Annotated in this window: 215 protein-coding genes, 2 tRNA genes and 1 pseudogene (2 of these 218 cut by a window edge); 116 read left to right on the top strand and 102 right to left on the bottom strand. The window is 61.6% G+C overall.

The window, feature by feature from the left end; all coding sequences use genetic code 11:
- On the bottom strand, window positions 1-897 hold the 5' portion of the coding sequence (gene dnaN, locus OO730_RS09310; protein WP_264981179.1) for a DNA polymerase III subunit beta. The gene continues 273 nt to the left of window position 1, outside the view; the window shows 897 of its 1,170 coding nt (coding positions 1-897); the start codon lies at window positions 895-897; its stop codon lies off the left edge, out of view.
- A 147-nt stretch (window positions 898-1,044) separates the two neighbouring features.
- Window positions 1,045-2,343 (bottom strand): DnaA ATPase domain-containing protein, encoded by a 1,299-nt coding sequence (locus OO730_RS09305; RefSeq protein ID WP_264981178.1) that lies wholly within the window; start codon window positions 2,341-2,343, stop codon window positions 1,045-1,047.
- Window positions 2,344-2,771: 428 nt separating this feature from the next.
- On the opposite strand from OO730_RS09305, the gene OO730_RS09300 reads away from it, so the two are divergent.
- A complete protein-coding gene (locus OO730_RS09300) occupies window positions 2,772-3,941 on the top strand; it encodes a homocysteine biosynthesis protein (protein WP_264981177.1) in 1,170 nt (389 codons plus the stop codon).
- 102 nt (window positions 3,942-4,043) lie between these two features.
- Here OO730_RS09300 and thiM read toward each other — a convergent pair whose 3' ends face one another.
- The 6 genes from thiM to queA all read right to left on the bottom strand — a co-directional run bounded on the left by thiM (window position 4,044) and on the right by queA (window position 8,873).
- Window positions 4,044-4,844, bottom strand: a complete 801-nt coding sequence (gene thiM, locus OO730_RS09295; protein WP_264981176.1) for a hydroxyethylthiazole kinase — start codon at window positions 4,842-4,844, stop codon at window positions 4,044-4,046.
- A 284-nt stretch (window positions 4,845-5,128) separates the two neighbouring features.
- Window positions 5,129-5,671 carry a 2-oxoacid:acceptor oxidoreductase family protein gene (locus OO730_RS09290; RefSeq protein ID WP_264981175.1) on the bottom strand — a complete coding sequence of 181 codons (543 nt, stop codon included), beginning with the start codon at window positions 5,669-5,671 and terminating at the stop codon, window positions 5,129-5,131.
- Window positions 5,671-6,441: a thiamine pyrophosphate-dependent enzyme gene (locus OO730_RS09285; RefSeq protein WP_264981173.1), complete on the bottom strand. Its 771-nt coding sequence runs from the start codon at window positions 6,439-6,441 to the stop codon at window positions 5,671-5,673. Before OO730_RS09285 ends, OO730_RS09290 begins: the two co-directional genes overlap by 1 nt.
- Window positions 6,442-7,512, bottom strand: a complete 1,071-nt coding sequence (locus OO730_RS09280; RefSeq protein WP_264981172.1) for a 3-methyl-2-oxobutanoate dehydrogenase subunit VorB — start codon at window positions 7,510-7,512, stop codon at window positions 6,442-6,444. It abuts the gene before it with no gap.
- A 1-nt stretch (window position 7,513) separates the two neighbouring features.
- Window positions 7,514-7,747: a 4Fe-4S binding protein gene (locus OO730_RS09275; RefSeq protein WP_264981171.1), complete on the bottom strand. Its 234-nt coding sequence runs from the start codon at window positions 7,745-7,747 to the stop codon at window positions 7,514-7,516.
- A gap of 43 nt (window positions 7,748-7,790) precedes the next feature.
- Window positions 7,791-8,873 carry a tRNA preQ1(34) S-adenosylmethionine ribosyltransferase-isomerase QueA gene (queA, locus tag OO730_RS09270; protein ID WP_264981170.1) on the bottom strand — a complete coding sequence of 361 codons (1,083 nt, stop codon included), beginning with the start codon at window positions 8,871-8,873 and terminating at the stop codon, window positions 7,791-7,793.
- Between the two features lie 159 nt (window positions 8,874-9,032).
- Here queA and OO730_RS09265 point away from each other — a divergent pair, with 159 nt between their 5' ends.
- The 6 genes from OO730_RS09265 (at window position 9,033) to OO730_RS09240 (ending at window position 14,502) form a co-directional block, all read left to right on the top strand.
- Window positions 9,033-9,725, top strand: coding sequence for a helix-turn-helix domain-containing protein (locus tag OO730_RS09265; protein ID WP_264981169.1), 693 nt, complete (start codon window positions 9,033-9,035; stop codon window positions 9,723-9,725).
- Window positions 9,726-9,745: 20 nt separating this feature from the next.
- On the top strand, window positions 9,746-10,210 hold the full coding sequence (locus tag OO730_RS09260; RefSeq protein WP_264981168.1) for a hypothetical protein: 465 nt from the start codon (window positions 9,746-9,748) through the stop codon (window positions 10,208-10,210).
- On the top strand, window positions 10,210-11,436 hold the full coding sequence (gene coaBC, locus OO730_RS09255) for a bifunctional phosphopantothenoylcysteine decarboxylase/phosphopantothenate--cysteine ligase CoaBC (protein ID WP_264981167.1): 1,227 nt from the start codon (window positions 10,210-10,212) through the stop codon (window positions 11,434-11,436). Before OO730_RS09260 ends, coaBC begins: the two co-directional genes overlap by 1 nt.
- The gene (locus OO730_RS09250) at window positions 11,412-12,104 is read left to right on the top strand and encodes a hypothetical protein (RefSeq protein WP_264981166.1); all 693 of its coding nucleotides are present in this window, start codon (window positions 11,412-11,414) and stop codon (window positions 12,102-12,104) included. Before coaBC ends, OO730_RS09250 begins: the two co-directional genes overlap by 25 nt.
- A gap of 393 nt (window positions 12,105-12,497) precedes the next feature.
- Window positions 12,498-13,505, top strand: coding sequence for an NAD-dependent epimerase (locus OO730_RS09245; RefSeq protein WP_264981165.1), 1,008 nt, complete (start codon window positions 12,498-12,500; stop codon window positions 13,503-13,505).
- Window positions 13,506-13,728: 223 nt separating this feature from the next.
- Window positions 13,729-14,502: a ParA family protein gene (locus tag OO730_RS09240; protein ID WP_264981164.1), complete on the top strand. Its 774-nt coding sequence runs from the start codon at window positions 13,729-13,731 to the stop codon at window positions 14,500-14,502.
- Window positions 14,503-14,567: 65 nt separating this feature from the next.
- Here the strand turns inward: OO730_RS09240 and OO730_RS09235 are convergent, their stop codons facing one another.
- Window positions 14,568-14,993 carry a hypothetical protein gene (locus OO730_RS09235; protein ID WP_264981163.1) on the bottom strand — a complete coding sequence of 142 codons (426 nt, stop codon included), beginning with the start codon at window positions 14,991-14,993 and terminating at the stop codon, window positions 14,568-14,570.
- Between the two features lie 92 nt (window positions 14,994-15,085).
- On the opposite strand from OO730_RS09235, the gene OO730_RS09230 reads away from it, so the two are divergent.
- The 3 genes from OO730_RS09230 to OO730_RS09220 all read left to right on the top strand — a co-directional run bounded on the left by OO730_RS09230 (window position 15,086) and on the right by OO730_RS09220 (window position 18,513).
- Window positions 15,086-16,003 (top strand): ParB/RepB/Spo0J family partition protein, encoded by a 918-nt coding sequence (locus OO730_RS09230; RefSeq protein WP_264981162.1) that lies wholly within the window; start codon window positions 15,086-15,088, stop codon window positions 16,001-16,003.
- Between the two features lie 164 nt (window positions 16,004-16,167).
- A complete protein-coding gene (rfaE1, locus tag OO730_RS09225) occupies window positions 16,168-17,175 on the top strand; it encodes a D-glycero-beta-D-manno-heptose-7-phosphate kinase (RefSeq protein WP_264981161.1) in 1,008 nt (335 codons plus the stop codon).
- Between the two features lie 36 nt (window positions 17,176-17,211).
- Window positions 17,212-18,513: an ATP-dependent 6-phosphofructokinase gene (locus OO730_RS09220; RefSeq protein ID WP_264981160.1), complete on the top strand. Its 1,302-nt coding sequence runs from the start codon at window positions 17,212-17,214 to the stop codon at window positions 18,511-18,513.
- Between the two features lie 63 nt (window positions 18,514-18,576).
- Here OO730_RS09220 and OO730_RS09215 read toward each other — a convergent pair whose 3' ends face one another.
- The 3 genes from OO730_RS09215 to OO730_RS09205 form a co-directional block, all read right to left on the bottom strand.
- Complete coding sequence (locus OO730_RS09215) at window positions 18,577-18,981, bottom strand: hypothetical protein (protein WP_264981159.1); 405 nt, start codon at window positions 18,979-18,981, stop codon at window positions 18,577-18,579.
- Window positions 18,982-18,991: 10 nt separating this feature from the next.
- On the bottom strand, window positions 18,992-19,249 hold the full coding sequence (locus OO730_RS09210; protein WP_264981158.1) for a helix-turn-helix domain-containing protein: 258 nt from the start codon (window positions 19,247-19,249) through the stop codon (window positions 18,992-18,994).
- 492 nt (window positions 19,250-19,741) lie between these two features.
- Window positions 19,742-20,215 carry a MarR family winged helix-turn-helix transcriptional regulator gene (locus OO730_RS09205; protein ID WP_264981157.1) on the bottom strand — a complete coding sequence of 158 codons (474 nt, stop codon included), beginning with the start codon at window positions 20,213-20,215 and terminating at the stop codon, window positions 19,742-19,744.
- 173 nt (window positions 20,216-20,388) lie between these two features.
- Between OO730_RS09205 and OO730_RS09200 the strand changes: the two genes are divergently transcribed.
- The 16 genes from OO730_RS09200 (at window position 20,389) to OO730_RS09125 (ending at window position 38,466) form a co-directional block, all read left to right on the top strand.
- Window positions 20,389-21,777, top strand: a complete 1,389-nt coding sequence (locus tag OO730_RS09200; protein ID WP_264981156.1) for an MATE family efflux transporter — start codon at window positions 20,389-20,391, stop codon at window positions 21,775-21,777.
- 40 nt (window positions 21,778-21,817) lie between these two features.
- On the top strand, window positions 21,818-22,579 hold the full coding sequence (locus OO730_RS09195) for an asparagine synthase-related protein (protein WP_264981155.1): 762 nt from the start codon (window positions 21,818-21,820) through the stop codon (window positions 22,577-22,579).
- Window positions 22,576-23,316: a nickel pincer cofactor biosynthesis protein LarB gene (larB, locus tag OO730_RS09190; protein ID WP_264981154.1), complete on the top strand. Its 741-nt coding sequence runs from the start codon at window positions 22,576-22,578 to the stop codon at window positions 23,314-23,316. Before OO730_RS09195 ends, larB begins: the two co-directional genes overlap by 4 nt.
- A 53-nt stretch (window positions 23,317-23,369) precedes the next feature.
- On the top strand, window positions 23,370-24,170 hold the full coding sequence (larC, locus tag OO730_RS09185; protein WP_264981152.1) for a nickel pincer cofactor biosynthesis protein LarC: 801 nt from the start codon (window positions 23,370-23,372) through the stop codon (window positions 24,168-24,170).
- A 3-nt stretch (window positions 24,171-24,173) separates the two neighbouring features.
- On the top strand, window positions 24,174-24,872 hold the full coding sequence (locus OO730_RS09180; protein WP_264981151.1) for a DUF3431 domain-containing protein: 699 nt from the start codon (window positions 24,174-24,176) through the stop codon (window positions 24,870-24,872).
- A gap of 5 nt (window positions 24,873-24,877) precedes the next feature.
- Window positions 24,878-26,098, top strand: a complete 1,221-nt coding sequence (locus tag OO730_RS09175; RefSeq protein WP_264981150.1) for an ABC transporter permease — start codon at window positions 24,878-24,880, stop codon at window positions 26,096-26,098.
- Between the two features lie 196 nt (window positions 26,099-26,294).
- A complete protein-coding gene (locus OO730_RS09170; protein ID WP_264981149.1) occupies window positions 26,295-26,924 on the top strand; it encodes a TetR/AcrR family transcriptional regulator in 630 nt (209 codons plus the stop codon).
- The gene (locus tag OO730_RS09165) at window positions 26,917-27,432 is read left to right on the top strand and encodes a DUF2867 domain-containing protein (RefSeq protein WP_264981148.1); all 516 of its coding nucleotides are present in this window, start codon (window positions 26,917-26,919) and stop codon (window positions 27,430-27,432) included. The genes OO730_RS09170 and OO730_RS09165 overlap by 8 nt, the downstream gene beginning before the upstream one ends.
- Window positions 27,433-27,536: 104 nt before the next feature.
- The gene (locus tag OO730_RS09160; protein ID WP_264981147.1) at window positions 27,537-28,160 is read left to right on the top strand and encodes a TetR/AcrR family transcriptional regulator; all 624 of its coding nucleotides are present in this window, start codon (window positions 27,537-27,539) and stop codon (window positions 28,158-28,160) included.
- A 26-nt stretch (window positions 28,161-28,186) separates the two neighbouring features.
- Window positions 28,187-29,278 carry an efflux RND transporter periplasmic adaptor subunit gene (locus tag OO730_RS09155; protein ID WP_264981146.1) on the top strand — a complete coding sequence of 364 codons (1,092 nt, stop codon included), beginning with the start codon at window positions 28,187-28,189 and terminating at the stop codon, window positions 29,276-29,278.
- Between the two features lie 15 nt (window positions 29,279-29,293).
- Entirely contained in the window at window positions 29,294-32,506 is a 3,213-nt protein-coding gene (locus OO730_RS09150) for an efflux RND transporter permease subunit (RefSeq protein ID WP_264981145.1), read from the top strand.
- A 282-nt stretch (window positions 32,507-32,788) separates the two neighbouring features.
- A complete protein-coding gene (locus tag OO730_RS09145; protein ID WP_264981144.1) occupies window positions 32,789-33,580 on the top strand; it encodes an HAD hydrolase family protein in 792 nt (263 codons plus the stop codon).
- A gap of 254 nt (window positions 33,581-33,834) precedes the next feature.
- Complete coding sequence (locus tag OO730_RS09140; protein WP_264981143.1) at window positions 33,835-35,259, top strand: DNA integrity scanning protein DisA nucleotide-binding domain protein; 1,425 nt, start codon at window positions 33,835-33,837, stop codon at window positions 35,257-35,259.
- A 3-nt stretch (window positions 35,260-35,262) separates the two neighbouring features.
- Window positions 35,263-35,490, top strand: coding sequence for a competence protein ComEC (locus tag OO730_RS09135; RefSeq protein WP_264981142.1), 228 nt, complete (start codon window positions 35,263-35,265; stop codon window positions 35,488-35,490).
- 142 nt (window positions 35,491-35,632) lie between these two features.
- A complete protein-coding gene (locus OO730_RS09130; protein WP_264981141.1) occupies window positions 35,633-38,215 on the top strand; it encodes a methyl-accepting chemotaxis protein in 2,583 nt (860 codons plus the stop codon).
- Window positions 38,216-38,301: 86 nt separating this feature from the next.
- Complete coding sequence (locus OO730_RS09125; RefSeq protein WP_264981140.1) at window positions 38,302-38,466, top strand: hypothetical protein; 165 nt, start codon at window positions 38,302-38,304, stop codon at window positions 38,464-38,466.
- Here the strand turns inward: OO730_RS09125 and OO730_RS09120 are convergent.
- The 5 genes from OO730_RS09120 to OO730_RS09100 all read right to left on the bottom strand — a co-directional run bounded on the left by OO730_RS09120 (window position 38,448) and on the right by OO730_RS09100 (window position 42,832).
- Window positions 38,448-39,557, bottom strand: coding sequence for a hypothetical protein (locus tag OO730_RS09120; RefSeq protein WP_264981139.1), 1,110 nt, complete (start codon window positions 39,555-39,557; stop codon window positions 38,448-38,450). The genes OO730_RS09125 and OO730_RS09120 overlap by 19 nt on opposite strands.
- Entirely contained in the window at window positions 39,554-40,600 is a 1,047-nt protein-coding gene (locus OO730_RS09115; RefSeq protein WP_264981138.1) for a GGDEF domain-containing protein, read from the bottom strand. Before OO730_RS09115 ends, OO730_RS09120 begins: the two co-directional genes overlap by 4 nt.
- A gap of 605 nt (window positions 40,601-41,205) precedes the next feature.
- Window positions 41,206-41,466, bottom strand: coding sequence for a hypothetical protein (locus tag OO730_RS09110; RefSeq protein WP_264981137.1), 261 nt, complete (start codon window positions 41,464-41,466; stop codon window positions 41,206-41,208).
- A gap of 74 nt (window positions 41,467-41,540) precedes the next feature.
- A complete protein-coding gene (locus OO730_RS09105; protein ID WP_264981136.1) occupies window positions 41,541-41,981 on the bottom strand; it encodes a DUF2784 domain-containing protein in 441 nt (146 codons plus the stop codon).
- Complete coding sequence (locus OO730_RS09100) at window positions 41,978-42,832, bottom strand: alpha/beta hydrolase (RefSeq protein WP_264981135.1); 855 nt, start codon at window positions 42,830-42,832, stop codon at window positions 41,978-41,980. The genes OO730_RS09105 and OO730_RS09100 overlap by 4 nt, the downstream gene beginning before the upstream one ends.
- Before the next feature lie 73 nt (window positions 42,833-42,905).
- Between OO730_RS09100 and mobA the strand changes: the two genes are divergently transcribed.
- The 5 genes from mobA (at window position 42,906) to OO730_RS09075 (ending at window position 46,655) form a co-directional block, all read left to right on the top strand.
- Window positions 42,906-43,511 (top strand): molybdenum cofactor guanylyltransferase, encoded by a 606-nt coding sequence (gene mobA / locus OO730_RS09095; protein ID WP_264981134.1) that lies wholly within the window; start codon window positions 42,906-42,908, stop codon window positions 43,509-43,511.
- A gap of 5 nt (window positions 43,512-43,516) precedes the next feature.
- On the top strand, window positions 43,517-44,554 hold the full coding sequence (locus OO730_RS09090) for a tRNA dihydrouridine synthase (protein ID WP_264981133.1): 1,038 nt from the start codon (window positions 43,517-43,519) through the stop codon (window positions 44,552-44,554).
- Between the two features lie 7 nt (window positions 44,555-44,561).
- Window positions 44,562-45,200 carry a cyclase family protein gene (locus tag OO730_RS09085; protein ID WP_264981132.1) on the top strand — a complete coding sequence of 213 codons (639 nt, stop codon included), beginning with the start codon at window positions 44,562-44,564 and terminating at the stop codon, window positions 45,198-45,200.
- A 294-nt stretch (window positions 45,201-45,494) separates the two neighbouring features.
- Entirely contained in the window at window positions 45,495-46,325 is an 831-nt protein-coding gene (locus OO730_RS09080; RefSeq protein ID WP_264981131.1) for a phage capsid protein, read from the top strand.
- 81 nt (window positions 46,326-46,406) lie between these two features.
- Entirely contained in the window at window positions 46,407-46,655 is a 249-nt protein-coding gene (locus OO730_RS09075) for a hypothetical protein (protein ID WP_264981130.1), read from the top strand.
- A gap of 132 nt (window positions 46,656-46,787) precedes the next feature.
- On the opposite strand, the gene OO730_RS09070 is transcribed toward OO730_RS09075, so the two are convergent.
- Window positions 46,788-47,624, bottom strand: a complete 837-nt coding sequence (locus OO730_RS09070; protein ID WP_264981129.1) for an MBL fold metallo-hydrolase — start codon at window positions 47,622-47,624, stop codon at window positions 46,788-46,790.
- Between the two features lie 53 nt (window positions 47,625-47,677).
- On the opposite strand from OO730_RS09070, the gene OO730_RS09065 reads away from it, so the two are divergent.
- Window positions 47,678-48,184 (top strand): thermonuclease family protein, encoded by a 507-nt coding sequence (locus OO730_RS09065; RefSeq protein ID WP_264981127.1) that lies wholly within the window; start codon window positions 47,678-47,680, stop codon window positions 48,182-48,184.
- Between the two features lie 40 nt (window positions 48,185-48,224).
- Here OO730_RS09065 and OO730_RS09060 read toward each other — a convergent pair whose 3' ends face one another.
- Together OO730_RS09060 and OO730_RS09055 are read right to left on the bottom strand one after the other, a co-directional pair.
- Window positions 48,225-49,157 carry a universal stress protein gene (locus tag OO730_RS09060; protein WP_264981126.1) on the bottom strand — a complete coding sequence of 311 codons (933 nt, stop codon included), beginning with the start codon at window positions 49,155-49,157 and terminating at the stop codon, window positions 48,225-48,227.
- Between the two features lie 10 nt (window positions 49,158-49,167).
- Entirely contained in the window at window positions 49,168-50,610 is a 1,443-nt protein-coding gene (locus OO730_RS09055; protein WP_264981125.1) for an SLC13 family permease, read from the bottom strand.
- Between the two features lie 134 nt (window positions 50,611-50,744).
- Between OO730_RS09055 and ilvN the strand changes: the two genes are divergently transcribed.
- The 5 genes from ilvN (at window position 50,745) to OO730_RS09030 (ending at window position 55,496) form a co-directional block, all read left to right on the top strand.
- Complete coding sequence (ilvN, locus tag OO730_RS09050; RefSeq protein ID WP_264981124.1) at window positions 50,745-51,224, top strand: acetolactate synthase small subunit; 480 nt, start codon at window positions 50,745-50,747, stop codon at window positions 51,222-51,224.
- A 3-nt stretch (window positions 51,225-51,227) separates the two neighbouring features.
- Window positions 51,228-52,166 carry a phosphate acyltransferase gene (locus OO730_RS09045; RefSeq protein WP_264981123.1) on the top strand — a complete coding sequence of 313 codons (939 nt, stop codon included), beginning with the start codon at window positions 51,228-51,230 and terminating at the stop codon, window positions 52,164-52,166.
- On the top strand, window positions 52,163-53,254 hold the full coding sequence (buk, locus tag OO730_RS09040; protein WP_264981122.1) for a butyrate kinase: 1,092 nt from the start codon (window positions 52,163-52,165) through the stop codon (window positions 53,252-53,254). Before OO730_RS09045 ends, buk begins: the two co-directional genes overlap by 4 nt.
- 113 nt (window positions 53,255-53,367) lie before the next feature.
- Window positions 53,368-54,246 (top strand): CheR family methyltransferase, encoded by an 879-nt coding sequence (locus OO730_RS09035; RefSeq protein WP_264981120.1) that lies wholly within the window; start codon window positions 53,368-53,370, stop codon window positions 54,244-54,246.
- A 65-nt stretch (window positions 54,247-54,311) separates the two neighbouring features.
- The gene (locus tag OO730_RS09030; protein ID WP_264981119.1) at window positions 54,312-55,496 is read left to right on the top strand and encodes an HDOD domain-containing protein; all 1,185 of its coding nucleotides are present in this window, start codon (window positions 54,312-54,314) and stop codon (window positions 55,494-55,496) included.
- Between the two features lie 486 nt (window positions 55,497-55,982).
- On the opposite strand, the gene hcp is transcribed toward OO730_RS09030, so the two are convergent.
- Window positions 55,983-57,590, bottom strand: a complete 1,608-nt coding sequence (hcp, locus tag OO730_RS09025) for a hydroxylamine reductase (RefSeq protein ID WP_264981118.1) — start codon at window positions 57,588-57,590, stop codon at window positions 55,983-55,985.
- A gap of 215 nt (window positions 57,591-57,805) precedes the next feature.
- Between hcp and OO730_RS09020 the strand changes: the two genes are divergently transcribed.
- The 4 genes from OO730_RS09020 (at window position 57,806) to OO730_RS09005 (ending at window position 64,969) form a co-directional block, all read left to right on the top strand.
- Window positions 57,806-61,351 carry a PAS domain S-box protein gene (locus tag OO730_RS09020; protein WP_264981117.1) on the top strand — a complete coding sequence of 1,182 codons (3,546 nt, stop codon included), beginning with the start codon at window positions 57,806-57,808 and terminating at the stop codon, window positions 61,349-61,351.
- 69 nt (window positions 61,352-61,420) lie between these two features.
- The gene (ercA, locus tag OO730_RS09015; RefSeq protein WP_264981115.1) at window positions 61,421-62,590 is read left to right on the top strand and encodes an alcohol dehydrogenase-like regulatory protein ErcA; all 1,170 of its coding nucleotides are present in this window, start codon (window positions 61,421-61,423) and stop codon (window positions 62,588-62,590) included.
- Window positions 62,580-63,854, top strand: coding sequence for a PAS domain-containing sensor histidine kinase (locus tag OO730_RS09010; protein ID WP_264981113.1), 1,275 nt, complete (start codon window positions 62,580-62,582; stop codon window positions 63,852-63,854). Before ercA ends, OO730_RS09010 begins: the two co-directional genes overlap by 11 nt.
- A 209-nt stretch (window positions 63,855-64,063) precedes the next feature.
- Window positions 64,064-64,969 carry an HD-GYP domain-containing protein gene (locus tag OO730_RS09005; protein ID WP_323373352.1) on the top strand — a complete coding sequence of 302 codons (906 nt, stop codon included), beginning with the start codon at window positions 64,064-64,066 and terminating at the stop codon, window positions 64,967-64,969.
- A gap of 322 nt (window positions 64,970-65,291) precedes the next feature.
- Here the strand turns inward: OO730_RS09005 and OO730_RS09000 are convergent, their stop codons facing one another.
- On the bottom strand, window positions 65,292-66,896 hold the full coding sequence (locus OO730_RS09000) for a lytic transglycosylase domain-containing protein (protein WP_264981111.1): 1,605 nt from the start codon (window positions 66,894-66,896) through the stop codon (window positions 65,292-65,294).
- 174 nt (window positions 66,897-67,070) lie between these two features.
- Here OO730_RS09000 and OO730_RS08995 point away from each other — a divergent pair, with 174 nt between their 5' ends.
- Window positions 67,071-67,895: a TrmH family RNA methyltransferase gene (locus OO730_RS08995; protein WP_407681890.1), complete on the top strand. Its 825-nt coding sequence runs from the start codon at window positions 67,071-67,073 to the stop codon at window positions 67,893-67,895.
- 380 nt (window positions 67,896-68,275) lie between these two features.
- On the opposite strand, the gene OO730_RS08990 is transcribed toward OO730_RS08995, so the two are convergent.
- Complete coding sequence (locus OO730_RS08990) at window positions 68,276-69,706, bottom strand: SagB/ThcOx family dehydrogenase (RefSeq protein ID WP_264981108.1); 1,431 nt, start codon at window positions 69,704-69,706, stop codon at window positions 68,276-68,278.
- A gap of 154 nt (window positions 69,707-69,860) precedes the next feature.
- Here OO730_RS08990 and OO730_RS08985 point away from each other — a divergent pair, with 154 nt between their 5' ends.
- The 4 genes from OO730_RS08985 (at window position 69,861) to murI (ending at window position 74,292) form a co-directional block, all read left to right on the top strand.
- On the top strand, window positions 69,861-71,099 hold the full coding sequence (locus tag OO730_RS08985) for an HD domain-containing phosphohydrolase (protein WP_264981107.1): 1,239 nt from the start codon (window positions 69,861-69,863) through the stop codon (window positions 71,097-71,099).
- Window positions 71,100-72,011: an HD domain-containing protein gene (locus OO730_RS08980; protein ID WP_264981106.1), complete on the top strand. Its 912-nt coding sequence runs from the start codon at window positions 71,100-71,102 to the stop codon at window positions 72,009-72,011.
- Between the two features lie 100 nt (window positions 72,012-72,111).
- Window positions 72,112-73,362 carry an EAL and HDOD domain-containing protein gene (locus OO730_RS08975; RefSeq protein WP_264981105.1) on the top strand — a complete coding sequence of 417 codons (1,251 nt, stop codon included), beginning with the start codon at window positions 72,112-72,114 and terminating at the stop codon, window positions 73,360-73,362.
- Between the two features lie 90 nt (window positions 73,363-73,452).
- A complete protein-coding gene (gene murI, locus OO730_RS08970; protein ID WP_264981104.1) occupies window positions 73,453-74,292 on the top strand; it encodes a glutamate racemase in 840 nt (279 codons plus the stop codon).
- A 214-nt stretch (window positions 74,293-74,506) separates the two neighbouring features.
- On the opposite strand, the gene OO730_RS08965 is transcribed toward murI, so the two are convergent.
- From OO730_RS08965 to OO730_RS08920, 10 genes are all read right to left on the bottom strand, one after another.
- Window positions 74,507-74,845, bottom strand: coding sequence for a P-II family nitrogen regulator (locus OO730_RS08965; protein ID WP_264981103.1), 339 nt, complete (start codon window positions 74,843-74,845; stop codon window positions 74,507-74,509).
- Between the two features lie 9 nt (window positions 74,846-74,854).
- Window positions 74,855-76,075 (bottom strand): ammonium transporter, encoded by a 1,221-nt coding sequence (locus OO730_RS08960; protein WP_323373351.1) that lies wholly within the window; start codon window positions 76,073-76,075, stop codon window positions 74,855-74,857.
- A 405-nt stretch (window positions 76,076-76,480) separates the two neighbouring features.
- A complete protein-coding gene (locus tag OO730_RS08955; RefSeq protein WP_264981102.1) occupies window positions 76,481-76,654 on the bottom strand; it encodes a hypothetical protein in 174 nt (57 codons plus the stop codon).
- Between the two features lie 81 nt (window positions 76,655-76,735).
- Entirely contained in the window at window positions 76,736-77,368 is a 633-nt protein-coding gene (locus tag OO730_RS08950; RefSeq protein ID WP_264981101.1) for a TPM domain-containing protein, read from the bottom strand.
- Between the two features lie 15 nt (window positions 77,369-77,383).
- Window positions 77,384-78,184 carry a TPM domain-containing protein gene (locus OO730_RS08945; RefSeq protein WP_264981100.1) on the bottom strand — a complete coding sequence of 267 codons (801 nt, stop codon included), beginning with the start codon at window positions 78,182-78,184 and terminating at the stop codon, window positions 77,384-77,386.
- Between the two features lie 12 nt (window positions 78,185-78,196).
- Window positions 78,197-78,796 (bottom strand): LemA family protein, encoded by a 600-nt coding sequence (locus OO730_RS08940; RefSeq protein WP_264981099.1) that lies wholly within the window; start codon window positions 78,794-78,796, stop codon window positions 78,197-78,199.
- A 92-nt stretch (window positions 78,797-78,888) separates the two neighbouring features.
- A complete protein-coding gene (locus OO730_RS08935) occupies window positions 78,889-79,761 on the bottom strand; it encodes a hypothetical protein (RefSeq protein WP_264981098.1) in 873 nt (290 codons plus the stop codon).
- 94 nt (window positions 79,762-79,855) lie between these two features.
- On the bottom strand, window positions 79,856-80,467 hold the full coding sequence (locus tag OO730_RS08930; RefSeq protein ID WP_456107266.1) for a YigZ family protein: 612 nt from the start codon (window positions 80,465-80,467) through the stop codon (window positions 79,856-79,858).
- A gap of 32 nt (window positions 80,468-80,499) precedes the next feature.
- The gene (locus OO730_RS08925; RefSeq protein WP_264981095.1) at window positions 80,500-81,288 is read right to left on the bottom strand and encodes an HD domain-containing protein; all 789 of its coding nucleotides are present in this window, start codon (window positions 81,286-81,288) and stop codon (window positions 80,500-80,502) included.
- An 8-nt stretch (window positions 81,289-81,296) separates the two neighbouring features.
- Window positions 81,297-81,737, bottom strand: a complete 441-nt coding sequence (locus OO730_RS08920; RefSeq protein ID WP_264981094.1) for a cereblon family protein — start codon at window positions 81,735-81,737, stop codon at window positions 81,297-81,299.
- An 82-nt stretch (window positions 81,738-81,819) separates the two neighbouring features.
- On the opposite strand from OO730_RS08920, the gene OO730_RS08915 reads away from it, so the two are divergent.
- Complete coding sequence (locus OO730_RS08915; RefSeq protein ID WP_264981092.1) at window positions 81,820-82,110, top strand: hypothetical protein; 291 nt, start codon at window positions 81,820-81,822, stop codon at window positions 82,108-82,110.
- 84 nt (window positions 82,111-82,194) lie between these two features.
- Here the strand turns inward: OO730_RS08915 and OO730_RS08910 are convergent, their stop codons facing one another.
- Complete coding sequence (locus tag OO730_RS08910) at window positions 82,195-82,806, bottom strand: LysE/ArgO family amino acid transporter (protein ID WP_264981091.1); 612 nt, start codon at window positions 82,804-82,806, stop codon at window positions 82,195-82,197.
- Between the two features lie 225 nt (window positions 82,807-83,031).
- On the opposite strand from OO730_RS08910, the gene OO730_RS08905 reads away from it, so the two are divergent.
- Together OO730_RS08905 and OO730_RS08900 are read left to right on the top strand one after the other, a co-directional pair.
- Entirely contained in the window at window positions 83,032-83,934 is a 903-nt protein-coding gene (locus OO730_RS08905) for a LysR family transcriptional regulator ArgP (RefSeq protein WP_323373350.1), read from the top strand.
- A 74-nt stretch (window positions 83,935-84,008) separates the two neighbouring features.
- Window positions 84,009-84,650, top strand: coding sequence for a DUF2959 domain-containing protein (locus tag OO730_RS08900; RefSeq protein WP_264981089.1), 642 nt, complete (start codon window positions 84,009-84,011; stop codon window positions 84,648-84,650).
- 53 nt (window positions 84,651-84,703) lie between these two features.
- On the opposite strand, the gene OO730_RS08895 is transcribed toward OO730_RS08900, so the two are convergent.
- Window positions 84,704-86,068, bottom strand: a complete 1,365-nt coding sequence (locus tag OO730_RS08895) for an aminotransferase-like domain-containing protein (RefSeq protein WP_264981088.1) — start codon at window positions 86,066-86,068, stop codon at window positions 84,704-84,706.
- Between the two features lie 82 nt (window positions 86,069-86,150).
- Between OO730_RS08895 and OO730_RS08890 the strand changes: the two genes are divergently transcribed.
- Window positions 86,151-86,744 carry a LysE family translocator gene (locus OO730_RS08890; protein ID WP_264981087.1) on the top strand — a complete coding sequence of 198 codons (594 nt, stop codon included), beginning with the start codon at window positions 86,151-86,153 and terminating at the stop codon, window positions 86,742-86,744.
- Here OO730_RS08890 and OO730_RS08885 read toward each other — a convergent pair.
- Together OO730_RS08885 and OO730_RS08880 are read right to left on the bottom strand one after the other, a co-directional pair.
- Window positions 86,741-88,135: a class II fumarate hydratase gene (locus OO730_RS08885; protein WP_264981086.1), complete on the bottom strand. Its 1,395-nt coding sequence runs from the start codon at window positions 88,133-88,135 to the stop codon at window positions 86,741-86,743. The genes OO730_RS08890 and OO730_RS08885 overlap by 4 nt on opposite strands.
- A gap of 89 nt (window positions 88,136-88,224) precedes the next feature.
- Complete coding sequence (locus OO730_RS08880) at window positions 88,225-88,881, bottom strand: Crp/Fnr family transcriptional regulator (protein ID WP_264981085.1); 657 nt, start codon at window positions 88,879-88,881, stop codon at window positions 88,225-88,227.
- A 96-nt stretch (window positions 88,882-88,977) separates the two neighbouring features.
- On the opposite strand from OO730_RS08880, the gene OO730_RS08875 reads away from it, so the two are divergent.
- From OO730_RS08875 to OO730_RS08860, 4 genes are all read left to right on the top strand, one after another.
- Window positions 88,978-89,196, top strand: coding sequence for a hypothetical protein (locus OO730_RS08875; RefSeq protein ID WP_264981084.1), 219 nt, complete (start codon window positions 88,978-88,980; stop codon window positions 89,194-89,196).
- A 17-nt stretch (window positions 89,197-89,213) separates the two neighbouring features.
- On the top strand, window positions 89,214-90,206 hold the full coding sequence (locus OO730_RS08870) for an arsenic resistance protein (RefSeq protein WP_264981083.1): 993 nt from the start codon (window positions 89,214-89,216) through the stop codon (window positions 90,204-90,206).
- 116 nt (window positions 90,207-90,322) lie between these two features.
- Entirely contained in the window at window positions 90,323-92,044 is a 1,722-nt protein-coding gene (locus OO730_RS08865) for a tetrathionate reductase family octaheme c-type cytochrome (protein ID WP_323373349.1), read from the top strand.
- Between the two features lie 2 nt (window positions 92,045-92,046).
- Window positions 92,047-92,700 (top strand): cytochrome b/b6 domain-containing protein, encoded by a 654-nt coding sequence (locus tag OO730_RS08860; RefSeq protein ID WP_264981082.1) that lies wholly within the window; start codon window positions 92,047-92,049, stop codon window positions 92,698-92,700.
- A 339-nt stretch (window positions 92,701-93,039) separates the two neighbouring features.
- On the opposite strand, the gene OO730_RS08855 is transcribed toward OO730_RS08860, so the two are convergent.
- From OO730_RS08855 to OO730_RS08845, 3 genes are all read right to left on the bottom strand, one after another.
- Window positions 93,040-95,376: a response regulator gene (locus tag OO730_RS08855; protein ID WP_264981081.1), complete on the bottom strand. Its 2,337-nt coding sequence runs from the start codon at window positions 95,374-95,376 to the stop codon at window positions 93,040-93,042.
- Window positions 95,377-95,400: 24 nt separating this feature from the next.
- Window positions 95,401-96,390, bottom strand: coding sequence for a BMP family lipoprotein (locus tag OO730_RS08850; protein ID WP_264981080.1), 990 nt, complete (start codon window positions 96,388-96,390; stop codon window positions 95,401-95,403).
- A 119-nt stretch (window positions 96,391-96,509) separates the two neighbouring features.
- Window positions 96,510-97,439 carry an FkbM family methyltransferase gene (locus OO730_RS08845; protein WP_264981079.1) on the bottom strand — a complete coding sequence of 310 codons (930 nt, stop codon included), beginning with the start codon at window positions 97,437-97,439 and terminating at the stop codon, window positions 96,510-96,512.
- Between the two features lie 492 nt (window positions 97,440-97,931).
- On the opposite strand from OO730_RS08845, the gene OO730_RS08840 reads away from it, so the two are divergent.
- The 4 genes from OO730_RS08840 to OO730_RS08825 all read left to right on the top strand — a co-directional run bounded on the left by OO730_RS08840 (window position 97,932) and on the right by OO730_RS08825 (window position 101,897).
- Window positions 97,932-98,915: a TRAP transporter substrate-binding protein gene (locus OO730_RS08840; protein WP_264981078.1), complete on the top strand. Its 984-nt coding sequence runs from the start codon at window positions 97,932-97,934 to the stop codon at window positions 98,913-98,915.
- 84 nt (window positions 98,916-98,999) lie between these two features.
- Complete coding sequence (locus OO730_RS08835) at window positions 99,000-100,286, top strand: TRAP transporter large permease (protein WP_264981077.1); 1,287 nt, start codon at window positions 99,000-99,002, stop codon at window positions 100,284-100,286.
- A gap of 2 nt (window positions 100,287-100,288) precedes the next feature.
- The gene (locus OO730_RS08830) at window positions 100,289-100,822 is read left to right on the top strand and encodes a TRAP transporter small permease (protein WP_264981076.1); all 534 of its coding nucleotides are present in this window, start codon (window positions 100,289-100,291) and stop codon (window positions 100,820-100,822) included.
- Between the two features lie 358 nt (window positions 100,823-101,180).
- Window positions 101,181-101,897, top strand: a complete 717-nt coding sequence (locus OO730_RS08825) for a hypothetical protein (RefSeq protein ID WP_264981075.1) — start codon at window positions 101,181-101,183, stop codon at window positions 101,895-101,897.
- A 105-nt stretch (window positions 101,898-102,002) separates the two neighbouring features.
- Here the strand turns inward: OO730_RS08825 and OO730_RS08820 are convergent, their stop codons facing one another.
- Together OO730_RS08820 and OO730_RS08815 are read right to left on the bottom strand one after the other, a co-directional pair.
- On the bottom strand, window positions 102,003-103,253 hold the full coding sequence (locus tag OO730_RS08820) for a type II toxin-antitoxin system HipA family toxin (RefSeq protein ID WP_264981073.1): 1,251 nt from the start codon (window positions 103,251-103,253) through the stop codon (window positions 102,003-102,005).
- Between the two features lie 8 nt (window positions 103,254-103,261).
- Complete coding sequence (locus tag OO730_RS08815) at window positions 103,262-103,603, bottom strand: helix-turn-helix domain-containing protein (RefSeq protein ID WP_264981071.1); 342 nt, start codon at window positions 103,601-103,603, stop codon at window positions 103,262-103,264.
- 347 nt (window positions 103,604-103,950) lie between these two features.
- On the opposite strand from OO730_RS08815, the gene OO730_RS08810 reads away from it, so the two are divergent.
- From OO730_RS08810 to OO730_RS08765, 10 genes are all read left to right on the top strand, one after another.
- Window positions 103,951-104,571, top strand: a complete 621-nt coding sequence (locus tag OO730_RS08810; protein WP_264981070.1) for a restriction endonuclease subunit S — start codon at window positions 103,951-103,953, stop codon at window positions 104,569-104,571.
- A gap of 10 nt (window positions 104,572-104,581) precedes the next feature.
- Window positions 104,582-106,087 (top strand): type I restriction-modification system subunit M, encoded by a 1,506-nt coding sequence (locus OO730_RS08805; RefSeq protein WP_264981069.1) that lies wholly within the window; start codon window positions 104,582-104,584, stop codon window positions 106,085-106,087.
- Entirely contained in the window at window positions 106,087-106,962 is an 876-nt protein-coding gene (gene dinD / locus OO730_RS08800; RefSeq protein WP_264981068.1) for a DNA damage-inducible protein D, read from the top strand. Before OO730_RS08805 ends, dinD begins: the two co-directional genes overlap by 1 nt.
- Window positions 106,959-108,224: a restriction endonuclease subunit S gene (locus OO730_RS08795; protein WP_264981067.1), complete on the top strand. Its 1,266-nt coding sequence runs from the start codon at window positions 106,959-106,961 to the stop codon at window positions 108,222-108,224. Before dinD ends, OO730_RS08795 begins: the two co-directional genes overlap by 4 nt.
- 32 nt (window positions 108,225-108,256) lie before the next feature.
- A complete protein-coding gene (locus OO730_RS08790; protein WP_264981066.1) occupies window positions 108,257-109,273 on the top strand; it encodes a DUF4917 family protein in 1,017 nt (338 codons plus the stop codon).
- Window positions 109,274-109,279: 6 nt separating this feature from the next.
- On the top strand, window positions 109,280-110,047 hold the full coding sequence (locus OO730_RS08785; protein ID WP_264981065.1) for a hypothetical protein: 768 nt from the start codon (window positions 109,280-109,282) through the stop codon (window positions 110,045-110,047).
- Between the two features lie 2 nt (window positions 110,048-110,049).
- Window positions 110,050-110,274, top strand: coding sequence for a hypothetical protein (locus tag OO730_RS08780; RefSeq protein ID WP_264981064.1), 225 nt, complete (start codon window positions 110,050-110,052; stop codon window positions 110,272-110,274).
- Between the two features lie 30 nt (window positions 110,275-110,304).
- Window positions 110,305-111,900 (top strand): DUF6119 family protein, encoded by a 1,596-nt coding sequence (locus OO730_RS08775; RefSeq protein WP_264981062.1) that lies wholly within the window; start codon window positions 110,305-110,307, stop codon window positions 111,898-111,900.
- 4 nt (window positions 111,901-111,904) lie between these two features.
- The gene (locus OO730_RS08770; RefSeq protein WP_264981061.1) at window positions 111,905-115,081 is read left to right on the top strand and encodes a type I restriction endonuclease subunit R; all 3,177 of its coding nucleotides are present in this window, start codon (window positions 111,905-111,907) and stop codon (window positions 115,079-115,081) included.
- Window positions 115,082-115,157: 76 nt separating this feature from the next.
- Window positions 115,158-115,811, top strand: coding sequence for a M48 family metallopeptidase (locus OO730_RS08765; RefSeq protein WP_264981059.1), 654 nt, complete (start codon window positions 115,158-115,160; stop codon window positions 115,809-115,811).
- A gap of 22 nt (window positions 115,812-115,833) precedes the next feature.
- On the opposite strand, the gene OO730_RS08760 is transcribed toward OO730_RS08765, so the two are convergent.
- Together OO730_RS08760 and OO730_RS08755 are read right to left on the bottom strand one after the other, a co-directional pair.
- Window positions 115,834-116,562, bottom strand: a complete 729-nt coding sequence (locus OO730_RS08760; RefSeq protein WP_264981058.1) for a DNA-methyltransferase — start codon at window positions 116,560-116,562, stop codon at window positions 115,834-115,836.
- Window positions 116,559-117,047 (bottom strand): helix-turn-helix domain-containing protein, encoded by a 489-nt coding sequence (locus OO730_RS08755; protein ID WP_264981057.1) that lies wholly within the window; start codon window positions 117,045-117,047, stop codon window positions 116,559-116,561. The genes OO730_RS08760 and OO730_RS08755 overlap by 4 nt, the downstream gene beginning before the upstream one ends.
- A 971-nt stretch (window positions 117,048-118,018) precedes the next feature.
- Here OO730_RS08755 and OO730_RS08750 point away from each other — a divergent pair.
- The 3 genes from OO730_RS08750 to OO730_RS08745 all read left to right on the top strand — a co-directional run bounded on the left by OO730_RS08750 (window position 118,019) and on the right by OO730_RS08745 (window position 120,506).
- Window positions 118,019-118,978: an integrase domain-containing protein gene (locus OO730_RS08750; RefSeq protein WP_264981056.1), complete on the top strand. Its 960-nt coding sequence runs from the start codon at window positions 118,019-118,021 to the stop codon at window positions 118,976-118,978.
- Window positions 118,979-119,118: 140 nt separating this feature from the next.
- Entirely contained in the window at window positions 119,119-119,391 is a 273-nt protein-coding gene (locus tag OO730_RS16300) for a helix-turn-helix domain-containing protein (RefSeq protein ID WP_407681889.1), read from the top strand.
- A 29-nt stretch (window positions 119,392-119,420) separates the two neighbouring features.
- Window positions 119,421-120,506 carry a site-specific integrase gene (locus OO730_RS08745; protein ID WP_264981055.1) on the top strand — a complete coding sequence of 362 codons (1,086 nt, stop codon included), beginning with the start codon at window positions 119,421-119,423 and terminating at the stop codon, window positions 120,504-120,506.
- An 85-nt stretch (window positions 120,507-120,591) separates the two neighbouring features.
- On the opposite strand, the gene OO730_RS08740 is transcribed toward OO730_RS08745, so the two are convergent.
- Both OO730_RS08740 and OO730_RS08735 read right to left on the bottom strand, forming a co-directional pair.
- Window positions 120,592-120,667: transfer RNA gene (locus OO730_RS08740), tRNA-Glu, on the bottom strand.
- A 5-nt stretch (window positions 120,668-120,672) separates the two neighbouring features.
- A tRNA-Lys gene (locus OO730_RS08735) sits at window positions 120,673-120,748 on the bottom strand.
- Window positions 120,749-120,947: 199 nt separating this feature from the next.
- Between OO730_RS08735 and OO730_RS08730 the strand changes: the two genes are divergently transcribed.
- The 13 genes from OO730_RS08730 to OO730_RS08670 all read left to right on the top strand — a co-directional run bounded on the left by OO730_RS08730 (window position 120,948) and on the right by OO730_RS08670 (window position 133,165).
- Window positions 120,948-122,213 (top strand): phenylacetate--CoA ligase family protein, encoded by a 1,266-nt coding sequence (locus OO730_RS08730; protein ID WP_264981054.1) that lies wholly within the window; start codon window positions 120,948-120,950, stop codon window positions 122,211-122,213.
- Between the two features lie 378 nt (window positions 122,214-122,591).
- Complete coding sequence (locus tag OO730_RS08725) at window positions 122,592-123,806, top strand: ChaN family lipoprotein (RefSeq protein ID WP_264981053.1); 1,215 nt, start codon at window positions 122,592-122,594, stop codon at window positions 123,804-123,806.
- Window positions 123,803-124,285 (top strand): hypothetical protein, encoded by a 483-nt coding sequence (locus OO730_RS08720; RefSeq protein ID WP_264981052.1) that lies wholly within the window; start codon window positions 123,803-123,805, stop codon window positions 124,283-124,285. Before OO730_RS08725 ends, OO730_RS08720 begins: the two co-directional genes overlap by 4 nt.
- Window positions 124,286-124,353: 68 nt before the next feature.
- On the top strand, window positions 124,354-124,893 hold the full coding sequence (locus OO730_RS08715; RefSeq protein WP_264981051.1) for an acyloxyacyl hydrolase: 540 nt from the start codon (window positions 124,354-124,356) through the stop codon (window positions 124,891-124,893).
- Between the two features lie 165 nt (window positions 124,894-125,058).
- Window positions 125,059-125,763: a DUF6125 family protein gene (locus OO730_RS08710; RefSeq protein WP_264984149.1), complete on the top strand. Its 705-nt coding sequence runs from the start codon at window positions 125,059-125,061 to the stop codon at window positions 125,761-125,763.
- Window positions 125,764-125,822: 59 nt separating this feature from the next.
- Complete coding sequence (gene mutM / locus OO730_RS08705; RefSeq protein ID WP_264981050.1) at window positions 125,823-126,641, top strand: bifunctional DNA-formamidopyrimidine glycosylase/DNA-(apurinic or apyrimidinic site) lyase; 819 nt, start codon at window positions 125,823-125,825, stop codon at window positions 126,639-126,641.
- A 54-nt stretch (window positions 126,642-126,695) separates the two neighbouring features.
- Entirely contained in the window at window positions 126,696-128,237 is a 1,542-nt protein-coding gene (murJ, locus tag OO730_RS08700; protein WP_264981049.1) for a murein biosynthesis integral membrane protein MurJ, read from the top strand.
- On the top strand, window positions 128,237-129,007 hold the full coding sequence (locus OO730_RS08695; RefSeq protein ID WP_264981048.1) for a tRNA1(Val) (adenine(37)-N6)-methyltransferase: 771 nt from the start codon (window positions 128,237-128,239) through the stop codon (window positions 129,005-129,007). The genes murJ and OO730_RS08695 overlap by 1 nt, the downstream gene beginning before the upstream one ends.
- Entirely contained in the window at window positions 128,994-129,899 is a 906-nt protein-coding gene (locus OO730_RS08690; RefSeq protein WP_264981046.1) for a C-GCAxxG-C-C family (seleno)protein, read from the top strand. Before OO730_RS08695 ends, OO730_RS08690 begins: the two co-directional genes overlap by 14 nt.
- 3 nt (window positions 129,900-129,902) lie before the next feature.
- Entirely contained in the window at window positions 129,903-131,249 is a 1,347-nt protein-coding gene (locus OO730_RS08685; RefSeq protein WP_264981045.1) for an AAA family ATPase, read from the top strand.
- Window positions 131,239-132,198, top strand: a complete 960-nt coding sequence (locus OO730_RS08680) for a metallophosphoesterase family protein (RefSeq protein ID WP_264981044.1) — start codon at window positions 131,239-131,241, stop codon at window positions 132,196-132,198. The genes OO730_RS08685 and OO730_RS08680 overlap by 11 nt, the downstream gene beginning before the upstream one ends.
- Window positions 132,191-132,511: a hypothetical protein gene (locus OO730_RS08675; RefSeq protein ID WP_264981042.1), complete on the top strand. Its 321-nt coding sequence runs from the start codon at window positions 132,191-132,193 to the stop codon at window positions 132,509-132,511. Before OO730_RS08680 ends, OO730_RS08675 begins: the two co-directional genes overlap by 8 nt.
- Window positions 132,512-133,165: a P-loop NTPase family protein gene (locus tag OO730_RS08670; protein ID WP_264981041.1), complete on the top strand. Its 654-nt coding sequence runs from the start codon at window positions 132,512-132,514 to the stop codon at window positions 133,163-133,165.
- A 517-nt stretch (window positions 133,166-133,682) separates the two neighbouring features.
- Here the strand turns inward: OO730_RS08670 and OO730_RS08665 are convergent.
- Window positions 133,683-134,633, bottom strand: a complete 951-nt coding sequence (locus OO730_RS08665) for an AEC family transporter (RefSeq protein ID WP_264981040.1) — start codon at window positions 134,631-134,633, stop codon at window positions 133,683-133,685.
- A gap of 149 nt (window positions 134,634-134,782) precedes the next feature.
- Between OO730_RS08665 and OO730_RS08660 the strand changes: the two genes are divergently transcribed.
- Window positions 134,783-135,916 (top strand): efflux RND transporter periplasmic adaptor subunit, encoded by a 1,134-nt coding sequence (locus tag OO730_RS08660; protein ID WP_264981039.1) that lies wholly within the window; start codon window positions 134,783-134,785, stop codon window positions 135,914-135,916.
- Entirely contained in the window at window positions 135,916-139,149 is a 3,234-nt protein-coding gene (locus OO730_RS08655) for an efflux RND transporter permease subunit (RefSeq protein ID WP_264981038.1), read from the top strand. The genes OO730_RS08660 and OO730_RS08655 overlap by 1 nt, the downstream gene beginning before the upstream one ends.
- A 125-nt stretch (window positions 139,150-139,274) precedes the next feature.
- Here OO730_RS08655 and OO730_RS08650 read toward each other — a convergent pair whose 3' ends face one another.
- The gene (locus tag OO730_RS08650) at window positions 139,275-140,675 is read right to left on the bottom strand and encodes a peptidase U32 family protein (protein WP_264981037.1); all 1,401 of its coding nucleotides are present in this window, start codon (window positions 140,673-140,675) and stop codon (window positions 139,275-139,277) included.
- A gap of 82 nt (window positions 140,676-140,757) precedes the next feature.
- A complete protein-coding gene (locus tag OO730_RS08645; RefSeq protein WP_264981036.1) occupies window positions 140,758-141,618 on the bottom strand; it encodes a PHP domain-containing protein in 861 nt (286 codons plus the stop codon).
- 136 nt (window positions 141,619-141,754) lie between these two features.
- Between OO730_RS08645 and OO730_RS08640 the strand changes: the two genes are divergently transcribed.
- From OO730_RS08640 to OO730_RS08630, 3 genes are all read left to right on the top strand, one after another.
- Entirely contained in the window at window positions 141,755-141,943 is a 189-nt protein-coding gene (locus OO730_RS08640) for a Trm112 family protein (protein WP_264981035.1), read from the top strand.
- Window positions 141,944-142,077: 134 nt separating this feature from the next.
- Window positions 142,078-142,491, top strand: coding sequence for an Hsp20/alpha crystallin family protein (locus OO730_RS08635; RefSeq protein ID WP_264981034.1), 414 nt, complete (start codon window positions 142,078-142,080; stop codon window positions 142,489-142,491).
- Window positions 142,492-142,506: 15 nt separating this feature from the next.
- Window positions 142,507-142,872 (top strand): Hsp20/alpha crystallin family protein, encoded by a 366-nt coding sequence (locus tag OO730_RS08630; protein WP_264981033.1) that lies wholly within the window; start codon window positions 142,507-142,509, stop codon window positions 142,870-142,872.
- 94 nt (window positions 142,873-142,966) lie between these two features.
- On the opposite strand, the gene OO730_RS08625 is transcribed toward OO730_RS08630, so the two are convergent.
- The 5 genes from OO730_RS08625 to OO730_RS08605 all read right to left on the bottom strand — a co-directional run bounded on the left by OO730_RS08625 (window position 142,967) and on the right by OO730_RS08605 (window position 149,146).
- Window positions 142,967-143,632, bottom strand: a complete 666-nt coding sequence (locus OO730_RS08625) for a response regulator (protein ID WP_264981032.1) — start codon at window positions 143,630-143,632, stop codon at window positions 142,967-142,969.
- Complete coding sequence (locus OO730_RS08620; protein ID WP_264981031.1) at window positions 143,632-146,484, bottom strand: PAS domain-containing sensor histidine kinase; 2,853 nt, start codon at window positions 146,482-146,484, stop codon at window positions 143,632-143,634. Before OO730_RS08620 ends, OO730_RS08625 begins: the two co-directional genes overlap by 1 nt.
- Window positions 146,485-146,578: 94 nt before the next feature.
- The gene (locus OO730_RS08615; protein ID WP_264981030.1) at window positions 146,579-148,024 is read right to left on the bottom strand and encodes an alpha/beta hydrolase family protein; all 1,446 of its coding nucleotides are present in this window, start codon (window positions 148,022-148,024) and stop codon (window positions 146,579-146,581) included.
- Between the two features lie 6 nt (window positions 148,025-148,030).
- Window positions 148,031-148,444, bottom strand: coding sequence for a protein TolR (gene tolR, locus OO730_RS08610; protein ID WP_264981029.1), 414 nt, complete (start codon window positions 148,442-148,444; stop codon window positions 148,031-148,033).
- Window positions 148,445-148,447: 3 nt separating this feature from the next.
- A complete protein-coding gene (locus tag OO730_RS08605; RefSeq protein ID WP_264981028.1) occupies window positions 148,448-149,146 on the bottom strand; it encodes a MotA/TolQ/ExbB proton channel family protein in 699 nt (232 codons plus the stop codon).
- 270 nt (window positions 149,147-149,416) lie between these two features.
- Here OO730_RS08605 and OO730_RS08600 point away from each other — a divergent pair, with 270 nt between their 5' ends.
- The gene (locus OO730_RS08600) at window positions 149,417-152,272 is read left to right on the top strand and encodes a response regulator (RefSeq protein ID WP_264981027.1); all 2,856 of its coding nucleotides are present in this window, start codon (window positions 149,417-149,419) and stop codon (window positions 152,270-152,272) included.
- Window positions 152,273-152,354: 82 nt separating this feature from the next.
- A complete protein-coding gene (locus OO730_RS08595) occupies window positions 152,355-153,032 on the top strand; it encodes a CBS domain-containing protein (protein WP_264981026.1) in 678 nt (225 codons plus the stop codon).
- A gap of 63 nt (window positions 153,033-153,095) precedes the next feature.
- Here the strand turns inward: OO730_RS08595 and OO730_RS08590 are convergent, their stop codons facing one another.
- Both OO730_RS08590 and OO730_RS08585 read right to left on the bottom strand, forming a co-directional pair.
- A complete protein-coding gene (locus tag OO730_RS08590; protein WP_264981025.1) occupies window positions 153,096-153,461 on the bottom strand; it encodes a response regulator in 366 nt (121 codons plus the stop codon).
- Window positions 153,462-153,480: 19 nt separating this feature from the next.
- Complete coding sequence (locus OO730_RS08585) at window positions 153,481-155,916, bottom strand: PAS domain-containing hybrid sensor histidine kinase/response regulator (protein ID WP_264981024.1); 2,436 nt, start codon at window positions 155,914-155,916, stop codon at window positions 153,481-153,483.
- Between the two features lie 161 nt (window positions 155,917-156,077).
- On the opposite strand from OO730_RS08585, the gene OO730_RS08580 reads away from it, so the two are divergent.
- Window positions 156,078-156,932: a radical SAM protein gene (locus tag OO730_RS08580; RefSeq protein ID WP_264981023.1), complete on the top strand. Its 855-nt coding sequence runs from the start codon at window positions 156,078-156,080 to the stop codon at window positions 156,930-156,932.
- A 3-nt stretch (window positions 156,933-156,935) separates the two neighbouring features.
- On the opposite strand, the gene OO730_RS08575 is transcribed toward OO730_RS08580, so the two are convergent.
- Entirely contained in the window at window positions 156,936-158,135 is a 1,200-nt protein-coding gene (locus OO730_RS08575; protein WP_264981022.1) for an amidohydrolase family protein, read from the bottom strand.
- A 21-nt stretch (window positions 158,136-158,156) separates the two neighbouring features.
- Entirely contained in the window at window positions 158,157-159,404 is a 1,248-nt protein-coding gene (locus OO730_RS08570) for an EAL and HDOD domain-containing protein (RefSeq protein ID WP_264981021.1), read from the bottom strand.
- A 193-nt stretch (window positions 159,405-159,597) separates the two neighbouring features.
- Here OO730_RS08570 and OO730_RS08565 point away from each other — a divergent pair, with 193 nt between their 5' ends.
- Complete coding sequence (locus tag OO730_RS08565) at window positions 159,598-160,401, top strand: 2-amino-3,7-dideoxy-D-threo-hept-6-ulosonate synthase (protein WP_264981020.1); 804 nt, start codon at window positions 159,598-159,600, stop codon at window positions 160,399-160,401.
- A gap of 62 nt (window positions 160,402-160,463) precedes the next feature.
- Here the strand turns inward: OO730_RS08565 and OO730_RS08560 are convergent, their stop codons facing one another.
- From OO730_RS08560 to OO730_RS08545, 4 genes are all read right to left on the bottom strand, one after another.
- Complete coding sequence (locus tag OO730_RS08560; protein ID WP_264981019.1) at window positions 160,464-160,652, bottom strand: hypothetical protein; 189 nt, start codon at window positions 160,650-160,652, stop codon at window positions 160,464-160,466.
- Window positions 160,653-160,993: 341 nt separating this feature from the next.
- The gene (locus tag OO730_RS08555; protein ID WP_264981018.1) at window positions 160,994-161,395 is read right to left on the bottom strand and encodes a hypothetical protein; all 402 of its coding nucleotides are present in this window, start codon (window positions 161,393-161,395) and stop codon (window positions 160,994-160,996) included.
- Window positions 161,396-161,408: 13 nt separating this feature from the next.
- A complete protein-coding gene (locus OO730_RS08550; protein WP_264981017.1) occupies window positions 161,409-162,380 on the bottom strand; it encodes a HEAT repeat domain-containing protein in 972 nt (323 codons plus the stop codon).
- A 25-nt stretch (window positions 162,381-162,405) separates the two neighbouring features.
- On the bottom strand, window positions 162,406-163,152 hold the full coding sequence (locus OO730_RS08545) for a S24 family peptidase (protein WP_264981016.1): 747 nt from the start codon (window positions 163,150-163,152) through the stop codon (window positions 162,406-162,408).
- A gap of 158 nt (window positions 163,153-163,310) precedes the next feature.
- On the opposite strand from OO730_RS08545, the gene OO730_RS08540 reads away from it, so the two are divergent.
- Both OO730_RS08540 and OO730_RS08535 read left to right on the top strand, forming a co-directional pair.
- Window positions 163,311-163,712, top strand: coding sequence for a DUF5675 family protein (locus OO730_RS08540; protein WP_264981015.1), 402 nt, complete (start codon window positions 163,311-163,313; stop codon window positions 163,710-163,712).
- An 8-nt stretch (window positions 163,713-163,720) separates the two neighbouring features.
- Window positions 163,721-163,960, top strand: a complete 240-nt coding sequence (locus tag OO730_RS08535; RefSeq protein WP_264981014.1) for a helix-turn-helix domain-containing protein — start codon at window positions 163,721-163,723, stop codon at window positions 163,958-163,960.
- On the opposite strand, the gene OO730_RS08530 is transcribed toward OO730_RS08535, so the two are convergent.
- From OO730_RS08530 to OO730_RS08490, 9 genes are all read right to left on the bottom strand, one after another.
- Entirely contained in the window at window positions 163,957-165,285 is a 1,329-nt protein-coding gene (locus OO730_RS08530; protein ID WP_264981013.1) for an SH3 domain-containing protein, read from the bottom strand. The two genes, OO730_RS08535 and OO730_RS08530, sit on opposite strands and share 4 nt — an antisense overlap.
- 6 nt (window positions 165,286-165,291) lie before the next feature.
- Complete coding sequence (locus OO730_RS08525; RefSeq protein WP_264984148.1) at window positions 165,292-165,867, bottom strand: flavin reductase family protein; 576 nt, start codon at window positions 165,865-165,867, stop codon at window positions 165,292-165,294.
- A gap of 62 nt (window positions 165,868-165,929) precedes the next feature.
- Complete coding sequence (locus OO730_RS08520) at window positions 165,930-166,988, bottom strand: hypothetical protein (RefSeq protein WP_264981012.1); 1,059 nt, start codon at window positions 166,986-166,988, stop codon at window positions 165,930-165,932.
- Window positions 166,989-167,033: 45 nt separating this feature from the next.
- Entirely contained in the window at window positions 167,034-167,468 is a 435-nt protein-coding gene (locus tag OO730_RS08515; RefSeq protein ID WP_264981011.1) for a thioredoxin family protein, read from the bottom strand.
- A gap of 86 nt (window positions 167,469-167,554) precedes the next feature.
- Window positions 167,555-168,595: a BON domain-containing protein gene (locus OO730_RS08510; protein ID WP_264981010.1), complete on the bottom strand. Its 1,041-nt coding sequence runs from the start codon at window positions 168,593-168,595 to the stop codon at window positions 167,555-167,557.
- Window positions 168,596-168,787: 192 nt separating this feature from the next.
- On the bottom strand, window positions 168,788-169,198 hold the full coding sequence (locus OO730_RS08505) for a PaaI family thioesterase (protein ID WP_264981008.1): 411 nt from the start codon (window positions 169,196-169,198) through the stop codon (window positions 168,788-168,790).
- On the bottom strand, window positions 169,150-170,016 hold the full coding sequence (locus OO730_RS08500) for a sugar phosphate isomerase/epimerase family protein (RefSeq protein WP_264981007.1): 867 nt from the start codon (window positions 170,014-170,016) through the stop codon (window positions 169,150-169,152). Before OO730_RS08500 ends, OO730_RS08505 begins: the two co-directional genes overlap by 49 nt.
- Before the next feature lie 190 nt (window positions 170,017-170,206).
- Complete coding sequence (locus tag OO730_RS08495; RefSeq protein WP_264981006.1) at window positions 170,207-170,593, bottom strand: hypothetical protein; 387 nt, start codon at window positions 170,591-170,593, stop codon at window positions 170,207-170,209.
- A gap of 306 nt (window positions 170,594-170,899) precedes the next feature.
- Window positions 170,900-171,574, bottom strand: a complete 675-nt coding sequence (locus OO730_RS08490) for a CBS and ACT domain-containing protein (protein ID WP_264981005.1) — start codon at window positions 171,572-171,574, stop codon at window positions 170,900-170,902.
- A 320-nt stretch (window positions 171,575-171,894) separates the two neighbouring features.
- Here OO730_RS08490 and OO730_RS08485 point away from each other — a divergent pair, with 320 nt between their 5' ends.
- A complete protein-coding gene (locus tag OO730_RS08485; RefSeq protein ID WP_264981004.1) occupies window positions 171,895-172,302 on the top strand; it encodes a hypothetical protein in 408 nt (135 codons plus the stop codon).
- A complete protein-coding gene (locus tag OO730_RS08480) occupies window positions 172,299-172,511 on the top strand; it encodes a hypothetical protein (RefSeq protein ID WP_264981003.1) in 213 nt (70 codons plus the stop codon). The genes OO730_RS08485 and OO730_RS08480 overlap by 4 nt, the downstream gene beginning before the upstream one ends.
- A gap of 5 nt (window positions 172,512-172,516) precedes the next feature.
- Here OO730_RS08480 and OO730_RS08475 read toward each other — a convergent pair whose 3' ends face one another.
- Complete coding sequence (locus tag OO730_RS08475; RefSeq protein ID WP_264981002.1) at window positions 172,517-173,434, bottom strand: tetratricopeptide repeat protein; 918 nt, start codon at window positions 173,432-173,434, stop codon at window positions 172,517-172,519.
- A gap of 50 nt (window positions 173,435-173,484) precedes the next feature.
- On the opposite strand from OO730_RS08475, the gene OO730_RS08470 reads away from it, so the two are divergent.
- Window positions 173,485-174,777 (top strand): terminase large subunit domain-containing protein, encoded by a 1,293-nt coding sequence (locus OO730_RS08470; protein ID WP_264981001.1) that lies wholly within the window; start codon window positions 173,485-173,487, stop codon window positions 174,775-174,777.
- Complete coding sequence (locus OO730_RS08465) at window positions 174,758-175,114, top strand: hypothetical protein (protein WP_264981000.1); 357 nt, start codon at window positions 174,758-174,760, stop codon at window positions 175,112-175,114. Before OO730_RS08470 ends, OO730_RS08465 begins: the two co-directional genes overlap by 20 nt.
- 78 nt (window positions 175,115-175,192) lie before the next feature.
- Here the strand turns inward: OO730_RS08465 and OO730_RS08460 are convergent, their stop codons facing one another.
- The 3 genes from OO730_RS08460 to OO730_RS08450 all read right to left on the bottom strand — a co-directional run bounded on the left by OO730_RS08460 (window position 175,193) and on the right by OO730_RS08450 (window position 179,808).
- A complete protein-coding gene (locus OO730_RS08460) occupies window positions 175,193-177,373 on the bottom strand; it encodes a ring-infected erythrocyte surface antigen domain-containing protein (protein ID WP_264980998.1) in 2,181 nt (726 codons plus the stop codon).
- 145 nt (window positions 177,374-177,518) lie between these two features.
- Window positions 177,519-179,177: a PocR ligand-binding domain-containing protein gene (locus OO730_RS08455; protein WP_264980997.1), complete on the bottom strand. Its 1,659-nt coding sequence runs from the start codon at window positions 179,175-179,177 to the stop codon at window positions 177,519-177,521.
- Between the two features lie 175 nt (window positions 179,178-179,352).
- Window positions 179,353-179,808 carry a hypothetical protein gene (locus OO730_RS08450; RefSeq protein ID WP_264980996.1) on the bottom strand — a complete coding sequence of 152 codons (456 nt, stop codon included), beginning with the start codon at window positions 179,806-179,808 and terminating at the stop codon, window positions 179,353-179,355.
- A gap of 204 nt (window positions 179,809-180,012) precedes the next feature.
- Here OO730_RS08450 and OO730_RS08445 point away from each other — a divergent pair, with 204 nt between their 5' ends.
- Entirely contained in the window at window positions 180,013-182,718 is a 2,706-nt protein-coding gene (locus OO730_RS08445) for a bifunctional acetate--CoA ligase family protein/GNAT family N-acetyltransferase (protein ID WP_264980995.1), read from the top strand.
- On the top strand, window positions 182,719-183,807 hold the full coding sequence (locus OO730_RS08440) for a glycosyltransferase (RefSeq protein WP_264980994.1): 1,089 nt from the start codon (window positions 182,719-182,721) through the stop codon (window positions 183,805-183,807).
- Window positions 183,808-183,877: 70 nt separating this feature from the next.
- Here the strand turns inward: OO730_RS08440 and pstA are convergent, their stop codons facing one another.
- From pstA to OO730_RS08420, 4 genes are all read right to left on the bottom strand, one after another.
- Entirely contained in the window at window positions 183,878-184,801 is a 924-nt protein-coding gene (gene pstA, locus OO730_RS08435; protein ID WP_407681888.1) for a phosphate ABC transporter permease PstA, read from the bottom strand.
- An 18-nt stretch (window positions 184,802-184,819) separates the two neighbouring features.
- Window positions 184,820-185,743 (bottom strand): phosphate ABC transporter permease subunit PstC, encoded by a 924-nt coding sequence (gene pstC / locus OO730_RS08430; protein ID WP_264980992.1) that lies wholly within the window; start codon window positions 185,741-185,743, stop codon window positions 184,820-184,822.
- A gap of 90 nt (window positions 185,744-185,833) precedes the next feature.
- Window positions 185,834-186,643, bottom strand: coding sequence for a PstS family phosphate ABC transporter substrate-binding protein (locus tag OO730_RS08425; protein WP_264980991.1), 810 nt, complete (start codon window positions 186,641-186,643; stop codon window positions 185,834-185,836).
- Between the two features lie 213 nt (window positions 186,644-186,856).
- Window positions 186,857-188,068 (bottom strand): molybdopterin molybdotransferase MoeA, encoded by a 1,212-nt coding sequence (locus OO730_RS08420; RefSeq protein ID WP_264980990.1) that lies wholly within the window; start codon window positions 188,066-188,068, stop codon window positions 186,857-186,859.
- Between the two features lie 164 nt (window positions 188,069-188,232).
- Between OO730_RS08420 and mobB the strand changes: the two genes are divergently transcribed.
- Window positions 188,233-188,772 carry a molybdopterin-guanine dinucleotide biosynthesis protein B gene (gene mobB, locus OO730_RS08415; RefSeq protein ID WP_264980989.1) on the top strand — a complete coding sequence of 180 codons (540 nt, stop codon included), beginning with the start codon at window positions 188,233-188,235 and terminating at the stop codon, window positions 188,770-188,772.
- Window positions 188,773-188,930: 158 nt separating this feature from the next.
- Here mobB and OO730_RS08410 read toward each other — a convergent pair whose 3' ends face one another.
- The 7 genes from OO730_RS08410 to OO730_RS08380 all read right to left on the bottom strand — a co-directional run bounded on the left by OO730_RS08410 (window position 188,931) and on the right by OO730_RS08380 (window position 196,952).
- Complete coding sequence (locus tag OO730_RS08410) at window positions 188,931-189,752, bottom strand: DUF116 domain-containing protein (RefSeq protein ID WP_264980988.1); 822 nt, start codon at window positions 189,750-189,752, stop codon at window positions 188,931-188,933.
- Window positions 189,753-189,792: 40 nt separating this feature from the next.
- Window positions 189,793-190,788 (bottom strand): methionyl-tRNA formyltransferase, encoded by a 996-nt coding sequence (fmt, locus tag OO730_RS08405; protein ID WP_264984146.1) that lies wholly within the window; start codon window positions 190,786-190,788, stop codon window positions 189,793-189,795.
- A complete protein-coding gene (gene def, locus OO730_RS08400) occupies window positions 190,785-191,282 on the bottom strand; it encodes a peptide deformylase (protein ID WP_264980987.1) in 498 nt (165 codons plus the stop codon). Before def ends, fmt begins: the two co-directional genes overlap by 4 nt.
- A 290-nt stretch (window positions 191,283-191,572) precedes the next feature.
- Window positions 191,573-193,399 carry an aspartate--tRNA ligase gene (gene aspS / locus OO730_RS08395; RefSeq protein WP_264980986.1) on the bottom strand — a complete coding sequence of 609 codons (1,827 nt, stop codon included), beginning with the start codon at window positions 193,397-193,399 and terminating at the stop codon, window positions 191,573-191,575.
- Window positions 193,400-193,659: 260 nt separating this feature from the next.
- Window positions 193,660-194,901: a histidine--tRNA ligase gene (gene hisS / locus OO730_RS08390; RefSeq protein WP_264980985.1), complete on the bottom strand. Its 1,242-nt coding sequence runs from the start codon at window positions 194,899-194,901 to the stop codon at window positions 193,660-193,662.
- A gap of 167 nt (window positions 194,902-195,068) precedes the next feature.
- On the bottom strand, window positions 195,069-196,268 hold the full coding sequence (locus OO730_RS08385) for an acyltransferase family protein (RefSeq protein ID WP_264980984.1): 1,200 nt from the start codon (window positions 196,266-196,268) through the stop codon (window positions 195,069-195,071).
- A 12-nt stretch (window positions 196,269-196,280) separates the two neighbouring features.
- Window positions 196,281-196,952: a TetR/AcrR family transcriptional regulator gene (locus OO730_RS08380; RefSeq protein WP_264980983.1), complete on the bottom strand. Its 672-nt coding sequence runs from the start codon at window positions 196,950-196,952 to the stop codon at window positions 196,281-196,283.
- Window positions 196,953-197,138: 186 nt separating this feature from the next.
- Here OO730_RS08380 and OO730_RS08375 point away from each other — a divergent pair, with 186 nt between their 5' ends.
- Both OO730_RS08375 and OO730_RS08370 read left to right on the top strand, forming a co-directional pair.
- Window positions 197,139-199,040: a molybdopterin-dependent oxidoreductase gene (locus tag OO730_RS08375; RefSeq protein ID WP_264980982.1), complete on the top strand. Its 1,902-nt coding sequence runs from the start codon at window positions 197,139-197,141 to the stop codon at window positions 199,038-199,040.
- Window positions 199,041-199,367: 327 nt separating this feature from the next.
- Window positions 199,368-200,642 carry a transcription antitermination factor NusB gene (locus OO730_RS08370; RefSeq protein WP_264980981.1) on the top strand — a complete coding sequence of 425 codons (1,275 nt, stop codon included), beginning with the start codon at window positions 199,368-199,370 and terminating at the stop codon, window positions 200,640-200,642.
- A gap of 319 nt (window positions 200,643-200,961) precedes the next feature.
- Here OO730_RS08370 and OO730_RS08365 read toward each other — a convergent pair whose 3' ends face one another.
- Window positions 200,962-201,543, bottom strand: coding sequence for a hypothetical protein (locus tag OO730_RS08365; protein WP_264980980.1), 582 nt, complete (start codon window positions 201,541-201,543; stop codon window positions 200,962-200,964).
- 258 nt (window positions 201,544-201,801) lie between these two features.
- On the opposite strand from OO730_RS08365, the gene OO730_RS08360 reads away from it, so the two are divergent.
- Window positions 201,802-202,002 carry a hypothetical protein gene (locus OO730_RS08360; protein ID WP_264980979.1) on the top strand — a complete coding sequence of 67 codons (201 nt, stop codon included), beginning with the start codon at window positions 201,802-201,804 and terminating at the stop codon, window positions 202,000-202,002.
- On the opposite strand, the gene OO730_RS08355 is transcribed toward OO730_RS08360, so the two are convergent.
- From OO730_RS08355 to OO730_RS08335, 5 genes and pseudogenes are all read right to left on the bottom strand, one after another.
- Window positions 201,989-202,984: an asparaginase gene (locus tag OO730_RS08355; RefSeq protein WP_264980978.1), complete on the bottom strand. Its 996-nt coding sequence runs from the start codon at window positions 202,982-202,984 to the stop codon at window positions 201,989-201,991. The genes OO730_RS08360 and OO730_RS08355 overlap by 14 nt on opposite strands.
- A gap of 29 nt (window positions 202,985-203,013) precedes the next feature.
- A pseudogene (locus tag OO730_RS08350) lies at window positions 203,014-203,589 on the bottom strand (DsbA family oxidoreductase); the annotation flags it as partial.
- 152 nt (window positions 203,590-203,741) lie between these two features.
- Window positions 203,742-206,351: a [protein-PII] uridylyltransferase gene (glnD, locus tag OO730_RS08345; protein WP_264980977.1), complete on the bottom strand. Its 2,610-nt coding sequence runs from the start codon at window positions 206,349-206,351 to the stop codon at window positions 203,742-203,744.
- Between the two features lie 195 nt (window positions 206,352-206,546).
- Window positions 206,547-206,885 (bottom strand): P-II family nitrogen regulator, encoded by a 339-nt coding sequence (locus OO730_RS08340; protein WP_264980976.1) that lies wholly within the window; start codon window positions 206,883-206,885, stop codon window positions 206,547-206,549.
- 86 nt (window positions 206,886-206,971) lie between these two features.
- Entirely contained in the window at window positions 206,972-208,174 is a 1,203-nt protein-coding gene (locus tag OO730_RS08335; protein WP_264980975.1) for an ammonium transporter, read from the bottom strand.
- Between the two features lie 267 nt (window positions 208,175-208,441).
- On the opposite strand from OO730_RS08335, the gene OO730_RS08330 reads away from it, so the two are divergent.
- The gene (locus OO730_RS08330; protein WP_264980974.1) at window positions 208,442-208,894 is read left to right on the top strand and encodes a SurA N-terminal domain-containing protein; all 453 of its coding nucleotides are present in this window, start codon (window positions 208,442-208,444) and stop codon (window positions 208,892-208,894) included.
- Window positions 208,895-208,901: 7 nt separating this feature from the next.
- Window positions 208,902-209,645, top strand: a complete 744-nt coding sequence (locus OO730_RS08325; RefSeq protein ID WP_264980973.1) for an SIR2 family NAD-dependent protein deacylase — start codon at window positions 208,902-208,904, stop codon at window positions 209,643-209,645.
- A 237-nt stretch (window positions 209,646-209,882) separates the two neighbouring features.
- Here the strand turns inward: OO730_RS08325 and galE are convergent, their stop codons facing one another.
- The 6 genes from galE to OO730_RS08295 all read right to left on the bottom strand — a co-directional run bounded on the left by galE (window position 209,883) and on the right by OO730_RS08295 (window position 215,967).
- The gene (gene galE / locus OO730_RS08320) at window positions 209,883-210,860 is read right to left on the bottom strand and encodes a UDP-glucose 4-epimerase GalE (RefSeq protein WP_264980972.1); all 978 of its coding nucleotides are present in this window, start codon (window positions 210,858-210,860) and stop codon (window positions 209,883-209,885) included.
- 58 nt (window positions 210,861-210,918) lie between these two features.
- Entirely contained in the window at window positions 210,919-212,553 is a 1,635-nt protein-coding gene (locus tag OO730_RS08315) for a methyl-accepting chemotaxis protein (RefSeq protein ID WP_264980971.1), read from the bottom strand.
- Window positions 212,554-212,680: 127 nt separating this feature from the next.
- On the bottom strand, window positions 212,681-213,829 hold the full coding sequence (chrA, locus tag OO730_RS08310) for a chromate efflux transporter (protein WP_264980970.1): 1,149 nt from the start codon (window positions 213,827-213,829) through the stop codon (window positions 212,681-212,683).
- On the bottom strand, window positions 213,830-215,062 hold the full coding sequence (hemW, locus tag OO730_RS08305; RefSeq protein WP_264980968.1) for a radical SAM family heme chaperone HemW: 1,233 nt from the start codon (window positions 215,060-215,062) through the stop codon (window positions 213,830-213,832).
- Window positions 215,063-215,064: 2 nt separating this feature from the next.
- Window positions 215,065-215,421: a hypothetical protein gene (locus OO730_RS08300; protein WP_264980967.1), complete on the bottom strand. Its 357-nt coding sequence runs from the start codon at window positions 215,419-215,421 to the stop codon at window positions 215,065-215,067.
- Between the two features lie 3 nt (window positions 215,422-215,424).
- The gene (locus tag OO730_RS08295; RefSeq protein ID WP_264980965.1) at window positions 215,425-215,967 is read right to left on the bottom strand and encodes an epoxyqueuosine reductase QueH; all 543 of its coding nucleotides are present in this window, start codon (window positions 215,965-215,967) and stop codon (window positions 215,425-215,427) included.
- A gap of 304 nt (window positions 215,968-216,271) precedes the next feature.
- On the opposite strand from OO730_RS08295, the gene OO730_RS08290 reads away from it, so the two are divergent.
- The 6 genes from OO730_RS08290 (at window position 216,272) to OO730_RS08265 (ending at window position 221,477) form a co-directional block, all read left to right on the top strand.
- Window positions 216,272-217,546: an RHS repeat domain-containing protein gene (locus tag OO730_RS08290; protein WP_264980964.1), complete on the top strand. Its 1,275-nt coding sequence runs from the start codon at window positions 216,272-216,274 to the stop codon at window positions 217,544-217,546.
- A 45-nt stretch (window positions 217,547-217,591) separates the two neighbouring features.
- Window positions 217,592-217,990, top strand: coding sequence for a hypothetical protein (locus OO730_RS08285; RefSeq protein WP_264980962.1), 399 nt, complete (start codon window positions 217,592-217,594; stop codon window positions 217,988-217,990).
- A 202-nt stretch (window positions 217,991-218,192) separates the two neighbouring features.
- Window positions 218,193-218,843 (top strand): IS1595 family transposase, encoded by a 651-nt coding sequence (locus tag OO730_RS08280; RefSeq protein ID WP_264984145.1) that lies wholly within the window; start codon window positions 218,193-218,195, stop codon window positions 218,841-218,843.
- 383 nt (window positions 218,844-219,226) lie between these two features.
- Window positions 219,227-219,820 carry a VOC family protein gene (locus OO730_RS08275; protein WP_264980961.1) on the top strand — a complete coding sequence of 198 codons (594 nt, stop codon included), beginning with the start codon at window positions 219,227-219,229 and terminating at the stop codon, window positions 219,818-219,820.
- Between the two features lie 68 nt (window positions 219,821-219,888).
- Window positions 219,889-220,617: a DNA/RNA nuclease SfsA gene (gene sfsA / locus OO730_RS08270; RefSeq protein WP_264980960.1), complete on the top strand. Its 729-nt coding sequence runs from the start codon at window positions 219,889-219,891 to the stop codon at window positions 220,615-220,617.
- Window positions 220,614-221,477, top strand: a complete 864-nt coding sequence (locus OO730_RS08265; RefSeq protein WP_264980958.1) for a DMT family transporter — start codon at window positions 220,614-220,616, stop codon at window positions 221,475-221,477. The genes sfsA and OO730_RS08265 overlap by 4 nt, the downstream gene beginning before the upstream one ends.
- A 67-nt stretch (window positions 221,478-221,544) precedes the next feature.
- Here the strand turns inward: OO730_RS08265 and OO730_RS08260 are convergent, their stop codons facing one another.
- Window positions 221,545-222,045 (bottom strand): acyl-CoA thioesterase, encoded by a 501-nt coding sequence (locus tag OO730_RS08260; RefSeq protein WP_264980957.1) that lies wholly within the window; start codon window positions 222,043-222,045, stop codon window positions 221,545-221,547.
- A 1-nt stretch (window position 222,046) separates the two neighbouring features.
- Window positions 222,047-222,289 (bottom strand): hypothetical protein, encoded by a 243-nt coding sequence (locus OO730_RS08255; RefSeq protein WP_264980956.1) that lies wholly within the window; start codon window positions 222,287-222,289, stop codon window positions 222,047-222,049.
- A 123-nt stretch (window positions 222,290-222,412) separates the two neighbouring features.
- On the opposite strand from OO730_RS08255, the gene OO730_RS08250 reads away from it, so the two are divergent.
- On the top strand, window positions 222,413-222,742 hold the full coding sequence (locus OO730_RS08250) for a hypothetical protein (protein ID WP_264980955.1): 330 nt from the start codon (window positions 222,413-222,415) through the stop codon (window positions 222,740-222,742).
- Window positions 222,743-222,816: 74 nt separating this feature from the next.
- On the opposite strand, the gene OO730_RS08245 is transcribed toward OO730_RS08250, so the two are convergent.
- Together OO730_RS08245 and OO730_RS08240 are read right to left on the bottom strand one after the other, a co-directional pair.
- Window positions 222,817-223,884 (bottom strand): M24 family metallopeptidase, encoded by a 1,068-nt coding sequence (locus tag OO730_RS08245; protein ID WP_264980954.1) that lies wholly within the window; start codon window positions 223,882-223,884, stop codon window positions 222,817-222,819.
- A gap of 8 nt (window positions 223,885-223,892) precedes the next feature.
- A complete protein-coding gene (locus tag OO730_RS08240; protein WP_264980953.1) occupies window positions 223,893-225,251 on the bottom strand; it encodes a protoporphyrinogen/coproporphyrinogen oxidase in 1,359 nt (452 codons plus the stop codon).
- Window positions 225,252-226,218: 967 nt separating this feature from the next.
- On the opposite strand from OO730_RS08240, the gene OO730_RS08235 reads away from it, so the two are divergent.
- Complete coding sequence (locus OO730_RS08235; protein ID WP_264980952.1) at window positions 226,219-226,476, top strand: hypothetical protein; 258 nt, start codon at window positions 226,219-226,221, stop codon at window positions 226,474-226,476.
- A gap of 412 nt (window positions 226,477-226,888) precedes the next feature.
- A protein-coding gene (locus tag OO730_RS08230) for a hypothetical protein (RefSeq protein WP_264980951.1) crosses the window boundary here: on the top strand, window positions 226,889-227,616 show its start. It continues 1,366 nt past the right edge of the window; only the first 728 of its 2,094 coding nucleotides appear in the window; the start codon lies at window positions 226,889-226,891; the stop codon falls past the right edge of the window.

Genomic DNA, 227,616 nt, shown 5'->3' with positions numbered 1-227,616 from the left:
GCCCGCAAAGGTGAAGTAGGCGCAACGGTTGGAGTCGGTGTTGAACAGGGCCACGCGGGACAGGGCGTCCACCAGGTCGAGGCGGCTCACTTCCAGGGTGGAAACGTCGGGATCGTTCAGCTTGGCCAGGAAGTTCTGATAGTTCGGGTACTGGTAGTAGGACAGGGGCAGCGTGAAGGTCTCCCGCTTGTCGCCGGTGCGGAAAAAGAGCCGCTTGTTGGAGATGGCCAGCTCGATCTCATCGGCGGTAAGCCACTTCTTGAGCTCGGTCAGGTACTTCTTCTGGATGAGCACGCCCTCTTCCGGGAGCATGGCATAGATGTCGTCGTTGACGAAGTTGAGCATGGCGAACTGGTGGCCGTTCAGGCCGCAGACCTCGACGGTCTTCACGCCCATCTTGTCGCGGGGGACGAGGTGGATGCAGGCGATGGCCTCCATGGAGTCCTCGTCCGAAATGCAGAACGAAATCTTGTCGATGATCTCGTGCAGGAAATCACCGGACCAGAACACGGTGCCGTTTTCCGGAAAGGTGGAGAATTTCTGGAACCATTCCGGGTCGTTTACCGGGAACTTGTACTTCCTGGCCTTCTGTTCGACCAGGACGTTCTGGTTCTCTTCATCCGTGCTGATGGTCAGCTCACCCTGGTCGGAACGGAGCTGCTTGACCAGGTCATAAAAAGCGCGGCCCTGGACGCCGGCCAATCCCTCGCCCTCGATACCGGCCGGATAGGAGCCCATGAACTCGAGATTCGAATCGGTGGACATCACGTTCAGGTTTCCGTTCTCGCACTGCAACCAGATGGTGCGGAGAAATGCCGCTCCGGTTTTGGCCGGGATGATGTTCGCCGACTTCTGGAGTCCTTCGATGATTTCATCTCTGTTCACTTTCAGAAACATAAAAAATATCTCCTTGATTGAGATTTATTGCCTCGGTTCCTTTGTTCCAAACTCATTCAAATTACTTTTTTATTTGAATATTTTCAGAACATGCACTGTGTCTGTTTCGGAACCATTTTTTCATAATTTCGTGTTTTCGCATTATGATCACGACATACGACACTTATTCTTCAACGTTTTTAACAGTTGTTTCAGTTCGAAGTCATCTTCCTGTAATTGTTCGATTTTTTTAACCGAATACAGAACCGTTGAGTGGTCTTTTCCGCCAAAGGCCCGACCCAGCGAAGGGTAGGAAGTGTTCAACATCTGGCGACAGAGGAACATGGCCACCTGGCGGGCATGGGCTATGTGCTGGTGCCGTTTGGTGCCGATCAGGTCCTTGACGTGGACGCTGAAATGGTCGCTGACCACGTTGAGGATTTTCTTGGGCGTCAGGTCGTCGGTGGTCTTTTCCTCGGTGTTGGCCAGGATGTGCTCGAAGTCCTTCTGGGAAAGGTCCTGCTTGACCAGTTCCTTGAAGGCGAAAAGTTTGAGCAGGATGCCCTGCAGATAGCGGAAATCCGTGAACCGCTGGGCCAGGGTGAGAATCTGTTCCTTGTTCAGGGAGAGCCGTTTGGCCTTGGCCTGGCGCTGGATGTACCCCACCCGGATTTCCAGGTCCGGTTCCTTGAGGGTGACGATCAGTCCCCAACCCAGGCGGGATTGCAGGGCCTCGTCCAGGAAGTCGTAGCTGGTCACCTTTTCCCGGCAGGCCAGGACCATCTGTTTCTTGTTGTCGTAGAAGTGGTTGAAAATATTGACGAGTTCCTGCTGGAAATGGGGATGTTCCCTGATCTTGTGGAAATCGTCGATGAACAGGAACTGGTATTCGAACAGATAGTTGCGCGCCTTGAACCGGTCGCCCTTGAACCGGATGTTGTACAGGGAGTTGAGCTCGTCCATGGAGCCCATGAACACGGTGGAGTAGTCGTGCTTCTTGGAAATCTCGTTGGCAACGGACCGGAGCAGGTGGGTCTTGCCCGAGCCGCCCGGGCCGCAGATGATGAACGGGTTGAAAAGCGACCCGGACTGCTTGGCCACCTCTTTGGCCGAGGCGATGGGGAAGTAGTTCTTCTTGTTGATCAGAAAGGTCTCGAAGGTGAACTCCTGGCCAAAAGGAAAATCGATGCGCTTGACCACGTTGGCCACCTGCACCCCTGTGGCCCTGTCGGGCTTCTCCACGTCCCTGTAGCTGACCAGGTAGCCGGAACCGAGGAACATGTTCAGCTGCGCTTCGAACTTGTCCTGGATTTCAGCCTCGAACCATTTGGCGAAAAAGGTATGGGGAAAACCAACGGTCAGACGCTTGTTTTCTTCCGAATAATCGAAATACAACGGGTCGAACCACCGCTTGAGTTCGTCATCCGAGCTGGTCTGGAGAAGGTGTTTCCGCAGGGAGTCTTTCACGCTGTGCCGATGTTGTTTATGTGTTGTTTACAATTACTCGAAAATATTAGGGAAAAAACGGACTTTTTAAAGTCTAAAAAATATCCCGAAATTCCTTAGGTTCTATACCTTATAATATACCTCAAGCCAAGCTTTTTAGCCCGGTTTTTACGGAAAAACGCCCGGTTTTGGTTGTTCTTTTCCGCGAAAATCACTCCTTGTTGATAACAGCGGTTTCAGGGTCTTTTTTCCTATGCGGCGGCGGTTTTGATGGGGGGGTCGGGAAGAGGAAAAACAACCTGGTTTTCCTTCGCGGGTTTTTCTATTACAAGGGGTGGACTCGACGCGCGGAAAGCGATTCGGCAGGGCGCCCTGCCGGGCCCGTTGAAGTCCGCACGCGAGAAAGTTCAGCAAGGGACCGGGCGCGCCAGTCCGGACCCGGAGGCACAATGGCAGAATACAAAGTGAACAAGACGGTCAAGGAGATCAACGAGCGCATCCGCAAAGGCAAGGCCGTTGTGGTCAATGCCGAGGAAATGGTCGCCATCGTCAGGAAGGAAGGCAAGGTCAAGGCGGCCCGGGAGATCGACGTGGTCACCACGGGCACGTTCTCGCCCATGTGTTCCTCCGGTCTCCTGTTCAACATCGGGCAGCAGCCTCCGGTGATGAAGGTTTCCAAGCTGTGGCTGAACAACGTCCCGTGCTATTCCGGAATAGCCGCCGTAGACGCCTACCTTGGGGCCACAGAGCCTTCTGAGGACGATCCCCTCAACAAGGTACACCCCGGACGCTTTGCGTACGGCGGAGGGCATGTCATGGAGGATTTGCTCCGCGGCAAGGCGGTGCACCTGCGGGCCGAGGCCTACGGAACGGACTGCTACCCGCGCAAGAACCTGGACAAGGACGTCACCCTGGCGGATTTGCCCAACGCGGTCATGCTCAACCCGCGCAACTGCTACCAGAACTACAACGCGGCCGTGAACCTGACCAGCCGCACCATCTATACGTACATGGGCCCGCTCAAGGCGAATTCCTCCAACGTGAATTTCGCCACGGCAGGCCAGCTGTCCCCGTTGTTCAATGATCCGTTCTACAGGACCATCGGCATGGGCACGCGCATCTTCCTGGGCGGCGGCATCGGCTACGTCATCGGCGAGGGCACCCAGCACGTGCAGAAGCCGAAACGCAACGAGCGCGGCCTGCCCGAGAATCCGTCCGGCACCCTGATGCTCAAGGGCGACTTCAAGAAGATGAACCCCCGCTATGTGCGCGGCCAGTCCCTGGTGGGCTACGGCGCGTCCCTGGCCGTGGGCGTGGGCATCCCCATTCCCATCCTGAACGAGGAGATGGCCTGGTTTACCGGGGTCAGCGACGCGGACATCACCATGCCGGTCAAGGACTACGGCTACGACTACCCCAACGGCATCCCCCGCGAGTTGACCCGCGCCTCCTTCGAGGAGCTGCGCAGCGGCGAGGTCACGGTCAACGGCAAGAAGACCTCCACCGTGCCGGTGACCAGCTACTCCATGTCCCTGGAAGTGGCCGACACCCTCAAGGAGTGGATCGAAAAGGGCGAATTCCTGCTCACCGAAAAAGTGGAGGATATTCCGAGCTTCTAGCCGTCTGATTCAGAAAAATGAAAAGGCCTGCCGAAATACGACGGCAGGCCTTTTTTCGTGATTTGTCCTAATCTGATGAACGAATTGTCCTGTTTTCACCTACTAGGATGAAATCCTGGCCCTCTCTGCGATCTCCTCTCCCGACAACGTGAACAAGGTGTCGATGATCCCGGTCTGCAGGGAGGCGGGTCCGGCAGCAGTCTCGGCGGCGAGTTCACCCGCAATGCCAAGGACGGCCATGCATGCCGTGACGGCCTCGACAGTGTCGTCCATGACTGCGGCAAAAGCCCCTGCCAGGGCCGATGCCGTGCAGCCCAGCCCGGTGATCCTCGGCATCATTTCGTGCCCGTTGACGATGAGTATTTCCCGGTTGCCGTCCGTGACCAGATCGGTCTCGCCGCTGACGCACACGGTGCACCCGTATTTCGTCGCCAGGGCAGTGGCCGCATCCCGCGCCTCCAGTGAGCCGTGGGTGCTGTCCACGCCCCTGGTGGCCCCGCTCTGCCCGGCCAGGGCGATGATCTCCGAGGCGTTGCCCCGGATGATGTCCGGCGATGCGCAGGAGAGCAGTTTTCGGCATACCCTGTTGCGGTATTCCGAGGCCCCGGCTCCCACGGGATCGAAGACGAGAATCTTGCCCAGCCTGTTGGCGCACTCCCCCGCCCTGTACAGGGCCTCGGGCAGCGTGCCCGCCGGGATGCCCATGTTGCAGACCACGGCCCCGGCGATGGACACAAGGTCTTCGATCTCCTCCGCCTGATGGGTCATGATGGGCGACGCGCCCACGGCCAACAGCCCGTTGGCGTTGAGGTTGGCGGCCACGTAATTGGTCACGGAAAGGACCAACGGACTGCCCGATCGCACCTTCTCCAATCCCTGCCGGACATACTCGATATTCTGCATTTATCATCCCTTCATGCTGAGAATCGGTTCCGAAATGAAATATCCCAATCAAATCCATACCCTAACACGCCATCCCCGAACAAGCCTATTCTCACAGAGGCGATAGCACTAATGTCTGGTCTATATGTACCTATTGCAGCACTTCGCGAAGCGACGTAAAAAGTTTCGGAGGAGGGTCCAGGGGGAACCCTTTCCCAAAGGGTTCCCCCTGGTCGCAGAAGGCAACAAAGAAAGGCCCTGCCGGTAACTTACCGGCAGGGCCTTTCGACAATCTGTATAACCGGTTAGGCCACGGCTTCCGCGCCGGCTTTGATGGCTTCCGTGTTGGCGGGGATGAGCTTGTGGTAGCGCGCGGAGATCACGTTTTCCAGGGAGCCGATGACGGCGTCCAGGGGGATGATTCCGGTGGCCTGCACAAAGGCGCCGATGGCGACCATGTTGGCCATGCGCGTGTTGCCCAGCTCGTCCGCGATTTCGTTGCACGGGACCGCGAAGCACTTGAGGCGATCCGTATCCGCCAGCTCCATGTCGATGAGCGACGAGTTGATGATGTGCACGCCGTTGTCCTGGACCCTCGGCTGGAATTTGTCCAGCGACGGCCGGTTCATGGCGATGAGGGACACGGGCCGGTGGATGATCGGGGACCCGATGTCGTCTTCGGACAGGACCACGGTGCAGTTGGCCGTGCCGCCGCGCATCTCGGGTCCGTAGACCGGGATGTAGGTGACGTTGAGGCCGTCCTTCATGCCCGCGTAGGCGAGCAGGTTGCCGATGAGCATGACGCCCTGGCCGCCGAAACCGGCGATGATGGTGTCGATGTAGCGCATTAGCAGATACCTCCTTCCTCGGACACGTCTTTGTACACGCCGAGCGGGAAGTAGGGGATCATCTCATTCTGGATGCGTTCGTTGGCCTTGACCGGCGTCATCTTCCAGTTGGTCGGGCAGGCGGAGAGCAGCTCGACAAAGCCGAAGCCGGTTCCGTTGGCCTGGAACTCGAAGGCCTTCTTGATGTATTTCTTAGCCTTGCGGATGTTCTTCACGCAGTCAAGGGAGCCGCGCGCGGCATAGGCCACGCCGCCCAGGGAGGCGATGATCTCGGTCATGCGGATGGGTGCGCCTTCATGGGTCTGGCAGCGCCCTGCGGGAGTGGTGGTCGTGGCCTGGCCGATGAGCGTGGTCGGGGCCATCTGGCCGCCGGTCATGCCGTAGACCGTGTTGTTGACGAAGATGACGGAGATCTTCTCGCCCCGGTTGGCGGCGTGCATGATCTCGGCCATGCCGATGGAGGCCAGGTCGCCGTCACCCTGGTAGGTGAAGACGAAGTGGTCGGGCCGGGCGCGCTTGACGCCGGTGGCCACTGCCGGAGCGCGGCCGTGCGGCGCTTCCACGGCGTCCACGTTCAGGTAGTTGTACAGGAACACGGAACACCCGATGGAGGTGGTCATGAGCACCTTTTCGGCCAGGCCCATTTCGTCAAGCAGTTCGCCGACGAGCCGGTGGGCCACGCCGTGGTGGCAGCCCGGGCAGTAATGGGTGGGCCGATCTATGACGGACTCGGGCCGATCGAATACGAGCTTTTCATTCATTTCAGACATTTATTTACCCTCCAGGCTGTTGAGGATGGGTTCCTCGAGTTCGTCCGGGGTGGGCAGGTTGCCGGGGTAGATGGCGTAGAAGTCCGAGTCGGCCACCGTGCGGATGGCGAGGCGGACGTCGTCGAGCATCTGGCCCAGGTTGTGTTCGATGGTCAGGAAACGCTTGCCCTGATCGGCCAGCGCCTTGAGTTCCTTGCTGGGGAAGGGATAGAGGGTGATGGGCCGGAACAGGCCTACCTTCTTGCCTTCACTGCGGAACTTGCGCACTGCGGACTTGGCGATGCGGCCGATGGAGCCGTAGGCGCAGATGACGAGATCGGCGTCCTCGGTCTCGAAGGCCTCGAACTCGGTCAAGTCTTCCCAGGCCTGGTACTTGGCCTGGAGGTGCTTGTTCTGTCCGGCCAGTTCGCCTTCCTGGAGGAAGAGGGACTTGATGAGGCGTTTTTCGCGGTCGGCGGTCTTGCCGTTGATGCACCAGTCGCGTCCTGCTTCCTCGTCGATGTTTTCCGGTTCCCAGGGAACGATGGGTTCCTTCATCTGGCCGAGGATGGCGTCGCCGAGGATGAGGACCGGGGTCCGGTGCTCAAAGGCGATGTCGAATGCACGGATGGTCAGGTCGTAGGCTTCCTGAACCGTGCCGGGTCCGAAGGTGAAGTGACGGTAGTCGCCGTGGCCGCCGCCCCGGGTGGACTGGTAATAGTCGCCCTGGGCCGGGCCGATGTCGCCGAGGCCCGGTCCGCCGCGGTTCATGTTGACGATGACCGCCGGGATTTCGGAACCGGCCATGTAGGAGATGGCTTCCTGCTTCAGGGACATGCCCGGGGAGGAGGAGGACGTCATGGCGCGGACACCGGCGGCACCGGCCCCGAGCAGCATGTTGGCCGCAGCCACCTCGGATTCGGCCTGCACGAAGTCGCCGCCCGCCTTGATGATGGCCGAGGACATGAACTCCGGGATGTCGTTCTGGGGGGTGATGGGGTAGCCGAAGAAGCACTTGCACTTTGCGGCCAGGGCGCCGCGGGCGATGGCTTCGTTGCCTTTGACGAAAATTCGTTCAGCTTTCTGGGTCATGCTACTTTCCCCCTTTTTCCTTGGGGGTCCTGTAAACCTTGATCGCCACGTCCGGGCAGATCTGCGCGCAGGATGCGCATCCGGTACATTTGTCCGCGTCCGCCTCAGGCACCTCGACGACCTTGTAGCCGCTTGTGTTGAAGCGGTCCGACTGGACGATGATGTCTACGGGACAGACGGTGGTACAGAGCAGACAGCCCTTGCACCGATCTTCCTGGACCTCGATTCGAGACATATATAACTCCAGTTCTGTTGTGGTTTTAAAAGGTTAACCGTATCTATATGACGAGCATCGCGTCTCCGTACGAGAAAAAGCGAAAGCCGTTTTCCAAGGCGAATTCATACGCGGAAAGCATGGTTTCCCTTCCCGCAAGAGCCGAAAGCATAATGATGAGCGACGATTCTGGCAAATGGAAGTTTGTCAAAATGCCGTCGATGATATTGAACGCATATCCGGGGTAAATGAAAATGTCTGTTTCACCCTTGAATTCCGACACCTCTCCGCATTGGCGGAACATGCCTTCCAGGGTGCGGGCGCTGGTGGTGCCGACGGCGATGACCGGCCTTCCTTCGGCCTTGGCCCGGCGCACGGCCTCGGCCGTGGCGGTCGGGACCTCGATGTATTCGGCGTGCATCCGGTGGTCGCGGATGTCTGGGCAGCGTACCGGGCTGAAGGTGCCGTACCCCACATACAGCGTGACCTCGGCCCATTCGAATCCCCTGTCCGCGATTTCCCTGCGGAGCTCGGGCGTGAAGTGGAGCCCGGCAGTGGGCGCGGCCACGGACCCGGTCTTGGATTGGTCGGCATAGGTCGTCTGGTAGCGGTCCTGGTCGGCCTCCCGGTCCGGGCGCTTGATGTACGGCGGCAGCGGCAGGTGGCCCAACTCGAAGAACAGGGACTGCAGGTCCCCCTTCCATTGCAGCTCGACCTGCCAGCGACCGAATTCACCCTGCTCCAGGGCGACCAGCCTGAAGGTGTCCGTGAAATACACGGCGGTGTCTTTTTTCGGGGTCTTGGAGGCGCGCAACAGCCCTTCCACCGTGGCCGTCTTCCAGCCCCCCTCCTCGCTCACGGTGATGAGCGGCAGCGGCGTGAGGAGCAGGAACTCCACCCGGCCGCCGGTTGGCTTCTCGCCGAAGATGCGGGCCGGGATGACCCGGGAGTTGTTGGCCACGAGCAGGGCTTTGTCCGGAAGATAGTCGATCAGGTCGGTGAAACGGGACGGAGTCAGGGTTTCCTGTTCACGGCCTAGCACCAGCAGCCTGGAGCCGTCCCGCCTATCGGCGGGTTCCTGGGCGATACGGTCTTCGGGAAGGTCGTAGTTGTAGCTCGAAAGCAGATAGTCTTTGGGTATTTCCATATATAGATACTCACTCACGTGGAGCCTGACAGTATACAACACCTCGAAATTCAACGGAATCTTTTTTTGTTTTTCAATGATATCAGTGAAATAGAAGAGCTGTAAGGATCTTTTTCCAAGGGGCTTGCTATTGGCCGTATTCATGGTATTTCATTATGCATGAATTGGCTTTCCGTGGCTGAGATAGCCAAACTCACCCGAATTCCCGCGCCGACAGCCCGTCGGTACGCTTCGCTGTTCAAGGATTTTCTCGGCGGGCGCAAGATGGGCCGCGTCACCAAATACCCCGAAGAGGCCGTGGTCGTTTTCGAGCGCATTTCCGCGCTCTACGGTGAAGGGGCCGTCACCGCCGAGATCGATGAGCGGCTGCGTACGGAGTTCCCGCGCACCATCGACGTCGAGCACCGGCCGGTTTCGCCTGTGGCCAACACTCCCCAGACCGAGGGGTATGCCGACCTCGCCTCCACGTTCAACGGGGTCATTGAGAAGGTTGCCTCCTGCATGTCGGTCATTGCCGACCAGAAGTCGATCATCGACAGCCAGCAGGACGACATCCGCAAGCTCAAGACGGCCTTCGTGCTTTTGGCCCGCAGCCAGAAACGCATCAAGCAGCTGCCCGCCGCCGTCGGAGGCGACGTCGTGCCCGAGGAGATTTTCGCCCAGACCAGGGCCCTCGAGCAGAAGGACGCTGAGATCGAGGAGATGGCGCTCAAACTGTCCTTCGACACCTCGGACATCAAGGCCAAACTCCAGATTCTGGAGTCCGAGCTGGTCCGTTTGCGCAAGGACAGGCGGGAGATGGAAAAATACCTGCAAGATAAAATAGACCGGCTCAAGGAGTCGGCGTCGTGACTTTCCCAACGGAGGGGACCATGCGCACAGTGATTAAATTTTTCGTCGTTTTGATGTTTGCCGGACTGCTCGCCGCCTGCACCACCACCGGTTCGAAATCGACCTCGGCCGACACCGGCCAGTCGGAATCTGCGCAGTACCAGGAGCCGAACTACTATCTTGATTTCGACGACATCATGCTGCCCAAGGAAATCGACTACGTGAACGACGGGTCCTATCGCCTGGACAACGCCAAGTTCAAGGCGTCCATCATGAAGTTCAAGGGCCGCGTGGAGATTCTCGAGTTGGTGCAGTTCTTCATCAACAACATGGCCAAGGACAACTGGACGCTCATTTCCAACAACAAGGCCAGCGACTCGCACATTCTGAACTTCGAGAAGTTCAACAAGAGTTGCGTCATTCAGGTCGACGACAACTTCGCCACCGCGACCACCACGATCTTTGCCGTGGAAGTCAAGGAAACCGAGACCAAGCCGAAGCAGTGATGCAGGCCCATTACGCCTTTGCCGGGTTCATGGGCAAGCGGGTCCACCTCGGTGTGACCGGCTCCATCGCCGCCTACAAGGCGCTCGACCTTCTCCGCTTGTTGCAGGAGGCCGACTGCATCGTTTCGGCGACCCTCACCAGTTCGTGCGCCGAATTCGTCACTCCCCTCTCCTTCGAGGCCCTTGGCGCGTCGCCGGTCTACACGTCCATGTTCGACGGCCCCCCCGGATCGGACACCGCATTCGGGCATCTCGAGCCCGGCCAGACCGCTGACGCCATGGTCATCGTACCGGCCTCGGCCAACACCATCGCCAAGCTCGCTTTCGGACTGGCCGACGACATGCTTTCCTGCCAGGCCCTGGCCTTTCCCGGTCCCAAGCTCGTGGCTCCGGCCATGAATCCGCGCATGTGGGAGGCCCCGGCCACACAGCGCAACTGGGCCATGCTCGAAGACCTCGGTTACATCCGCATCCCTCCCGCCTCCGGGTCGGTCGCCTGCGGCGATATCGGGTCAGGGCGGCTGGCCCCAATGGAAGAGATACTGACCGCCACCCTCAAGGCCCTCAGTCCTCAGGACCTTGCCGGTAAAAAGGTGCTCATCACGCTCGGCCCCACCAGGGAGCCGTGGGACGCGGTCCGGTTCTGGTCCAACCCCTCATCCGGGACCATGGGGGCGTGCATGGCCATGGCCGCCCACCTGCGTGGTGCTGAGGTGACCGTGGTGTCCGGACCGACCAACCTGACCTTCCCCGCCGGTATTTCCCAGGTTTCCGTCCAGACCGCGCGACAGATGTTCGACGCCTGCACCGACCTCTGGCCAACAATGGACATGGGCTGTCTGACCGCTGCCGTGGCCGATTACCGTCCGGTTCCTTTCGGAGACACCAAGTTCAAGAAGCAGACTTCCGCAGGTGCCGGGATCACCGTTGAATTCGAGACCAATCCCGACATTCTCAAGAAGCTGGGTGAGGACAAGAAAGACGGCCAGAAGCTCATCGGCTTCGCCGCCGAGACGGACAACCTCAAGGAAGAGGCGGTCCGCAAGCTCGAAGCCAAGAATCTCGATCTTATCGCGGCCAACGATATCGGCAAGCCGGGTTCGGGTTTCGGGGTCCCCACCAACCAGATGGTGGTGCTCGACAAATCCGGTCGGGTGGAAACCTGGCCGCAGCTGGCCAAGACCGAAGTGGCGTGGAGATTATGGGATCACCTTCTGCTCGGTTGAAAACGCGGGAAAGTCTCCGCTCATGGGTCGAGTCCGGCCTGGAGTTTCTGTACCGCCCCGGCTCTGTTTCGGTGGTTGACGCGCCGAGTGAACAGGTTGCCGCACCGATTGCCGCCACCACGCCTGCCGGAAACGGACAGCCGGTCCGGCCGACTCCCCCGGTCTCCCGCCAGGAGCCTGCCGCCGCTCGTCCCCGACCCACTGTGACGCCCATTGCCCCTCCTCCCGATTTTCACGGACCGTGGGCCGGATTTCTCAAATCTGCCAAAACCAGCCCCAAGGTCGTGCTGACCTATATGGAGCTCGGCCTTGACCTTGGCGGCCAGTCCGACCCACGCCGACGCGACGTGCTCAAGAATCTCCAGGCCCATTTGCGCTGGCCGGCTGGGACCATCACCTTCTGGCCGTGCAGCGCCCTCCAGGACAATACGCTCCAGCCGGACTCCGGCATGTTCTGGAAGGGGTGGGATCTTTGGCGCACGCCGACCATCGCGTGTTTCGGAGAAGAGGCGCTCCGCGTCATTCTGCCCGACGCCGATCCGGCCATGTCCACCCACATGCTCGAACATGTCATCGTGTACGTACTCCCTCCGCTGGCACGGCTCACGACCATGCTTCCGCACGAACAGCAGTTGGCTGTGGACGTTTTGACTAAAATTCGACTCTGATTTCGTCGAAAATCGATCAAACACGAGAATTTTGCGTTGTCGGCCTGTTGTCGACAGATACCCCTTTGCGCAGAGGCTGCCCCGTTTTCCCCCCAAAAATGCCTCTTGGGGCGAATATGGGCAATTGGCCTGAAAACCGTTGGTACACAACGGTTTCCACGGGCCCAAAGCAGATGTTTTGAGTTGTTTCGACCTTTTGGGCATCAAATCTCCCTCCAGGTGTGCCGACCGATTGTGAATCTCGTAACTCGGGTTGCGCTCCCTCACCGGTGTGGAGTATGAGCGTGGTGCATCGACAATGATTCGAATCGATATGGGCGTGCAGGACACCCCTTAAAAATTTTCGGCAATCAACCGCCCCGGCTGTTTCGGGGAGAAGGAACAGACCCGCATATGAAGATACTTGTTACCGGCGCAGCCGGGTTCATCGGATTTCATCTTTCCAGGCGACTGACCGCAGAAGGTCATGAGGTTGTTGGCTTGGACAACCTGAACGACTATTATGACGTGAATCTCAAAAAGGCTCGTCTGGCCATTCTGAAGGAAAGCGACCTCTTCAAGCACGTGAACATCAGCCTTCAGGACGATCAACCCATGAGCGAACTCTTTGCTCAGGGAAAGTTCACGCATGTGATCAACCTCGCCGCCCAGGCGGGTGTTCGCTATTCCATCGAGAATCCCCGGTCCTACATCGACTCCAACATCGTTGGTTTTCTCAACATTCTCGAAGGCTGCCGCCACAACAAGGTCGAGCACCTCGTGTATGCATCGAGCAGTTCCGTGTACGGGAAGAACACCAAGATGCCCCTCAATCCCCACGAGGGCGTTGATCATCCCATGAGCCTCTATGCGGCCACCAAGAAGTCCAACGAGATGATGGCCCACTCCTATTCCAGCCTTTACGACCTGCCCACCACAGGGCTTCGTTTCTTCACTGTGTACGGGCCGTGGGGCCGTCCCGACATGGCGCTCTTCCTGTTCACCAAGAACATCCTTGCCGAGAAGCCGATCAACGTCTTCAATTACGGAAAGATGATGCGGGACTTCACCTACATCGACGACATCGTAGAAGGCGTCGTGAGGGTGACCAAGAACACTGCCGCTCCGAATCCGGATTGGGACGGCGACAATCCCGATCCCTGCACCAGTTCGGTGCCCTACCGCGTGTACAACATCGGCAACAACAACGTGGTCGAGCTGTCCCGGTATATCGAGGTGATCGAAGAGGTGGTCGGCAAAAAGGCCATCTACAACTACATGCCCATGCAGCCCGGTGACGTGCCCGCAACGTTTGCCAACGTTGACGATCTGGTCAGCGACGTCGGGTTCAAGCCGGACACGACCATCGACGCGGGCATCAAGAACTTCATCGATTGGTACCGCGACTATTACAATATATAGATAGCTCCACGGAACAGATTATGACATCAGGGCGGCGCAAGCCGCCCTTTTTTTCGTCTGTTTAACACAACACCGCTTGCGTTCACTTCCGATTCAGCCTACGAAAAGGAATCACTGAGATAGATGTTTCACGTGAAACATGCGCAGATGAGCGCCAAAAAGTTTCACGTGAAACATCTGGTTGAACCGAAATTCCTCAATCGCATCGTGAAGCGAGGGTCTTGTGGCAAGAAGAATTGTTGTAGCGAACCAAAAAGGCGGGGTCGGCAAGACCACGACCTCGGTGAATCTGGCGGCATCCCTTGCCGTGATGGAAAAGAAGGTGCTTTTGGTGGATTGCGATCCCCAGGGGAACGCTTCCAGTGGCCTTGGATTCTATCCGGCAGACAAGCGGGAGAACATCTACACGGTCCTGTTCGAGCCCAAAAATGTGCGCAAGGCCATCTACGAAACCGGCATTCCGTTCCTGGACATCCTGCCGGGAACACAGGATCTGGTGGGCGCAGAGATCGAACTGGTGGACAAGTTCGGGCGGGAGTACTACCTGCGTGAACTGCTGGAATCCGTGAACGACGAGTATGACTTCATCCTCATCGACTGCCCCCCTTCCTTGGGACTGCTCACGGTCAACGCCCTGTGCGCGGCGACCGAAATGTTGGTCCCGCTGCAGTGCGAGTATTACGCATTGGAGGGCATTGCGCAGCTGTTGATGACATACGAGTTGGTGCGCAAGCGTCTCAACACCGATCTGGATATCCTCGGCGTGGTCCTGACCATGTATGATTCCAGGAACAGGTTGTCGTGGCAGGTCAAGAATGAGGTCCGAAAGGCCTTCCCCCAGCACCTGTTCGAGACGATCATCCCCAGGAATGTGCGGTTAAGCGAGGCGCCGAGCTTTGGTAAACCGGTGATCAACTATGATATTAAATCGCGGGGTGCGGAGGCGTACCTCGCCCTGGCCCAGGAAGTGGAAAAAAGCACTACTGCCAGGGGCTAGGCAGGTTCTTTGAAAGGTCGCCCGCCAATGCCGTGGACATGGCGGGCGACATGAGAATTCGGCGATCAGTAGCGCCCTTCCTTTCTGGTGATCTTTGAGTCGCGGTACGGGGCGCATTCGGTGGTGACCTTGTCCTTGAAGTGGCGCTTGGTGATCTTGGCCCTGCATTGGGTGCAGGTGAAGGCCACCAGTCCGGCGAGGTTGGCGCTGGTCAACCGGAAAAGCCGGGGATCGTCGGCGGTCCAGTCTTCAGTGGAATTGCCGCAGTTTTCACAGGCCACGTCGACGTCCACGGGATACTGGAAATCCCAGTATTCCTTGAGCGTCTCCCATTCCGAAATGGGCTCTGGCCGTTCCTGTTCCACCGGGGTTTCGACAACACCGAGGGCGGACATGACCTGATCCCGGACGACGGCCCAGGCCTCTGCAGTGAGTAGTGCGCCGACCAGGTTGCCGTCCTTGTCGTAAAGCTCATTGATATGATCTGACATTATTGCTCCGATGTTTTTGTCTTCGGGGCGTTATAGGCGCTCCTGCCTGATTGGGCAAGGGCGCAGTACCATAGAATCGAGGAGAGGTTTGTATGACATCTGCCAACAGAGGCTTGGGCCGGGGCTTGGACGCCCTGCTCGGCGGCGTACGTGAGGACGAGAAAGTGACTTCCGACTCTGCGGAGGTGCGCATGATTGCGATCGAGTCCATCGTGCCCAACCCACACCAGCCCCGCCGGGAGTTTTCCGAGGACGCCCTCAATGACCTGGCCGCTTCCATCAAGTCCCGCGGCGTGCTGCAGCCTGTCCTTATCCGTACCCTCGGCAGCGGGAGCTATGAACTGGTCGCGGGCGAGCGCCGTCTGCGCGCGTCCAAGCTCGCGGGGTTGAACGAGATTCCCACCCTGGTCCGCGAAATGACCGACCAGGAAAGCCTGGCCATTGCGCTCATCGAGAACCTGCAGCGCGAGGACCTGAACGCGGTTGAAGAGGCGCTCGGCTACCAGCAGCTCCAGAAGGAGTTCGGACTCAGCCAGGAGGAACTGGCCCGTCAGGTGGGCAAGAGCCGTTCCGCCGTAGCCAACTCCCTGCGCCTTTTGAATCTCCCGGAAGCCGTCCAGGCCGATATCCAGAAGAATGCCATCTCTGCGGGCCATGGGCGGGCGATTATGGCGGTGCCCGATGCCGAACCGCAGTCCCAGTTGCACCGGCGTATCGTGGACAACGGGCTGACCGTACGCCAGGCAGAAGCCCAGGCCACCTTCTACAAACAGAACGGGCGGCTGCCCGGGGCCGAAGAAATCGGGTCCGCTGCCTCGGCCCGGTCCGGCAAGTCGGAACCCAAACCCCTTGATCCGAGGCTTACGTCCCTCCAAACTTCGCTGTCCGATGTGCTGGGAGTTAAAGTCAAGATATTTGGCTCTCTGGAAAAGGGCAAGGTTACGGTAAGTTACGGCGAAGAAGACGATTTGCGGTCTTTTGCGGAAAAACTTGGGGTCGAGTTCGGCTAATCAGGTAAAAACGCTCCTGATCAATATGTGGCGACAGACGATCCGGAGCCGATGAAATTCATGATCATCCATGCGGCAGGCAATGATTTCGAGTTTCGCTTCAATGAATGATCATCGGTCTGATTGCAGTTTATAACAGTATAAAAAGATTGGTTGTTTACGATATGTCACGCGAAAAGATCCATTCGGCTATCACCGGCCTTGCAGGCCATAAGGTCATGATCATCGGCGACCTCATGCTTGACCATTATCTGATGGGCGTGGTTGAGCGCATCTCGCCCGAGGCTCCGGTCCCCGTGGTCCGTGTGGAATCCGAGTCCCACCTTTTGGGCGGGGCCGGCAACGTGGCCCGTAATATAGCTTCCCTGGGCGGGGCCTCCCTGCTTGTCGGCGTTGTGGGCGACGACCGCGACGGCGTGCTCCTGGACCGTATGTGTGCCGACGCGAAGCTCGTCACCCGGCTCATCGTGGACACCCACCGCCCCACCACCAAGAAGACCCGTATCATCGCCCACAATCAGCAGGTCGTGCGCGTGGATCACGAACAGGCGGACGCCATCTCCACCGACACACTGGACATGCTCATGCAGACCGTGGAGGCCGAAATAGCCGACTACCCGGTGGTCATCATCTCCGATTACGGCAAAGGAACCGTGTCCGAGGAATTCATGCGCCGGTTCATGGCCCTGGTGGACGGCCTCTCTTCGCGCCCGCTGGTCCTGGTGGACCCGAAGACCGCCAATTACGACCGCTATCAGGGCGTGGACCTGCTCACTCCCAACACCAAGGAAGCTGGCGAAGGCGCGGGGTTTCCGGTCTCCGGGCAGGAGTCCGTCATCCGGGCCGGTCATGCCCTCTTCGACCGCCTCAACTGCAACAACCTGCTCATCACCCTCGGCCCCGACGGCATGGCCCTTTTCGAGGGAAGACAGACCGTCAGGCACATCCCGACCTTTGCGCGCAAGGTATTCGACGTGACCGGCGCGGGCGATACCGTCATCGCCACCACCGCCCTCGCCCTTTCTGCCGGTCACGACCTGCTGACTTCCTGCACCCTGGCCAATTATGCGGCGGGCGTGGTCGTTGCCCAGGTAGGCGCGGCTATCGCCACCCCGGAAGACCTCAGGGAAACAGTTGACGAACTGCCGGAGCCAGTGGTTTCGGGCTGGTAAACAACGAAAGGCTCCGAGTTCAATGGAGTAGCTGTCATGGCAAAAAGCAAATTGGATTTCGAAACACGGATTCCCCGCCTGGGAACCCCGAAGATTCCATCCCCGCTTACCCACTTCCGCCACGTGGACGAGTCCGTCCCGGTCACCCTCATGCTCACCAGCGGGGAACTGAACGAACTGGATACCGACATCCTGAAAAAGAAATTCGAAAAGGGAGGGCCCAGAGAGAAACTCTATTTCGATCCCTCCAAGACCAAATGCGCCATAGTCACCTGCGGCGGCCTCTGCCCCGGCATCAACGACGTGATACGGTCCATCGTCAATGAGGCCAACTACCACTACGGCATCCGGACCGTGCTCGGCATCACCAACGGGCTTCGCGGCTTCATTCCCGATTATGGGTATGATATCAAGGAGTTGACGCCCGAGTCAGTGAGCAATATCCATCAGTTCGGCGGAACGATCCTCAGCTCCTCGCGCGGCCTTCAGGACCCCGAGGTGATCGCCGACTCCCTTGAACGGCTCAATGTGAATATCCTGTTCGTCATCGGCGGGGACGGCGCCATGCGGGCCGCCCGTTCCATCGTGGACGAGGTCTCCCGGCGCAAGCGCAAGGTGTCGATCATCGGCATTCCCAAAACCATCGACAACGATATCAATTTCATCACCCGGTCCTTTGGTTTCGACACCGCAGTTGAAAAGGCTGCCGAGGCCATCCGCTGTGCCCATGTGGAGGCCACGGGCGTGGACCATGGGGTCGGGCTGGTCAAGCTCATGGGGCGTGAGGCCGGGTTCATCGCCACCCAGGCCTCGCTGGCCATGCAGGAGGTCAATTTCCTGCTCGTGCCGGAACAGCGGTTCACCCTGGACGGCGAAGGCGGTCTTTTGAATGCGCTGGAGCGCCGACTCCGTGAACGGGGCCACGCAGTCATCGTCTGCGCCGAAGGCGCCGGACAGGACCTGCTCGGCGGCCCCCTGGAGAGAGACCCCTCGGGCAACCCGAAATTGGGCGACATCTGCGGCCATATCATTACCGGACTCAAGGACCACTGCCGAAAGCAGGACATTGAGATGAACATCAAGTTCATCGACCCCAGCTACCTGATCCGGTCGGTTCCGGCCAATGCCGGGGACAGAGTCTACTGCGGCTTCCTCGGGCAGAACGCGGTCCATGCGGCCATGGCCGGGAAAACCGGCATGGTCGTGACCCGCCTCAAGTCGAGCATGGTCCACCTGCCGTTGGAGCTGGTCACCACCAAGCGGCGGACCATCAACGTCAATTCGGAGTTCTGGTTTTCGGCCATGGAATCGACCGGACAGATGGAATATCTGAAATAAATGAGAGAGTTATAAAAAAAGGGGGCCGAAAGGCCCCCTTCAAATTCGCTCTGGCGGGAAGAATTATTCGTTGGCGGCCAAACGGCGGCGAACCTGCTCGTTGACCTGGCTGCCTGCGCTCTCCTTCTCCGACTCCATGGCCACGGCCAGGAGCTCGAAGAGCTCGTCATAGGAGAATTCGAGGCTCAGGCTGCCGTTGGTGACGATGCAGCTGTCCTCGCGTTCCTCAACGCGATAGGCGCGGCGTTCGCGGGCATGGCCGATGGCGGAAATGATGCCGTACGCGAGCTTGCCCTCTTCGTCGCGGTACAGCTTTTCCATGGTCAACATGCCGGTGTTGTCGTCAAAATACATCTCTTCGCCAATCAGCTGACCCGTGACCTCAAGATCCTGACCGAAATCGTTGGGCAGGTTCACGTTGAGGACAGAGTCTTTGCCGTCATGGCCGCCAATCGTTTTCTTCGACATGCCTTTCTCCTTACTCCAATGGGAGTTTGAACTGATCCGGGTTGCGGGAATCCTTCTTCCCCCTGGATTCTTCCGCCGCCTGGAATCCACTCTCCAAAAATTCCATCAACGCGGATTCCGGGACGCGCCACTGGCTCCCGATCTTGACCGCCTTGATGCTCCCGCCAGTAATCAGCCTGTACGCCGTCCGCTGGTGCACCCGTAAAAACTCCGCAACTTCCCGTACTGTGAGCAGGTTCGGTGGCTTGGGTGCATGTGGGTTGTCCATAATGTCACAATCTGACCTATGATGTTCAATCTTTGACATAAGGTGTCAAAGATTGTCAACAAAGTACAACGTTGTCCTACAAAGTCTAGAGAAAATTTAGAAATATAACGATGCAAAAATATTACAGGACGTTGCTGTCTGTTAGGGAAGGCTATAGCAGATTTCAGCACAAAAAATAATGGGGAAAGGGCATAAAAAAAGCATTTTTGAGAAGGTTTCTTGGCCCTTTTTCGTATTGTGCTGATATGACGGCAATATTGAAAATGTCTGTGAAAACTCTAAAGAAATTGCATGAAAAAAGGAATAGTTATCATGCAAGATGGCCGGGAGTGAAGGAAACGGCACATCCAGGGAAAAAAGGCTTGAGGAAGGCTTTGGAGAAGGTTGTAGATCAAAACAACGGAGGGTCGGCCCGCCATGAGGTTGATCGGCATGTGGGTCCGAAAAATCTTTGGGGATGGTTGTGGAAACGTTTGGGGCGGCGTTTAGCGGCTATTCCTGGACCTCATCGACAAGGATCAGTGCGGTTTCGTCAAGGTCCGCTTCCAGGTGTTCCGTCATCTGCCTGAGAATGCGGTAGAAATACCGGCGGTCATTGACGGTCAGCCCCGTGGTTGCCGTGGCCTGCACATCGTCCAGGGAGGCATTGACCACCTTGTGAAGCCCGCGACCGTGTTCGGTCAGCACGATGTAGGTCATTCTTCTGTCCTGCGGGTTGCGGACACGGGAAAGAATGTTGTCGCGCTCCATGCGTTTCAGGGTGTTGGACAGGGTCGCCTGCTCGATGTCGAGGGTGGAATGCAGGGCCTTCTGGGTGACGTTGTCCCGTTGCCAGAGTCGGTCGAGGATATCGATATACCCGGGTTTCACGCCATGGGATGCGAGCCTTTTGGCCAGGGATCGCGCGTAGAGACGCTGCATGCGCGACAGGTGGGCGTAAAACTTCTTGTCCTGATCGTTGAGCACTATTTATCCATAATTTCGATTAATTGGTGATAATTAGATAGCACGCTGTAATATGTTCTTCAAGTAGGAATTTTCACCTGGATACGCTTTACGCGGTTGAAATGTGTGTATAGGGTGCCTGATCGCTGGCACGGGCGGTTCGGGTGGCCCGGCCTGCGCACGAGGAATGAGGAATGACGATAAAAAGATGGTCGGCAAACGGAGGGTATGGGGAGGCCCTGAAGATCGGGTTGCCGTTGGTGGTGAGCATGCTCTCCTCGACGGTCATGACGTTCACTGATCGCATGTTTCTGGGCGGGTATTCCCTGCATGCGCTGTCCGCCTCGGTCCCGGCTTCCATCGCCGCCTTTTTGTTCATGTGTTTTTTCATGGGCGTGGTCGAATACGCCGGGGTGTTCGTGGCCCAGTACACGGGTGCCGGCCAGCCGCACAAGGTGGGCCGCGCCATATGGCAGGGTTTGTGGTTTTGCGTTCCCGCAGGCCTGATCCTGGCCGGAATGTGGTTCCTGGCCGAGCCTCTCTTCGTTCTGGGCGACCACCCGCCGGAGGTCATGCGTCTGGAAGTGATCTACTTCCGGATTCTCAGCCTGGGCGGGCTGCCCTTTCTCCTGGGACTCGGCCTGTCCTGTTTCTTTTCCGGGCGGGGACTGACCAAGCCGATCATGGTGGTGACCATGATCGGGACAATCATCAATGTTCCGCTCGATTACTGCCTGATCTACGGTATCGGTCCGTTTCCCGAGCTGGGTATCGCGGGGGCGGGCATCGCCACGGTCATCGGCTACACGCTGCCTGTGCTGATGTATGCCCGGCTGGTCTTCACCGCCGAGAACGAACGCACCTACCGGGTGCGTTCGGCCTGGCGGCTCGACAGGGACCTGTTCAGCCGGTTCATGCGCTTCGGATTGCCCGGAGGCGTGGAGTTCTTTCTCGACATCTTCGCCATCTCGTTTTTCGTGTTCATGATCGGCAGGTTCGGCGAGGTGGAGCTGGCCTCCACCAGCGCGGTCTTCTCCATTTACAACCTGGCGTTCATGCCGATCATCGGGTTGAACATCGCGGCGTCCATCATGGTCGGCCAGGCCATGGGCGACCGCAACGTTGCCCAGGCTTCCTATGCCACGCAATCCGTGTTCCACCTGGCCATGGCTTACATGGCCGTCATGGCCGTGCTGTTCGTGGTTTTCCCCGAGTTCCTGCTCAACCTCTTCAGGACAAGGGGTGAAGGGCCAAGCGATTTCAGCGCGGTGGTGGACATGGGGGTCGTGCTCATGCGCTACGCCGCTGCCTTCACCCTGCTGGACGCCGTGGCCATCATCTATGTGGGCGGCCTCAAGGGGGCCGGTGACACTCGATTCATCATGGTGGTCATCGGCGTGGCCTCGGCGGTCTGCATGATCGGCCCGATCCTGGCCCTGTACATGCTCGGCGCGCGCAACATCCACGGGCCGTGGATATGCCTGCTGGCCTACGTCGTGTTCCTGGCCACCGCCTTTATCGTCCGGTTCAAGAAGGGGCCCTGGCAGCGGATCGAGGTGATCGACCACAAGGCCGCCGGCTAAATGTGTTGAACCGGTGCGTCCGCTGGGCTAGGCTTTGCCCATGAATGTGGACGACCTGATACGCTGCATCGACCACAGGGCCGACAAGGACCGGCAGGTGGTGGTCGCCCTGTCCGGCGGCGTCGACAGTGGTCTGACGGCCTGGGCCGCCCATGCCGCATTGGCAGACAGGGCCCTGGCGGCCACAGTGGTCTCCGAGTTGACGCCCGCCCGGGAAACGTCCCGGGCCGAGGGGGTGGCCTCGCACATCGGCATTGCCTTTCAACCAATCAGCATATCGGTCCTCCGCGACACCCGCGTTCGCGCCAATGGGCCTGACCGGTGCTACCACTGCAAGTATCTGATTTTCAAGACGTTAACCGAAGCTTTCAAGCCGGATACGCTGTTCATGGATGGCACCAATGCGGACGACGATCCAAGCAGGCCGGGGCTGAGGGCCCTCAAGGAGTATGGGGTGTGGTCGCCGCTGCGCGAAACGGGTTTGGGCAAGGCTGCCGTCCGCGACATGGCCCGGGCGGCGGGGTTGCCCAATTGGGACGCGCCGTCCGAGAGTTGCCTGGCCGCACGCATTCCCCGGGGGGTGCCCCTCGATGCCGAGGCTCTGCGTGTGGTGGAGACACTGGAGGCGCATTGCCATGGACTTGGCGTCGAGACCCTCCGGGTGCACTATGATGATATGGTGGCGATTGTGGAGTATCTGCCACAATATGCCGGGATAATGAATAAATACCGTGATAGTGTTGTGGCTCTCGCACAGCGGATCGGGGTGCGATCATGTCAATTCAAGGAGTGGAACGGATGAGTCTGGACGACTTGCTGGATGATTTCGAAGCAGGAACCGTATCCCGCGCAGCGTTGAAAAAAGAACTGCTTCGCCAGTCGTTTATCGATGCCGGATGCGCCAAGCTGGATCATTTGCGCGCCTCCCGTACCGGCGGCCCGGAGGTGGTGTACTGCGAGGGCAAGACGCCTGAGCAGGTGGCGGCCATCTTCGGTCACGCCGCAAGCCATATGGGCTGCATCCTCGGCACCCGTGCCGATCGTTCGCATTTCGAGGCCATCGCCCCGAGCCTGGGAGCCGTGTATGACGAGGTGTCCGGGCTGATCACACTGGGCGAGCTGCCCAAGGTCCCTTGCGGCAAGGTGGTAGTGGTGTCCGCCGGGACGTCGGACCTGCCCGTGGCCGAAGAGGCGGCGGGCACGGCGGAGTATCTGGGGAGCCGGGTCGAGCGCCATTTCGACTGCGGCGTGGCGGGCATCCACAGGTTGTTTTCGGTGCTGGGCGACCTGAACGACGCCTCGGTGATCGTGGCCGTGGCGGGCATGGAAGGCGCCCTCCCATCGGTGGTTGGCGGGCTGTCTGAGCCACCGATCATTGCGGTGCCCACCTCGGTGGGCTACGGAGCGAATTTCCAGGGGCTGGCCGCCCTGCTGACCATGATGAACTCGTGCGCGCCGGGCATTGGCGTGGTCAACATAGACAACGGGTTCGGGGCCGGGTTCCTGGCCCACAAGATCAACCTGCTGGCTGCCGCATGACCAGGACACGGGTAAATATCGGCACACGGTTGCATCCGTTCTGGGGAGCGGATATGGACGGGCATGACAACCTCAACACCGGAGATCGCTTGCACACCCTGTATCTCGACTGCTCCACCGGCGTAAGTGGAGACATGCTGCTGGCCGCACTCGGCCATGCCCTGGAGGAATTTTCCGGAGAAGGCGAGGGTTTCTCGCGTCTTGACAAGGATTTGCGGACACTCGGCCTGCACGGCTTCGACCTTGAGTGGTCGGTGAAGCACATCGCCGGAATCACCACCCACCATGTGGACGTGGTCCAGACCGCGAACCAGCCTCTCAGGCACTATACGGACATCAAGGGGTTGATCGAGGGGAGCGGCCTGGGCGGTCGGGCCAGGGAACGGTCTATCAGGGCCCTGCGGTTGCTGGGCGAGGCCGAGGCCAAGGTCCACGGCGTGGATCTCGAAATGGTTCATTTTCATGAAATCGGGGCTGTGGATACTATTGTGGATATTTGTGGAACAATGCTTCTTCTGGATGCCCTCGACATTGATTCAGTGACCTGTTCGCCAGTGGATCTCGGCTCGGGATTCGTGCGCTGCGCGCACGGTAAATTGCCAGTACCAGCACCAGCTTGCGCGGAACTGGCCAAGGGCCTGACCACGTTTGGATCAGACTGCTCCATGGAGCGGGCCACACCAACCGGTCTGGCCATCTTGCGGACGGTTGTGGATGGTTTCGGTTCCCTGCCGCTCGGAACGGTCAAGGCCGTGGGCTACGGCTCGGGCACCAGGTCGTCCAAGGAGCAGCCCACCTTTGTCCGGGCCATGCTCCTGGCCGAGCACGGCACACGCGGGACGGATCGGGTGTAGATCATGGCTGCTGCGGTCCAGGTGATCATAGCCCGCTACCGTGAGGACATTGCATGGGCCGAGTCGCTCGGCTACAATTACATTGTGTATGACAAGGGCGGCAACAATGATCCAACCGCCCGTAATCTCAAGAACATAGGGCGCGAAGGCCACACCTATCTCACCCATATCGTGCGGGAATACGACCGACTCGCCGACATGAACATCTTTTTGCAGGGCGACCCTTTTGATCATATTCATGATCAGGGGCGGGCCACGGTGGACATCCTGCGCGGACAGCTTGAAGAGGCAATCCGACGCATGGCGCCGTTCAAGGGGCTGGCCTGGTTCAAGCTCAAGTGCGATGCACTGGGCCGTCCGCACGACCTGCGCAAACCCGGGAACAGGGGCCGCTGGGCCGGTTGGGGCAAGGACATCCCGCTGGGGGAGACCTTTGAACGGTTGTTCGGCGCGCCCATGCCCGGCCAGATCATCGCCCGCGCGGCCACGGGCAATTTCTGCGTCACCGGCGAGCGAATCCGGACGCGCCCGAAGGCGTTTTACGAGTATGCCCTGAGCCTGATCGAGGCGGACGCGCAGGATGAGAACAACACGGGCCACGCCTTCGAGCGGCTGTGGCAGCACGTGTTCAACGGCAACACGGCCTGGAACCGGGACCGGTATGATCCGGTTCACGGGGCGGGTCCGCCTGATCGGGGGTGAGGGGCATGCTTTCCATCAATTTCCGCATGGCCGTGTCCTCCCTGTCCGCGCACAAGCTGCGCGCCATCCTGGCCATGCTCGGCGTGTTCCTTGGCGCATTGGCCTTTACCGGGGTGCAGCACGTCTCCAAGATCATGGTCCGCCAGGCCGAGATGGAGACCGAAAAGCTCGGGCCCAACCTCTATGCCGTAGTGGCGGGCACGGTCCGGTTCAGCCCGCAGGGCGACGTGCGCGTGTTCGGCAGGGTCAGGAACTTCACCCTGGCCGATGCCCAGGCCGTCATCGACGGAGTCCCGTCCGTCATGGAGGGCGCACCGTTTGTCTCGGTGACCATGGCTGTGCGGGGCAATGGAAACGCCGTCAACGCCATGGTCATGGCCTCCCTGCCCAATTATCAGGAAATTCGCAGTTTTCACCCGGAATACGGGCGGTTCTTCACCGACCGGGAGGTCGAGGACCGGGCCATGGTCTGCGTTCTCGGCCGAGCCATCGCAGAACGGCTGTTCGGCGAGCCCGAGGCAGCCGTCGGGAAACGGATATACATGTACAGGGCCAGTTTCAGGGTGATCGGGGTGATGGAGGCCAAGGGCGCTGACATTTCCGGAACCGACCAGGACGAGGTCCTGTTCGTGCCCATCACCACCTACATGCGCAGGGCCAGCAACCAGAGCTGGGTCGGCGGCGTGTTCCTGCGGTTGGCCAAGAACGCCGGGCTCGACGAGGTGGAGGCCTCGGTCAAGGCGGTCATGCGCCGCAGGCACAACATCGACCCCGGCGAGGACGACGACTTCGGGGCGCTGTCCCCGCGCGATGCGGTCAAGGTCCAGCGGCAGGCTCTGGATCTCATGACCACCCTGGGCGGCATCACCTCTTCCATCTCGTTCGGCGTGGGCGGGCTGGGCATCCTGTCCATCATGATCCTGGTGGTCCGATCCCGCCGGGTGGAGATCGGCGTGCGCCGGGCCGTGGGCGGACGGCGGCGGGACATCGTGCGCCAGTTCCTGTTCGAGTCCGGCCTCATGGCCGGTGTGGGCGGCGGGCTGGGCGTTGCGGCCACCGTGCTCCTGGTTGTGGTCGGTTGCGGTCTGGCCGACCTCCCGGTCATCATCGATCCGCTCAGCCTCGGCGTCACCCTGTTCGGCTCCTGCCTGCTCGGCCTTGCAGCCGGAGCCTACCCTGCCTGGCAGGCCGCCAGGATCGAGATTCTCGACGTCTTGAAGATTTGAGTTTGTTTTTTTTGTAAAACAACTGGTTAACCAATGTGATTAGTCGGCTATATTTTGATATATAGCCGACTGTTGTTTTGCTTGGGCCGGGGCTTTGCCTGTACAGAGAACATACTCGTTTTTTGGGTATTGACACGGCGGCATTTCCATCTTAATGAACATGTACAGTTACTGAACATGTTCATTTGGAGGCGGTATGGCGCACGGACAAACCTTGCGGGAAAGGCGGAAGCAGGAGACCAGGGAGCAGATCAAGCAGGCTGCGCGGGCCCTCATGATCGAGGTCGGATATGACAAGGTGACCATGCGCGCCCTGGCCGAAGCGGCCGGGGTCGGGCTCGGCACCATCGGACTGCATTTCAAGGACAAGAAGACGTTGCTCCTGTCCGCTTTCCACGACGAGATCGGGCAGGAGTCGCTGCGTGCGTTGGAGGCCATGCCGCAGGAGGGGACTATCAAGGAGAAATTCATGGCCGTCCTCGGCAGGCTGTATGCCTATTACGGGAAGAACGCCCTGTTTCTTCGCCCGGTTATCCGGGAAGCGCTGTTCGCCACCGGGGAGTGGCGGGAACGGTTCGATGCCCAACTCGGTGAAATGATCCACCTGATCAGCGGACTGGTGGACCGCCACAAGGCCCTGGGCGAGGTGCGGCCGGAAGTGCCGGGACACCATGTGGCCATGGCCGGATGGTCCCTCTACCTGAACGGCCTCATCGACGGCCTCAATTGCGATGTTTTTGATGTCCAGGCGCAACTGGCCAAGGTGGAGCCGCTTCTTGATGTGCTCCTCGACGGCGTCCTCTTCAAGGGGGACACCCATGAATGATGCCCTGATACCCGAGCGATGGAGTCGGCTGGCGGAAGGCGCGGACCATGTGGACGCACGGACCGGGCAGGGAACGGTCTCTGTCCTGGAGCTGGCGGCCGGGATACTCTCCTACAGGCCGGCATGGATGGATGTCCTGTGGCGGATGCGCGGCTGGTTGGTCCGGGGTCTGGGACTGGGCAGACAGGAGGTGCACGTACTCCGGTTCACTGCCGAGACCCTGCCTGTGAAGCCGGGTGTAAGCCTGGGATTCTTCGAGGTCGTGGATTCGGACGGCAAGACATTCTGGATAGTGGAAGGCCGCGAATCCCACCTGGAGGCGATCTTGGCGGTGTTTGCCGAGCCCATGCCCGGAAAACCGGGCGTCTCACGCTTCCGTGTCGTGACCGTGGTCCGCTACCGAAGTCGCATCGGTCCCATCTATTTCAACATAATCAAGCCGTTTCACCATCTGGTGGTCAAATTCTCCATGCGCGACGCCCTCGGGACAGGCCGACCGCAGCTTTGATCGGTTTGGTCAAGCGGGCAGGCGTTCGAATAGATAGTGTGACAAGTCGTGACAAATTGCGAACAGTGTTTACAAAATGAACGTTGTTTGCTAGCGGGGGATTCATGAGTACCAAAAAACGGCGCGAGCGGGACAAGGAAAGGATGCGGCACCGCATCCTGGACGCGGCCAAGCAGCTATTCGTGAAAGAGGGATTCGACAATGTGTCCATGCGCATGATCGCGGCCAGGATCGAATACAGCCCGGCGGCCATCTACCGATATTTCGCCAACAAGCGCGAGATTCTGTCCGTACTGCGCGAGGAGGGGTTCGCCCGGTATGTCCGTCGCCAGGAGATGGGCAAGGAAGCCTATCCCGACCCGATGGAGCGATTGCGGGAAGGCGGCAGGGCGTACATCCGTTTTGCCCTGAGCGAACCGGAATACTACCACCTCATGTTCAGCACCAGCTGCGAGCAGGTGGACCTGGAGGGGGAGTGGGCGGCCAGCTCCATGGCCTCCTTCAACAATTTCAAGGACACGGTCGAGGAGTGCATCGCCACCGGCTACTTCGGCGACGTGCGCGTGGACACGGTGGTTTTCGGCATGTGGTCCGGCGTGCACGGCCTGGCCCACCTCATGAGCACAGGACAGGTGGACGTGCTCAAGGGTGACGGGGACGTGGACCCGTTGCTGGACGCCATCCTGGATTTCTGGATGCGTCCCGGCGTGAAGACGGCCGAACAATAATACGGCGCAACAAAGGCGGAAAAGCCATGAAACGAATATTTTCGATCATAATCCTGATGATCTGTCTGACCGGATGCGGCAACGACGGGCTGGGCGGCGACGAATCGTCCGATCAGTCCGTGCCGGGCAGCGGCCTGGTGGAAAAGGCCGAGGCCAGCATTCCCGACGTGGAGCCCCCGGCGGTCCAACCTCCCGGTTCCAAGGAGACTTTTGTGGCCCGGTCTGCGGCCCGGCGGTCCGTGTTGACCGGGTTCACCCGGGCGCGCAATTCCATGACCCTGGTCTCCGAGGAGTCGGGACGGGTGCAGTCCGTCAATGCGGACGTGGGAGACACCCTGGGGCAGGACGGCGTGTTCGCGCGGCTCGACACCACCTTCATCAAGCTGGACCTGGCCACCAACCGCACGGACCAGCAGCGGCTCAAGTCCGATCTGGACTACAGCCGCAAGGAAATGGAACGCTACCAGGCATTGGTCAAGACCAAGACCGCAGCCCAATCCACCCTGGATTCCAATGTCCGCGCCCACCAGTCCGCCCTGCAGCAGCTTCGGGCCAAGCAGGTGGAGGAACGGGTGCTCATGGAGCGCCTCAAGCGGTTTACCCTGACAGGCCCCACGGGCTGGAAGGTGGTCACCCGGTACATCGAGCCGGGCGAGTGGATCACCACCGGAGAAAAGGTGGCCGAGTTGGGCCGTTTCGACGTGCTCCTGGTGCCGTTCGCCCTGTCCAGCCAGGAATACGGCGCGCTCAAGGAAATGGGCGACGTCGTTCCCCTGCGCCTCGCGGATATGGGCAAGACCATCCAGGCCAAGGTGGCCCGCGTGTCGCCGGGCTTTGACGAGGAGACCCGCAAGATCAACGTGGACCTGGAAATAAGCCGGGGCGATTTCCAATTCCGTGGCGGCCTGCGCACCGAATTGACCATCGATCTGCCCGACCCCGGCGGGGCCGTGGTCGTGCCCGGGTCGGCGCTGATCAAGGCCTACGAAGAACACTTTCTCATGACCCCGGACGGCAAGCGCGTGCGCGTGGTGCTGCTCGGCATCGCGGACAACGACATGCGCCGGGTCACTGCGGAAGACGTCCATCCCGGCGACACCTTCCTGCTCAAGCCGTAGGCGCGGAGACGAATCATGCGCAAAAACACGCCCGTCGAGAGTCTCATCAGTTGGACACTGGGGCAGAAGGTCCTGGTAAACCTGGTCTTTGTCGTGCTCATGGTGGTGGGCGTTTTCTGCGTCCTCGACCTGCCGGTGGAGCGGTACCCTGACGTGCGCATGGGCAAGGTGATCATCTCCGGCTTCCTGCCCGGGGCCAGCCCGGACGAGGTGGAGACCCTGGTCACGCGCAAGATCGAGGACGCCCTGGAGGACCTGGAGAACGTGGAGTTCATCCGCTCCCGCTCCTTCCGCCAGCGTTCCTCGGTGCTGGTCAAGTTCATCGACGACACCGATTACGACACTTTGTATGACGAACTGCGCTTCAAGGTGTTGTCCATCCAGAACGATCTGCCGGACGATATGGACCCGCCCTCCTTCACCGTCATCCGGGTCAGCGAGTGGCTGCCGGCCATATCCGTCAACCTCGTCGGGGACCGGTCCAACCGGGCCCTGACCCTCATGGCGGAGGAGATGAAGATTCCCCTGCAGCGCATCCCCGGCGTCAAGGAGGTGCAGATCGACGGCGAGGACCCGCGCGAGTTCCACGTCGCCCTGGACCCGGGCAAGCTCAAGCGGCTGGGCGTGACCTTCGACGAGGTGGGCCAGGCGCTTGAAGGGGCCAACGTGTCTGTCCCGGCGGGCGATTTCATCAGTGATTCCGGTGAGTACGTCATCGTGGCCGACGAGAAGTTCCGGTCCAGGGACGAGATCGCCTCGGTCATCGTCCGGCGCGACCTGGACGGCTCCTTCGTCACCGTGGGCGACGTGCTCAGCCATGCGGGCATCGGCTACCGCGACCCGGTGATCATCTCCTCGGTCAACGGCAAGGACTCGGTTTCGGTCAAGATCATCAAGACCCCGGAGGGCAACGCCCTGGACATCGGGGCCGGGGTGGAAAAGGTGGTGGCCGGATTCGCCGAAATCCTCAGGGTGGAAGGCGTGGAAGCGGTCATGACCCAGGACCAGCGGGTCAACGTGCGCGAGAACATCAGCACGCTCGGTTCCAACCTGCTGGTGGGCATCGTCCTGGTCTGCGGCTGCATCTGGATGGTCATGGGCTTCCGCAACGCCATGCTGACCTGCGTGGGCGTGCCCTTCTCCTTTCTGGTGACCATGATCATCATGTGGCTTACCGACAACTCCATCAATGAAATCACGCTCTTTTCCTTTGTCCTGGTCAGCGGCATCATCGTGGACGACGCCATCGTGGTGGTGGAGAACGTCTATCGCCACGTCCAGGACGGCAAGGACCTCAGGCGGGCGGTCGTCACCGGCACCAGCGAGGTCTTCCTGCCCGTGCTGGCGGCCACCTCCACCACGGTGGCCGCGTTCCTGCCCATGCTGATCATGACCGGCTCCACCGGCGAGTTCTTCGCCCTGGTGCCCAAGGCGGTCAGCTTCGCCATCATGGCCTCGCTCATCGAGTGCCTGCTCATCCTGCCGCCCCACTTCCTGGACTGGCCGGGCGCGGAAAAACTCAAGGAAAAGGCGCGCGAACACGCGGTCCGGCCCGATCCCAGGTTCCTGGTTCACCTGAGGCGGTTCACGGACCGGGTCCTGCGGATTACCCTGCGCCACAAGTGGAAGACCATGCTGTGCGTGGGCGGCGCCTTCATCATGGCGCTGGTCATCCTCAGCGTGTCCGTGTCCGGCGTCATGCCGCTCCTGCGCATCAAGTTCTTCCCGGATGAATACACTTTGTATTACGTGTCCATGGAAGGCCCGGTGGGCACGGACGTCCGAACCTCCTCGGCCAAGGCCAAGGAGATATCCAGCTTTCTCATGAGCCTGGGGCCGGGCACCACCAAGTCGTGCTCCGGCCTGGGCGGCATGGATATCAACGAGGACTACGAGAACGTGTTCGGCTCCAACCGGGCCATCGTCATCGTGGAGTTGCCCGAGCAGGCGGACCGGGAGATGATCGACAACCCGGACAACGACCCCGAGGTGTTCCTGAACGTGGTGCGCAAGAAGCTCGCCCCGTTCGCCCAGTCGGGCTGGCGGTTGCACATCTGGGCGGAAAAGGGCGGCCCGCCCGCAGGCAAGGACGTCAACATCCGCGTTCTCGGCCCGGACCAGGAATCGGTTCTGGCCCTGCAGAAGGACATCCACGGCTGGATTCGGAACAATCCCGAACTGTCTCCCTACCTTGTCGATTTCACAGGGGATACCGGCACAGACAACCGGGTTTTCCGGTTCAGCGCCATTCAGGGCCGGACCGCCGAGTTCGGCCTGACCCCGGCCCGGGTGGTAGGGCTGGCGGGCTCCATCCTGGATGGCCGGTTCGTGGGCAAGTTCCGGGCCGCCGACGAGGACATCGACCTCAAGCTGATGATCGACAAGCGGTTCCTGGCCCAGCCCGAGGACGCCCTGGACATACCCATCCTGGAGAACGACCAGGGTGCGGTGCGGGTGGGCGATCTGGTGGAGGTGGAGACCTACCGCGAACCGGGCCAGCTCAACCGGTTCCAGGGTCAGCGGGCCATCACCCTGACCGCCAACATCACCCCGGGCGCGCCGGTCAGCCCGGCCAGCGTGGTCCACGCCGTGAACAGCTACTACCGAACCATCACCCACAAGTACCCGGGCGCAACCCTGAGCTTTGCCGGGGAATTCGAGTCCACCGGGCGGTCGTTCACCTCGCTCATGTATGCGTTTTGCATAGCGATTCTGATCATGTACACCATCCTGGCCTGCCAGTTCCAGTCCTACACCCAGCCCGCAGTCATCCTGTCCGCCGTGGCCTTCGCCCTCATAGGCGTGGTCCTAGGCACCTTTGTCACCCGCTCCCTGTTCACGGTGAACAGCTTTATCGCCACGGTTGGCGTGACCGGCGTGGTGGTCAACGACTCGCTGGTCCTCCTGGACTTCATAAACCGGCTCTATGCCCAGGGGTGTTCGCGCGCCGAGGCCATCCGGGAGGGCGTACGCATCCGGCTGCGGCCGATTCTCATGACCACCCTGACAACCACCCTGGGCCTGTTGCCCATGGCCATGGGCATCCCCTACTACTCCGTTGTCTGGGGCACCATGGCCACCACGTTCGTCACCGGCCTGTGCGTGGCCACGGCCCTGACCCTGGTGGTCATGCCGCTGGAATGGGACCTGCTCATGCGCCGCAAGGAACGCAAGGAGCGCAAGCGCGCTGAAAAAAAGGGCATTGTCGCGGCTGACGGCGGGATGTGACGTTCAGACCTCTTCTCAGTGATTTAAAGTTTTTCTAGAAAAAGTTTAGAGAAATTGGATGGTGTGGGAATAGTAGATGTTCTTAAAGAAAGAGCTAACCCGCTGAAATTTTGTTGATATTAGTGGAAATATTCACAAGTGACCCCTCTCCCGGCACAACAGATGCCGTCACCGGGCGGGGACAATGGGCTGGAGTGCGGGCGGTCTGCCCTGCAATTGGTTGCGCCAGGGCGTGAGGCAGGGTATTCTGCCCGGCAAACCACTGATTGCAAAGGAGTTGGTATGGCCGCCTATCCGCCCGTGACCCTGCTGGTCAGGAATGTAGACAAGTCCGCCCGGTTTTATGAACGGGCCCTCGGATTCACCCCGGCCTGGGGCGGATTGCTCCTGGGGCCGTTCGGCCAGTCCTTGCGGCTGGTCGAAGTGGCCGACACCGTGGCCGGCGGGTGCGTCATCGTCACCGTTGAGGTGCCGGACGTGGACAAGGCCGTGGACGCCATTCTCAGCCATGGCGGCGGTCGGGCGGAAAAGCTCATGGGCGATACCCCCCTCTACCTCGGCCCGGACGGCGAGATGCTCTCCCTGGCCCGGCGCGGGCTGGCCGACGTCCACAAGATCAGGCTCGTGGTCTACGACTTCGACGGCGTCATGACCGACAACCGGGTGTCCGTGGACCAGGACGGGCGCGAGTCCGTGCGCGCCAATCGTTCCGACGGCCTGGGCGTGGGCATGATCCGAGACCTCGGCCTGGAGCAGGTCATCCTTTCCACCGAAGCCAATCCCGTGGTCAAGGCCCGGGCCGACAAGATCCACCTCGAAGCCATCCACGGCATCCGCGACAAGGGTTCGGCCCTCATCGAGCTGGCCGAGAAACGGTCCATCTCCGTGGGCGGCATCCTGTTCGTGGGCAACGACGTTAACGACGCCGACGCCATGGGCCTGGCCGGGTTCAAGGTCGCGCCCGCAGACGCCCACCCCTCCATCCTGGCCCTGGCCGACTACATCACCCAGGCTCCGGGCGGCCAGGGTGTGGTCCGCGAGCTGGCCGACGTCCTGGCCGCAGGCCGGAAATAAAGGCCCGGCGAGAGTCCCGAAAGCGCGAGGGCCCGCTGCCCCAAAGGCCGTGTTCGATTCGGGCGGCAGGGTCGCCCGACAGCGGTCAGCCCGCAATCGTATTGAACGAAGGCCATTCTCCTCCGGCACTGCGGGACTTGGGAAAGTGGCGCAGATGGGCAGCTGTCGCAAGCCGGGGACCAAGAACTCTGGACATTGTCGAGACTTTTGACATACGTTCACGGAGATTGTGAGATTTGGAACGCGGGGGCCGTATGTCAGAAGCTTCATTCGAGAGTGTCTGTATCTTCCATATTCTTGATGGCCTGCGAGAGGGCTTGTCGAATTTTTCCAAGCAGAGCCGTGCGGCGTTGATCTATGCGCGCAAGCCGGATTCGCCGCCGCGCATATGGGACCCGCAGGACCTGCTGGAGGGCCACGAGCCAAAGCTCAGGGATTACTACCTGTACTCGTCCAAATGGCGGGGCCGACCGCCGTCGCATCAGGAGCTGGAGATCATCCGGCAGGAGGAGGCGGGCCTGGACCTGGCGGGCCTGATCAACCAGGGCGCGCGTTCCCGGCCCATGCACTACCAGATGTGGTTTACCGAGGAGCACCCGGACATGTGCTCGCTCGGGCCGACCCGCAACTGGCTGGAATACGCCGCAGAGCTGATCTCCCAGAATTTCGAGACCTGCAACGTCATGAACCTGGATACCGCCGGGTTCATGCTTCAGCACTGCGCCACCCACGCCATCAGGGATTTCATCGTTGACGAGCGGTCCCGGCTGGGGTGGCTGGACACCCAAATCCGCGTCTACCCGTTTCTGGACGCCATCATCGGCGTGTCCTCCACCAAGGAGGAGGGGGCGTGGCCGCGCGGCCGCATGGTGGTGGTGGAGCCCAGCCAGCTCGACCAGGTGCGCCTCGTGTGCCGGTTCCCTCTCCACGAGCAGCCGAGGCTGGCGGACACCAAGCACGTGCGCAAGCTCCTGCAGGCCGTGGAGGATTCCGGGCGCGTGCTCGTGTCGGACGGGTCCACGGTGCTCGGCATCGCCATCGGTCCCATGCCGGGCGCGTACCTGGCCGCCCAGTTCTCGGGCACCCACGGGTTCCTGTGGATCAAGGACGACCTGGTGTGCAGCTTCGCGGACGGGCGGTTTCATTCTTCCAACCTGCGCGCCAACCTGGTCCAGCTCGAGGAACAGCTCCTGGAAACGGACATGGATATGGAGAAGCAGCACTCGCTGATGCAGATCGTGTCCCTGATGGTCAACAGGGTTCGTGACCGCAAGCACGGCTGCACCCTGGTCATCGACACCGGCATGGACCGCCTCTCCATGTCGGGTCAGCACTTCGAGGAGCCCCTCGACCTGCAGGAGTCCAGCCAGCTCAAGCTCGCCTGCTCCCTGGCCAAGCTCGACGGCGCGCTGCACCTATGCCGCGACCTCAAGCTGCACGGCTTCGGCTGCCTCATGGACGGCCGCAGCGTGCCGGGCGAAAACAGGGCGCGCGGAGCGCGTTTCAACTCCGCCCTCCGGTTCACCGCCGAACACGAGGACATCGTGGTGGTGGTCGTGTCCGCCGACCGTCCCGTGTCCATCATCAAGAACGGCGTGGAACTGACCGCCCTGTGCCGGTTCGGGCAGATTCGCGGACTGTCCAGGCCGCCGCTTCTGGCCGAGTGGGTCATGAGCTGACCCATGCGTTCGGACTGGATTTCCGACCCCGTCCTGTGGGTCATTGCCCTGCCCGCCCTGGCCGCGTCCGGTCTGCTGGCGCAGATGGTTCTTTCCCTGTTCCGTTGCTGCGGCGCCTTCACCATCCAGGGCAGGCCCGTGCAGCTCAAATGGTGGATGATTCCCGTCACCGCCACCGCCTGCGCCCTTTTCTGGGCCCTGGCCGTTCTCTATGTCGTCCTGGGTGGTTGATTTTCAACTACTGATAATCATTGCCGTTTTTTTGTCACAGAAACGTCGGCCAATCTTTGCGCCGTTGTTGCCTGGCTGTAACAAATGGGGTCGTTTCGTTTGGGCGCAGGGCTAGGATTCCCTCTCATCCTAAGGGGGAGTCATGAAACTGAGCGTGAAGATACTCATATTTTGCCTGCTTATCGGCATCTTGCCGCTGGCGGGAATGGCCGGTTACAGTTTGAACACGGCGTCCGAGAGCCTCAAGGAGCAGGCATTCAGCCAGCTCGTTTCGCTCCGGGAGGCCAAGCTGCACGACCTCCACAGCCTGACCAGAGGGTGGGACAAGGACATCACCATGTTCTCCGAGGCGCGTTACGTATACAGCGCCCTCGTCCGGCTGCGGGACATCATTTTTTACGAGGCCAAGCCCGGCAAGCGCATGGACGTGACCAACGAGGATTTCGCCCATGCCGTGGACCGGGTGAGCCCGGAGTTCCTGCCGTGGCTCAAGGTCCGGGGCTATGCGGACGTCCTGCTGGTCGACGATACAGGGCGCATCGTCTTCACTGCGGCCCGGGGCCGGGAGCTGGGCGAGGACCTGGCCAAGGGGGTCCTGTCCGCCAGCCGGTTGGCCGGGGCCTGGAAACGGGCGCTCAAGGGCGAGACCGTGATCGTGGATTACCATCCCTACGAGCCCCTCGACGGGCTTCCGTGCGCCTTCATCGCCGCGCCCATCCGCCGTTACGGCAAGGAGATCGAGGGCGTGGCCATGCTGCGCATTCCCACCCAGTCCGTTAACGAGGTCATGAGCGCCCGGGCGGGAATGGGCGAGTCCGGCGAGGCCTACCTGGTGGGCCAGGACGGCTTGATGCGGTCCGACCTGTTTTCCGATCCCGAGGCCCACAGCGTGGAGGCCTCCTTCCGGTCGGCGCGCATCGGGCGGCTGGATACCGCGCCGCTGGCCAAGGCCCTTTCCGGCCAGGTCGGTTCCATGGAGTCACTGGACTATCGGGGCCGGGAAGTCCTGGCCGCCTATGCGCCCGTGATGGCGGGCGACACGTCCTGGGGGTTGGTGGCCAAGATCGACGCCTCCGAGGCCCTGGACCCGGTCAGGCAGCTGGAAAACGCCGCCTACGTGGTGGGGGCCTCGTCCGTGGCGGCCATCATCCTGGTGACGCTCGTCTTTCTGCGCTGCTCCCTGCTCAAGCCCCTTGAAAGGCTGCGCGGGTATGCGGGCCGGGTGGCGGGTGGCGATTTCAACGCCGAGCCGGGCCGGTTTCAGGGCGAGCTGAGGCAGGTGACCGTGGCCATCGAGCAGATGGTCCGCATCCTGGCGGACAAGATGCAGGAGGCCGAGGCCGCATCAAAGCTGGCCGAGGTCCGCGCCGCAGAGGCCGAAGAGGCCGTGATCCGCGCCGAGCACGAGAAAAAGGCGCGCAGCGACGCGGCCAGGTCCCAGCGCGAGGGCATGCTCCAGGCAGCCGGGATGCTGGAATCCGTGGTCGCGGGCATGAAGGAGGCCTCGGCCACGGTCAATACGGAATCCGACCGCATTCTGGAAGGGGCCAACAGCCTGAGTGTCCGGGTGGAGTCCACGGCCGCGTCCATGGACGAACTGGCCGAGTCCATCCGGGAGGTGGCGGCCAACGCCGAGGTGGCCTTCAAGGATTCCCAGGAGGCCCGTCACCGCGCCGAGGAGGGCTCCGAGGTGGTGCGCAGGACCGTGCAGTCCATCGGCGACGTGCATGCCATCACCGCGCAGCTCAAGGACAAGGTGGCCGCCCTCGGGTCCAAGGCGGACTCCATCGGCAAGGTCATGAACGTCATTTCCGACATCGCGGACCAGACCAACCTGCTGGCGCTCAACGCGGCCATCGAGGCGGCCAGGGCGGGCGAGGCCGGGCGCGGTTTCGCCGTGGTCGCCGACGAGGTGCGCAAGCTGGCCGAGAAGACCATGGACGCCACCCGCGAGGTGGGCTCGTCCATCTCCGGCATCCAGGCCGACGTGCGCGACAACATCTCCGAAATGGACAAGGCCGCCGAACGGGTGGAGATCGCCAATGACCTGGCCGGAGAATCGGGGCAGGCCCTGAACGAGATAATGGAGTTCTTCGACGCCACCATCCGCCAGGTCCAGGCCATCGCCTCGGCCAGTACGCAGCAGTCCGCCGCCGGCGAGGAGATCAACAAGGCCGTCAGCGAGGTGGACGCCGTATCCGGCAAGACCGCCGGGGCCGTCGGCCAGACCAGCGGGGCCATCGCCGAGTTGACCGGGCAGATCGAGACCCTGTCCAAGCTGTACGGGCTGTTCATGCTGCTCGGCGAGGGCACGGTCCAGAAAAAGGTGGCCGCCCTGGCCAAAACCCCGGACCTGGTTTCCCGGAACAAGCTCAAGCGGTTCGCCGTGCTGGAAAGGGTCGTGCTGGGCAACCCGAGCCTGGAAATGGCCTGGATCACGGATACCGAGGGTATCCAGGCCACGGCGTTCGCCGTGGCCCACAACGGGGCCGTCGGCAAGGCACAGGGCGGCGTGGGCACGGACTGGTCGCATCGGGAGTGGTTCCGGGAACCTATCCGGACCGGGGAAACCTACATCTCCAACATCTACTATTCGGAAGCCATCGAGGACTACTGCCTGACGGTCTCCTCGCCCATCAGGGACGCATCCGGCGAGATCGTGGGCATCCTGGCCGTGGACGTCCGTCATGGCGGGCAGGCTGAAACCCTGGAGGCCGCCGCATAGGGTTCCCGTGATCCAATCGCCATACATCGGTCATGGCCCCGCCATGTTGATTTGGTAATCGGAAGACTCCAAGGGAGGACCGTATCATGCTTTGGTATGCACACAAGAAATACACGCCCGAGTTCTATGCCGCCAGGCTGGACGCCATCCGCAACCACGCGCGTTGCTCCACCCGCTGCATGGCCCTTATTGCAGCCACTGCGGCCACGGTGCAGATACTGGTGGACGTGACCTACATCTTCTGCCTGTAGCGTCTGAGCAGAAAGAACAGCACGGCAAACGCCAGCAGGCCCGCCGCTGCCGTGGGTGCGAAGCCGGTGGCGATTTCGTCGGACCCGCCGGGCGTGCCGGGCGCGTTGACCACGGTGGCTCCCTCCATGGGAGTCATGCCGAATCGGGCCAGGGCCAGGCCGTCGAGCACGACTGTGGCGGGCACCGGCTCCGGCAGCATCTCCCGCGCCGGTTCCCCGGCCAGGATGCGTTTGGCCGTCCGCATCGCGTACCGCCCCGTATCCCTGCCGGTTGCCAGCATGCCCCCGACCACGCCGGACCCGAGGACCGCATCGGTGAGCACGAAGATCGGCGAGTTGATGTGCGCCCGGAAGAGGTCCGCCAGTTGCCGGTCCGAGACCGGGAGACCCTTGTTGTCCTCCCCGTACCAAAGAAGGACGGCCACGGAGCGGCCGGGCATGCCGCCGAGGACCTGCCCCAGCCTGTCGATATCCAGCCCCTCGTCGTCGCCCGGTTCATGGCCGGGAAAGATCAGAGCCGTTTTCTCTTCACGCCGTTTCATGGCCCGTTCCAGGGCCGCTCTGGCTGCCAGGCCCCGGGGCGAGCTGTCGCTGATGCCTATGACCAGCCGGGTTTCGGGCCGCAGGTCGAAGATCAGGTCCAGGGTCCCATCCAGGTCGGCCTCCAGGGGCAGGGCCACGCAGTTGCCGCACAGGGCCGGCCCGCCGGGATCGATCTGGCCCGGTCCGGTGAGGACCACGGCGGCGCCGGGAAAGAGTTCCTCCCGGTATTTGCCCGCAAAGGCCCCGGCGGTCTCGTCCGTGGCGATCACCACGCGGGCTGCCGGGTTGAGCGTTTCCTTGAGCCTTTGGGCGACGGCGTCGATCGTGTCCTCGTCCACGGACGGCCCGCCGAGATACGCATGGTTCAGGCTCGCCCCGCTGCCCGCTTCCCCCGCCGCTCCGGCGGCCACGGCGTCCGTCCACGGCGTGGGGGAGTCCAGGCCGTGCAGGAGCAGGATGCCGGCGGACAAAGCCGGGGAGGGCAAACCCAGGAGGGCGAGCAGGAGCAGGAGGCGCAAGGTCATGGTATTGTTGCGTGCGAAAGTCATTGGTCCTTGGCGGAACAGACCCTGTTCCGTCCGGAGTTCTTGGCCTGGTAAAGGGCCGTGTCCGCAGCGTCGATCAGCTTTGAGGCGGACCATCCCTCCTGCCATTGGGCCACGCCGATGGACACGGTGAACTGCAGGGTGTCGTCGGAGAACCGACCGTTTTCCCGGGCGCGGAAGCCGTAGTTCTGCACGTCGTAGCGGATGGCCTCGGCCTTGATGGCGGCGGTGTCGAGGTTCATATTCTTCATGACGAGGACCAGCTCCTCGCCGCCGTACCGGGCCGCGAAACCGGCGTAGAGGGAGGCGTGGGCCGAGATGATCCGGGCCAGGGCGCGCAGCACGTCGTCGCCCGTCTGGTGGCCGTAGGTGTCGTTGACCTTCTTGAAATGGTCCACGTCGATCATCATCATGGACAGGGGCGGGTCTCCCTGCTTTCTCCCTTTCACGGCCTCTTCGATGTAGTTGTCGAAGGCGCGTCGGTTGTACAATTCGGAGAGCAGGGGGTCGAAGTTGGCGGTCCGCTCGAAATAGGAGGCCTTGGCGTTCAGCTCGGACGCCTCGGTCTCGAATTCCTGGATCAGTTCCTGGAACATGCCCCGGACCCCGGACACGATCATGGATCGTTTCGAGCCCGATTGGATGATGTCCACGGTGTCTTCCTCGAAGGTGCCCAGCCGGTCGGCCTGCCGCTCGTTGACGCCCTGCATGGAGGAGATGATCACGGCCATCTCGTTGACGAGCTGGGACGCGGACCGCTTTTCGCTGGTCAGGGCCGCTTCCAGCTCCAGGGTGCCGATGTTCTGCATGATGTACATTTCGAGCATGGCCAGGATGGTCTCGAACCGCTTTTCCGAAAAGTCCCCGGCCAGGAGCTGTTCGCGGATTTCCTGCTGGATTTCTGCTTTCTTCTCGTCCGTGTAAATGGTCAGCCGGGGGAGCAGGTTGCGGATGAACAGAACCACGGCCATCCAGTCGGGGTCGTCGTCGATGCCGGATTCCTTCATGAGGCGGAACAGTTCCTTGGTGCGTGCGGAGCCTGTCATAGCGTGTCCGGTGTGGCGGGTGTCGGATGCGGGATAAACGAAACGCAGTCTGCCATGCTTAAGCTACTCCATATTTTCGGCGGAGTGTCAAGCGGGACCGTCCGGTCGATTGGGCAAAAAAAGTGCGCCCTGCCGGATTCTCCGGCTTGGTACCAGGGCCAGACATTTCAAAATATACACTTTATGACGGCCTGGTGCGTTTATTGATGGCGCACATTGCTCTTTCTGGGAGTAGGGCGACTCGATTCGCCAGATCTGTCAAGGAAGAACTCGGTATCTATTTCCTCCCACCCTCCGCTGAGGTTGTCTGTTTTCCTCCTTGGCGAAGGATTCCAGCCTTTGACTCCTTTATACGCTTCCCCAAAAAACAGGGCAAGGGGTCGGGGCGGAAAAACCGACTCGGCAGCCGCAACTATCGGCCACGGCTGGAGATAAAAACGAAGATTTTTACAGGAGGGGACGGAGTCACCGCGCAGGGACAGCGGAAAAAGAAAAGGTCCAATTATGATAATGTATTGCAGTATCGGAAAAAAAGCAAGCGCAAAGGCGAACACGCCGATTTCAGGCCTGTCCGATTGATGCGGGAAGAAGGACTGCGGGTGGTTCTAATCGTCTTCGAACGGGTCGGCGATGAGGTCCATGACCCGGGCCAGGTCCAGGCGGTGAGCCGGGGCTTCCTGAGCGGCCAGGGCGGTGTCCATCTCGGCAAGGGATTCCCTGGCCTCGACGGCCTCGGCGCGGCCCAGGTTCTCGGTGACCACGTTCATGGCATTGTCCAGGGCCTCGGCGGCGCGGGCCTTGAGTTCCCGTATCCGGTCCTCACCGGCGGGGGATTCCTGTATCCGTATGGATTCGATGGCTGGCATGTGGTTCCTCCTTGCAGCTGGCATGGAGAACAGCAAATCCCGTGCGACACTTTAAAAAATCAATTATTTCAGCATTATGGTTTTTCTTCTTTCGTCATATCCGGCAGGATTTTCCCCCTCCGGCGGACCGGCACCAGGAACAGGGTCAGGAGGATCAGGCCGAAGAACAGTCCGTAGGCCACGCCGAATTGGAGCTGGCTGAAGTCGTGAAAAAGGAGTTTGCCCGCCCAGTACCCGATAAAGGACTGGCCCTGCCTGGCCCAGCCCTGGCCGCCCGCCCTGCGCAGCACCCCCTCCCAGACGGTCAGGGGGCAGAGCCGCCCGGCCACGGTCTCGGCCAGCACAAAGCCCATCAGCCCCACGTGCGAGAAGCGGAACCACGGGTTGCGCACGAACCGCCAGCCGCGCCATGCGCCCAGCCAGATCACGGGCAGGCTGAACGCGTTGAAGGCCGCGATCAGGACGTGGACCGCCAGGACCGCGTCCGCCAGCAGCAGGAGTCGTGACTCGGTCATTGCCCGGCCTCCGGGCCCGGCGGCTGCTCCAGCAGGGACAGGAAGCGGTCCAGCCCGTCCACGTACGCCTGCCCTGTGGACAGGAACCCGGTGTTGTGGTCGCCGAGAAGCTCCAGGAAGGATTTGGGGCCGCCATAGGCGTCGTGGAGTTGCTTGCCCAGGGCGAACGGAACGATGTCGTCGTCCCGGCTGTGCAGGAACAGGGCCGGGAGTGTGACGTTTCGTAATGCGTTTTCGCTGTCGTAATGAAAACGGGCCAGTCGGCGCACGGGCAGCCACGGGTAGTGGTGTACGCCCATGTCGGGCACCGAGGTGAAGGTGGATTCGAGGATCAGCCCGGCGGGCGTCGCGTTGTGCGTGCAGAGGTGCCGGGCCAGATCTGCGGCCACGCCTCCTCCCAGGCTGCGCCCGAACAGGATGATCGAGCCGGGGGGCATGAGCCGTTCGGCGACCAGCCACTCCCAGGCCGCCCGTGCGTCCGCCCTGGTCGCCTCTTCGCCGGGGACTCCCTGGCTTCGCCCGTATCCCGAGTAGTCGTAGATCAGGACCGACAGCCCGAGATCATGGAAGATGCGCAGGGATTCCAGCCGGTGGGAGATGTTGCCGCCGTTGCCGTGGGAAAAAAGCAGGGTGAACCGGGGCTGCTCGTGGGGCAGCCACCAGGCGTGGATGGCGGTGCCGGACGCGGTGGTCAGGTACACGTCCTCGTAGGCCAGACCGGCGTCGGCAGGGGTGGAGACCAGCTCCCTCCGGGGGCAATAGAGCATTTTGGGCTGGGAGATGTACACCCAGGCGACCAGGGAGCCGTAGAGCAGGGCGAGTGCGCCCGCGATGGTTGCTGCCGTCCACATGGGGCGAGCATACACGGGTTGCGCCCGTTTGTGGACCCTTTCCATTTGCCGTGGCTTGTTCTAATCTGCGCCCATGGACATCGCAGGCATCATACTGGCCGGGGGACTCGGCACCCGCATGGGGCACGTGAAGAAGGCGTTCCTCGAGGTCGGGGGCAGGACCGTCCTGGACCGGCTGCTGGCCGTGTACCGCCCCCTGTTCACCGAGATCGTCATCTCGGCCCGCGAGGCGGCGGATTTCGCGGCCTACGGATTCCCGGTGGCCGAGGACCGGTTCGAGGCGCGCAGCTCCCTGACCGGCATCCACGCCGGACTGGACGCCATGAAGGCCTCCTATGGCTTTTTCGCGGCCTGCGACGATCCGTTCCTGCAGCCCGGGCTGGTGGAGCGGCTGCTGGCCGAGGTCGAGCCCGAGGTCGACGTGATCATCCCCCTCAAGGAGGACGGTTACCGCGAGCCGCTGTGCGCGGTCTATTCCAAGCGCTGCCTGCCCTTCATCGAGGCCCAGCTCAGGCAGGAGGATTTCAAGATCATCCGTTTCTTCGACCATGTCGCGGTAAAGGAGGTGCCCATCGCCCGCCTCCTGCCCGGCGATCCGGACCAGGTGTCCTTCTTCAACGTCAACACCCCGGACGACCTCCGACAGGCCGAGCGACTGGCTGCGGAACTGGGCCTGTAACCCCCATGTCCTTCGATTCCCTGAACACCCTTTCCGGGCTGCTCAACCGGCCGTTGTCCATCGGCAACAGGTCCGTTGCCAACCGGCTGTGGCTCGCGCCCATGGCCGGGCTGAGCCATGCGGCCTTTCGCCAGGTCCTGGACGAATACGGCGGGTGCGGTCTGATGTTCACCGAGATGTGCATGTCCAGGGCGGTGCCCACGGAGAACCCGCGCGTGTCCACGGTTTTTCGCTGGCGGGAGGAGGAGCTTCCGCGCCTGGTCTGCCAGATCGCGGGCGCGACCCCGGAGGACCTGGTTCCGGCGGCCCGGCGCGTGGAGAAGGAAGGCTTCTTCGGCGTGGACATCAACATGGGGTGCTCGGCGCCGGGCATCATCAAGCGCGAGTCGGGCGCGGCCCTGCTCAAGGAGTCCGGCGGTGCCCTGGCCGTGGCCGAGGCGGTGCGCAAGGCCGTGTCCATCCCGGTCTTCGTCAAGTTCCGCACCGGCTGGACCCCGGATATCGGGCCCGCCGTGGCCCTGGCCAAAAATTTCGAGTCCACTGGCGTGGACTGCCTGGTCTTTCACCCCAGGGTGGCCCCGGACAAACGCACCCGGCCTTCGGTGCGCGAACACATCACCGCCATTGCCGAAGCCGTGTCCATCCCGGTTTTCGGCAACGGGGATGTGGTTACGCCCAAGGATTGCCTGGACATGCTGCAGACCACCGGTTGCGACGGTGTTTCCGTTGGCCGCATGGGTGTGGCCCGCCCCTGGCTGTTCGCCGAGTGGACCGCCGGATACGTTCCCACGGACACCTGTTTTTGCGACTACGCCCTGCGGCTGGCCGATGTCCTGGACGAGCAGTTCGACCCCATTCACGCCCTCAAGCGGTACAAGCTCTTCACCATCTATTTCGCGGCCAATTTCACCTTCGGCCACAGCCTGCAATCGAAGTTCCTTGGGGCCAAGTCCATGGACGACGTCCGCGCCGTGGCCGAGGCCCACCTCAAGCCCGGCATGCGGCTGGTCAAACGCCCGAACATGAATCTCTACAGCATCTGAGGACGCCATGCAGACCATCGACCTCACCCACACGATCCATACCGGCATGCCGGTCTTTCCCGGCGACCAGTCGCCCAACCTGCGGCGGACCCACTTCGTCAACCGTGACGGGTTCGCCCAGACGGCCGTGGCCATGAGCTCCCACACCGGCACCCACGTGGACTGCGCGGCCCATCTCTTTGCGGACGCCCCCGGCCTGGACTGGCTCGGCCCGGACAATTTCACGGGCTGGGCGGCCGTGGTGGACCTGACCTCCCTTCCTGCCCCGCGCATCGACCAGCCCGACCTCGCCCGTCTCGCGGACATCGACGGCCTCGACTTCGTCCTGCTGCGGACGGGCTGGGACCGCCACTGGAAGACCGACCTCTATTATCAGGGCGAATTCCCGGTCCTGACCGAAACCGGTGCCCGGTTCCTCGGCGGCCTGGGTCTGAAGGGCATCGGCCTGGACACCCCGTCCCCGGACCCGGTCCGGTCCCATGAACTGCCCGCGCACCATATCCTCTTCGACCATGGCCTGGTCATCGTGGAAAACCTGACCAACCTCGGCGAGTTGCCGCTCCAGGACTTCGTGTTCTCCTGCCTGCCCCTGCGGCTGAAGGACGGGGACGGGTGCCCGGTGCGCGCCGTGGGCATGACGTTTTAGGCCGCCTCCGGTCCCCCATCCTCTCGTCATCCGGCTGTAGGGTCGCGGAGCCTGTTTCCGACCACCCATGTCAAGTGCTAATTTTATCCTATAGCCTGTTTTCACTATACATTCTTTGACAAAACCCGGTTTTGCGGAAAACCCGTGGTAGGGTCCTCTCACCCGGCCCGGAGGTCTCCAGACGGCCCGGCGGACGAAAGTGAAGCGGTTTCATTTTCGGTCGCGGACACCCGTTGACAGGACACAGCTCGGATACCCGGCCTGTACAATCCTCAACGGACAAAGGAGAACTCAATGTCCACGACCGTCAGCAACGGGTTTGTCACCCAATATGTGGAAATGGTGCACCAGGCCTATCAGGGCCGGGGCTCCAAACTGCGCCACACCGTCCGCCTCCAGGAAGGCGTGGAAGGCTCCAAGTGCGTCTTCCAGAAGGTCGGCAAGGGCGCGGCGGGCAAGAAGACCCGCCACGGCAACGTGCCGCTCATGAACCTCAACCACTCCAACGTGTCCTGCACCCTGTCCGACTGGTACGCCGCCGAGTACGTCGACAAGCTCGACGAGCTCAAGGACAAGAGCGACGAGAAGCAGGTGGCCGCCGATGCCGGTGCCTGGGCGCTTGGGCGCAAGATCGACGAACTGATCATCACCAAGCTCGACGGCGCCTCCAACGTGGTGGCCGAAGCCGAGGCCGGCCTGACCAAGGACAAGATCCTCCAGGCCTTCGGCACCCTCAACGCCAACGACGTGCCCGACGACGGCCACCGTTTCGCCCTGGTCGGTCCGCACCAGTGGAACGAGCTGCTCAACATCCAGGAGTTCAAGTCCAGCGACTACGCGGGTGAACAGTACCCCTGGCTCAAGGGCACCGAGTCCCGCACCTGGCTGGGCATCACCTGGATGTTCCACACCGGGCTGCCCGTGGACGCGGGCTCCCGCAAGTGCTTCATCTACCACCGCAACGCCGCGGGCCTGGCCGAGGGCCAGAAGGTCCAGGCGTTCGTGGACTGGGTGCCGGAAAAGGCCGCCCACCTGGTGGACCACATGCTGTCCGCCGGTGCCTGCCTCATCGACCCGGACGGCGTCATCGAGATCATGTGCGACGACGACGCGGTGATTCTCTAACCGATTCGGGAGAGCTGCGCTGAAAGCACGCTTCCTCCCAGGACAGGGATTTGATCAAAAAACAACAAGGAGTAATACGAAATGGCATACAACAGCGAAGACATGCGGCTCATGGGCGGGGTTCCCGGCCAGCAGCTGTTCCTCTACCGCACCGAGGACGCCGTGGCGTCCGTGACCGGTTCCGGCTACTTTGACGAGGCTGCGGTGGACTACACCCTGGACACCGGCGACATCATCATCGCCTGCACCGGCGCGGACATGGCTGCGGCCGTGGACATGCTGGTGGCCACCAACACTGACGGCGTGGTCACGGTGGTCAGCGGAACCTAGGGACAACGAAAACGAAAACAGGCACATTCCACACTCCAGTCGGGGCCTCCTCTTCGGGGAGGCCCCTTTTGGGTGGGCTTGAAATAAAGGGATTTTGCAATACAGATTCGATGGAAGGGGGAAGTTCGTTTCTTAGAATTCAAGCGTCAGCCCGGAACCCACTTCCTTGACCGGGCATTTCCTGGCCAGGGCTATTTTGCCCGCCAGGTCGGTGCAGTGGCAGCAGTAGAGCGCCTCAAGGTCGAGGGCGGCCAGGTAGTCAGTGGTCGGGTCCAGCCGTTCGGGCTTGGCCTTTTGCAGGTGGAAGCCGCCGAGGACCGTGCGCACGCTGTCCACGCCCGTCACCCGCTTTGCCTGTTCCACCGTGTTGCAGATGCCTGCGTGGGCGCAGCCCGCAATGACCACCAGACCCGTGTCCGAGACATAGGCCATGGCCGTGTCGTCCGGCAGGTCGTCCTCCACCCAGCCGTTTTCCTCGTTGCGTTCGCCAAGGGGGGCGGGCGGCTCGAAGTCCGTTACCCGTTTAATTTCACCCAGCGTTGCCAGCCGCTTGGAAAGCCATACCGGCTGGTCCGTCAGGGTCAGGTCAAACTGCGCAGACAGCTTTTCCTCGGCCAACAGCATGCCCAGTTCGGGAACCGCGTCCTTGCGTTTGGAAGTGAACGCCTTGGGGTGGGCCACCAGCACGGGGCGCGAATTGGCCTGCTTGTGCACTGCGGCCTCGAAGTAATGCCGGATCAGGATGTCCAACCCCCAGGTGTGGTCGAAATGGCCGTGGGACAGCGCGATCCAGTCCAGGTGCAGCAGGTCGATGTTCTTGCGCTGGGCGTTTTTCAGGAAAGCGTCGGAATAGCCCGCGTCAAAGAGCACCCGCGTCTTTCCGTCCCGGATGAACATGGATAACGCCGGTTCCGCCAGAAACTGGGTGCCCACCAGCGAATTGTTGTCTACGAGAAAGGTCAGTTCCATAGAATGCCTCCGCGAACTGGAATGGTTGAACGAAATACTTTATGCTCCTTCCCATGAGTTCACGCAATGCCCTTTTCGGCCTCATCATTCTTGCCGCGCTGCTCCTGCCCGGCGCGGCTTCGGCCCAGATGGTCACCTTCATCAAGATCATCGACGGCGACTCCCTGCTCGTCGAGGCCGGGGGCCGGTCCATGGAGGTGCGCCTCATCGGCGTGGATGCCCCTGAATTCAAGCAGGAGTATGGCCTCCAGGCCAAGGAGTTCTCTCTCAAGTTCTGCTTCGGCCACAAGCTGCGCCTGGAGTTCGACAAGGAGTTGGTCGACCGCTACGGCCGCGTGCTCGCCTACGTCCACCGGGGCGACAAGATGCTCAACCGGGAGATTCTCGAGGCCGGTCTTGCCATTGCCGTCAGGATCAAACCCAATATCCGCCGCTACGCCGCCTTCAAGGCGGCAGAGCAACTGGCCGTCGGCAAGAAACACGGCTTCTGGAAGCAGGGCGGTCTGAGGATGACCCCTGCCCAGTGGCGCAAGGCGCATCCGCAGAAACGACGCGACTAGGGCGTCCCCGGCGGGTCTGCCGGGGCGCAGGAATCAATCCCTACTTCACGATCATGACCGAGTTCCGGGCTTGCCGGGCCACCTCGTGGGATACGCTGAACCCTTTGGCGAACCAGGGTTTGAGCGATTCCGAGGCGAGGATGAGGGAGAAGTCGAAGCCGATGGTGATGATGGTCTGCACGGGGTCGCCGACTTCGACCAGGGTCTCGTGGGGGGTGATGCCTGCGGCCTTGAACGCGGCTGCGGCTTCGTCCACGGCCTTCTGTGCGCGCGGCAGGTCCTTGTCGGTGGGGGCCACGGACAGGATGGACGCCGGGCACTGGCAGGCGTGGGCGTAGCGGATGGCTTCGGGCAGCATGGCCCGCGACTGGTCGGTGTCCTGGACGCAGACCAAATGGCCGTGGCCGGGTTCGAGGTGCCGGGCCACTATGATGGACTGTTCGCAGACCGAGGCTATTTTGAGGGCCAGGGGCTTGGCGGACAGGAGCTTCTTGAGGCCGGACATGGGTTGGGGCGACGCGCCGACGATGACCAGGTCGGCCTTGAACCGTTTCGCCTCGTCGGCCACGGCGGAGGTCACGTCCTTGGCGGTGCGCAGGCAAAGGGAAATCGTCGCGCCGCAGGGGTTTTCATATTCGATGACGTATTCGCCGGCCGGATCGCCGGAGATGTCGCGGTGGCGCCATTCGCGGTTTTTTTCGTCCGTGATCTCGCCCAGGTCCACGAGGATGTCCCGGGCGGTCTTGAGCTGGGTCATGCCGGGCAGTTCCAGTCCCCAGTCCAGGATGTTTTCGCGGGCCACGCGCACTTCCATGCCGCCGGACTGCAGCCCGCTGTCCAGGGGGCGAACGAAGAGCAGGGATATGTCGGCGCAGCTTTTTTTGCTGAGCCGGGCCGCGTACTTGAGCCCGGCGTAGGCATCCGGGCCGCCGCCGATGCAGATGAGGATGCGCAGTCTGTCGTCCGAGGTCATGGGCAGCTCCTTAGAGGCCGGTCAGGGGCCAGTAGAGTTTCGACGCCGCTAAAAGGACGATAAACGACATGAGCGCCATACGCCAGCCCACTTTCATGAAGTCTCCCGGACGCAGGTAGCCGGAGGAATAGACGATGGTCGAGGCCGGCGTGCCGATGACCGTGAAATAGGCGAAGGCGCTGGAAATGGCGGTGACCATGCCCACGGCCAGCGGGTTGGTCTCGGTGCCCACGGCGATGGACAGGACGATGGGGCCGAGTACGGCCACGGCCGCGCCGTTGGACATGGTGTTGGTGATGAAGGTGGTCAGGGCCATGACCGCGGCCAGCAGGCCGATGCCGTGGTCCATGCCCAGCGGGGCCAGGGAGTCCATGAACAGCCCGGCCACCCAGGCCGCCGCGCCGGTGTCGCGCATCTGCACGCCCAGGGAGATGGCTGCGGCGTACAGCAGGACCACGCCCCAGTTGACGCCGGAGTTGATGTCCTGCCAGCGAACCAGCCCGGCGATGAGGAACAGGACCGCGCCGAGCAGGGCGATGGTGCCCATGCCCACTTCGGAGGAAAACCCCACCCAGCCGATCAGGGTCAGCAGGAACAGGCCGATGGCCACGTAGTTGCTGCCCGAGAGGGAGCCTTCGCTGCCCACCTGCTTCTTGAGCTGCTCGATGGCCGGGCCGAGGTCCGTGAGGTCGGTCTTGAAGGTGGAGCGCAGGATCAGGTGCATGAGCGGCAACTGGATCAGGAAGATGGGGTAGGCGTATATCATCCAGTCCAGGTAGCTGACGGAATAGGCGTAGGTGGCGGGATCGTCCGTGGCGAAGAAGCCGCGCAGGTAGTCTATCATGATGGCGTTGCGCGCGCCGCCGGACGGCGTGCCGATTCCGGCCATGGCGCAGGCGTACGAGATGGAAAAGAGGAAGAGCACGGCCAGGGCGCGCCGTTTCTGCGGGTCGTCCGTGGCCAGCTGGAGCAGGGACAGGGCCACGGGCAGCATCATGGCGGCCACGGTGTGCTCGCCGATGAAGGAGGCCAGGATGCCGGAAAAAACCGAGATGCCGAAGGCGATGCGATAGGCGTTCGGTCCGGTGACGCGGACGATGAGCAGGGCCAGCCGCTTGTCCAGCTTCTGCTTGACCAGGGCCACGGCCAGCATGAGCGAGCCCATGATGAAGAGCACGGAGTCCTTCATCAGCGATTTGGCCACCAGGGAGGAGTCGAGCTTGAGCAGGAATATCTGGCCGAGGATGATGAGCAGGGCCACGGCGGGCAGCGGGATGGGCTCGGTGATGAAGAGCATGGTCGCGCCCACGGTCATGATCAGGACCTTCCAGCCGTCGGGCGAGACCGATTCCGGGGCCGGGGACAGGAACATGGCCGCCTGGATCACCAGGGTGATGAAGAACCATTTTTTTTCGCGCAGGTAATTGATCACGATGGAGGCAGCATACACCACTCACGGCCCTGTCGCCAGCCGAAAACCGCTTCTTCCGACTCAGTGCAATCCTTTCTTTTCAAGGATGCGCGTATTGGGTAACCTTGGGGGGCGGCCGACCGCCGCCGAACGAACGCTCAACCAAGGAGTTTCCCTTGATACGCACATTATCCGCCTTGTGTAAGAACGAGCCCGGCGTTCTGGGGCAGATGGCCCTGGAATGCGGCAAATACAACGCCAATATATTGTCCCTGGCCGCCGGGGAGACCGAGAACCCCGAGATTTCCCGCATCGTGCTCTGCGTGGACGGCGACGACGCGGCCATCGACGAGGTCGAGAAGTATCTCGAATCCCTGGACGCAATCATCCAGATCGACGACCTGTCGCGCAAGGATTTCGTGGACCGGGAGCTGGTCATGGTCAAGGTGTCCATGGACCGGGCCAACACCGGCCAGCTGATGCAGATTTTCGAGGTCTTTCGCGCCAACGTGGTCGGCATGGGCCAGGAGACGGTCACCGTGGAGCTGTCCGGCGACCAGGAGCGCGTGGACGGGTTGATCAAGATTCTCGCGCCCTACGGCATCAAGTCCATGTGCCGGTCAGGCATGATCGCCCTCAAGCGCGGGGACGAATAGGCCGTGCCCTACCCACCCATAACCAATTTGCAGGAGCTCGTGGGGGCAGCCCTGGAGCACGGGGGAGGGGACCTGCCCAAGGTCGCCATCGCCCGGTCCGCCGAGGGCTTCGTGCTCCGGGCGGGCGTGGAGGCGTTCGAGCGCGGCGTGGCCGAGCCCGTGCTCATCGGCGATATGGACGAGACCCGGCGCATCGCGGACGAGCGGGGGCTGGACATCTCCCGGTTCCGCCAGCTGCACATCACCGACGACGACCGGGCCGTGTTCGAGGCGGTTCGGTTGTTCCGCGAGGGCGAGGCCCGGTTCATCATGAAGGGGCTGGTGTCCACGGCCATGCTGCTCAAGGCGGTGCTCAACAAGGAGACCGGCGTGCCGCACCCGTCGCGCATCCTGAGCCACGTGGCGGTTTTCGAGTCGCCCATCGACGGACGGGTGATGATCCTGACCGACGCGGGCGTGAATATCGCACCCACCCTGCAGCGCAAGATCGACATTTTGAAGAACGCGCTGGACGTTGCCCGGGCGCTCGGTATCGAAGCGCCCCGGTGCGCCATCCTGGCGGCAACGGAAAAGATCAACTATCCGGCCATGCCCGCCACCCTGGACGGCGACATCCTGACCAAGATGGCCCGGCAGGGGGAGTTCGGCGACGCCCGCGTGCTCGGACCGCTCTCCCTGGACCTGGCCGTTTCCAGAGAGGCGGCGGCCACCAAGCGGTTCGACGATCCGGTGGCCGGGAGCGCCGACATCCTGGTCACGCCCAACATCGAGGCGGGCAACGTTCTGTACAAGGCGCTGTCCACCCTGTCCGGCTGCATCATGGCCTCGGTGGTGGTGGGCAGCCGCGTGCCCGTGGTGGTCCCGTCCCGGGGCGACTCGGACGCGAGCAAATTTCACTCCATTGCCCTGGCCTCGGTGCTGGCCGGCCGGAGCGGGTCGTGAGCGTCCTGGTCATCAACCCCGGCTCCACCTCGACCAAGCTGGCCGTGTTCGAGGAAGGGAACTGCCTGGCGTCCTCGGAGCTCCAGCACGACCGGCAGGCCCTTTCCCGGTTTGTCCGGGTGGCCGACCAGTTCGACTACCGGCTGCATGAGGTTGGGAAGTTCCTGGCCGATTCCGGTACGGACGCGGCCCGGCTGCGCGCCGTTGCCGGGCGCGGCGGATTGTTGCGCCCGATGGATGGCGGCGTTTACGCCGTGTCGGACGATATGGTCGCCGACCTGAAATCGGCCCGGTACGGCGAGCATCCCTGCAACCTGGGCGCGCTGCTTGCCCTGGAAGTGGCGCGGGAGATGAATATCCCCGCCTACGTCGTGGACCCGGCGGTGACGGACGAACTGATGGATGCGGCCCGGCTGACCGGATTGCCCGGGATCAGGCGGCGCAGCCTTTTTCATGCGTTGAACCAGCGCGGCGTGGCCCGCATGGTGGCCGACCGGCTGGGCATCGATTACGCGAGCAGCGATTTCATCGTCTGTCACATGGGCGGCGGCGTCTCCATCGGGGCGCACCGCCACGGTCGGGTGGTGGACGTGTCCAACGGCCTGGACGGCGAGGGGCCGTTCACCCCGGAGCGGACCGGCGGGTTGCCCCTGCTGCCGGTCATCGACCTGCTCAAGCGGGGCGACATGGACCTGGACGGGCTCAGGCACGCGGTGGTCAAGGAAGGCGGGCTGTACGCCCACCTCGCCACCAATGATCCGCGCGAAGTGGTGGCCCGCATCGAAGAGGGCGACGAACAGGCCGCCCTTGTTTTCGACGGGCTGGCCTATGCCGTGGCCAAGCATGTTGGGGCCATGGCCCCGGCTCTGGCCGACGAGCGCGGCCATGTGCACGTGGCCGCCGTGATCCTGACCGGCGGCCTGGCCCGGAGCGGCCCGCTGGTGGCCGAGATATCCCGGATGATACGCTATCTCGGCCCCGTTGAGGTGGTGCCCGGCGAAGTGGAGATGGCCTCCCTGGCCGCAGGGGTGGAGCGGGTCCTGAGCGGCTCGGAGCCAGCGCGGGCATATTATAACGCCGTTGATTGATTCATCGGCATTTGTATATTGTTATTCCAGAGCATAAGGGGTACGGATTACGAGTCAAATTTTTCCGGGGTTGCGCCATGTGTCCCTTGGGTACGCATAGAAGGAATGATTGAATGGGGTCTTTGTTTTCCAAGTCCACCACCTTGCGGAAGGGCGTCAGGATCACGGATGAAGAGTTCGTGCAACTGCGTGATTTCATATATGAAAAAAGTGGAATATTCGTCGATGTCAAACGCAAGTATCTTTTCGAGAGCCGGTTTTCGAAGCGGCTTGACGAATTGCGGCTGACCAGCTTTTTCGACTACACCAAGTATCTCAAATACGACAAGAAAAAGGATGAGGAGCTCAAGCACCTCTTCGAGCTGGTGACCACCAACGAGACCAGCTTTTATCGGGACATGCGCCAACTGGAGGCCTTCCGGGACAACGTTCTGAAGGAAGCCCTGAATGAACAGCGCAAAAAGGGCCGGCTGGAATTGAACATCTGGTCTGCGGGCTGTTCGTCCGGTGAAGAGCCCTACACCCTGGCCATCCTGCTCATGGAAACCCTGGGGCTCGAGTTGCCCCGGTGGAAGATTTCCATCACTGCGGCAGACCTTTCGGCCCAGATGGTTGCCCGGGGCAAGGAAGGCATATACAAGGAATACGCGTTCAAGACCACGCCCGACGCCATCCGCAAGAAGTATTTCAAGGAAGTGGAGGGCGGGTGGCAGATCGCCCCGGCCGTCAGGAACATGGTCAATTTCGTGCAGATGAACCTGAACGACACTCTGTCCCTCAAGCGGGTGCCCCGCTCCCAGATCGTGTTCTGCCGGAACGTCATCATCTATTTCGACGACGCCATGAAGAAGAAGGTGGTCGGCTCGTTCTATGACAACCTCCATCCCGGAGGATGCCTCATGATCGGCCATTCCGAATCGCTTCACAAGATATCCCAAGTCTTCAAACCGGTTTCCTATCCAGGAACCATAGCGTACATGAAGGAAAAATAGGGAATCGTTCCCTGTCGGAGGTCACGAAGTTGAGTATCCTGAGCTTAGAAGAATTGAAGGCCGGAATGGTTCTGGCTTCCGATCTCATCGCCTCTGACGGTCGGATGCTTTTCAAGTCCGGCACCGAGCTTGAAGACCGCCACCTGGTCCTGCTCAAACGGATCGGCGTGACCCAGGCCGACGTGGAGCCCTCCCTGGACAGCCTCGACGAGGAAACCCTCATGGCCGTCGAGGACTATGTCCGTGATTTCTTCCTGTACGTGAACCCGGATTTCGAACCCTCCATCCATATGTTCAGGGTCGCCCTGGAACTGACCGCCAGGAGCGTGGCCGGGGGATGGGAGCTGCCCGATGCGGACACCCGCCGCGCCGCCAGCGTGGAGCACATGGAGGACATCTTCATCAAGGGCATGGGCGACCCCTCCACCATCGTCAGGCACGAGACCGAACTGGCCAGTTTCCCGGATATCTTTTTCCGCATCAAGGAAGTCCTCGAGGACGAGGCCGCGTCCGCCGACCGCATCGCCAAGGTGGTCAGCACGGACATGAGCCTGGCCGCCAAGCTCATCAAGCTGGTCAACTCGCCCCTGTACGGATTCCCCCAGAACATCGACTCCATCACGCGGGCCGTGGCCCTGGTGGGCGCCAAGGAGCTGTCCACCCTGGCGCTGGGCATTTCGGCCATCAACTATTTCAAGGATATCCCCCCGGAACTGATCGACATGAGGACGTTCTGGCGGCATTCCATCACCTGCGGCATCTTCGCCAAGATTCTGGCCGGGACCCAGACCGGGCTTTCGCCGGAAAGATTCTTCATCGGCGGGCTGCTGCACGACGTGGGCAGGCTGATCCTGTTCAAGAAGCTGCCCTATGCCTCGTCCGAGGCCATGCTTTTCTCCCGCGAGAATTCCATTCCCCTGGTGGAGGCCGAACTCACGGTCATGGACTTCTGCCATACCGACATCAGCGCTCCCCTGCTCCAGGCCTGGAAATTCCCCCAGGGACTGGCCGACATGATCAACTTCCACCACTCCCCCATGGAGTTCCCCAACCCGCTGGAACCCGCCATCATCCACGTGGCCGACAACCTGGCCAATGCCGTGGAAATCGCTCAGGGCGGCATGTACGTCATGCCCACCCTGGATGAACAGGCCTGGGAACTGCTGGGGATCGATGCCGAGGAATTCGTCGAGGATGCCGTGAAACAGTACGCGGAACAGATCGACGTCATCATGAGCGCCTTTTTCTAGGCATTTCTCACCGTATAAGATTTGGGGTGACCCGGCTTCCGATAGCGGGCCACCTGCACATTTTCCCGGCGAAAGGCGTCCTCACCCTACGGGGGGACGCCTCCGGGGCCTTGCGCTGCTCTTCGCTTCGCTGGAGCAGCCAGGTTGGTGGTCGTGGGAATGGGGGGCTTGTGGTTGGTTGTTGAAGGCTGTGGGCTGGGTGGAGTTGGTGAAATTGATTTTCTGTAAATATAGATAATTGGGGCGTCGTCGGTCGGGGAAAATTCGCGACTCCCATATTGTAGTCCTAACCGAAAACCATGCTCCTTCGGCTCTTCGTCAGCCTTGCCGACAACCCGCCGACAGGCGCGCCAAAAAGCTTTGGAGGGGGAGCCCCGAGGGGGAACCTTTCCCGAAAGGTTCCCCCTCGGGCCGCCGGAGGCATCAAAAAGACCCGGCCCGTCAGCATTGCTGACGGGCCGGGTTGTTTCTTGGGTCTAGTCGGGACTAGCCGAGGAGTTCGGCGAGGTCCTGGTCGGGGGTGGTGATGGGGGCGATGTTGTAGTTTTCGACCAGGTAGTTGAGCACGTTGGGGGTGATGAAGGCCGGCAGGGTGGGCCCGAGCTTGATGTTCTTGATGCCCAGGGCGAGCAGGGAGAGCAGGATGGCCACTGCCTTCTGTTCGTACCAGGACAGGACCAGGGACAGGGGCAGGTCGTTGACGCCGCAGTCGAAGGCGTCGGCCAGGGCCAGGGCGATCTGGACGGCGGAGTATGCGTCGTTGCACTGGCCGATGTCGAGCAGGCGGGGGATGCCGCCGATGTCGCCGAGCTGCTTGTCGAAGAAGCGGAACTTGCCGCAGGCCAGGGTCAGGACGATGGTGTCCTTGGGGGTCTTTTCCACGAACTCGGTGTAGTAGTTGCGGCCGGGCTTGGCGCCGTCGCAGCCGCCCACCAGGAAGAAGTGCTTGATGTCGCCGGCCTTGACCGCGTCGATGACGGTTCCGGCCACGGACATGACGGCGTTGCGGGCAAAGCCGACCATGACGGAGCCTTTGTCGGTGTCGGCTGCAAAGCCGTCCATGGCCAGGGCGCGCTCGATGACCGGGGTGAAGTCTTCGTTGCCCACGTGCACTGCGCCGGGCCAGCCCACCAGGCCGGTGGTGAAGATGTTCTCGATGTAGTTCTTGGGGTCCTGGATGCAGTTGGTGGTCATCAGGATGGCGCCCGGGAACTCGGCGAATTCCTTTTTCTGGTTCTGCCAGGCGGTGCCGTAGTGACCGGCCAGGTGCGGGTATTTCTTCAACTCGGGGTAGCCGTGGCAGGGCAGCATCTCGCCGTGGGTGTAGATGTTGATGCCCTTGCCCTCGGTCTGCCGGAGCAGGGTCTCAAGGTCCTTGAGGTCGTGGCCGGACACGAGGATGGCCTTGCCTGCGGTGGCTCCGAGTTTGACCTCGGTGGGCTCGGGATGGCCGTAGGTGGAGGTGTTGGCGTCGTCCAGCAGCTCCATGGCCCGGATGTTGATGCGGCCGCATTCGAGACCGGCTTCAACGCATTGTTCCAGGGTCAGGTCGGTGGACAGGGTGGCGGCCAGGAGTTCCTGGATTTTGGCGTACAGCTCGTTGTCTTCCTTGCCGAGGATGGCGGCATGGTCGGCGTAGGCGGCCACGCCCTTGAGGCCGTATGTCAGGGTCTGCTTGAGGGACTTGAGGTCCGGGTTGGGTTCGGGGTCGTTTTCCACGCCGAACTGCCTGCCCTGGGCGACCAGGCCGGGGATGTCCAGCGCCGGGACGAGCACGGCCGGGCCGTCGAACTCCACGCCGGGGACCTTGGCCTTGAGGGAGTCTCGCAGGGTCACGCACTCGTTGATGAGCTTGACGAACCGGGCGTCGTCGAAGTTGACGTTGGTCAGGGTGGAGAAGACGGCCTTGACGGTGAAGAGATTGGCTTCGGCGTCTTCGATGCCGTTTTTGCGGGCGGCCACGGCAACCTGGGAAAGGCCTTTGGTCAGGTGGAGGAGAAGGTCCTGGAGGGTGGCGGTGTTGTCGGTTTTGCCGCACACGCCGATCTTGGTGCAGCCGCCTTTTGCGGCCTGTTCACATTGGTAACAAAACATGGTTTCACTCCTTTTTTTGGGTGGTGTTCTCGTTCGGTGGGTCGAGAATTAGCCCAAAGCGGAGCAGCGCAGTATGACTTGAGTCAAAAAACGGAAAAAGAAAGTAAAAAAGTGCGGCCCGGTTCATGACCATGGAAGTTGTTTTGCTTCCGCCCGCTTTATTCTTTCTCTTCCATTTGTTAGGGAAATGAATCTGAACCAAACCCGGTGGTGCCATGATACGCAGAGCCTTTCCCTCAGTGACGTGCCTCGCCCTTGCCGCTTTCGTGTTGCTGGCATGCCTGGCAGAGCCTGCTTCGGCCGAGACCACCCGGAAGAAGCAGATTCTGCTGCTCAATTCCTACCATCAGAATTTCGCCTGGAACGAGGCCATTTTCCGGGGGTTGTCCGACGTGCTCCGGCCCAGGGAGACCGGCATCACCCTGCACCTGGAGTACATGGACACCAAGCGTGTGGAGTTCAACGAGCCGTATATTCGCCAACTGCGAAACGTGTTCGAGCACAAATACAAGGGCATGCAGTTCGACCTGATCATGGTCACGGACAACAACGCCTTCGAGTTCATGCGCCGCAATCACGACTCCCTTTTTCCCGATGTGCCGGTCGTGTTTTGCGGGGTGAACAATTTCTCGGATGACCTGATCAGGGACCACCCCCTGTTTACCGGGGTTGCCGAGTCCATGGACGTGGCCGCCACCCTTTGGCTGGCGCTGACGATCCATCCCGGCACGTCGTCCATCTACATCATCAACGACTACACTCCCACGGGCAGGGCCGTGACCAGGGCCATCAAGAAGAGTCTGACGTCCTTCTCGACGCCCATTCCGCTGCGGTACTCCGGCAACCTCGATCTGGACCGGCTTCTCGAACAGGTCGGGGAACTGCCCGGGGACGCCCTGATTCTTTTCGGGGTGTTCAACCGCGACGTGTCAGGGCGGTTCTACGATGTGGCCGAAGCGAGCAGCGCCGTGGCCGCGAGCGCCGAGGCTCCGGTTTACGGGCTCATGGATTTCGATCTCGGGCACGGCATCGTGGGCGGCATGCTCTCCGGCGGCTACACCCAGGGGCAGTCCATGGCCCAGATGGCCCTGCACGTCCTGTCCGGGCGCCACCCGCAGGATATCCCGGTCATCCGCGACGGCCTGGCCAACCCCATGTTCGACTATCGGCAGATGAAACGGTTCGGCATCGGCCTGGACAGGCTTCCCGAGGGCAGCAAGATCATCAACCGCCCCAGGTCGTTCTATTCCGAATACACCGGGTATACCTGGCTCGGCGCGGGGTTTGCGGCCATTCAGACGGTCATCATCATGGCCCTTGTCTTCAACATCACACGCAGGCGGCAGGCGGAAAAGGACCTGCGCCGGGCGCAAAGAAACCTGGAAGAGCGCGTCCGGGAGCGGACCGCCGAGTTGCGTGGGTCGGAGGAGGCGCTCAGGACCGTGTTCGATTCCTCCCACGACGCGATCTTCATTCACGACGCCCAGGGTGAGATTCTGGAAGTGAATCAGCGCATGCTCGACATGTACGGCCTGAATGAATCGGACATCCCGAGCCTGTCCATCGAGAAGGATATCTCCAGCCCGGAAAATGCGGTGTACCGGCTCCCGAGCGTCTGGAAGGAAGTCATCAACGGCGAGCCGCAGCATTTCGACTGGCGGGCCCGCAGACCCCACACCGGAGAGGAATTCGACGTGGAGGTCTATCTCACGCGCATGGTTTTCCGGGGCAGGGAGGCCATCCTGGCCAATGTCCGCGACATCTCCGTGCGGAAGGAGTCGGAGAACCGCATCCGCCGGTCCCTGACCAAGTTCGAGGCCATCCTTGAAAACTCGCTCATGGGCATCGCCATGTCCGTGGGGCGCAAGATCGTGACCATCAACCGGCGCGGGGCCGAGATCTTCGGCTATTCCCCGCAGGAGCTTTTGGACAACAGCCTGAGCCTGTTGCTCGGCCACTATCAGACCGAGGACGACTTTGTGCGGGCCTCCAAGAAGGCCCTGTTCGAGCGCGGGGAGTTCAACACCGAGCAGGCCTTCCGCAGCAAGAACGGCTCCACTGTCTGGTGCCGCATGTATGCCAAGGCCGTTGACAGCAGCTCCCTGGACAAGGGCGTCATCTGGGCCTGGGACGACGTGACCGAGAACCGCCGCGCCCGCGAAGACCTGCTGCGCGCCCGGGAGGATGCCGAAGCCGCCAACCGCACCAAGTCGGAGTTCCTGGCCGCCATGAGTCACGAAATCAGGACGCCCATGAACGCCATCGTGGGCATGACCGACATCACCCTGCAGACCGACCTGACCGACGACCAGCGGGATTACCTGCGCACGGTCCAGGACTCGGCCAAGCACCTGCTGTCCATCATCAACGACATCCTGGACCTGTCCAAGATCGAGGCCCAGAAGCTGGAACTGGACCATTCGGACTTCGACCTTCCCTTCCACGTGGAGACCACCATCAAGGGGCTTGACCTGCAGGCCCGCCAGAAGGATCTGGAACTCGTCCTGCACATCGACGAATCCATCCCCCGATGCGTCAGCGGCGACACCCTGTCGCTGAGGCAGGTGCTGGTCAACCTGGTGGGCAACGCCATCAAGTTCACCCACCGGGGCAGGATCGAGGTCCGGCTGACGCCGGCCCCTCCCGAAACGGCTCCCGAGCCCGCTTCCGACGAGGGCGCGGACCGCATCGGCGTCACCTTCGAGGTGGAGGATACCGGCATCGGCATCCCCCAGGAGTTCCTCGATTCGATCTTCCAGAGCTTTTCCCAGACCACGCGCGCCTTCGGCGGCACCGGGCTGGGGTTGGCCATCTGCAAGCAGCTCATCGGCCTCATGGGCGGCGACATCGAGGTGCAGTCCACCGTGGGCAAGGGGAGCGTCTTTTCCTTCACCGTCTGGTTCGATCCGGGCGTGAGTTGCCCGATTCCGGCGACCGACAGCCGGGGGTTGCCTGAGGCCCCGTCCCGCCCCGTCCGCGTGCTCGTGGCCGAGGACAACGACGTCAACGTCATGGTCACGACCCTCAAGCTGGAGGACCTCGGCTACACCTATGCCGTGGCCGGGACCGGCCTGGAGGTCCTGGACCTGCTCAAGCGGGAACCCTTCGACATCATTCTCATGGACATCGAGATGCCCGTGCTGGACGGCATCTCCACCACTAAGGCGATCCGCTCCGCAGTGCCCGGCGGGCCCATTGCCAATCCGGCCATTCCCATCGTCGGCGTCACGGCCCACGCCCTCAAGGAATTCCGTGAAAAGAGCCTGGATGCGGGAATGAACGATTACGTGTCCAAGCCCGTGGATTTCCATGAACTGTCCATCATCATCAATCGGCTCATCGGTGCCGTGCCCCGTCCGGTCAAACAGGAATCAGACACGGAGGACCCTGCCCCGACCAGGCCGGAACCGGCCCGGGACGGCGCGCTGACGCCGTGGACCCCTGATGCGGCCATGGAGCGCCTCGGCGTGGACCCGGTTACGTTTGCGGACTTCCTGGCCACGGCGCGGTCGGAAATGCATGCCATGACCGAGGAGCTGGGCCAGGCGATCGGCTCCGGCGACCTGGACATTGCCGTTTCCCTGGCGCACACGCTCGGGTCCGTCTGCACCTCCATCGGCGCCAATGCGGCGGCCCGGTCAGCCGAGGCCCTGGAACGGGCATGCCGGGAGCGGTCTGCCCCGGACGAGGCCCTTGAGGCCTTTCGCAAAGAGAAAAAGCGCCTTGTGATAATCATGGACGAAGACGTCCAGGAATCGTAGCCTGCTAGAAGAACACAGGAAGAGAAGCGCCTTCTGCGGGCGGGGTTCATCTTCAACAGCGGGAAGATCATGAGCAAGAGCGACGTGTTGGAATTGAGAAAGTTCGTGGCCCCGGAGTTCGTCTTCGGAGCCGGGGCGGGAAAGCTGGCGGGGCAGTTCGCTGCGAACCTGTCCATCAAGAAGGCCTTGGTCGTGTCCGGGCCTGTCCTCGAATCCCTCGGCCTTACCGGGCAGGTCGTCGACTCCCTTGCCGACGAGGGGGTGGACAGCGTCGTTTTCACGGGTGTGACTCCCAACCCGCGCGAATACGAAGTCATGGAAGGGGCGGAGATTTATCGGCGGGAGGGATGTGACGCCATCGTGGCCGTGGGCGGCGGGTCGCCCATGGACTGCGCCAAGGGCATAGGCATCGTCTGCACCAACGACCGGCACGTGATCGAGTTCGAGGGAGTGGACAACGTCGAGCGGCCCGGACCGCCCATGATCTGCATTCCGACCACGGCGGGGACTGCGGCGGACATCTCCCAGTTCTGCATCATCAACGACACCAGCCGCAGGGTGAAAATAGCCATCGTGTCCAAGACCATGGTCCCGGACGTGGCGCTCATCGATCCCCTGCTGACCCTGTCCATGGGCGCTGAACTGACCGCGCACACCGGTCTGGACGCACTGACTCACGCGGTCGAGGCCTACGTTTCCAACGCCTCGTCCGCCGTCACCGACCTGCACGCCCTGGAAGCGGTGCGGCTCATCGGCCGGCACCTGTTGACCGCCGTGCGGCAGCCGGACAACATAGAGGCCCGCACCGGCATGATGCTTGCCTCCACCTATGCCGGGCTTGCCTTTTCCAACGCCATCCTGGGCGCGGTGCACGCCATGGCCCACAGTCTGGGCGGGCTGCTCGACCTGCCCCACGGGTTGTGCAACGCCATCCTCCTCGATCATGTGGCGGAGTACAACTTCGATGCCGCGCCCGATAAATACGCACAGCTTGCCCGATCCCTGGGAACGGTCATTCCCGCTGATGCGCCCGCCGGAGAGGTCAAGGAGCTGGTGCTTGAATCGTTCAGGGGCTTGAAGCGTGCCGTGGGCGTGGAAGACAACCTCTGCGCGTTGGGCATGACGCTCGAAGCCCTGCCCCTGTTGGCGGAAAAAGCCCTGGCCGACGCCTGCATGCTGACCAACCCCAAGCAGCCGTCGCGCGACGAAGTAATGGAGATATTCAAGAGTGTCTGCTGATCGCGACAAGAACCATGCCGCTGATCGAGAAAAACTTATCGGTCTGGGCAAACGTTCCATCAGCAAGAGTTACTACCCGGAACTCAGAAAACGGCTTGATGAGCTGGAGCATTTTCGTGCGTTGCTCGACAGGGTTTCCGACACCATTTTCGTGGTGGATGCGGATACCGGGATCGTCCTCGACGTTTCCGGTTCGACCAGAGCCATGCTTGACTGTGGTGCTTCCAGCCTCGTGGGGACGCCGTTCAAACGCCTTCTGCCCGACCACATCAGCCGACACGCGGACAATCTTTTTCACAGTGAGACCAAGAAGATTCGTCTTGAGACCGAGTTGATTTGTCCCGACAAGAAACGAGACCCCGTTCCCGTGGATATAAGTCTGCAACTGGTCACCCATCGAGACAAACGCAGGGCCATCATCGTGGCCCGGGACATCAGCGAACGAAAACAGAGCGAAGAAGCCCTGAAAAAGAGCCATGACCTCCTGGAAATTCGCGTTCGGGAGCGCACCAGGGAGCTGGACAGGGCCAACAAGGCCAAGTCGGAGTTCCTGTCCGTGGTTTCGCACGAGCTCAGGACCCCGCTCACTTCGCTGCTGGGTTTCGCCAAGGTCATACGCAAAAGGTTGGACAAGACGATCTTTCCCTTGATCGACACCAACGACGAAAAGGTCATCAAGGCCATCACCCAGATCGGCGAGAACATGGATATCATGGCCGCTGAAGGGGACAGGCTGACGGCGTTGATCAACGACGTCCTCGACCTTGCCAAGCTGGAGGCCAACAAGGTCGAATTCAAGATGGCCCCGGTGGCCCCCGGCGAGTTCATCAAGCGGGCCGTCCTGGCCACTTCATCCATTATCGAGGGTTCCGGGCTCATTCCCCTGTTGGACATAGAACCCGACCTCCCCCCGATTCGTGGGGATCTGGACAGACTGATCCAGGTCATGGTCAACCTCATATCCAACGCCGTGAAATTCACCAGCCAGGGGACCATCACCTGCCGTGCCCGCCTGGTGGGGGACAACGTACACATCAGCGTCTCCGACACCGGCGTGGGCATTCCGCCTTCCAAGCTGGACGCGATCTTCGAGGAATTCACCCAGGCTGACGAATCACTGGAAAACCGGCCCCGCGGAACAGGGCTCGGCCTGGCCATCTGCCGCAACATCGTCTTTGGGCACGGGGGTCACATATGGGTGGAAAGCGAGGAGCAACAGGGAAGCACCTTCATTTTTACCCTTCCGGTCCTGCAAGGGAGGTAGCCTCCCGCCTCAGCTTTCATGGACAAACCAGGGCGATTCCGGCCGGGCCTGATCAAAAAAAGCGGCGCGTTCTCTAGATATTATCACGATTTTTGCTAGCAATCCTCTCCCATTTATTTTATCAAGCGGGGGAAATGGATGCTATTTGTCGCGGAACCAGGCCGGTTTCTTACTTTTCTGTCTCTCCGGTCATGCTTTTCCCGGAGGCTTTGGGAGACTTTTCAGTCTACCTCTGGCAAGGAGGGGACTTTGTCCTTTACACCGCTTCCGGGCAGAAGTTCACCACCCGGCACAGACAGGTTCTGCACAAGAATGGCGTCAACGAAGTCTACGTCCAGGGCTCGGAAAAACCGCTTTACGAAAAGTACATCGAGCGCAACCTGGGTTCCATCCTGCTTGATGAATCCATGCCCATCGAGGTCCGGACAAAGGTCTTTTACGAGGCGTCCACCCTGGTTGTCCAGGATGTGTTCGACCGCAAGCTCCCCAGCGGCCTGCGTGCCCGCCATTTCGATCGCATAACGAACATCGTCAAGAATTCCATAAAATTCCTGGCCGACGAGAAATCCCTCGCCGCAGTGGCCCCGTTCATTTCGCACGACTACAAGACGTACACCCATTGCATGCACGTCTTCATCTATTCCGTGGCCGTGTTCCATACCTATGAAATGACGGAGTCCGAGGTCTTCGAATTCGGCCTGGGCGCGCTCCTGCACGATGTGGGCAAGGCCAAGATTCCCAAACGCATCCTGAACAAGCGCGGCCCCCTGACCCAGGCGGAACGGGAGATCATCAAGGAGCACCCGGTGCACGGCGTGTCCATGTGCGCGCACCTGCCCATGACCCAGAACACCATCAACTGCATCCTCTTCCACCACGAGACCCTGGACGGCTCCGGCTATCCGGCCGGCCTCATGGGCGACAACCTGCCTCAGGCGGTCCGGGTGATCACCCTGGCCGACATCTACGACGCCCTGACCACCAACCGCCCCTACGCCGAGGCCATGGAGCCCTACGAGGCCCTGTCCCTCATCCGCAACGACATGCGCGAGAATATCGATATGGCCGTGTTCAAGCGGTTCGTGGCTGTGCTCAGCGGCGCCGATATCATTTAGTCCGGCTTGCGATAGCGGGCCATCTGCACATTTTCCGAGCACCGTCCGATCCTCACCGTAGCGCTGCTATCTCTGCTGTCGCCATCTCTAAGACCGAGCAAGCTCGACCTAAGAGCTGCCGCACGCCTCCGGTCGGACGGCATTCGAAAAATGCACAACTGACCCACTCTCCCAAGCCTAGGGCAACGGGGTGCGGGGGGAGGCTCCCGTGCGGGACGGTTGCGTCAGGAATAAGACGGTTAATCATTCTGCAACCGGGTACAACCACGCAAAAAGGCCCGGCCAGAATTTTCTGGCCGGGCCTTTTTGAATTCGTTCCGTACTACTGGACGTATACCTTGAGCTTCTGCCCCGCGTAGATGGTGCCCCGCGAGTTCAGGGAGTTCCATCTGCGGAGGTCGGACACCTTGACGCCGAACTTGCGGGAGATGGAGGTCAGGTTGTCGCCCCGGCGCACCTTGTAGTGCACGAGCTGGGTCTTGACCTTCTCGGCGTCCTTGACGGCCTGCTGGGTGGCCTGGTTCGAGCTGTTGGGGATGTAGAGCTTCTGACCCACCTTGAGGCGGCTGGAGCGGAGGCCGTTGGCCTGCTTGATGGTGTTGACCGTGGTGCCGAAGGCCTGGGAGATGGACCACAGGGTGTCGCCCGAGTGGACCACGTAATTACCGCGTTTGGCGGCGATGGCCCTGGTCTTGGACGTGGATGACGAAGTGGAGGCTGTGCCGGAGGAGGCCACGGCGTGGGTGGAGCCGTTGCCGGGCACCATGACGTATTGGCCGGGGCGCAGGGTGTTGGACCGGGTGTTGTTGACCTTTTTCAGCACCGAGATGGGCACGCCGTAACGGCGGGAGATGCGCCACCAGGAGTCGCCGGAGCGGATGCGGTGGCGGGTGTACCCGGCGTAGGGCCTGGAGCCGGGATCGGCCAGGTAGGCCATCATCTTGTCAGCCTTGGCCACGGGCAGGTAGGCGGTGGCGGTGGTGTTCGGCGGGCTGACCTGGCGGCGGAAGGCCGGGTTGTAGTCGTGGAATTGGGTCCAGGTCATGCTGCCGGCACGCGCCAGGGCGAGCAGGTCGGTGCCGCCGGGCACCTCGACCGTGACCACTTCCTCTTCCTTGTCCCAGGACACGGGCTCAAAGCCGAGGGTGTCGAGATTCTGGAATATCTTGGAAATGGCGATGAACTTGGGAACGTAGTGCCTCGTTTCCCGTTTCAACCGGGTGCGGCGGGAAAGCTTGGGGTTCTTTTTTTTCAGTTCGAAGAAATTGTCGCAATTGGCCTGCTTCAGGGCGCGGGCGATCTTGCCTTCACCGGCGTTGTAGGCCGCCAGGGCGAGATACCAGTCGCCGAATTTGTCGTACAGGTCGCGCAGGTGGCGGGCCGCCGCGTCCGTGGCCTTGTAGGGGTCGCGGCGTTCGTCGATCCACCAGTCGGACTTGAGGCCGTACAAACGGCCCGTGCCGCGCATGAACTGCCACATGCCGCCCGCACCGGCCCAGGAGTAGGCCCGGACATTGTACCCGGACTCCACAAAAGGCAGGAGCACCAGGTCCTGAGGCAGGCCGTACTTGGTGAATATGCGGCGCACATGGGGCAGGTACGTCTGGGAACGTTCCAGCCACCGCACCATGGTTTTACGAGCTTTGTGGTTGTAATAGTTGAAGAAGAGCTCGACGTCCTTGGTCTCGTGGGGCTCCAGGTCGAACAGCAGGCCGAATCGGGAGTTGAGTACGGCCTGTTCGGCCTGGGTCAGGTCCTCCTGCTCCATGCCTTCGGGCGTGGCGGCCACCTCGGGCTCAAGGGCCTCGGCGTCCTCGGGAACCTGGCTTTCAGCCTCGACAGCGGACTCCTTCGGGAGCGATGCGTCGACGCCGGGTTTCAGGATGGTGTTGCAGCCTGCGGCGAATCCCGCAATGAACAAGGCCATTGCGAGTAAATATGCACATTTGAATGCTTTCAAATTTTCCTCCAAATTCCACACTTCATTATCAGATTCTTTCGGTACATGGAAGTCTAGAAAAAATCTGGAATGACTGAGGTGCGTGAATATCTGCTATCGTACCTTGCCTAGGATTGCAATAGCGGCGTAAAACCACTACAGATGCGGCCTGCCGCATGGCAAGGATGTGCAAATAATTGCCGTACGCAACCAAGAGGGAAACCAATGCAAGATAGTGGCCGGGATAAAAAAGACGGTAAAATATACGTAGTTGGCAACAAGCCGATCAAAGAACTCCTGATGGATAATCCACAGAAGGTGGACTTCGTCGCCTTTCGCAAGGGCCGTCATGACCAGGGCCTTGAGGAGATCATCGAACTCTGCCGCACGCAGAAAGTGCCCTACAAATCCGTGTCCGCCAAGGATCTGGACTATATGTACAAGGGCAACCACCAGGGTATCGCGGCCCGGTGCGCGGCCCTGGAATACACCCCGCTCGAAACGCTGCTTGAGCAGGCGACAGACGCGCCCCTGCCCCTCATCGTGGCCCTGGACCAGGTGCAGGACACCGGCAACGTGGGCGTGCTCGCCCGGACCGTCTACGCCCTGGGCGGTGCGGGACTCATCGTCTGCCAGCACCACGGCGCCTACCTCGGGGCCGGGGCCGTACGCTCCAGCGCGGGCGCACTCAACAAGCTGCCGGTGGCCAAGGTCGGCAACCTCGCCAATGCCATGAAGGACGCGGTCAACTACGACTTCACCCTGTACGCCGCCCGCGTGACCTCCGATTCCCGGGATGTCTACACCGCCGAATTCCAGACTCCGGCCGTGCTCATCCTCGGCAATGAGGAAAAGGGCATTCGCCCCGGCGTGGCCAAGTTCTCCCACCACTCGCTCCATATTCCCTTTACCCGCGAATTCGACTCCCTCAACGTAGCTCAGGCCGGGGCCATCATCGTCTCGGAATTCGCCAGACGGTTGCGGTAGGGGAGGCCTCCGGCGGCCCCTTCGGGGAAACCAGGGCGCTGCCCTGGACCCCCATTGCCGCCTTCGGCGGGGGCTCCTCGACAAGGCCCGCCGTGCCGGTTGGCGATTTGGACAAGAAATACGAGCAACGCCGTGCCATGATTCAAACATGGTTCGGCGTTTTTTCTTGCCCAAATCGCGGGTTTGTTTTTCAGGAATTCTTTTCTCGAAGCCTTTCTATTTTCCACGCGATTCCTTCGGAACATCCGACAGCACCCTTTCCCGCTTACCGCCCCCCCTCGCCGTCAGGCGACACAAAAAGTTTGGGAGATTTTCAAGAACCCTTTTCAAAGGGTTCTTGAGCCCCCGGAGGGGCCGTCGGCAGACCCGCCGGAGACTTCCTACTTCACCGGCCCCACGGCCATGAGGTAGAGCAGGTGGTTCCCCTGTTCCAGCCCGAGCAGTTCAGCGGCTTCGTGATCGAAGAACGCGCCGATGCCGCACGCGCCGAGGTTGTTGGCGGTGGCGGCGAGGTAGGCGCGTTGTCCCAGTCGTCCTGCTTCGAGGTGGGCGTAGCGGAAGGCGCGCGGTCCGGTCAGGGATTCGAGTCTGGCGAGGTCGGCGGAAAAGGTCAGGTGCAGGGCGGCGTTTTCGAGCCACTCCTGGTCCAGGCAGACCTGAGCGGACCGGGCCATGAAGTTGCCGGGTTGCGTGAGGCTCAGGGACCGGGTGCGCGGGTCCAGGTGATGGAGTCCGGGCGTGAGTCCGGAGTGGGTGTTGGCCAGGACGCCGGTCTGCACGGTGCCGACCAGGGGGTTTTCAGGCTGCCCCAGGCAGACCCAGCCGAGCACGTCGGTCAGGAGCCGGGGGTTGATGTCGCGGACCACGAAATTGCGGGAGGACTTGCGTTTTTCCATGGCCGCAGTGATGGACGCGGGCAGTTCGGGCTCGGGCAGCCGGTTGGCTGCGGGGCTGGGCGGCGGCACCACGGGCAGTTTGCCCGGCGGCCTGGCGGCGCAGAGGCGGTGGACGTCCAGGACCTCCTGGGGTGCCTCGGCGTTTTTGGCCGACCGGCAGAATTCGGGGAGGGTGTCCGAAACGGGCGGGACGGTGTCGTACACGGCCGTACTCGGCCCGCAGCCGTAGCCGTGCACCTGGGTGACGCAGGCTTCGAGACCGGGGTCGAGGCAAAGGAATTCGTTGAGGAAGTCGTCGTCGAAATCATAGTCGGCGGTGGCCGGAAGGCCGTGGACGCGGGCGGCAAGGAGCAGGTTCTCCGCCATGTGGCCCGCGTCGAGAAGGCAGTAACGGTAGGCTCGCGGCCCGTACTTCCAGGCCGAGCGGTGGAAGACCGAGGTCAGGTAGAAACGGATCACGGGCTTGCTGCCCGCCAGCGCGGAAAAGACCAGTCCCTGGCGCAGGGGGGTCAACGTGTGTTCCAACGGGCTGTAGTGATACAGTCCGTCGTTCATTCCGTTGACGTTTTGCAATGCGACATACAATTCGGTTGGGTAGAGGGCCCCGGCGGACGGCATGGTCCGGAAATGGAAGGTCAACCCGTCGGCCTGGCGGCGCACGCGGGTCAGGCCCGCAGTCAGGTAGCAGACCGACGCCAACAGGCGGGGCATGTCCGCCTCGGGGTTGAAGCCCGGGAGTTCCAGGCATCGGTCCAGTGGAGTGTCGGGCAGGGAGAGTTCCTGGGGCAGGTTGTACTTCGGGACGCCTCGGTAGAGCTTGAATGGTATGGGCTGGTCGTTCCAGTTGATGCGCCGGCCCATGGTCCGGTTGCGCTCAAAGGCGGTGTTTTGCTGGTATTCGAGGGCGGAATTCATGGTGTTTGCCGATACAGGTTGGAGGTTGGGAATCACCATAGCACAAGGCGGGTGGAAGACAAGGGCTTCCGGCCCCGGGTTCCGGGCCAGGCAGTTGTCTTGCATTTTCAGGGAGATTGGGCGATATGATTACTAGAAAAAACAGGGGGCAATCATGGGCGCTGAACGCTTGACGAACCGCGACGACGCGGTACTGGCCATTCTCAAAACCAGCGAAGAAGTCAATCAACTCAAGGACGTGGACAGCATCCTTGACAAGATTCTCTTTGAATCCAGGCAGTTTTCCGGGGCCGATGCGGGCTCCATTTTTCTGGTGGAGGACGACAGGCTGATCTTCAGCTACGTCCAGAACGACACCCTGTTCAAGAAGGAAACCGCCAACGCGGCCCTGTATCAGAATTTCGGCATTCCCATCAGCGAGCAGTCCATCGTCGGCTACGTGGCCAAGACCCGGCAGTCGCTGGCCATTGACGACGCCTACGAGCTGGACGCCACCCTCCCTTTTTCCTTCAACAAATCCTTTGACGAAAAATCCGGCTTCCGGACCACGTCCATGCTGACCATCCCGCTTATCGCCCAGGAGAGCCGGCTGGTGGGCGTCATGCAGCTCATCAACGCCAAGAACGACATGGGCAAGGTGGTCCCGTTTTCACACGAGGCGCGGACGTATATCCCCCTGTTCTGCAACAACGCGTCGGTGGCCATCGAGCGCGGCATCATGAACCGCGAGCTGATCCTGCGCATGATGCAGATGGCGGAGTTGCGCGATCCCTCGGAGACCGGGGCGCATGTCCAGCGGGTGGGAGCCTATTGCGCCGAGATATACGGCACCTGGGCCGCCCGGCGCAAGCACTCGGCCAAGGAGATAAAGCGGGTCCGGGACAACCTGCGCCTGGCCGCCATGCTCCACGACGTGGGCAAGGTGGGTATCTCCGACAATATCCTCAAAAAACCCGCGAAGCTTACGGACGAAGAATACGACACCATGAAGTGGCACACGATCTACGGTGCGCGGTTGTTCAAGAACCAGACCTCGGAACTGGACCACATGGCCATGGAAATTGCCCTTTGCCATCATGAGAAGTGGGAGGGACGCGGCTACCCGTCCATTTCGAAGAAGGACGTCTGGGCCGGGGACGACATCCACTTGGGCGGTATGCCGCGCAACGGCGCGGATATCCCCCTGGCCGCCCGTATCTGCGCCGTGGCCGACGTGTACGACGCCTTGGCCTCGCCGCGTTCCTACAAGGACCCGTTCCCGGACGAGAAATGCCTGGGCATCCTCGAATCAGACGCCGGAACCCATTTCGACCCGGAGGTGGTGGAGATCTTCCTGGAGATTTTCGACGTCATCAAGGCCATCCGGGACAAGTGGACGGAAGGGGCCAAATAGATGCACAAGGTTTTCCCCCGAGTTAAGCTGTACGACTTCGTGGACCCGGCGGACGCGGAATGCGTGCGCAGGGAGACCGATGAGGTTATGATGGAATTCTTTCCCGGTTACGACGGGAATGTGTTCCGCAAGGCCTTCGAGGACGTGGAGCAGCTCTTTTTCGGCAACTATCCCGGTTTCAGGGCGAGCAATACGAAGTACCATGATTTCGAGCACACCTGTTCCGTTGTCCTTGCCATGGCCCGGCTCGTGTACGGCGGCATGGCGGAGGGCGAGAATTTTTCCGAGAAGGACTGCCTCAAGGGGCTGCTGGCCTCGCTGTTCCACGACGTGGGGCTGATTCAGTCCGACGAGGACTCTCAGGGCACCGGCGCCAAGTACACCGTGGGTCATGAGGAGCGGTCCATCCTGTTCATGCGCACCGACCTGGACGGAATCCTGGCTGCCGACGACATCGAGGATATCGCGGACTGCATCCGCTGCACCATCCTGGCCATGTCGCCTTCAAAGGTGGCTTTCCGTTCGGAGAACATGCGCAAGATGGGCTATTTCCTGGGCAGCGCCGACCTGCTGGCCCAGATTGCGGATCGGTATTATCTCGAAAAGCTGCTTCTGCTGTTCGAGGAGTTCCAGGAAGCCAAGCTGCCGGGTTACGCCACCGCCTTTGACCTGCTGTCCAAGACCGGTTCATTCTACCAGGATGTGGCCCGTGTGCGGCTGGACAAGGAATTCCAGGGAGTCGACGGGTACATGCGGCCCTATTTCAAACGTCGGTGGAGCGTGGACAACGATCTCTACGCCGTGGCCATCAAGCGCAACATGGACTATCTGGACGAGCTGTTGTCGGAGAATCCGGATGACCTGGAACTCTTTCTGGGCAGGCTGCGCAGGGATTTCAGCCACGATCAATGATCCTAGCCTCCCGGTCCTGTTTTTCCTGCCAATCATATGAAGTGATGATAATCAAAGCGGAAGGTTTCACTTTCTACAAAAAGTGAGTATGATTACTGTTATGGATCAGACCATACCCATTTGCGAAGCCGTCTTCATTGCCCGCCAGCCCATCTTTCACCCGGACGAAACCGTGTGGGGCTATGAACTGTTGTTCCGCTCCGACGAAAGCAATTTCGCATGCGTATTGGACGAAGATCAGGCTACGTCGTCAGTCATTGCCGACGGGCTGGCCCTGGCCCGGGAGGGCATGGACGGCTCCGCCAGGGTCCTGATCAATTTCCCGGAGAGCATGTTGGTGGGTGGGGCCGGGTTCGCCTTGCCCAAGGACGCGTGCATCATCGAGATTCTGGAGAACGTCCAGCCGAGCAAGGCCGCCCTCGAAGCGGTCCGGCGTCTCAAGGAGGCCGGGTATACCCTCGCCGTAGACGACTTTTCCGGTCAGCCGGAGCTCAAGCCGTTTGTCGACCTGGCGGATATCGTCAAGGTCGACGTCCTGGCCCTGGATTCCGACACCGACCGGGTGGCCGAAGTCGTCAGCTCCCTGTCAGGCGGTCCGACCCTGCTGGCCGAGAAGGTCGAAGACCTTGAAACCTTCGACAGGCTCAAGGGGCTGGGCTTCCATCTGTTTCAGGGATTCTTTTTCAGCAAGCCGGAGATCATCCCCGGCAGGAAGCTGACCTCCAACGAACTGACCAAGCTGCAGTTGCTGGGAGAATTGGCCAAACCCGATTTCGAGCCCTCCCGGCTGGCGGAAATACTCAAGTCCGATCCCAGCCTGAGCTACCGGCTGTTCCGCTATATCAATTCCGTGGGGCTGGGGTTGCGGGAGAAGGTCACGTCCCTGAAGCGGGCCATCGACATGATGGGCATGCAGCAGGCCAAGTTGTGGCTCAGGACGGCTCTCGTGGCGGACCTCAACACCTCCCCCAAGGCAGGCGAGCTGGCCTACCTGGCCGTGCATCGGGGCAAGTTCCTTGAGCAGGTCTGCCACAACTCGAACCTCAAGACGTGCGAACCCGACGCCCTGTTCATGACCGGCCTGTTCTCCCTGCTCGACACCATGCTCGGAATCAGCATGCGGGAGATCCTCGGGGTGCTCCCCCTGGAGCAAAAGGTGATCGACGCCCTGCTGGGATCGGGAGAGTTCCACGACCTTCTGCGTTTGGCCACCAGCTATGAGCGGGGTCAGTGGGGCGAGACATCGCGTCGCCTCCAGAGGCTGGAGCTGGAGTCCTTCCAGGCCGAGTTGCTCTACGTCCAGGCCCGGTGCTGGACTCAGAAAATGCTTGGCCTGACGAACCGGGACTAGCCCCTTTCCGATCTGCTCTCTTTGTTTTAGACTTTTTCATGAAAACATGTTTCCCTTGGCCTGCATACGCGGCTCAAGGAACAGGTACACATGAATAAAAAAGCCAGTCTTCCCATCGGCATGTTCGACTCGGGCGTGGGCGGCCTGACCGTGCTCAGGGCACTCAGGGAACGGTTGCCCTGCGAGGACGTCATCTATCTGGGCGACACCGCCCGCCTGCCCTACGGGACCAAGTCTCCGCAGACCGTCACGCGCTACGGCGTGCAGTGCGGGGCCGAGCTGGTGCGCCGGGACATCAAGCTGCTGGTCGTGGCCTGCAACACCGCCTCGGCCGTGGCCCTTGAAGCCCTGCGCGCCGCCTACCCCGACCTGCCGGTCGTCGGCGTTGTCGAACCCGGTGCCCGCGCAGCCTGCGCCGCCACCTCCAACAACGCCATCGCCGTCATCGCCACGGAATCCACCATCGCGGGCGGGGCCTACCAGAGGGCCATACACGCCATCGCTCCCCGGGCGCGCATCGCGGGACACCCCTGTTCCCTATTCGTGGCCCTGGCCGAAGAAGGGTGGATCGACGGTGCCGTGCCCGAAGCCGTGGCGTCCCGCTATCTCGACCCGGTCTTTCACCCCGCATCGGGAACCGGCAGCCCAGTCATCCCCGACACCCTGGTCCTGGGCTGCACCCACTTCCCGCTTCTGGCTCCGGCCATCAGGAACGTGGTGCCCTCATCCACCACCATCGTGGATTCGGCTGCCACCACCGCAGAAGCCGTGTGCCGGGAACTCGACCGTCACGGGCTGGCCCGCACCGACATCGAGTGCGGTCGCACCCGCTACCTGACCACCGACGACGCGGCCCGGTTCGCCCGGACCGGCACCCGGTTCCTGGGCACCGCCATCTCCGATTCCGACGTAGAATTGGTCGATTTGTAAAGTCGCCTTCGGCGTGACCAGGGAATTTTTTCAAAAGGTTCCCTGGACCCTCCCAAACTTTTTGTGTCGTCTGTCGGCGGTAGAGACTTTGCCCACTGACCGCGCGGATGCGCATAGAAAAAGTTTAGGAAGGGAGAGGGGATGATGGTTCGGGGGAAGGGGAGAGGGACAACCCTTTGCAAAGGGTTTCCCTCTCCCCTTCCCCCGGAGGCCCTTAAATCGCCTCAATACCGGATTCGCCGGTGCGGATGCGGACGATGTCGTCGATGGGCGAGATGAATATCTTGCCGTCCCCGACTTCGCCGGTCCGGGCGGCCTGGGTGATGGTCTGGACAATATCGGGGACGATTTCGTCGCCCACGACGAGTTCTATCTTGATCTTGGGCACGAAATCGATCTGGTATTCGGCGCCCCGGTAGACTTCCTTGTGTCCGCCCTGGCGTCCGAACCCTTTGACCTCGCTGACGGTCATGCCCTTGATGCCGAGGCGGGTCAGCGCTTCCTTGATGCTGTCGAGCTTGTAGTTTCGGGTGATGACTTCGATTTTTTTCATGGCTGCTCCTTAGGCCTGGTATGCGGATTCGGAATGTTCCGAGGTGTCCATGCCGATTTCCTCTTCGTTGGCGGCCATGCGCAGGGGGGAAACGGCGTTGATCGCCTTGAGGATGATGAAGGACACGACAAGGGTGTAGCCGCCGACGATGGCGATGCCGGTGAGCTGGGTGAAGAGGAACCCGGCGTTGCCGAACAGCAGGCCGTCCGCCCCGCCGGGGTTGACGGAGGAGGAGGCGAACAGCCCCAGGGCGATGGTGCCGACCAGTCCGCCCACGCCGTGGATGCCGACCACGTCCAGGGAGTCGTCGTAGCCGAACCGGTTTTTGGCCATGACCGCCAGGTAGCAGCACAAACCGCCCATGAAGCCGATGACCACGGCGGAATTGGGGCCCACGAATCCGGCGGCGGGCGTGATGGTGGCCAGCCCGGCGATGGCCCCGGAGGCCGCGCCCAGGGTGGTGGGTTTGCCCGCGTGATACCATTCGACCACGGTCCAGGTGAGCATGCCGGTCATGCCCGCGATATGGGTGGCCACGAACGCGGTGGCCGCAATTTCGTCCGCAGCCAGGGCGCTTCCGCCGTTGAAGCCGAACCAGCCGAACCAGAGCAGGCCCGTGCCGATGAGCGTCATGGGCAGGTTGTGGGGGATGAACTGGCGCTTGGGGAACCCCTTGCGCGGGCCGATGAAGACGCAGGCCACCAGCGCGGCCACGCCGCAGGTCAGGTGGACCACCAGGCCGCCCGCGAAATCGAGGACGCCCATGGCCCAGAGGAACCCGCCGCCCCAGATCCAGTGGCAGACCGGGTTGTAGACGAACACGGCCCAGAGCACGGAAAAGGCGCAGAACGGGGCGAAGCGCACCCGCTCGGCGAAAGCGCCGGTAATCAGCGCGGGCGTGATGACCGCGAACATGCACTGATAGATCATGAACACGATGTGCGGCACGGTGGTGGCATAGGTCTCGCTGGGCGCTGCGGTCACCCCGCTCAGGGCGAAATAGGACATGTCGCCGATGAACCCGGCCACGTCCGGGCCGAAGCTCATGGAGTAGCCGAGGTATATCCACTCGAGGCTGATGAGTGAAATCATGATGATGGACTGCATGATGGTGCCGAGCACGTTCTTGCTCCGGACCATGCCCCCGTAAAACAGGGCCAGCCCCGGCGTCATCAGCAGAACCAGGGCCGCACAAACGAGAATGAAGGCGGTATCGCCGCTCTGGATCATTCCAACCCTCCCAATGATTTCCGGCCAATTCCTCAGGTTGCACTCAAGGAAGACCGCCCGGCGCGGCCTGCCTCGCTCATCCTCCTCAAGTTCCCGGCCCAAGGAGAATGACAATTTTGGTATAAATTGACCAGTTAAGGTGGGTAGTTAAAGCAATAAGAATGCCAATGGACAAGGGCGCATCATGATTGTGTTTTGCCAAGCCGTCGTCAATGGAAACTGACTTGTTTGCACATAAACGTTCGCAACTGGGGAAAGTATCATGACAATATTGTCATGAAGAAGAAAATCGGCGGTGGATGGAGGGAGTAATTATGACAAAGCGGAATCGCGGGACAAGATGCACAACGATTTGAGTATGTTTTACTGGTCAAATAATGGAGGTTTGGAGCCCCCTGCGGTGCATCAGGCGTGTGTTTCCGTGAAGGGGGCGTGATCGGAAGGTTCGTTGTCAAGCGTGGACAGCATGTCGCAGAGGAGTCTTGCGTTGGGGGACGGGCGATCGTCCAGCGCCCTCAGGATGGTGAGCCCGAGGAGCAGGATGAACAGTGATGCAGCGGCGAGTCCGATGGAAAACATGGTCTGGCCTCCTGTACGGAGAAGACCAGACCCGTGTTACGATTGTATTGAGGGTCTGTGACCCTTGTGTAAAATCAGCGATTATCCGTCGATGATCAGGTTGGGCAGTTCGTCGGTGTCGTCCGCCTTGACGGGGAATTTTTCGGCCACCAGTTCACCGCACCGGGTCACGCCCCGGCAGAGCGCCTCGCCGGGCTTGCCCGCCCTGATGCCCTCGGTGACCATGGTCACCACTTCCTGCCAAACCTGCGGGTCCACCTTGTCGTTGATGCCCTTGTCGGCCAGCACCTGCACCTGGTGTTCATAGGCCGAGACATAGATGAGGATGCCGGTCAGGTCGCGGGTGCGGTGCAGCCCGTGGCGATAGAAGGCGGTGAAGGCCGCTTCTTCGACCTCTTCGCGCATCTGGCGTTTGGAGATGAAGGGCTTCTTGAGTGCCGGGAAAGCCTCCAGCAGCCGGGACAGGATGAGGAACGCGGCCAAAAACACTGCCAGGAAGAACCACAGGTCCTCCTGACCGAAGGCCAGGGCCGCGCCGATGCCGACCAGCCCGCCGCCGATGAGCCCGCCGATCAGGGAGGCACGGGGGTATTCGTAGCTGGCGTCCGCAACCATGGGGACGATTTCGCCCGAGGTTTGTGTCTCCACTTCCTGGACGCATCGGATGAGCGTGTCCTGCTCGTCCTGGGTAAGGAAAGTCTGTGCTGTGTTCATGGTCATCTCCTTGGCCTACCAGCCACCGCTTGCGCCGCCGCCACCGAATCCGCCACCGCCGAAACCACCGAATCCACCACCACCGCCGCCGAATCCGCCGCCGCCACCATGTCTGCCTGACAGCATGGACAGCAGGAACAGGGTGGAAGCCGCGTCACCCATGCCGGAGCGGCGATAGACTTTGCCGGTCTTGGGGTCGCGCACGACCTGGTCGCGCATCTTGGCCCGTCCGAACCGTTCGGTCATGAAGATGATACCGAACATGATCAAGACGATGAAGGGGATCGCGCCCCCGCGACTGCGTTTCCGGGATGTCTGGGGCGGTGCCTCGAACTCGCCGCGCACGGCTTTGGTAATGGCCGCCGCGCCCGCCAGGAAGCCTTTGTCGAAATCCCCGGCCTTGAACTGGGGCGAGATGATCCGGTCGATGATCTGTCCGGCCAGGACGTCGGTGAGCACGCCCTCAAGGCCGTAGCCGACCTCGATGCGGAGTTTGCGGTCGTTTTTGGAGACCAGCAGGATGACGCCGTTGTCGGCCTTTTCCTGGCCCACCTTCCAGGCCTCGGCCACCCGGATGGAGAACTCCTCCAGGGAGTCGCCCTCCAGGGAGGGGATGGTCAGGACCGCCACCTGGGTGGAGTCGGTCTTTTCCAGTTCTGCCAGTTCGGTCTCGAGCTGGCGTTCAACGGCAGGGGAGATCATGTCCGCGTAGTCGCTGACCCGGCCCTTGAATGCGGGAACATCCAGGGCCGGGGCTGCGGTGGAGAGCATGAGAATCAGGGCCGCGCTCAAGAGCGCGATGAGGGGGTTGCGCACGTCGGGCTCCCGCTAGGATTCGTTGCCGAAGTTGACTGCGGGCGCGGTCTTGGCACCGGGGTCGGCCTCGAAGAATTCCTTGCGCTCCAGGTGCAGCAGCACGGAGTTGGTCACGGAGTTGGGGAAGCTGCGGATGGAGTAGTTGAATGCCTTGACCGCGTCGTTGTACCGCTGGCGGGCTACGTTGATGCGGTTTTCCGTGCCTTCGAGCTGGTGCTGGAGGCCGAGGAAATTCTGGTTGGCCTTGAGGTCGGGGTAGCGCTCCACCACCACCATGAGGCGGGACAGGGCCGAAGACAGCTCTCCCTGGGCGGCCTGGAACTGGGCCAGGGCGGCCTTGTTGGTGAGCATGTCGGGCGAAAGCTTGATTTGGGAGACTTTGGACCGGGCCTCGACCACGGCCTGGAGCGTGGACTTCTCGTGCTGGGCCGCGCCCTTGACCGTCTGCACCAGGTTGGGGATCAGGTCGGCCCGCCGTTGCAGCGAGGCTTCCAGGTTGGCCCATGCGCCGAAGACTTCCTCTTCCTGCTGCTGCATGGCGTTGTAGCCGCAGCCGGACAGGGCCATGACGGAAAAAAGGGCTACCAGGGCAAGGATGAGCTGTTTTTTCATGATGATTCCATTCTTTTTGGGGGTTCGTATTCCCGACAAAGATGCGGCCCGCCTCGAAAAAGTCAAGGTGGGCCTGCTGTTTTTCACCGTGTTTACTTCTTTGCGGGCGTTTTTTTCTTTTTGGGTGTTGTTTTTTCGGCTTTTGCCGCCTTCTTCGGTTTGGCAGCGGGCTTTGGCTTCGCGGGGGTGGCCTTTTTCGCCGCCGGTTTGCCCTTGGGCGCGGCTTTGGTCTTTTCCGCCTTTGCCGGCTTGCCCACCTTGGGCTTCGGCGCGGTGGGCGCGGTATCGGCAGACTTGGCAGCAGCGACCGCCTTGGCGGGCTTGTCCGCCTTTGCCTTTTTCACGGGCTTGACCTTTTCCTCCGCAGTCTCGCTCTTCGGCGCCGGGGCTTCCTTGGCGGGCTTTCCCTTTTTGGCCTTCTTGACAGGTGCCTTGGTTTCCTTTGCGGGAGGCTTGGCTTCGGCTGCCTTGGCTTTGGTTGCCTTGGCAACGGGGGGCTTGGCTGCAGCGGCCTTCGGTTCGGCAGTTTTTTTCCTGGGGCGTTTGAGGCGCTTGCCTGCGGCCAGGAGCTTGCGCAGTTCGGCGGCGGCCTTCACCGCATCCTCCGCGTGGAGCAGAAACCGTTCCTTGGCGGTCTGGAAGTGCCAGCCCACGGGCCGGGTCAGGAGCTTCGCGCCGCGTGACAGGAGATATTCCTCGGCTTCGGTTTCGGCGGCCACGTCCTGCATCTCGTCGAGGACTTCCTGCCGTTGCCGGATCTCGCGCAGGCAATGGGCGATTTCATAGGCCGAGCGCAGGATGTCGTCGGGCTGGATGTCGGTGGCCTTCTTGCGGCCGGAAAGATGTCGTTGGAGTTCGTTGAGGTCCGCTTTCAATTCCTTGATCTCGAAAACGGCGTCTTCATTTAAATTATCAATCTTATCGTTCAGTTGCTTGTAGATGGCGCGCAATTTCTGAGTGGACATGGAACCTGCTTTCAACCTTGCTGTTACCCCGGGGTAGTGTGAGAACCGTGATAAGGCTAGCGCATTTTGTCGGGAAAACGCAACCGGCTTGCCGTCATTTTTTCAAGACCACGCCCCTGCCGTCCGTGAGTTCGGCGACCCGGGCCGTGAATCCGTCCAGGTGCTCCATCGGCAGGACCAGGGTGAACCCGGCGATGTCGGTGAAGGCTTCGTCCGTCACCTCTGCCTCGAAGTCCGGGAGCATGCGCTTGAACAGGGTGATCGCCGGATAGGGGATGGTCGCCTCGAGGGTGGCGGTCTCGACCATTTCCCTTGTGGGCAGAGAGTCCAGGCCGAGGTTGACCATGGAGGAATAGGCCCGGACAAGCCCTCCCGTGCCGAGCTTGGTGCCGCCGAAGTAGCGGGTCACCACCACCGCGATCTCGCCCACGTCCGCGTGCAGCAGGGTGGTCAGCATGGGTCTGCCCGCCGTGCCGCTCGGCTCGCCGTCGTCGGACAACCCGACCATGGCCGTGTCGCCGGGAGGACCGGCGTTGTATGCCCAGCAGTTGTGGGTGGCGTCCGGGAATTCGGCCTTCACGGCGGTCACGAATTCGCGGGCGGCCTCCACATCCGGAGCATGGCCCAGAGAGGTGATGAACCGGCTTTTCTTGATGGATTCCTCGACCCTGTGGAATCCGGCGGGTATCAGGTAGCGCTTTGGCATGGCGGGGATGTTGCCCGCCGCTTCAAGCCGGGTCAACCCTGGTCGAGGAACCGTTGCAGGTCGGACCGCAGTTGTTTTTTGATGCGGTCGAAGGGCGCTTCCTCCGGCAGGGCGTCCAGCAGGGCCTCGAAGGTCCCGGATTCGTGCAGGTGGCGGTAGGCGTAGGGGAAGTGGAGGTCGTGAATCCAGCAGGTCAGGAAGAGCACGAAATCATTGGACCACTTGATGGCGGTGAACGGGATGAGCTTGCGCTGGAGGGTCAGCTTGACCACCTCGTCCGAGACCTCGGAGTCATGCCAGACCATGTCCGACTTGAGCGCCTTGCCGTAAGGCGTGTCCGGGCTCATGTATTTCACGGTGTTGCGCAGGGCGTCGAGCTTGTCGGCGTCGCGCAGGATTTCCAGGACCAGCCGTTCGTCGTCCGTCAGGTCCTCGGGCAGCAAGCCCAGGTTGTGGTACCGGACTGCGGTCAGCACCAGCTCGCGGAAGGTCTCGTCAAAGGGCTCCAGCACGTCGGCCATGCGCAGAATCCGCTCGCCCTCCTCGGCGTGGTTGTACCCGGTGCGGTCGTCGAAGGATGCGGAATTGATCAGCTGGGGGAATCGGCCCACGTCGTGCAGTATGGCCGCCACCTCGGCAACCGGGGCCAGGTCTTCACGGACGGGGGTTTCCCTGATAATGCCGCGCACGTGGGCGAGCACGCGCATGGTGTGGCTGATCTTGCTCTGCACCGTGAGCAGGATATCCTTGGACGCGCGGTTCACATAGCCCCTCGCGTACGCATCGAACCAGTCAAGGCAGCGTTTTATTTCCGTATTCATGTGTCTCTCTATGGTTTGCCGGTCGGTTCCTCGGCCAGGGCCGTCAGGATGAGCCCGAAAAAACCGCCGCCTTCACCCGTGTACCGCCAGCCGAGCTGCGCCAGACAGCCGGTGCAGGCCACGGCCTGCCAGACAAAGCCCGGGAACCAGGTGAATTCGTCCGTTCTCGGGCCGGTGGGCAGCACGTTTTTGGCCGAGGCGAAGCAGCCCAGTTCGAATACCTGCCCGTGGGGGTTGAAAAAGACGTGCCGATGGCTGCCGTTGATTTCCATGGCCAGGTCGCGCCGGGTGATCCGGGATCGGCAGAAACGGCAGACCAGGACCGAGCCGTGGCCGCCTTCATCAAGGTCGGGCTGTTTGCCCGTGTCCACACGTCCGGTGGTCGCCGGTTTGTTCGTGTCCTGCCCGTTGCGTAGGGCGCGGAGCCTGTGTTTGCACATCGCCGACATGACGCCTCCACTGATATGCATACGCCAGCCGTCCGGGAAATGGAAGCTTGACCGGTGGGCACCCCGGTCATACATCCGGATCATGACCCGCGACATGGACCCCGGATATCTGCGCCTGTGCGACGCCTGCTGCGACAACTCGGGCACGGCCAAGGAGATGGTCAAGACCGGCGGCTGCACCTGCGACATCTGCGGCTGGGCGTGCAAGTGCTGCGGCGACGACGGCAAGCAGTTCGTGAACCGTATTCCCGTGCGCGTCATCCCGGACGAGGGCTGGGATTATCTGCAATGGAAGAACAGCCGCAACCTCATGCCCATCAATTGGGAACATCTTTTCGCCCTTGGCAGGCAGGAAGAGGACGAATCTGCTTGATTTCGCACGGATTCCAATAAAATCAGTAAACAGGGTTACTCATATAGCCGACTATCTGCCATGCCTAGACATTTGAATAGTCGGCTATGAAGTGAGTGTGGGCCAGATGAGCGAGGCCGCGATGATCCACATGGTCAGGCAGACCACGGAGTCGAGGATTCGCCAGGTGACGGGACGGGAAAAGAGGGGCGCGAGCATCCGGCCGCACAGGGTCAGCCCCACGAACCAACAGAAGGAGGCCGTGATCGCGCCCGCGCCGAACAGGTATCGGTCCGGAGTTGGAAACTGGCCGCTGATCGAACCCATGAAAACGATGGTATCAAGGTAAACGTGCGGGTTGAGCAGGGTCACCGCCAGGGTGAGGGTCAGGGTGTGCCTGAGTCCCCTGCCTTCTTCAGTGCCCGCATCAAGCGAGCCGCCGGATATAGCCGACTTCAGCGCCGAGAACCCGTACCAGGCCAGAAAGGCGGCCCCGCCCCAGGCAGCGATCATGCCCAGGGTCGGGTTGGACGCAACCAGGGTGCCCACGCCCGTGACCCCGAACGAGATCAGCACCGCGTCGCAGAAGATGCACAGGGCGGCCACGGCCACATGATGGTTGCGCCGCACGCCCTGGGTCAGCACGAAGGCGTTCTGCGCGCCAATGGCCACAATCAGGCCGCCGCCCATCCCGAATCCCGATATGAATGCTGTCATGTTGGCCTCCGGCAACCTGGGGAAGGGGAGGGAAAAACCTTTCGAGAAAGGTCTTTCCCTCCCCTTCCCCCGGACCCCCATCCCCTTCCTTTTCCAAAGCTTTTTGTAGGCGCATTCGCGCGGTTATGAAAAATGGGGAGGTTGTTTTCTTTTCGTTGGGTTGGTTTAGCTTGCCGGGGAGTGTGGTGTAAAACTAATTATTTTCATGACTGATTAGAAATGCTAATGATAGGCATGTTGGATTACAAGTTGGTGGAGGCGTTTGCCCGGGTGATTGCGGAGGGGGGCTTTGAAAAGGCCGCCCAGGTGTTGCATGTGACGCAGGGGGCCGTGTCCCAGCGGGTGAAGCTGCTGGAGGAGCAGGTCGGGTGCGTGCTCATGGTGCGGTCCGTGCCGCCGAGGACCACTGCTGCCGGGCGTGAGATGCTCAAGCACTACAGGCAGGTGAAACAGCTTGAAGACGACCTGGGGCCGGAGCTGGGCCAGGAATCGGCAGGGTATGCGTCCATGCCCGTGGGCATCAACGCGGATTCCCTGGCCACCTGGTTTTTCCCGGCCATCGGAGAGTATCTGGACAGCCAGCCGGTGCTCCTCGATCTGTGCGTTGACGACCAGGCCGAGACCCACAAGCTGCTCAAGAACGGCGACGTGCTCGGTTGCGTTTCCGACCGGGCCGCGCCCGTGCAGGGGGGCCGGGTGGAATACCTGGGAGATATGGATTATCGGCTGTATTCTAATTCGTCATACAAAATGAAATGGTTCAATGAAGGCGTGACGTTGGAGAGTGTGCTGAAGGCGCCGATGCTCATCTTCAATCGCAAGGACGTCATGCACGGCGTTATTCTCAAGGACGCCTTGGGCACGAAGCCGAACCGCTTCAACGGGTTTTACCTTCCCTCTTCAGAGAAGTTCGCCACGGCCATCGCCGCAGGCTGGGCGTGCGGCATGCTGCCGGACCAGCAGGCGAATGAATATGTCGAGCGCGGCGAACTGGCCGATCTGCTGCCCGGGCACGTGTTTACCGTCCGGCTGCATTGGCATTGCTGGAACCTGGAGTCTGCGGCCCTGGACTCCTTCACCAGGGTCCTGGTGGCCGGAGCGCGCGGTCTGCTCGTGCAGCGGCCATGACGTTTGCCTCTGTCGGCCCTTTGGGGTATTGGGAGTGACGTCTGAAACAATAATGAATTTTCGAGGAGTTACATATGAAACGGTTGATCCTGGTCCTGGCCGTCCTGAGTTTTGCCTTCCAGTTCGGCTGCCAGAAGGCCTACTATTCCGCCATGGAGTCCGTGGGCTACGACAAGCGCGAAATCCTGTCCGACCGGGTGGAGAACGCCCGCGAGTCCCAGCAGGAGGCCAAGGAACAGTTTGCCTCGGCCCTGGAACGCTTCAAGTCCGTGGTCGCCTTTGACGGCGGCACCCTGGAAGAGAAGTACGAGACCCTGAACAGTGAATACGAAGACAGCGAGGACCGCGCCGCCGACGTGACCAAGCGCATCGACAAGGTGGAGGACGTGGCCGAGGCCCTGTTCAAGGAATGGGGCGAGGAGATCAAGCAGTATTCCAGCGACAAGCTGCGCAGCTCCAGCCGCAGCAAGCTCAACACCACCAAGAAAAAGTATGCGGTGCTCATCAGGGCCATGCGCCGGGCCGAGGGCAAGATGAAGCCGGTCCTGGCCGCGTTCAAGGATCAGGTGCTCTATCTCAAGCACAACCTCAACGCCAAGGCCATCGCCGCCCTGGAAGGCGAACTCTCTTCCATCAGGGGCGACGTGGACGTGCTGATCAAGGAAATGGACAAGTCCATTGCCGAGGCGGACGCCTTCATCAAGACATTGGAATAGGCCTGAAGCCGAAAGAATCAAAGGGCCGGCAGCTTACGCTGCCGGCCCTTTTTTCATGGTCTTTGGTTGAGGATTTTCCTGATGATGCCCAGCCCCTTTTCCAGTTCGTCGAGGCTGCCGGGGCCGGTCAGGGAGATGCGCGCCGCAGGAGACGCCGGGGTCTCGCCGACCACGAATTTTTCGGATCCGAAGACATTGACGTTGTGCTTGTGGGCCGCCTTCTCCAGCGCCTGCCCGGTCCATTGCCCCGGCAGGTCCAGCCACAGGTAGAAGCCGCTGCGCTTGCCGCGGAAGCGGAATCCGTCAAGCACGTCGCAGGCCAGCATGTACCGCCTGGCCGCTGCCGCGCGTTTCTCCCGCACCACCCTGTCCGCAGTGCCGTCGTTGATCCACATTGCGGCCAGCTCGACGTTCAGGGGCGGGGTCATCCAGATGGTGTTGAGCACCGCCTGGGCCAGCGGCTTGAGCAGATGTTTCGGCGCGGCCACAAAGGAGACGCGGAGCCCGGCCGCGATGGACTTGGACATGCCCGCGATGTAGACGCTGCGTTCCCGGGCCCTGTCGCCCACGGGGGCGATCCGTCCCGGATCGGTCAGGTCGTATGCGTCGTCTTCGATGATCAACAGGTCATGCCACTGGGCCAGCTTGGCTATTTCTGTGCGCCTCCCCTCTGGGATGGTCGTGGTGGTGGGGTTGTGCACGCCGGGCATGAGATAGACAGCCTTGATGTCGTTGCGTCGGCAGGCCGCGTCCAGGTTCTCGGGGATCATGCCGTGCTCGTCCATGGCTATGGGGACCAGCCGCAGTCCCAGCATGGCCGCCAGGGTCTTGAAGCCCGGGTAGGTCAACGCGTCCGTGGCGATGCGGTCTCCGGCCCGGAACAGGCCGCTCAGGGTGCAGGCCAGCGCGTGCTGCGACCCGGCGCAGACGATGATGTCTTCGGGCTCGACTTCCAGCCCGAACCGCGCGGTCCAGGCTGCTCCTGCGCTGCGGTGTTCGGGCATCCCGCGCGGGTCGGAGTAGCGCATGAAGGAGGAAGTGTCCTTGCGCCGGGCAATGCGCCGGAACCCTTCTGAAATATCGGGATCAAGGTCGTGCAGCGGCTCCACCAGTCCCAGTTCGATCATGCCGGGCATGGACGGCTCGAAGGAGACCAGGGACGTGGACGCCGTGGCGTCGGAGGAAACGAATGTCCCGCGCCCCACCGTGGCGGAAATGAGGCCGCGTTTCTCCGCCTCCTTGTAGCCGCGCGTCACCGTGGACACGTTCAGCTCCAGGGTGTCGGCCAGGTCGCGGTGGGTGGGCATGCGTGTGCCGGGCAACAGGGCGCCGTTCTCGATGTCGCGCTCTATGGCGTCGGCCAGTTCCTTGTACAGCGGGCCGGATCCTTCGGCGAGGGTGGGCGAATACATTGTCATGCAAACAATATATCCATTGACGCCACACAATGTCAATCGTACCCAAAATACTCCGAAAACGCGGAAGCAAAGGAGTACGGAAATGAATATGGAGACCTACGCTGCCTTCGTTCTGTTCGTCATCGTCATGACCGGCACCCCCGGCGCGGGCAACCTGTCCATGATGACCATCGGCCAGACCACGGGTTTCAAATCGGCCCTGCCGTTCCTGGCAGGGACCACGGTGGGCGCGGTCACCCTGGACACCCTGGTGGCGCTTGGCCTTGGCGGGCTGTTCATGGCCTCGCCCGAGCTGGCGTGGACCATGAAGGTCATCGGCATGGCGTACATCCTCTACCTGGGCTGGAAACTCCTTTCCATGCAGCTCTCCATTGCCGGGGCGAACAAGCGGTTCACCTTTGTGGAAGGGGTGTTCCTGCACCCCACCAACCCGAAGAGCTGGGCCATGGCCGTTGTCGGCTTCAGCCAGATGGCCGACCCTGCGGTGCCGCTCGTCGTCCAGGTTCCGGTGTTTGTTTTCACCTTCATGTTTTTCCAGGTGTCCTTCCACTCCCTGTGGGGGCTGGCCGGTGCGGCCATCATGCGCACGCTCAAGTCCGGTCCGGTTTTGACCTGCGTGAACTGTACTCTCGTGGTCGTGATGGTGGGGGCGACTGCCTACGCGATCTTCATTTAATCCCGGGGTGTCGTCATCTTCTCAGGGACCACCAAACGGTCGAAGTCCTCTTCGCTGACGAGCTCGAGCTCCAGGGCGGCTTCCTTGAGGCGCAGGCCGTGCTCATGGGCATGGCGGGCGATCCTGGCAGCATTCTCGTAGCCGATGGCCGGGGCCAGCGGCGTGACCAGCATGAGCGAGTTGCCCAGGTGGGTGGCGATGCGTTTCCGGTCCACCTCGAGCCCGTCCACCAGATGGGTGCGGAAGGAGTCCATCCCATCGGCCAGGATGCGCACGGAGTGGAGCACGTTGCGGATGATGAGCGGCTTGTAGGCGTTCATCTCCAGTGCGCCGGACGTGCCGCCCAGGGTGGCGGCCAGGTCGTTGCCCAGGACCTGCAGGGCGACCATGGTCAGGGCCTCGCACTGGGTGGGGTTGACCTTGCCCGGCATGATGGAGGAGCCGGGCTCGTTGGCCGGGAGGACCAGCTCGCCGATGCCCGCCCTCGGGCCGCAACCGAGCAGCCGGATGTCGCAGGCGATCTTGTTCAGGGAGTTGGCCAGGGTTTTGAGCGTGCCGGAGAACTGGACCAGTGCGTCGTGGCTGCCCTGGGCGGCGAACCGGTTGGCCGCCGGAACAAAGGGCAGGCCGGTCAGGTCCGCGATGCACCGGACGGCGTCCGGTGCAAAGGACGGATGGGCGTTGACGCCCGTGCCCACGGCAGTGCCGCCGAGGGGCAGGGCATACACGTCCGCAAGGGCCCTTTCGATGCGCCGCACGTTGTCGTCGAGCATGGAAACATACCCGGAAAATTCCTGCCCCAGGGTGAGCGGCGTGGCGTCCTGCATGTGGGTGCGGCCGATCTTGACGATATCCCGCCACGCCTCGGCCTTGGCCGAAAGCGCGTCCCGGAGCAGGATTACCGAATGCAGCAATCTTTTTGCAACTTCAATTGCAACAACCATTTGCATGACTGACGGAAAGTTATCGTTTGTCGACTGGCTCTTGTTGGCGTGGTCGTTGGGATGGACCGGCTTCCCGGTCCCCACGGGCTCGCCCGCCAGTTGGGAACATCGGTTGGCGATGACCTCGTTGACGTTCATGTTGAACTGGGTGCCGGACCCGGAAATCCAGACCGACAGGGGGAACATGTCGTGGTGGAGGCCGTCGATGATTTCGTCGCAGACCCGGACGATGAGTCCGGCCTTGTCCGCCGGGAGCTTGCCCCGTTCCCGGTTGGCCAGGGCGCATCCCTTCTTGAGGATGGCGTAGGGCACGATCATTTCGCGCGGCATGGGTTCGTCGCCGATGGTGAACAGCGTCCGCGCCCGCTCGGTCTGCGCGCCCCAGAGCGCGTGGGCCGGGACCTCGACCGGGCCCAGACTGTCCTTTTCGATCCTGAATTCCGCCATGTCCGCCTCCTGGTGTGGGTTCCGGCCAGGATAACCCATGTCAGGGACCCGCTCAACAGGGAATCCCGGAAAAAGCGGCAAATCGTTTCCTATGCAGGGGTATGTCGGCGGTCCGTGAGGGTGACGGTGGTCCCGTCTACGTCGATCAGCCCGTCCTCGGACATCCGTTTCAGGGTTCGCGACAACGCCTCGGGCGTGATGCCGATGATCTTGGAAAGTTCCCGGTAGGAGAGGTCCAGCTTGACCCGGCCGCCCTGGTGGCGGCTCTTAAAGTAGGCCATGAGCCGGGACGGGACCTGTTTGAGCGACAGGGAGTCGATCATGTCCATGGCTTCTTTCAGCCGCCGGGCCATGACCCGCATCATTGTCAGGTGCACGGTGGGGTCCTCCCTGACCATGGCCTCCAGCTCGCGGGGCGTGATGTACAGCACCCGGCTGTCCTCCAGGGCGCCGAGGTTGGCGGGAAGCTTGCCGTCCGAGAAGGTGGAGCAGAGGCAGAACGGCTCGCCCGGGCCGAACACGAAGATGGTCTGTTCCTTGCCGTCCTCGGCTATCTTGAACAGCTTGACCCGGCCTTCCAGCAGCACGTGCAGGCCCTGGGCCGAATTGTCTTCGCTGAAGAACAGGGCCTTCCCGGGAAATTCCAGGATCTCGGCGTGTTCCGCCACGCGTTCGAGCTGCTCATCGCTGAGCTTTGAAAAGATCGGGAAGTCCCGGATGCGGTCCTTGAGTTCTGTCCGTTCCATCGTTTTTCCGAAAAGTGCAGGGCGTTGATCGAGGTCAATGCATCGGCTCGCCCGCTGTTCTATGGTTTGATCGACACTGCAAAAAAGGAGGTCGTAATGAGCAACGAAGTTCATTGTCCCTACTGCAATGCCCGGCAGGGGGTGAGTGACCGAGACGATTACCGTCCCTATTACGTGAATTGCGCCGAATGCGCCAGAAGGTTCATCGTAGAGCCCGTGAAGAGCGGGGTGGTCGTCTATCGCGACGGCGAGGCTCCGTGCTGTTCCGACCCGGAATGCCGGGAGATTGAAATGGCCGATTCCGGCCAGGATTGATGCAAGGGAGTGTTGCCGTGTTCCGTCTTCTCCAGACCATAACCAAGAATCTCATCATCGCCATCCCGATCATGATGGGGGCAGGCTTCCTCTACGGCCTGTTCTTCGACGCCGGGTGGCTCAAATCCATGATCGTGCCGTTCACCTTCCTCATGGTTTACCCCATGATGGTCACCCTCAAGGTGAAATCGGTCTTCGAGGGGGGCGACGGCAAGGCGCAGATCCTCACCCAGCTCATCAATTTCGGGCTGGTTCCCTTCCTTGCGGCTGCCGTCGGCCTCCTCTTTTTTGGGGACCGGCCGTACATGGCGCTCGGCCTGCTCCTGGCCGGGCTGGTGCCCACCAGCGGCATGACCATTTCCTGGACCGGGTTCGCCAAGGGCAACATGTCTGCGGCCATCAAGATGACGGTCATCGGTCTCATCCTCGGCTCCCTGGCCACGCCCGTCTACGTGGAGGCGCTCATGGGCGCAGCCATCGAGATGCGGCTGACCGCCGTGTTCAGGCAGATCGTGTACATCGTCTTCCTGCCCATGGCGCTCGGTTTCCTGACCCAGCGTTTCCTGGTGGCCCGGTACGGACAGTCCGCGTTCAAAAAGACGCTCGGCCCCAAGTTCCCGCCGTTGTCCACGCTGGGCGTGCTGGGCATTGTGTTCGTGGCCCTGGCTCTCAAGGCGGGGACCATCGCCGGGTCGCCCGGCGTGCTGGTGGACATTCTTATTCCGCTGGCGCTCCTCTACGCCGTGAATTTTACCCTGAGCACCGTGGTCGGCAAGTGGATGCTGCCCAGGGGCGACGCCATCGCCCTGGTCTACGGGTCGGTCATGCGCAACCTGTCCATCGCCCTGGCCATCGCCATCAACGCCTTCGGCGACAAGGGCTCTGACGCGGCCCTGGTCATTGCCATGGCCTACATCGTCCAGGTCCAGTCCGCTGCCTGGTACGTGCGGTTCACGCCGCACATCTTCGGCGTCGGCCGGGAGGTGCCGGCGGAGGCGGAGGGCGCGTGAAAAATCGGCTGGTCTGGACATATATCCATAAAAGATGCAAATATAGTCATGTGTAAAAATGTCTGGGGTGCATAGGGCCTCCAGAGGGAAAGACAGGGTTTCAAGGAGGGTAATCGATGACTGTTCAGAACAGGCGGTGGCTGTTTGCCTCTCTGGCGGCGCTGCTCGTTTCGGCCATTGCGGTGAGTGCGTTGGCTGCGGTTGAGCAGGAGACGGCGCCGGGGCGGAAGCTCGCCATCCAGGCAACCAAGGCCAAACCGCTGGTCAGGACCATGACTGCGGATCACAGCAAGTTTCCGCAGTTGCAGTTCGACCCGGAAATGCAGAAGACCATGAAGCCCGAGGAGGTCACCAAGGCCTGTCTCGGGTGCCATAACCAGGCGGCCCTGCAGTTCCACCAGACCATTCACTGGACCTGGCGGGACAAGGACACCGACGGCAACCCGGCGAAGTTCGGCAAGGGCGGGATATCCGTCAACAACTTCTGAATCAACACCGCAAGCAACGAGGCTCGTTGCACTTCATGTCACGCCGGTTATGGTTGGAAGGACAATAACTTCGATTTCACGTCCCAGGAAAAGGTGGACTGTCTGGTCTGTCACGAAAAGACCGGGACGTACAAGAAATTCCCCACTGCCGCTGGATACCCGGCCAAGTACGTGGAAGATCCGGAGAATCCCGGTCGGCAGAAGGGCGTGGTCTTCCCTGAAAACAAGAAGGTGTATTTCTCCCCCGACTGGTCCGCAGTGGCACAGAGTGTGGGACGCCCCACGCGGAAGAACTGCGGCACCTGCCACTTCTTCGGCGGCGGGGCCGACGCGGTGAAGCACGGCGACCTGGACTCCTCCCTGACCAAGCCGGGCAAGAACCTGGACGTGCACATGGGCTCCCGCGAGACCGGCGGCCAGGACTTCACCTGCGTGCGCTGCCACACCACCACCAACCACCACGTGGCCGGACGCATCTACGAAAAGCCCGCCGCCCTCGAGCGCAAGTCGCTGCTCCAGGACGACCTGGGCGACAAGATCATGTGCGAGTCCTGCCACGGGAGCCAGCCGCACAAGACAGGCGGCATGTTCGCCAAGCTCAACGATCATACCGACAAGGTCGCCTGCCAGTCCTGCCACATTCCCGAGTTCGCCCGCGCCCAGTCCACCAAGATGTGGTGGGATTGGTCCAAGGCGGGCCAGCCCATGGACGGCAAGGACAAGATCAAGGGCGAGGACGGCAAGCCGATCTTCGACAAGAAGAAGGGCGAGTTCGTCTGGGAACGCGACGTGGTGCCCGAGTACTACTGGTTCAACGGCACCCTGGATCACGTCACCTCCGAGGACGCCATCGATCCCACGGAAGAAGTCTGGCTGAACCGGCCCAAGGGCGACCGGAACGACCCGAACTCCCGGATCATGCCGTTCAAGGTGCACCGGGCCAAGTCCCCGTATGACAAGGTCAACAAGACCATGGTCATTCCGCACCTGTTCCCCTTCAACAAGGAGGACAAGACCGCCTACTGGAAGGGGTTCGACTGGCAGAAGGCCATTGAGGTGGGCATGAAGTACGCCGGGCAGAAGTACAGCGGCGAGTATGGCTTCGTGGACACCACCTACGTCTTCCCCACCACCCACATGGTGGCCCCGCGTGAAAATGCGCTGCAGTGCACCCAGTGCCACAGCAAGAACAGCAGGCTGTCGAACCTGACCGGATTCTACATGCCCGGCAGGGACACCTATGCGGTCGTGGACGCTGCTGGCTGGTTCGGCGCGGGCGCCGCGCTTGTTGCCGTCTTCTTCCACGGCGTCATGCGCTTCATCTCCGGCCTGAAGCGGAAGGAGGACTAACCATGAATCGACACCAGATGAAAAAGATATACCTGTACTCCAAGTTCGAGCGGTTCTGGCACTGGTTCCAGGCCGTCATGATCATCCTGCTCCTGCTCACCGGGTTCGAGGTCCACGGCTCCATCGAGCTCTTCGGCTTCAAGAAGGGCGTGGACCTGCACAACCTGTTCGGCCTGACCTGGCTCGGCATGTTCCTGTTCTTCGTGTTCTGGATGTTCGTCACCCATGAATACAAACAGTACATCCCCACCACCAGGAAACTCCTGGAAGTGGCCATGTACTATGCCTCCGGCATATTCAAGGGCGAACCCCACCCGGTGCACAAGTCCAAGGCGGCCAAGCACAATCCCATGCAGCGGCTGACCTACCTGGGACTGACTGCGGTCCTGCTGCCGTTCCAGATGGTCACGGGCGTCCTGTATTGGGGCTACAACGATTGGGCGGACTGGGGACTTCCCTGGCTCAGCCTGGACGTGGTCGCCCTGCTGCACCTCATCGGCGGGTTCTCCATTCTCATCTTCCTGGTGGTCCATATCTACATGACCACCACCGGGCACACGGTCACCGCGCATGTCGCGGCCATGTTCTCCGGTTGGGAAGAGGTGCCCGAGGACTTCGAGGTGGCGGAATGGGAAAAGAAGGCCGAGCGCCGGTAAACCGGGACACACGACGACAAAACCGAGGGACCCCCTGTTGCGGGGTCCCTTTTTTTTGGGCCTCCGGCGGCCCTTTCGGGGAGACCAGGGCGCGAGGACACCCGGACCCCCATGTCGCCTGCGGCGAGAGGCGCGCAGATAAGCTGTTCGGGGCGAAAACTTCGGGACGGTGCTTACGCCACAAGTGGTGTCATTCGGTGTCGGGAAATACGTGTGGTGGCGTCTGAAACAGAATGCAGAAATGCACACTTCATCAACGCAGAAACCGCGCGGATGCGTCTACAAAAAGTTTGGAAAAAGGTGGGGATGGGGGGGCCGGGGGAAGGGGAGGGAAAACATTTACAAATGTTTTTCCCTCCCCTTCCCCCGGCATCCGGCCACCGCCTCGAGCAGGGCCGGGCGGGTGATGGGCTTGGTCAGGAAGGAATCGCACCCGCTGGCGAGCACGCGGTCCTTCACTTCGCTCAGGGCATGGGCGGTCAGGGCCACGATTCTGGTGGGCGTCCGTCCGTTTTCCCGCTCCCATTCCCTGAGCCGTTTCGTGCATTCGAAACCGTCCATGATCGGCATCTCTATGTCCATGAGCACGAGGTCGAACGGTTTTTCGGTATACAGGTCAAGGGCGCTCCTGCCGTTTTCGGCCAGGGTCAGGCGGTGGTCGGAATCCTTGAGATAGAGGTCGATGAGCATGGAGTTGGCCGCGCTGTCCTCCACCAGGAGTATGTCCAGCGCCGCCGCCGCGGTCGGGGCTGCGGTCGTTTCCTCCTCGGTGGCCGGTGGTTCCGAGGCCGAGGCAAGAGCCGCTTCCACATCCATGGTGGAGACCGGTCGGGCCATGATCGCGCCGAAGAAATGCATGGGCCGCGTGCGGGGTGCGTCCGTGGACAGGACAAGGCACAGGGACCTCGGTCCCACCCCGGCCTCGGACAGGGCCGACGCGACCTGTTGCCAGGTATACCCGTCCACAGGGGGGTTGACGAGGATGAGATCGTACCCGGGGCGGTCCTGCGCCGCCCGTACCGCGTCGAGGGCTTGTTCCACGGTCTCGGCCAGGTTTATCCGGGCGCCCGCACGGCGCAGCCGGGAGCCGAGTGCCGTGTCGGCGTATTCCCTGTCGTCGATCAACAGCACCGACTGTCCGGTCAGGGGCGAGATGCGGGGTGCGTCGGGTTCCCGGCAGCCGAAGGGCAGGGAGAAGAGGACCAGGCACCCCTTGCCGAGGTCGCTTTCTATCCGGATGGTCCCGCCGAGCTTTTCGCACAGCAGCTGGCAGATGGACAGCCCCAGCCCGGTCCCGCCGTGCTTGCGGGTGGTGGAGGAATCGGCCTGGGTGAATTTTTCGAAGATGGTGTCGAGCTTATCGGGCCTGATGCCGATGCCGGTGTCGCGCACGCAAAAATCCACGAAGCGGGTGTTGTCGGGCCCGGCCCGGCCCAGGGAGACGTCGAGCAGCACAAAACCGGTCTCCGTGAACTTGATGCCGTTGTTCAGGAGATTGAGCAGGATCTGCTGCAGCCGGATGGAGTCGCCCGTCAGTTCCGCAGGCACGTCGGGGGCGATGGAATAGTCGATGTCCAGCCCCTTCTGATGGGCGGCGTAGGAGACGATCTTGAAGGGTTTTCCGATCGCCTTTTCGAGGTTGAACGGCCGGTTTTCGAAGACCATTTCACCGGCCTCTATCTTGGACAGGTCCAGGATGTCGTCGATCAGGTTCAGCAGGGCCTTGCCGGATTCGAGCAGAACGGAAACGTAGCGGCGCTGTTCGTCGTCCAGGTCGGTGGAGTTGAGGATTTCGCCCATGCCGAGGACCGCGTTCATGGGGGTCCGCATCTCGTGGCTCATGGAGGCCAGGAACTGCGACTTGGCCATGGTCCCTTCTTCGGCCTTCCGGGCCATGGCCTTTGCCTGGTCGATGGCCGCCAGCAGGTCCTTGTTGGCCTGCTCCAATGCCCGGGTCCGCTGGCCCACCTTGTCCTCGAGGTTCTGGTAGAGGTCCTTCAGCCTGAGGCTCATGTCGTTGAAGTTGCGCGCCAGCACGCCGATTTCGTCCTTGCGCCAGCCCACGTCGATGGTCACGAATTCCCTGTGGGCGACCCGTTGCGTTCCCTCGGCCAGTTTCTTGACCGGCGAGATGAACATGCTGCTGAAAAAGACGTTTACCAGGATGATGACGCTGAAGGTGAAGCCGAAAAACAGGAGCAGCATATCCATCCGCTTGTCCTGGATGGTCTCTTCAATGGAAGCGAGGCTCAGCCCGATTTCCACCCTGCCGAGCGTTTCCCGGCCGACGAGAATGGGCTGGGACACGACCATGACGGAGTCGTCGTACCGGGCCTGGTGCTTGCCCGAGTGGTCCTTGGACACGATGTTGCCGGACTGGAGCAGGGGTTTGCCGTCGGTGTCGTATATTTCGCAGAAGGCGATATGGGGAGACTGCTCGATGGCGATGGCCTGGTCTTCCATGAGGAAGAAGCTGAACCGCTGGATGTACTCGGCGCTGGAACGGGCGGCCAGGGCCGCGATCCGCTCGCCGTGGTCGCGCAGGTTGTTGATCAGCTGCCGTTCCTGCGAGTTGATGAGATGGGTGCCGAGAACCATGAGAAACAGCCCCAGTATCAGGGCCGTCCCAACGGAGACCTTCAGTCTCAGCCGGTTGAACACAGGTCCTCGCATCATCGCCTGTCCAGGTTTTGCGTCCGGTTAGTTGCTCGGCAGCAGGTTGGTCACCTTGAGTTTGCCGGACACGATCTTTCGGGTGATGTCCTCGATTTTGTCGAAGACGTCCGCCGGGATCAGGTGGCGGGTGTATTTCATTTCGGTCAGGGCCACGCCGTCGTTGGCCAGCCCGTATCGGGTGACCCCGGGGGTGAAGCGGTTTTCCAGGGCCGCCTTCAGTTCCGCGTAGGCGGCAACGTCCAGCCGCTTCATCATGCTGGTCAGGACGGAACCCTTGGCCAGGGAGTCCTGGTCGGAGTCCACCCCGATGGCGAATTTCCCTGAGCGGCGCGCTGCCTCGATGACCCCGTTGCCGGACAGCCCGGCAACGGCAAAGACGATGTCCGCGCCCTGGTCGTACTGCTTCATGGTGATGTCGTGTCCCTTTTCCGGGTCGCCGAAGCCCGAGAAATCCCCTGCGGGCGAGATGTATTCCGCCAGGACCTCGACGTCGGGATCGGCATAGGCCGCGCCTTCCCGGTATCCCTGTTCAAAGGCCATGACCGGCGGTTCTCTCGTGCCGCCCACAAAGCCGATCTTGCCCGTCTTGGAGACCAGCGCGGCCAGTGCCCCGGCCAGGAACGAGCCCTCGTTTTGGTTGAACATGACGCTGGAGATGTTGGGAGCGCCTTCCACCGGCAGCTCGATGTAGATGAATTTCTTTTCGGGGTTGGCCAGGGCCGCCTGCCGGGTCTGTTGCTCGTGCTGGGCACCAAGGAGGACGATGATGTCCGACTGCCCGACCACGCTCAGGACGCCTTCGGGAGTCGTCACGCCGCTCTTGTCGGGCTTCAGGATGATCAGCTTGAAGTTGTATTCCTGCTGCGCCCGGCGGATGCCGCCGTAAGCCATGTCGTTGAAGGACAGGTCGCCGAGCCCGGAAGCGCCCGTGATGAAGCCGACCACCGTCTGTGCAGCCTGTGCAGGAAGCGCCAGGGTGAATACCAAAAATGCAGCCAACAACCATTTCCGCATGCCTACCTCCCCGAACTATGAGTTGGAGAGGTATATTGCCTATATACAACTAAATGTAAATAGGGGTGGGATGTCGGGGTGGTCGGTGGCCGCCGTTGATGGGGCTGAGAAGGTGTTTTCTACCGCTTCCGCGTTTCAAAGGGCCAGGGCGTGAAGTTGGTTTGCGGGATGGCCGCCTCCCTGGGGCAGGCGATGAGGTTGGCCACGCCTCCCGTGGCGATGATGTTCACGGGCTGGTCGTAGCGGAAGGGGAAGACCGTGTAGAAACCCCGGCGCGCGTTGTGGTAGCGGTAGGCCCCCCGCCGGTCGAACTGGAAGAAGTCGTAGTTGTCCGGGAAGAGCTTCTTCATGCCCTCGAAGCCGTCGTAGGAGTCCCGGTTGGCCTCGGAGTGTTCGAAGACGATGACCGGTCGGTGCTTGTCCAGGGTTTCGGCCAGCCCGGTCAGGACCAGGGGCTCATACCCTTCCACGTCGATCTTGACGGCGGCGATGGACTCGATTCCGAGTTCCCGTACGACCGTGTCTCCGTGGCGGATGGAGATTTCCTCGGCCACGGCGTCGTCGGCGTGGTTGCGGATGATGGATCGGGCCCCGGAACACTTGCCCACGTCATAGATGTAGTCCGTCTTGTCCTCGGTTCCCAGGGCGAAGTCGCAGACAGTGACGTTGCCCAGGTGGGGATGGGCGTTGACGATGTCCTTCAGGCGGCTGCTCAGGCTGTGCTGGGGTTCGAAGGCGAACACCCGGTCCGCGTGGTCGGCCATGAAAAAGGTGTGGTTGCCCGCATTGGCCCCGATGTCCAGGAAGGTCTGCGGCCCGGGCAGGGTCCGCAGGTAGTCGCGCAGGAAGTGGAGCATGAATTTTTCGGCCCCGTCGTGCTGGTAGATGGCGCGCTGCGGGCCGTCCAGCAGGTCCAGCGTCATGTGCGCGCCGCAGTAGGTGGCGTCCACGATGAACTCCGTGCTTTCGGGGGGGAGCATCCGCTTGAGCACCGAAAGCTTGAGCTTTCGGGAGATGGGCAGTGGGAACTCCATGAATTGTTTGAGCATGTCCGATCCTTGGGTGCGATATCGTCGGCGTCGGGTCTGCCCCGTTCCGCCGCGGGAGCGTACGTTTGCACATCCGGGTGCAAATGGCAATCGGCGCGTTGGCATGCGCAGGTCCCAAGCGAACATTGTTCGAATAGGGAGTCCGCTCCGGGGGTGAATCCTTATTTTATTCTCTGTTGAGAGATGTTTTGAACCAATTTTTTCATATTATGAAACCTCAATCCATATAGTAAGAAAAATTTGACATCAGCAGCTATTTTTTAAATATGCTCAAGGCGAGCGGTCCTGTCTGCGGGGCATGGCCGTCGGTCTTTTGGGGGAGCCGATCGAAACCTTGCCTGCCTTGGGTTGCACATTCCGGTAGGGCGGCGGGGCCTCGGTTGAAATCAATTCTTCGTAATTGATAGTTTTCTGTCCGGTTGTTTGCAGTCCCACCCCCGGGCTGCGGGAGGCTTGTTCGAAACCTTTAAGAATGGTTCCTGGAGGATTGCTATGAAAAAGGTTCTGTTGTCATTATTTGTCATGATGGCTTTCCTGGTCGTCAGCGGAGGCGCACAGGCGAAGATGGTTCTCAAACTCGGCCATTACGCCAATGCCGAGCACGCGGGGAACAAGGCGGCGATCATGTTCGCCGAGAACGTGGCCAAGCGGACGGGCGGCGAGATCACCGTCGAGCTCTACCCCAACAACGAGCTGGGCAACCCGCCCGAGGTCCTGGAGCAGAACGTCCTGGGCGTCATCGACATGAGCCTGCCGACCCAGGGTCAGCTGGCCAAGTATTCCAAGAAGTTCGGCTGCGTCATGCTGCCTTTCGCCTACGAGGGCTACGACCACGCCTACAAGGTCCTGGACGGCCCCTTCATCGAGTGGGCGGGCAAGGACCTGGAAAACGCCGGTCTCATCTTCCTGGCCAACTGGGAATGGGGCTTCCGCAACCTGACCAACTCCGTGCATCCCGTGAACACGCCCGACGACGTCAAGGGCCTCAAAATCCGCACGCCGCCGGAACTGTCCAACCAGTCCGCGATGGAAGCCCTGGGCGGCACCGTTCAGACCATCCAGTTCTCCGAGCTGCCCATGGCCCTGAAGCAGGGCGTTGTGGACGGCCAGGAAAACCCGGTCAGCGTCATCTACTCCTACAAGATCTACGAGACCCAGAAGTATCTCGCCATGACCGGCCATACCTACAACTCCATGGTCCACGTCATCAGCAAGAAGACCTGGGACAAGCTGACCTCCGAGCAGCAGAATATCCTGAAGGAAGAAAGCAAGAAGGCCGGCGACTACATGCGCCAGTCCCTGCGCGACGCCGAAGTCGATCAGATCAAGAAGCTCGAAGCGTTGGGCATGGAAGTGACCTATCCCGACGTGGCCCTGTTCAAGGCCAAGATGGGCCCCGCCTACGAGCGGATGAAGACCTCGGTCGGTGCTGAAAACCTCGCTTACTTCTTGAAGATTCTGGAACAGGCGAAGTAACCTCTCCCTCTATTCGCCGGGCGCGTCCACCCTTTGCCGTAACGGGGTGGGCGCGCCCCCTTATGGGGTGACAAAGGGATATCGATGACAACGCTGTTGATTTTTTGCGTGCTTATCGGGCTGATTCTCCTGGGGGTGCCGGTGGCCGTGGCCATGGGCCTGACCGCCGTGTTCACCTTCATCTCCATGGGCCAGGCCGATATCCTGACCATGGTTGCCCAGCGCATGTACGCGTCCACCACGTCGTTCACGCTGCTGGCCATCCCGTTCTTCATTCTGGCGGGCAACCTGATGAACACCGGCGGGATCACGGAGCGGATATTCCGTTTCGCCCGCGCCCTGGTGGGGCACATCTGGGGAGGCCTGGGCCAGGTCAACGTCATAGCCAGCATGATCTTTTCCGGCATGTCCGGGGCCGCCGTGGCCGACGCCGCCGGTCTGGGCATGATCGAGATGAAGGCCATGAAGGACAACGGGTACGAGTGGAAGTTCTCGGCGGCCATCACCGCCGCCTCGTCCACCATCGGCCCGGTCATTCCGCCTTCCATCCCGCTGGTCATCTACGGCTACCTGACCGAGGTGTCCGTGGGCAGGCTTTTCCTGGCGGGCGTGATTCCCGGCGCGCTCATGGGGCTGGCGCTCATGGTGGCCGTGTATTTCGTCTCCAAACACCGCAGGTACCCGCGCGACAAGCGGGCCGCCTTCAGGGAAATATGGGAGAGCGGCAAGGGAGCGGCCCTGCCGCTGCTGACCCCGACGCTCATCGTGGGCGGTATTCTGAGCGGGCAGTTCACGCCCACCGAGGCCTCGGTGGTGGCCTGCGTGTACGCGCTCTTCCTCGGCCTGGTGGTCTATCGTTCCATCCGGTTCAGGGACCTGCCGAACATTTTCTGGGACACCCTGACCCACACCATCCGGATCATGTTCATCATCGCCTCTGCCGGGTTCTTCGGCTGGCTGCTGATATTGAACCGCATCCCGGTCCAGGTCATCGACGGCATGGCCTCGCTCTCGGCCCACGGTTCCATCGTGATGCTGATCATCATTTTCATCCTGCTTCTGTTCGGCTGCTTCCTGGAGGGGATCGCCGTCCTGCTCATCACCATCCCCATCTTCCAGAAGATCATCGTCCACTATGCCATCGACCCGGTCCAGTTCGGCGTGGTCATGACGCTCGCGTCCATGATCGGCCTGCTGACCCCGCCTGTGGGCATGTGCCTGTATGCGGTGTCGAGCATAACCAAGCTGTCCATCGGCGAGCTGTCGCGTGAGATGTGGCCCTACCTGACGGGCATCTTCCTCGTGCTCCTGGCCGTGGCCTTTGTGCCGCAGATTTCCCTGTGGCTTCCCAACCTGATCATGGGGCAGTAGTCATGGAATCACAGTGCATATTACCCAAGGACCCCGAAGGCGGGCGGTTCGCCGTGGTGGACCGCATCCTGATCTCCGCCCTGCGCACCATCTGCGTCGCCAGCTTCGCGCTGCTCTTCCTGCTGCTGTCCGGCAACGTGTTCGTGCGCTACGTGCCCGTGGCCGCCTTTTTCTGGTTCGACGAGGTCGTGGAATGGGCCTTTGCCTGGATGGTCTTCTTCGGCGCGGCCGCCCTGTGGGCGCGGGAGGACCACTTCAAGCTCAAATGGGTCAGCGACAAGCTCGAAGGAACCCTGCGCGGCCACCTGCTGTCCATCCTGGTGGAGGTGCTTTCACTGGGCTTCATCGCGGTCTTCTTCTACCAGAGCTTCCGCTTGACGGCCATGGCCCAGGACTGGACCCCGGTCTTCAACATCCCCCGGAAATGCCTGTACATCTGCATGCCCATCTCGGGCGGCATCATGGTCCTCTATTCCATGCGCACCCTGCTGCGCGAGGTGAAAAAGATCATGACCCTTGCGACCACAAAGGGATAACCCCCTGGCCGGTCTGAAGAGCTGGCGAAAAAAAAAGGGGGGGGAATACAAAACGGGCTACATCTTTCGATGTAGCCCGTTGTTCTTTCTTGGTGTCCATCAAAATAGGGAGGTGTTCCCCTGTTGCTGGCGTGAGAGGGTATAATGAAAACCACGGAAGGCCGCTTACCTACGTGATTTCAGCCAGTTGCAAATGCCACCAACGCCACGAAAAACACGTTCGACACGTATGGAGCCACGGACGAGCCACGTGGAAATGGGTCTCCCCGGCAATCTCAGCCGTGGCCATCGACTTTCAAATATTTGTTGACAACACTTGTTCTTTATGCTATTGTAATATAAAAGAAAAGAGGTTAACATGGCCACCTGCACCATTTCTCATGACGACTTCGTGTGTTTCTTGGGTCCCAAGGTACGCAATAATATCAAGGAAACTACCCGGCCATATAAGAAAAATGCCGTTTGTGATTGTTGCGGGAAAAGAAGATCGTTGCAATCCGCTCATCTAATGACCAGAAAAAGAAATGATATCATAAAAGAATGTTTGGAGCGTTCTGAAAAAGTTGGTTCCGAATATTCTATAGAAATCGAAGAAACGGTTCATCTGATAGAGGTGTCACATTATCCGATATCAGAAACATGTGCATTTTTGTGTAAAGAATGCCATGGGAAGTATGATAATGAAGATGAAGAAACCGTTTCCAAGGTCAATCACGCTATTTACAGGAAAAGCAGAATAGATCCTTATGTTGAGATAAAGGGAATAAGGTTGCCAACTGCTTTGTGCAATGAAACAAGTAAAGAGTATTTGTTTCGTGTCATGGGTGTGTTGGTTCAAAAACTTTCACCAAAGGATATTGGTCTTTTACAGGACCATGTCTTTTGTCGAAAAGTATTGGGCTTGGGGCATCCGGTTTTGACGACAGATCCCCTCAAAGTTTTTGATGCCAACGGACGGCGGCGTTATTATAAGGACGCCTTGGGGAAATACTTTTTGTGCATGGAATGGAAAAAAGAGAACTTTCCCCGGCTTGCCAGGATGCTGAACGATTACAGCATCAAGTATTCAAATTGATTTTGCCCGGACCGAGACGGGAACGACTTGTTCACGTGCGAGGCGCTTGAGTCCCCGAGGAATGGCGTGATCATGTTGTTGGTTCGAGAAAAGCGAAGGGCTGAATTATCCCCCTTCCAAAAGGGCAACCCGGTACGCCTCCTCGATCAGCCGGATTTTCGCTTCCGGCACACCTGCCATCTCATTCTCTCCCTGCCAGTTTTCGCGCACCAATGCGGCCATGCCCAGGGCGATTTCCCGGGCCTTGGGCAAATCGAGATCGAAATCAGCACACCGTGACAACGCGTTGTCGAGCGTAGCAACCCGGCCCTGTTTGCCGATGCCCAGGGTCAGGCGGCTGGCGTCGTCGCCGTCGCGCTGGGGTTGCGGCACGATGTCGTAGGCGGGTGAGAGCCGCCATTTGCCGCTTGCGGTGTCGTAGAGGAAGCCGTGGTTCTTGAGGTGGTCGTCCCAGTTGTTGCACAGGATGTTGAAGACCATGCGGCGGAACAGCTCTTCAAGGTCGGCCTTGAGGTGGCCCGCCATTCCGAAACGGCGCAGGGCCAAGGCGATGTCGCCGTAGGTCCCGTCCGTCATGTCGTCGGCCCCGGTGAGCGTCATGGCCGACAGGAAGTGGTGACGCATGGGCGGGTTCCCGCCCCGGTCGAACCGAGCGGCCAGGAATACGTCCCGTCCGCCCACGTCCACCACCCGGCATTCGGGAACACGGATACGGCATTTCGCGGCCAGCCGCATGGCCGCCAACTCGATGCGGCAGGTCGGCCACTCTTCCAGCTCCCGCGAAAACTTGGCGATCCAGGACCTGCCCTCGTACTCCACGGCCGCCTTGGGCTGTGCGCCGCCCACGGACGAGCCGCGAATCAGAAAGCGCCGTTGGTCGGCGGGCAGGGCCTCGTGGTTGAGGACCGCATCCGCGTCCCGGAGCATGGAGGCCAGGTTAAGGCGGTCGCCGGGGATTTCCTCGGGTCGCCAGACAGGGGTCGCCGGGCGCGGGCCATTCAGATCCGGGCCGAAGGCGAGCGCGCCGATGCGGTCTTCCTGGTTCAGGACGGTCAGGTAGTCGAATTCCGAGGGGACGAGCCCGTCCCGTTCCGCAGCCCGATCCAGCAAGTGGCGGCCCCATCCGTCCGGGCTGGCGTCCTGAAAGGCCCGGAACACGCCCCCTGCATGATATTCGGCCTGTCCCAGCGGCAGTTGGAGCGGATCAACGGGTGCGGCATCCCTTCGTTCCAGGTAACGCCGACCATAGGCGAAGGCGGAGACCACCTCCCGGCCGTCCTGGTGCATGGTCAGCAGTCCCGCCGGGACGAATTCGCCGCCAAGATGGATATAGACGTAGGTTTTGTCCGTGGGCATGCGGCCTCCTAGAAATCAAGGTCGTCACGCTTCTTGGTGCGGACTCGCTTTGGGCTTTTCAACTGTTGGAGAGACTTCCCGACGTCGTCCATGTCCGGATTGGCCACTTGGCCAAGCCCTGCGGCCAGCCCCAGCACGTCTAGGACCTGCACCAGGATGCCGATGCCCACCGACGGCTCGCCGCGTTCCAGCCGCCCCAGGGCGGCATGACTGGTCGATGCCCGCGTGGCCAGCTCGACCTGCGTCATCCCTCGGCGCACACGTGCTTCCTTGATGTTCGCACCCAGCTGTTTCAGCGTCTCCGCAGCATCGGGGGACAACGCCTTGCTTGCGAGCGATGTATTTCCCATGCGCACCTCGCTTGCTAACATGAATATTAGCTTAAATCGTTTTGACTAATATATATGTTAGTTTTTGCGACTGTGCAAGTTGAAAATGGAAAGAGCGTTGCCCAAGTGAAAAGGTCGTTCACGAGGGAGGGGGCGGCAAGAGGTTAGAAATATTTCTGGGGTGGAAAACAAGTCCAGAGATGTTGGGAGCCCCAGTGCTGTTGCGCGGCGAAACGGCCAATAGGTTAACGCTTCAAACTGGGATATGGGGGCGGCGATCAGTACCCCAAAGTGTATCCGAAATATTTTTTGCATCAAAACGCAAACTGCACTTGACGAATCGATCCCGCTTGCTTATATCGAAACACATGATTCGAAAAAAAACAAAAAGCTTGGTGCATTCAAAATGTCAATCAGCCCCCTTGAAGCGCGTGGCGAAATTGTTCGCCGGGCATCCGTTTCGGGGCAGGATTGAACACGATCCGGAAGGCACGATATCCGTGGTCCAGCTTAAGAATGTGGACCCTGTTCTGGGGGTAAACGAGAATCGGTTGCCCAAGGTCGTGCCGACTGGGCGCCGCCGCCCTACTTTTCTGGAGCAAGGGGATATCCTTTTCGTGAATCGGGGGATGCGGTTTTTCGGAGCGCTGGTCGACAGGCCGCTCGAGAAAGCCGTGGCCGCACCGCATTTTTTCATTATCAAGGCCAACCCCACATTGGTTCGCCCGGACTATCTGGCCTGGTTCCTGAACGGCAAGCAGGCCCAGCGATATTATGGGCAGTGTGCGGCCGGGACGGCCCTGCCTCACATCACCCGGAAGACATTGGAAGCCCTTTCGGTCCCCGTGCCGTCTCTCGAAAGACAAGCGCTGATAGCCAAGGTTTATCGGTGTGGTTTGCGAGAAAAAATTTTGACGGAACGGATCGTGGAGCAACGGGAATTGTTATTGTCCGAGATATTGGACGCCGCATCGCAAGAGACAAATTAACGGAGAAAATATGACCGCCACCAAAGTGAACCAGAAAGAGATCAACGATATCCTTTTTAAGGCGTGCGACACCTTCCGGGGCATCCTCAACGCCAGCCAGTACAAGGATTATATCCTGGCGATGCTTTTCGTGAAGTACCTCTCGGACGTCTACCGGGAGCGCTACGAGGAATTGAGCCAGCAGTTCAAGGGTGACAAGGAACGCATCGGACGCCGTCTGGCCAGGGAGCGTTTCGTCATGCCGGAGGGGTGCACCTTCTATGACCTTTTCGACCAGCGCAACGCCACCAATGTGGGTGAGGTCATCAACACCACCTTTGAGAAGATTGAAGATGCGAACCGTGCCAAGTTGCAGGGAGTCTTTCGCAACATCGATTACAATTCCGAGGCGAATCTCGGCAAGACCAAGGACCGTAACCGCCGTCTGAAGAAGTTCCTGGAGGACCTCAATGACCCTCGCCTGGACCTGCGCCCGTCGCGGGTGGGCAACCTGGATGTCATCGGCAATGCCTATGAATACCTCATCGCCAACTTCGCTGCCGGTGCGGGCAAGAAGGCCGGGGAATTCTACACGCCGCCGGAGGTCTCGGAGCTGATCGCGGAACTGGTTGATCCCCAGCCGGGCGAGCGCATCTGCGATCCTGCCTGCGGTTCGGGCTCGTTGCTCATCAAGTGCGGCAATCGGGTTCGCCGGACGTCCGAGGATTTTTCCCTATACGGACAGGAGATCAACGGCGAGACCTGGGCGCTTGCCAAGATGAATATGTTTCTGCACGGCATGGACCGGGCCAGGGTCGAATGGGGCGACACCCTGCGTGAACCCAAGCTGATCGAGGACGACACCACCATGAAGTTCGAGGTGGTGGTGGCCAATCCGCCCTTCTCCCTCGACAAGTGGGGCTACAAGTCGGCCCAGAGCGACCCCCATAACCGTTTCCACCGCGGCCTGCCGCCCAAGTCCAAGGCGGATTACGCCTTCATCTCGCACATGATCGAGACCACCACCCTGGAATCCGGGCGGGTCGGCGTGGTGGTGCCGCACGGCGTGCTTTTCCGGGGCGGCGCGGAAGGCAAGATCCGGCAGCAGCTCATCGAGGAGAATTTTCTGGATGCCGTCATCGGCCTGCCTGCCAACCTGTTCTTCGGCACGGGCATCCCGGCGGCCATCCTGGTATTTAAACGCAACCGGCCCGATAAGGATGTCCTGTTCATCGACGCCAGCCGGGAATACGCCGATGCCAAGAACCAGAACAAGTTGCGCCCCGAGGATGTCCGCAAGATCGTGGACACCTACCAGGCCCGCGAGTTCGTGGACAAATATGCCTATGCGGCCGGGTTCGATGAACTCAAGGAGAATGATTTCAACCTGAACATCCCCCGCTACGTGGACACCTTCGAGGAAGAGGAAGAAGTGGACATCGCCAAGGTGCAGGGCGAGATCGAGGAACTGGAAAAGGAGCTGGCCGAAGTCCGCAAGGAAATGGCCGGATACCTGGAAGATCTGGGAGTGCTGTAATGACCAGGGAGCGGAGCGTCGAGAAGGCGCACCACCTGACCTTTGAGGAATTGAAGCTTCAGGACGAGAACGGCGATGATTTCTGGCTTGCCCGCCAGTTGTCGAAAGTGCTTGGCTACGGGGAATACCGCAACTTCCTCCCTGTCATAGAAAAGGCCAAGACGAGCTGTGAAAACAGCGGCCAGCCGGTGTCCGATCATTTCGTGGAGGTCCACGAGATGATCGCCCTGGGCAAGGGGGGGCAGAGGGCCATGGAGTCGTATGCCCTCAGCCGTTACGCCTGTTACCTGATCGTCCAGAACGCCGACCCCTCGAAGCCGGTCATCGCCAACGGGCAGACCTATTTTGCCATCCAGACCCGTCGGCAGGAACTGGCGGATGACGAGTCGTTTCAGCAGCTCAAGGAAGAAGAAAAGCGGTTGTTTTTGCGGGAGGAGATGAAAGAGCACAACAAGCAACTGGTGAAGGCCGCCCAGCAGGCCGGGGTCGAATCCGGTCTTGATTTCGCCATCTTCCAGAACCACGGCTACAAGGGGTTGTATGGCGGCCTAGATGCCAAGGGCATCCATCTACGCAAGGGGCTGAAAAAGAGTCAGAACATCCTCGACAACATGGGCAGTACCGAACTCGCCGCCAACCTGTTCCGTGCCACGCAGACCGAGGAGAAGCTCCGGCGTGAGAACATCCGGGGCAAACAAGCGGCGAACCAAACCCATTTCGAGGTCGGCAAGAAAGTTCGTCAGACCATCAAGGAGCTGGGCGGAACCATGCCCGAGGAACTGCCCGTGCCGGATGAGGATTTGGCAAAGGTTGCCCGGCGCGTGAAGGCTGCGGAGAAGAAGGCGCTTGGAGCGAAGAAGGAAGGTGGGGAATGACAAGTCAAAACATGCAGCGAGTAAAAGGGCTTGGCCTGATACCCAATGATTGGGAGGTGATAGAGGCCAATTCTTTATGCTCAAAAATCACCAAGGGTACGACTCCCCCCAGTGGGGATCTCGCTGATAAAGGAGAAATACCATTCCTTCGGGTGACAAATCTCACTTTCCAAGGGCGACCAAATTTTAATGACATAAAATATGTGTCCCGCGAAATCCATTCAGGGTTTCTCGCCAGATCTAAAGCATATCCTGGCGATATTTTGATGAATATTGTCGGCCCCCCTTTGGGGCAATTTGCTCTATTGAATGAAGAGTTTGGAGAATACAACTTAAACCAAGCGGTTATAATATTTCGAGCCTCTTCTACAAAAATCACTAATACATACTTGCTACATTACTTGATGAGTTCTGTTGCTTTGAAATGGCTTGAAAGCTTTTCAAAGAAAACTTCTGGGCAACAAAATCTTACCATTCAGCTTTGCAAAGATTTACCCATTCCTGTTCCGTCGGCAATGGAGCAAAGGCTGATTGTCAAAACCCTTGCCACCTGGGACCGCGCCATCGAGAAGACCGAGGCCCTGATCGAGGCCAAGGAGCGGCGGAAAGCGGGTCTCATGCAACGGCTTCTGACGAGCAAGGTGCGGTTCGGGGAATTCGCCGGGGAAACGTGGAAGGAAATGAGCATTGGCAAGCTGCTGAGGCAGGTCAAGCGTCCGGTTGTTTGGGATGATGACGCATCGTATAAATTGCTTAGCCTGAGAAGAGCTTCTGGGGGCCTTTTTCATCGCCAGACTTTGCGCGGCTCAGAGATATTGACCAAAAAAATGAATACGGCCCTGGAAGGAGATTTCTTGATTTCAAAAATGCAGGTGGTTCATGGGGCAACCGGCCTCACGACCGCAAAATTTGACGGTTATCACGTTTCCGATTCGTATTTATCCTACGTGGCCCGTGACCCAAGTACACTCGATATTCGATTCTTCAATTGGTTATGTAAAACCAAGGAGATGTACCATAAGGCGTACAGGTCAAGTTACGGTGTTCATATTGAAAAGATGACTTTCAATCCGAAGCTCTGGTTGAAAGAGACAATTATGCTTCCGCCAACAACGGAGGAACAAGCTAAAATTGTTGAGGTGCTGGACACCTCGGTCGCGGAAATCGAGGAGCATCGCACCCAGCTCGCCGCCCTCAAGGAACAGAAAAAGGGCCTCATGCAGCAGCTTTTGACCGGAAAAGTGCGGGTCAAAGTATCCTGATTATGATTTCTGACAACAGGAAGGAGGAATAAATGCTTTCGTTCCAAGAAGCACTTCAACGGGCTGAAAATAAGAAGCATCTCTTGCTTGGCAACGGGTTTAGCATCGCGCTTAAGCCGGATATTTTTCGATACGACACGTTGTTTGAACAGGCCGATTTTTCCGGGAACGAACATTTGCGGGGAATCTTTTCAGCGCTCGGCACAACGGATTTTGAAGAGGTGGTGAAAACCCTGGAGTCGGGGGCGAAGGTCTTGCCCCATTATTTGGGGCCAACACCTGGCGTCGATGCGCAAATGCAACAGGACGCTCTCCGAATCAAAGAGATTTTGGTCACGACCATCGCCAACAAGCATCCCGAACGCCCTGGGGATATTTCGTTTGCCGAGTATGAAGCCTGCAAGTTTTTTCTGGGCAACTTCCTCGGCTCCGGCGGCAAACTCTACTCGCTGAATTATGACATCCTGCTGTATTGGGTTTTGATGAACAGCGATCTGGCAAACAACGACGGGTTCAAAAACGATCCCGATGATCCCGACGCTGTCTACGTCGTCTGGGACAGGGGGGATTCACGGGGCCAAAACGTGTATTTTCTGCACGGCGGTCTTCATCTTTTTGATGCTGGTCACCAAATCCAGAAAAACACCTGGGTCCGTTCAACTGTCCCCCTGATAGACCAGGCCCAAGAGGCAGTCGCTGCAAACAAGTTTCCGCTTTTTGTGGCGGAAGGCACTTCCCAACAGAAAATGAAGAAAATCCAGCATAGCGCCTATCTTCACAAAGGGCTGCGGAGCCTTGCCGAAATCTCAGGGTCGATTTTCACCTATGGGGTTTCTTTTTCGGAGAACGATGAGCACATCCTTCGGACCATTGAGATGGGCAAAGTGAGGTCCATATTCGTCGGATTGTATGGGGATGAAAACAGCGAATCCAACCAGCGTATCCGTTCCCGGGTGGACCAGATGGTTTTGCTTCGTAGGGATAGCCCGAGGCGAAACGACTTGGCCGTTTTCTACTTCGATTGTGCAAGCGCCGCTGTATGGGGGTAATCCAGAGTGAAAGCGAAAGAGACCGTCGAGTTTTTGAAAAAGAGTTTACCGGCAGTATTCATCATTCATTATTCTTGCCAGAATCTTAATGACGCAAATGAAGGGTACTCGCCGCGAGTAACGTCTATCGCCGTGCTGCACATCGATAGCGATACGATGCATAGTTTTTCCATTCACCTCATCGCGGAAATCGAAGGCATTGCGAGAGACAATATTTCTGACCATTACGACGTGCTCGAAGCCAAGATGCTTGGCAAATTTTTTGCCTTTGTTGGTGCTCACCAAGATGCCTACTGGCTTCATTGGAATATGACCAATATCAATTACGGATTTGAAGCAATCGAGCATCGATACCGTGTTCTCACGAAGGAAGAGCCTCCCCATATTGAAGATTCCAGGCGATACAACCTGTCGGCATTGATACAGGCCATCTACGGGAACAAGTGTGTGGATGATCCCAAAATGTTAAAGCTCATGGAACTTAATGGTGGGAAAAAGCGTGATTTCCTTACGGGTCATGAGGAAGTGCAGGCTTTTGTAAATAAGGAATATGTCAAACTTCATAAGTCCACGATGACGAAGGCATATTGGTTTAAAAGTATGTTTTTTCGATTGGCCAAGGGAAAGGTGAAGACCAAAAGGTCCAACTGGCGAGTGAAAATTACTCGGGCGACCGAGCATTGGTCTGCAAAACTTATCGGATTTGTGGCCGCTCTTTATGCGGTTTATCAGATTTTGACGTCGGCCTTTGGCCTGTTTGCAACCGGCGGGTAGCTATGCCGGACTTCAAGGAATACGCCGCGTCCCATGCCCCTGCCCTGATCCTGTTGGAGCAGATCGGCTACGAGTACGTTCCGCCCACCAAGGCCCTGGCCATGCGTGGAGGGCGCAAGAAGCCGTTGCCAAAGTCCTCGATGCCGCCGTTGCGGAAATCGAAGAACATCGCAACCAACTTGCCGCCCTTAGAGAACGGAAAAAGAGCCTCATGCAGCAGCTGTTGACGGGCAAAACACGGGTGAAAGGAGTGTGACATGGCAAAAAAACAGTTTTTTAGCATTTACCTGTTGCGGGCAAAGTTTGATGCAACCAATGCTATAAAAGAAGAATCCCTGGATTCCGTTGGCGAACCCGTCGAGGCGGCTAACTTGCCCGAGGGTGGAAGGATGTACGTCTTTGAAAGCGAGCCAGATGCTCCTTGGTGGGTCAACTATTGGGGGGCCAATGTTCAGCTTGAGCAGGCTTCAAAGGGTGCAATTGTATTTTTGCCGGTCAATAAAAGAGTTTTCGCATTTACGTTTGGGACCGGATTTCACCACCTTGAACCAGCAGCATACGTCTACGATTTCGGATTGCGGGTTACTTTGAATAGTGTTCAACCCGAAGGTATCCTGAGCACGGATTCGCTTGCCCCGGTAAATGCCCAACGCCAACGCACCCAAATGCCAACCCCTTCTGGCTTGGCAGAGTTTGATTTTGATGGGGATCGGGTCGTTATTAAACGGATGACTGGAAAAGTTGAAAAAGGCATCACAAAGCCGTTTTCTCAAGCGACCGGCGCGGAAAGCCTCCGTATAGGGCTTGATGTGAATGCGGATCAGCTTACAAAGGTATGCAAACGGTTGCTAACACTTTATAATAAAAAAGATTATGAAGAAATTTTTCCAACGATCGACAACCTTAAACCCGAAAAGAATCCTGATGTTGTCGCAAAGTTGAGGGATGATCTTTGTAAAAGGCTTATCAATAGGAGCCCTGGGATCGACATCACCGTTCCGGATATCATCGACTTCGAAAAAGTCGGTGGATGCCGGTTTTCTGGTGTTGGAAGCAGTGACGTATATAACGATGTGACGGTGTCCAGCTATTATGACTATTTAAATGCACATTCGGTAGTTTTGGCTAAAAAGGATGTGGATCAGATCATGACCCACAAGCTTATTTTGGTTGATGGCACCGATGACGACGCGGGTGTATTGAAGCAGTTTCCCCTATTCAAGTGTATTCTTTGTGAGATTGAAAAGGATGGGGATATTTATCATTTTAGTGACGGGGAGTGGTATCGGTTTAAAAAGGGTTTCGTGTCCAATATGCGGCAGGAGTTGAACAAATATTTTGTGAAATGTACCTTGCCAGACTATGCCCACGAAAATGAAGGAGAATACAATGAAGATGTTGTGAAGCAAAATGGAAGGTACGTCTGCCTAGACAAGAAAAACATCGCCCCAAAAGGTTCTACTCCTGTGGAGCCTTGTGATTTGTATTCGGTTGAAAAAGGTCATGCAACATTTTCCCATATAAAACGGCACACCCGTTCGGCTCAACTCAGCCACCTGTTTAATCAGGGAGCCAACTCGATTGAGCTGATCAAGCTTGAACCCAAGTCGCTCAAGCGCATGGAGGAAAACATTGAATCTAATATCGGTGCCAACGACAAGAAGTTGTATCTTGGAGCGGTATCCGGGAACAAACTCAAGGTGGTCTATGGGATTGTTACGCATAAAGACATGCGAGCGAAATCGAAAAACCTGCCCCTTTTTTCTTGTATCAGCTTGAGGAATGCAATCCACAAATTGCGCCTTGCTGGCGTCGAGATAGAATGCATGTTTATCAAGGACAAGACGGTGTAGGGACATGTTTAGCGACTTCAAGGAATACGCCGCATCCCATGCCCCTGCGCTGATCCTGCTGGAACAGCTCGGTTACGAGTATGTTCCGCCCTCCACGGCCCTGGCCATGCGCGGGGGACGCAAGTCCATGCCGGCCCTGCTGGACGTGTTGGAAACCCGGTTGCGGGCGATGAATTCCATCTCCTTCAAGGGGCGGGAGCACGAGTTCTCGGATGCCAATATCGCGCGGGCCGTTCGGGAGATCGCCCAGGTGCCGTTCGACAGCCTGATCGCCACCAGCGAACAGATCTATGACCTGCTCACCCTCGGCATCAGCCTGGAGCAGACCATTGACGGGTCCGTGAAAAGCCATTCCCTGAAATACATCGATTGGGAACACCCGGAGAATAACGTCTACCACATGTGCGACGAGTTCGAGTTCGAGCGGCGCCATTCCGATGCCGTGCGCCGGCCGGACATCGTGCTGTTCGTCAACGGCATTCCCGTGGCCATCATCGAGTGCAAGCGGCCCGACCAGCGCGGGGCCATCAAGGAAGGCATCAGCCAGCATCTTCGCAACCAGCGGGTCACGGAAATTCCGGAGTTGTACATCTACAGCCAGATATTGCTTTCAATCAGCCAGAATCGGGCCATGTACGCCACGACGGACACGGATGCGAAGTTCTGGTCGATCTGGAAGGAAGAGGACGCTGACGGCCAAAAAGAAGCCCTGGACGCCATCGTCAACGCACCCTTGGCCGAAGCGCAACGGTCCCGGCTCATGGTCGAGGCCACGGACGAACAGCGGGATGCCCTGACGCGCATCCTTACTTCCGGGCATCGCACCCCCACGCCGCAGGACAAGACCCTGCACTCCCTTCTGCGCCCGGAGCGGCTCCTGGAACTCATATACGGTTTCATCATCTACGACAGCCGCATCAAGAAAATCGCCCGTTACCAGCAATATTTCGCGGTCAAGGCCACGGTGGACCGGGTCACCGACGTCAAAGGCGACAGCCGCCGCCGGGGCGGGGTCATCTGGCACACAACGGGATCGGGCAAATCCCTGACCATGGTCATGCTCGCCAAGGCCCTGGCGATCGACCCCCGCATCAAGAATCCCAAGGTGGTCATCGTCACCGACCGCATCGACCTGGACAACCAGATCTCCAAGACCTTCAAGGCGTGTGGCAAGGACGTGGTCCAGGCCCGGACCGGGGAACACCTGCTCAAGCTCATTGCCGGGGAACGCGCCTCCATCGTCACCACCATCATCGACAAGTTCGAGACCGTGGCCAACAAGCGCACCAAGGACGAGGACCGGAACATCTTCGTGCTGGTGGACGAAAGCCATCGCAGCCAATACGGCCAGAGCCATGCCAAGATGCGCGTGGTCTTCCCCAACGCCTGCTATATCGGGTTCACTGGCACGCCGCTCCTGAAGAAGGAGAAGAGCACGGCCGACCAGTTCGGCGGCTTCATCCACAAGTACACCATGAACCAGGCGGTCCAGGACCGGGCCGTGGCCCCGCTCAGGTACGAAGGCCGCATGAGCGAACTGCACGGGGACGATGCCGAACTGGATAAGTGGTTCGACCGTATCACCGAGGGGCTGACCCCCGAGCAGAAAAGCGATCTCAAAAAGAAATTCAAGCAGGCCGAGCAACTCTTTTCCGCCGAGTCGCGTATCGCCGAAGTCGCCTATGACATCGCCCAGCATTTCAAACAGTTTTGCAAGGGCACCGGCAAGAAGGCCCAGTTCGCCGTTGCCAGCCGGTCGACGGCGTTGGCCTACCTGCGGTGTTTCGAGGAACAGGACGAAGTCTCCGTGGCCGTGGTCATGTCTTCCCCTGACAGCCGAGAGGGCAACACCTCCACCGATGAATCCAAGATGCCCGAGGTGCAGGTGTTCTGGAACGACATGATGCGCCGGTACGGCAACGAGAAACAGTATCTCGAAAGCATCATCAACGCCTTCAATCACAATGACGACCCAGAAATCCTGATCGTCATCGACAAGCTTCTCACCGGGTTCGATGCGCCCCGGAATAGCGTTTTATACCTGGACAAGAACCTCAAGGAGCACAACATCCTTCAGGCTATCGCCCGGGTGAACCGTTTGTGGGACGGCAAGGATTACGGCCTGGTGGTGGATTACCGGGGCATCTTCGGAGCCTTGAATGAAGCCATCGACACCTATGCCGCCCTGGAAAAGGAAGGGTTCGACCGGGCCGACATCGAGAACACCATTCTCGACGTCAGCGGCGAAATCGAACAACTCAAGGCCAGGCACGCCAATGTCTGGGAGATTTTCAAGGAAGTCGGGAACAAGGCGGACATCGAGGCCATGCAACTGGCCCTGGAGCCGGAAGATATCCGGGAGCGGTTTTACGATGCCCTGCGCCTCTTTGCCAACACCCTGCAACTGGCGCTGAGCAGCGCGCGGTTTCTCGACAATACGCCCGAGAAGACGATCCGCCGGTACAAGGCCGATTTGAAGGATTTCCTGAACCTTCGCAACGCCGTCAAGCATCGGTTCGGCGAGGCCGTGGATTACTCGGCCTACGAGCAACAGCTCAAGAACATGGTCAGCAAGCACATCGGAGCGGATGCCGTGCAGGAGGTGGTCGCCCCGGTGGATATCTTTGCCGTGGACACCTTCGAGCAACAGTTGGAGCTGATCCAGGGGGATGCCGCCAAGGCCGACCACATTGCGGCCCGTGTGAAAAAGACGATCACCGTCAGGATGGACGAGGACCCGGTCCTCTTCAAGCGCCTGTCGGAAATCATCAATGAAACCATCAGCAGCCATCGTGCGCACCGGCTTTCCGATGCCGAATATCTCGGCAAGATGCGGGGACTGCTGGATGACTTGCAACAGGGGGAACGTGGCAACCTGCCGCCGTCCCTCAAGGGCAAGGACGAAGCCGCCGTTTACTTCGGAATCCTGGGGGAAATGCTGGAAGGGCAGATCGCCGAAGCTTCCTTGCCCCAGATGGCGATATCCATAGACGACGCCGTAACATCCAGGAAAATCAGGGATTGGAGCGACAATATTGATATTGTCAACGAAATGAAGAACGATATTGAAGACGTTTTGTATGACGCTTCGGAATCATCCGGTGTGACATTTCCCGGCGAAGTGATAGATGCTGTCATCGACAAATTGATTCTTGTTGCCAAGAGACGAGACCTTGCCTGATTTGCCAGCCCGCGGTTCCGTACATTACGGGACCACCAGAATCGATTACTCCATCCGGCCAGCGACCAGGAAGACCTTGGCCATCCATGTCTTCCCCGATGGTACCGTCGTCACGGATGCGCCTCGGACGGCAACTGTCGATGAGATAGCGGCCAAGGTGAAAAGCCGGGGAGCTTGGGTCCTCAAGCAGCAGAGGATATTCGCGGCTTATCCCCCGGCCATCCCGGCCAGGCGATATGTCTCCGGCGAGGAAATCAGGTATCTGGGACGGCAATATCGGTTGAAGCTGTTGGTTGGCCACGAACGTTCAGCCAAGCTCAAGGGAGCGCATCTGGAAGTGACCCTCCTGGCCCAGGATGGCGCAGATGTGGCCAAGAAACTGGTTGATGCGTGGCTTCGTGATCGGGCGGATGCGATTTTCCATTCCCTGGTGGGATCGTGCCTGGAGAGAACTTCCGGGATCGGCGCGAAAACCATTCCGGAGTGGCGAATGCTTCGGATGCGGAAACGTTGGGGAAGCTGTACCAATAGCGGTACGCTCATCCTGAACCCTGAGCTTGTCGCAGCGCCGAAGGATTGCATCGAGTACGTGATTTTCCACGAACTTTGCCATTTGCGCGTCAGGAACCACTCGGCAGCGTTTTATCGCCTGTTGTCCCGAGTCGTCCCAAAATGGGAACATCTTAGGATGAAGTTGAATAGGGCAGTCGAGCTTCGTCTCGAATATTAATTCGGCTTGTTGGTGTTTGGCCTTACTCTTCCCCTAAAAGCCTGTCCCATGCAGCGATGTGGTTTCGGAAGCCGTACTCGACCATCTCGAATTTTCTGCCCAAATTCCTGGCTGCAACCCCAAGCGTTCCGGTGCCTGCGAAGGGATCAAAAATGGTGTCGCCTTCTTTGCTCAATGCGGTAACCAGAGTTTCAATTACCGACATTTTTTTTTGCGTTGGGTGAAGGGTCTTTTCGCCCTTCTTGGTTGACCATTCCTCATCGGGGTCAGGCATCATCCGTTCATTCCCTGATGTTTTTCCAGCGACCACATAATTTTTATAGCGGCCTTCCTTGTCGAAATATGAATTTTCTGAGCACACATGCAGCCCGAGTTCGAAGCTCTCCTGAAACATCCCCTTGTTGGTGCCTCGTGAATCCGGTTTGCACCAGGCATATTTGCGCAACTTGGTAAAATAGCGTGAAAGCTCCCGATACCAATCGCCGAATTGGAAATCCGAGCAGAACACAAAGACATTGCCGCCAGGTTTCAGAACGCGATGGAATTGGTAGGCTAGAACGTCGATCCGAAGCTTTTTGCAATCCCAATCCTTGCCAGCGATACCGATCTCGAAAGGCGGGTCGGTGATTATGGCCTCGTACCGGTGGGAAGGACAATTCTCCAAAAAAAGGAACGCATCATCGTTGTGGATGTCGCCGTCTTCGGACGACGAGGTTACCCCCAGGTGGTCTTGTTTCCGTAGATCAATCACGAGTCACCTGCCACCGGATTTCCATACGTCGGCTTTTGGTTTTCCAAAATGAATTCCCGCATTCGTTGAAGCGATTTTGAACTCAGCCCAGGGTTGAGAGCTTTGCGCCGCCTGGCTCGCTCTTTGGGATCTGCAACCGTGTGGCAACTCTTGGCAGCCTTAGCCATTTCCGGGTCATTTTCCAGTATGCTCATCAACGCCCGATATGTGTCGTTGTGCATGGTGACGAGAACGATTCGAACGAACTCTGGAACAGGAAGATCATAGGCAAGGGAAAAGTCGAGTACCCGATCCAGTGGAATCGAAGCGTCTCCCTTTTCGATCTGGGATATGAACGAGTTGGAGACCCCCAATTTCTGGGCGACCCATCTCAAGGGTTTGCCCTGAGTTTCCCGGACAATCTTCAGATAAAGCCCGACTTCTTCCTTCAACAATTGTTCCGGAGTCTTCACAGGGGCGAGGTCAACGACGCTGTCTTCAGTCATAATTAATCAACTGCCTTGTTAACAGAATTAAGTAATTAGTTGCTTAGTCAAGATAATAAATAAGTTAATTATCAATAGCAAGAGGGTTGTTGCTTTTTGGGTGGATGCGTGAGCGCGGACCACGGGATAGCACCAGGGCCGGATTCAAAATCGAGTTAACCAACAACATCATTAACAACGGCAATTGACTAGTCTATTAATTAAATTAAGTAATAAGTTGGTAAATTACAGCAAGAATTATGTTACTATTTTTGGGATGGATGCGAGAGCAAGGGCCAGGGAATATCCCTTGAGCCGGAGCCGAACCCGCCATCCCTCTCGCCGTCGCCTGCGGTAATCACGACGCAAGTAAAGTCGTCGGGGCAAGGCCGGACCGCGAAGCGTCCGCCCGAAGGGCTTGGCCTTGCCCCGGCGGCTGCTTGTGTCACGCTCGCGGAAAATCGGCGGGAGGGGAATAAATCGTGCCGCCGGAGCTTGCGCGAGGGTTTGGCGGCGTCATATGGTGGGGCATATCCACCGGATAATTCCGTAACCAAAAGGAGGTGAAACGCACTTACCGCGCGTCATAAGTTCAAGACGTTAGTCTGAACTGATGACGCATGAAGAAGCCTTGAGCTTCAACGATCCACGCGCCGTTTTCCAAACAAACGGCCATTTCAGAATCCAAACACGCAGGCTGTAACGCAGCACCCGCCGATGGTGGAATGGCAAGTATCTACGCTTGTCATTGCCGCACTTCCCCTACGGCTGCCACTCTATTCGCAAGACGTATGCGCTTGCGGGGCAGCACCCCTTATTGACTGGGTCTTCCGGAATCTTCTTCCAATGGGAAACGGGCATTTATTCTTCCCTTAGCTGGTGATGCGTGGCGGGTTTACCGCCACAGGCAGGTCTTTCCCGGATAACGGGAAAAGTCCGATCTGCTTGGCCCCGGGGCGCTGCCCCGAACCTTTAACGGAAGGAGAATTCCAATGGGAAAATCCGACAGCCTCAAGTTTGCGGCGAACCGGGCAACCTTGTCCGGGCCAAAATCGAAACAACACCGAATCCGCCAGACGGCCCGCCATTTCGTCGATGTTTTGCGCCAGGCGAACATGGGGGTCGAGAAGTGGACCAAGGTGACAAACAGGCACTTCCAGAGCGTGGCGGACACCATGCGTGCGGACGGCGTGGGCGACGGCAGGATTGCCGAAGTCTTCACCGCTGCCCGCCACGTCTGCCGAGCCTACGAGAACGACAATATTAGCAATAGCAACGCGACCTTCGGGGTGCGGCGCGGCTCCATCGCCAATCAGGCGTCCCGCGCGGTCATCCCGGATATGGTTAAAGAATCCCTGGCCAGCATGCGGAACGACGCGTCGTTCCGGCATGCTGGCCGGGCGGCGGCTCAGATCGAGCTGATGTATGAGCTCGGGCTGCGTCGGGAAGAATCAGCCAAGCTGGACCTGCCCAACGATTGGGACCGGGAAAACCATAGCCTTCTCGTTCAGTACGGGACAAAGGGCGGCAGGCCTCGGACCCTGCATGGTCTGTCCCGGCAACAGGAAGCGGCTCTTGAACGAGCCGAGGAATTCGTGTCCCCCTCCAACAGGAAGGGTATCCACAACCTCATGCCCGGGGGCATGGGCGACAACTGGCTGCACCGGCTGGACTATGCGGCCAGGAAACACGGCCTTGCCGGTAAGAATGCCGGAGGAACCTTGCACGGTCTTCGGCACGAAAGGTTTCATCAAATGTATGTGAATCACGCGGGCTTTGAGCCGCCCAACCAGCACGAGAGCGTGCAGGTGTTCCAGGAGGCAGCCCAGGCAACGGTCGGGGACGAATGGCCCCGGCTTGACAACGAAGCGCGAGACGCCATCGAGGAAGCGGCAGGGCATTCCCCCGGTCGCCGTGACATATCGAACGCCTATCTGGGCAGTTCCTATTAGATGCGGCCCCGCCATTTCCCGGCGGGGTCGTTTTTTTTATTCTTTTCCCCCTCCAGCCGTTTGACTTTGCACATGCCGGGAGTGTTGAACTGGTGTGTTGAGCGTCAGGATGTCCGGCTCGACGAAACCGGTTGAAGGTCGTGAACGTGGATACTGTGTTAACGGTTAAACAAGTTGCCCAGCTTTTGGGAATATCCGAAAGCCTTGTCAGGCGTCGCGATATGAAGGTTCGTTTGAAGGCCTTCATTGTCGGAACGCGTGGAATCCGCTTCCTTCGGGAAAACGTGGATGCTTACCGGGCACGGAACACCGTGGGGGAATCGGACCAGCCAGACGATATCCCCATGCCTAAAAAACGGCAGCGGAAGAATTTGACCGACAAACACAAGCTATGGCAGCGTGAATCCCGGTAAGCGGCCTTCCCTATTAAGGAGAAAGGACAATGCCTTACAAGGAAAAAAGACGGTGGCGTGGGTCCGTGCGCTTTACGCCATCCGACGGTTCGCCTCAGATCAGGCGCACCCAGCTCTTTGACAAGATGAAAGACGCTGAAAAATGGGAAAACAAGACCCGAGAAGCCTTGGAGCTCGCCGATGCGGAAAAACGAAAGGACATGCATCGCGTGGGCCTGGAAGTCCTGGTCGGGGATTGGGCGAATGCCTACATGGATTACGCCACGGCCACTTGGTCGAAGGGAAGCTGCTCGGATAAGCGCCTTGCGTTTCGGCGTTTGTTCGAAATGACGGTGCGTCCCAATCAGTTGGTTCATGAGATCACCCCGGTGATGTCCCTGAACCACCTGAGTCGGCTCAAGCAGCAGACCACGGGGAACACGGCCAATCGGGACCGGAAAAACCTTGCCGCCGCCTGGAAGTGGGGTGCGCGGTATTTGGGAATGGACAAGACGAATCCGTTCCGATCCGTGGACAAGTTCCCCGAGCAGCGCCACCCGAGGTGGGTTCCGCCCCTTGAGGACTTCCGCAAGGTCGTGGATGCGGCAACGCCCTTGCAGCGGCAACTGCTTCTGCTGGCGTTCCACACGGCTGCCCGCCGGGGCGAATTGTGGAAGCTCAAGTGCTCGGAAGTCAATCTGGCCACGGGCATGATCGGTTTCTGGACCAACAAGCGCAGAAGCGGGAATGCCGAGTTCGACGAGCTGCCCATTTCCGGCATGCTCAGGGCGCATCTGGCGGAATGGAAGCTGATGTCCAGGGATGAGGAACTGGTGTTCGGAAGCCGGTTCGAAGGCCTTTTGGACATCAACAACCGCTGGCTGCGGCGGCTGTGCGCCGATGTCGGCGTGAAGAACTTCGGTTATCACGGAATCCGCCACCTGTCCGCCAGCATCGCCATCCATAACGGGGCGACCATCCTGGAAGTGCAGCAGTTGCTTCGTCACAAGTCCATTGCGACGACCCAGCGGTACATCCACAAGGTCAAGAAAAGTACCGGCGCGGTGGATGCCCTGGATGCGGCCTGGCGGGATGACGGGAACAGGAAACCGCCTGCCCTGAAGTTGGTCCGGTGATGCTGACGTGGCACTCGAGCCACGCGGACGAGCCACGTAAACAAGAAACGGGTTACGGCATTCACCGTAACCCGTTGATATGTCTTGGCGTCCCCAAGGGGGTTTGAACCCCTGTTGCCGGCGTGAGAGGCCGGAGTCCTAGGCCACTAGACGATGGGGACGCATTTGGTGGGTCGTACTGGGCTCGAACCAGTGACTCTCTGCTTAAAAGGCAGATACTCTACCAACTGAGTTAACGACCCGCACGCCAAGGAACGTATCACTATCCATTTGAAATTCAAGTGTCAAGCAGAATTTAGCATGTGGGCGGTCTTGGAGTAAAGGTCTCTAACCTGCGAGAATGCCTGTTGATTTAAAATATTTCTTGCAAAAATTATCCAGCGTGCTATAGTCCCGCTCCCTGTCTGACACAGGAAATCATCCCTGATAAGGAGTATAGATATGACAAGAAAAGACCGCACAGAGGGAATCTATTCCCGCCGCGAGGTGCTCGACGAGTCGGAGCGCCGACAGTATTGCCAGCTCCAGCTGAAAGAGCTGCTGTCCTACGCCTACCGCTACTCCGAGGACGTCAAGAAGCGGTTCGACCGCGCCCAGTTCAATGTGGACAAGTTTCGCACCCTGAACGACCTCAAGCATATCCCCATCATCAAGAAGAAGGAACTGATCTTCCTCCAGTCCATGGGCCCCCGCCTCGGCGGACTGCTTACCAAGGACCTGGGCGAGCTGCAGCGCGTGTTCCTCTCACCCGGCCCGATTTTTGATCCCGAGGACCGCTCCGAGGATTACTGGGGCTGGACCGAGGGCTTTTACGCCGCCGGTTTCCGTTCCGGCGACCTGGCCCAGATCACCTTCAACTACCACCTCGCGCCCGCGGGCCTCATGTTCGAGGAGCCCCTGCGCAACCTGGCCTGCGCCGTGGTGCCCGCCGGTCCCGGCAACACCAACTCCCAGATCGAGATCATGCAGAAGCTGCGCGTGACCGGCTACGTCGGCACCCCCAGCTACCTCATGCATCTCGCCCAGAAGGCCGAGGAAATGGGCCTGTCCCTGCGCAAGGACCTGTTCCTCGAGGTCGCCTTCGTCACCGGCGAGAAGTTCTCCGAGAAGATGCGCTCCACCCTGGAAAAGAAGTTCGACTGCATCATGCGCCAGGGCTACGGCACCGCCGACGTCGGCTGCATCGGCTACGAATGCTTCCACAAGTCCGGGCTGCATCTCTCCAACCGCGCCTACGTCGAAATCTGCCATCCCGACACCGGCATCCCGCTCAAGGACGGCGAGGTCGGCGAGATCGTGGTCACGGCCTTCAACAAGACCTACCCGCTCATCCGTCTGGCCACCGGCGATCTCGGCTACCTGGACCGCTCTCCCTGCTCCTGCGGACGCACCTCCCCGCGCCTGGGCGGCATCGTCGGCCGCGTGGACACCACCGCCCGCATCAAGGGCATGTTCGTGTACCCGCATCAGGTCGAGCAGGTCATGGCCCGGTTCGAAGAGGTCAAGCGCTGGCAGATCGAAGTCACCAACCCCGGCGGCATCGACGAGATGATCCTGTCCATCGAGGCCGGCCAGTTCAACCAGGAAGACGAGCTGCTGCACCTCTTCCGCGAGAAGATCAAGCTGCGCCCGATCCTCAAGGTGCTCGCGCCCGGAACCCTGCCCCCGCAGATCCGGCCCATCGAAGACAAGCGCACCTGGGACTAGCCCGCGCTTGGACGCAATCAATAATCGCCCGCTCCGGCTCTCGCCGGGGCGGGCTTTTTTTGGGTGCCTTCGGCGACCAGGGGGAAACCCTTTGAGAAGGGTTTCCCCCTGGACCCCCTTCCCAAACTTTTTGTAGCCGCTTCGCGGGGGTGGGCCGCAGGGTATGGGGTGTGATCGATAAGTTGCCGGTGTTTGGATGACAAGTTATGTTTGTATGTTGTGGTTGGTGAAATGAATTGTCGTAGTTCTGTTGGGGTGTGGGAAGGTGGTGGGTGTTGTGGGTGCGCTTCAAATTGGAGTATGGTAATGTACGGACTCATCCGGCGGGCCGGTGACAGTGACGCGGCCCGCATAACAGGGGAACTTCAAGGAACTTTGATGCGATACAACCGACTGTTGGTGTTCGGGCTGCTCGGCCTGGCTTTGACCCTGGGGGCATGCGTGAAAAGAAACGTGGAAATTTCGTCGCATCCGCCGCTGTCCGTGACCTTCCTTCCGCAGAAAGGCGACCTCGTCTCCAAATACGGGAATCCGGTCGATTTCAAGGAAATCACTGAGATTGCGTCCGGTTATGACTATATTCTGATTGGCGAGGGGCACCGGAATCCAGTGGACCACAAGGTTCAGCAAGCCGTGTTGGAGGCCCTGTCCAACAACGGCGACGGCCTCTCCCTGGGGCTTGAGATGGTGGCCGTGGACAAGCAGCCCGTACTCGATGATTTCGGCAAGGGGCAGGTGGCCGTGGACGGCCTGGCCGAGGAGTTGGAGTGGGCCGAAAGGTGGGGCTATCCCTTTTCCCATTTCCGGGAACATTTCAAGATCGCCCGCAGGAATTCCGTGCCCGTGGCCGGGTTGAACGTGCCCGCGAGCGTGACGCGCAAGATTTCCAGGGAAGGGTTGGACGCGCTGACCGATGAGGAGCGGGCGTATCTTCCCGGGGAGATCGTCCCCCCGGCCACGGACCAGCGTGCCTTCCTGGACGCCATATTCGGCATGCATGAGACAAAGGACCCCGGGGACGCGGTGCAGCGCGAGCGGTTTTTCCTGGTCCAGTCCATCTGGGATTCCAAGATGGCCGAGGAAGCGGTCCGGCTGCGCAAGAAATACGACTGGCCGGTGCTGGTCGTCGCCGGAGAGGGCCATGTTGAATACGGCTGGGGCATTGCCAAGCGCATCCGCTGGTTCGATCCGGGCGCGCGCGTACTGTCCATCATGCCCTGGCGCGGCGAGTCCTTCGATGACGAGGCGGGCGACCTGTTTTTCTATTCCCCGGACTCCTACCAGTCCAAAATGGGTGCGCTGCTGACCGCACAGCCCGAGGGCGGCCTGCTCGTGGAATCCGTCGAGCGCGCTTCGCGCGCTGCCAGGGCGGGGTTACGGCCCGGCGATGTGCTTGTCGAAGCTTCCGGCGTGCCTCTTCAATCTCTAATGAGTTTGCATGTGGCCGGGAAAAAAGTTCATGACGCGGATGAACCGCTGGTCTTTACCGTGCGCCGGGGCGAGACGTCCTTCACTTCCGACGTGGGCAAACTCGGCGTGGCCAGGAAAAAACCCGCCGAGTCTGCGGCGAAAACCGAAGAGGGCAATGAATGATCCGTTGTTTGTCATTTTCACTGTGCCTGCTGGCTGTCCTGCTCCCGGCCGTTGCCATGGGCGGCGGCCTGGCCGCGCTCCTGCCCGAATCCGTGGGCGATTTGACGCGCGTGCAACTCATTGCCGGACCTGACGCCCAGGTCGAGGTGGACAAGCTGCACGGCAAGGCCCTTGCCGCCGAAGAGAGCGTTGTCGCGCGGTACGCACGGCCCGGCGAGCGCCCGGCCGAGGTCTGGGTGTCCCGGGTGGCCGACGAGGCCGAGGCGCGCCGCCAGGCCGGGCTCATGGTGCACAAGATGTACGAGAACCCCAGGTCTCCCTTCAAGGACCCGTCCCGCGTGGACCACTCCGGGCGCGCCGTGTACCGGTTCATCGGCATGGGACAGGCCCACCTCATCTGGTTCGGCGGCGATCTGGTCTGGTGGGTGAGCGCGAGCTCCCAAGACGAAGCCGCGTTCCTGGACGCCTTCTGCCGCTAGGGGCGATTTGACAGCCGACTGTCCTGTTCTGTAATGATGGCCGTAACTCGTGCAAAAGGACGGTTGCCATGAAACATCTGCTTTTCGCTCTGGCCCTGATCATCGGGATGCTCATTGCCGTTTCCCCTGCCTGTGCGGAGGACTCCATTTTTTCCGAAGTGCGGGGCGGCGTGTACGTCCACGACATTGATTTCTGGAGCTTTGACCGCGAGGACGGGTCCGACGTCAACGCGGAACTCCTGTTCGTGTCGCCGGAGTTCCTGGACGTCGTCTGGTCGCCGAGGCCGCACATGGGCGTGACCGTCAACACGGCGGGCAACACTTCCCACGCCTACACCGGCCTGACCTGGGAGTACGACATCTTCGGCGATTTCTTCGTGGACGGCAGCCTGGGGCTGTCCGTGCACAACGGCTACCTGGACACCGACAAGACCGACCGCAAGTCCCTGGGCTCGCCGGTCCTGTTCCGCATCGGCGCGGCCGTCGGGTACAACCTGACGGAAAAAGTCAACCTGTCCATCCAGTTCGAGCATATGTCCAACGCCTATCTTGCCAACGAGAACGAGGGCATGGACAACGTGGGCCTCCGCCTGGGCTACCGGTTTTAGCGGCAGCTATGGGCGATGCCTGCGTTGCTGCGGGCAATCCGTGTCCTCGCTGCGGTATCGGCTGCCGGGCGAGATTCATCCCTTTCGCCGGTTTCTCCAACAACCTTGCATATCGGGCCGGTTGGCGTGTAGTGCTTCCCGGAACCGGGAGGTACTGTGACCGATATGAATTCCGACACGACGGCGGAGTTGGCCGAAGTCGTTCGCCAGCTTTCAGCCCACTACGGCCTGTGGCTGGCAGAGGCCGTGCACCAGCTCGGCCTGGACGCGGCGCTTTCCGCAGAGCAGGAGGCGGGCGACCGGCTCGCGGCCATCCTGACCGGCAAGCTGGAGCGCGTCCTGGGCCGTGCCCCCGGCACGCTGCTGGACGGCGTGGACCCGGCGACGCTGGACAAGGCGATCCAGGCCCTGCGCACGGGCTGGCTGGCCGCCGACGGCGTATGGTTCCAGGCCGTGGAAAAGGCGGCGGGCATGGACTCGGCCAAGCGGGTCAACGACACCTGCTGGACGCGGTTCGCGCCCCTGGAGGCCCGCCGGGCCAAGGCCCGGCTCAACCTGCCGGACCGGGGCGGCATCCCGGCCCTCAAGGCGGCCATGGCCGCCCGCATGTACTGCCATCTCAACGAGTGGGAGTTCGTGGAGGAGACCGAAGGGTCCATCGTCTTCCGCATGACCGACTGCCGGGTGCAGACCGCCCGCAAGCGCCGGGGGCTGGCCGACTACCCGTGCAAGTCCGGCGGCACGGTCGAGTACACCGGCTTTTCCCGCGAGATCGACGACCGGTTCAGGTGCGAGTGCGTGGCCTGTCCGCCTGACGACCACCCGGAAGAGTGGGCCTGCGCCTGGCGGTTCACCCTGCGCCGCGACTGACGGCTCCCTTTGGGGAATCGAACTTTTCACCCCGCTCATTTTCAGGTACTCACCAAACCATGCCGGAACTGCCCGAAGTGGAAGTCATTGCGCGTGGTTTGGACGCGACGCTCAAAGGCCGGACCATCGTCTCAGCCGAGGTCCCGGGCCTGACGCGGCTCTCCGAACCGGCCAACACCCTGGTTCCCAAGGCCGTGGGCCGCACCATCAGGCGGGCGTACCGGCGGGCCAAGGTCCTGCTCATCGAGCTGGACGACCGGTCCACCCTGGTTTTCCACCTCAAGATGACCGGGCGGGTGGTCCACGGGGAGCGGCGCGCGGCAGACAGGCACGACCGCATCCTGTTCAACCTGGACGACGGGTCGCAGCTCATTTTTTCCGACATGCGCAAGTTCGGCTATGTGCGCGCCTTCACGCCCGAGGAACTGGCCGAATGGGATTTCCTGAAACGGGCCGGACCCGAGCCGCTCGAGACCGCTCCCGAGGAGCTGGCCGGGCGCATCCGGGACCGCCGGTCGGCCGTCAAGGCGTTGCTCCTCAACCAGTCCGTGGTGGCCGGGGTGGGCAACATCTATGCGGACGAGTCCCTGTTCCGGGCCGGGCTGCACCCCGAGACAAGGGGCGACCGGATTGGGCAGGCCAAGGCGGTGGAGTTGTTCGCCCATCTGCAGGACGTGCTGAAGCTGGCCATCAGCGAGAACGGCAGCTCCATTTCGGATTACGTGAACGCCAGCGGCGACGCCGGGGCGTTCCAGAACAGTTTTAACGTGTACGGCAAGAAAGGCTGCTGTTGCGTACGCTGCGAGAGCCGGCTTCAGGCCGTGAAAGTGGCGGGCAGGACATCGACTTTTTGCCCGAAATGTCAGAAAAAACGATAAGTTGTAAAACCACAACCATCTACAATAGAAGATTGTAGTCAGGCCGGGAGAACCATGTCCGCACACGGGAAATCCATAGCCAGGAACGCTGCGGTGGTGGCCGGAGCCACGCTGGTTTCGCGCATTCTCGGGTTTGTGCGCGACATCATCGTGGCCTTTGCCCTGGGCGCGGGGTTGTTCGCGGACGCCTTTTTCGTGGCCTTCCGCATCCCGAACCTGTTGCGGCGGCTCTTCGGCGAGGGGTCCCTGACCATGGCCTTCATCCCGGTCTATTCCCGGGTGCTGGAGGAAGAGGGCGAGGAAGCGGCCCGGGCCATGGCCCGTTCGGCCATGGTGTGGCTGGCCGTCATCCTGGTCGGCATCACGGTCCTGGTGGAGATCCTTGCCCGTCCCCTGACCATGGCCATTGCGCCCGGCTTCCTGGACAACGCGGTCCAGTTCGCGGTCACCGTGGACCTGGTGCGCATCTGCTTCCCGTACGTCATCTTCATTTGTTCCGTTGCCCTGTGCATGGGCATCCTCAACGCACGCAACCATTTCCTGGCCCCGGCCCTGGCCCCTGTGGCGCTCAACATCGCCCTCATCGGGGCCGCCCTGTTCGGCTATTTCTTCGGTTTCAACGTGGCCTACTGCATGGCCTGGGGCGTGCTCGCGGGGGGCGCGGCCCAGTGGCTGCTGCAACAGCCCTTCCTGACGCGCGCCGGGTTCTCCTGGCGCGGTTCGTGGTCGTGGCGCAACAAGGGCGTGGCCCGCATGGGGCTGCTCATGCTGCCCACGGTGTTCGGGGCCGCGGTCTACCAGATCAACATCCTGCTCGGCACATTGCTCGCCTCGTTCCTGCCCGTGGGCTCGGTGTCCTATCTCTATTACGCGGACCGGCTGGTCCAGTTCCCTCTCGGCGTGTTCGGCATCGCCGTGTCCACGGCGGCTCTGCCGTCCCTGTCCAGGCTGGCGGCCAAGGGCGAGCTGGAGGAGTTCGACAAGGCGTTGTCCGCCTCGCTTGGGCTGACATTGTTCATCGCCCTGCCTGCCGCTGCCGGGCTCATCGGCCTGGCCGGGCCGGTCATCGGCCTGCTGTTCGAGCGGGGCGCGTTCACCGCTCAGGCCGTGGTCGCCACGGCCCAGGCACTGGTGGCCTATTCCGTGGGGCTTCCGTTCATTGCCCTGGCCCGGCCCCTGGTGGCCGCGTTCTACGCCCTGGAGGATACGCGCACCCCGGTCAAGATCGCCGTGCTCTGCCTGATCGCCAATGTCGGCCTCGGCGTCTGGCTCATGCAGCCCCTGGCCCACGTGGGGCTTGCCCTGGCCGTGTCCGCCTCGTCCCTGCTCAACTTCGCGCTCCTGCACGTGCTGCTGACCCGCAAGCGCGGCACGCGGCTCTTGCCCTCCGGCACGGTGCTCAAGACCGGGGCGCTGTCCATCCTCATCGGCTGGGGCGCGTTCACAACCGCTGCCTGGCACCCGTGGTGGCTGCTGCTCATCCCGGTCTGGGTGATTCTGTATGTGGTCCTGGCCCTCGTGCTCCGGCTCGACGAGGCCCGGCTGTTCGTGGATGTGTTCCGGGCTCGCGTCCGGCGCAAGGCAAAGGGGGCGTGATGGCGGCCGTCGATGCCGAGGCCGTGCTCGAGCGGCGCGATTTTTTCCCGCGCGGCATGGTCCAGCCGGACAACGGATACCGCTTCTCCCTGGACTCCCTGCTCCTGAGTTGCTTTGCTCACGCAGGACGCCGCCAGAAGGGCGTTGACCTGGGATGCGGTTGTGGTGTGGTGGGTATCGGAATGGTCCTTCGTCAGCCGGATTTGCATATTGCCGGAATCGACGTAAGCCCTGAATCCATAAGGGCTGCCGAGGTAAACAAGATCAATTTGCATCTTATCGATAAGTTGACGTTTGAGGTCGCGGACGTAACGGCCTGGCGACCGGCAAAGGTGCTGGATTTCGTTGTCTCCAACCCGCCGTACCGGGGGCTTGGGGTCGGCAGGGCGAGCCGAGGCGAGGACCGGAAGACCGCCCGTTTCGAGGCCAGGGGGACCTTCGGCCAATTCGCCCGGTGTGCGGCGGTGGCCCTCAAGACAAAGGGCAAATTTACCTTCGTGCATCTGCCCGAGCGGTTGCCCGAGCTGATGGGGGACCTGGCCGAGAGCGGGCTGGTGCCCAAGCGCATGCGGCTGGTCCACGGCCGGGCGGACGAGACCGCGAAGATGGTGCTCATGGAGACGGTCAAGGCGGGCGGGCCCGGGCTCAAGGTGGAGCCGCCGCTCATCCTGCATCAGGGCAAGGGTGCGGACACGAGGTTGACGAAACAGGCGCTGGAATTCTGCCCGTTCCTGGCCTGCAACACCGGAGAAAACAATGACCGAGAGTGAGTTGCGCGCCCGGTTGGACGGGATGTTTCGCCGTGAAGAGCACTTATGCGCCGAGTTGGTGGTCAGGGAGTTGGCAGAGGCGGGCGGAAAGGACCCGCAGGACGCCGTGCGCATGGCCACCGGGTTTTGTTCGGGCCTGGCCCGGACCTGCGGCCAATGCGGGGCCGTGAGCGGCGCGGTCATGGGCATGGGGCTGCTGGCCGGGCACACCGCCGAGACCGGCGACTATGACCCGGTTTATGCAATCGTCCAGGAATTCAAGGAAAATTTTGAAAAAGAATTCGGCTCCACAAACTGTTTCGGCCTGATCGAGTGCGACTTCAACACTGCCGAGGGGCAACAGCGGTACAAGGAAGAGGACAAGCGGGAGAAATGCCTCGATGCCGTGGTCTTCTCGGTGGAAACCGCGCTTTCAATCCTCCGCGAACACGGCTACCTTGCCGAGGAAGCCGTGTTCACCAACAGCCGCCTGGCCCCGTGCGGGCTGGTCTGCGGCAACTGTGTCGCCTTTGAGGGCGGCCCGGTGCAGCGGCTGAGCAGCGGACTCAAGGCGCAGCTCGGTGATAATTTTGCGGAGTATGCCAAGAGGTTCGAGGGGATGAACCCGGTGTTCTCCAAATATGCCGACTTTGCCGAACTGCTTGATTTCCTGGCCTCCGGCTCCTGCACGGGATGCCGGGAGCAGGGGTGCCTGTTCCAGTCCTGCCGGGTGACGGAATGCGTCCGCGAGCAGGGGGTGGACTATTGTTTCCAGTGCGGCGAGTTCCCCTGTGACCGCCACGGATTCCCGGAGCGGCTGGAAACGATCTGGCGGCGGAACAACAACAGGATGCAGGAAACCGGCTCCACGGAATGGTTCCGATTATGTAAAGATAAGCCGAGATATCCTTAGATAATGATTAAGAAAGTCACAATCGATAACTTTATGGCTCACGTCCACACCGAGTTGGAGCTCGGGCCGGGCGTGACCATCCTCACCGGGCCGAACAACACCGGAAAATCCGCCGTGGTCGAGGCCCTGCGCTGCGTGGCCACCAATCCCACGCCGAGTCATTTCCTGCGCCACGGAGCCAAAGAGGCCCGGGTCGCCGTTGAGATGGACGACACCACCAAAGTGGTCTGGGTGCGCACCAAGCGGTGGGCCATGTACGAGCTGTGGCTGCCCGGCGCCGATGAGCCGGAAGAATACCACAAGCTGCAACGCAAGGTCCCGGAAGACATACAGAAAGTCCTGCGCATGAACCAGGTTGACCTGGAGACATCCAGCCGCCCGGTGGACATCCACATCGGCAACCAGCGGGAACCGGTCTTCCTGCTCAACCGGCCCGATTCCGACGCGGCCGCATTTTTCGCAGCCTCCACCGAGTCCGCCCATCTGCTGGCCATGCAGGACCTGCTCAAGCTGCAGGTCCGGGACCGCAAGCGGGAGAGCGAGGCGCTGAGCGCCGATCTCGGGCGGATCGAAAGGGAACTGGATTGCCTGGAGTCTTTGCCGTCGCTGGAGTTGAAGATCGAAGCGGCCCGCGAAATGGAGACCGAGACGATCCGTTACGAGCGGGAAATCCCTGCCCTGGAAGGGGTGCTGGCGCAGGGCAGGAACCTGGCAGGAACCTTGAAGGCCAGAGGGATGGCGGCCACTGTGCTCGAAAAGGCGTCGGCCCCGCCGCAACCGTCCGAGACCCGGGAATTGGCCGAAACCCTGACCCTGCTGGACCGTGCGGCCCGGCAACTTGGCACGGCGCAGGGCGCGTCCGGCGCGCTCCAGCCTCTTGAATCACCGCCAAGGACCGAAGACGCGCCCTCCCTGGCCCGGTTGGCGGATACGCTGTTTTCGACGGACCGCACCCTGCGCAGGGTGGAGGCCCAGGCCGGGGCCTTGGCCGATCTGTTCGCCCCGCCCGAGCCGGAGAAGACCGCCGGGCTTTCCGGGTTGCTGGACGAATACATCGCCCTGCAATACCGGGGTGCCCGCCTCGGTCGCTGGCACGGTGTCCTGCGAGGTGTGATTGAGCCGCCGGTCCTCGAATCAGGGGAAGGGCTGCGTTCGCTGTTGGCCCGGATGGCCGACCTGACGGGCCGGATTCGGACGCAGGAAACATCCCTTTCGGGTTTGGAGACGGATTTGCGGAACATTGTGGAACAGCTCACCGCGAGGATCGACGAGCTTGGCCGCTGCCCCACCTGCGGGCGGGACATGACCGCCGCCGAATTCCTTGATCACGGGGGGTGCCATGACTCTTGATCACGTGCGCGGAAACGGACTCTTCATGGTCGCAGACCCGCATCTGGCGGACACTCCGCCGGGACAGCGGCTGGACGGATATATTGATCAGATCATGAGCAAACTGACTGCCTGCCTGGACCGCGCCGATGCGTTGGGCATGGTCCCGGTCATCCTCGGCGACCTGTTCCACTGGCCCCGCGACAACTCCAACAAGATGCTTGTGGATCTGATCCGGCTGTTCGGCTCCCGCACCGGCGACGCAAAGGTCCGGGTGCTGGTCGGCAACCACGACAAGTACCAGTCCCGGTTTACGGACGACGTGTCCCTTGCGGTGCTGGAGACCGCAAACGCGGTCATTCTCATGAAGGAGGACGGCCCGCAGTTCATCCTGGACACCCCGGACGGAGAGGTCCTGGTCTGCGCCAGCCCGGACGGCGTGCCCCTGCCCAAAGGGTACGAGCGCGCGGAGGGCGATCCGGACACCGTGGTCTGGCTGACCCACCACAACATACAATTTCCTGAGTTCGAGGAACGCGCCTATTCCATCCGCGAACTGCCCGGCATCGACTGGCTCATCAACGGCCACATCCACCGGCCCCAGCCCACCGTGGTCAAGGGGCAGACGACCTGGGCCAATCCCGGCAACATCACCCGGCTGACCTTCACCCGACGGTCCATGGTCCGCGAACCCGCTGCCGCCATCTGGACACCGGGCTGCGAGGAGCTGGAAACGTGGGTGGTGCCGTACCTGCCGTTTACCGAGGTCTTCCCGGATCAGGACCTGCCGCCCGAGGAGCAGGAAGTGGACGGGGAATCCAATTTCATCAAGGGACTGGAGCGGCTGGCCTGGCAGCGCACCCGCGAGGGCACCGGGCTGAGGCAGTTCCTGGAAGAGAATCTGAGCAAAAAGACCCCGGAGGGCAAGTTGATCTGGGGACTGTACGAGGAGGTCACACGCAGTGAATAATCAAGCCAATCAGGCCGATGCGGCCCGGGACAACCTGGTCGAGCGGGAGTTGAACGAACTCAGGCAGCAGTACGAGCAGTTGCGCGACCGCAAGGTCCGCACCGAGCAGGACGTGGCCAACCTGACCGAGCAGCTCGAATCGCTCAAGCGCCAGGCAGAGGCCGAGTACGGCACCAGCGACATGGAAGAACTTCAAGCGTTGCTTGAACAAAAGCGACGGCAGAACGAGGAGATGGTCGCCGGATACCGCGAGCACATCACCACCATCCAGGCCGACCTGGCCAAGGTCGAGAACGGGGTGGAGGGCGAGTAGGTGTCCCTGCACGAAGAGCGGGAAACCCTGCGCCTCATCGAGAGACGTTGCCACAGGCTCTCGGCCCTGGCCGAAGGGCTGCATTCCGAGCACAGTCGCGTGCGCGCCAAGCTTGCGGATGCGGAGGAGTTCCTGGTACTCGCGCCCAAGGCCCGGGACAGGCTCGAGGAGCTGTCCACCGCCCTGTTCGGCAAGATCCTGGACGAGGTGGAGGCCAACCTGACCCACGCCATTCGCGAGATATTGGGCCAGGACCGGGTGGTGGTCACCGAACGCGAGGTCAAGTCCAACCGGCTTCAGATCCATTTCCAGATCCGCAACCAGGGCAGGGAGGAGGAGATCGAGGACATCATGTCCGGCCAGGGCGGATCGGTCTGCAACATCCTGTCCGTGGGGCTGCGGCTCATCGCCCTTTCCCAACTGCCCGAGGAACGCCACCGGCCCTTCCTGGTGCTGGACGAGCAGGATTGCTGGCTCCGGCCCGCGCTCATCCCGAAATTCATGCAGCTCATCAACGAGATCGCCCGCCGCCTGAAACTTCAGTTGCTGATCATCAGCCACCACCCCCTGGACCTGTTCGCGGGCAGCGCGGACCGCATCTACGAGTTGGTCCCGGACCGCGAGAAAGGGGCCGTGGTCAGGAGCGTCAAGTAGGGAATTTCCGGCTCCGGCCACTGGACAATCCGCTTTTGATGCTTATTTATAGAGTACCAAAGAAGGCCATGAGGGCACTGCCCATGACATAGATTTTCAGCAACCCGAACGGAGGGTGCTCCCCGTTAAAAGCCAGTCAACCATATATCAGCGAAACGAGTCGCGATTCATCACAAAATAGTGTGCGCATGAAGCCCGTGATCGAGGGAAAACGATCGGGGACCGCCGGGCAAACCGGTCAGCGCACTTTTTTTGCGCCTGAATTCCGGCATGGTGTGTCCTGCGACTTTGAAAAGGCGGGGGCCCCTCCCTGTCGGGAAGTCGGAGAGACCGTGCCGCCGGTGGCTACAGTCAGTCTGCCCGCACGGGGTTTCGGGGCGGATTCGGGCGACCGCTGATCGCGGTGTACCCGTGGGTGCGCCCGTGGAGCGTACCCGACCCCATGCCGAAGACAAGAAGGCACCTGGAAGTGCCGCGGTTCCTCGCGGGGAACCGCCGGTCCGGTCCGAGGCGCGGGCTACAAGCCCGGGTTGAAGGCCAGGTATATCCCGAAGGCGAGCAGGGAAAAGGCGGTGTTCACGGTCAGCACGTTGTTCACGTAGCGCCGCTCCTCGCGGTCTTCGGCCTTCATGAACAGGGGGATGATGAAGGGCGGGGGCAGGATGAGCATGACGAACAGGCCGGCCTCGAAGCCGCGTTCCAGGCCGAGCATGCCGTGCAGGACCACTCTGCCCAGGATCAGGGCCGTGGGGATGAGGATGGCCATGCGCACGCCCACCGCCACGAGCACGTCCTTGATGCCGTGGGCGTCCAGCTTGAAGCCGAAGCCCACGATGACCAGGATCAGCGGGATGATCATGTTGCCCGCGAACTTGAGGGTGGCCAGCATCCCGCCGGTAACGGGCCAGGCGTGCAGCCCCTGGTTCAGGCCGAGCAGGTTCAGGGCGATGCCGCAGATGATGGCGATGATGGGCGGGGCCTTGAGAAAGGCCGTGGCCAGGGTGGTCACGTCGCGGATGCCGTCGCGCCGGATGAGCAGCAGGGACAGGAACGGGAACCAGATGAAGAACTCGTGCCCCAGGCCGATGACCGCGATGTAGCCGATCTGCTCCAGCCCGTAGGTGGCCCCGAACAGGGACACGCCGAGCATGCCGAACTCGAACCCGGTGATGAGCAGCGGGAAATACGGGTGGTCGATGGAGAACACCCGCTGGATGATCACGCCCGCGCCGTAAAGGGCGATGCAGAGCACGAACATCATGACCATGACCGCCAGGTAGGAGACCTTGAGCTCCAGGCTGAGGAACGAGAGGAACAGGACCGAGGGCAGGGCCACGTTGATGACCAGCCACTTGAGCCCTTCCATGTGCGACTCGCGGAACCAGCCGCGCGAACGCATCTGGTGGCCGAGCACGATGAGCAGCAGGATGGGCAGAACCTGGTTGAGCGTGGCTGTTGCGTGGTCCATGGGGTCCTCGTCGGCAGGAGGTTTGTGATGACAATGAATACCGCGTATTTCCGTTGGGTGCAATTTTGTTTGTCGATATTGCGTAACGGTGCGCGGTTCGGGAACAAACCCCGTAGCGGATTGTTGCCGTCTTGTGCTATGCAGGGCCCATGATGACAAAATTCCTTTCACCGTTTCTTGTCGTGCTGGCCGTGTTCATCCTGACGGCCTGCGGGTCCGACACGCCGTCCCGGGACGCGTCCGTTCCTTCCTTCAAGCCGTCGGCAACGGCCATGGCCGAGCGGGTCCCCCTTCCCCGGCTGCACGAGGCCGTGGGCACGGTCAAGGCCAAGACCGACACCCGCGTCGAGGCCCAGGTCACGGGCCGGGTGCTCAAGGTGCTGGTCAGGCCCGGTGACAAGGTCAACGCGGGCGAAACGTTGCTGGTTTTGGACAGCCAGGCCTCCCAGGCCCAGTTGGAGCGCTCCATACAGGCCAAGTCTTCCGCCGCTTCCATGACCAGGCAGGCCCGCGACGTGCTGGCCGCTGCCAAGGCCGCCTTTGCCAAGGCCGAGTCCACGTACAAGCGCATGAACACCCTGTTCGAGCAGAAGGTGGTCACGGCCGAGGAGATGGAAAAGTCGGAGTCCGCCTTTCTGCAGGCCAAGGCCGGGTTGGGCCAGGCCGAACAGGGCGTGGCCGCTGCCGAGGCCCGCGTCCGCGAGGCGGGCAAGGTGGTCGAGGAGGCCGAGATAGGGCTGGGCTACACCACCATCACGGCCCAGGAGTCCGGAGAAGTGGCCAGGCGTCTCGTGGAGCCCGGAGACCTCGCCTTTCCCGGCAAGGAATTGCTTTCCCTGCAGACCGGGGGCTCCCTGCAACTGGAGGCCATGGTCCGCGAGTCGCTCATCGGCAGAATTTCCCTGCATGACAAGCTTTCGGTCAAGGTGACCGCCCTCGGAGGCGAGGTCCTGGCAGGCGAAGTGGCCGAGATCGAGCCCCTGGCCGACCCGGTGACCCGCTCCTTCCTGGTCAAGGTCCGGCTGCCCGAGGTGCCCGGCCTGTATCCCGGCATGTTCGGCCGCCTTCTGGTGCCCCTGGGACAGGAGGAGGCCGTGCTCGTGCCCGAGCGGGCCATCACCCGCGTGGGCCAGCTGGAAACGGTCATGGTCAGGGACGGCGACAACTGGCTGCCCGTGTACGTGCGGACCGGAAAAAATCTTGACGGCAGGGTCGAGGTCCTGTCCGGGCTGTCCGGTGGCGAGACCCTGGGCATCGGCTTCAGCGGCGACGGAGGCCAGTGATGAGTGCCGACGATACTCCCGTCAAGGGCATTCTGCCCTCCTTTGTCCGTGTCTTTCTGACTTCCCAGATGTCGGTCATTCTGATCATGGCCTCCATCGTTTTCGGCGTGGCTGCAGTTCTGGTCACTCCGCGAGAAGAGGAACCGCAGATCGTGGTGCCCATGGCCGACGTCATGGTCCAGGTGCCGGGGGCGTCCGCCGAGGAGGTGGAGAAGCTTGTCACCGCCCCACTTGAGCGGCTGCTGTGGCAGATCGACGGCGTGGAGTACGTCTACTCCATTTCGCGCAAGGACATGACGGCTGTCACGGTCCGCTTCTTTGTGGGCGAGGACCGCGAAGATTCTCTCATCAAGCTGCACAACACCATTCTCAAGAATCAGGATCTGGCTCCGGCCATCGTGGCCGGGTGGGTGGTCAAGCCGGTGGAGATCGACGATGTGCCCATCGTGGCCTTGACCTTGCACGCGGATCACGGCTTCGAGGACGCCTATTCCGATCACGACCTGCGCCGCATGGCCGAAGAACTGTTCCACCGGCTGGCCGAGGTTGAGGACGTGTCTCGGGTTACCCTGCATTCCGGCCGTTCTCGGGAGGTGCGGGTGGAGATCCGCCCCGAACGCCTGGCCGGGTTCCACGTCTCGCCCATGGAAGTGTACCGCGCCCTCAAGGGAGCGGACCGCTCCCTGGCCGCCGGCGACTTCGTGCGCCACGACCAGGTTACGCCGGTGGTCTCCCAATCTTTTCTTCTGTCCGCCGATGACGCTGCCTCCCTGGTGGTGGGCGTGTTCGACGGCAAACCCGTGTACCTGCGCGACGTGGCCGACATCGTCGACGGCCCCCAGGAGCCGACCAGCTATTCGCGAATCGGCTTCTCCGACCTGTACATGACCGGTATGGGCGGCAAGCCCGAAGCAATCTCACGGCCTTCGGTGACCATAGGGCTGTCAAAGAAAAAGGGCGTCAATGCCGTGAATGTGGCGGACACCGTGCTGGAAAAGGCCAAGGAACTTGAGCGCACGGTCCTGCCTGAGGGCTTGTCCGTGACCGTGACCCGCAATTATGGTGAAACCGCCCAGGCCAAGGTCAACGAGCTGCTCTCGTCCCTGACGTTCGCCATCATCACCGTGGTCGTCCTGCTCGCTCTGACCATGGGCTGGCGCGAGGCCATGGTGGTGGCCCTGTCCGTGCCCATCAGCTTTGCCCTGGCACTGGTGGTCAACCTCTTCCTCGGCTACACCATCAACAGGGTGACCCTGTTCGCCCTGATCCTGTCACTGGGCATGGTGGTGGACGATCCCATCACCAACGTGGACAACATCCAGCGTCACATCCGCATGGGGCTGCGGGTGCCTATGGAGGCCACCCTGGCTGCCGTGCAGGAAGTCCTGCCGCCGGTCATTCTGTCCAGCCTGGCCATCATCGTGTCCTTCACGCCGCTGTTCTTCATCACCGGCATGATGGGACCGTATATGGCCCCCATGGCCGCCAACGTCCCCCTGACCGTGACCTTTTCCACCGTGGCTTCGCTGACCGTCGTCCCCTGGCTGGCCTATCTGCTGCTCAAGGACCGCTTCAAGTCCGGGCCATCCGCGCAGGAGGGGACGCCGAACGTCAACCCGCGCCTGCTGGCCGTCTACACCAGGGCGATCACGCCGCTGCTGGACAAGGCGCGCAACCGCAAGCTGCTCCTTTACGGTATCCTCGGCGGGCTGCTGTTGTGTTGCGGGTTGGTGCTCCTGCGTCTGGTGCCGCTCAAGATGCTGCCGTTCGACAACAAGAACGAGTTCCAAATTCTCATCGACATGCCCGAAGGAGCGACGCTGGAGCGCACGGACAGGGTGGTGCGCGATTTCGAAACCTATCTGCGCACCGTGCCAGAAGTGACCAATTTCATAACCTTTGCCGGTACGCCGTCGCCCATGGATTTCAACGGAATGGTCCGCCACTATTACTGGCGAGAACAGCCCAACCTGGCGGACATCCGGGTCAACCTGCTGCACAAGGACGACCGGGATACCCAATCCCACGCCATCGGATTGCGGCTGCGCAATGACCTGGCGGCCATCGCCGCCAAGCATGGTGCCGCCCTCAAGCTGGTGGAACTGCCGCCCGGCCCGCCGGTCATAGCCACGCTGACGACGGAGATTTACGGCCGTCCGGATCTGGACTACTCCACCCTGATTCTCGGCGCAAAACATGTCGGCGCACAGATGGCTGAATACCACGGTCTGGTGGACTTGGACGACTCGGCCGACACCGAACGCGACATGGTCGACTTCGTGCTGGACAAGGAAAAGGCCGCCCTGCACGGCGTCACCGCCGCTGACGTGGTGGAGACCCTGCGCCTGGCGTTGTCCGGCAGTGTGCCCGCGTCCGTGCACAGGTCACGGGAACGCCAACCCCTGCCGGTGCGCGTGGTGCTGCCGGTCGGCCTCAGGAGCGGCCCCGAGTCTCTGGGGTCCCTACGCATGAAGACCTCGGCCGGTGCCATGGTGCCCCTGGCCGAGTTGGGCACGTTTCACACGGTCCCGGCCCCGCAGCCCATCTACCACAAGAATCTCAAGCGCGTGGCCTACGTGTTCGCCGACACTGCGGGCGTTCCGCCGGGAGAGGCGGTCATCGACCTGCAATCCAAGCTCAACGACGACCCCATGCCGCCCGGAACCAGCGCCGAGTGGGCGGGCGAGGGCGAATGGAAGATCACCCTGGACGTGTTCCGCGACCTGGGTCTGGCCAATGCCGCAGCCCTGCTCGGCATCTTCATCCTGCTGGTGGCCCAGACCGGCTCGTTCGTCATGCCCCTTTTGATCATGTCCGCCATCCCGCTGACCCTGCTCGGCATCCTGCCCGGGTTCTGGCTGCTCAATCTCATGGCCGGGACTACCGTGGGCGGCTACAACGACCCGGTGTTCTTCACCGCCACGTCCATGATCGGCATGATCGCGCTGGGCGGCATCGTCATCCGCAACTCCCTGGTGCTCATCGAGTTCATCCAGTCCGAGGTCAAAAGCGGCAAGCCCATGAAAGAGGCCATTACCCTGTCCGGCGCCGTGCGCATGCGGCCCATCGTGCTCACCGCCCTGACCACCGCCCTGGGGGCCTGGCCCATCACCCTGGACCCGATCTTCTCCGGTTTGGCCTGGGCGCTCATCTTCGGGCTGGTGGCCTCCACCCTGTTCACCCTGGTGGTCGTGCCGAGCGGCTATTATGCTTTGTACGGGGGGAAGGAGTAGGGAAGGGCCTGTCGTGCCGGTTGGCGATTCGCATAGGATGCAATGAGGAGCGCCGCGCCATGCGTGAAGCATGGCGCGGCGTTTTTTTGCGGGAATCCTTCAGGGCATTCGGCAGCGGGAATCCGTTAATCTATCTCGTCCATATCCCAGGTTTTTCTGATGAACATGCCCGGTTTGATCTCGGGGTGGTCGCAGATGAGGATGCCCTTCTGTCCGGGATGGGAGACGTCGATGCCCACGCGCTGGTCGTTTTCCAGGCCGTAGTCTTCGGGGGAGATGCGGGGTCGGATGAGGCCGGGGATGAGCAGTTCCATGTCCCGGGAGGTGTCCCAGCGGGATTTTGTCTGGATGAGCCAGCGACCGGCGGCCAGGGCGGTGAGCACGCGGGCCAGGACCGGGCGTTTTTCGCCGGGCGCGGGCGGCTCGGCGATGGCTCCCCGGTTGTCCGGGTCGAAGAAGCCGGTGGTCAGGGGACGGGACGCGGCGTTGACCAGTTCGGACAGGTATTTTTCGGGCTGGAACCGGGAGTGGGCGATATCGTTGAGCGCGGTCCGGTAGCCGTCCACCACCTGGGCGAGGTAGGCCGAGCTTTTGGTCCTGCCCTCAAGCTTTACGGACGCCACCTTCATGCGCGACAGCCATTCCAGGTAGTGGAGCAGGCAGAGGTCTTCGGCGGCGAAGAATTTGGTCCAGCCGCCGGAGTCCAGCGCCATGGACAGGGCCGGGTCGGCAACGGGGCCGGGCGTGGGCTCGTCGTCGCCGAGCGGAGCAAAGGTGAAGTCTTCGTCCGGGGTGTCGAAGGTGAACTCGTCAGCCGCGTCCGTGCCGTATTCGCGGATTTCCCAGAGCGGTTGCCCGGGCCGGGTGCGTTCCTCGAAGGTGATGGCCGAGGGCCGGTATTCGTACCGGCAGGGGTGGGAGCATTCGCCGAGGTTGCCGGGCCGGTCGTTGAGCAGGGCGGACATGTAGCAGCGGCCGGACACGGCCATGCACATTGACCCGTGCACGAACACCTCGAGCTCCATGGTGGGCATCTGCTTGCGCACGGTCTTCAGCATCTCGACCAGTTCGCCGGACCGCAGTTCGCGGGCCACGTTGACGCGCTTGGCCCCGGCCTCGCGCCAGAACCGGACCGCTTCGCTGTTGGAGGTGTTGGCCTGGGTTGAGACGTGTACCGGGATGTCCGTCAGTTCGCGTCTGAGCAGCCGGATCACGCCGGGGTCGGCGGCGATGACGCCGTCGGGGCGCAGCTCGCCGAGCATGTCGATCTGCCTGTGCACCTCTTTCATGTGCGACTGGCGGGGGTAGACGTTGAGGGTGTAATACACCTTGACGTTCGCCTTGTGCGCCTTTTCGATGGCCTTTGCGAGGCCTTCCTTGTCGAACCCCCCGGCTCCGGCCCGGAGGTTCAACCCTTCGCCGCCCAGATACACGGCGTCCGCGCCGTAGAGGATGGCGGTCTCCAGTTTCTCCATGTCCCCTGCCGGGGCGAGCAACTCGGGTGTATACGGGCGAACGTCGGGCATGGCGGCAGACTATAACAAACCCTTGCGGATAGCCAAACAGAAAAACAGGGCTTTCCCGGCGGTCGGGACCGTGCTTCGGCGGCTAGACGGGCAGCCCCTTGGCCCGGCGGTTTTCTTTCATCTTTTCAAGGATTTCGTAGGGGACGTGGAGCGCACCCTTGCCCTTGCCCAGGGAGATCTTGGGTTTGTTGGTGCCGTGGAAGTCGGACCCGCCGGATTTGAGCAGTCCGAGGCGTTCGGCCATTTCGCCGTAGGCCTTGGTGTCGGCGTCCGAATGCTCGGAGTAGTAGACCTCGATGCCGTCCAGGCCGAGTCCCATCAGGTCCTTGACGACCCTTTCGGTCTCGGCATGATTGAGATTCAGGGCAAACGGGTGGGCCAGGATGGAGGTGGCCCCTATGTTGTTCAGGATGGGCAAGGCCTGTTCCGGGGTGAGCTTGCGTTTGGGCACGTAGGCGCGGCCGTGGTCGCCGAGCCAGACCTTGAAGGCCTCGTCGATGGACGAGACCACGCCCAGCGCCAGCAGCTCCTGGGCGAAGTGGGGACGGCCCACGGTTCCTTTGGCCCGGGCGGCGATGGCTTCGTAGGTGGTATTCACGCCAAGCTTGCGGAGCTTGTCCACGATCTCGTGGTTGCGGTTGGCCCGTCCCTCGATGACCCAATCCAGGGCTTTTTGGAGTTCCGGGGCCTCTTCGGGCAGCCACAGGCCGACCACGTGAATCCAGCCGGCGCCCTCGGGGGATTCCAGGCTGAGTTCGGTGCCGGGAATGACTTCGATGCCGTATTTTTCCCCTGCCGCCAGCGCCTCGGGGACGCCCTGGAAGGTGTCGTGGTCGGTGATGGCGATGGCGTCCAGGCCGGAATCCTTGGCCAGCTTGACCAGTTCGGTGGGGGACAGGGTGCCGTCGGAAGCGGTGGAATGGGTGTGAAGGTCTATGCTCATGGTATCAGGCCGTCCGGTTGGTTGCGGGTTCAGGGCTTGCCGAATCACGAAGGTACAGTTTCCGGGCCTTCCGGTAAAGGGGCGGTTGACCGGTGTGAGGGTTGGTTGTAGCCTGATTCACCCAAGGAGGGAACCAATGACCATGAAGAAAGAACTGCTGGATATTCTGGCCTGTCCCAAATGCAAGGGCAAGGTGGCCCTGAAGCCCGCCGGTGACGGCCTTGCCTGCCCGGCCTGCAAGGTGGTCTACCCGGTCAAGGACGACATCCCGGTCATGCTCACGGACCAGGCCGTCCCGGAAAAGGACTGGACCGGTTCGAAATAGCTGTTCGGCCAAGCTTGCACGCAATGCTCCGCACCCGAAAATCGGGTGCGGAGCATTTTTTTTCCACAGCGGTCTTGACGAGAAAAAAAACGTGTCTACCTTTTTGTCGAACAAGAGAAAAGGAGGTACCAGTCATGGTTATAGACTTCAATACGCTGTACAATTTCCCGTCAAGGCTCGACAGGGTATTCGAGGAATTTTTGCGTTCGCCCATGGGTGATGATCGCCGTCTGGCCTACCCTCCGCTCAATCTGAGCAGCGACGACGAACACATTTATGTGCGGGCGGAGATTCCCGGAATGTCCATCGACGACGTGGAGCTGACCCTGACGGACAAGACGCTGGTGCTCAAGGGCGAGCGCGGTGCACCTCAGGGAAAGTACTACCGGCAGGAGCGCCCCAGCGGCGTTTTCCACAGGGTTGTCAACATCGGCGTCCCGGTTGACAGGGACAAGGTTTCCGCCTCCATGAAGGACGGCGTTCTGACCGTGACCCTGCCCAAGTCCGAGGAGATCAAGCCGCGCACCATCAGCATCGACGTGGGTTAACCGGAGGGAGAAGCAATGAGTGAAATAGCCAAGACCAACGAAAAGAGTCTGCCCAAGTATCGTCCGGCCACGGACATCCTTGAGCGAGAGGATGGCTTCTACATCTACATCGACATGCCCGGCGTGAGGAAGGAGGACATGGTCATCGACCTGCAGGAGGACGAACTGACCGTGTCCGGCAAGACAACCCTTGCCCCGGCTGAGGGTGAAAAGTTCCTGGAAATGCAGTTCGGCGACTGCGAATACGTCCGGTCCATCTCCATCTCCGACATCGTGGACAGGGAGCGGATCAAGGCCAGCCTGGAGGGCGGCGTGCTCCAACTGCACCTGCCCAAGGTCGAAAAGGTCCAGCCCAAGCGGATATCCATCGCACAGGGGTAGCCGACGACTGTCAATAGAACCATTCCCTATATGAGAACACCCCCGGAGGCCTCGCCTTCGGGGGTGTTCTCATTTGCAAGGGCAAATCGTTTTTTCAGATGGCCCAGGTTTCCAGGTCGATGAGGCCGAGGCGGGCCGCATAACGCAGCAGTTCCACCGTGCTTTTCAGCTCGAGCTTCTTCATCAGGTTGGTGCGGTGGTTTTCCACGGTCTTCGGGCTGATGAAGAGTTGCTTGGCCACGTCCTTGGGGGAGAGCCCCTCGGCCAGCATGCGCATGACCTCCTGTTCGCGGGGGGTCAGGGAGGAATAGGGGTCGTTGGCCCCTTTCGGGGAATCCGAGTTGTTTTGCAGCAGCCGGAAGACCACCTCCTGGGACAGCGCGTTGTCCAGGAAGAGTTCGCCGGAAGCCACGGTGTCCAGCCCCTTGAGCAGTTGGGCGGCGGCGGACTCCTTGACCATGTAGCCGGTGGCCCCGGCCCTGAATGCTTCGACGATGTAGTCGGCTTCGGAATGCATGGATATGATGACGAAACGGGTGTCCGGCAGGGCCTCCTTGAGCTCGCGTATCATCTGGATGCCGCTTTTGTCGGGCATGGAGATGTCCACGAGCATGATGTCCGGGCGGTGTTTCCTGGCCATTTCCAGGCCTTCCCGGCCGCTTCCCGCTTCGGCGCAGACGGAGTATTTCTTGTCCCGGCTGACAATGGTCTTGAGCCCTTCCCTGAACAGGGGGTGGTCGTCCACGATCATGATTTCCATTAGTCGCGCCTCCTGGCGGTTTCTATGGGTATTTTAAAAAGTACCCTCGTGCCCGTTCCGGGCAGGGATTGAATTTCCAGTGTGCCGCCGACGAGGCGCGACCGCTCTTCCATGCTCCGCACGCCCATCCTCTTTTCCCTCACAGCCTGCTCCAGTCGTCGATTGAGGTCGAACCCGCAGCCGTTGTCCTCGATTCGGATGAGGATATCGGGGTGGCTGGCAACCATGCGGATGGTGGCCCTGGTGGCTTCGGCATGCCGGGTGATGTTGCGCACGGCCTCCTGAATCATGCGGTAGATGTTGATCTCCGCATCGAAGTCCATGGGGATATCCTCGATTCCCGTGGCAAAAAAGTCAACGTTGCAGCTGTGTTTGGAGGCCACGTCTTTGCAAAGATTTTTCAGCGCGCCCGCCAGTCCGAGCTGCTCCAGCGCGGGCGGGCGGAGGCCGTAGGCGATGTCCCGGACCGAGGCGATGGCCTTGTGCAGGATGTCGGTGACGTTTTTTCTCCTGCCCCGGAGCTCGTTGTTCACGTCTCCCTGGTCGTCAAACAGGGTTTCCATCTTGAGCATGATCGAGGAGAGGTCCTGGGCCACGTTGTCGTGCAGGTCGCGGGAAATGCGCTGCCGTTCGTCTTCCTGGATGCGGATGAGCTGTTGCGTCAGGGACAGGATGCGTTCCTGCGCCTTGCCCCGTTCCTCGGCCACGGCCTTGAGCCGGACGTTGGCTTCGGAGAGCTCGGCCGTGCGCTTCCTGATACGGTCTTCCATTTCCGCGTGGGCGCGGAGCAGTTCCGTTTCCAGGGTCTTGTGATGGGTGACGTCGGTGAGGATTTCCAGCCGGGCTTCATTCCCGTCCCACATGATCGGCCTGGCCGTTAGGGTCAGCCACCTCGTCGCGCCGCGTGAGGTCACGGCCCTGAGCGAGGCGAAGGCTTCATTCCTCGAGCCCGACAAAAGTCCTTCCAGCTGGGACAAAACCCGGTCCCTGTCCTCGGGGTGGATCGCCTTGATGAGGGTGGCCCTGTCCAGCTCCCTGATGTCCCGTTCGATAATCTCGGACATCCTTTCATTGATGTACTTGACTTCCTCCCCCTGGACCACGATCACGCCTTCCCGCGAGTTCTCGGCCAGGATGCGGTATCGCTCCTCGGAATCCATGAGGGCTTCTTCGGCCTTCTTCCTCGGGGTCACGTCCAGCAGCGAGACGATGACGCGGGAAAGGGAATCCGCGTATTCCGGCGGCACGAAAAAGTGGACCATCACCCAGATGGTCTCGCCGTCCAGGGTGCGGTGCGTGATCTCGCCGCAGTACTCGCACCCGCCCGAGGCGAGCAGGATCATTTCCTCGGTGAAGGCGGCCATGGAGCTTTCGGTCAGGACCTTTTCCAGGTTGCCGAAGAGCTCGTCCTTGTCCCGTGCGCCGAGCAGGTCCAGGGTGGCCTTGTTGACGTCCACCACCTTTACCAGCCCGGCACAGTGGGCCAGGGCGTCCGGATTGTCGTAGAAGAACTGCCGGAAGTTGGCGATCCCCCGGTCCTTGAGTTCGTCGAAATAGGCCTTGAGATCGGTCAGGTCCTCTTCCCACAGGGATATGGGCGCTTCTTCGAACAGGGCGCGGAACCGGCTCTCGCTCTCCCTGGCCGCCTCTTCGGCCATCCTCCTCTCGGTGATGTCCGTGGCGATGCCTTCGATGGCTATGGGATTGCCGTGCTCGTCCTTGTGCAGGACGACGCGCTGGCTGGCCCAGCGGATTTCCCCGGACTTATGGATGAACTGGAATTCATATACCGGGCGGACTTCCCCTCTGAGCAGCTCTCCCCATGTTTCCTGAAAGTAGCCCTTCCAGTCAGGATGGAAGATGTTCTTGATGAGTCGCGGATCGGCTTCGTATTCCTCCATGGTGTACCCGGAAAACCGTTCCACCGAGGGGCTCAGGTAGTCGTATGTTCCTTCGGGAATCCTGAGGCGGAAGAAGATGTCGCTGGTTGAGTTGGAGATGAAGTTGAGGCTCTTGCGCGCGGCGGCCAGGGCCTCTTCGGTCTTGTGTCGGTCCGTGATGTTCGTGATGATGCCCTCAACGGCGACCGGGTCCCCCTGATCGTCGAAGATGACCTTGATGCGCTGGTGAACCCATTTGCGGGTTCCGTCCCGGTGGATAAGGGGGAGTTCGTAATCATATCGGGAGATGCCCTGCCTGAGTTCCTGCCACCACTGGCCGATGGTGCCCCGCCAGGCATCGGGGAAAAGTCGGCGAAACAGCTTGGGCGTGTCGTAGAATTCCTGCGGGCGGTATCCGGTGATGGACTCGATGGCAGGGCTGATGTAGTCGCAACGGCCGTTGGACAGCCGGACGCGGAACAGGCAGTCGCTGGGGTTTTCGGCCAGGAAGCTGAAGTGGCGCTCGGTCTGGGTCAGGGTCTTGCGCATCCGCTCGAAATCCGTGGCGTCCCGCATGATCGAGATGACGTGTGTCAGCGCGGCGTCGTCGTCCAGGACCGGGGTGAAGCGGCCCCACACCTTGCGTGTTTCTCCGGCCAGGGTGCGGATGTCATAGGTGCCTTCCCAGGTCAGCCCTGCGGCCATGGCGGGCTGGATATCATCCGAGTACAGGGAGATGGTGTCCGCCGGGAGAGCGACCTCCTTGGGCGTGGTCAAGATGTACTCCAGGGTGTGGCCGTAAAAATCCCGGAACGCCTGGTTGGCGAAGAGCGGCGAGAGCCGGGAGTCCCGGATGGCCATGGCCACGCCCGAAGCGTCGAGCATCTGCTCGAAGAGGTGAGGGTTGACGTTTCCGCTTGAATCTGCGGCAAGCGGCCCGCCATGCGTGTTGCCTGTCGACTCTTTTTTCATTCCGGCCAGTGTGTTGGATATGCGGCAATGGGCGATTCAATATTGTGCCGAGCGTAGCGTATTTGCAACACAAATGGAAGGGAGGGCGGAGGGGCTACGGCTTCAGATTCCCGATCCAGGATACGGCCAGGGAGGCGTGGTTGTCGGCTACCTGTTCCACCCAGCCCGACTGGTCGCCTTCGGCTGAAAGCACTTCCTGGCTCGCCTTGAGCGGGGCCACGATGATGGTGAAGGGTTTCTTGTCCTTGTCGCGGAGTGCTTCCAGGGTGGCGATCAGTGAACGCCAACGGGCCGTATCCCTGCCGGTGATGAACCACAATACGGGCATGTCCAGCGCGGCCAGGGTTTCGTCGTCCGGCATGGCGTCGGGATTCAGGGAGTCGGAGATCAGGCAGACCACGAAAGGAGCCTTGGCCGGTGCCGCTGCGCGGAGGGCTGCGGGGACGCCCTGCCCGTTGCCCCAGAGGCCCACCCGGGCGGCGTCGAGCTGGCTCAGGCCGGCCATGTGGGCGCGGGCGGCCACGGCGTCTTCGATCAGGTCCGCTTCCGTGGCCGGTTTCGGGTCATCCCCCGAGCATCCCCTGGGGGTGAAGGACAGGGTGGCCAGGTTGAACATGGACAGGGAGCGGGTGAAACCCTGGACCAGTCCCCGGTCCACGCAGGCCGTACCGTGGACGACCACCACTCCCGGATGGCCGTCGCCGTAGGGCGGGCGGGTCAGCGAGCCGTCGATGTCGCCCGCCGGGCCGGGGAAGGAGGTGTCCTGTTCCCGGACGTGGACCTTGCGCGGGTAGTGGGCGATGCGGTCGTCGTCGGTCATCAGGATGAACCGCTCGATGCGGTCGTTCTTGGCCAGGAAGGTGACTGATCCCTGGACCGGTTCGTCGGCGTACAGGGAAGGGCCGATGGTGTAGACGTATTTGCCGAACGCCTGCTTGAGCCGACGCAGGGTCTTGTTCTTGGAATCGTAGATCAGGAACCGCCCGTACTGGGTGTCGCGGGCGTCGATGATGGAGATGGTCCGGTTGTCCTTGGTCTTGAAGTGGCCGGAGAACTCCTTTGACGAGTAGGAGAAGTAGTCGCCCATCATGGCCCGTCCGAACCGGGCCTCATGGCCGCGATGGACCGTGATGTCCTTGCGGACGACGATCTTTTTGGGCTTGCCGTCCTCGGCTAGCTCTTCCTCGGGCGGCAGGGTTTTCTGCGTGCTGATCTCCACGGCCTCGGGCTCTGGTTCTGGCTCGGCCAGGGGTTCCGGCTCCGGCGGCAGGGGCGGCGAGTCGTCCAGGACCACGGTCTTGTCCATGGGCAGGGGCGCGGCTGCCGGCAGTTCCTCGGCGGCCTCGGCCACGGGCTGCTCCATGGGGACCGGTTCCGGCACGGGCATGGGGATGATGGGCTCGGGCTCCTCCACCTGGGTCAGGTCCACTTCCAGGATTTTTTCCAGGAACAGGGGCTCCAGCTGCACGGAATGCAGCAGGAACAACGCCATGGCGACGTGCAGGAGGATGGAGAGGAGCCAGCTCAGCGCGTTTCGCATGGTCCGTTACTTCTTCTTGTCCTTTTCCTGCTCGGCCACGATGCCGAGCCGGTCGATGCCCGCAGACTTGATTTCGCCCATGACGCGGACCACCGTGCCGTAGGCGACCTCCTTGTCGGCGCGCAGGAACAGCTGCTTCTTCTGCTTGGCCACCAACTGCTTGAGGTGAGCCTGCAGCTCGTCCAGTCCCACCTGGTATTCGTCCAGGAACAGGGTGCCGTCCTTCTTCACCGACAGGATCAGATGCTCGGAATCCTGGGGCAGGTTCTTGACCGTCCGCGTGGTGGGCAAATCCACCTCCACGCCCTGGGTCATGAGCGGGGCCGTGACCATGAAGATGATCAGCAACACCAGCATCACGTCCACGAAAGGCGTGACGTTGATTTCGTTGAGGAAGCCGCCGCCGGTTTTTATGGCCATGGGCTAGTCCCCCTTGGAGGCCCAGGCGATCTCGCGCTCGGCGCGGTTCAGGAACGCGCCCGCGAAGTCCACCATGCCGGACTCCACCTCGTTCAGCTTGCCCAGGAAATAGTTGTAGAAAATCGTGGCCGGGATGGCGACCAGCAACCCGATGGCCGTGGCGATGAGCGCCTCGGAGATGCCCGGCGCCACCGTGGCCAGGGCCGCGCTCTGGGCCAGGCCGATGGAGTGGAAGGAGTGCATGATGCCCCAGACCGTGCCGAACAGGCCGATGAACGGGGCCGCGTTGGCGCAGGTGGCCAGAAAAGGCAGGTTGCGGGTCAGCACGCGCATCTCCTTGGAGATGCCCTGCTTGAGTACCCGCCGAAGCGTGTCCTTGACCAGAAGGCGTTTGCGCTCGCGGTTGACGTCCGCCTTCTCCAGCAGCCGGAATTCCTTCACGGCCAGGGAGGACACCCTGGACAGCGGGGAATTTTCCTTGTCGCCCAGCCCCTTGAGGCCGCTGGTCAGGTCCCCGGCGTCCATGAACGCCTCATACCCTGCCATGACCTTCTTGCGGGCCGAGCCGATGGAGAAAAACTTGAAGAAAATGATGGTCCAGCTCCACAGGGACATGCAGGCCAGGAAAAGCATCACCAGCTTCACGGCCAGGGTCGCTCCCATCAGCAGGGAAAGAATGTCGCTCTCGGGCAGAAAATTCATGATATCACCTGGTTGTTTTTTTGCGGTAGTTCGGGCGACCGGCGCCTTCCTTGATTCTGTAAACCCCGGCTGGCGAGAAAGCAAGGGCGTGGAAAAGAAAGGATGAACAGTCTTTTCACACGCTTGCAGTCCAATTTTGCCCGACGGGGGTGCCGGGAGCCGGGCAAGTGGTTTTATAACCGGCTGTTAATACTTGTACGCTGGGTTCATAGAGCGTAGGCATGTCAAATGGAGATACAATAGGCGCTATATCGAGCTTTGGAGTAATCGGTGAAAATATTGATCTTGGCAGGAAAGAGCGTGGATCTGGACGTCGCGGCGATGCTGTCCGGGGAGCATGAAGTCGTGGAGGTCCGTCTGTCCATGGTCTCCCGCGGTGTCAGGCGTCTGGAAAAGGAGAACGCGGACTGCGTCGTGCTGGTTCCCAACGATGACGATTCTTCATGGCCGCGGGCCATCACGCGCATTCGGGAAGAATACCGGCTCCATGTGATCATGCTCACCCAAGAAGAACCGTCCCAACGGAAGGCCCTGGAACTCGGTGCCCATGACTGTTTCGACTTCAATAAGGGGACAAGGGGGTGCCTGACCCGGAGCCTGCACCATCTGGAGGATATCCTCTGCCTGGAACACCGGCTCGTCGGGAATCGGGAGATGCTCGACTGGATGGAACGGACCGACAAGTTCGGCAGTTGGGAAATGGACGGCGAGGGACGGTTCAAGTGGTCCGAAGGGTTCCGCCGCGTATTGGGCAGGGAGAATATAGGCCTTGAGCGGGGTTTCAAGGACCTGCGCGAATTCGTGCACCCCGACGACCTGGATATCTTCGACAGGGCCAACGAGGCCACTTTCGACCAGGGGTGGCCGCTGGATTTCGAGTATCGGGTCCTGGCCGAGGGCGGCAAGGTGCGTCATCTGCACGTCAACCGCGAGGTGGAACTGGATTCCGGCGGCAACGTGGCCCGGGCATGGGGCATCGCGCGCGACGTCTCCCTGTACAAGGAATTTGAAGAGCTGCTTTCCCGGCGTGACTCCATCCTCCAGGTGCTGACCGTCTTTGCCAGCCGGTTCCTGCACCATTCGAACTGGGAAGAGGGGTTCGGAAGGGCTCTGGGCGAACTGGGCAAATCCACGGACGTCACCCGTGTGTATCTTTTCAACAAGACCGGCGAGCTGGAGGAAGGGGAGACCTTTGATCTGCAGTACGAATGGACGGCGGAAGGCATCGAGCCCATCCTGGCCGGGCCCGGGTTCCGGATCCAGGACCTTGCCGCCCGGTTCGCGGCGTGGCGGACGGCCCTGATCAGGGGAAAGGTGATCACCGGCCACACCAGGGATTTCCATAAGGATGAGCGGGAGATGTTCGAGGCCACCGGGGCCAAGTCCGTGATCATCGTGCCCGTCTTTGCCGGGGCGGCCTGGTGGGGATTTCTCGGTCTCTCGGAACATCGCCGCGAACGGGACTGGCTGCCGGTCGAGATCGAATCCCTGGTCCTGGCGGCCAACATTTTCGGCTCGGCCATTCATTACACGACCATGGCCGAGCAGCTCAGGGAGGCGAACAGGACTGCCGAGGAGGCGTCCTCGGCCGCCCTGGAGGCGAACATGGCCAAGTCCATGTTCCTGGCAAACATGAGCCACGAGATCAGGACTCCCATCAGCGGCATTCTGGGCATGGCGGAGATGCTTGTCACCACGGGCCTCAAGGAGGACCAGCGGGAGCACGTGGACATGATCCGCGACGCATCCAACGCCCTCCTCGAGATCGTCAACGACGTCCTCGACATTTCCAAGATCGAGGCGGGCAAGATGGAACTGCAGCCGGAGGACTTCGTTTTCCGCAAAGAGCTGAAGACCTGCGTCCGGTCCTTCGGCCCGCAGGCGTCGGCTGCGGGACTCGTCTTCCGCTACAGCGTGGCCGAGGACGTGCCGAAAATGGTGCGTGGCGACGCGGCCAAGCTGGGCCAGATACTGCGCAACCTCATCGGCAACGCGCTCAAGTTCACGGAGCACGGGCTTGTGGAGCTGAACGTCAGCATGTCCAAGCGGGAGGGGGATCGTTTCTGTCTGCTTTTCCGGGTCAGCGACACGGGCGAGGGTATTGCCGCAGACAAGCTCGACTCCATTTTCGACGAGTTCATCCAGGCGGACTGCTCGCTCCGCAAAAAGCACAAGGGCACCGGACTGGGCCTGGCCATCAGCCGTGAGCTGGTCCACATGATGGGCGGCGAGATCGGCGTGGAGAGCGAACCGGGCCACGGCAGCACGTTCCATTTCACGGCCTGGTTCGATCGGACCCAGGCCGGGGAACCCGTGGCCGAGGAGAAAAGGGGCCGGGCGCCGGAGGCCCTGCACCTGCAAATCCTGTTGGCCGAAGACAATCCCATGAACCGGAAATACCTGACGCATTTCCTGACCATGTTCGGCCACACCATAGTCACGGCGGAGAACGGCATCGAGACCCTGGACATTCTCAAGTCCCAGGGCCGGGAGATCGACCTCGTGCTCATGGATATCCAGATGCCCGAGATGAGCGGCATCGAGGCCACCCGCGCCATCCGCGAGTCCGACGGCAGGCTCTTCGACCGGTCCGTCCCGGTCATCGCCCTGACCGCATATGCCATGAAGGGCGACCGTGAGCGGATGATCAATGCGGGCATGGACGACTACGTGAGCAAGCCCGTGGACATGCAGGAGCTGTCTGCGGTCATTGTCCGGAGCATGGCCGCCAGGAAGGGGGAGCGCGGCAAGCCCCTGGCTGCGCCGCCGCCCGCCGAGCCGCCCGCCGAGCCGCTCGATATGGACGCGCTCATGCAGCGGTTCCAGGGGAACACGGAACTGTTCAAGGATATTCTGGACCTGTTTCTCGTCGAGGCGTTCGACAAGATCGCGAAACTCGACAAAAGCGTCGAGGATCTGGATGCCAAGGAAGTGGGGGCCGCCCTGCACTCCATCACCAATATCGCCAGCCACGTGTTGGCCATGGACGTGGTCCGGCGGTCGAGGGATTTGGAAAAGCGGTGCTATCTCGGTGAGTTGGAATTGGTGATCGAAGAGGTCGGGGGGCTGAAGTCCCGGCTTCTTGAGTTGGTGCGGGCAGTGGAGGCCGAAGTGGTGAAACTGTGATCCCCGTTGCTTTTTGGGTTGCGAGTGGGTACGTAATGCGGACAACTTGCCGACCGGCAATTCGAGGAGCAGGAGGTGTAGGATGCTGGTCAGAGACTGGATGACCGTCAATGTCATGTCCCTGGGCGTCAATTCGTCGGTGCTGGACGCCGCCGAGATACTGCGGGAAAAGAATATCCGGCAGTTTCCGGTCATCGACGGCGACGGCAAGCTGGTGGGCATCGTCTCCGACCGCGATGTTCGCGACGCCATGCCGTCCAAGTTCATTCCCGGGGACTTCGCTTCCGAAAAGGGCGGCGGCCTGTATACTCTTACGGCCGGGGACATCATGACCCTGGAACCCATTTCCGTTGCCTCGGACACGGCCATGACCGAAGTTGCCGAAATCCTGGTCAAGCACAAGGTCGGGGGATTGCCCGTGGTGGACTCCGGTCAGCTGGTCGGCATCATTACCCAGGCCGACGTGCTCCGTTTCCTGTGTACGGCCTCGGGTTCGGCCCGTGGCGGAGCCCAGTTTGCCGTCCGCATGGACGGCCGTCCCGGGCTCCTGCCCGCCCTGCTCTGCGATCTCAAGGAGTTGGGTGTGATCTTCACCAGCGTGTTCACTGCCCATGACCCCACGCAGACGGGGTTCAGCAACGCCTACGTCACGGTGGAGGACATGGGCGACCTTTCCGTCGAAGAGGTGGTCGGGAGGCTTCAGGAGAAATACGAACTGCTCTTCTATCTCAACGAAGGCGTGACGGTTGATCTGATGTAGCCCGACACAGGCAAAAAGGGCCCGCCGGATCACTCCGGCGGGCCCTTTTTGCCTGGCTGCGGGCTAATCCAAGGCCTTTTTTACCGAATCCACCAGCTTCCTGGTGTCGATGGGTTTGGTGAAGGTGTCCACCACGTCGAAGACCTTGGCCAGCTCGACGATGGCCTCCGGGTTGAAGGCTTCGCCCCCGGAGATGGCGATGAACTTGTGAGAACTGTCGGATTTGATCAGCTCGCCCATGACTTGCAGCCCGCCCTTCTTGGGCAGGAAAATGTCGATGATGGAGAGATCGATGGCGTTGTCGCGGCATATGTGGACGGCCTCTTCTCCATCTGCGGCCTCAATCACATTGTAGCCCTCCGCCTCAAGCACGGACTTCAGGAGTTCGCGAATCATGGGGGCGTCATCCACAACCAAAATCGTCTTCATGAACCAACTCCTTCCCGCGTCAGGGGGTTTCCGGTTTATCGCCCAATTCTTTTGTAACGTACTTTAGCGCGTATTCCGTTTCGCATTCAAGGATTTTAAGTTCCTTGCCGGCAGTGGAAACATCTTTCTGCTTGCACAGGTATTCGAGCTGTTCTGCGATGGCCCCGGTGCGCAGGGCGCCCACCGTGCGCGCCGCGCCCTTGATGGAATGGGCCAGCCGACGCGCCGTATCCCAATCATGTGTTTCCAGCGATTCGGTGAGTTGCTTCAGGTCCTCGGGAACGTCCCGGATGAAGATTTCATCCATGCGCCTCAGGAGGGCCTCGCGACCGCCGAGCATGTCCAGGGCGGATTGCCGGTCGAAAAGAGTGCTGCCGCCCGTCTGCGCCGGCTTGGCGGAAGCCCCCGTCGACGGTGCGGGCGGGGCTCCGGCCGCTGCGCGGGCGATGGTGTCGTAGAAGCCCCGCATGGTGATGGGCTTGGAAATGTAATCGTTCATCCCGGCTTCCAGGAACCGCTCACGGTCCCCCTTGAGGGCGTGGGCGGTCAGGGCGATGATCGGGATGTCCGGGTCGAGGACGCCGGAGTTGGGGTCGCGGATGGCCCGTGTGGCCGAGATGCCGTCCATGACCGGCATCTGCACGTCCATGAGCACCATGTCGAAATGTCTCTCTTTGAGCGCGTCCAGGGCCTTGACGCCGTTGGTCACGTCCAGGACTTCGTGCCCCTGTTCCGTGAGGAGGGTGGTGGCCAGCTCCCTGTTCAAGGCGTTGTCGTCCGCGAGCAGGACCTTGAGCCGGGGCATGTCGGGTATGTTTCTGGATGCGAAACGGACCATCTCGGCTTCCACCTTGTCCGCATCGCCGACCTTGAGTCGGGCCGAGAACCGGAAGGTGGACCCCTTGCCCTCCTCGCTTTCCAGGCCGATTTCGCCGCCCATGAGTTCCACCAGCAGCGTGCAGATGGTCAGGCCCAGTCCTGTGCCGCCGTGTTTCCGGGTGATGGAGTCGTCCGCCTGGAGAAAGGATTCGAAAACGTCTTTCTGCTTATCCTCGGCAATGCCCACACCCGTGTCGCTGACGCTGAACAGGAGCTTGACCGGGGCTTCGGGGACCACATCCTCCGGGCCTTCCACCAGGGACACCCGGACGTCCACTCCTCCGGTCTCGGTGAACTTGATGGCATTGCTGACCAGGTTGATGAGAATCTGGCCCAGGCGGGAGGGGTCGCCCATCAGCACCTGGGGCACGTCGTCGTCCACGGAGAAGGTCAGGTCGAGTCCCTTCTTCCCGGCCGGGAGCATGTACAGGTCCAGGGTGGCTTCCATGGTCCGTCGGATGTCGAAGTCTATCGCTTCCAGGGCCAGCTTGTGCGCTTCGATCTTGGAGAAGTCCAGGATGTCGTTGATGATGGCCAGGAGGGAGTTGCCCGCATCCATGATCCGGCCGAGGTAGTGGTTCTTCCTGTCGGGATCGGTCACCGACATGGCCAGTTCCGCCATGCCGAGCACGGCGTTGAGCGGGGTGCGTATCTCGTGGCTCATGTTGGCCAGGAACGATGATTTCGCCCGGGTGGCCTCGTCCGCCTTTTTCATGGCATTGACCAGGCGCACGGATTTGTTGGTCAGCTTCAGATTGGCCTGTTCCAGTTCCTCGGTGCGCTGGCGGACGCGCTCTTCCAATTTGTCCCGGGCCTGTTTCAGGGCGTCTTCGGCCTTTTGCCTGGCCGTGATGTCGATGCCCAGGACCATGATCATCCGTTCCCCGGCGGAGTCGGTCATGGGGCTGCACTGGAGGTGGAAGGTCCTGCCCTGGGCGTCCGTCCAGTCCCATTCCAGGGCGCGGTCCGTTTTCATGGACTCCATGGGCGGGCAGGCCTCGCAGGAAAGGTCGGAGCAATTGAGGGCTTCGCGGCAGGTCTTGTCCCTCGGGCTGCCGAAGTAGCGCCGGAAATAGCGGTTGGCGTAGCGGATGGTGTTGTCGGGATAGAGGTGGTAGACGATTCCGGGCAGGGACTCCATGAAGAAGATCTGGCGCTGTTGCTCCCGCCGCAGGTCTTCGTCCGTTCTCCTCAGCTTGGTCAGGTCCAGGGTGTGCACCGCCAGCCGGGCCACCTCTCCCCAGGGGTTGGCTACCGGGACGATGGAATGGACCAGGGAGCGCCCGTCTATCTCCTCCTCGAACCGAACCGCGCGCACGTCCCGGATGGCCTCGGCGATCTTGGCCCGGCGGGAGTCGGCGGCATCTTGGGGCAGGAGGTCGTAAATGTTGTATTGCTGCAGCGTGTCGTTGGATTTCAGGTCGAACAGGCTGGCCGCCGCCTTGTTGGCGGCCAGGACGTATCCGCTGACGTCCATGACAAAGGCGGATTCCATGGAAGAGTCCATGAGCGCTCTGGATGTTTCGTCCAATGCGACATAGGATGTGGGCCGTGCCGGTTTTTTCTTGATCGTCATGGTGTCCGCGCCTGGAATTGCCCGGCATCACGACCGGGGCTGGCTTACTAGTTGAAAAGTGTAGAAAATCCCCGTCCGGGGGTCAATGGCAAAGAGGAAAAATCGGCAAAGGGCCGTTTTGGCGGTTCGGCCGAGGGAGCGCGTTTTTGGACCACAGGGGAATGATCATACGTCCGCCGAGCGAGGCCGGGTCCATCCTGCTGCAGGTGACCCTCGGTTGTTCGCACGGCAAGTGCGCGTTCTGCGGCGCCTACCTGGACAAGCGGTTCGCCATCAAGGATCGGGAAACGGTCATGGCCGACATAGAGTTCGCGGCCCGCAACTGCGTGGGGCAGCGGCGGGTCTTCCTGTGCGACGGCGACGCCATGATCCTGCCGCAGCCAAAGCTCGTCGACATCCTCGAACGGGTCCGGGACCGCCTTCCGTGGGTGACCCGCGTGGGCACCTACGCCAACGCAAAGAGTCTGGCGCGCAAGTCCGACGTCGAGCTCAGGGACCTGCGGGAGCTGGGGCTGGGGATCGTGTACATGGGGCTGGAGTCCGGGGACGACGAGATCTTGCGGTCCATGGGCAAGAACGGCGACAGCGCCTTCATCGTTCGGCAGGGGCACCGCGTGCGCGACGCCGGGCTCAAGCTCAACGTCACGGTCATCAACGGGTTGGGCGGGACCGCACGGTCCATGGAACACGCCCGGGCAACCGCCGCAGCCCTGAATTCCATGGACCCGGAACAGGTCGGGGCGCTCAGCCTGATGCTGGTCCCGGGCACTCCCCTGCACGACCGCCGTGAGCGCGGTGAGTTCGAGCTGCTCGACGCGCCGGGGCTGCTGGCGGAAATCCGGGAGATGCTCTCCGGTCTGCACCTGACGCGCGGCCTGTTCCTGGCCAACCACGCCTCCAACTATCTGCCCCTCAAGGTCCGGCTGCCGTCGGGCAAGGACCGGGCCCTGGCCGAGATCGACGCCGCCCTGGCCGGGCACGCTCCGCTCAAGGCGGAGTCGGCCCGCCGCCTGTGAGCCCTAAGCGATGAAAAGGCCGTGCTTGACGATGTGCAGGGGCGCGGCCAGCACGTCCGGATCGGTGGCGGGATCGCCCGCCGTCACCAGCAGGTCCGCGGCCATCCCCGGCGCAATGACGCCCCGGTCCGTGAATCCGCAGGCCGAGGCGGAACCGCTCGTGGCCGCCCGGAGTATCTCTTCCCCCGTCAATCCGGCCCGGCCGAGCAGCCGGAATTCATCAAGGATCATGCCCGCTCCGGTGCGCCGGTAGGGGAAATCGTTGCCTGCCGCCAACCGTCCGCCCATCTTGTTGAATGCGCGTACCGGCTCATACAGTTCCGGGCCGTTCCAGGGGGTGCGGGAGAGCACGTCCAGGGTGGGGGTGAGGATCACGCCTTCGCGCACCATGCGTTCCAGCAAATCGCGATAACAGGGGATCACGCTTCCGTCTTCGTCGAGCACGGGGCGATGTTCGCCGTGCCTGATCCAGCGATGCGGGACGTGCTCGATGGTGTGCGCCCCGGCATCCAGTGCGGGCCTGAGGCCCGAAAGGTCCTGCACGTGGCAGCGGACGGTGAGCCCGAGTTTTCGGGCGGCGTTGCAGGCGGCCTCCGCAGCGGGCTGGTCCGGCACGGGCCACGGTTCGGGCATGACGCCCGGTTCAAAGGCCATCTTGATCATGGTAGCGCCCCGGTCGGCCAGCATCCCGACCGCGTCAGCGGCCTCTTGCGGGGAGCGGATGACCATGGCGAATTTCGGGTCGTGCACGGGCAGGGGGTACCCGCCGGGCGCGGCCAGCATGGGGCCGGAAAAGGCCGCCGTGGCCGTGGCACCGGTCGGGGCTTGTGCGAGCAGGGCCATGGCCGAAAGCGGTGCGCCCGGGTCGCCGATGGAGGTGACGCCGCTGGAGAGCCAGCGTTCCCTTCTCGCCTCGGGGGTGTGGACTCCATGGCAGTGGGCGTTGATGATGCCGGGCAGGATGGTGGCGTCGCGCGGGGCGATTACGGGCCTGTCGGCCACTGTCCGGGCCGGGACGATGCCCTCGATGAAGCCTCCCCGGACCAGGACCGCGTGTCCCGTGAGGGGGTGTTCGTCCTGGCCGGTTACGATGCGCCCGGCCAGGGCATAGGTCCCGGGGGACGACGGTGTGGCGGAGGCTGTCCCTGATAGCGCGGCCACCCCGGCCAGTGATGCGAGGAATTGGCGGCGGGTGAGCACCATGGTCGGGAGGCTGCGGAGCGATCACACGCCGGGCTTGGCGGCGAAGAATGCGTCAACCCAGGAGAAGGCGTGCTGATAGCTGACGGCCACGGTCCCGGGCAGGAGATTGAGCGCCTTGGCCCGGTCGCTGACTTTGTCCCAATCGGATTCCTCGATGGCCTGGGCCAGTTCGAGCCACGGGGTGTATTTGGTCTTTTTCCCGCACAGGGTGTTCTTGATCTCGCTGTCCACGGGCAGGTGGTCGGTGATTTCTTCCATCTTGGTGTCCAGCATGGCGTCCAGCAGGGAGAAAAGGCCGATGATGAACAGCCGGTCCGACTCCTCTTCATAGCCGCTGCCCAGGGCCGCAGTCTCGAAGAGCTTGGCCCTGTGGGCCGAGGTGTAGGAGAGCTCCAGGGTTTTTTCCGAGGGGGTCAGGTCCGTGAGAATGATCAGCCTGAGCCAATTGCGGATGGGCTTCCATCCGGCCAGGACCACCGCCTGTTTGATGGACGTGACCTTGGTGGCGAAGCTGAAGTTGGCCGTGTTGAGAAAATTGAGCAGCCGGTAGCTGATGGCCACGTCCGCCTCGATGGCCGGGGCCAGGGCGTCGAAGTCCGGCTCGTCCTTTTCGATGATTTCGAACAGCTTGAGGCGGGTCGCCTTGACCGAGCTGATCTTGCGGCCTCCCTCGATCTGGGGCCGTTTGAAATAATACCCGTTGAACAGGGAGAACCCCGTGGCCTTGGCCCGCTTCAGGTCCTCTATGGTCTCAACGCGCTTGGCCACCAGGCGGGGGATGTCGAATTTTCCGGCCTTGTCGACGATGGTCTTGAGGTCCTCTTCGCTTTTCCCGCTGATGTCCACGATCAGGGTGTCGGCCAGGTCCGCCAGCCTTTCGCAGCCGGGTTTGCCCTCGAAGTTGTTGATGGCCAGACGGAAGCCGTCGATGATCAGGTCGCCGAGGGCCACGATCAGGGTTTCGTCCGGGTCGACCATCTCTTCGAGGATGATGACCGTGTTGTCGCAGGGGATGGCGTGGGGCGTGCCCCTGATGATGTCTTCGGGGGTGAAGTGGATCAGCAGGCAGGCCTGGTTGCCGCAGGCCCCGCCGCACAGGGGAAGATTGGCGACCAGGTTCATCGTGGCTTCGGAGTTGCTCGAAAATATGGCCCGTTCGGCGTTGCCGCTGTCCCGGAAGAGCATCATGTAGCCCCATGTCTCGTCGTCGGCGTCCAGGATGGGTTGTCTGGCTACATATATGGATTCGTAGGTGTGTTCGTCGCTCATCGGATTGCTCCCTTGAAGGCCACTATACCCGATTTATTTTTCTGTGCAATCTGCGAAATGCAATCAACTTGTCGATACACTTTGTCCTGCGGTCCGCCGTGCCGGGGGTGTTTCCACTTTCCTCTTTCGTGCGAGTGTATTATGTCATGCGGGACACTCGGAAAGACTGTAACAGCCATGAAAGAGGTGAAGGATGCATATCGGTAAAGCCATTCGCTTGGAGAGGATTTTCAATCGCAACACGGGCCGCACCATCATCGTGCCCATGGACCACGGCGTGACCGTGGGACCCATCGCCGGCCTGGAGAAGATGCGCGACACCGTCACCAGCCTGGTGGCCGGCGGTGCCAACGCGGGACTGGTCCACAAGGGGCAGGTCAAGCTCGGGCACCGAATGCAGGGCCGGGATTTCGGCTGCATCGTCCATCTGTCCGCCGGGACCTGCCTGTCGCCGTTCCCCAATGTGAAGCGGCTGGTGACCACGGTGGAGGAGGCCATCCGCCTGGGCGCGGACGGCGTCAGCGTCCACGTCAACCTGGGTGACGAGACCGAGGGCCAGATGCTCAGCGATTTCGGTCGGGTGGCGGCTTCGGCTGCGGAATGGGGCATGCCGCTCCTGGCCATGATCTACGCCCGCGGGCCCAAGGTCGGCGACGAATATGATCCGGACATCGTGGCCCACTGCGCCCGGGTGGGCGCGGAGCTGGGAGCGGACGTGGTCAAGGTCAATTACCCGGGCAGTGCCGAGAGTTTTGCCCGCGTGGTCGAATGCACGTGCGTTCCCGTGGTCATCGCCGGCGGGGCCAAGATGGATTCCACCCGGGAATTTCTCGACGTTGTCCGCACCTCCATCGACGCTGGCGGCGCGGGCCTGTCCGTGGGCCGCAACGTGTTCCAGCACAGGGACCCCACGCGCCTCGTGGAAGTGCTCAACCGCATCGTCCACGAGGGCCGGTCCGTGGACGACGCCCTTGACGGATACGCCGACATCCTCTGATCCGATCATCTCCGAGGCTTTGACGCCCCCGGCCCTTCCGAGGCCCGGGGGCGTTTGTCTTTTCAGCGGTCGGCCGTGTGCGGCGCGTCATCCCGGTTTCGTCCCTCGGCCCGATACTCACCCGGCTTCCCTGCGTCTTTTCCTGCGCTGCCGCCCAGGGCGGCGGATACCCGGAACCCGGCCTTCCTGAGAGCGCCCGCGTCCGGCAGCCGGTTTTTGCTGTCCGGCAGAATGAGCACGACGTGTTGCATGAAGCCCCTCTCCTTGAATGATGTTCGGACCGAACACCATTGATCGGCCAATCTATAAATATAGCTAACACGATGCAGAAATAGACCAAGAGGTAGGAAATGTCCAGTTATAACTGGCTAATTTTCTATGTAACCTACTATTTTACTTTGAAAAAATTGTAAAATAAAATTATAAGTTTTGCAGTTTGCATTAGATGGTTTTTGTGTTGGGGGAGAGTTGCAATGCCACATATGTCGTATTGCTTGAACTTGCAGTTATAATACAACAAACGGCCATGGCATGTCCTGTGAAGGCAGGCATGCCATGGCCGTTTGCATCGGGCGGTGTCGCCCGCAAGGGGTTATTGTTTGACGTTGCGGAACACGTAGAGGGGAAGACGGGCCATGATCTCCCAGCCCTCGCCGTTTCTCAGTCCGACGGTCAGTTCGTGTTTGCCCTCTTCCTTGACCTGCAATCCGGGCAACTGGAAGTTCATCTTGTGAAGCATGGTTCCGGAGGGGGTGATCTCCTGGAGGCCGAGGGTAATGGATTCCCCTTGCGGCGGGATCATGTTCAGGGACACGGTGAAGGGCTCTTCCCCGGCCTCCTCAAGGTTCCACAGACTGCCGAAGTAGATGGGCGGCAGCGTTGCAGGCAGTTCCGGCACCACGGCGTGTTCGATGGTGCGGATGAACGAGGTGGAATTCGAATCCTTGTCGATTATCAGGTCCGCGCAGATGAGCGCATAGATGAGTTCGGGCATGATGACTCCGTTGTTATTGGTTTTTCAGGGCCCCTGACAGGGTGCGGCGCAGGTCTTCGGGCAGGGTGCGGGCCAGCTTGGGATCGATGCCCGTCATGAGCAGGGCCGCTGCGGTGCGCTGGCTCTCATTGCCGGTGGAAAGGATTTGCCTGAGGGCAGGTTCGGCCACCGGACCCATGCGGGCCAGCGTGTAGAGTGCGATGTTGGCCAAGGGCGTGCCGGGCCGGGCCAGGAGCTTGACCAGGGTGAAGGCGGCGTTCCCGCCGATCCGGGTCGCGGGGCAGTTTGTCCGGTCGTGGCCCAGCATGGTCAGCTCGAAGTATGCCATGGCCGGGTCGGGCCCGATGACGTCGATGGTCTCGGCCACCACGTGGAGCACGCGCATGTCGTCGGTCTCCAGCGCCCGGATCAGGGCCGGTACGGCGGGCAGGGCGTCGCGTCCCAGGATGCCGAGCAGCCAGGCTGCCCTGGCCGTGACGTCGGGGTCCTGGAGGTCGAGCATGGCGATCAGGGCCGGAACCGCGTCCGCGCCCATCTTGCTCAGGGCCAGGGCGGCCCCCACCCGGACCCGGTTGTCCGAATGCGTCAGGAGCTGGGCCGTTCGCGGCGCGGCCTGCTTCCCGATCTTCCCCAGTCCGTGGGCGCACAGGCTTCTCACCACCTGGTCGTCGTCGCTCAGGCCGAGAACAAGGGGCTCCACGCTCAGGCCGGGCACGGGCATGAGGGAAAGGCCGATGGCCGCGCCCCGCCGCGTTGCAAGTCCGCCGGATTGCAGCGCCCTGGACAGGCCGGGCATGATGTCCTGGCCCTGTTCCTCGAGCTCGGCCAGGCCTTTTGCGCGATCCACACGATCCGCACTGACCAGCAAGTCGGCCGTGTGCGCTGCGTCCCGGGCCAGGCACGGCCCGGAAGCCAGGAGCACGGCCAAGGCCAGGAGCACGGGGACAAACCTGTTCCGGGAGTGAATTTGTCGAATATCCATCATGGTGAAACCGCCTTGTGATATGTGGCTATTTCTGTGACATGTCGTTCCAGGCCCAGACCACCGCGCCCGAGATGGCCCGGTTGACGTCGCCGTTATAGTCTCGTTTCAGGCGGTAGGCGACAGGCGGGTATTCCCGGCTGTTGTCGGGGTAGAAGACGAATTCAAGGTCATCCTCCAGCCGTCGCGTCCCCACGCGCCTGATCAGGGTCTGGCCCGGTTCGCCGGGCTCGCGGACGAGCATGATCCTTCCGGTGGGCCCGGGGTCCCGGTCGTTGCGGTCCACGATGACGATGTCGCCGGGGTGCAGGGCCGGCGCCATGGACATGTCGCCGGGGGGCACGGCCACGGCCACCAGATTGCTGCGGAACCGGAGGGACTCCTGGTGCCGCCATACCAGCACCCAACCCTCCACCGCATCCTCGGGCACGGTCCCCGGGCGGGCGGCCTCGGCTGCCCGGGTCAGGGGGACGGCCATGTATTCGTCGGGCTGCGGGTTGGAGGCGGCGGCTCCGGCCTGGGTCTTTCCCGGTGGTCGGAAGCAGACCTCGCGGACCGCGTCCTCGGGTTCGTCGCCGAAGAGCACGGAAACGCCCATCTTGTCGAGTATGTGTCCCAGGGACTCGGTGTTGAGTCCCCGTTCCTTTTTCAGGAAACGATTGAGTTGCGAAGGGTCGATCTCCAGATCGTCCGCCATCCGCTTGTTGTTCGGGTACCGCTTTCCCGGGCCGATACGGTCGATGAGCGCCTGGCGCACGTCGTCGGTAAATCCCATGGCTGCCCCTTTTTCATGGTTGGTGCTTGCAGGTGTTATACAGGAATATGGACAAATGTCTAAATAAATATGCGAGTATTGGTTGACTAACAAATAGTCATTTGACAATGTACACACAGGTGCATGTGTATAAATGACTAATTCAGGAGATGTAACGTATGGAAAAATTGGATATTTTCAGATTGGAAAAGAGCCGCTCGGGGACTTTCGGCGTGCTGCGCATGGACGGTGAGGTCTTTTGCGTGACCCTTGAGCCGCCTGACCTGGGGAACCTGCCCGAGGTATCCTGCATCCCTGCCGGGGAGTATGTTTGCCGCCGCGTGGAGTCGCCTTCCTTCGGCACCACCTTCGAGATCGGAGGGGTGCCCGGCCGGGACCATATCCTGTTCCATCAGGGGAACGTGGTTTCGGACACCAGGGGATGTGTGCTGCTGGGGCGGAGCTTCGGGATGCTCGGGGCGGAACGGGCCGTGGTGCAGTCCCGGCCCACCTTCCGGGAGTTTCTCGACCGATGCGGCGATGCCCGTCGTTTCACCGTATCCATCCAAGACCAAAGCTAGGGGGAGCCATGATCACGGATATCTGTTTGAAGGGAGCCCGGGAAATTTGCGAGGCCGTGGGGGAAAACCCGCGAAACATCATCGAGCTGGTGCGCGACCGCGGCCTGCCCGCCTGGAAGCGGGACGACAAGGGGGCCTGGCGCGCCCTGCCCGAGGACCTGCACCGCTGGATACGCGAACAGCGGGACCGGCACATCAGCAACTACATGTTCCGCGACCGGTGGGAGGGGCTTGAAGAGGAGAATTAGGGGAGCGTGGTCACCGCCAGGACGCTGTCCAGCAGCACGCCGCCGTGCCGCGCCAGGTCGTCCAGTTCCAGGCCCGGCTCCAGGGTGGTGATGACCGTGGCCCCGATGACCTTGCGGCCAAAGCCGTCGCCGGTCTCGGTCTTCACGCCCCAGGTGGCGTGGAGCACGATGGGGTCGCCCTCCCGGCTGCCCACGTAGAGCATGATGTGGCCCGGCTTGCGCACCAGGGTCAGGAAGGGCGTGGAGCGTTCGATGATGGCCCGCTTCTTCTCGTCCCGGTTGAGCCCTTCAAGGGACACCCTGGCGCCGGTTTCGATCTGCTTGGAAGAGTTGCGCGGGAGCAGGATGCCGAAAGCGGCCATCAGGTCCATGGTCATGGCCGAGCAGTCCCTGTTCTCGAAGAGGCCGCCCCAGCCGTATTGGCGTCCCATCATTTCGTTGGCCACCCTGGCGAAATCATGGGGCGTGGCCGGGACAGGCGCCGGTCGGGCCGCCGCCTCGGCCAGATCGGCCCGGTGGATGACCGCGTTGCCCCGGTCGTCCCGCACCGGGACCAGCGTCGTCATGCGTCCGTCGTCCGCGGTTTCGGCCACGGGCAGGATCGCGCCCACCTGAGCCGTGAAACAGTACTGCCCGTCGCGGTCCACCACCGGGACGCGGTCGCGCGTCACGGCGGCGTAGGCGTTGGTCCTGTATGCCGCGACAAAGCCGTCGTCCACCCAGCCGATGTCCGTGGCCCGGACCCAGCCGTAGGCGAAGCGGGACTCCACCAGCACCCAGGCCCGGTCCGCGCTGACGTGGGTGGCCAACAGCGGCGTGCCCGCCAGGACCAGTGAATTCTGCATGTAATCGAAGGGAAAGCCTTCGCCCGCCTTGCGGAAATCCTGGAAGGCGGGGTGGAGCGTGGGCAACACCCGCATGTGGGCGTTGACCACGGTCACGGCCCTGCGGTGCAGGCTCGGGTAGTCTTCTGTCCGGGAGGCCGCGCGCATGCGGTCAAGCCAGCCCGGATCGCGGGGCAGGGTGTTCTCGCCGAAGAGCTCCTTGCCCGCATACGAGGAGAGTCCCCAGAAGACTTCCTCGGCCGTGTGTTTCGCCGAGGTCCGTACCCAGGGGTCGAAATGGGCCTCGATGAACCGGTCCCAGGCCGCCTGCTGCGCTGCTTCGCCGAGCAGCCGCTCATCGGGCGGCAACCCGTGGTACGCCCCTGCGTCCTGGGCCAGTTCGGTCAGGTCCAGGATGGGAGCGTACGGGTTCGTGGTTCCGCACCCGATCAGGGCGAGGAACAGGAGCGGGACGAGAATGCGTGCGGCGAGACGGAACATGCCCACCTATTTCTTCATGTATTTTTTGCCCATGTCGAACCCCTGGCCGACCTTTTGGCCCACGGTGTGGTAGGCGCGGGTGCCGGGGGAGAAGATCAGGGGCAGGATTTTTTCCGGGTCCGGGTGCTTGCCGTCCACGAGCTTGTCCTCGTCGCACTTGACGTCGATGATCTTGCCGACAAACAGCGTGTGGATGCCCAGTTCCAGGGTGTTGGACAGCTCGCACTCGATGATCAGGGGAAATTCGCCCACGTACGGGGCCTTGACCATGTCGCTGGTCACGGGGGTTAGCCCGGTGGCCGCGAATTTGTCTTCCTTCTTGCCCGAGACCATGCCCAGGTAGTCGGCCTCGGCGGCGAGGTTCGCGGGGCACACGGACACGGTGAACGCCCTGTGCTTCATGATGCCCGCATAGGTGTGGCGCGAAGGCCGCAGGGATACGGTCAACGAGGCCGGGTCCGAGCTGCAGATGCCGCCCCAGGCCGCGATCATGGCGTTGGGCTTGCCCTGCTCGTCAAAGGCGCCCACTGCCCAGACCGGGGTGGGTTGGGCCAGGGTCTTGGCTCCGAGAGATATCTTCATCATTACGCTCCTTTGTATTGATATGGTTGCAGCCTACGGCAAATCCGGACGGATGGGAAATGTCATCCGGACAGGTCGGCCAGGCCGGGAGCGGTCCGGGTGGCGATCCGATCCATGACCCCTGCGCACCAGCCGCAGGCCCCGCATCGCTTGTCGCAGGCCGTCACCCGGTCCGCAAAGTCGGGGGGCAGGGCCGGGTTGGGGATGTGGACATGGTCGCTCAGATCTCCCATGGCGTCCATGATATCCAGGAGGTTGCCGTCATGGCGCTCCTCCGAATAGGCGGTCACCGCGCGCATGAGGAAGTCCGTGCCCCGGTTGCGACCGCAGACCTTGACGCCGTCCGCGAGTCCCTCGAAGCGGGCCAGGTCCTCGGGCCGGATAAAGGGCGAGGCGAGCATGGCCCCGGGTTCGGCCAGCATCCGGCGAACGCAGCCGAAGTCACGGTTCATGGCAAAGGTCCGCTCAGGGCACAGCCCCTCGTTGACCAGGCTGATGTGCGCGTCGTGGGCGGCCTTGTAAGGGCATTGGTAAAGGCAGCCCTCGTTGGCCATGAGCAGCAGCTCAATGTCCGGGTGGACCCGGCGGATTTCTCCGGCCACGGCTTCGAGACGGTTCGCGTCGCGGTTCAGGGAACGGTCCAGGACCAGCCTGGACGGGAGGCGGAAGCCGGTCTCCCCGATCATGGCCAGGGTGGCGAACACCTTGGTCGGCGTGTCGAGCATGCAGTTGATGCTGGGGACGCCTTCCAGCCGGTCGGCCACGTCCGGGCACCGGTCCGACAGGGCGGTCAGGAAGTAGCCGTCCGCAAAGATCACGCCGTGGAGCCCGGCCTCGTCCAGCAGCCGCCTGAGCAGGTCCGCTGTCCGGTCCAGCCCCCGGGTGTCGAAATAGCGGGCGGGGTCGTGCAGCCGACCGTTCATGAGCACGTACCTGCGCACGCCGTCGAGCCGGTTCAACTCCTTGATGATGCGGGCGGTGTCACCCTCGGCCAACCGCTGTCGGGCGTCCTGGAGCAAGGGAGAGGACAGGGAGAAATGGACCGAGCGCACGCGGTCGAGGCGATCGGCCAGGAAGGCGGGATAACCGCCTTCGGCAATGAAGGGGACGTCCAGGAGCATACCCCGTTGTCACCGGTCGGGCTTTTCCCGTCAAGGAAAAGCGGGCTAGAGGTGGGGGCTGACCCACCGCACGATGTCGTTGCTGCCCAGTGCGCCGGGCTGGCGGGCTATCTCCCTGCCGTCCTTGAACAGGATGAGCGTGGGCACGGCCTGGATGTTGAAGCGGGCGGCCACGTTCTGGTCCGCCGAGGTGTCGATCTTGGCGAACCGTACCTTGGGGTGGAGCGTCCGGGCCGCTTCCTCGAACTGTGGGCCCATCATCAGGCACGGGCCGCAGGTGGGTGAATAGAAGTCCACCAGCACCGGGATTTCGTTCCTGGCGATGTGGCGGTCGAACGTGGAACCGATCAGTTCCAGCGGTGAGGGCGGAAAGACCTTGGATCGGCATTTGCCGCACACGGCCTCGCTCGCGCGGTCGGTGACGACGCGGTTGACGGCCTGGCAGTCGGGACAGACGATGAGTCGGGTATCGGCGGTCATGGTGTTCCTCCGGGGATGGCAGGGTCGTGAGTGATCGTCAGAAGAGGATAATCACGATACCCCGGAGGGCAAGGACGGCGTTCGTCCTAATTCATGGCAAGGGTCTGGATGCGCTCCACGCGTTCCGGAGCGATGTCGTCCAGGATCTTGTCCACATGGTTCCAGACCGAAGCGTTGGACGTGGTGGTCAGCGTCTTGATCAACCTGCGCTCGATGGAGGTGTGCTTGTCCTTGAGGACCTTGGAGGAGAGGGTGATGAGCTCCATCTTGGCCCGGGGGTCCTGCTCGGCCTTGGCCAGGTCGAGGATGCGGGTCTTCATCTTGCGCCGCGCCGTCTGCCAGGCGGACGGCTTTTCCGGAAAGTAGCGGGCGTAGAGTTTCTCCAGGGCCGGGGACGGCTCGTTGCCGCCGGTTTCCACGGCCAACCGGGAGTCGGCCTCTTCCTCCACCTCGGCGAGGGCCGGGGCCGCCTCGTCCAGCATCTGCTGGCGGGTCAGCAGGGCGTAGGTCTCGTTGTCCTGCACGATGTCCGCCTCGTAGGCGTCCTGGCAGGCGAGCAGCGAGGTCACCTTGATGTCCCAGCTGGATTCGGGGCGCAGGTCCCTGACGATGTCGATGACGCGTTCCGCTTCGTCGCGATCGCGGACAACGCCCATGACCACGGCTTCGCCCTGGACCACTTCCACGTCCACGTTGGCGGAGCGGATGTGGAGTTTGTTGAACAGGCCGGTCTCTATGACCGCCTCTGCATGGCCGTCGGTGACTGCGGGCTTGATGGCGGCCAGCATGTCGGTGGGCAACTGCTTGACCACGCCCTTGACGGACCGGACGCCCTTGATGCCCTGCAACCGGGTGATGATCCGGTCGCGGTCCTCGGGGGTGGCGAACTCGCCCACCAGGTAGATGTCGCCGTTGTAGCAGGAGGCGTCCATGTTGGCCTGGGGCTCGGTCATGAGCATGGCCTGGGCCTGGAAGGTCAGGAACTTGTCCGCCAACATGTCGTCGGCGTTGCGTTCGTCTGCGGCGAAGAGAACGGTCTTGTGCACCGTGCTGGCGGCGGTGATGATCATGGAAGCGGTCTGCGGTACGGCCATGGATGCGCCGGTGGTGATCAGCGCGGGGACCACGGCACAACCTCCCGAAAAAAAGAGAGAAAGAACTATTATTATGGATGCGACATGCTTGTTCATTAAAAAATCCTCCGGAAAGGCCCGTTTTGAGCGGGGAACGAGGGATTTATACACTATTGTCGATCAAGGCAAGTCTTATTTTGGAAGGCGAACGGGAGAGCGTGGAAGCTCGTGTTCTGGAGAGGAGGTTCAGGCGAAGAGGAGGAAGGAGGCGGTGGCCCGGGCGACTTCCTTTGCGGCGACCCTAGCACACGCCTCGACAAAAAGCACCCGACCGCCGCGTTTTATAACCTCCGCCTCGCAAACGAGGACGTCGCAGGGATTGACGGGGCGCAGATAGCTGACCGACATGTCGACGGTTGTCGTTTTCTGCCCCGGCTGATTGCCCGCCAGCACGGCGTGGGCCATGGTCTCGTCCAGCAGGGTTGCCAGGACGCCTCCGGCCACGAGCCCCGCTCCCTGGACCAGTTCCGGCCTGCATACCAGGCGGAGCACGGCGCGGTCGGGCTCGAAAGTCTCCACCTCCAGGCCGAGAAAGGCGAAAAGGGGGTTCACGGATTGTTCGGGGTGTTTGACGGCTTCGAGGTATTGTCTGGGCATGGTTTCTGTTTTCTTCCTTCGGCCAGCTGCGTTTCCATGTCTTCCCGGATGGCGACAAGCATCGCGACGGTCCCGTCCAGGTCGTCCGGGAAGGCCCCGGGCTCGAGTTCGAGGGTAATGTAGCGGTCATAGCCCCGCTTGCCAAGCCGCCGCAGGAATTTGTCGAGGGGCAGAGCCCCGGACCCCGGGGTCAGGTGTTCGGTATAGCCCACGGCGTCGGAGTAGTGGACGTTGTATAACAATTTGTCGTCCACCTTGTCGATGGCGTGTAATACATCGCGCCCGGATACGCCCATGTGGCAGACGTCGAAGGTCAGGCCCACGTTCTTGTCCCGGCACTGGGCCATGAGGCGCTCCAGCGGGTCCCTGGCAAAGGGCGATCCCTCGGCCCAGGGCATGTTTTCCAGGGAGAAACGGATGCGGCCCATGGCGTCGAGGAGCAGGGGCAGGTCGTAGGCTTTCTCGAACCAGCGGTTCTGGATCATGTTGGCCAACCGGGAGCCGGGCGGATGCATGGTGATGTGGTCGGCTTCGGGCAGGGAGTTGGCCAGGGCCGTGGTCGCCTTCCAGGAGTTGAGGTGGCCGCCCCAGGCGGCCCAGTCGCGGAAGGGGGCGTGGATGCTGCGGATGGGCAGGACGTCGTTGACCTTTTCCAGCCCGGCCTCGGGCGTGAGCTTGGGCGAGTTCATGATCAGTTCCATGCCCGCAAAACCGGCGTCCCGCCCGATGCGCGCGATAAGCTTCAGGGGGAGGTGGAAGAGGCAGCCTGCGGAGAGCAGGATTTGTGGACCGGCCTGGCCGGGAACGTCTTTGCCCATGTCATATACATTATGGCAGGTCGGGAAAACGGCAAGCAATAATTCGGGGAAGGGTGCTTTCCGGGAGGTAAACGGCGGCCCGGCCTGTACTCGCAGCAACGGTGTTGCTCCGGGTTTGCGGTCCATCCGGGGCAAAAAATCGGACAACCGGTTGTGGATATTGGAAATGAGGGGTGAAGCTGCGGTGTGACTACCTGGCGGGTGATTTTTCGATCAGGTCGCACAGCACCAGGGCCCAGGAAATGTCCCGCTTATTGTCTTCGGTCAGCATGTCGAGGAGGGCTTCCTTGAGCGGCTTGACCGCCTCCTTGAGGTTGGGCAGGCCGTGGTCCTCGACCCGGTAGGCCGCGTCCAGGGCGTTCAAGCAGAGCTGGTCGAATTCGGCGTCCTTTCTCCCGGCATGGTGGGCCGCGATGTCCCTGACCTTGAGCAGGCCGAAGACCATGGCCTCGACGTCGGTGTAGTCCCGGCCCCATATCTCGCTGCCGCGAATGGAGGGCCGCTCCGGTACGCTCGGGCGGCGCGCCCTCTTGCCGAGTGCGCGTTTGAATTCATTCAGTGCAACGACGCTTCCCATGAAAACTCCCTGACGGCCGGCCGTCACTGCCTTTTCGACCGATTTTCACAAACGCTTTAGACGGCGTGCACGGTTTGGTGTCCTGAAAGGGATGTGCTGCGGGCTGGAAGGCAAGGGGGGAGCAACCGATGAACTGAACGGGATCGGTAGGTTGTTTGTCTTTTTAAATCGATCAGTTAAGACAAGATAAGGCTATCGATAAGCTGTCGATATTTCGACTGTTTCTAGAAAAAGTCTAGAATATGTTCAAAGAAGAAAAAGAGACGGGCCGGGGAGGAACCCGGCCCGTCATGGCGTGTGCGGTTGCTAAAGGACCTTGTGCACGGAGTCGATGGCCCAGTATTTGACGTCGAATTTTTCGGCCATGGCCTGCTGGAGGCGCTTGAATTCGGGCTTTTCCATGTCGCGGATGCGGATGAAGATGTCCTTGGTCTCCACGTCCTCGGGCACGTTCTGGGTCAGGATGGACATGACCCGTGCGCCCTGGTCCTTGAGGAAGTTGATGATCGGGGCCAGGCTGCCCGCAGCGGTGGGGATGTGCAGGCAGACCTGTGCGCCGCCTTCGTACACGCCCGAGATCTCGACCAGCACCTTGAAGATGTCCGTGTCCGTGATGATGCCCACGACCTTGTTGTCGTCGTCCACCACGGGCAGGCCGCCGAAGTTGTTCTCCAGCATGATGACCGCCGCCTTTTCCACGGTCTCGGTCTCTTTGATGGTCATGACCTTCTTGGTCATGATGTCCTTGATCTTGATTTCCGAGAGCAGATAGTAAAGCTCGTGCATGTCCAGGGTGGTGGCTTTGGACGGCGATGCGTCCTTGATGTCCCTGTCCGAGACGATGCCCAGGATTTTGCCTTCCTCGTCCACCACGGGAACGCGGCTGATGCCGTGATCCTTCATGAGCTTGGAGCACTTCATCATGGAACGGTCGGGGGTGATGGTGATGACGTCTTTTGTCATCCAGTTGGCTACCAGCATGTGTATTTCCTCCTGATTGTCCGGCCATCACAACCGGTTGTGTTCATTATTCGTGACTATCACATACCCACTCCAAACACATTTGGCTAGTCCAATCCAGACCTTTTTGTCGTCCCGTCACAACCGTGCGGAGACGGGACGCGGGAGGGTTCGGGCCGTCCCGGCCCGCGCAGCCTGTCAAGTGCAAATTTTATCCTATAGCCTGTTTTCACTATACATTCTTTCGCAAAACCGGGGTCGGGCGAAAACCGGGTGTATGGTCTTTCGCATGACTGGATGTGGCGTGCCCGAACCCTTCGGGGGAAAGGAGAAACAACAAAATGGCGATACCCATCATCGGCGCCGTGGCCGGTTTGCTGTCTTCCATCGTGGACGGCGTGGCCGACCATGTGAAGCGCAAGCAGGAACTGAAGAAAACGGTCATGGAGAACCGCATGCGGCTGGCCCGCTCGGATCAGGAATTCAATCATGAGTGGGAAATGAAGCAGCTGGAAAACGCGGGCTGGAAGGACGACGTGCTCTTTTTCGCCTGGATCGGCTTCTTCATCTGGTCCGGGGTGGACCCCGAGGGCGCGGGCCGGGTGATCGAGTCCTGGGAAAACCTGCCCGACTGGTTTCTGCAGGTCACCTTCTGGATCGTGGCCGCCGTGCTCGGGGTCAAGAAGATCGGCGACTACCTGCCCGGTGCCGTGCGCGGCCTCAAGGATGCCCTGGGGGGGACCAAATGACCGCCCTGGAACGGGAGGACCTGCAAAGCCTGCTGGTCCGCATCGACGAGCGGGTCAAGGCCATCCAGGAGGACATCCGCGAGATCAACGAGGTCCGGCGGTGCGCCAGCCACGACGTGAAGATACGATCCCTGGAACGCATCGCCTGGGGCTGCCTGGCGGGCATGTCCGCCCTGGGGGCCAACATGGTCCTCGAGGCCCTGCGGTGAGCCGGTCAGGGGTAGGTCTGGTCCAGGTATTCTTCGAGCTGGCGTCGGTAGGTTTCGGCCATGCCCTCGTCGCCCGAAGCCTGGGCCAGGGCGCTCGCCTTGCGCAGGGCCTCGATGGCCCCGTCCATGTCGTCCGTGCCCTTGAGGGCCTCGGCCAGGAGCGCGTAGAGCGCGTTGCGGGACGGCTCCATGGCAATGGCCCGCTGCAGGTCGGCGGCGGCTCGGGTGAAGAGCTTGAGCTCCATGGCCGCCCTGGCGCGGGCCATGATGATCCGGCTGTTGTCCGAATCCAGGATGAACGCCTGGCTCAGGTCCTTGAGGGCCAATTCGAACTCGCGGATGCGCATGTAGGCCATGCCCCGGTTGTAGTTGGCATCCAGGTTGGCCGGGTCCAGGGCAAGGGCGTTGGTGAAGTCGTCCACGGCTTCGTCCGCCCTGTCCAGGTTGAGGTAGCTCAGGCCCCGGCGGACATACGCCTCGGCCATGGTGGAGTCCGCCTTGATGACCTTGGTGTATTCCCTGGCCGCCTCGCGAAAGTCGTTGCGCTGGAGCATGAGAAAACCGCGCGTGTAATGCGCCTGCATGTAGTCCGGTCTGTGCTCCACTATGTAGTCGAGATCGGCCAGCGCTTCGTCATACCGCTCTTTGGTGATCAGGATGCCCGCCCTCTGGTAGCGGGCGGTGGTCAGCGTCGGGTCGAGGTCCAGGGCCTGGTCGAGGTAGTCGAGGGCCGTTTCCGGGTCCAGGAACTGGCCGTCATGCATGAGTTGCATGGCGTGATCCAGGGCCGCGGCTGCGGTTGCCTCGCGCTCCTGTTCGGCCTTCTGCTCCGGCGTCAGCGACACGGCGGGCGGAACGTCCTTTGGGCAGCCTGATGCAAACAGGCTCAAGGCAACAAGAATAAGCAGGGCGGAGATGCGCATGGCACGGGGATACCTCCTGCCCGTCCCGCCCGTCAACATAAGGAACATAAATGACACAAGAGTTTTATACGCCACGAAGGCACCAGGCCGAGATCGAGGCCTGTCTGGCCCGGTTTTCGGTCCTGGTCTGCCACCGGCGGTTCGGCAAGACCGTGCTGTCCGTCAACCGGCTGATCCGTGCGGCCCGTGAGACTCGCCGCCCGGACTGGCGCGGGGCCTATATCGCGCCGCTGTACCGCCAGGCCAAGACCGTGGTCTGGGACGAATTGAAGCGGTATTGCGGCGTGGGCACGGACGGGTGCACGGTCAGGTTCAACGAAACCGAGTTGCGTGCTGATTTCGACAACGGCGCGCGAGTGCGGCTCTTCGGGGCCAACAACCCGGATTCCCTGCGCGGCATGTACCTGGACGGCGTGGTCTTCGACGAGGTGGCCCAGATGCCCCATCGCGTCTGGACCGAGGTCATCAGGCCCGCCCTGTCCGACCGGAACGGCTGGGCCATGTTCATAGGCACTCCGCGAGGCAAGAACGCCCTGTACGAGATATGGGAGAAGGCCAGGGTCGACCCGGACTGGTTCACGGCCATGTACCGCGCCTCCGAGACCGGCATAATCCACCCGGACGAGCTGGCCGCCAACGGGCGCGAGATGTCGCCCGAGGAGTATGAGCAGGAGTTCGAGTGTTCGTTCACCGCCGCCATCCGGGGGGCCTACTTCGGCCAGCTCATGAGCGACGCGGACCGGGAGGGGCGGATCACGCGCGTGGCGCACGACCCGTCCATGCCCGTGCACACGGCCTGGGACCTGGGAATGTCCGACTCCACGTCCATCTGGTTCGTGCAGGCCCGTCCCGGCGGGACCTATGCGGTGGTCGACTATTACGAGGCCAACGGCGAGGGGCTGGACCATTACGCCAAGGCCCTGGACCGCAAGGGCTACAAGTACGGGGTGCACATCGCGCCCCACGACATCCGGGTCCGCGAGCTGGGCACCGGCAAGTCGCGTCTGGAGGTGGCCCGAAGTCTGGGCATCCGGTTCGTGATAGCGCCCAACATCCCCATCCAGGACGGCATCAACGCGGTCCGCACCATCCTTCCCGGATGCTGGTTCGACGCGGAGAAGTGCGGACCGGGCATCGAGGCCCTCAGGCACTACCGCAGGTCGTTCAACGACCGCACCGCCCACTTCTCCGCCCGGCCCGTGCACGACTGGACCAGCCACGCGGTGGACGGCTTCCGCTACTTTGCCGTGGGCTTCCGGCCGCCGAGCGGCTCGGCCCGGCCCAGGGCCACGGCCAACGACTACGATCCCTTCGGGAGACCCCATGGCCGTTCGCGAACTTGACTCACGGCCCGAGGCCTACGCCCACTTCCCGGACAACGGCGTCTATCGCTGGCTGGAATTGCACGGCGACACGGTCTACGGGCACGCGGCCTTTGCCGAGCGCGGGGACGTGCTGGAGCTGCACCTCTCCCTGCATCGCTGGGGAGCCGGGGTGCGCCGGGGCCTGGCGGGCGACCTCGCCTGGCTGAAACAGGAGGCCGGGCGGCTGGGCAAGACCCGCATCATGGGCATCCGGGCGAACGACGAGGGCGAATTCGACGGACGGCTGTTCCGTTTTGCCCGGCTGTTCGGATTCACGGAAATGCACGTGTTCCAGACCGCCAGCCTGGATGTGTGATGAAAGACGCGCACCCGCGATGCGGGTGCGCGTCCCGTTACCCGGGGAATGTGTGCGCAGGCCTTCTTGTATGGACTGCTATGCGTTGCCCATGACGATGGTGCCGCTGCCGCGTTCCGCAGCCTCGAAGATCATGGTGATGTTGGTCGAGTTGTCCAGGAGATAGGTGGGCTGGCTGATGTCGATGATGTTCAGCTCCCGGTCGTCCACGTAGTTGGTCTCCGAGTCGTCGATGTTTTCGGTCTTGAACTCGTTGACGTTGGAGATGCGGGTGGAGTTGTCGGCCTCGGTCACGCGCGTTTCCGGGAAGGCCAGGGTGGTGTTGTAGTTCTCCGTGAGGTTGGTGTCGTTGTCCTCCACGAAGGTGGTCCGCGACTGGTCCTGGTCCAGGAAGGTGTATTCCGTGGACTGGTCGATGTTGCGGGAGTTGTCCGTGTTGTTGGTCACCTTGGTGGAGTACTCGAAGGCCATGGAATTGTTTTCGATGAAGTTGTTGGCGTTGTTCTCCACGTAGTTCTTCACCGAATTGTCGTGGTCCACGAAGGAGTAGCTGGTGGACTGGTCTATGGTGCGCGACCAGTCGTTGTTGTTGACGGTGTTGACCGCGTTGTCCTGGTTGAAGGTCCGGTTCTCGGTGAAGGTCAGGTCGTTGTCCGAGGCGTAGGAGGTCTCGGAGTTGTCCACCTGGTTGAACGCGGTGTTGGACACGTGCTGCTCGCGGCTGGAGTGGTCTTCGACGCGGGTGGTGGAGTTGTCGTTCTGCACCGTGATCTTCTGCTCGGTGGGGTAGCTGACGGACGAGTTGTCGTTTTCCACCCGGTTGGCCACGTTGGTCACGCTCTCTGACCGGCTGGCGTCCATTTCGCGGATGTCGGTGTTCTCGGTCACGTTGGTGGTCTGGTTGGTGGTCGGGTTGGAGTAGGTCCGCGAGTAGTCCTGCTCGTGCACCGTATTGGTTTCCTGGCTGTAGACGGTCTGCTGGTTGGTTTCCCGGCTGACGTTTTCCACATCCTGGATGGTGTCGTGGGAGCTCATGTCCAGGTTGGTGGACGAGGAGTTGTCAAAGGTGTTCTGGCTGGTCTGCCGGTCGGAGCGGTTGATGACCGTGTCCATGGACTGGTCCAGGGACTTGTCCACGTTCCGGGTGGTGTGGTCGGTATAGTTGTTCTCCACGTTCCGGCCCTGGTCGATATTGACGTTGTGCTCCGCGCTCAGGTCCATGTTGCCGCTGCGACCGGTGCCGATGCCGGAGAAGTCCAGGTCGGGCGAGTTCAGGGGCTCGGCGTATCCGTCCGAGGTGGGAATCCACGGCGCCATGGAGGTCTTGGGCGGGGTGAAGGCGTCTGAATGCAGGGTGTGGTGGAACACGTCGTTGGGCCAGTGCTGGGTGTGGCCGAAATACATGCCGCGCGGGCTGGTCATGCGCTGGGCTATGACGTGGCTGGCCGGGGAGATGGGCACGAAGCCGGACAGGCTCGGCAGGGAGAATCCGACTTTGGGCGTCATGGGAACCGAGCCGCCGGGGGTGATGGGCTGGATGCCCAGCGGCGGGATGGACGCTGTTCTGCCCGTTGCCTCGGTGGGAGTGCCGGATCCCGGCGGAGTGATGTAGCCCGCACCCTGGCCGGGGGGGGCGCTTCCCGTGTTGACGCGCGGTTCGCCGCCGCCGCCACCGCCGCCGATGGCGCCCTGGGTGCCCTGGTTGTCCGGGCCGAGTTCGCCCGTGTTGCTGGTCGGGGTGCCCGGTCCCTTGTCGCCGCCGATGGGGGCGAGGGTGCCGCTGCCTTGGCTGCCGCCGCCACCGCCACCGTTGTTGGGTGGCATGAACGGGCCGCCCGCTCCGCCGATGGGGGCCAGCGTGCCGTTGCCCTGGCTCATGCCGCCGCCACCGCCCACGCCGCTTACGCCTCCGCCGCCAGTGCCGGAACCGCCGCCACCGCCGATGCCGCCGCCACCGCCGCCCGCAAAGCCGCCGCCACCGCCCGTGCCGCTCACGCTCCCGCCGCCGCTGCCGCCCAGCCCCGCGCTGGTGCCGCCGCCTTCGACCATCATGGGCGCGCCGCCGCCGGGCGCATAGGGAATGCGCGCGACCGACGTGTCGATCATGACGCGTGCCGGTGTGGTGTCTATGGGGACGTGGCCGGGTTGGCCAATGGCGATCTGGCCGGGCGGGCCGGCTTGGAACGAGCCCGCAGGACCTGCCGTCACCTGGCCGGGACCTCCGGCCACGATGAAGTCCGTGACGCTCGACATGGACATGGGTGTCTCTCCCCCCAGAAGCGGGCCTTCCCTGGCCTGCAAAGAACCCGCGAACGGGCAATCTGGCATATATAATATATACGCCCGGGGAATTATCCGTCAACCCCCGGATTGCCAGGGCGGGCGGAGGGGTTTTCGCATCCCGCTATATGCTCTCTGCAGCCGGGAGCCAGACGGTCACGGTCGTGCCGGTGGAGTCGTCGGTTTCCATGGTGATGCGCCCGTTCTGGGCGTCCGCCATGAGCTTGGCCGTGTAGGTCCCGAGCCCCGTGCCGCCGGTCTTGCCGTGGGTCACGTACTTGTCGAAGAAGGCTTCCCGTATTTCCCAGGGCACCGCCCCCTGGTTGTGGATGGAGACCAGGACCATGTCCCCCCGGCTCTCCATGTTGATGGTGATCGGGGTGTGCATCGGCGCGGCGTCCACCGCGTTGCTGATCAGGTTGGAGAGCAGGGTGTGCAGCAGCATGGGGTCGGCCCCGGCCATGAACGGATCGACCATGTCGTCCAGGACGCCGTTGATCAGGATATTGAACTGCACCACCTTCATGGCCGCCCTGTGGCTCAGGTCGCGGATGACCTTGCGGACGCCGTGGCCCAAATCCACGGGGACGGGTGTGAATTCGTAGGTCCCTGCCTCGATCTTGTAGAGTTCAAGGGACTGGACGATCTGATCGTTCATCCGGAAGCCCGCTTCCTCGATGAGCTTGATGTCCTCGCGTTGTTCCGGGGTCAGGCCGGAATCGATGAGCAGGGACTGGCACATGCCGATGATGCCGTTGAGCGGCACCTTGAGGTCGTGCCGGGTGATGCGTTCCACGTCCTCCTTGAGCCGCTCCAGCTCCTTGCGCTCGGTGATGTCGGTAATGAACCAGATGACTCCGTCCTCGATGTCGGGCGGGTTGAGGCTCTTGCCGTGCATGGAAACCCAGAGAGCCTTTCCGTCCCTGCACAGGAACTGGTGCTCCATTTCCACATTTTCGCCATTGGCCAGACGCGGATACACGGACGCGGCAAAGGTTTCGAAAGCCTCTTCAGAGGCAAAGGCCCTGCGCGAGCTCCGGCCGACGGCCTCCTCCCGCGTGTAGCCGGAGAGCCGTTCGAACTCCCGGTTGACCTTGTATATGAGGCGGTCTCCCTTGACCAGGACGATGGCCACGGAGGCGGTGTTGAAAATGGTTTCGATCTCGGCAAGGGCGCGCTGGCGCAGTTCGCTTTCCTCCCGGAGCTGATCGGTGCGCTCCCTGACGGTCTGTTCCAGCGTCCGGTTGAAGGAGGCGAGCCGTTTGTGGCTCAGTCCCATTTCCCCGATCAGCTGGGCCAGCTTGGACAGGAATTTGGCGGCCAATTCCACTTCCTTCCGGGAAAAGAGGGGTATCTCGTCCAGGGCGTCCATGTAGCCGTCCATGTCAAAGCCGAATTCCTCGGCCTGTTTGACGAACCGCTCCCTGGGCGGCGGGGCGTCCATGAAGAACTGTCCGATGAACAGGGTGGCCATGTGGATCTCGTCGATGACGATGGGAATGGCCAGATCGACCAGCCCGTTGAGGCATTCGTAACAGGCATAGCCGCTCCGGGCGTTCATCGCGCGGGACAGCAGGACGTCGCTTTCGACGCAACGCTTCAGGGTGTCGGGGTGGACGCGGTGGTAGTCCTTGCAGATGGTCTTGAAACCCACCGTGAGCAGCAGATTGCCGTCGACGTCGGTGATGGAGGGAGGCATTCCGGTCAACTCGTGGAACTGGTCCAACAGTCCCTTGATGATGTCGAAATCCACAAGATCCGAAAAGGCGTATGAGTCCGACATGCCATTCTCGCAGCAGGTTATGGGCTATCCTTCTACGCTGCACTTAGATGGATTTCGAGAAAAGAGTCAAGGCGGGGAAGGTTGCCGGGGGGAAGTCCGGTCGTGAATTGTCGGGCGAAAAAAAGCGGCAGGTCGTCCCTGCCGCCCTGGTGTCGCCTGTCTGGCCGGTGGAGCGTCAGAAGCTGGCCACGCTGTTGCCGAAGCCCTCTGCGCTGGTGCCGCCGCCAAGGGTCTGCCCATCGATCTTGAGCTTGGTCTGCTGGGCTTTGACGAGCTGGTCGCGCAGTTCCATGAGGCGGGTCTCCTTGTCCTGTATCTGGGTCCGCTTCTGCGCTTCGGGGATGGGCTTGTCTTCCAGGTCCTTGATCTCCTGCTCCAGCTTTTCGATCTGGTCCTTGAGGGTCTGGATGGTCTGGTCCATGTCCGATTCCTCGTCGGTCTGGCCGGACTGATCCTGCTTTTCCATGGCAATGATCGCCCGGGCCTCCTCGGAGATGGTCACGGTGTCCCCCTGGGCCGGGGTCTTGGCCTCCTGGGCGTTCTCGTCCGCGGTTTTTTCCGCAGACGAAAGCCTGAGGTTCATCGAGTCGACGAAAACCGATGTCTGCTGCGCCAATGATTCGATAGCCATAACGACCTCTCCTCGGAAAAAGAATATACCTATCCCAAGTGACTTATCGGTCGCTGCGGTGAAAACTTTAGGGTGTTTGAACGCATTCGAACAATATATGGAATTTCAGTATAGTCCACAGTGTATTGGGTGGTTGCCTGACTGCGTAAAAAAAAGCTATCGTGGCTTGGAAACACCTGAATTTTCGTCTTGCCGAGGAGCCACATGAGCGTCACCAATCTCGAATATCTCTTCAAGCCAACGTCCGTGGCCGTCATCGGTGCCACCAACGACCCGCAGAATGCGGGCAATATCGTCATGCGCAACGTCATGGCCGGCGGGTTCATGGGGCCGGTCATGCCTGTCTCGGCCACCGCCGAGGCCATCGCGGGCGTGCTCACCTACCCGTCCGTCAAGCATCTGCCCAAGGCCCCCGACCTGGCCGTGGTCTGTTCGCCGCTGGACGAGGTGCCGGAGATCATCCACTCCCTCAAGGAGCGGGGCACCAGGGGCGTTGTGCTCATGGGCGCGGGGTTCGCCTCCATGTCCGAAGAGGAGCGCCAGGACGTCAAGTCCACCATCCTGTCCGTGGCCCGGCCGCCGGAGATCCGCATCATCGGTCCCAAATCCCTGGGCTTCATGGTGCCGTCGCTGAACCTGAACGCCTCCCTGGCCCACGCCGCAGTAGGACCGGGCAAGGTGGCCTTCATCTCCCAGTCCGACTCCCTGTTCGCCACGGTTCTGGACTGGGCCATCGACAAGGGCGTGGGCTTCTCTCACATGATCGCGCTGGGCAGCCGCATCGACGTCACCTTTGCCGACATCCTCGATTATCTCGGTTCGGACCCGCTGACCCGGTCCATCATGCTCTACGTCGAGTCCATCAAGAACGCCCGCGAGTTCATGTCCGCAGCCCGCGCCGCCTCGCGCAACAAGCCGGTGCTGGTCATCCGGCCCGGCCAGGCGCTGGACACCGTGCTGGCGGACCTCAAGCTCAAGGAGACGGGGGACCAGCGGTTGGAGGACGAAGTCTACGATGTGGCCTTTCGCCGGGCGGGCATGCTTCGGGTGGAGGACATCGACGGGTTGTTCGACGCGGCCCAGACGCTCGGCACGCCCAAGGCGGTCTTCGGCCGGAAGCTGGCCATCCTGACCAACGGCACGTCCGCCGGCATCCTGGCCGCAGACCGGCTCCTGGCCGGGGGCGGTAAGCTGGCCCCCCTGTCCGAGGAGACCGTCAAGAGCATCGACGCCGTGCTCGGCGAGGAAAACTGGTCGCGGGCCAACCCGGTGGATATCCCGTTCAACGCGGACGGCAAGGCGTACTCCGAGGTCCTCAAGCTGCTGGTCAAGGATCGCGGTTCCAACGGCATCCTGGTCATGCACGTGCCCTGGACAGCCCAGCCCGACACCGAGATTGCCGAGGGACTGCGCGACTCCCTGAAGCGGGTCAAGCGCATGGTACTCACGGCCTGGCTGGGGTCGGGCGCGGCCGAGAAATCCCGCGACGTGTTCCGGGCGGCGGACATCCCCACCTACGAGACGCCCACCCAGGCGGTGCAGGCCTTCCTGTACATGGCCGAGTACCTGCGCAACCAGGAGATGCTCATCGAGACCCCGGACTCCCTGCCTTCGGATTTCTTCCCGGACACCGCCAGGGCGCGCGAGGTCGTGAACAAGGCCCTTTCGGACGGGCGCAAGACCCTGACCGAGCCCGAGGCCAAGGACATCCTGGCCGCCTACGGCATCCCGGTGGTGGAGACGCGCATAGCCGTGTCCGCCAAGGAGGCGGTCATCGCCGCCGACAAGCTGGGCTACCCCGTGGCCCTCAAGCTGCGTTCCCCGCAGATTCCCCAGCCGTTCGACGTGGGCGGCGTGCTCCTCGACCTGGAGACCCCGGAACGGGTCTGGGAGGGGGCGGCCTCCATCCTGGCCCGCTGCACCCGTGAGCGGCCCGACGCCTACATCGAGGGATTCACGGTCCAGAAGATGGGGCGCAGGCCCGGCGCGCACGAGCTGTCCGTGTCGGCCTCCGTGGACTCGGTCTTCGGGCCGGTCATCCACTTCGGGCATGGCGGCATGGCCCGCGAGATGATCCAGGACCAGGCCCTGACCCTGCCCCCGCTGTCCATGTCCCTGGCCAAGGAACTGGTCAACCGGACGCGCATTTCCACCCTGCTCAAGGGGTCGCGCTCCCATCTGCCGACGGATATCGACGACATCTGCCTGACGCTCATCCAGATATCCCAACTCATCGTGGACGTGCCGCAGATTCGCTCCATCGACATCAACCCGCTGTACGCCGACTCCGAGGGCGTGCTGGCCCTGGGCGGCAAGATCGGCATTGCGCCCTTTTCCGGCCACGGCGAGACCCGGCTGGCCATCCGTCCCTATCCGCGCGAGCTGGAGGAATGCGTGGTCCTCAGGTCGGGCCGCCAGGTCACCCTCCGGCCCATCCGTCCGGAGGACGAGGAGACCCACCGCGTCTTCCTGGCCAGCCTCTCCGACGAAGACCTCCGGCTGCGCTTCTTCGGCGTGGTCCCGCGCGACTTCGGCCACAAGGACATCGCCCGGTTCACCCAGATCGACTACGACAGGGAGATGGCCTTCATCGCCACGGCTCCCGACGAGCGGGGCGAGCCTGAAACCCTGGGCGTCATGCGCACCAACACCCGCCCGGACAACACCGAGGCCGAGTTCGCCATCGTGGTCCGCTCGGACATGAAGGGCGAGGGGCTCGGTTCCATGCTCTTTCACAAGGGCATCCGGTACACCCGGGAGCGCGGCACCAAGGTGCTCACCGGCCAGACCATGGTCGAGAACAAGGCCATGCAGGGGCTGTCCAGGAAGTTCGGGTTCGTGATCACTCCCGCCCCCCACGACGATGACCTGGTCGACATGACCCTGGACATGGAGAAGGCGGAGAACTAGATGACCGACCTTCTTCCGGTTTATCACCACACCGGCCTGGAGACCTCGGGCGGGGCCACGCGCGTGGCCCGGCTGATCATGGACGGGCTCGTGGAAGCGGGGGGCGAGGCCAACCTGAGTTTCGAGCTGGCCGAGAAGGCGGATGGTGCGGCAATCCTGCCGGAGGACTTCGGGCGGTATCTGCCCAGGCAGGCAATCGGCCACGTGCACTGTTCCGGCAACTGGCCCGCCCTGCTGGGGAACATACGTTCCCGGAACAAGCTCGTCATCACCCTGCACGACTGCGAACTGTTCACCGGCGGCTGCCCGTATCCGCTGGGGTGCGCCAACGTGGACGCGGACTGCGCAGAGCCGTGTCCCAGGGTCTTCCCGGAATCGTCTGTTTTGCGCAAGGCCAAGGCCGAGCAGGTGAGACGGTTGAAACCGGCCTTGGTAGCGCCTTCGCGGTGGCTGGCCCGGCTTGCCAAGGTCCACCTGTTCCAGCCCGTGACCGTCATCCCCAACGGCATCCCCTGGCCGGAGCGCGCCCCGTCCAAGCCCGAGGCGCGGCAGGCGCTGGGCATTCACCCTGCGGCCCGCGTCGCCTTGTTCGCGGCCCACGGCGGCATGGACGCGGCCTACAAGTCCGGCGACGTCTGGCAGGACCTCTGGGTGGCGCTCAAGGCGCATGTCCCCGAGCTGGTCTGCTTTGCCGTGGGCGGGGACCGCGAGGAGCGCGTGGGCGACCTCATTGTCTGGCCCTACGTGGAGCGCGAAAAGCTTACCCTGCTCATGGCCGCCTCGGATGTGCTGCTCTACCCCACCAGGGCGGACAACCATTCCCTGGTCATCCTGGAGGCCATGTCCTGCGGCCTGCCCGTGGTGGCCTATTCCGTGGGCGGCGTGCCCGAGCAGGTGACCGATCAGATGACCGGCCTGCTCGTCCAGCCCGGAGACAAGGCGTCCTTTGTCGAGGCGGGCTCACGGCTTTTGAAAGACCCCGGGTTGATCCGGCAGATGTCCGGAGAGGCTTTTGTGTCGGGCCGGAAGCGGTTTCCCGTGGAGCGGATGGTGGCGGACTACATGAAGCTGTATGGTCGCCTTGGCTGAAACGCCTTTCGGCTGTCCACGAAAAAGGCCCCTGCACCGAGCGGTGCAGGGGCCTTTTTCGTGGGGCGTCCTAGGTCAGCTTCTTGCGCAGGCGCGACCGGAGCAGGATGGCGATGAGGTTCATGCCCAGGACCAGGGCCACCAGCACGAGAGAGGTGCCGTACTGGAGGGGGAGTGTGGCTTCGGGGTCGGTGGAGGAAACCGACAGCGAATAGATCTGGTAGGGCAGGGCCATGACCTCGTCGAAGATCGAGCCCGGAAGGGTGGGGTTGTAGCTGGCCGCGGCAGTGAACATGATGGCCGCAGTCTCGCCCGCAGCGCGGGAAATGGACAGGATGGAGCCGGTCAGGATGCCGGGCATGGCCGAGGGAAGCACGACCCTGAAGATGGTCTGCCACTTGGTGGCGCCCAGCCCCAGTGAGGCCTCGCGGTAGGTGTCGGGAACGCTCCTGAGGGCTTCCTCGGAGGTGCCGATGATGACCGGCAGGATGAGCACGGCCAGGGTCATGCAGCCTGCGGCGATGGACACGCCCATTCCCAGGCCGCCGAGGTCGCGTGCGGCCACGAAGAAGGCCATGCCGAACAACCCGAAGACCACCGAGGGCACGCCGGCCAGGTTGTTGATGCACAGCCGGACGATGCGCATGAACAGGCCGGGCATGGCGTATTCGTGCAGGTATATGGCGGCGGCCACGCCAAGGGGCAGGGCCAGGGCCATGGAACCGATGGACAGGTAGAAGGTGCCCACGATGCAGGGGAAGATGCCGCCCGCCAGCCCGCCTTCGGTGGGCTGGGAGGTCAGGAACTCCCAGGAGATGGCCGGGAGCCCGTAGTAGACCATGTAGCCGATGATGATGAACAGGGCCATGCCGTTGATGGCCACGGCCGCGCGGAACAGGGTGAACCAGGTTTCCTGGGTCAGCTTCCGCCGGAGCCGGGAACCGGCCGGGTCCGGGATATGGGAACCGTTTACGGTCATTTCGTTGCTGGCCATTTCTGACATATTCCTTTCCTAGAGGCTTGCCGAGCCGACCTGCTTGTACTTGTGGGCAATGTGGTCGGCCAGGAGGTTGAAGAGAAAGGTGATGAGGAACAGGACCATGGCGATGGCGAAAAGGGAAAAATAGTGCATCTCCAGGCCGAAGCTGGTCTCGCCCATCTCCGCCGCGATGGAGGCGGGCATGGGGCGGACCGGGTCGAATATGGAGTCCGGGATGCGGGCCGCGCCGCCCGCCACCATGAGCACGACCATGGTCTCGCCGATGGACCGGGACATGCCCAGGATCACGGCGGTGGACAGGCCAGACAGGGAGGCCGGGAGCACCACGCGCCAGATGGTCTCGAACCGGGTTGCGCCCAGGGCCAGGGAGCCCTCGCGCAATTCGGCGGGTACGGAGTGGATGGAGTCCTCGGCGATGGAGGTGATGGTCGGCACGGCCATGAAGGCGAGCATGATGGAGGCGTTGAGCATGTTCACGCCGAAGCGGATGTCGAAGACCTCCAGCATCAGGGGCGCGACCACGGCCAGGCCGAAGAAGCCGATGACGACGGACGGCAGGGATGCCAGCAGCTCGACCATGGGCTTGACGATCTCGCGCACCTTGTTGGGGGCGATCTCGGCCAGGTACACGGCGGTCATGATGCCGAGCGGGATGGCGATGATCGAGGAGATCAGGGTGACCCAGACCGAGCCCATGATCAGCGGCAGGATGCCCCATTGGGGCGTTTCCGAGACCGGTTTCCATTGGCTGCCGAAGATGAAGTCGGTTATGCCGATGCCGCTGAACTTTTCGCCCATGGCGTTGAAGCCGGTGAAGGTGGGCAGGGCCTCGTTCACCAAAAAATACATGATCAGGCCGAGGGCGATGATGGACGCGCTGGCGCACAACAGGAAGCCCGTCTTGATGGCTTTTTCCTTGAAGGAACGTGCAAGCATTGAATCCCCGTTTATTCAAGCGTTATCCCGCCGGGGCTGTGCGCCCCGGCGGGAATTCTCAACTTGGTTTTGAATGTCGCTGCGACCCTGCTACTGCATGGGGACGAAGCCGACCTCGGCAATGATCTTCTGGCCTTCGGCGGACATGATGAAGTCGATGAACTTCTGGGTCTCGCCGGTGGGCTGGCCGCCGGTGTACAGGTTCAGGCCGCGGGACAGCGGGTACTCGCCGGACTTGCCGGTCTCGACGGAGGGAACCACGCCGTTCACGTTCAGGGGCTTGATTTTGGGGTTCAGGAAGCCCAGGCCGACGTAGCCGATGCCCTTCTTGTTGCCGGCGATCTTGGCGGCCATGGCGGCGTTGGAGGGCATGCGGGAGACCAGGTCGAACTCGTCTTCCTTCTTCATGACCTTGCCGTGCCAGACCTCGTAGGTGCCGGAGTTGGTCTCACGGGAGAACAGGGCGATCATGCCCTTGTCGCCGCCGACGTCCTTCCAGTCGCGGATCTTGTCCTGGTAGATGTCCTTGAGCTGGGCGGTGGTGATCTCGGAAACGGGGTTGGAAGGATGAACGATGGGGACCAGGCAGTCCAGGGCGATGACGAACTGGACCGGCTCGATGCCGTTTGCCTTGCACTTTTCGATCTCGGCGGGCTTCATGTCGCGGGACATCATGCCGATGTCGGCGGTCTTGTTGATGATGGCCTTGGCGCCGTCACCGGAGCCGGTGGCGGAGATGGAGAAATTCACGCCGGGGTGCTTGGTCTGGTAGGCGGCGACCAGTTTCTTCATGGCCGGGTCCACGGTGGTGGAGCCCTTGACGCGGATTTCGGCGGCGTTGGCCAGTGCGGAAACGCTCAGAACAGCCAGTGCGATAAATGCGATCAACAGTTTTTTCATGATGTTACCTTCCTTGAATGTATTTGAAAAACCCACAGTCCTCGTTGACTTGTTGCGTAGTGATATGCCCGCAATGTTACAGCTTCGTGACGAGGTTTCGAAAGGTCGGTGACACTTTCGGTCCATCTTCGTTACAGCCGGAGGAGAGGGGAGAGGGAGGTGGAGGGAGATGTGGTCGGAACGGTCTGTATTATTTTGAAAAGTGTGTTGCCTTTATCTATATGAAGTGGTCAGGATTTCCCTTTCGTCGCCGGGTCGCACCGTGTCGCCGCCCTGGATCACGGCCAGGCCGGTGGCCCGGCCCATGCCAAGCATGGGCGGGACTTCCTTGCCTGCCAGCGGGGAGGCCGAGAGCTGCGAGCCGTCAATGACCAGTTCGCACTGGACCAGCCATTCGGAGCCGGGCCGGACGTTGATGCCCTTGGTGAAACGGGCCATGACCGGTTCTTCCGGGTTCGGCAGGCCGCGCAGACTGCGGACCACTGGCAGGATCAGGGCATGAAAGCAGGTGAACACCGCAGCGGGCGGGCCGGGCAGCCCGAAGAGCAATGTCCTGCCGCGCCGGGCCGCGAACACGTTCCGTCCGGGCCGCATGTCCACGGTGTCGAAAAGGATGTCGAACCCGCTCATCAACGCCCCGGAGCGCGCGAAGTCCCGCTCGCTGTTGCCCGTGCCGCCGGTGGTGACCACCACGTCCGGCAAGTCTGTCCGGGACAATGTATCCACCAGCCGCGCCTTTTCGTCCGGCAGCACCGAGGTCGTCGTCACCGTTGCCCCGGCCCGCTCGAACAGGCCGCTCGTGAGCACGAGATTGTCCGCCGGGAAATGCGCGAAGTCCGCCTCGCCCGGCGCGGCCAATTCGCTGCCCAGGGCCAGAATCCGTGCGGTCGGCCTCGGGTGGACCGGCACGTGCGCCAGCCGGGTGCGGGTCATGACCGCCGCCGCCTGGGGGGTGATCTCGCGTCCGCCGTGGGTGATGACGGTCCCGTCGGCGATCTCCCCGCCCACGGGCCGGACAAACCACCCCGGACGCACCGTGGCGGTGACGAGGATGTCGCCGTTGGCGGCTTCCACGTCTTCCTCGGCCAGCACGCAGTCCGCGCCCGGCGGCACCGTGCCGCCCGTGAGCACGCGGGCGGCTTCACCCGGGCCGATGGGGTCCGGGTCCATGGATTCGGCCCGGATGCACTGCTTGACCGCCAGCCGGACCGGCCGCATGGAGCCCGCTTTTTTCACGTCGTCGGCACGCAGGGCATAGCCGTCGCGCACGGAGCAGGCGGTCTCCGGCACGTCGCAACCCGCTGCAATGTCGCGGGCCGCCACCAGGCCGATGGAATCAGCTGCGGGGCAACCTGTTGCATCATGAGGGGCGGCCGCTTCCAGGAGGAGCTGCAGGGCCTGGATGCGGGAAACGGGTGCGGGCATGATCAGTCCTTATGGGGTTAGTCTTGCGCATGATACTGGCACCCGTCCGGACAGTTGTAAAGTATGTGATTTTTTGCCCTGAATCCCCCTCTCAGCCCGTGACAGGAACAGGCTCTATGGCGTATGCTCGACAATCCGATAAGTTATTTATGCGAGAGGAATACATGGCAGCGCAAATCATCTGCATCGTCGGCAAGAAACAAGCGGGAAAAACCACTTTTCTGGAAAAACTGATTCCTGAACTGCAGGCCCTGGGCGTATCAGTGGGAGCGGTCAAGCATGACGCCCATTCATTCGACATCGACCGCAAGGGCAAGGACTCCTGGCGGCTGAAACAGGCCGGGGCCGAGACCGTGGTCGTGTCCTCCCCGGACCGCATCGCCATGATCAAGAGTGTGGACCATGATCTGACGCTCGACGAGATGGCCCGGTCCCTGTTTGCGGACAAGCATCTCATGATTACGGAAGGCTACTTCAACTCCGACCACCCCAAGATCGAAATCCATCGCAGCGACGCCCACAACCGCCCTCTCTGCAACCGGGCCAACCAGACCGAGAAGAAGCTGGTGGCCATGGTCACCGACCGGGGCGTGGACGCGGACGTGCCCAAGTTCGAACTGGATGACGCCAAAGGCGTGGCCGCCCACATAGCCCGGTCCTACCTCGGCTGGGTCCACAACCGCATGTGGGACGGGCAGGACTGAGGGGTGCAGTCGCGGCGGTTGGCGATCCGGGCAAGAAAAAACGAGAAACGCCGGGCCATGCCTTCAACATGGTACGGCGTTTTTTTCTGTCCAAATAGTGGATCGGTTTCCCAAGAATTCATCGGGGCATTCCATGCGTCCCCGTCCCTGCCGGAGGTCTACAAATCTGCAGACTGTCCTGTGGAGAGGGTCCGGCCGGTTTCGATCTTGGTGGTGTCGATGAAGCGGTGGAGCATTTCCTCCACGCGGTCGATGGACACGGTGGTGTCCAGGCACGGCCCGTGGGGGCGTTCGTTGAGCACGCCGTAGACGGGCAGGGGGTAGGTGTCCTGGATGCCGCTGGACAGGTCGCGGTAGCAGGCCACGGCGATGATCAGGCGCGGCTTCAGCTGGACCACGATGCGGCGGGCGATGGTGCCGCCCGTGGCCACGGCCAGGTTGACGCCGTACTTGTCGTGCAGCTCGAGCAGCCCGGCGATGGGGCATTTGCCGCACCGTTCGCAGTTGTTGATGTCGTAGGTCAGCCGCTTGTCGCAGCGGGAGCTCTGCAAGCAGTGCGGCATGAGCAGCAGGATGTCCTTGGGCGCGTACCGGCCCGCCTCGGCCAGGACCAGGTCGTTGTTGACCGAGATGAAGGACAGGCGGATGTGCTCCTTGTCCAGGCCGAAGATGCGCCCGATGAGCACCATGAGGGGCAGGAAGAGCTTGATGGTCAGTCCCCGGAACCGCTTGGCGCCGGGCAGGGGCTTCTTGGTCAGGATGTTGAGGAAGAGCCCCCAGTAGGCCACGCTGACGATGCCGATGAGACCGAGCACGATGACGCCGACAATCCAGGACGCGGCGGGATGGATGTTCTCCAGCCCGATGTAGGGGATGACCCACAGCCCGGCCAGGAACACGCAGATCACGAAACAGGTGATGCTGATGAGTCCGATGAAAAGGCGTTTGCGCGCCTTGTGTGTGGAGCGGGTCTGATTCAACGGGTCTCCTTGTCCTGATGCGCCGCCGCCATGCCGCCTGTTATGAACATTCCCTCATGTAGCCGCAGACAAAGGCCGTGGCGTCCATGGCCTTCTTGCCCTGGGGTTTGACTTCCGGGGTCAGGTATACCTTGTCCGCCGTGGCGATGGCCAGCCTGTCGTCCATCTCGCCGAGCACGGTGCCGGGATCGGCTCCGGGCGAGTCCTGTTCGCCGATCCGGCCGGGGGTGACGTTGAGGCGCAGGGTCTTGCCGTCCGGGTTGGTCCAGTCGAAGAACGCGCCGGGCCAGGGGTACATGGCCCGGATCCGGTTGTGGATGGCCTGTGCGGGCCGGTTCCAGTCTATCTCGCCTTCCTGTTTTTCCAGCTTTTTGGCGTAGGTGGCCAGGGAATCGTCCTGGGGCTTGAAATCGTATGCACCGGTCTGGAGCCGGGCCAGGGCCTCGCAGATGCAGATGCCGCCGAGTTTGGCCAACTCGTCGTGGATGGTGCCTGCGTGGTCGTCGTGGCCGATGCGCAGCGCCCGCTGGACCAGCACCGGGCCGGTGTCCAGTCCCGCCTCCATCTTCATGATGGAGATGCCGGTGACCACGTCGCCGTTCTCGATGGCCCGCTGGATGGGTGCGGCGCCCCGGTACTTGGGCAGCAGCGAGGCGTGGATGTTCAGCGGCTGGACGGCCGGGACGTCGAGCACGGCCTGGGGCAGGATCAGCCCGTAGGCGGCCACCACCAGCACGTCCGGCGCGAGGGCGGCCAGTTGGTCGATGTCCGCCTGGTCCTTGAAATTCTCCGGCTGGAAGACCGGGATGCCGTTTTCCAGCGCCACCACCTTGACGGCTGACGGCTTGCACTGCCTGCCGCGTCCGCAGGGCCGGTCGGGCTGGGTGTACACGCCCACCACGTCGGCGGCGTCGAACTTGAGCAGGATGGTCAGCGCCTCGGCGGCGAAGTCCGGCGTGCCCATGAACACCACGCGCAGGGGCTTCAGGTCCACGGCCCCCCAGGACTCGGCGGTGCCGGGCTTGTTGGTGCTTATTTCTTCCACTTCAGCGCCTTCTTCCTGTACATGGCCTGCTTGAGCCGTCCGGCCTTGTCGGCCAGGGTCACGCCGTCCAGGTGATCGATCTCGTGCTGCAGGATGATGGCCAGCAGCCCCTTGGCGTCGATGCACACTTCCTTGCCCTTCTCGTCCAGGGCCTTGACCACCACCCGCTCCCTGCGCGTGACCTTCACGGTCAGCTCCGGGCAGCTCAGGCAGCCTTCCTCGGAGTCCACCTCGCCGTCGCATTCCACTATCTCGGGGTTGATCAGCACGCGCAGCTCGCCCCGGATCTTGGGTCCGGTCTGGTCCACGCATATGAGCCGGATGGACTCGCCCACCTGGGGCGCGGCCAAGCCCACGCCGTCGGACTCGTACATGGTCTCGATCATGTCTTCGATGAGCTTTTCCAACTCGGGTGTGACCTCGTCGATGGCCTTGGCCTTGGCAGCCAGGACCTCGTCAGGCCAGGTACATATTTCCATTTGCATATTTTGTTGCCTCCGGCCCCCCATCCCCTTCTTTTCCTAAACTTTTTGTCGCGCCGCAGGAAAAGGGTGCGTTGTCGGGGAGGTTGTGAGCGGCGTAGATGTCCGTTTCTACCTATATGAATAAGTCTTGAAATTCAAAAGGCGAGTTTTTGCGTTACTCGCCCCCACGCCGCCGGTTGTTTTATCAGGTTCGTTTCATCTCCCCGGGCGGCGTGGAGATAAAAAGTCTTGGAAGGGAGAGCGCGAGGGGGAAACCTTTTTCAAAAGGTTTCCCCCTCGCATCTTCAATCCTAATCTTCTTTCTTCTTCTCGCGCAGGCGGATGCCGAGTTCGCGGAGCTGTTTGTTGGGCACTTCGGACGGGGCCTCGGTCATGAGGCAGGTGGCCTTCTGGGTCTTGGGGAAGGCGATGACGTCGCGGATGGACTTGGAGCCGGTCAGGATCATGATCAGCCGGTCCAGGCCGAAGGCGATGCCGCCGTGGGGCGGTGCGCCGAACTTGAGGGCGTCCATGAGGAAGCCGAACTTTTCCTGGGCTTCGTCGTCGTCGATGCCCAGCGCGGAGAACATGGCGGTCTGCTGTTCCTGGGTGTGGATGCGGATGGAGCCGCCGCCGACCTCGTAGCCGTTGATGACCAGGTCGTAGGCGCGGGCAATGGCCTCGCCGGGGTTGTCCTTGAGCACCTCCATCTGTTCGGGCCGGGCCGAGGTGAAGGGATGGTGGCGGGCAACGAACCGTTTCTCCTCGGCGTCGTACTCGAGCAGCGGGAAGTCGGTGATCCAGACGGGCTTGAATTCCTTGTCGTTGATGAGGCCGAACCGCTTGGCCAGCTCGCAGCGCAGGTTGCCCAGCGCGGCGTTGGCGATGTCCGCCTGACCGGCCTGGAAGAACAGGATGTCGCCGGGCTCGCAGCCGGTGCGGGAGCGCAGCTCCGCGATCTCGTCCTCGGAGAAGAACTTGACGATGGGCGACTGCCACTCGCCGTCTTCCTTGACCTTGATCCAGGCCAGGCCCTTGGAGCCGTAAATCTCGACGAACTTGGTGAACTCGTCGATCTCCTTGCGGGACAGCTCGGCGCCGCCGGGCACGACCATGACCTTGACCAGCTCCGAGGAGGCGAAGACTTTGAAGCCGGAGTTCTTGAACACGTCGGTGATGTCGATGTGCTTGAGCTCGAAGCGCAGGTCGGGCTTGTCCACGCCGTAGTCGCGCATGGCGTCGTTGTAGGTCATGCGGGGGAAGGTGGCGGGCAGATCCACGTCGATGGTCTCTTTGAAGAGGGTCTTGACCATGCCTTCGGCCATGTCCTGGATGAGCGGCTCGTCCGGGAAGGACATCTCGATGTCGATCTGGGTGAACTCGGGCTGGCGGTCGGCGCGCAGGTCCTCGTCGCGGAAGCACTTCACGATCTGGAAGTAGCGGTCCATGCCGGAGACCATGAGCATCTGCTTGAACAGCTGCGGGGACTGCGGCAGGGCGTAGAACTCGCCCTGGTTCACGCGGCTGGGCACCAGGAAGTCGCGCGCGCCCTCGGGGGTGGACTTGGTCAGCACCGGGGTCTCGATTTCGAGGAAGCCCAGCGAGTCCAGGTAGCGGCGCACGGATTGCGCGGCCTTGTTGCGGATGATGAAATTCTTGGCCAGGGAGGGACGGCGCAGGTCCAGGAAGCGGTACTTGAGGCGCAGGTTCTCGCCCACCTCGACGCGGTCCTCGATGGGGAAGGGAGGGGTCTCGGAGGTGTTGAGCAGCTTGTACTCGGTGACCTCGATCTCCACTTCGCCGGTGACCATGTTCGGGTTGGCCATGCCCTCGGGTCGGGGACGGACGATGCCCTTGATGGCGATGACGTATTCCGGGCGGATGGCGTGGGCGCGCTCGTGCACCTCGGCGTTCAACTCGGGGTTGAACACCACCTGGGTCAACCCTTCGCGGTCGCGCAGGTCGAGAAAGATCAGGCCGCCGTGGTCGCGGCGGAACTGGACCCAGCCCATGAGGCAGACGGTCTCGTCCATGTTGGCCGCGGTCAGCTCGTTGTTGTGGTGCGTGCGCCGCCAGCCGCCGAGGTCCTCGATGACGCGAAATTCGTTGTAATCCCGTTCTTCCTGATGTTCAGACATTCTCTCTCCGTATCATGTATTTGTGCCCCGGCGTCCCTTTGGGGGGATGCCTCCGGCGGCTTAAGAAACCTCTTTAAACAGGCTTCTCAAGGATCTTCCAAAACTTTTTGTTGCGCCTGCGGCGGGGCTTTCGCCCGGTTATGGCCACTTTACGGAACCAACCCGCGACGGAGTCGCAGATGGGATTCCAAAGGCCCTCGGCCTTTGGCCGCCGGAGGCGAAATCACCCGTCATCGCCGCGCAGCGGCTTCCCTGCTTCCCTATATGCTCGCCAGGTACAGGGAGCGGTCCAGGGTTTCCTGTTCCCGGTCGCCGACCATGTCCTTGACGGTGATGGTCTTGTTCGCCAACTCTTCGCCGCCCATGATCAGGCAGGCCTTTGCCCCTGACTTGTTGGCCGCGCGCATGCGGGACTTCATGGACCCCCCGGAAAAGCTCACTTCACCCGTAAGCCCCTTGCCTCGGAGTTCCTGGGCAAAGAGCATGGCCTCGTTGGCCGCCTCGTCGTCCACCACGGCCAGGTAGAAGTCGGGCGTATCCGCTTCCAGCCCGTCCAGGAGCAGGGCCAGCCGCTCCATGCCGCAGGCAAAGCCCGTGGCCGGGCAGTCCGGGCCGCCGAGGTTCCTGATCAGCCCGTCGTACCGGCCGCCGCCGGCCACCGACGTCTGGGAGCCGATGTCCTGGCTCGTGACCTCGAAGCAGGTGCGGACGTAGTAGTCTAGGCCGCGCACCAGCCGGGGGTTGAGCGTGAAGTCGATGTTTGCACTGGTCAGGATGGTCTTGACGTCCGTGAAATGGGTCTCGCACTCGTCGCACAGGTGGTCGGTGATGATCGGCGCTTCGGTGACCAGCTCCTTGCAGGTCGGGACCTTGCAATCCAGCACGCGCAGGGGGTTGGTCTCCATGCGGCGTTGGCAGTCCTCGCAGAAATTGCTCTTGTCTTTGGACCTGTAGAAGTCGATGAGGGCCTGCTTGTAGGCCGGGCGGCACTCGTGGCAGCCAAGCGAGTTGAGTTCCACGGTCAGCTTGGTCAGGCCGATCCCGTTCAGAAACGTCGTCAGCATCAGGATCAGCTCCGCGTCGGCCTGGGCCTCGGGCGCGCCGAAGATTTCGGCGTTGATCTGGTGGAACTGACGCTGGCGGCCCTTTTGCGGGCGCTCATAACGGAACATGGGGCCGAAGGTGAAATATTTCGAGACTTTGCCTGGCTGGTGGGTCTTGGAATCGATGAAGGCGCGGACCACGCCCGCCGTGGCTTCGGGGCGCATGGTCAGGGAACGGTCCTTGCGGTCCGGGAAGGTGAACATCTCCTTGCCGACCACGTCCGTGTCCTCGCCGATGGACTTCTGGAACAGTTCGGTCTTTTCCAGGATGGGCGTACGCAGCTCGCCGAAACCGTAGCGGGAGAAGACTTCGCGGGCCTTTTGCTCCATGAAGGTGAACTTGGCGGCTTCGTCCGGGAACAGGTCCACGAATCCCTTGATTTTTTGTACTTTCGCCATGGCGTGTATATATTCCTTAGTGATTGTCAGGTGGCTGGAACCGAATCTGGTTAGACCATACGGCCCGGATTGTCAAAAAGAGAGTGGTCCGGCCCTCTGGGGCGGGTCTGATTTGCAGAAATGGAAAAGCCGCTTCCCCGGAAGCGGCTTTTGGATGCGTTGTCCGGCTAGAGCGTGGTCAGGCCGAACCCGGCAAAGACCAGCAGCAGGAACCCTGCCCATTGACATGGCTGGAACCCTGCCGCCCGGCGGCTCAGGAACCAGAACAGGAGCACCGGGACCAGGAAGGCGAGCGCGGCCTTGGCCGCGAGGGGCACGGGAACGCTTGCCAGCCCCGCCTGGACAAAGACCGCCATGGGCATGTGCCAGATGTAGATGTCATAGGACGATGCGGCCAGGGACCGGCTCCAGCGGGAAGGCCCGGCGAGTCGGGCCGTGCCGAAATTGACCAGAAACCCGGCAGCGGTCACGGCCAGGGCCGTGCGCAGCGCGCCGTGAAGCAGCGCCAGGCCCAGCGGGGCCGGTCCCGGCGTCATCATGAAGACCGAGACCATGGGGAGCATGACCGCCTGGGCGGCCAGGAATCCGATGAGCCAGAGCCACCACGGCCCGGGGAAGGGGCGGAGCCGGTCCATGTGCGGGCTGGCCAGGACGCCGAAGAGGAACATGCCGAGATAGACCGGAATGCGGGTGGGCTGGAACAGGATGAACGGCCCGAACCGGGCCCATGCCCAGTCCTGGGTCAGCAGGTTGAGGCCGGTGAAGCCGAGGGCGATGGACAGGGCGGCGATCAGCGTGGTCTTCCCCATGCCCGTTTCGAACCGGGAGAAAAGGTCCGCCCGGCAGCAGGCATAGCCGATGAAGAACAACAGGAGCAGGGACAGGAACCAGAGATGGTGGGGGGAAAAGAGGTCGGAGTACAGGGTGCCCTGTTCCATGTTCGTGATGACGACAAATCCCCAGTCCTTGAGCGAGGCCATCCAACGGAGCCAGTATTCGAAGAAACCGGTCGGGTTTTCGGTGCGCCGGAGATAGCCGACGTAGACCATGGCCGGGAGGTAGAGGGACGGGATGACCAGCAGGGGGATGCCGAGCCGCTTGAGCTTGTTCCTGATGAACCCGGCGTTCCCGTACCGCTCGCGGGTGGCGTGGGCGAACAGCCCGGCAATGAAGAACAGGACCGGCAGGGCGAAATTGTCGATGGTGATGATGGTGATGTCGAAGGGGAGGGCCTTGGCGTCCTGGGCATGCCACCAGGGTATGCCCGTGGCGTAGGCGCAGGCCGCATGGAGCAGGACGATGAGCAGGACCATCAGGGTCCGCAGGTTGTCGTATGCATAATTTCGCCGCGGGGTTGCCGTCGTCATTTCACTGCCTCCTTATGGGGGAGGTATCTCCCCGTTTTCCAGTGCTTCTCGCGTTGCCTTCAGTCCGGCCATGGAAAAGCGCATTATGTGGTCGACGAGCGGGCCCTTGTAGTTGCCCACCCCCGGATGCTCGGGGTAGACCCGGCTGAACACGGGCCAGAAGGCGAGGTAGTAGAATATCTGCCCGCCCACGCTCGCCAGGCTGTCCCGTACCAGGAAGTCCGGGGCTTCCTCCCCCAGGATTTCCCGGATGATCCCGGCCAGTTCGTCGTTGTCCGGCCGGGTGAACCTGTCCACCAGTTCATCCAGATACTCTGTCGGCGACATCATCTCCCTGAGCACGATGGTGGTGATGTCCTTGGCGAATTCGTTTTCGTTGAACCCCACGTCCACCATGATGGTCAAAAATCGGCGCAGTTTTTCTTCCGGGGACAGGGTTTCCGGCGGTTGTATCTTTGCCGCCTCCAGCCTGCGGCGCAGGTTCTCGGCGAAGACCATGTCCAGAATGGCCTTGTAGAGCTTCGCCTTGCCTCCGAAATAGTAGTTCACGGCCGTGGCGTTGGCCGTGCCCGCCTCCTTGCAGATGTCCCTGACCGTCGCGCCTTCGAAGCCGTCCCTGGCGAACAGACGCACCCCGGCGCAGAATATCTTGTCTCTTGTCGTCGGATTTTCCGGCATACCCATGTGTGGACCTCCGTGAGATTGTTGGCGACAAGGGTAGCCGGACTTTCGTTCAAGCACAATGCGTCCGTATAATGCGCTTGGTTAATGCAATTGCATTAAGTGGGGGGGCTTTGTCAAGCGGGGGTATCGGTTTTTTGGATTTGACCTGACCGGGCAAATTCTCCACTCTTGGTCGTGGAGGCAGTCATGACCATTGTTACCGCCTGTACCATGGATTGCGGGGACGCCTGTTCCCTGATCGTGGACAGTGAAAAGAAGACCGTCCGGGGCAACCCGAACCATCCGTTCACCAAGGGCTTCTGCTGCAAGAAGGGCAGTCGCTATTTCGAGCGGCTGGAGGCCGAGGACCGCATCGTCACCCCGCTGATCCGGGAGGACGGGATATTCCGCGAGGCCTCCTGGGACGAGGCCCTGGGGTTGGTCGCGGCCCGGCTGGATGCGGCCCGCGCCGTGCCGGAATCCATCCTGCACATCCACGGGCACGGGTACCGAGGCATCCTGGCCAAGGCGAGTTCCGTGTTCTTCAACAGGCTCGGCGCTTCCGCCTACAGCGGCTCGGTCTGCGACGATACCGGCATCACCGCCAGCGAGCGCGACTTCGGCGTGCTCCACCACAACGACCCCGAGGACATCCTCAACGCGGACCGGGTGATCAACTGGGGCCGGGACATGACCCGCTGCTCCATCCACCAGCTGGCCCTGATCCAGAAGGCGCGCAAAAAGGGGACCGAGGTCCTGACCGTTTCCCCGGGCGGGGACGGCACGCCCGAATTTTCCGACGTCAACGTGGTCATCCGGCCCGGCACCGACCGGTTCCTGGCCGCAGCGGTGCTCAAGCTCTATCTGGAGGCGGGCGACCTCAACCCGTGGGTGCTTAACCGCACGGCCAACTGGCCCGCCCTGCGCGGCCTCATCGACGGTCTGAAATTCACCGACCTGTGCGCGGCCTGCGAGGTCCCGGCCTCGGACGTGGAAATGCTCTACGACTGGTATGCGGACACCGGCCGGGTGGCCACGGTCATCGGCTGGGGGTTGCAGCGGCATGTCTTCGGCGGTGAGAACGTCCGCTTCATCAACGCGCTGGCCATGGTCTCCGGCAACATCGGCATCGCGGGCGGCGGCGCGTATTTCAATATTTCATCGGGCCGGAACCTCGGCTCCTGGGATCATCTGGTCAAGGGCGGGAAACAGTCCGCAACCCGCCGGGAATTCTGGATCGGCGACCTGGCCGGAGAGTTGGAGAAGGCGGACCCGACAGTGGATTTCATCTGGGTGGACGGCCACAACGTGGTCAACCAGGTGCCGGACTGCCTGGCCGTTGCCCAGGCATTCGCCCGGCCGTTCGTGGTCGTGGTGGACGGGTTCATGAACGACACGGCCATGCAGGCGGACGTCATCCTGCCTCCGGCCATGATGTTCGAGCGCGAGGACGTGCTCGGCTCCTTCGTCCACAACTGCGTCAACCACTGCGCCCCGGCAGTCAGCCCGCCCGGCCGGTGCCGTCCGGACTTCGACATCGTCTCCGACCTGGGCCGACGGCTGGCCGATCCCGTCGTCCTGCCGGACGCCGAAACCTGCGTCCGAGAGGGCCTCAAAAAGGGCGACATATCCTACGGCGAACTCGTGGACATGGGGTTCGTCAAGGTCAATCACCCCCAAGTCGCCTTCGAGAACATGCGATTCGGCCATCCCGACGGACTCTATCGCTTTCCCGAGGACCTGCACCCCGAGCCCGGGCGCGACCCGGACTATCCGCTCCAGCTCCTGACCCTGGTCAGCGGGAAGTATCTCCATACCCAGATTCCGGCTTCCCAACAGCGGGGCGTGCCGGTGGTCTGGGTTTCCAAGCGCAATCCGGCCTGGGGAGCCCTGGACCCGGCACGGGACGCCTATCTCGTCACCCCGATAGGGGCCATGCAGGTCAAGGTCGAGACCGCCGAGGACCTGCACCCCCGGGCCGTCATCGTCAGACGCGGGGGGTGGATGAAATACGGCCACGTGGCCAACGTCGTCATCCAGCCCCGCAAGACCGACATGGCGGGGGGGATCGCGTACTACAGCCAGCCGTGCAGGCTGGAGAACCGGTGACCCGGCTTCCGACAGCGGCGCATCTGCACATTTTTTCGGGCAAAATCATACTCACCGTAGAAGGCTACGCCTGCGTTGATTCTGCCCGAAGAAAATGCACAGCTGCACCACTCTCGAAAGCCTCGCGTCGTGTCGCTTCGCTTACGCCACTATCCGGACACGTAAGCAGGATGTTCGGGACGGTGCGCGTTGATTCGCTATCGGAAGCCGGGTCACCCCCCCGTGCCTTCAGCGTAAATCCCTCCTTCAGGTTCGCCCCGTAAAGGTAACGGTATCGTCAATCTAACGCGGTTGCCTTCCGCGCCCGACAGGCGTAACCATCCCCCTATGAAAGCACGTTCTCCCAAACCCCTGCCTCCGGCGAGGCGGGTCGCGCTCGAAGCACTTTTCCGCTGCCTCATGAACAGGCAGGATATCCAGGCCGGACTCGACGCAGGACTGTCCTCGGGCCCCCTAGACCCGCGCGACGCCTCGCTGGCCACCGAACTTTCCTACGGCTACCTGCGGCTCAAGGCCCGCATCGAGTACATCCTGTCCCGGTTCCTCAAGGACCCCGGCCAGCTCCCTCCCAAGATGCGCCTGGCCATGGGCGTGGCCGCCTACGAAATCCTGTACCTGGACAAGGTCCCGGCCTACGCCTCCGTGGATTGGGCCGTGGAGTTCTCCAAGACCAAGCCCGGCGCGCGGCTGGCCGGACTGTTCAACGCGGTGTTGCGCCGTGTGTCCGAGTTGGGCGAGACCGCCCATGACCCCGATTTTTTCCGCAAGGACGCGTCCCTGCCCGAGTTCCTGTGCCGCTGGTATTCCTGCCCGCAGTGGATGGTGGACATGTGGTGGCGCGAGTACGGCGAGCAGGACGCCCTCCACTATCTGGAGGCGCAACTCAAGCCTCCGGCGCTGGGATTCAACCTGTTCGGCCACCCCGAGGCGGACGAGATATATTCCGAAGTGGCCGGTTGGCCGGAGATTCTGGATATCGAAGGCATGAGCTTTGCCCTGCCCGCAGGGACCCGGTTCGAGGAAGAGCCCGATCCGCCCATGCACCGCCAGTCGTTCGCCGCCCGTCAGGCCATCGAGGCGCTCAATCCCGAGACCTGGCGCGAGCCGGTCTGGGACGCCTGCGCCGGACGCGGCGGCAAGACCCGCATCCTGCTCGAGAAGGAGCTGGACGTGTTTGCCTCCGACCCCCACAAGGAACGGCTCGACGGACTCAAGCGGGAACTGCCCGGGGTCAGGACGTTCGTGGCCAATGCGGCCACGGCCAAGGCGCCGCATGCACCCGGTTCGGTGTTGCTCGACCTGCCCTGCTCCGGTCTCGGCGTGCTCTCGCGCAGGCCCGACACCAAGTGGAAACGCAAACCGTCGGACCTGGCCGATCTGACCGTGCTCCAGGCGGAGATCCTGCAAAACACCACCGATCAGGTCAAACCCGGCGGTTCCGTGGCCGTCATCACCTGCACCCTGAACCCCGACGAAAACCAGGGGCTCATCCAGCGGTTCGTCAAAAAGCACCCCAAGATCACCGTCCACACCGAATGGACCACCCCGCCCGATTCGCCGCTCAACGAATTCTTCTACGCGGCCCTGCTCAAGGTGGGCTAGGCCGGGAAGGCCGCCAGCGCGCTGCCTGCGGGGCAGTCTCGCCGGCGGGCGTCTCCGACGGCCCAAGAACCCTTTGAAAAGGGTTCTTGGGAATCTCCCAAACTTGTTGCGTCGCCTGGCGGCGAGAGGTGCGCAGGCGCGGCGAGCCGGGTCTTGACGAAGCGCCCTCGCCGCAGGCGACGTGGGATTCTCAAGGCCCTCGGCCTTAAGCGGGGTCGCGTCAGTTCTTAGGCCGAATTTGTTCGGTCTTGGAAATGTCGACAGCAGCGATAGGGCAGCGCTCTGGTATCACTGAAATGGACCGCCGGTAGGCCCTTCCTCACCGCCCCAACTTGGCCCCGAGCCAGGCGGTGGGTGTGACGGATTCGGGCACGCCTTCGCGGGCGTCCACGCCCCGGGCTTCGGCCAGTTTCTTCTGGTAGAGTTCCCAGTATGCCTGCGCCAGGGAGGTGGAGCCGGTCAGTGGATAGGCCAGGGCGGCTGCCAGTCGGGCGGACAGGGTCTCCGTGAGGAGGGCGTCGTATTTGCGGGGATCGGTTTCGCAGCGGACAAAGGAAATGAAGATGGGCGCGTCTTCGTCGCACAGGATGATGTTGCCCTGGATTTCCCAGTCGGAGATATCCTCGCCGTCGCAGCCCACCATCTGGATGACGCGCAGGAAATCGCTGGGCAGGGTGTATTTGTACGCCCACTTCCAGAGGGGCGCGGCGGTCCCGGCGGCCAGCTCGGCCTGGGACATGGCGCAGTTCCAGGGGTGGGCGCGCAGCACGGCGTCGCGCACGGCGGGCCAGCGGTGGTTGCAGAGCCCGGCGGCCTTGGAGTCGTCGCCAAGGGACATGATGACGTCTTCGCCCAGGTCGAGCAGGGCGTTGTTGCAGATTTCGATCACGCTCGTAGCCATAGTCGGTACCTCGCTTGGTGGATTGAAGGTTGATGTCAGGTTGCCCGAGCCGTGGCCGCGAGCGTGAACAGCGTACCACGGGATTTCGCTCGAACCCGGAAATGTCGATGAATGTATAGTGAAAACAGGCTATAGGATAAAATGAGCGCTTGACATGATCGTGGGTGATGCGGATTCGTGACGAACATTCATTCGATTGACAGTTGGCCTGCAACCCTTAATATGGGCCTCCCAAGCATAATGCAGGGAAGAAACGACATGCGGAATATCTACCTCATTGATCTCATGTGCGGCATCTCGACTGCCCTGGATTACGTGTCTCCCCACGTCAACGGACATCATCGACGGGTTGCCATGGCTTCCGCCGCCATCGGGAACCATCTCGGCATCGCCCAGGCCCGGGCCGATTCCGGCGATTCACCCGTGTCGATCAATAAACTGCGGGCTACGCCTCGCTGAAGATCTGCCGGATTTTCCTCATGTCGGAAGTCATTCCGAGGGCGCAGATGAGGCGAATGCGGGCCTTTGGGCCGCCCAGGCGACCGCACAGGATAACCCCCTTGCTTTCCAGGTCGGCTCCGCCGCCGGGGTAGCCGTATATGGGCCACACCCCGCCCTCGATGCAGCGGGTGGCCAGGACCACCGGAATGTTGTCCGAAAGGCACTCTTCAAGAGCGGTCGCTATGGTGGGAGGAACATTCCCTGCCCCGAATCCTTCTATGACAATCCCTTTGCTGCCCAGGCTTCTGCAATGATCGATAAGTGATCGGTCCATGCCCGTGTATGCAGTCAGGAGGGGGACCCGCTCCTCAATGGCCTCGGGGTGGAGCCCACGCCTCGGGGTGGGGGTGGAATAGCGTCTGGCAAGGACCACGGACTCGCCTGCCACGTAGCCGACCACGCCCGCTTCGCGGGATTCGAAGGCGTCCACGTTCAGGGAGTTGACCTTGACCGCCTCGCGGGCGGCGAAGATGCGGTCGGTCATCAGGATGCACGCCCCGATGCCGGGCGGCAGGGGGAGCAGGCAGGCGCGGACGGTGTTGGCCAGGTTGCGGATGCCGTCGTAACCGGATTCGGAATAGTAGCGCATGGACCCGGTGAGGATGACCGGCTTGTCGGATGCGATGACCATGTCGCACATGTACGCGGTCTCGGCCAGGGTGTCGGTTCCGTGCAGGATCACGGCTCCGGCCACGGACGGCTCGACCAGGGTTTTCTCCACGTCCAGGGCCAGCCGGAACATGTCGTCGGGCGTCATGTGCGGGCTCGGTTTGTCCGACCAGAGAACGGGTCGCAGGGTGACGTTCGCCTCCTGCGGCTTGAACTGGTTGAGCAGCTCGTGGAAGTTGTCGTTCGGAGCCACTCCAGTCACGCCTTCTGCCGGGGACATGCCGATGGTTCCGCCGGTAAAAAAGACAACGATTTCTTGTTGTTTTGTCATGGTCATTCCGCTGTTGCAGTTCGTTGCGGTTATTTGTTGTCCGTGGCCGAGGAGAGGGCGGCTGCAGCCCCTTGCAGGGCTTCGCGAAAGAGCGTTTCATTGACCGCTCCGGTGATGGCCGGACACCCCCTGATGATAAAGGTCGGGACTGCGGTAACCTTGTCCCTGCGGGCGGCGTCCGATCCCCGGCGCACCTGTTCGGTATAGCGTCCTTCTTCCAGCGCCGCCATGAGTTCGTTCGGGTCCAGGCCGCAGTCCCCGGCCACGGACCTGAGGACCGCCCGGTCGCCGATGTCCCGGCCGAAGGTGAAGTACGCCTTGAACAGGGCCATGTGGACCCGGTGGTAGTCGCCGTGATCGCGGGCGAACTCGCCGGTCTCCAGGGCCAGGCGCGAGTTGGACAGCCGGGACATGTCTCCGAATTCGATGCCGTAGGGCCTGCCGCGCTGACGGAGTACGCCGGTGATGTTGTCGATGTCGAACCGGTTGAACAGGTCGGTCATGTCTCGCCCCTGGGCGGGCGTGTCCGGGTGGATCTCATGGGGGACCCATGTGTCCTGGATGTCGAATTCGTCCCTGAAGCTGTCGACGATGCCCGCGCCGACATAGCAGAAAGGTCATATGAAGTCGGAGTAAATGGTCATTTTTATTGGCATAGCAACCTACCGTAAGCTTATCGGTTTGGCGTCTGCGTGCTGCCCGGAGCAAAAGCCGCCGAGGCGGTTCAGCCGGGACGAACGCGGTGCCGGAGGTCTTCTTATGCCATAGTGGCGGCATCCAGCAAATCTATTTTGAGTGCCTGTATGCGGGTCTCGTCGGTCAACCGCATGCCGTCCTGGGTACGGACATGGAAGACGTCGGCGGCGCGGCCCTTGATGGTGGCGATCTTGGCCAGGTGAATGGACAGGTGGTGGGCGGCCAGGGTGCGGGCCATGTCGAAGAGAAAGCCCGTGCGGTCGGTGGCGGCCACCTCGATGACGGTGTGAAAATCGCTGGTTGTATTGTCCACGGTGACGATGGGCTTGAGCTTCGGGCCGGTCCGGCGCTTGGTCAGCGGGGAGTTGCGCCGTTCCTCGAGCCGTGCGGCCAGGTCGAGCTTGCCCGCCAGGGCGTAGCTGATGGACCGCCGGATGCGGGCCCAGACCTCGTCGGCGTACAGGGATTCCGGTGGTTCCGAGACCGTGAACACGTCCACGGCCGTGCCGTCCCTCCAGGTGAAGATATCGGCGGCCAGGATGTCCAGGCCGTGGAGCGAGATGGCCCCGGCAATGGTGGCGAACAGGCCGGGCTGGTCCACGGCGGCCACGGTCAGCTCAAAGGTATTTGCCGCCTTGCCGGGCCGGGCCTGGATGAGGTTGACCCCCTTGCCGCCGATGGCGGAAGGCTTGCGCATGCGGTCTTCGGCCACGTCCTTCCACAGGGTGTCCACCAGCTTGAGGTGTCCGGCGATGGTGGGCGCGTCCAGGGCCAGGAAGGTCCGCATGGGCATGGCTCCCAGCGCGGCCTCAACGAATTCGGGGTCCATGTCGGCGGCGAGTTCGTGCACCTCGGCGCGCACCGACGCCAGACGGCGGGCGGCGTCCGGCCTGGAGAGCGGGCCGTGTTCCAGGAGATTTCTGACCTTGAAATAGAGTTCCCCGAACAGGGATCGGGTCCACGAGTTCCAGGCGCGGGGGCCGGTGGCCATGGAGTCGGCCACGGACAGCAGGTAGAGCATGTCCAGCCGGTCCGGGTTCTCGGCCACGGCGGCCACGTTCGCGGCCACTCTTTCGTCGGACAGGTCGCGCCGGGTGGCGGCCTCGGGCATGAGCAGGTGGTGCTCCACCAGGAAGGCCACCTCTTCCACCAGGGTGGTTTCCCTGGCGTACCGGTTGAGCACGTCCCGGGCGATGTCCGCCCCGGCCTTGGAGTGATTGGGTTCCCCCTTGCCCAGGTCGTGGAAGAATCCGGCCAGGATGAGGATGATGGCGTCCCGGTAGCCGATGTGGGAGCCGATTTCCCCGGCCCATCCGTCGGCACCCGACAGGAACTCCGAAAGCAGGTTCACGGTGGCCAGGGTGTGCCGTCCCACAGGGTGGACATGGTAGTCGTTGAACTGGATGAGGTGCTCCACGTCGCCGAATTCCAGGAGGATGGCGGGCAGGAGCCTGGTTTCGACCAGCCCCTGGCAGGCCACGCCGCCGTGGGGAGCCTGGAATATCTCAACCAGGGTGGACAGGGTCTCGGGCTTGTCCACCAGCCCGGCTGCGAACCGGGCCGGGTTGCTGCGGACGATGCGCCGCGCCCCCCAGGTCAGGGGCAGGCCGGACCGTGCGGATTCCAGGAACGCGCCGAGCACGTTGTCGGGCGTGGCAGCGGCCTGGCTCTTGAAGAAGATGCCCTCCGGCCCGGCGGCGAGGTTGCGGATGGACAATTCGGGCAGGGGGGCGGCGGTTTTTTCGCAGAACCCCTCCTGGAACAGGGACTCGCGCATGGTCTTGATGCGGGTCATGGCCTGGTGCAGGCGGGAGAGAAAGAATTCGACGGTCCGGCCCATCGCCTCCGGGGAATCATTCCTGGGGGTGAAACCCATGAGGCGGGCCGTGGGCGGTTGCAGATCGAAGTGCAGCCGGTCGTTTTTCCGTTTTGCCGCCAGGTGCAGGGCCGTGCGGACGCGGTTGAGAAAGGCCTGGTCGTCGCGCAGCCGGGACAATTCCTCGGGCAGGAAGACCGGTTTGCGGCCCGAGGCGTCGAGCACCCGGCTCAGCCAGGCCACCTGCTGGCCGTCGCGCAGGCCGCCCAGCCCGTTCTTGAGTTCCGGCTCCAGCATGCCCGAGGCGTCGCCGTACTGCGCAAGCCTCGTCTCGTTGTGTTCGCGCAGGGACCGGGCAAAGGAGTCGCCCTTTTTCCTGAGCACCTTGGCGTCAAAGGTGGTGCGGAAGGTCTCGAAGACCAATGCGTCGCCGGCCAGGGGGCGGGCGTCCATGAGCGAGGCCAGCACCTGGAAGTCCTTGCGGGCCAGGGATACGCAGTCGGATACGATGCGCACGCCGTGGCCGAGGTCCAGGCCGAGGTCCCAGAGGGGAAAGAGCAGGGATTTGATGAACCGGTCCGCCGTGGCCGGGATGCGCCGCTTGAACAGGACCAGGATGTCGATGTCCGAGCCGGGGCAGAGCTTGCCGCGGCCATAGCCGCCCACGGCCACAAGGGCGTAGGCGAATTTTTGCGGCCCGGCCTCGCGGATGCGGTCCTGGAAGTAATGATCCACCAGGTGGGCGTATTCCCAGGCAAAGCCGCCGACATTGCCCGTCCTGGCGCGCGAGAAGAGATCGGCCTTGGCTTTTTTCAGTCTGGCGGCGGAGGGGGGCAGGGTGTTGTCCGGCTGCATGGCATAAAACCTAGGCGGTTGACGGTTGCGGGGCAAGAAAAGATCATGGCCGGGAGCCTTTCCACTCTCCCGGCCATGGTGCCGACCATGGGGACAGGGTCGGCAAACGGGCAGCTAAGGGACTCTCAAACCTCGCAGGCCCGATGAGCCGGCCCGGATCGGTGTGCCATCCGGGCCGGTGATTGTTTCCATATCCTAGACGGCGTCCTCGCCGGTCTCGCCTGTGCGGATGCGGACGACCTCGTCCACGGGGGAGACGAATATCTTGCCGTCGCCGGTTTCGCCGGTGTAGGCGGCCTTGCGGGCGGCTTCGACCACGTCGACGGCGAAGTCGTCCTCGACCACCACCTCGATCTTGATCTTGGGCACGAAGTCCACCTGATACTCGGCTCCGCGATATACTTCCTTGTGGCCGCCCTGGCGGCCGAACCCCTTGACTTCGCTGACGGTCATGCCCTTGACCCCGATTCCGGAGAGGGCGGTCTTGACCTCGTCGAGCTTGAATGTCCGGGTGATGATTTCAATCTTTTTCATATCTTCAACTCCTTAGATGAAAGCTTTACCGCTTTCCGGTGGCCGGGCAGGGAGCGGAGCGTGCGCTCCCCCTCCGGTAGGCTGGCCTACCACTGATACCCTGTTTCACTGTGTTCCGCGATATCCATGCCCTTGTCCTCTTCTTCCGGGGTGGCCTTGAGGCCGATGGTGGTGTCCACCACCTTGAAGATAACGAAGGTCATGGCGAAACAGAAGGCCCATGTGGCCACAACGGATACGAACTGGACCCACAGCTGATGGGCGTTGCCCATGATCAATCCTTCCGCGTTGACCGTGGCCAGCACGCCGGTCATGAGCGCACCGAAGGTGCCGCCCACGCCGTGGATGCCGACAACGTCCAGGGCGTCGTCGTAGCCGAACTTGTTCTTGAGCATGATCCCGCCGTAGCAGATCACGCCCGCGCCCAGGCCGAGCACGATGGCCCACATGGGGGTGACGAAACCTGCTGCCGGGGTGATGGCGACCAGCCCGGCCACGGCGCCGGAGGCCGCACCCAGGGTGGTGGCCTTGCCGCCGTGCATCCACTCGGCGGCGATCCAGGACAGGGCCGCGGCGGCGGTTGCCATGTGCGTGGTGACAAAGGCGTTGGCGGCGTTGCCGTCCGCAGCCAGGGCCGAGCCGGCGTTGAAGCCGAACCAGCCGAACCAGAGGATGGCCGCGCCCAGGATGGTCATGGGCAGGTTGTGCGGGATAAAGGCCGTGGAGCCGTGTCCCTTGCGTTTGCCGATGAGGATGGCGCAGCACAGGGCCGCCGCGCCGGAGCTCATGTGGACGACCGCGCCGCCCGCAAAGTCCAGTGCGCCCATCTCGCCCATCCAGCCGCCGCCCCAGACCCAGTGGCACATGGGGGCGTATACCAGGATCAGCCAGAGCGCGGAAAAGACCATGAACCCGGCGAATTTCATGCGTTCGGCGAACGCGCCCGAGATCAAGGCCGGGGTGATGACCGCGAACATGCACTGGAAGATCATGAAGGTCAGGTGGGGCAGATTGTCCGCCGGGGAGTTGGCGGCGTCCATGCCCACGCCCTTCAGGAACGCGAAGTCAAACCCGCCGATGAGGCCGCCGATGTCGGAACCGAACGACAGGGAATACCCTATCACCGCCCACAACACGGACATCAGGCCGAGCATGATGAAGGACTGCATGATGGTCGCCAGCACGTTTTTCGAGCGGACAAGTCCTCCGTAGAAGAGGGCCAGGCCCGGGGTCATGAACATGACCAGGGCCGCACAAATAAGAATAAAAGCATTATCCACAAAGTTCATTTTTATACCTCCGGCATCACCGTTTGCAAGAGAAGGGCCAAAATATAAACGGTGTAATTCCTTGCATTGCGCATTTTTGTGCGATTTTTTGTTTACAAAAGTGGGAAATATGGAAAATTGTTTACATAAATGTTAAAATTTGACAATTCTCATGTAGATTTTCCCGGATGGGCGCAGCACTGTCCGTTCCTCTTGATTTGACCTGTCAGGGGTAAGGCTTTAGTTAATGAATAATGGACCCGGCACCGTGCCGGGGGGGAAGGTGTCATGAACAAGAGGACAAAAAGCGCACTGGTCGTATTCGCCGGGCTGGCCGTCGCCTTCATCGTGGTGGGGGTGTTCGACTATACCGACAGCTACGTGGGCGATCGTTTCCGGCGGGCCGTGGAGGCCTACCGCACAGACGAGGGCGAGAGCTTTTCGTTGGACGCGTTCATGGAATACTACGACTGGGATTCGGTCTGCGTGGTCCCGACCGGATCGGAGCAGACCTTCCGGACGCGGGCCGGGACGACCTACCGCCACAAGGCGGTCACGGGCCAGGTCTGGAGCCTGGTGTTCGTCAAGGAGACATACGTGGTGGCCGAGATTCCCCTTGAGCGGTCCTTCCTCACCTACCCCAACAATCTCGAAGAACACTGCTTCGATCGCTGGCACGCCATGTTCCGCATCCTCAAGGATACGGACGGGAAGCTGCGCCTGGACTACGTCGGGGACTAGGCCGGACATGTCCAATCACGCCCTGGAAAATGCGGCCCATGCCCTGCGGGAGGCCCGGTGCGCCATGGCCTTCACCGGCGCGGGCATTTCCGTCGAGTCCGGGGTGCCGCCATTCCGCGGGCCCGGGGGCGTCTGGTCCAAGTACGACTCCGGCAAGTTCGAAAAGAGCTACTTCAGGCGTCATCCGGACGAGGTCTGGCCGCTCCTGAAGGAGATATTCTTCGACAATTTCGGTCGGGCCAGGCCCAACCCGGCGCACATCGCGCTGGCCGAACTGGAAGGCGCGGGAAAGCTTGCCGGTATCGTCACCCAGAACATCGACGGGCTGCATCAGGCCGCCGGGAGCGGGGTGGTCCACGAGTACCACGGCTCCACCCGGCGCATGCAGTGCATGACCTGCCGGAGGTTCTTCGACTCCGCAGACATACCCCTGGAAACCCTGCCTCCGCCCTGCCCGGACTGCGGCGGCCTGCTCAAGCCGGACTTCGTGTTCTTCGGCGAGGGCATCCCTTCAAACGTGCACCATGCCGCCACCGAGCTGGCCAAGCAGGCGGAAGTCTGCCTGATCATCGGCACGGGCGGCACGGTCCAGCCCGCCGGGCGCATTCCCTACGTGGTCAAGAGCCACGGCGGCATCCTCATCGAGATCAATCTCTACGACACCGAGTACAGCTATCGCACCAGCGACTACTTCCTGCAGGGCAAGGCGGGCTGGATGACGCCCATGCTGGTGCAGGCCGTGCTGGAGTAGACCCTCCGGCTTGCGATAGCGGGCCATCTGCACATTTTTCCGGCCCCCGCCTGTCCTCACGTACCGGTGTACGCTGCGGGAGGCGGAACCCGGAGAAAATGCACAGCTGACCCACTCTCCCAAGCCTCGCGGCGTCGGGGAAAGAAAACCCTTGGCACGGTACTGTGTGCGGTGACCCGCTGTAGGGTGCCGTGCGGCACCCTAATCGCTCACGTTTGATTTGTCGGGGTACGCCTCTTACGCCAGATCTTTCTGGTGCCAGTTCCAGGCGGTGCGGACGATGTCGCGGACGTCGGCGAATTGGGGTTTCCATTGGAGGATTTCCCGGGCCGCTGCCGAGGAGGCCACCAGGGCCGGGGAGTCGCCGGGGCGGCGTTCTGATTCGGTGACCGGGATGTCGCGGCCCGACACCTCGCGGGCCACGTCGATGATCTCGCGTACCGAGAAGCCGTTGCCGTTGCCCAGGTTGAAGGCGCGGGAAGAGCCGCCGGACTCCAGGAAATCCAGTGCCTTGACGTGCGCGTCGGCCAGGTCGGCCACGTGGATGTAGTCGCGCAGGCAGGTGCCGTCCGGGGTGGGGTAGTCGGTGCCGAAGATGGTGATGTTGTCGCGGATGCCAAGCGCCGCATGCAGGATGAGCGGAATGAGGTGCGTCTCGGGCTGGTGGCGTTCGCCGACCTCGCCGTCGGGATCGGCCCCGGCGGCGTTGAAATAGCGCAAACAGATGTGCTTGAGGCCGTATGCATGGTCGAAGTCGGCCAGGATCTGCTCGATCATGCGCTTGGACCAGGCATAGGGAGAGAGCGGCGAGAGCGGGTGATCCTCGGCGATGATCTCGGTGACCGGCTCGCCGTACACTGCGGCGGTGGAGGAGAAGACCAGCCTTTTCACGTCGGCGGCCATCATTGCGTCGAGCAGATTCAGGGTGTTGCGCACGTTGTTGCCGTAGTATGCGTCCGGCTTCTCGACGGATTCGCCGACCGCGATGAAGGCCGCGAAGTGCAGGACCTCGCCGATGTCGTGTTTGGAAAATACGGACTTGATGAACGCGGGGTCGCCCAGGTCGCCTTCCTCGAACTGGCCCCACTTGAGAAAGTCGCGGTGTCCGTTGACCAGGGAGTCCAGGACGACCACCTCGCGCCCGAGGCTGGTCAGGGCCTTGGCCGCATGGGAGCCGATGTATCCGGCGCCGCCTGTGATGAGTGTCTTTTTCATGACCGGTGTCTTACCTCATATGGAGTGTGAAATGGAAGCGACTGCCGTGGCGTTCGCGTTACGACTGCATGCGCTGGATCAGGTCCTTGAGCGACGCGGCCAGGTCGGACAATTCGTTCAGGGCGGTCCGGGCCTGATTCATGGCCTGGGCGGTCTCGCTGGAGATGGTGTTGATCTCGTCGGTGGCCCGGGTGACCTGCTCGCTGGTGGCGGATTGCTCCTCGGCGGCTGTGGCGATGGAACGGACCTGGTCTGCGGCCATGGTCACGCTTTCGAGGATGTGTTCGAGGGCCTCGCCCGCTTTGCTCGCCAGTTCGGTCGACTCGTTCACGGCCTGGACAGCGGTCTCGGTGGCGGCCACGTTTTCCCTGGTGCCGGTGCGTATGGATTGGACGGCCCCGTCCACTTCCTTGGTGGCGACCATGGTCTTTTCGGCCAGCTTGCGCACCTCGTCCGCGACAACCGCGAACCCCCGGCCCGCTTCGCCCGCACGGGCCGCTTCAATGGCCGCGTTCAGCGCCAGCAGGTTGGTCTGGTCCGCGATGTCGTCGATGACCTGCATGATGGCCCCGATGTCCTCGGTCTTGCGGTCCAGTCCGGCCATGGACTCCTTGAGTCCTTCGGACCTTTGCCCCACTCCCTCGATGGCTTCGATCAGATGGCGCACCAGGGCGTTGCCGTTCTCGGCCAGCTCGCGCATGTGGTCCGCGTTGACGGACGCGTCCGAGGCGTTGCGGGCCACTTCCAGGACAGTGGCGTTCATCTGTTCCATGGCCGTGGCCGTTTCCGCAGCCCGGTCGCGCTGGATGTCCGAGCCCTGGCTGGCCTCGTTGACCTGATCGGCCAGGGTGGTGGATGCGGCGTCCAGCTGTTGGGCGATGTCCTCGGCCTGTCCGGCCGTCTCGACGATGAGTTCCGTCTGGTGCCGTGCTTCGGCCTCGCTCTCCACGATCTGCGTGGTTTCGGTGAGGATGGTGAAGGCGCCGAGGATGTCGCCGTCCAGGTCCTTGATGGGAGAGATGTCCACCAGCAGGTGATAGGGGCGGCCCTTGCGGCCCGTGCCCTTGGTGGCCTGTCCGACGATGGTCTTGTCGTCCCGCATGCACTCGCCGAGCATGGTCGGGTGGTTGATGTCGTTGTACACGAATTCGGCCATGTGCATGCCGATGAATTTTTCCGGCGGGTCGTCGATCTGCAGCAGGTCGAGTTCCGGCTGGTTGAGGAAGGTGATGATCTCGTTCCGGTCCACCACCACACAGGGCTGGGTCAGGCTGTTCAGGAGTCCCTGGGCCATGCCGAGTTTGGACTTGAGCTCGCCGGTCATGTTTTTCACCGCGTCGATGGTATCCGACAGGGCGTCCTTGGCCGGATAATCGATGGTGGCGGCGTAGTTGCCGCGAACCACCTCATGGGTGTATGCGGCCAGGTTGGTCAGCGGCTTGATAAGGGTCTTGACCAGGATGAAGCCCCCGGCCCAGGCGGCGGCGATGACGCAGGTCACGATGATGAGGATGGTCACCAGGACATTCTGCTTCATGCCTTCCAGCAGGGCCGGGTCGATGCCCATGTCGTTCAGGGCCGCTCCCACCTGATAGATGATGGCGCTGGCCATGACTATGGCGGATACGGCCACCATGCCGACAACGCCGATGATGAGTTTGAATCGGAACGGGACTTTTCTGGGATCGAACATGGGGGCCCCCTGTGTTTCAGCGCCCGAGTGAGGTGAAGCCGTGTTCCAGGCGCACGGCTAAGACTCTAGACATTCTATGGACATCTACGGCGGCTTGCCGATTCTGTCAATGCGGCCCGGCGAGCGGCTAGAGAAGGAGTGCGCTGACAGCCGCCCCGGCGATCACCACCCAGAGGATGTCCGCCTTCATGCGCAGGGCTATGAAGGCGGCAAACGCGATGACCGCCTCGACCACGCCCCACTCGACGCTGAGGAAGAAGCGCACGGCCACGGCGGCCAGCAGGCCCACCAGGGAAATGAGGCTGCCCTTGAGCACCCGCTGGGCCATTGGCGAGGCCAGGAGGCGGTCCGCGAACGGCATGGCCGCGCACAGAAAGATCAGCGACGGCGAGAACACGGCTATGGTCGCCACCAGCGCTCCGGTCACCCCGGCGATGGCGTAGCCCACGAACGCGCCGGTCATGACGATGGGGCCGGGCGTGACCTGGCCCAGGGCGATGCCGTCCATGAACTGTACGCCGGACAGCCAGCCGCGCACCTCGACCACTTCGTGGAGCATGAGAGGCACGGACACGTACCCCCCGCCAAAGGCGAAGCAGTCGATCTTGATCATCAGCAGGCCGAGCCGGAACAATTCCGGGTCAAGGATGTACAACGCGCCCACGAAAACGGCCAGGGCGGCGGCGAGCAGCCCGGCAAAGCGCAGGGGGGCCGTGTCGATCCGTTCGGGTTTGGCGGGGAGGGTCCCCTGTTCCTGCCTGAACACGAATATCGACAGCACGCAGACCACGGCCAGGGCCAGGATCGGGTTGCCCCTGAGCCCCAGCCAGACGCCGGCCACGCAGGCCAGCAACTGGGCTGCCGGGGAGTCGAGGTAGCGTTTGGCGAAATTGATGGCCGCGTGCAGGATCAGGGCCACGATAACGAGCTGGAGGCCCTTGAACGCGGCCATGACGGCAGGCAGGTCGCGGGTGGAGAAATACAGGGCGGACAGCCCGAGCATGAGCAGGAAGGCGGGCAGGCCGAACCCGAGGTAGGCGGCCAGGGCGCCGGGCCCGCCCCGGGCGCGCAGTCCGACAAAGGCGGCCACCTGCATGGCCGTGGCCCCTGGAATGATCTGGGTCACGGACATACCCAGCCGGAAGGTGCGCTCGTCGAGCCATTGTTCCCGATCCACGGCCATGGTCCTGATGTACGGCACCATGGCCGGACCGCCGAAGGCGGTCAGCCCGAGCTTGAGAAAGCGGATGAATATGCGAAAAAGGGACGGGCGCATTTAATCTCCGAAGGCGAGCCGTTTGATGATCACGTTGGACACGAGCATGCCGTTTTTGGTCAGCCGGAGCCTGCCCCGGTTGATGCGCACGAGGTTCTCCCTGTGCAGGGCCGTGATGAGCGGCTCCTGCCGCCTGATCAGGTCGTACCCGGCCCGCTTGCGAAATTCCTTGAGGTCGAGGCCCTTGCCGGTGCGCAGGGAGAGCATGACCATCTCCTTGAGCAGGTCGTCGTCGGACAGGTCCTCGTAGTCGCTGCCCACCAGCCCGCCGCGTACGAAGGCGTCGTATTCGTCCATGTACTTGGGCACCGTGAACCGCCGCCGCCCCAGGGTGGAGACCGCCGACGGGCCCAGTCCCAGATAGTCCGAACCGTCCCAGTAGCCTGCGTTGTGCCTGGACATGAACCCCATGCGCGCGAAGTTGGACACCTCGTAGTGCATGTAGCCCATTGATTCCAGGTACTCGGCGCCGTAGATGAACATGCGCCCCTGCTCCTGGTCCTGGGGCAGGGTCAGGTCGCCGCCGGGCGCGCACCGATCGGCCATGACCGTGCCTTCCTCCAGGGTCAGGTTGTAGGCGGAAATGTGCTCCGGGCGCATGTCGGCCACCAGCTTGAGCTGGTCCATCCATGTCTTGAGCCGCTGGTTGGGCAGCCCCCAGATCAGGTCCAGGCCGATGTTGCCGAATCCGGCCCGCCGGGCCGCCTCAAAGGAGGCCAGGGTCATGGCCACCGAGTGGGGCCGCCCCATGATCTGGAGGTCCTCGTCCTTGAGGGACTGCATGCCCAGCGACAGCCGGTTGAAGCCCATGGACAGCAGCCCCCTGAAATAGCTCGTGTCCTGAGCCGAGTCCGGGTTGGCCTCCAGGGTCACCTCCATGGACGGGTTGAAGGTGAAATTGTCGGCCAGCGCTTTCATGACCTGATCGAGGTTGTTCAGGGGGATCAGGCTCGGGGTGCCGCCGCCGAAATAGATGGTGCGCAGGACGGGCTTTTTCAGTCGCTTGCCCCAGAGGGCGATCTCGTCGAGCAATAATTTGAAATACCAGGCGAACGTGACCTGGTTGAAGGACTGGGAGTGGAAGCTGCAGTACGTGCAGCGGGAACGGCAGAACGGGACGTGGATGTAGAGGAGCAGCCCCTTGTCGTCGATGCCCGTCGTCTCCTTCTTCTTGGGGGTTGCGTCGGGGAACGCGGGCTTCATGGGAACGTCTTCGCCGTAGATCCTGCCCATGGTCACTGCCCCCTGTGGCGGCTGGAAAAGACCACCAGCGCGCCGAGGACCAGGTATACGGCCACCGTGACGCCCATGATCCCGATGGCCGGGGCGGCGTTGAAGTATTGGATTCCCGTGATCAGCGCGCCCGAGCCTTCGTAGAGCATGATGACGGTGATGGCCCAGATGGAGATGACCCGGTTCCTGTGGGCGAACCAGGCAATGGTCGCGTAGACGGCCAGCGAAAGGATGCCGATGGTCCACCCCTCGACACTGCCCAGGGTGGTCCCGGCCGTGATCACCGCCGCCAGCTTGAGGAGCAGGAAGGCCGAGAGCACGACCCCGCGCCGCATCAGGAAACCGGTCACCCCGCGCACGGCCTAGTCTCCCAATTCCTTCTTGTACCGCTCGTTTTCGCTGTACAGGCAGCCGCAATACTGCTGGCGGTAGATGCCCCATTCCTTGGACACGTCGATGCCCTCTTTCCAGCCCTCGCGGAAGTCGTGGTAGAGGAACTTCGTCTTTTCCGTTTCCAGGTCCCGGCCCAGGGCCGCGATCTCGTCGTGCTTCTGGTGCTTGGAATAGAGCAGGGTGGTGGTGAAATAGTCGAATCCGCCCTTTCTGGCGATCTGGGCGGTGCGTTCCATGCGCATGGCATAGCAGTGGAAGCACCGGTTGTTCTCGCGGTGGGCCACGGCCCTGAACCATTTTTGCGGGTCGTATTCGCCGTCCTTGACGATGACCTTGATGCCGAGTTTTTCGGCCACCTGGATGCAGCCGTCCCGCCGCTTCACGTACTCCATGAGCGGGTGGATGTTCGGGTTGTAGAACAGCCCGGTGACCTCAAACCCTTGGGCAAGCAGGGTCTTCAGCGTGGTGATCGAACACGGGCCGCAACAGATATGCAATAACAATCTTTTCATACGGCAGCCATTTTGAGCGCATTTACCTCGATTTGTAAAGGATTGCCTCCGGCGGCCAGGGGGAAACCCTTTGAAAATGGTTGTCCCCCTGGACCCCCTTCCCAAACTTTTTATCGCCGAGTTTCGCTCGGAGTGGGGTGTCTGATCGGGGCGTTTCGCCACCCCCCTGTCAAGTGCTCATTTTATCCTATGGGCTGTTTTCACTCTACATTTGTTCACAAAACCGGGTTGTGCCCGAAATCGGGGATATAGTGGTCGGGATTCCCCGGGATGATCCGAGGGAACAAAGCGTAATGAGGTCAGAATGGAACGACCGTATATTCTTGAACTGAGGCACGGCCATAATGGTCGCATTATGGAGAAGACCGAAACCGTGGCCGGTGAACCCGTCACCTGGACGTATTCCTATGATCAGGATGGTCGGCTGCACGAGGCCCATCTGAACGGCAGGTTGATCTGCCAATGCTGGTACGACAGGGAGGGGCGCAGGAGCAGAGACTATCTTCCCGCCACCGTTGGGCCGAACTACCGAAACTACACCTACACCCCGGACAACCGGCTCATGCTGGCCGGGTGCGGCCAATACTCCCACGACGAGAACGGCTTCCGGTCCATCTGGTCGGACAAGGGCGAGTATATGCGTTACGAATACTCGCCGGATTACCGCTTGCTCAAGGCCGGAGTCGAAGATGGAAACCGGGTGTTCACCTTCAGTCATGACGAAGACGGGCAGCGAGTTGCCAAATACCTGAATGGGAAACTGGTTGAAGCCTACCAATGGATCGACTTCGTGCGTCTGGAGGCATTTCACGACGGCGAAAACGCTTATGAATTCGCCTACGCGGACGGCGAGCGCACCCCCTATGCCCTGCGTCGTGACGACGGAGCAATCGCCTACCTCTTTTACGACCAGGTGGGCAGCCTTCGCGTGGTTGCCGACTCCTCCGGCTACGTGATAAAGGAAATTCTCTACGACCCGTTCGGCGGTGTCATCGAAGACTCCAACCCGGCCCTGCGCATCCCCATCGGTTTCGAAGGCGGCCTGCACGACCGCGACCTGGGCTTTGTCCGCTTCGGCTGGCGGGACTACGATGTCCGCACCGGCAGATGGACCGCTCCCGACCCCATCGGTGATCGCGGCGGCGACCCGGATTGGTACGGGTATTGCCTCGACGACCCGGTGAATGCATATGACCCAAAGGGATTGAAAGAACACAAAACTGTCGATGGTGTTACGTATGATGAAAATGGTATCCCGATAGGCGAAGTCGGGCTTGATGATCCTGACTTTGATCCTGTAATGGATTTAATTCCTTTGCCTCCCGTCTTCCGAGGAGCGACTAAAGCTGGGAAGGCTATAAAGAATGTCTACAAGGTTGGTAAGGAGTTCAAGTTTGGTAAGAATTGGAGGATTGCCCCTCTCGGAAATAGAACAGGAAAAAAGGCAGGAGAATTGCCCCACTATCATCGGCGGAGCATTAATTCCAAGACCGGAAAGACAAAAGAAGGTCAAGGTATTGGAAGACACAGGCCATGGGACAAAAAGAAAAATGATACGTCCTACAAAGATAGGTTTTAAATTGATAATCGGGTGCGGCAATGCCGCACCCGGTCTGGAGCGATCATGTTTTCCGAGATAACATTCCCAATTTTTATTTTCGGCGATGGCGATTGTATTGTCCTGTTGCGTAGGGAAGACGTTGGGAGAGAACTTGAACATTATGATGTAAATGACGGAGTTTACATCGGCTATGACTACAACGGGAGACCTCTTGAGTTTTCAGTGGATGAAGACATGGTCGTAGGGTGTATGGTGGCGGACTCTTCAGTCCGGCACGATGAATTGCTTAGGCTTCTCCACACCCGTTTGTCGGACCTGGACTATTGTTCGTATGACAAAAGCGATGATTCCATCACTAAAGCCATGGCGATAGGAATCTATGCAGAGACCAATTTCGAATGCCAGTCGTTTTTTGGGTGGCTCAGGTCTATTTTCCCCAGGGGAAAAGGGAAAACGCAGTAAATGCTTTGGGTACTGGTTCGTTTGGTATCCCTTATCCCTTCTATACGGTATAAAGAGAAAATATGATGAGCATGCTAAATAAAAAAGTGCGTTACCCTCGTAGTATACAAATTGCTATGGCGATTAGCACATTTATTTTTATTTCTCCATTAATATACTTTGGGGCTGTACCAGATAACTCCGTTGGGGTATCGGTATGGCAATGCGAAAGAGCCGTTTAGGTCGCGAGAAGCAGCTCCGTTTGATTGAGCATTTTGTAGCCGGGACAACAGCACGATGTGCCGCTGATCTGGTCGGCGTGAACTTCAAAACGGCTGCGTATTACTTTCACCGGATTCGTGAAATTATAGCCGAAGAAGAGGCCAACGAAGGAATGGCTTTCGGCGAATTTGAAGTCGATGAAAGCTATTTCGGCGGCAGGCGAAAGGGCAAACGAGGTCGTGGGGCCGCAGGGAAAGTGCCCGTGTTCGGGATCCTTAAAAGGGGCGGGAAGGTACACACACAGGTGATTCCCGACGCCAAAGGCAAAACGCTGATGCCGATTATCCAGGAGAAGATCCAGCCCGACAGCGTTGTTTACTCAGATTGCTGGTACGGCTACAATGTCCTCGATGTGTCCGAATTCAAGCACTTCAGGATCAACCACTCCAAGTTGTTCGCCGACAGCCAGAATCACATCAATGGGATTGAGAACTTTTGGAACCAAGCCAAACGCCACATGAGAAAATTCAACGGCATTCCTACCAAGCATTTCCATCTCTTTTTGAAGGAATGCGAGTGGCGCTTTAACAACAGCAATCCGCGAAGGCAACTTAAACAGTTGAAACAGTGGGTTAAGAAGCATATGGGCTAGTTATCTGGTACAGCCCCTATACTTTTTATTAAATGCATGGTTTAGAAGCGAAGCTGTTATGCCGCTAGATTATATTGTAATTGTAGTGTTTTTGATTTCTGTTAACTTGTTGGCGATTAAAGGACGGATTCTTTCATTGTATATTTTTATTATTATTCTGTTATCAATGGGATTCGCGTTTGTGTACATTTTTGATACACATCAAATCAGGGCTACTATAGGCGCTTTATGGATTTGTTGTTCGCTATCTTTGTTGTATTTGATTATTCGAAATTCGGTGAAGGGTACGCTCGTTTCAAGACAAGATTAGGTCCGACCTGTTTTCCCTTCCTTGTTGCCCTGTGGTATCGTGGAGCAAACGCGTCTAAAAACAAGGAATCCACATGCCCACGTATACCGGTATCAATCACATGGCCATGGCCACCGGCGACATCGACGCCACCATTCGTTTCTGGCGGGATCTGCTCGGCATGCGGCTGGTGGTGGGGCTGGGGCATCCCGGCTATCGCCATTACTTTTTCGAGATTTCAGAGCACGACATGATCGCCTTTTTCGAGTGGGACGGCGTGGTGCCCCTTCAGGAAAAGGACCACGGTTTTCCGGTCAAGGGGCCCGTGGCGTTCGACCACGTCTCCTTCGAGGTGGCTTCCGAGGCGGACCTGTGGGAGATCAAGGACAGGCTCGAAGCCGCCGACCAGTGGTGCTCCGAGGTGGTGGACCACGGGTTCATCCACTCCATCTACGCCTTTGATCCCAACAACATCGCCATCGAGTTCAGCGCCCCGGTTGCGGGCGTGGACATCCGCAGGACCCCGGTCATGACCGACTCGGACCCCAGCGCCGAGGCGCGCAAGGGGCCGGAGCCGCAGCCCGGGGCCTGGCCCCGGGTGACACGGCCCACGCCCGAATCGGAGCGGGAGGTCTACGACGGCGAAGGCCAGGTGATCATGGACGCCATCGAAAAGCAGCGTGGCTGAATCCCGCCCCGGTTTTTGCTGGATAATCCCGGCCACATGGCCTAGATGGTGAGCCTTGAGGAGAATCCGTGTCCAGACCATCCTGCCATCTTCCGTTTCCCGCTCCCTGCCGCAGGGCGGCCTTCATCCGTCGCATCAAGCGGTTCACGGTGGAGGCGACCGCGCTTGAAGGCCCGGACAAGGGGACGATCCTTGCCGCCCACACCAACAACACCGGGTCCATGATGGGGCTGCTGCGCCCCGGCGCAACCGCGCTCCTGTCCCCCGCCGCCAATCCGAACCGCAAGCTCAAGTATACCCTGGAAGGGCTGGAGCTGGCCGGGGCCATGGTCGGGGTGAACACGTTCACGCCCAACCGCATGCTCCACGCCGCCTGGCAGGCCGGGGCCATGGAAGAGATGGCCGGATACAGCCATTTCAAGAAGGAAGCCGTGATCGGGCAGAGCCGCCTCGACGCGCACCTGTCCGACGGGAACGGCGACCTGTGGGTGGAATGCAAGAACGTGACTATGGTCGAGGACGGCGTGGCCCGCTTCCCGGACGCGGTCACCGAGCGGGGACAGAAGCACCTGCGCGAGCTCATGTCCCTGGCCGAAACCGGGGTGCGGGTGGCCTTGTTCTTCTTGGTCCAGCGGTCCGACGGGCACTGCTTCGGACCGGCCGACTTCATTGATCCGGCATACGCACGGTTGTTTTACGAGGCGCTCGACGCCGGGGTGGAGGCGTGGCCTTACGAGGCCCATGTGGACGAGACCGGCATCACGCTCGGTGAGAAACTCGAGGTGGTGCGCCCGTGATCGCCCTGATGCTGGGGGCCGTCCTGATCAGCTTCTCCTCGGTCATGATCGTGCTGGCCGGATTGCCGCCGGACGTGGCCGGGTTCTACCGGCTCATGGGCGGCGGCCTGACCATGATGGCCGTGCTGGCCTGGTGCGGGCGGCTCAACCTGATCACCCCGCGCATCCTCAAGTGGGGGCTGGTGGGCGGCCTGTTCTATGCCGGGGATTTCTTCTTCTGGCATCGGTGCATCGGCTACGTCGGCCCCGGCATGGCCACCATGCTCGGCAATTTCCAGGTCATCCCCCTGACCATCCTGTCCGTGATCCTGCTCAAGGAGCGGGTCACCAGGCTGCAGCTCCTGGCCATCCCCCTGGCCCTGGCCGGGCTCTACCTCATGGTCGGGGTGCAATGGGACACGTTCTCCGCCGACTTCCGCATGGGCGTATATTTCGGCCTGCTCACGGCCTTGTTCTACGCCCTGTACCTGTTCAGCCTGAAGTACGCCCTGGCCGAGGTCCGGGCCGATCCGCTGGTCATCGCCGCCGTCGTGGCCGTGATCACCGGCGTCATCCTCGGTTCACTGGCCGTGGGCGGCGGCCAGTCCTTCGTCATCCCCTCGCTCGAGTCCCTGGCGGCCATTTCGGCCCTGGCCCTGGGCTGCCACGCCGTGGGCTGCTTCCTGATCGCCCGGGGCATGCAGTTCGTGCGCGGCGCGGCCATCGGCCTGATCCTGCTCCTGCAGCCCGTGCTCTCCTACATCTGGGACATCCTCTTCTTCGCCAAGCCCGTGGTCTGGGTGGAACTGGCCGGCGTGGCCGCCGCCCTGGCCGGTATCTACATCGGCTCCGTCAGGCCGGGGAAAAGCCATACCGAGTAGGGTACAGGTCCAAGGAAACGAAAAGGCCGCCCAAAGGACGGCCTTGGAAAATCAGGGTGCATGCCGGTTATTTCTTTTGCAGGCAGACCTTCTGGCCTTCTTCCAGTTGGCGTTCCTTTTTGCGAAGCTCCCGGCGCAACTCGGCTTCCTTGTAGCGTCGCCGGGTGGTCTCGTTTTCGAGCTTGAGCGGCGGCACGGGCGTCGGCCTGCCGTCTTCGCCCAGGGCCACGTAGGTCAGGTAGGCGGAATTGGTGTGGCGGACTTCGCCTGTCCTGAGATTTTCCGCCTCCACGCGCACGCCGATCTCCATGCTGGATCGTCCCACGTGATTGAGGCTCGCCTTGAAGGTCAGCAGTTCGCCCATGTAGGCGGGCTGTTTGAAGGCCATGCGGTCGATGGATACGGTGACCACGTTGCCGCGCGAGTGCTTCTTGGCCACCACGCCGCCCGCGGTGTCGATGTGCTTGAGGATCACGCCGCCGTGCAGGTTGCCTGCCGGGTTGGCGTCCTGGGGCAGCACCAGGTGGGTCATGATCACTTCGGATTCGGCTGCTGATTTCGGTTCCATGCTAGTCTCCCTTGGCCTTGCCGTACTGGACCCGCGCCTCCCAGACCAGTTTCCCGATCTTGCGGCCCAGGTCGGCCTGGCGCGTCTTGATCAATGCCTCGGCGGCTTCCGCGCTTCCCTGCTGCTTGAGCAGGGTGGCGGACTCCAGGTCCCGGAGATGTTTCTCGCACTCCCGGATCAGGCCGGACAGATTCAATGTTTCCAGTTCTTTGGGAACACGGACGCTACGTACTTTCTTGCTCATGGTCCACCCCCCGGACGGCTTTGCGGAAAGTTTTCATTTCGTCATTCAAATTGATGACAGAGCGTGGCGTGACGGTCAAGACCGGTATTGCCGAAAAAAGGCGTTTGCGGCAGAATCCGGGCCATGAGCGAGACTTCTCCGGTCAGGACCATTGTCCGAAACATCTGCACCACGGTGACCATCCTCGGCCTGTGCCTGCTCGGCGTGGCCGTGTTCGAGGCCTGGGAGGGGCGGCTGGCCGCCGAGTATTTCCCGGACGCGGTCCACACCGGAAAGCACCATCTGGGCGGGCTGCTCCTGGCCCTTGCCGTGCCGCTCCACGTCATCTTCATCGGCATGATCCTGCAGCAGAAATGGCTGACCCGGCCCATGGCCCGGTTCGCCCGCGCGGGCATCGTGGCCTCGGGCCTGTGGCTCGGCATTGCCCTGGCCGTGCGGGCGTTCGTCCTGTAGGGGCTTCAATATAAGGAAAAAGCCGCCCGAAGGGGCGGCTTGGCTATTTATCCGGTTCGGAAGGAATGCCGTGCTCACAGCACCCGGCAGCCGTCCTCGGTGACCAGCACTTCATATTCCCACCTGATGCCGCCCCATTCCGGGTCGTAGAGGCCCGGCTCCACGGTCACGACCATGCCGGGCTCGAGTTCGCCCTGGCCCACGCGGGACAGGCTCGGCGGCTCGTGGGTCTCGAGGCCCACGCCGTGGCCCAGGCCGTGGGTGAACATCGCTTCCACGCCGTCCTTTTCGAACACGGCATAGGCGGCCTGATAGGCTTCCCGGCAGGAGAGGCCGGGCCGGATGATGTCGATGGCCGCCTGCTGGGCGGCGCGCACCTGGTCCATGGTCTTTTTGAAGCGGTCGGACGGGGTCTCGCCCACCCAGAAGGTGCGGGTCTGGTCCGAGTTGTAGTCCATGTATCGGCAGCCGCAGTCGATGAGCACCAGCTCGTTTTCGCGCAGCCTGGTCTGGCCGGGAATGGCGTGGGGCAGGGCCGCGTTGGGGCCGACGCCCACGATGGTGGAGAAGGCCAGCTCCTGGGCTCCGTGCTCGCGATAGAATTTTTCAACCAGCCAGGCGATCTCGGCCTCGGTCCGGCCCGGGACAAGCTCGCCCTCAATGTATTCGAACAGCTCGTGGTTGAGGCGGATGGCCTCTTCCATGCGGTAAATTTCGTCCGCGTCCTTGATGATGCGCAGGGACTCCACGATGTTTTCCGTGGGAGCAAGGTCCACGTATTCCTTGAGCTTGTCGTAGTCGAACAGGTGAAGCGCCTTGGGCTCGAAGCCCATGGAGGTGACGCCCTTTCCCTTGAGAAAGGAGCAGACCTCCTCGTGCTTCCTGCCCGCGTACACGCAGACGTTTTCGTCGGGCCAGACCTGACGGGCGGCGTCCACGTAGCGCGGGTCGGTGAAAAGATAGTCGTCGCCGGGGGTGACCACCACCCAGCCCGAGGATTCGTTGCACTGGGCGTCGTGCAGCTCGAAGCCGGACAGGTAGTAGCGGTTGGCGGCGAGGGATACGAGCATGGCGGGAAGCTCGCGGGCCTTCATTTCCTCTTTGAGCGCCTGGCGGCGCTTCTCGAAAGCGGATGTGTTCATGAAATGTATCAATCCAGGGTATAGGTCTTTTCCGGAGTATCGTTCACCATGCGTTCGGCCCATTCCACGCCCTGCATGACCGAGTGGTCCATGTTGGACACCTCGTATTTCCAGCCGCCGAAACGGCCGCGCGAGAAGATGTCCATGGCCTCCAGCCGGGGCTGGAGCGTTTTCAGGGCAGCGTCGCGTTCAAGGCAGGGCACGGGATAGCCGTAGTCCACGGTGATGTCCCATTTGGTCAGGATGTCGTTCACCCTGGCCGCGTCCAACATGGTGGTATTTACCAGACCCTGAATGGTCCGGTCCATGAGTTCTTCCACCTTTTCCGGTTTGTGTTCGGAAAACGAGGACTCGCACATGAAGGCCAGCTGCTCGCCGGGCCGGGCCACGTTGTTGGGCGAATAGTTGTGGAAGTTGGTCACCCGGTAGAACGGCGAGTCGGACTCGGGGTAGTACATCCAGCACCTGGAATCGGGCTCGATCCCGTCGGCGTCGAGACCCACGCCCGCCACATAGACCGAGTTGTGGGTGAGTTTGCCTGCCGCGTCGACCATGGCCCCGTCCTTGTCGGTCAGCCAGCGACCGGCCAGGATGTCGATGGGCGCGGTGTTCAGGATTTTCTCATACTCCACGGTCATGCCCCGGGCCGTGGTCACGGTCTTGGCCCCGGCGTCGACGGCGGCCACGGCCTGGCCGTATTCGATGCGGTCTTTCACCCTGTCCGCCAGCCTGCGGAATATCTCGCCGGTGCCGCCCTTGAGCGGGAAGCGGAAGGTGTTGTTCGGGCCCCAGGCCACGTCGTCCCGGTCCAGGATGACGTTTCGGAGCACCTTTTTCAGGTCCACCACGGACACCCGCTCGCCGATCCAGTCGAACTGCATCAGTTCCGGCGGCGTGGCCCAGACCTTGAAATTGTATGGATGCATGAAATGTTTGCCGATGCCCTGGCCGAAGACGTGGTCGATCCACTGGCCGAAATTGGCTGGCGTCGCTTCGGGCCGGTGGCCGGGCAGCAGTCCCTTGACGCACTCCCAGCGGGCGTCTGCGGGCAGGTAGCGGATGTTGTTCTGGAACGGGTAGGGTACCCAGGTGTTGTTGGAGCGGACCCAGGACTCCCGTTCGTGGTAGAGGGAGTCCTCGCCGAGCAGGGAGTCCATGAGGGAGTCGAAGTAGTCGTAGTGGGAAAAGACCACGTGGCCGCCGATGTCCCAGGTGAAGCCCTTGTCGTCGGTGAAGCTGGACGCCAGCCCGCCCGCATAGTCGTTGCGTTCGAGCACCAGAAAGTCGTTGCATCCCAGTTCATTGAGTCTATGGGCAGCGCCCAGCCCGGTGGGGCCCGCGCCGATGATCAGATATTTCGTTTTCACGTCGCTTCCTTGCCTTGGTGAGGGAATATATTTCCAGTTGCACGGGTATATCAAGTTTGGTGCCAGACTTTTTTTGGGCAGGCTCCAAACTCGCCTTGCGAGTTTGATCGCCTGGTTTTTTTGGGTGTTAGCGCATTCGCGTTGTACGGCATTCGTTATCCTTACATCGTGTTCCGCCCCTCGGCGGCCCTATTTTTGGCTGGCGCCCCAAAAATAGGGGAAAAAACGCGCTTTTGCGCCAGCTCGTGATGGCTGGGCCAAGAGCCTGTAGGCGACTTCGCTGCCCGTCTGCAAACTTGCCTGCGGCAAGGTCGACGGGCCGCGCTGTGTCGCCCCCAACAGGCTCTAAGCCCAGCCATCAATTGCCGGTCTTCGTGTGTGGATTTGTAACTGTCGCGGTGAGATCGGCATAGGCGAACAACAGCTTCTTTTATTCCTAATGGAGCGTCACCGGAGAGCACAGCGATCCGGCAGCGACTCTCGTTTCCGTGCACCCTACCGCGCCATGGGCCATTCCACCAAAGCGCACCCTTTATTGTCCCTTGCCCTCCCAGTCCGTGGGACGTTCCAGCCCTTGATCGCGGCCTAGAAGCCGACAGCGAGGGGCGGCGGCTCTCGAAAGGGGATACGGTTGCATCGCCAGGGACTTCGGCCTCGCTGGGAGGCAGCGCCTGTCATCCCCCACGGATGGGAGCCGTCCCGAGTTGATCGGATTTTCGCCGCGATCTGGGGGCGGCCAAGCTCGCAAAGCGCACTTTTTGCTTACTTTTTGGTGCGCCAGCCAAAAAGTCAGCCGCTGTAAAAGCGGAACACAAAGTAAGGATGACGAGTGCCGTAAAACGCGAATGCGCGCACTCTCTAAAAAACCAGGCGATCATACCCGCCAAAGGCGGGTATGGAGCTCGAAAAAAAAGATTATACCCCCCGCCCTCTTGCCAAGCCCCCCGCAGGGGCATACCCTACAACCATGAGTAGAAAATTCGATCCCGAATTGCTGTACGTGGAATGCCACCAGTGCGGCCAACCGGTCCTCTGGAAGCACGGGTTGACTACGAAACTTCTCAAACTGGCCAAAATCGATCCGTCCACCCTGGATGAGCGGTGCGTCATTCTGTCCGAGGGCTGCCCAGGCTGCGTCCCCGACGAGACCTCCTTCACCACCCAGGTTATTCGCCTCAACCGCGAAAAGGACGATCGAGAACCAATGCCCGCCGCGGTCAACTGACCCCGGCAGACATGCCGTCCACCAAGGCGCCCTCGTTTCAGCGTATCCTGCTGAAATGCGGGCGTTTTCGCATTTCCGCCCTCGCCCCGGACTCTTGGCCGCGTCTCCGGCCCGCCCCCTTTGTCCGCATCGGACCGCCATTTGATAGCCGATCGGACGTCAATCGTCACCAAAGGCGAAAAAAACGCCCGGTTTCGTCTCCGGTGCCGAATGGGCAACATCCTGTAATAGAACAGGAAAAAAAACCCGTTTTTTCCCGCCCGGCCGATTCTCCCCGCAAAACCGTGTCAACACGTTCTTTCATACCTCCCGGCTCCGCTCAGTAGCCTATCGCTCTCCGGCGCAAAAACCGGGGCTAGGCTCGTTCCCATGCACGGGGCGCGACCCCGACACACCAAGGAGCGAGAAACAGATGAGCATGGCAACACCAGCGGTCACCAACTTCACAGCGGGCGAGATCAGTCCCCGGCTCGAAGGGCGGGTCGACCTGTCCAAGTACTTCAACGGCTGCCGGGTGCTGGAGAATTTCCACATCCATCCCCACGGCGGCATCACCCGCCGGTCCGGGTTCCGGTTCGTGGCCGAGGCCATGCATCCGGACAGGCCGGTCCTGCTGATCCCGTTCGAGTTCAACGCGGTCCAGACCTATGTGCTGGAATTCGGCGAGAACCCGGATGGACAGGGCAGGATGCGCGTCTTCACCGGCCACGGCGTGGTACTCTCCGGCGAGGCCGAATACGTGCGGGACATCCCGTACGCGGCGTCGGAGTTCGACCGCATCCGATACGCCCAGTCCGCCAACGAATTGATCATCGTCCACCCCGACCACCCCCCGCGCACCATGACCCGCGTGGACCACGACGACTGGTCCCTGGAGGCAATGGAGTTCACTGGCCGGCCCGAAAAGTGGGGCGAGAACAACTACCCGTCCGTGGTCGGCTTCTTCCAGCAGCGGCTGGTCCTTGCCGCCACCCCGGGGGAGCCGGGCACGGTCTGGATGTCACGGGTGGGCGAGACAAAGGATTTCCGCCTCAAGACCCGCGAGGTGCCGCTGGACGGCTGGCGGGACCTGGAGATCGTGGACGCCAACGCCGACGGCCTGCGCGACGGTCGCGACGGGGACAATTTCGTCATACTCAA

This window comes from Pseudodesulfovibrio portus (genome assembly GCF_026000375.1).
GTDB lineage: Bacteria > Desulfobacterota > Desulfovibrionia > Desulfovibrionales > Desulfovibrionaceae > Pseudodesulfovibrio > Pseudodesulfovibrio portus.
Note: the sequence above shows the minus strand (reverse complement) of the source record. Positions and strands in the feature narration are given on the sequence as shown.

Bases quoted from the DNA above. Each gene is read 5' to 3' on its own strand.
- OO730_RS08330 (WP_264980974.1), top strand. From the start codon at position 208,442: ATGAACAAGAGGACAAAAAGCGCACTGGTCGTATTCGCCGGGCTGGCC.
- OO730_RS09245 (WP_264981165.1), top strand. From the start codon at position 12,498: ATGAAGATACTTGTTACCGGCGCAGCCGGGTTCATCGGATTTCATCTT.
- thiM (WP_264981176.1), bottom strand. From the start codon at position 4,844: ATGCAGAATATCGAGTATGTCCGGCAGGGATTGGAGAAGGTGCGATCG.
- mobB (WP_264980989.1), top strand. From the start codon at position 188,233: ATGGCAGCGCAAATCATCTGCATCGTCGGCAAGAAACAAGCGGGAAAA.
- OO730_RS08885 (WP_264981086.1), bottom strand. From the start codon at position 88,135: ATGGCGGAATTCAGGATCGAAAAGGACAGTCTGGGCCCGGTCGAGGTC.
- OO730_RS09285 (WP_264981173.1), bottom strand. From the start codon at position 6,441: ATGTCTGAAATGAATGAAAAGCTCGTATTCGATCGGCCCGAGTCCGTC.
- OO730_RS08445 (WP_264980995.1), top strand. From the start codon at position 180,013: ATGAGCGTCACCAATCTCGAATATCTCTTCAAGCCAACGTCCGTGGCC.
- OO730_RS08525 (WP_264984148.1), bottom strand. From the start codon at position 165,867: ATGAAGATATCTCTCGGAGCCAAGACCCTGGCCCAACCCACCCCGGTC.
- OO730_RS08560 (WP_264981019.1), bottom strand. From the start codon at position 160,652: ATGCAACACGTCGTGCTCATTCTGCCGGACAGCAAAAACCGGCTGCCG.
- OO730_RS08540 (WP_264981015.1), top strand. From the start codon at position 163,311: ATGGAAAAATTGGATATTTTCAGATTGGAAAAGAGCCGCTCGGGGACT.
- OO730_RS08755 (WP_264981057.1), bottom strand. From the start codon at position 117,047: ATGACTGAAGACAGCGTCGTTGACCTCGCCCCTGTGAAGACTCCGGAA.
- OO730_RS08680 (WP_264981044.1), top strand. From the start codon at position 131,239: ATGACTCTTGATCACGTGCGCGGAAACGGACTCTTCATGGTCGCAGAC.
- murI (WP_264981104.1), top strand. From the start codon at position 73,453: ATGAATAAAAAAGCCAGTCTTCCCATCGGCATGTTCGACTCGGGCGTG.
- OO730_RS09080 (WP_264981131.1), top strand. From the start codon at position 45,495: ATGTCCACGACCGTCAGCAACGGGTTTGTCACCCAATATGTGGAAATG.
- OO730_RS08340 (WP_264980976.1), bottom strand. From the start codon at position 206,885: ATGAAAAAGATTGAAATCATCACCCGGACATTCAAGCTCGACGAGGTC.
- OO730_RS09100 (WP_264981135.1), bottom strand. From the start codon at position 42,832: ATGTGGACGGCAGCAACCATCGCGGGCGCACTCGCCCTGCTCTACGGC.
- OO730_RS08915 (WP_264981092.1), top strand. From the start codon at position 81,820: ATGACCCGCGACATGGACCCCGGATATCTGCGCCTGTGCGACGCCTGC.
- pstC (WP_264980992.1), bottom strand. From the start codon at position 185,743: ATGCTTGCACGTTCCTTCAAGGAAAAAGCCATCAAGACGGGCTTCCTG.
- OO730_RS08935 (WP_264981098.1), bottom strand. From the start codon at position 79,761: ATGTCCACTCAGAAATTGCGCGCCATCTACAAGCAACTGAACGATAAG.
- OO730_RS08375 (WP_264980982.1), top strand. From the start codon at position 197,139: ATGACCATTGTTACCGCCTGTACCATGGATTGCGGGGACGCCTGTTCC.
- OO730_RS08485 (WP_264981004.1), top strand. From the start codon at position 171,895: ATGGCGATACCCATCATCGGCGCCGTGGCCGGTTTGCTGTCTTCCATC.
- OO730_RS08595 (WP_264981026.1), top strand. From the start codon at position 152,355: ATGCTGGTCAGAGACTGGATGACCGTCAATGTCATGTCCCTGGGCGTC.
- OO730_RS08635 (WP_264981034.1), top strand. From the start codon at position 142,078: ATGGTTATAGACTTCAATACGCTGTACAATTTCCCGTCAAGGCTCGAC.
- glnD (WP_264980977.1), bottom strand. From the start codon at position 206,351: ATGCAGCCGGACAACACCCTGCCCCCCTCCGCCGCCAGACTGAAAAAA.
- OO730_RS08810 (WP_264981070.1), top strand. From the start codon at position 103,951: ATGATTCGAAAAAAAACAAAAAGCTTGGTGCATTCAAAATGTCAATCA.
- OO730_RS08355 (WP_264980978.1), bottom strand. From the start codon at position 202,984: ATGACAAAACAACAAGAAATCGTTGTCTTTTTTACCGGCGGAACCATC.
- OO730_RS08920 (WP_264981094.1), bottom strand. From the start codon at position 81,737: ATGTCGGCGATGTGCAAACACAGGCTCCGCGCCCTACGCAACGGGCAG.
- OO730_RS08650 (WP_264981037.1), bottom strand. From the start codon at position 140,675: ATGCCCGACGTTCGCCCGTATACACCCGAGTTGCTCGCCCCGGCAGGG.
- def (WP_264980987.1), bottom strand. From the start codon at position 191,282: ATGCAAATGGAAATATGTACCTGGCCTGACGAGGTCCTGGCTGCCAAG.
- OO730_RS08585 (WP_264981024.1), bottom strand. From the start codon at position 155,916: ATGACGATCAAGAAAAAACCGGCACGGCCCACATCCTATGTCGCATTG.
- OO730_RS09210 (WP_264981158.1), bottom strand. From the start codon at position 19,249: ATGGACAACCCACATGCACCCAAGCCACCGAACCTGCTCACAGTACGG.
- tolR (WP_264981029.1), bottom strand. From the start codon at position 148,444: ATGGCCATAAAAACCGGCGGCGGCTTCCTCAACGAAATCAACGTCACG.
- OO730_RS08950 (WP_264981101.1), bottom strand. From the start codon at position 77,368: ATGAACACAGCACAGACTTTCCTTACCCAGGACGAGCAGGACACGCTC.
- OO730_RS08290 (WP_264980964.1), top strand. From the start codon at position 216,272: ATGGAACGACCGTATATTCTTGAACTGAGGCACGGCCATAATGGTCGC.
- OO730_RS08250 (WP_264980955.1), top strand. From the start codon at position 222,413: ATGAGCGAGACTTCTCCGGTCAGGACCATTGTCCGAAACATCTGCACC.
- OO730_RS09300 (WP_264981177.1), top strand. From the start codon at position 2,772: ATGGCAGAATACAAAGTGAACAAGACGGTCAAGGAGATCAACGAGCGC.
- hcp (WP_264981118.1), bottom strand. From the start codon at position 57,590: ATGTTTTGTTACCAATGTGAACAGGCCGCAAAAGGCGGCTGCACCAAG.
- OO730_RS08550 (WP_264981017.1), bottom strand. From the start codon at position 162,380: ATGATGGATATTCGACAAATTCACTCCCGGAACAGGTTTGTCCCCGTG.
- OO730_RS09235 (WP_264981163.1), bottom strand. From the start codon at position 14,993: ATGTCAGATCATATCAATGAGCTTTACGACAAGGACGGCAACCTGGTC.
- OO730_RS08875 (WP_264981084.1), top strand. From the start codon at position 88,978: ATGAGCAACGAAGTTCATTGTCCCTACTGCAATGCCCGGCAGGGGGTG.
- OO730_RS09085 (WP_264981132.1), top strand. From the start codon at position 44,562: ATGCAGACCATCGACCTCACCCACACGATCCATACCGGCATGCCGGTC.
- OO730_RS08695 (WP_264981048.1), top strand. From the start codon at position 128,237: ATGGCGGCCGTCGATGCCGAGGCCGTGCTCGAGCGGCGCGATTTTTTC.
- OO730_RS08860 (WP_264981082.1), top strand. From the start codon at position 92,047: ATGAATCGACACCAGATGAAAAAGATATACCTGTACTCCAAGTTCGAG.
- OO730_RS08640 (WP_264981035.1), top strand. From the start codon at position 141,755: ATGACCATGAAGAAAGAACTGCTGGATATTCTGGCCTGTCCCAAATGC.
- OO730_RS08980 (WP_264981106.1), top strand. From the start codon at position 71,100: ATGCACAAGGTTTTCCCCCGAGTTAAGCTGTACGACTTCGTGGACCCG.
- OO730_RS09280 (WP_264981172.1), bottom strand. From the start codon at position 7,512: ATGACCCAGAAAGCTGAACGAATTTTCGTCAAAGGCAACGAAGCCATC.
- OO730_RS08580 (WP_264981023.1), top strand. From the start codon at position 156,078: ATGATCATACGTCCGCCGAGCGAGGCCGGGTCCATCCTGCTGCAGGTG.
- OO730_RS09195 (WP_264981155.1), top strand. From the start codon at position 21,818: ATGAATGTGGACGACCTGATACGCTGCATCGACCACAGGGCCGACAAG.
- OO730_RS09250 (WP_264981166.1), top strand. From the start codon at position 11,412: ATGGGATCACCTTCTGCTCGGTTGAAAACGCGGGAAAGTCTCCGCTCA.
- OO730_RS08370 (WP_264980981.1), top strand. From the start codon at position 199,368: ATGAAAGCACGTTCTCCCAAACCCCTGCCTCCGGCGAGGCGGGTCGCG.
- OO730_RS08505 (WP_264981008.1), bottom strand. From the start codon at position 169,198: ATGCCCAGACAATACCTCGAAGCCGTCAAACACCCCGAACAATCCGTG.
- OO730_RS08625 (WP_264981032.1), bottom strand. From the start codon at position 143,632: ATGGAAATCATGATCGTGGACGACCACCCCCTGTTCAGGGAAGGGCTC.
- OO730_RS09175 (WP_264981150.1), top strand. From the start codon at position 24,878: ATGCTTTCCATCAATTTCCGCATGGCCGTGTCCTCCCTGTCCGCGCAC.
- OO730_RS08805 (WP_264981069.1), top strand. From the start codon at position 104,582: ATGACCGCCACCAAAGTGAACCAGAAAGAGATCAACGATATCCTTTTT.
- OO730_RS08855 (WP_264981081.1), bottom strand. From the start codon at position 95,376: ATGATGCGAGGACCTGTGTTCAACCGGCTGAGACTGAAGGTCTCCGTT.
- OO730_RS09145 (WP_264981144.1), top strand. From the start codon at position 32,789: ATGGCCGCCTATCCGCCCGTGACCCTGCTGGTCAGGAATGTAGACAAG.
- OO730_RS08280 (WP_264984145.1), top strand. From the start codon at position 218,193: ATGCGAAAGAGCCGTTTAGGTCGCGAGAAGCAGCTCCGTTTGATTGAG.
- OO730_RS08475 (WP_264981002.1), bottom strand. From the start codon at position 173,434: ATGCGCATCTCCGCCCTGCTTATTCTTGTTGCCTTGAGCCTGTTTGCA.
- OO730_RS09135 (WP_264981142.1), top strand. From the start codon at position 35,263: ATGCGTTCGGACTGGATTTCCGACCCCGTCCTGTGGGTCATTGCCCTG.
- OO730_RS08360 (WP_264980979.1), top strand. From the start codon at position 201,802: ATGCGGAATATCTACCTCATTGATCTCATGTGCGGCATCTCGACTGCC.
- OO730_RS09220 (WP_264981160.1), top strand. From the start codon at position 17,212: ATGGCAAAAAGCAAATTGGATTTCGAAACACGGATTCCCCGCCTGGGA.
- OO730_RS08815 (WP_264981071.1), bottom strand. From the start codon at position 103,603: ATGGGAAATACATCGCTCGCAAGCAAGGCGTTGTCCCCCGATGCTGCG.
- OO730_RS08790 (WP_264981066.1), top strand. From the start codon at position 108,257: ATGCTTTCGTTCCAAGAAGCACTTCAACGGGCTGAAAATAAGAAGCAT.
- OO730_RS08315 (WP_264980971.1), bottom strand. From the start codon at position 212,553: ATGTTCGATCCCAGAAAAGTCCCGTTCCGATTCAAACTCATCATCGGC.
- OO730_RS08730 (WP_264981054.1), top strand. From the start codon at position 120,948: ATGACAAGAAAAGACCGCACAGAGGGAATCTATTCCCGCCGCGAGGTG.
- larB (WP_264981154.1), top strand. From the start codon at position 22,576: ATGAGTCTGGACGACTTGCTGGATGATTTCGAAGCAGGAACCGTATCC.
- OO730_RS08530 (WP_264981013.1), bottom strand. From the start codon at position 165,285: ATGTTCCGTCTCGCCGCACGCATTCTCGTCCCGCTCCTGTTCCTCGCC.
- larC (WP_264981152.1), top strand. From the start codon at position 23,370: ATGGACGGGCATGACAACCTCAACACCGGAGATCGCTTGCACACCCTG.
- OO730_RS08490 (WP_264981005.1), bottom strand. From the start codon at position 171,574: ATGCTGGTAGCCAACTGGATGACAAAAGACGTCATCACCATCACCCCC.
- OO730_RS08985 (WP_264981107.1), top strand. From the start codon at position 69,861: ATGGGCGCTGAACGCTTGACGAACCGCGACGACGCGGTACTGGCCATT.
- OO730_RS08245 (WP_264980954.1), bottom strand. From the start codon at position 223,884: ATGAACACATCCGCTTTCGAGAAGCGCCGCCAGGCGCTCAAAGAGGAA.
- OO730_RS08420 (WP_264980990.1), bottom strand. From the start codon at position 188,068: ATGCCCGCACCCGTTTCCCGCATCCAGGCCCTGCAGCTCCTCCTGGAA.
- OO730_RS08385 (WP_264980984.1), bottom strand. From the start codon at position 196,268: ATGACGACGGCAACCCCGCGGCGAAATTATGCATACGACAACCTGCGG.
- OO730_RS08335 (WP_264980975.1), bottom strand. From the start codon at position 208,174: ATGAACTTTGTGGATAATGCTTTTATTCTTATTTGTGCGGCCCTGGTC.
- chrA (WP_264980970.1), bottom strand. From the start codon at position 213,829: ATGCGCCCGTCCCTTTTTCGCATATTCATCCGCTTTCTCAAGCTCGGG.
- OO730_RS08925 (WP_264981095.1), bottom strand. From the start codon at position 81,288: ATGAATACGGAAATAAAACGCTGCCTTGACTGGTTCGATGCGTACGCG.
- OO730_RS08460 (WP_264980998.1), bottom strand. From the start codon at position 177,373: ATGTCCATGTCGAGCGTCACGGACTTCATCGTGGCCGGAGGTCCCGGC.
- OO730_RS08295 (WP_264980965.1), bottom strand. From the start codon at position 215,967: ATGAAAAGATTGTTATTGCATATCTGTTGCGGCCCGTGTTCGATCACC.
- OO730_RS09180 (WP_264981151.1), top strand. From the start codon at position 24,174: ATGGCTGCTGCGGTCCAGGTGATCATAGCCCGCTACCGTGAGGACATT.
- OO730_RS08960 (WP_323373351.1), bottom strand. From the start codon at position 76,075: ATGATCCAGAGCGGCGATACCGCCTTCATTCTCGTTTGTGCGGCCCTG.
- OO730_RS09130 (WP_264981141.1), top strand. From the start codon at position 35,633: ATGAAACTGAGCGTGAAGATACTCATATTTTGCCTGCTTATCGGCATC.
- OO730_RS09170 (WP_264981149.1), top strand. From the start codon at position 26,295: ATGGCGCACGGACAAACCTTGCGGGAAAGGCGGAAGCAGGAGACCAGG.
- OO730_RS08775 (WP_264981062.1), top strand. From the start codon at position 110,305: ATGGCAAAAAAACAGTTTTTTAGCATTTACCTGTTGCGGGCAAAGTTT.
- coaBC (WP_264981167.1), top strand. From the start codon at position 10,210: ATGCAGGCCCATTACGCCTTTGCCGGGTTCATGGGCAAGCGGGTCCAC.
- pstA (WP_407681888.1), bottom strand. From the start codon at position 184,801: ATGGCCAGCAACGAAATGACCGTAAACGGTTCCCATATCCCGGACCCG.
- OO730_RS09030 (WP_264981119.1), top strand. From the start codon at position 54,312: ATGGTTCTGGCTTCCGATCTCATCGCCTCTGACGGTCGGATGCTTTTC.
- OO730_RS08605 (WP_264981028.1), bottom strand. From the start codon at position 149,146: ATGAATTTTCTGCCCGAGAGCGACATTCTTTCCCTGCTGATGGGAGCG.
- OO730_RS08515 (WP_264981011.1), bottom strand. From the start codon at position 167,468: ATGACCGCCGATACCCGACTCATCGTCTGTCCCGACTGCCAGGCCGTC.
- OO730_RS09020 (WP_264981117.1), top strand. From the start codon at position 57,806: ATGATACGCAGAGCCTTTCCCTCAGTGACGTGCCTCGCCCTTGCCGCT.
- OO730_RS08715 (WP_264981051.1), top strand. From the start codon at position 124,354: ATGAAACATCTGCTTTTCGCTCTGGCCCTGATCATCGGGATGCTCATT.
- OO730_RS08990 (WP_264981108.1), bottom strand. From the start codon at position 69,706: ATGAATTCCGCCCTCGAATACCAGCAAAACACCGCCTTTGAGCGCAAC.
- OO730_RS08940 (WP_264981099.1), bottom strand. From the start codon at position 78,796: ATGAAAAAACAGCTCATCCTTGCCCTGGTAGCCCTTTTTTCCGTCATG.
- OO730_RS08795 (WP_264981067.1), top strand. From the start codon at position 106,959: ATGACAAGTCAAAACATGCAGCGAGTAAAAGGGCTTGGCCTGATACCC.
- OO730_RS08495 (WP_264981006.1), bottom strand. From the start codon at position 170,593: ATGGGAAGCGTCGTTGCACTGAATGAATTCAAACGCGCACTCGGCAAG.
- OO730_RS08685 (WP_264981045.1), top strand. From the start codon at position 129,903: ATGATTAAGAAAGTCACAATCGATAACTTTATGGCTCACGTCCACACC.
- OO730_RS08955 (WP_264981102.1), bottom strand. From the start codon at position 76,654: ATGTTTTCCATCGGACTCGCCGCTGCATCACTGTTCATCCTGCTCCTC.
- OO730_RS08835 (WP_264981077.1), top strand. From the start codon at position 99,000: ATGACAACGCTGTTGATTTTTTGCGTGCTTATCGGGCTGATTCTCCTG.
- OO730_RS08260 (WP_264980957.1), bottom strand. From the start codon at position 222,045: ATGGAACCGAAATCAGCAGCCGAATCCGAAGTGATCATGACCCACCTG.
- OO730_RS08665 (WP_264981040.1), bottom strand. From the start codon at position 134,633: ATGGACCACGCAACAGCCACGCTCAACCAGGTTCTGCCCATCCTGCTG.
- OO730_RS09060 (WP_264981126.1), bottom strand. From the start codon at position 49,157: ATGACCTCGGACGACAGACTGCGCATCCTCATCTGCATCGGCGGCGGC.
- OO730_RS09215 (WP_264981159.1), bottom strand. From the start codon at position 18,981: ATGTCGAAGAAAACGATTGGCGGCCATGACGGCAAAGACTCTGTCCTC.
- OO730_RS09140 (WP_264981143.1), top strand. From the start codon at position 33,835: ATGTCAGAAGCTTCATTCGAGAGTGTCTGTATCTTCCATATTCTTGAT.
- OO730_RS08575 (WP_264981022.1), bottom strand. From the start codon at position 158,135: ATGGTGCTCACCCGCCGCCAATTCCTCGCATCACTGGCCGGGGTGGCC.
- OO730_RS08450 (WP_264980996.1), bottom strand. From the start codon at position 179,808: ATGGCTATCGAATCATTGGCGCAGCAGACATCGGTTTTCGTCGACTCG.
- mutM (WP_264981050.1), top strand. From the start codon at position 125,823: ATGCCGGAACTGCCCGAAGTGGAAGTCATTGCGCGTGGTTTGGACGCG.
- OO730_RS09290 (WP_264981175.1), bottom strand. From the start codon at position 5,671: ATGCGCTACATCGACACCATCATCGCCGGTTTCGGCGGCCAGGGCGTC.
- aspS (WP_264980986.1), bottom strand. From the start codon at position 193,399: ATGTCTGAACATCAGGAAGAACGGGATTACAACGAATTTCGCGTCATC.
- OO730_RS08520 (WP_264981012.1), bottom strand. From the start codon at position 166,988: ATGCTCCTGGACGTCCCCTTCATTGCCGAAGGCGGTTATCCCGCCTTC.
- OO730_RS09090 (WP_264981133.1), top strand. From the start codon at position 43,517: ATGTCCTTCGATTCCCTGAACACCCTTTCCGGGCTGCTCAACCGGCCG.
- OO730_RS08325 (WP_264980973.1), top strand. From the start codon at position 208,902: ATGTCCAATCACGCCCTGGAAAATGCGGCCCATGCCCTGCGGGAGGCC.
- OO730_RS08380 (WP_264980983.1), bottom strand. From the start codon at position 196,952: ATGGGTATGCCGGAAAATCCGACGACAAGAGACAAGATATTCTGCGCC.
- murJ (WP_264981049.1), top strand. From the start codon at position 126,696: ATGTCCGCACACGGGAAATCCATAGCCAGGAACGCTGCGGTGGTGGCC.
- hisS (WP_264980985.1), bottom strand. From the start codon at position 194,901: ATGGCGAAAGTACAAAAAATCAAGGGATTCGTGGACCTGTTCCCGGAC.
- OO730_RS08965 (WP_264981103.1), bottom strand. From the start codon at position 74,845: ATGAAAAAAATCGAAGTCATCACCCGAAACTACAAGCTCGACAGCATC.
- OO730_RS08285 (WP_264980962.1), top strand. From the start codon at position 217,592: ATGTTTTCCGAGATAACATTCCCAATTTTTATTTTCGGCGATGGCGAT.
- OO730_RS08465 (WP_264981000.1), top strand. From the start codon at position 174,758: ATGGCCGTTCGCGAACTTGACTCACGGCCCGAGGCCTACGCCCACTTC.
- OO730_RS09155 (WP_264981146.1), top strand. From the start codon at position 28,187: ATGAAACGAATATTTTCGATCATAATCCTGATGATCTGTCTGACCGGA.
- OO730_RS08830 (WP_264981076.1), top strand. From the start codon at position 100,289: ATGGAATCACAGTGCATATTACCCAAGGACCCCGAAGGCGGGCGGTTC.
- OO730_RS08770 (WP_264981061.1), top strand. From the start codon at position 111,905: ATGTTTAGCGACTTCAAGGAATACGCCGCATCCCATGCCCCTGCGCTG.
- OO730_RS08780 (WP_264981064.1), top strand. From the start codon at position 110,050: ATGCCGGACTTCAAGGAATACGCCGCGTCCCATGCCCCTGCCCTGATC.
- OO730_RS08620 (WP_264981031.1), bottom strand. From the start codon at position 146,484: ATGAAAAAAGAGTCGACAGGCAACACGCATGGCGGGCCGCTTGCCGCA.
- OO730_RS08365 (WP_264980980.1), bottom strand. From the start codon at position 201,543: ATGGCTACGAGCGTGATCGAAATCTGCAACAACGCCCTGCTCGACCTG.
- OO730_RS09230 (WP_264981162.1), top strand. From the start codon at position 15,086: ATGACATCTGCCAACAGAGGCTTGGGCCGGGGCTTGGACGCCCTGCTC.
- OO730_RS08895 (WP_264981088.1), bottom strand. From the start codon at position 86,068: ATGACAATGTATTCGCCCACCCTCGCCGAAGGATCCGGCCCGCTGTAC.
- OO730_RS09200 (WP_264981156.1), top strand. From the start codon at position 20,389: ATGACGATAAAAAGATGGTCGGCAAACGGAGGGTATGGGGAGGCCCTG.
- OO730_RS08910 (WP_264981091.1), bottom strand. From the start codon at position 82,806: ATGACAGCATTCATATCGGGATTCGGGATGGGCGGCGGCCTGATTGTG.
- OO730_RS08590 (WP_264981025.1), bottom strand. From the start codon at position 153,461: ATGAAGACGATTTTGGTTGTGGATGACGCCCCCATGATTCGCGAACTC.
- OO730_RS08975 (WP_264981105.1), top strand. From the start codon at position 72,112: ATGGATCAGACCATACCCATTTGCGAAGCCGTCTTCATTGCCCGCCAG.
- ercA (WP_264981115.1), top strand. From the start codon at position 61,421: ATGAGCAAGAGCGACGTGTTGGAATTGAGAAAGTTCGTGGCCCCGGAG.
- OO730_RS08545 (WP_264981016.1), bottom strand. From the start codon at position 163,152: ATGGGATTTACCGACGACGTGCGCCAGGCGCTCATCGACCGTATCGGC.
- OO730_RS08645 (WP_264981036.1), bottom strand. From the start codon at position 141,618: ATGAGCATAGACCTTCACACCCATTCCACCGCTTCCGACGGCACCCTG.
- OO730_RS09125 (WP_264981140.1), top strand. From the start codon at position 38,302: ATGCTTTGGTATGCACACAAGAAATACACGCCCGAGTTCTATGCCGCC.
- OO730_RS09070 (WP_264981129.1), bottom strand. From the start codon at position 47,624: ATGGAACTGACCTTTCTCGTAGACAACAATTCGCTGGTGGGCACCCAG.
- OO730_RS08275 (WP_264980961.1), top strand. From the start codon at position 219,227: ATGCCCACGTATACCGGTATCAATCACATGGCCATGGCCACCGGCGAC.
- dinD (WP_264981068.1), top strand. From the start codon at position 106,087: ATGACCAGGGAGCGGAGCGTCGAGAAGGCGCACCACCTGACCTTTGAG.
- OO730_RS09035 (WP_264981120.1), top strand. From the start codon at position 53,368: ATGGGGTCTTTGTTTTCCAAGTCCACCACCTTGCGGAAGGGCGTCAGG.
- OO730_RS08660 (WP_264981039.1), top strand. From the start codon at position 134,783: ATGATGACAAAATTCCTTTCACCGTTTCTTGTCGTGCTGGCCGTGTTC.
- OO730_RS09150 (WP_264981145.1), top strand. From the start codon at position 29,294: ATGCGCAAAAACACGCCCGTCGAGAGTCTCATCAGTTGGACACTGGGG.
- OO730_RS09115 (WP_264981138.1), bottom strand. From the start codon at position 40,600: ATGACAGGCTCCGCACGCACCAAGGAACTGTTCCGCCTCATGAAGGAA.
- hemW (WP_264980968.1), bottom strand. From the start codon at position 215,062: ATGGGCAGGATCTACGGCGAAGACGTTCCCATGAAGCCCGCGTTCCCC.
- OO730_RS08480 (WP_264981003.1), top strand. From the start codon at position 172,299: ATGACCGCCCTGGAACGGGAGGACCTGCAAAGCCTGCTGGTCCGCATC.
- OO730_RS08890 (WP_264981087.1), top strand. From the start codon at position 86,151: ATGAATATGGAGACCTACGCTGCCTTCGTTCTGTTCGTCATCGTCATG.
- OO730_RS08720 (WP_264981052.1), top strand. From the start codon at position 123,803: ATGATCCGTTGTTTGTCATTTTCACTGTGCCTGCTGGCTGTCCTGCTC.
- OO730_RS08880 (WP_264981085.1), bottom strand. From the start codon at position 88,881: ATGGAACGGACAGAACTCAAGGACCGCATCCGGGACTTCCCGATCTTT.
- OO730_RS09065 (WP_264981127.1), top strand. From the start codon at position 47,678: ATGAGTTCACGCAATGCCCTTTTCGGCCTCATCATTCTTGCCGCGCTG.
- OO730_RS09105 (WP_264981136.1), bottom strand. From the start codon at position 41,981: ATGACCGAGTCACGACTCCTGCTGCTGGCGGACGCGGTCCTGGCGGTC.
- OO730_RS08630 (WP_264981033.1), top strand. From the start codon at position 142,507: ATGAGTGAAATAGCCAAGACCAACGAAAAGAGTCTGCCCAAGTATCGT.
- OO730_RS08710 (WP_264984149.1), top strand. From the start codon at position 125,059: ATGAATTCCGACACGACGGCGGAGTTGGCCGAAGTCGTTCGCCAGCTT.
- OO730_RS09075 (WP_264981130.1), top strand. From the start codon at position 46,407: ATGGCATACAACAGCGAAGACATGCGGCTCATGGGCGGGGTTCCCGGC.
- OO730_RS08820 (WP_264981073.1), bottom strand. From the start codon at position 103,253: ATGCCCACGGACAAAACCTACGTCTATATCCATCTTGGCGGCGAATTC.
- OO730_RS08995 (WP_407681890.1), top strand. From the start codon at position 67,071: ATGCGGCCTGCCGCATGGCAAGGATGTGCAAATAATTGCCGTACGCAA.
- OO730_RS08905 (WP_323373350.1), top strand. From the start codon at position 83,032: ATGATAGGCATGTTGGATTACAAGTTGGTGGAGGCGTTTGCCCGGGTG.
- OO730_RS09110 (WP_264981137.1), bottom strand. From the start codon at position 41,466: ATGCCAGCCATCGAATCCATACGGATACAGGAATCCCCCGCCGGTGAG.
- mobA (WP_264981134.1), top strand. From the start codon at position 42,906: ATGGACATCGCAGGCATCATACTGGCCGGGGGACTCGGCACCCGCATG.
- OO730_RS09160 (WP_264981147.1), top strand. From the start codon at position 27,537: ATGAGTACCAAAAAACGGCGCGAGCGGGACAAGGAAAGGATGCGGCAC.
- OO730_RS09165 (WP_264981148.1), top strand. From the start codon at position 26,917: ATGAATGATGCCCTGATACCCGAGCGATGGAGTCGGCTGGCGGAAGGC.
- OO730_RS08845 (WP_264981079.1), bottom strand. From the start codon at position 97,439: ATGCTCAAACAATTCATGGAGTTCCCACTGCCCATCTCCCGAAAGCTC.
- OO730_RS08255 (WP_264980956.1), bottom strand. From the start codon at position 222,289: ATGAGCAAGAAAGTACGTAGCGTCCGTGTTCCCAAAGAACTGGAAACA.
- OO730_RS08455 (WP_264980997.1), bottom strand. From the start codon at position 179,177: ATGTCGGACTCATACGCCTTTTCGGATCTTGTGGATTTCGACATCATC.
- OO730_RS09120 (WP_264981139.1), bottom strand. From the start codon at position 39,557: ATGACTTTCGCACGCAACAATACCATGACCTTGCGCCTCCTGCTCCTG.
- OO730_RS08555 (WP_264981018.1), bottom strand. From the start codon at position 161,395: ATGCCCGAACTCATCTATGCGCTCATCTGCGCGGACCTGATAATCGAC.
- OO730_RS08690 (WP_264981046.1), top strand. From the start codon at position 128,994: ATGACCGAGAGTGAGTTGCGCGCCCGGTTGGACGGGATGTTTCGCCGT.
- OO730_RS08655 (WP_264981038.1), top strand. From the start codon at position 135,916: ATGAGTGCCGACGATACTCCCGTCAAGGGCATTCTGCCCTCCTTTGTC.
- rfaE1 (WP_264981161.1), top strand. From the start codon at position 16,168: ATGTCACGCGAAAAGATCCATTCGGCTATCACCGGCCTTGCAGGCCAT.
- OO730_RS08745 (WP_264981055.1), top strand. From the start codon at position 119,421: ATGCCTTACAAGGAAAAAAGACGGTGGCGTGGGTCCGTGCGCTTTACG.
- OO730_RS08750 (WP_264981056.1), top strand. From the start codon at position 118,019: ATGGGAAAATCCGACAGCCTCAAGTTTGCGGCGAACCGGGCAACCTTG.
- OO730_RS09275 (WP_264981171.1), bottom strand. From the start codon at position 7,747: ATGTCTCGAATCGAGGTCCAGGAAGATCGGTGCAAGGGCTGTCTGCTC.
- galE (WP_264980972.1), bottom strand. From the start codon at position 210,860: ATGAAAAAGACACTCATCACAGGCGGCGCCGGATACATCGGCTCCCAT.
- OO730_RS08570 (WP_264981021.1), bottom strand. From the start codon at position 159,404: ATGAGCGACGAACACACCTACGAATCCATATATGTAGCCAGACAACCC.
- OO730_RS08235 (WP_264980952.1), top strand. From the start codon at position 226,219: ATGAGTAGAAAATTCGATCCCGAATTGCTGTACGTGGAATGCCACCAG.
- queA (WP_264981170.1), bottom strand. From the start codon at position 8,873: ATGGAAATACCCAAAGACTATCTGCTTTCGAGCTACAACTACGACCTT.
- OO730_RS08425 (WP_264980991.1), bottom strand. From the start codon at position 186,643: ATGAAAAAACTGTTGATCGCATTTATCGCACTGGCTGTTCTGAGCGTT.
- OO730_RS08535 (WP_264981014.1), top strand. From the start codon at position 163,721: ATGATCACGGATATCTGTTTGAAGGGAGCCCGGGAAATTTGCGAGGCC.
- OO730_RS08840 (WP_264981078.1), top strand. From the start codon at position 97,932: ATGAAAAAGGTTCTGTTGTCATTATTTGTCATGATGGCTTTCCTGGTC.
- OO730_RS09265 (WP_264981169.1), top strand. From the start codon at position 9,033: ATGAATTGGCTTTCCGTGGCTGAGATAGCCAAACTCACCCGAATTCCC.
- OO730_RS08615 (WP_264981030.1), bottom strand. From the start codon at position 148,024: ATGCGAAACGCGCTGAGCTGGCTCCTCTCCATCCTCCTGCACGTCGCC.
- OO730_RS08850 (WP_264981080.1), bottom strand. From the start codon at position 96,390: ATGCGGAAATGGTTGTTGGCTGCATTTTTGGTATTCACCCTGGCGCTT.
- OO730_RS08470 (WP_264981001.1), top strand. From the start codon at position 173,485: ATGACACAAGAGTTTTATACGCCACGAAGGCACCAGGCCGAGATCGAG.
- OO730_RS08565 (WP_264981020.1), top strand. From the start codon at position 159,598: ATGCATATCGGTAAAGCCATTCGCTTGGAGAGGATTTTCAATCGCAAC.
- OO730_RS08440 (WP_264980994.1), top strand. From the start codon at position 182,719: ATGACCGACCTTCTTCCGGTTTATCACCACACCGGCCTGGAGACCTCG.
- OO730_RS08500 (WP_264981007.1), bottom strand. From the start codon at position 170,016: ATGGGCAAAGACGTTCCCGGCCAGGCCGGTCCACAAATCCTGCTCTCC.
- OO730_RS08930 (WP_456107266.1), bottom strand. From the start codon at position 80,467: ATGCCAAAGCGCTACCTGATACCCGCCGGATTCCACAGGGTCGAGGAA.
- OO730_RS08725 (WP_264981053.1), top strand. From the start codon at position 122,592: ATGCGATACAACCGACTGTTGGTGTTCGGGCTGCTCGGCCTGGCTTTG.
- OO730_RS08900 (WP_264981089.1), top strand. From the start codon at position 84,009: ATGAAACGGTTGATCCTGGTCCTGGCCGTCCTGAGTTTTGCCTTCCAG.
- OO730_RS09000 (WP_264981111.1), bottom strand. From the start codon at position 66,896: ATGGCCTTGTTCATTGCGGGATTCGCCGCAGGCTGCAACACCATCCTG.
- OO730_RS09260 (WP_264981168.1), top strand. From the start codon at position 9,746: ATGCGCACAGTGATTAAATTTTTCGTCGTTTTGATGTTTGCCGGACTG.
- OO730_RS08825 (WP_264981075.1), top strand. From the start codon at position 101,181: ATGGCCACCTGCACCATTTCTCATGACGACTTCGTGTGTTTCTTGGGT.